We start from the raw sequence: 228713 nt of genomic DNA, 5'->3' as shown, positions 1-228713 counted from the left end.
TGTCCCGGATCACCACGCCGACCAGGTAGAGCGTGCCGAGCAGGTGCAGCACGATCGCGAAGTGGTACCAGGACTCGCCGATCCCGTGCTGCTTGGGCCCGGTGACGAAGCCCAGGTGGGACCAGATGCCCAGGGTGTAGAGCACCTCGCAGGCCTGCCAGATCAGGAAGTCCCGCCAGCGCGGCCGGGCCAGCACCGCGAGCGGCAGCAGCCAGAGCACGTACTGCGGCGAGTACACCTTGTTGAACACCACGAACGCGGCCACCACCAGGAAGGCCAGCTGGACGACCCGCGGGCGGCGGGGCGCCGAGAGGCCGAGCCACGCTATCCCCGCACAGCTCAGCACCATCAGGATCGCGATGAAGGTGTCGAGGTTCTCCAGCCCGACGCCGCGGGTCTGCATCAGGATCAGCCAGAGCGAGCCGTAGTCCTCGTTGCGGTGCTTGCTGAAGACGTAGAAGGTCGACCAGCCCTGCCAGTTGGCCATCATGATCGGCAGGTTGACCAGCACCCACGCGCCGACCGCGCCGCCCAGCAGCCCGCGCAGGTCGCGCCACCGGCCGGCCCGCCAGCAGAGCACCAGCAGCGGGCCCAGCAGCAGGAGCGGATAGAGCTTGGCGGCGGTGGCCAGGCCGATGAACACCCCGGCCAGGACCGGCCGCGAGCCGGCCCACCAGGCCAGGGCGACGGCGGCCAGCGCGACCGCCAGCAGGTCCCAGTTGACGGTGGCGTTGAGCAGCAGGACGGGCGCCAGCGCGAACATCAGGGCGTCCCAGGGGCGGCGCCGGTGGGTGCGGGAGAGCGCCACCACGGCGACCACCGCGCAGGCCATCAGCAGGCCCGCGTTGATCACCCAGAACCACCGCTCCTGGTCCTGGAGCGTGCCGCCACCGGGCGTCAGCCAGGCCGAGATCTGCATGAACAGACCGGTCAGCACCGGGTATTCGAGGAACTGCAGATCCCCGGTGGTGCCCGGGATCCGGTCCACGTAGGGGTGCAGTCCGGCCGCGAAGCCCCGCCCGGAGAACAGGTGCGGGACGTCGCTGTAGCAGGCGTGCACGTACTGCGGCGAACCCGGCTGGAACCAGGCCGCGTTGTAGCAGGGCAGCTTCTGCGCCATGCCGAGCACCGAGACCACGATGACCACCAGCGCGAGGAAGCGTGCCGGGACCCACCAGGAGACGCCGAGCAGCGCGCGCTTCCCGGGCGGGCCGCCGATCACCTCGCTGCCGGCCGCCGCCACCGGGTCCTCGTCCGCCGGCACGACCACGGTGTTGGTCACGACCTGGTCGACCCCGGTCACCGGTACCTCGGGGGCAGGCCCGGCGGCGTCGGGGAGCCCGGTCTGGCCGACGGATTCGTCATGAGCGCTGGACGTCATGGCGGACATCCTGCCGCACCTCTCCCGCCCGGACGAGGAGGCCCCCGCCACGGCCCCGCCACCGGGCCGCCGGGGCGTGACGAATCGCGCCGAATACGGCGAAACGGCGGTGGCGGCCCTCCGAGGAGGACCGCCACCGCCGCTTCACCGTTTCCGTGTCCGCACCCGATTGCCTGTCCGCGGTCCGGTTCCGTCCCGGCCGCGCTACGGCACGAGCGCGTTGCCGCTCGGCGGCGCCGACGGCGAGGTCGGCGGTTTGGTCGACGGCTTGGGAGTCGTCCCGCCGGTGGCGCCGCCGGCACCGCCGCCCGGGTCGGTGGTCGGGCTCGGCCCCGGCACCGTCGGCGTGGTGCAGCCGATGTTGCCGATGATGCAGGTCGGCGAGACGCCGCCGCCGCCGGTGTTGCCGCCGTTGCCGTTGCCGCCGGTGTTGCCACCGCCTCCGTTGCCGCCGCCGGTGTTGCCACCGCCGGTGGTCGCCGGGCTGCTCCTGGTCGGGACCGGGGGTACCGGCACCGTCCCCGGGCAGTCCACGCCGGGGACGCAGACCGGGCCCTGGGTGACCGGGGGCTGGGTCGGCTGCTGGGCGTTCGGGTCCGGCGGCACGGTCGGCATGGTCTCGGTCGTGGTGGGCGTCGGCGTGGCGCTCGCCGTGCTCGGCGCACCGGAGGAGTCGACCTGGGAGCCGACCGGCTGCGGTGTCGGGAAGTCCAGCTTCTTCTCGTTGGCCAGCGCCGCCTTCATGTACCGCGTGAAGACGTCGGTCGGGGTGTCACCACCGTGCACCGAGTCCTTGCCGCCGGTGCCGTTCAGCGAGAGCCGCTCGTGCTGGGTCGGGTCCTCGCGCCACATCGCGACGCTGGTGGACAGCTGCGGGGTGTAGCCGACCCACCAGGCCGACTTGTTCTGGTCGGTGGTACCGGTCTTGCCGGCCACCGGGCGGCCCAGCGCGTTGGAGTTCTTGCCGGTGCCGTTCTTCGCCACGTTCACCAGCACGTCGGTGACGTTGTCGGCGACGGCCGGCTCCAGCGCCTGCTTGGGCTCGTGCTTGCCGCCGAAGCCGGGGCGCTCCTTGCCGTCCACCAGGACCTTGGTCACCGAGTACGGGTCCGCCTGCTTCCCGCTGGCGGCCAGGGTCGCGTAGGCGTCGGCCATCCGGATCGGGCTGATGGTGGAGACGCCGAGCGGGAAGGTCGTGGTGTTGGCCTCGGCGGCGAGGTTCTCCTTGCGGACGCCCATCGCCTCGGCGACGGCGGCCACGTTCGGCCCGCCGACGTCCTGGTTCAGCTGGACGAAGGGCACGTTCCACGACCACTGCATCGCGAGCCGCAGGGAGACGTAGCCGCGCTTGCCCTTCTCCTCGTTCTTCTGCCGGTACGGCTTGCCCTTGTCGTCGAGCACCAGCGAGCCGTCCGCCTTGCGGATCTCCGAGAGGTCGTCGGACAGGTAGCGGCTGTCGGCGTTGATCCGCTTCGGCTTGCCCTTGTCGTCGGTCTGGGTCTGCACACCGCTCTGCATGGCGGCGGCCAGCACGAAGGGCTTGAAGGTCGAGCCGACCTGGACGCCCTGGGCGTCGGCGTTGTTGTCGTGGTGCCCGTTCTCCACGCCGTCGCCGCCGTAGATGGCGACGAGCGCGCCGTCACCGGGGCGGATGCTCGCCGCGCCGAACTGGACGAAGTTGTCGTTGTCGGGGCGCTTCTGCGGGTTCAGCGTCTCGGCCCTGACGTCGTCCACGGCCTTCTTGAGGGCTTCGACCTTGTCCTTCTCGAAGGTCGTGTAGATCTTGAAGCCGCCCTTCTCGATCGCCCGCTGGTCGATCGTCGGGTCCTTGACCATGACGAACTTGTTGGCGGTCTCGACCAGGTAGCTGATCTGGCCGTTCATGTTGGCCGGCGGCACCTGCTTGATCGGGTCCGGGAAGGCCGTGCACTTGGCCCGCTCCTCGGCGGTGGCGTTCTTGGTCTCCACCATCCGGTCCAGGATCCACTTCCAGCGCTCCTCGGCGCGGGGGCGGTTCGCCTTGATCGTCGGGTCGTAGTACGCGGCGCCCTTGAGCAGCCCGGCCAGCATCGCGCTCTGGCAGAGGTTCAGGTCCTTGGCGTTGACGCCGTAGTAGGCCTGGGCCCCCGCCTGCGCACCGGTCGCACCGCGGCCGAACCAGCTGGTGTTGAGGTAGCCCTTGAGGATCTCCTCCTTGGACTGGTCCTGATTGATCTTCAGCGTGATGAAGAACTCCCTGACCTTGCGGGAGAGCGTCTGCTCCTGCGTCAGGTAGGCGTTCTTGACGTACTGCTGGGTGATCGTGGACGCGCCCTGCGTCTCGCCGCCCTTGGCCATGTTGATGACGGCGCGCGTCATGCCCTTGGGGTCGATGCCGCTGTCGGTGCGGAAGGTCTCGTTCTCCGCCGCGATGACCGCGTTCTGCAGGGTGGGCGAGATGTCCGCGAGCTCGACGATCTGGCGGTTGGTCTCGCCCTTGCGGACCATCTCGGTGCCGTCGGCCCAGTAGTAGATGTTGTTCTGGTCGTTCACCAGGGCGTTGAGCGGCGGGATCTTCGTCGACTGGTAGACGAAGTAGATACCGCCGACGCCGGTGGCGAAGACGAGCAGGAACGCACTGAGCCAGAGCCGCCAGGACGGCAGCCAGCGGCGGAAGCCCTGCTTGCCGAAACGGGGGTAGTCGATGAACCGTTTCTTGCCGGGTGCACCGCCGGAGGCGCCGGGTCCACCGGCGGCACCCGGGCCGCCGGGACCGCCCGCGGCAGGGCCGGTACCGGCCGCACCGCCGCGCCGGCCACCCTTCTGGGACGCCTTGCGCATCTCGGCACGGGTCATCCGGGGCTGCTGGGCGGTCTCCCGCATTCCGGGCGGGCGCCGGCGTCCGAGGCCCTCCGAGGCGACCTCGTCGCTCCCCGCTCCGTCCGGGCGTCCGCTGTCGCCGCCCGGAGGCTGCCCGCCGCCACCAGGCGACCTCCGCCGTCGTTCACTCATGTTCCAGGTACTCCTCGCCAGGCCGGTCGAGCCTGAAGGCAGGGTTCACGTCCGATGCCCGCAACCGCCCTAACCCCGGAGGTGGTCCTCGTGCACACGCGACAGCGTACGCAGCACTGAATCCGAACTAATCGGGCATCAATCCCCAATACCCATAAAACGACTGCAGATCATTACACGGCCGTTGCCAAGGACACCCGCGCGCCGCCTTGTGATCACATTCACGCGCGTCCCCCTTGCCCGTTCGGGGACCCAGGTTTACTGTTCTCGATATATCGAGCCGATACATCGGAGCGGCATACCGCCGGACACGGCGGGTCGCGGACCGGGCGAGGAAGGGAGGACGACGGCAGTGGGCAGGCGCTCAGGAGTGCTGGAGTTCGCCGTTCTCGGCCTGCTCCACGACGCCCCGATGCACGGGTACGAGCTGCGCAAGCGGCTCAACGTCCTGCTCGGCTCGTTCCGCGCCTTCTCCTACGGGACCCTCTACCCCTGCCTGAAGAGCCTGGTGGCTCAGGGCTTCCTGGTCGAGGACAACCCGGAGGTCGAGTACGTCCCGGCCACCGCGCTCAACGGCAAGCGGTCCAAGATCGTCTACCGGCTCTCCCCCGAGGGCAAGGAGCGCTTCGAGGAGCTGCTCGCCGACTCCGGCCCGGACGCCTGGGAGGACGAGCACTTCGGTGTGCACTTCGCCTTCTTCGGCCAGACCGACCGGGCCGTGCGGATGCGCGTCCTGGAGGGCCGCCGCAGTCGGCTGGAGGAGCGCCTGGAGCGGATGCGCAACTCACTGGCCCGCGCCCGCGAGCGGTTCGACGACTACACCGTCGAGCTTCAGCGGCACGGACTGGAGTCGGTGGAGCGTGAGGTCCGCTGGCTCAACGAGCTGATCGAGACCGAGCGGGCCAACCGCACCGGCCGGACCGGACCGTCCACCGACGGGACCGGCCCCGCAGTAACCAAGACTTCGGACGGCCGTGGCCAGGAGGACGGGTCCTCGGACCCTCCCGGGCCACCGTACGACCGCCCGGGGCGCTCCGAGCAGGAGCGCTGACACCGCGTCAGCCCTGTGCCGCACGCGGCAGGAGTGGGCGCCTCGCGCCCATCAGCAGTCATCGAAGAAGCAGGACGAGTACCGCCGATCTTCGGCGGCGCTCATGAGATCACAGGGAGCAACCGGAAATGGGTTCGGTTCGCGTAGCCATCGTGGGCGTCGGCAACTGCGCCGCGTCGCTGGTGCAGGGTGTCGAGTACTACAAGGACGCCGACCCGGCCGGCAAGGTCCCCGGGCTGATGCACGTCCAGTTCGGCGAGTACCACGTCCGTGACGTGGAGTTCGTCGCCGCCTTCGACGTCGACGCCAAGAAGGTCGGATTCGACCTGGCCGACGCCATCGGCAGCAGTGAGAACAACACCATCAAGATCTGCGACGTGCCGCCGACCGGCGTCACCGTCCAGCGCGGCCACACCCTCGACGGCCTGGGTAAGTACTACCGGGAGACCATCGAGGAGTCCGACGAGGCCCCGGTCGACGTCGTCCAGATCCTCAAGGACCGCCAGGTCGACGTCCTCGTCTGCTACCTGCCCGTCGGTTCCGAGGCGGCGGCGAAGTTCTACGCCCAGTGCGCCATCGACGCCAAGGTCGCCTTCGTGAACGCCCTCCCGGTGTTCATCGCCGGCACCAAGGAGTGGGCGGACAAGTTCACCGAGGCCGGCGTGCCGATCGTCGGTGACGACATCAAGTCCCAGGTCGGCGCGACCATCACGCACCGCGTGATGGCCAAGCTGTTCGAGGACCGGGGCGTCGTCCTCGAGCGCACCATGCAGCTGAACGTCGGCGGCAACATGGACTTCAAGAACATGCTCGAGCGCGAGCGCCTGGAGTCCAAGAAGATCTCCAAGACGCAGGCCGTCACCTCGCAGATCCGCGACCGCGAGCTGGGCGCCCGCAACGTCCACATCGGTCCCTCGGACTACGTGGCCTGGCTGGACGACCGCAAGTGGGCGTACGTCCGCCTGGAGGGTCGCGCCTTCGGCGACGTCCCGCTGAACCTGGAGTACAAGCTGGAGGTCTGGGACTCCCCGAACTCCGCCGGTGTCATCATCGACGCCGTCCGCGCCGCGAAGATCGCCAAGGACCGCGGCATCGGCGGCCCGATCCTCTCGGCCTCCTCGTACTTCATGAAGTCCCCGCCGGTCCAGTACTTCGACGACGAGGCCAAGGACAACGTCGAGAAGTTCATCCGCGGCGAGGTCGAGCGCTGATCACCGCGGGATCCGCGGCCGTCGGGCACTGAACCGACGGCCCGCCCGCACGGAAACGGGCCCACGGTCAACCACCGTGGGCCCGTTCACCTTTTCCCGGCTCATGTTTCACGTGAAACACCGACCGGTTCCATGGCACCCTGGGCAGGTGGCGATCACGGAGAACGGCAGCACCCACCAGACCGCGCACCGCGCCACCCTCCTCGACCTGCTCCGCGGCCGCGACTTCCGCCGGCTGCTGACCGCCCGTGTCCTCTCCCAGCTCTCCGACGGCGTCTTCCAGGTCTCGCTCGCCGCCTACGTGGTCTTCTCGCCGGAGAAGCAGTCCTCCCCCGCCGACATCGCCTCGGTGCTGGCCGTGATGCTGCTGCCGTTCTCGGTGATCGGCCCGTTCGCCGGCGTGCTGCTGGACCGCTGGCGCCGCCGACAGGTGCTGTACGTCGGCAACCTGGCCCGGTTCGGGCTCGGCCTGGTCACCGGCGCCCTGCTGCTAGCCCAGGCGCCGACCTGGCTGTTCTTCGCCTCCGCCCTGCTGGTGACCGCACTCAACCGGTTCATCCTGGCCGGCCTCTCCGCCGCGCTGCCCCGGGTGGTGAGCCAGGAGCAGCTGGTCACCGCCAACGCCCTCTCCCCCACCCTGGGCACGGTCGCCGCGGCCTGCGGCGGCGGAGTGGGCTTCCTGCTCCACCAGGTGATGCCCCCCGGCCCGCGGGCCGACGCGGCCCTGGTCTGCGTCGCCGCGCTGCTCTACCTCTCGGCCGCGGTGGCGGCGCTCCGGATGGACAAGGACCTGCTCGGCCCCGAGAGCCACCCCGGCCGTCCGGCGCTGGGCCGGGCCCTGGCCCAGGCCGCCCGCGAGCTGCGCGCGGCCGTCACCCACCTGGTGCGGGACTGCCGCCCGGCGGCGCACGCGCTGGCGGCGGTCACCGCGGCCCGGTTCTGCTACGGCGTCCTGATCGTCGTCGTGGTGATGCTCGCCCGCTACACCTTCAACGATCCGGCGGACAGCACGGCGGGGCTGGTCACCCTGGGCCAGGCGGTCGGTCTCTCCGCGGCCGGGTTCTTCGTCGCGGCGGTGATCAGCCCGTGGTGCACCCGCCGGCTCGGGCTGGCGGGCTGGATGACGCTCTGTCTGGCGGCCCCGGTGGTCTTCGTGCCCGCTCTGGGTCTGCACTTCTCCCTGGTGCCCTGCCTGATCGCCGCGCTACTGCTCGGCGTGGTCACCCAGGGCACCAAGATCTGCGCCGACACCGTCGTCCAGGAGTCGGTCGAGGACGAGTACCGCGGCCGGGTCTTCGCCCTCTACGACGTGCTCTTCAACGTCGCCTTCGTGGCCGCCGCACTGGTCACCGCCCTGGTGCTGCCGCTCTCCGGCCGCTCGGTCACCGTCGTCCTGGGGGTGTCCGCGGTGTACGCGCTGGCCGCCGTCCTCTACCTGCGCACGGCCCGGCGCACCGGCCCCCTCCCCGGTGACCAGGCGTCCTGAGCACCGCCGCCCCCTGCGGCCGGGCGCCGTCGGCGCGAGTCGCTAAGGTACGTCAGATCTGTCGCAGCGACAGCACTCTGTCTCGGGGGACAATCCGATGAGCACACCGCCCGGCCCGTACGGGCCACCGCAGCAGTACGGCCATCCGCCGGCGCCGCAGCCCTACGGCGCCCCGGCTCCGCCGCCGTACGGGCAGCCCCAGCCGGTGGCCGCAGGCTACGGTGCCCCGCCGCCCGGCTACGGCTACCCGGCCGCCCCGCAGCCGGCTCCGCCCGCGCCCCCGTACCCGCAGGGCGGCTACCCGCAGGGTGGGTACCCGCCCGGGCCGCAGGACCGTGCGCCGTACCAGCAGCCCCCGCAGGGGCAGCCGTACCCCCAGGCCCAGCCGTACCCGCAGGCCCCCTACGGCCAGGCGCCGCAGCACGGCTACCCGCCGGCCGTTCCGCCCGGCGAGCCGGCCCGCAAGGGCCGCGGCAAGGCCCGGCTGAAGGCGGTCGGCGTGGTGCTGGGCGTGATCGCCCTGATCATCGGTTACTTCGTCACCGGCCCGAGCGTCAGCAGCGCCAAGGCCGGCGACTGCGTCAAGGCGAGCGGGTCCCGCGACGTGTCCGTGGTCAAGTGCACCGACGGCAAGGCGAACTACAAGGTGCTGGCCAAGTTCGAGTCCACCACCGACACCACCCGGTGCCGGGAGACCGTCGGCACCACCAGCACCGTCTCGGGCAAGAGCGGTCGCCGCTGGAACAAGAAGCGGTACGTGCTCTGCCTCGGCCCGCTCGCCGGCACCCCGCCGGTCAAGAAGTCCTGACCGCTCGCCACCTCAGACCATTCCGGGGGATCCCGATGTCCGTTCCGCCCCAGATGCCGTACGGCGCACCGCCGCCCGCCGACGGTTCCAACCCGTACGCCGACAACCCCTACGCCGGGCAGCAGGCCCCGCCGCCGGGCACCCCGCCCCCGCCCGGCTACGGCTACCCCGCGCCGCCGCCCCCGGCCGCACCCGGCTACGGCTACCCGGGCGCCCAGGGCCCGCAGCCCGGTCCCGCCTACGGGTACGCGCCGCAGGGCGGCCCGGTCTGCCGGTTCTGCGGCGGCTTCCCGGCCGTCGACACCACCGTCCGGGGCCACCAGGGCATCATCATCGTGATGCGGTTCCTGAAACAGCCGGGACCGTTCTGCCGCACCTGCGGCACCGCGGTGGTCCGCGACATGTCCGCCCGCACCCTGGTGCAGGGCTGGTGGAGCTATCTCTCCGGGATCTTCACGGTGGTCACGCTGCTGCGGAACCTGGCGGCCCACAACAAGATCAAGGACCTGCCGCCGCCGGTACCCGGCACCCACGGCCCGCAGCTCGACCCGGGCGTCCCGCTGACCAAGCGGCCGCACATGCTGATGCTGCTGCTGCCGGTGCTCTCGATCGGCTCCCTGATCGTCCTGACGGCCACCGGGGCGTTCCTCGGCAGCCGGCACGACCGCGACCGGTACGACTACCCCCCGCTGACGCTGCCCTCGCCGACGGCGGTGGTCATCCCGACCCCGACGTTCCCGCCGTCCTTCTCGCTGCCGCCCGCCCCGGCCCCGACCGTGACGCTGCCGACGCCCACCGCGCCGGCCACCTCCAAGGTCGCGAGCGACATCGACTACGCCAAGGCCGGCGACTGCCTGCGCAACGAGAACGGCACCTCGGCCACCCACGACTCCAACCCGCGGATCACCATGCTCCCGTGCACCGACACGCGGGCCCAGTACAAGGTGCTGAAGAAGGTCTACGCCACCAGCGACGGTGACAAGGCCTGCGAGAACGTCACCGGGTCCGACAGCACCTACACCCGCGAGTCCACCTCGTCGGCGCTCAGCTTCGTCCTCTGCCTGAAGAAGCTCTGACCCCCGGGTACCGAGGTGGGGGCGGCCCGGAACCTTCCGGGCCACCCCCACCGGGCCACGCCCCCCTGGCCACCGCCTTCCGGGCATCGCCTTCCGGACTACGCGCCGGCGTCCTGCTGCGCGTCCCACCAGGCGCGCAGCGCGGCGACCGCCTCGTCGTGCTCCATCGGCCCGTGCTCCAGCCGGAGCTCCAGCATGTGCTTGTACGCCTTGCCGACCGCGGGGCCGGGCTTCAGGCCGAGCAGCTCCATGATCTGGTTGCCGTCCAGCGCCGGACGGACGGCGTCCAGCTCCTCGCGGGCCTTCAGCTCGCCGATCCGCGTCTCCAGGCCGTCGTAGGTGCGGGAGAGCGCGGCCGCCTTCTTCCGGTTCCGGGTGGTGCAGTCGGAGCGGGTCAGCTTGTGCAGCCGCTCCAGCAGCGGACCGGCGTCGGCGACGTACCGGCGCACCGCCGAGTCGGTCCACTCGCCGCCGCCGTAGCCGTGGAACCGCAGGTGCAGCTCCACCAGGCGCGAGACCTCCTCGGTGAGCTCCTTCGAGTACTTCAGGTCGCGCATCCGCTTGCGGGTCATCTTGGCGCCGACCACCTCGTGGTGGTGGAAGGAGACCCGGCCGTCCGACTCGAACCGGCGGGTGCGCGGCTTGCCGATGTCGTGCAGCACCGCGGCCAGCCGCAGGGTGAGGTCCGGGCCGTCCTGCTCCAGGTCGATGGCCTGCTCCAGCACGGTCAGCGAGTGCTCGTAGACGTCCTTGTGCCGGTGGTGCTCGTCGCGCTCCAGCCGCAGGGCCGGCAGCTCGGGCAGCACGTGGTCGGCCAGCCCGGTGTCGACCAGCAGCCGCAGGCCCTTCACCGGCCGGTCGGAGAGCAGCAGCTTGTTCAGCTCGGCCTGGACCCGCTCCGCGGAGACGATGGTGATCCGCTCGGCCATCGCGGTCATCGCCGCGATCACCTCGGGGGCCGGGTCGAAGTCCAGCTGGGCCGCGAAGCGGGCCGCCCGCATCATCCGCAGCGGGTCGTCGGAGAAGGACTCCTCGGGAGTGGCCGGGGTTCGCAGCACCCGGGCCTCCAGGTCGTCCAGACCCCGGTGCGGGTCGACGAAGCCGCGGCCGGGCAGGTCGACGGCCATCGCGTTGACCGTGAAGTCGCGGCGGACCAGGTCCTCCTCGATGGTGTCGCCGAAGGTCACCTCGGGCTTGCGGGAGGTCCGGTCGTACGCCTCCGAGCGGTACGTGGTGATCTCGATCAGGAAGGACCCCTCCGGGGTGTCCTTGCGGGCGCCGACCGTACCGAAGGCGATGCCGACGTCCCAGACCGCGTCGGCCCAGCCCCGGACCAGCTTGAGGACCTCGTGCGGGCGGGCGTCGGTGGTGAAGTCGAGGTCGTTGCCGAGCCGGCCGAGCAGCGCGTCGCGTACCGAGCCGCCGACCAGCGCGAGCCGGTGACCGGCCGCCTGGAACCGGCGGGCGATCTCGTCGGCGACCGGGGAGACCCGCAGCAGTTCCTGCAGGCCGAGGGTCTGCGCCTCGCTCAGGCCGGGAACGGCCTGCACGGCGGTGCTGGAATGATGGACGCCGGACTGGTGGGCGGTGGGCTCATTGGCAGTGGACACGGCTCACAAGGGTACGTGGCCCGAGGGCCCCGCCGCCCGCGCGTTTCCGTGGCCTCACCCCGAGGCCCGCAACACCGCACCCCCCGCCACATCGTTACCATGCCGGTGGAACGAGTCTCGGGCACCGGTGACGGGCCGCGGTGCGGCATGCCGGAACGCCGACCGGACGACGGACGACCGCCATTTTCTTCACGGCTGATCCCCACGGCTGACCCCTACGGCCGGCGGGACAGCCGCAGCAGCAGGGCAGCACGGCATCAAGCAGCGAGCGATCGAGAACGGCGAGGGCGAAGCGCGTGAGCGAGCGGAGCGAGCGAGCCAAAGGTAGGGGCGCGTTTCGCGAAGCGACCGCCGAGCGCAGCGAGGTGGGCGCATGAGCGAGCGAAGCGAGCGAGCCAGGAGCACGGGTCCGGGTCTGGCGGTCCGGACGGCCAGACGGCTGGCCGCCGCACTCGGCGCCACGCTGGTGCTCGTCCCGGTGCTTCCGGGCACCCCGGCGACCGCGCGCCCGGCCGGCGGCTCGCACGCGGCCTCGGAGGCGACGGTCTCCGCCGAGTACCCGGTGGTGATGACCATCGAGTCGGTGAACAAGCCGGTGGCCGCCCTGAACGGCACCGTGACGATCGCCGGGCACGTCACCAACGGCGGTAGGTCGGTGCTCAAGTCGGCCCACGCGGCGGTCCGCAAGCCCTGGCCGAGCAAGCCGCTCACCACCCGCAGCGAGCTGGCCTCGGTGGCCGCCCGGACCACCCCGGAGCGGACGGACGGCATCTCCCTGGACAGCCCGCAGTACGCGCTGAACGAGCTCGGCCCGGGCCAGAGCCAGCCGTACACGCTGAGCGTCGCGGTGACCGACCTGCAGCTCTCCACGGAGGGCGTGTACGAGCTCGCGGTGGACGTCTGGGGCTCGACCGCCGACAACCAGCGCGACCGCCCGCTGGGCATCGCCCGCACCTTCCTGCCCTACGACCCGGTGTCGGCCGAGGCGCAGCCGTCGAAGGTCACCACCCTGTGGCCGCTGGTGCACGCGCCGGTGCTGGCCGCGCAGACCCTCTCCGACAACGACCAGACCATGTCGGTGCTGCGCGACGACAGCCTGGCCACCGAGTTCGCGCCCGGCGGCCGGCTGTACGCGCTGGTCGAGACGGGCTCCACGCTGCCGGGGCTGACCTGGGTGGTGGACCCGGACCTGCTGGACACCGCGTTCGCGATGACCCGGCCGTACCGGGTGCAGAAGCCCGGCACCGCGGGCAACGCGGCCAAGGAGGACAACACCGTCCCCGGCACGGGCACGGCCGCCGCCACGGCCTGGCTGGAGAAGCTGCGGGCCGCCGTCGCCAAGCCGGGCAGCCAGGTGGTGGCGCTGCCGTACGCCGACCCCGACCTCGCCTCGATCGCGCACAACGCCGCCGAGCTGGACGGCATCGACACCGCGCTCGGCAAGGCGGCCACGGCCGGCCGGCTGACCGTCGAGGGCCGGCTCTCGGTGGACACCCGCGCCGACGTGGCCTGGCCCTACCAGGGCTACCTGGACCAGCGGATCGCGGCCGTCGCCCAGCGGGCCGGCGCCGGCCTGGTGCTGGTGAACGGCGCGAGCATGCCCGAGTCCGACGCGCTGAAGTACACGCCGTCCGCCGCGCGTCCGATGGGCAACGGACAGACCGCGCTGGTCGCCGACGAGGAGATCTCGGCGCTCTTCGCGACCGACCTGGTCACTCCGCAGGAGCAGACCCGGGCGGTCCAGCGGTTCCTCTCCGAGACCTTCGTGATCGCCCGGCAGGAGCCGCAGAACCCGCGCGGCCTGCTGGTGATGCCCCCGCGCGACCTGACCGCCACGAACGCCAAGGTGCTGGCCGGCGCGCTCCAGGCCGCCGTCGAGGGCAAGTGGGTCGACCCGGTCAAGCTGGACGTGCTCGCCCAGCTCACGCCGGACCCGAAGGCCAACACGACCGTCCCGGCGCCCGCGGACTACCCGGCCCGGACCCGGGACTCGGAGCTGCCCGCCGTCGACCTGACCGACACCACGCGGATCCAGGCGAACCTGGACACGCTGATGCGGGTGCTGACCCTGCCGCAGCGGGTGCGCGGGCCGTTCAGTGCGGCCATGGTCCGCTCGCTGTCCACCCAGTGGCGATCGGAGGGCTCGGCCGGCGGCGTCTACCGGAAGGGCGTGGGCCTCTACCTCAAGGAACTGACCGACGCGGTGAAGGTGCCGCCGAAGCGGGTCATCACCTTCGCCGGGGACACCGGTGTGCTGCAGGTCAGCGTCCGCAACGACCTGACCCAGACGGTCACCAACCTCAAGCTGGTGCTGGTCCCGGCCCAGCCCAACCGGCTCAGGGTCGAGGTGCCGGCCGAGGAGCTGGTGCTGCCGGCCTCGCAGAGCGTCACCCTGCGGTTCCCGGCCGAGGCGCACAACAACGGGCCGGTCAGCATGACCGCCCAGCTGTTCACCACCGGGCCGAACCCGCAGCCGTACGGTGATCCGGTGCAGTTCACCGTGGAGGTCACCTCGGTGACCAACGGCGTGCTGTACGTCTTCGGCGGCGGACTCGTGCTGCTCCTGCTGGCCGCGCTGCGGTTCGTCCGCCAGCGCAAGCGGCGGACGGCCGACGGCGACGACGGCGACGAGCCCGTCGGCGACGCCCCGCTCGCCCCGGCTCCGGCGGACGACACGGCGGCCGGCGGCCCGGCGGGCGACGCAGGCCGGGGGACCGGGCGGCCGGAGGGCTCCGGGCCCGCGGTGCCCCCGGAACGCGCGACGCGGCCGGAACACCCGGAACACCCCGAACGTGGAGGAGCCGCGCAGACACCGCGCGGCAGCACCGCAGATGGCCGGGATCAGGCCACCAGTGATGAGAAGGTTGGTCCTTGACACCGCCCATACCGCCCGACTCCGGGGCGGCCTCCCCCACGACAGCGAAGAGGTGACATGACCGGGCGCAGCGATGAGCGGCCTCCGGGCCGCGGTGAGGGCCGTCCGGGCGCCGAGTCGCCCTCCGGCGACTGGTACGTGGCCGACACCTATGCCCAGGACCCGTACGCGGCCGACGCGTACCAGGACCGGCAGGGCGACCCGGACCCGTACGGCCTGCGGGCCGCCCGCCCCGCCGCGCCGCAGCAGCAGGCCGCGGCGTACGACGTGCCGCCGCAGCTCCCGCCGCAGGGCGGCGACTACCCGACGCCGGTGCCGCCGGCGCCGTTCACCGCCCCCGTCCCGCCGGTGCAGCCCGGCTGGGACACCCCGGCCCAGGACGGCCGGCAGGGCTGGGAGCAGCAGCAGCCCGGACCGGCCGCGCCCGCCGCACCGGCTCCGGGTGCGTGGGGCGGGCAGCCGCAGTGGCAGCCCGGACCGGCGCACTCGACCTGGGACTCCGAGTCCACCGAGTACGTCGGGGTGGACGCGCTGTTCGGCGGCAACCAGGCGACTGCGGAGGCCCCCCGCCCGCCGGCCCAGCCGTCCCCGGCCCACCCGTACCCCCCGGGCCGGCCGGCGGCCGCGCCGCCCGCCGCACCCGGCCCGTTCGCCCCGCCCGCGCCGTACCCCCCGGCCGGCGCGTACCCGGGGCAGGCACCGCAGGCACCCCACGCTCCGCAGGCACCCCACGCTCCGCAGGCGCCGCACGGCTACGGTCACGGCCACGGGAACGGACCCGACGGGCCGCGCCCGTTCGTGCCGCCGATCGAGTTCGACCCGCCGCTCTCCGAGGCGGAGGCCACCATGCAGGTGGCGGCGGTCCAGCTGCCGCCCGCGGTGGAACTGCTGGAGGACATCGTCGCCGAGGAGCGCGCCGGCACCGCGCCCCCCGCTCCCGCCCCGGCGGCCGGCGGCGGCAAGGTCGCCTCGCTGCTGAACTCCAGCGCGATCATGGCGGCCGGCACCCTCGTCTCCCGCGGCACCGGCTTCGTCCGCACCATGGTCATCACGGCGGCGATCGGCGTCGGCGTGATGGGTGACTCGTACAACGCCGCGTACACCCTGCCGACCCTGCTGTACATCCTGATCGGCGGCGGCGCGCTCAACGCCGTCTTCGTGCCCCAGCTGGTCCGCAGCATGAAGAACGACGCGGACGGCGGCACCGCCTACGCCAGCCGGCTGCTCACCCTGGTGATGGTCGGGCTCGGCGCGGTGGTCCTGCTGGCCGTGGCCGGCGCACCGCTGCTGGTCCAGCTCATCTCGCACCCGATGATGGAGAACCCGGCCCGCGCCGACACCACCGTGGCCATGGCCCGGTACTGCCTGCCGACCATCTTCTTCATGGGCATCCACGTGGTGATGGGACAGGTCCTCAACGCACGCGGCCGGTTCGGCGCGATGATGTGGACTCCGGTCCTCAACAACGTCGTGGTCATCTTCACCTTCGGCGCCTACCTCTGGGTCTACGGCGGATTCGGCACCACCCACGTCACCCCGGAGACGATCAGCCCCGAGGGCGTCCGGCTGCTCGGCATCGGCACCCTGGTCGGCCTGGTCGTCCAGGCGCTGGCGATGATCCCGTACCTGCGGGCGGCCGACTTCTCCTTCCGGCCGCGCTTCGACTGGCGCGGTCACGGCCTGGGCAAGGCCGCCCGGCTGGCCAAGTGGACGTTCTTCTTCGTCCTCGCCAACCAGGCCGGCTACCTGGTCATCACCCAGCTGGCCACCGCCGCCGGCAGCGCCGCCGAGAAGGGCGGCCACAACGGCGTCGGTCTCGCCGCGTTCTCCAACGCCCTGTTGATCTGGCAGCTCCCGCAGGCCGTGATCACCGTCTCGATCATGAGCGCGGTGCTCCCCCGGCTCTCCCGCGCGGCCGCCGACGAGGACGCCGGCGCCGTCCGCGACGACATCTCGTACGGGCTGCGCACCACGGCGGTGGCGGTCGTCCCCGGTGCCTTCCTCTTCCTGGCCCTGGGCCCGGCGATCGGCCGGGCGATCTACGCGGTGGGCGGCGGCGAGGCCGCGCTGGACAGCGCGACCAACGTGGGTCTGATGCTCTCCGCGTTCGCCCTCGGCCTGATCCCGTACTCGGCGCAGTACGTGATGCTGCGCGGCTTCTACGCCTACGAGGACACCCGCACCCCGTTCTCCAACACCGTCTGGGTGGCGGTCTGCCAGGCCGGCTTCTCGCTGGTCTGCTGGTTCGCCCTGCCCTCCGAATGGACGGTGGTCGGCATGGCGTTCGGCTACGGCCTCGCCTACGCCATCGGGGTGATGGTGGCGGTGCCCAAGCTGAAGAAGAAGATCGGCGGCCTGGACACCAAGCGGATCAGCCGGACCTACACCCGCCTGACGGCGGCCTGCGTTCCGGGTGCCCTGGTCGGCATCGGCGCGAGCCTGGCGGTCCAGCAGGTGCTCGACGGCTGGATCGGCAGTATTCTCACCGTCGTCGTGGCCGGCGGGCTCCAGCTGGCCGTCTTCGTGCTCATCGCGAAGCGGCTGCGGATCGAGGAGCTGAACGCCATGCTGGGCATGGTGCGCGGCCGACTCGGCCGCTGACCGACCGTACGTACCGACCGGCCGGACCGGCGGACGCCCTGACCGGGCGTCAACCGGACGGACCGGAATCTCCGCCCCGTCGGGGCGGGCGTCGGGCCGCTCTGCCGGCCCCGGGATGACCCGGGGCCGGCAGAGCGGCCCGACGCCGGATCTGCACCACATCTCTCCACCGTCGCGCAACCACGCGGACCTTTCAGCGGTCGTACCCGGTGGAGAAGAGTGGGCACAATTGTCCTGGAGCACCGGGGCCACTGGCCGCGAGCACCAAAGACTCACTCAGGCCCGGGGCGACAAAGGGGAGGCAGGACCACGGTGGCTGATGGCACCAAGGCGGTCGTCGACACGTCAACGACGGACGGAGCGGCGGACGAGGCCGCACTGGCCGCGGCGATCGACGAACTCGCCGAAGGCACGGCCCGGGCCACCACGGCCGACGACGACGGACAGGACTCCCCGGAGACCGACTCCCCCGGGGCCGACGCCCCGGACACCGAGGACCCCGGCACCGAGGACCCCGGCACCGAGCCTTCCGACGCCGAGCCCTCCGACGCCGGTTCGCCGGGCGTCACCCCCGCCGGAAGCGGCTCCCCCGCAGGGAGCGAGGAGACCTCGGAGACCACCGCCCCGCTGTCGGCCTCCGAGATCGCCGCAGAGCTTGCCTCCGGGGCCGCACGCGCCGCCGAGGCCCGCCGCCGGGCCGCCGCCGGGGCGACCACCCGTCGGCCCCCCGGGCGCCCGCCCCAGGACCCGCAGCCCACCCACGACCCCCGGGACACCGCCACCCTGCCGCAGACCCTGCCCGCCCCGCTGCGGCACAGCGGCGACATGATCGGCCACCGGTACCGGCTGGAGGAGTGCATCTCCTCGACCGAGACCTTCAGCAGCTGGCGCGCGGTCGACGAGAAGCTGCGCCGCGACGTCGGCGTCCACCTGATGGCCTCCGGCCACCAGCGGTCCCGCAAGGTGCTGGCCGCCGCCAAGTCGGCCGCCCTGCTCAACGACCCGCGCTTCGTCCAGGTCCTGGACGCCGTCCAGGAGGGCGAGCTGGTCTACGTCGTGCGCGAGTGGCTGCCGCACGCCTCCGACCTCGCCAAGCTGCTCGCCGACGGACCGATGGAGCCGCACGAGGCCTACCAGATGGTCCGCCAGGTCACCGATGCCGTCGCCGCCGCCCACCGGCGCGGCCAGGCGCACCTGCGGCTCACGCCGCGCTGCGTCCTGCGCACCGACAGCGGCCAGTACCGGATCAACGGCATCGCGGTGGACGCGGCCCTGCGCGGCCTGCCCGTCGACGGCACCGCCCAGGACGCCGAGCGGGCCGACACCCGGGCCATCGGCGCGCTGCTGTACGCCGCGCTCACCCACCGCTGGCCGTTCCCGGAGGACCGCTACGACCTCCAGGGGCTCCCGAGGAACCTCCGCGACGTGCCGCCGGCCCAGGTCCGGGCCGGGGTCCACAAGGGCCTCTCCGAACTGGCCGCCCGTGCCCTGTTCGACCACCCGCCGCACCACGCCGAGCCGATCGCCACCCCCGAGGAGCTCGCCAAGGCGATCGCGCTGATGCCGCGCATCCGCCAGCCCGAGCCCGAACTGCCGGTCTTCGCCGCCCCGCCGCGGCACAACACCCACGCGCTGCCCACCGCGCCCAACCCGACCCGGGTGGTGGCGGCCCCCGGCACGGGGCCGACCCCGATGGCGGCCGCCCCGGCGCGGCGCACCGGGCGGCGGCTGCGCCGGGTGGTCAAGGTGACGGCGTGGACGGTCGCGCTCGGCGCCATCGGCGTCGCCTCCTGGCAGCTGGTGGACAACCTGCGCGGCACCGGCCCCGCCGTCGCGGCCCCCCAGCCCAGCAACACCTCCGCCTCCCCCACCACCCACGCGGCCCCGCGCACGCCGGTGCCGATCCCGGTCAAGGAGGCGTTCGACTACAACCCGCTGGGCACGTCCCCGCAGGGCAAGGACTCCCTCCCCAACGCCATCGACGGCAAGCCCGACACCGAGTGGACCAGCGGCTGGTACAACGACCCGTTCGGTCCCAAGCCGCCGGCCAAGGAGGGCATCGGCCTGCTCCTCGACCTCGGTACGCAGCAGCCGGTCTCGTCGGTGAACGTGCAGTTCGGCACCGCCACCACGGCCGAGCTGCGGATCCCCGGACCGGGGGTCACCGGCGACCCGATGGCCGCCAAGCCCGGGGACTTCACGGTCGCGGGCAAGAAGGCCGGCACCGCGGTCGAGTACAACCTGGACAACCCGGTCACCACCCGCTACCTCTTGATCTGGCTGACCGGTCTGTCGAAGGATTCGGACGGGAAGTACCGCGGCCACGTCGCGGAGGTCCGGGTCTCCGGCTGAGCCGACCCGGGACGGCGGCAGCGGCGGGGCACGGACGGCGAGGGGTGGCAGTGGCGGACGACGGACCGGAGCGGACCGACGACGACGCGGCGCTCCTCGCCCGGCACGTCGGCGGCGACCGGGAGGCCTTCGGCCTGTTGGTGAACCGCCACCGAGACCGGCTCTGGGCGGTCGCCCTGCGCACCCTCGGCGACCGCGAGGAGGCCGCCGACGCCCTGCAGGACGCCCTGGTGTCCGCGTTCCGCGCCGCCCACACGTTCCAGGGCCGCTCGGCCGTCACCACCTGGCTGCACCGGATCGTGGTGAACGCCTGTCTGGACCGCGCCCGCCGGGCGGCCGGCCGCCGCACCAAGCCGCTCGACGACGACCCCCGGCGGCTGGACGCGCTGGTGGGCTCGTCCGAGCCGGCCGACTCCCCGGTGGTCCGCGCCGAGGTGCACCGCGAGGTGACCGCCGCGCTCGCCGAGCTGCCCGCCGAACAACGGGCGGCCCTGGTCCTGGTCGACATGCAGGGCTACCCGGTCGCCGAGGCCGCGGAACTGCTCGGGGTGCCGGTCGGGACGGTGAAGAGCCGCTGTGCCCGGGGCCGGGCCCGGCTGCTGCCGCTGGTCCGCCACCTCCGCGAGGAGGCCGCCGGTGTTTCACGTGAAACACCGCCCGCCCGGGGGCCGGCGTCCACACCCGCCCCGGCCGACGCGAGGCCGCCGGCACGGGCGCAGGAGCCGCCCGCCGCGAGCGGTCCGTCCGGGAACCCACCCGGCCCGCGGACCGTCACAGGGACAGCCCCGGACACCGCCCGGCCGATTCTGGAAGGAGATGCGAGCACGCGATGACCGCACCCCTCTCCTCCCCCGACCCCGCACCCGCCACCGGACCGCACCCCTCGGTCGACGAGCTGGCCGACCTCGCCGAGGGACTGGTCGAGCCCGCCGACGCGGCCGGGGCGCTCCGCCGGCACCTGGCCGACTGCGCCGAGTGCCGTGAGACCGCCGACGCACTGGCCGAGGTGCGGACGCTGCTCGGCGCGGCCGAAGCCCCGCCCGTGCCCGCCGACGTCGCCGCCCGGATCGACGCCGCCCTCGCCGCGGCCGCGGCCGAGCAGGACGAGTCCGCAGCCGCCCAGGACGAGTCGGCGGCTGCCCACCGCACCCCCGGGAACGCCCTCCGGGGCCCCGGGAAGGACACCGCGGCACCCCGGCCTCCCCACGCCACCCCGACCCCGGGAAGGTCGGCCGAGACCCCCTCCAGGGCGCCGGCCGGGCACCCCGGCGCGACCACCGGCCCCGGACGTCCCCGCGCCCGGCGCCGGCGCGCCGCCCTGCTGCTCGGCTCGGCAGCCGCACTGCTCGCGGTCGGCCTCGGCGGCACCTTCCTGGCCCTGACCGCCGGGGCCGACCGGAAGCTCCAGGACACCAGCACGGTCTCGGCCGGCAGCCCCGCCGCCGGCCACGTCCTCCCCGGCAGCCCCGCCGTCCCGGGCACCAAGGAGGACACCGGGGGCGCCGACGCGGACCACGGCGGCGGGACGGCCTACCGCGACGAACTGCTCGCCGCACAGGTCCAACTGCTGCTCGCCGGCCGAGGGAGCGGCCCCGCGACCGCCGCACCGCCCGCCGACACGCCCGGCACTCCCGTCAAGCCGTCACGGCCCCCCGAAGCCTCCGGCGCGACCGCCGTACCGCCCGCCGACACCCAGGGCCTGACCGGCGGCGGACGCTCCACCCCGACCTGCCCGGCTCCCGCCACCGGCCCGCTGCTGGCGACCGACCTGGGCAGCTACGGGGGCACGCCCGCCGAGGTCCTCGTCTACGCGCTGCCCGGCCGGACGGACCAGGTCGACGTGTACCTCCGCGCACCCGGATGCGGTCCGGTCCTGCTGCACCGCGTGGTTCCCTCCCGCTGACCGGTGGTTCCCGTGCGATCCACGCTCCGGCCCGTCCGACACTCCCACAGTGCGGGCGGCTGGTACTGATCCGCCTGGGAATGCGAGACACTGGTCAGTCGTTGTCCCGGGCGGCGGAGCAGGACCGCCCTCCCCGCAGCAAACGCGGGTCGCGATGCGAACCAGGAGATGCAGTGAGCGACGTCCGTAACGTGATCATCATCGGTTCCGGCCCGGCCGGCTACACGGCTGCGCTCTACACGGCCCGGGCTGCCCTCAAGCCCCTGGTCTTCGAGGGCGCCGTCACCGCCGGTGGTGCCCTGATGAACACCACCGAGGTCGAGAACTTCCCCGGCTTCCGGGACGGCATCATGGGCCCCGAGCTGATGGACAACATGCGGGCGCAGGCCGAGCGGTTCGGCGCCGAGCTGATCCCGGACGACATCGTCTCGGTCGACCTCACCGGCGACGTCAAGACCGTCACCGACTCCGAGGGCAACGTCCACAAGGCCCGCGCCGTGATCGTCACCACCGGTTCCCAGCACCGCAAGCTCGGTCTGCCGAACGAGGACAAGCTCTCCGGACGCGGCGTGTCCTGGTGTGCCACCTGTGACGGCTTCTTCTTCCGCGACCAGGACATCGCGGTGGTCGGCGGCGGCGACACCGCGCTGGAGGAGGCGACCTTCCTCTCCCGCTTCGCCCGCAGCGTGAAGGTCATCCATCGCCGCGACAGCCTGCGCGCCTCCAAGGCGATGCAGGAGCGCGCCTTCGCCGACGAGAAGATCAGCTTCGAGTGGGACAGCGCGGTCGAGTCCATCCACGGCGACCCGAAGCTGACCGGCGTCACCCTGCGCGACACCACCACCGGCGAGACCCGGGAGCTGCCGGTCACCGGCCTCTTCATCGCGATCGGCCACGACCCGCGCACCGACCTCTTCAAGGGCCAGCTGGAGCTCGACGCCGAGGGCTACCTCAAGGTCGACGCCCCCTCCACCCGGACCAACGTCCCGGGCGTCTTCGCGGCCGGCGACGTCGTCGACCACACCTACCGCCAGGCGATCACCGCCTCCGGCACCGGCTGCTCCGCCGCGCTGGACGCCGAGCGCTACCTGGCGTCGCTGGCCGACCTGGAGACCCAGGCCGCCGCCGTCGCGGTCTGAGACCCGCACACCGAACAGCCCTCACGGGGGTGTTTCACGTGAAACACCCCCGCTTCCAGAAGCCCGGCTCCGGCCAGGCAGGAAACAGAACGGGCCCGCCCGTTGTTCTCCTGGCAGCAGCCCCCTCCGTTCGATCCCGAGGAGTTCCCGTGGCCGGCGCCACCACCACCGTCACCGACGCGACGTTCAAGGCCGATGTCCTGGACAGCGACAAGCCCGTCCTGGTCGACTTCTGGGCCACCTGGTGCGGCCCGTGCCGCCAGGTCGCCCCGATCCTCGACGAGATCGCCGCAGAGAACGCCGACAAGCTGACCATCGCCAAGCTCGATGTCGACGCCAACCAGGAGACCGCCGCACAGTACGGCGTCATCTCGATCCCGACCCTGATCCTCTACAAGGGCGGCGAGCCGGTGAAGCAGATCACCGGTGCCCGTCCGAAGGCCGCGCTGCTGCGGGAGCTGGACGGCCTCATCTAGGTCCCGCTCCACCGGACGCCACGAGGGCGGGGTTCCCCCACGGAGGGGAGCCCCGCCCTCGTCGTGTCCCTGCGTCGTCCGCCCGCTCCCGCACGAGAGACGCCTCCGGGCCGCCGTACCGGCGCGTCGCCGTGCCGCTCAGAACGGCCGAAGCGCAGGCTCCTTCCGCCCGCCCAGCAGCCGCTCCAGCGCGCCCTCGACGTCCCCCCGCCAGGAGAGCGTGGCCCGCGCCTCCAGCCGCAGCCGCGGGTACCGGAAGTGCGGCCGGACGGTCTTGAAGCCCACCGCCAGCAAATGCTCGGCCGGCAGCACGCAGCTGACCGGCTGCCGCCCCACCGCGCCGAACGCCTCGATCGCCCGGAACCCCCGCCCCAGCAGGTCCTTGGCCACCGTCTGCACCAGCACCCGCCCGATTCCCTGCCGCTGGTAGCCCGGCAGCACACGGCTGACCATCAGCTGGACGGCGTCCGAGGAGACCGGGCTGGTCGGGAAGGACTGCGAGCGCGGGACGTAGGCGGGCGGGGCGTAGAGCACGAACCCGGCGGGCTGGTCGTCCACGTAGACGATCCGGCCGCAGGAGCCCCACTCCAGCAGGACGGCGGAGATCCACCCTTCCTTCTCCAGCTCCGGCTTGCCGGACTCGACCGCCGCCCGCCCACTGACCGGGTCCAGCTCCCAGAACACGCAGGACCGGCAGGTCGTCGGCAGGTCCGCGAGGTTGTCCAGTGTCAGCGGAACGATCCGGCGTCCCATGCCCCGCACCTCCTCGTCCACTCCACAGTCGAGCATTCCCCCGAACGCCGATGGGTGCATGTTTCACGTGAAACAGCGCTCACGTGAACCATGCACCCATCGTGTGCCGGTTCGGTGCGGCTCAGCCCTGCGAGAGTCGCAAGCCGTCCTCGCCCGGTGCCAGGCTGTCCAGGATTCGGTTCAGGTCCTCCACCGAGCCGAACTCCAGGACGACCTTGCCCTTGCCCAGCTTTCCGCCGCGCTGCGAGACCTCGACCTTGACCCGGGTGTCGAACCGGTCGGAGAGCCGGCTCGCCAGGTCGTTGAAGGCCGGTGAGAGCAACTTGCCCGCCTTGGGCCCGGCCGAGCGCTTGGGCCTCGGCTCCTGCCCGCTCATCAGCACGACGAGTTCCTCGGTGGTCCGCACCGAGAGCCCCTCCGCGATGATCCGCCTGGCCAGCTCCTCCTGCTGCTCGGGATCCGCCACGCCGAGCAGCGCGCGGGCGTGCCCGGCCGTCAGCGTCCCGGCCGCCACCCTCCGCTGGACTCCCGGCGAGAGCTTCAGCAGCCGCAGCGTGTTGGAGACGTGCGAGCGCGAGCGACCGATCCGGTCCGCCAGCTCGTCGTGGGTGCAGGAGAAGTCCCGCAGCAGCTGGTCGTAGGCCGCGGCCTCCTCCAGCGCGTTCAGCTCCGCCCGGTGGAGGTTCTCCAGCAGCGCGTCCAGCAGCAGCTTGTCGTCCTCGGTGGCCCGGACGATCGCCGGGATCAGCTCCAGCCCGGCCTCCCGGGAGGCCCGCCAGCGCCGCTCGCCCATGATGAGCTCGAAGCGCTCGGGCGACACCTGCCGCACCACGACCGGCTGGAGCAGGCCCACCTCCTTGATGGAGGTGATCAGCTCGGCCAGCTTGTCCTCGTCGAAGACCTCGCGCGGCTGGCGCGGGTTGCGGGTGATCGCGTCCAGCGGCAGCTCGGCGAAGTAGGCGCCGACCGGCTGGGCCGGCCCGGCAGCGGCGTCGGCGCGCTCCCCGTCGGCCAGCTCGCGCCGGCTCTCCACCGCCGCCTTGGCCGCCACCGTGCCACGGCTGGTCGGCAGGACCGGCACCGCGGCCGGCGTGGCGGCCCCGGAGGCCGCCACCGGGGCCGGTGCGGGCGGGATCGCCCCGGGCTGCGCCGCCCCACCGTCCGCCGGCGCGGCGGTGCGGATCAGCGCCTCAAGCCCTCGTCCCAGACCCCTGCGACCACTCACCGATTGCCCTCCGTCGTGCCGTGCTGTGCCATCGGGGCATCCTGCCCCGGTCGGGTGTGCTGCTCGCGGTCCCGCTGCTGCCCCACCAACGAGCCGTTGCCCGCTGCGGACACCGCCCGCAGCGCGAGCTCCCGGGCCGCCTCCAGGTAGGAGAGCGCGCCGGTGGAGCCCGGATCGTAGGTGAGCACCGTCTGACCGTAGCTGGGCGCCTCCGAGACACGAACCGAGCGCGGGATGGCGGTGTGCAGCACCTCCTGCGGGAAGTGCGTCCGGACCTCCTCGGCCACCTGGGCGGCCAGCCTGGTCCGGGCGTCGTACATGGTGAGCAGGATGGTGGAGACGTGCAGCACCGGGTTGAGGTGCGCCCGGACCAGCTCGACGTTGCGCAGCAGCTGGCCGAGGCCCTCCAGCGCGTAGTACTCGCACTGGATCGGGATCAGCACCTCCTGGCCGGCCACCATGGCGTTGACCGTCAGCAGGCCCAGCGAGGGCGGGCAGTCGATCAGGATGTAGTCCAGCGGCTGCTCGTACGCGGCGATGGCGCGCTGGAGCCGGCTCTCGCGGGCCACCAGCGAGACCAACTCGATCTCCGCACCGGCGAGGTCGATGGTGGCGGGGACGCAGAACAGCCCCTCCACGTCGACCACCGGCTGCACCACGTCGGCCAGCGGCTTGCCCTCCACCAGGACGTCGTAGATCGACGGCACCTCGGCGTGGTGGTCGATGCCGAGCGCCGTGGAGGCGTTGCCCTGCGGGTCGAGGTCGACGACCAGGACGCGCAGGCCGTGCATGGCCAGTGCGGCGGCGAGGTTGACCGTGGTCGTGGTCTTGCCGACCCCGCCCTTCTGGTTGGCCACCACCATCACCCGGGTGGCGGCGGGCCTGGGCAGACCCTCCCCCGCCCGGCCGATGGCCTGGACCGCAGCCTGGGCAGCACGCGCGATGGGCGTGTCATCGATCTGGTCGATGGTCTCCGAGTCCTGCATGGGGGTCAGTGTTTCACGTGAAACCGGAGCGGCAACAGTCGCCGCCCGGCTGCGAGAGAGGATTCCCGAGAGGAGAGAGCGACGTTTCACGTGAAACACCATGCCCGCAATGTCGGATTTCTGACGGTGCGACACTCCGGTGTTCCGGCAGTCTCCTGTCGGCCGCCCGGCCGTCACCGGGAAGCCGAACGGGCGGGCGGCCGATGGCCACCCGCCCGTGTCGAGCGTCACTCCGGGGTCAGCGGCTCCGGCGCCGACCGCCCCGGGGCCGCTCACCGGTACGCGCCGCACCGGCGCCGGCACGGCCGGCCCTGGCCGCCGCCTTGGCCCGACGGGTCGCCGCCCGCACGCCACCGGGGCTCTCCCCCGCCTTGACCTGGACCACCCGGGTCGAGGTCTCCAGGGTGCCCTCACCGACCGAGATCACCGACCACTCGACCGCGCCCAGCTTGGCCAGGCCGGCCCGCGAGTCCGCCAGCTCCTGCTCGGCGCTGTCGCCCTTGAGCGCAAGCATCTGGCCGTGCGGGCGGAGCAGCGGCAGGCCCCAGCCCGCCAGCCGCTCCAGCGGAGCGACCGCCCGGGCGGTCACCACGTCCACCGCGAGCTTGCCGACCATCTCCTCGGCCCTGCCGCGCAGCACCGTGACGTTCTCCAGGCCGAGCTCACGGACGACCTCCTCCAGGAAGGTGGTCCGGCGCAGCAGCGGCTCCAGCAGCGTCACCGAGACGTCCGGACGGGCGAGCGCCACCGGGATGCCCGGCAGGCCGGCGCCGGAGCCGACGTCGCAGAGCGTCGTCCCGCCCGGCAGCAGCTCGGCGAGGACGGCGCAGTTCAGTACGTGGCGGTCCCAGAGCCGGGGCACCTCCCGCGGGCCGATCAGCCCACGGGTGACGCCCGCACTGGCCAGCAGCTCGGTGTAGCGGACCGCGGCGTCGTACCGCTCGCCGAAGACCTCCCGGGCCACGGCCGGCGGCGCGGGCGGCGCCGCGGGGGCCGGACGATCCCCGGCGGCCGTGCCCTCGGCACCCGGCACTCCGGCACCCGTCTCCGGCCCGCCGGCAGCCGCGCTCTCCGTGTCCATCTCGACCTCTCCGCTCCCCGGATCCACCGACCCGCTCTCCGCACACCGTTTCACGTGAAACATCTTTCGCCGGACCAACGCCCCGCGAAGGGACGACGACCCCGTCCGCGCACGGCGGACGGGGTCGAGTCCTCTGAAGCGTGCCGGCCGCCGAGGCAGCCGGTCGTCGACCTGCCGGTCAGACCGGCAGCACGACCACGCACCGCTGGGGCTCCTCGCCCTCGGACTCGCTGCGCAGACCTGCCGCGGCGACCGCGTCGTGGACGACCTTGCGCTCGAACGGCGTCATGGGACGCAGCTTGACCTGCTCCCCCGAGCCCTTCACCTGCTCCGCGGCCTTGGCCCCGAGCTCGGCCAGCTCCTCGCGCTTGCGGGCCCGGAACCCGGCAATGTCCAGCATCAGGCGGCTGCGCTCGCCGGTCTCCCGGTGGACGGCCAACCGGGTCAGCTCCTGCAGTGCCTCCAGCACCTCGCCGTCCTGGCCGACCAGACGCTGCAGGGAACGGTCGTTGCCTTCGCCGACGATGGAGACCAGGGCGCGATCGCCCTCGACGTCCATGTCGATGTCACCGTCGAGGTCGGCGATGTCGAGCAGACCCTCCAGGTAGTCCGCCGCGATGTCGCCCTCCTGCTCCAGCCGGGCGACGACGTTCTCGTCGGTGCTGGCGACGGCCTCGGCCTCGACGGCGGAGGTGGTGCCTTCCGTCACTGATGGACTCCTTCGGAGATGGGCCCGGGTGGTGGGCCGGTAACGAGGTTCGGGGGGCCGCTGGAACAGGCCGGGGCCGGACGGGTCAGGACTTCTTCTTCGGCCGCTGCCCGCCGCCGCCGCGCTTCGGCTGCTGCCGGGCGGGGCCCGACCTGGCGCCGGCGGGCCGGGCCGCGGTCTGCTTGGCAGCGGCCGGCGGCGTGTCCGCCGGGGCGGCGTCCGAGGGCTCCTGCGCCGGCGTCTCCGCGGGGGCGTCCTTGGTGAGGCTGGTCGTCGGGGCACCGTGCTGGCGCTGCGACTTGGTCTGCTTCCGCGGCTGCTGGCGGCGTACCTGCACCGACTCCTCGACCACGGCGTCGGCGGTCGCGGCGGACTTCTTGGCCGGCAGGAGGCCCCACAGCGGACCGGTGATGACCGAGCCGTCCGGGTTCAGCCGGCCCGCCTTCTTGAGGCGGTCCTGGCGCTCGTCCCAGGCCTTGCTGCCCGGCGTCGGGTTGTTCCGGATGACGATCAGCTGCTGGCCCATCGACCAGACGTTGGTGGTCAGCCAGTAGACGAGCACACCGACGGGGAAGTTGATGCCCATCACGGCGAACATGATCGGGAAGACGTACATCAGCATCTTCTGCTGCTGCATGAACGGCGTCTTGACCGTGAGGTCCATGTTCTTCGTCATCAGCTGGCGCTGGGTGACGAACTGCGACAGCGACATCAGGATGATCATCACTGCGACGACGATCTTGACGCTGACCTCGGGGCTGCCCACGAAGGTCGCCGAGAGCGGGGCACCGAAGATGTGGGCCTGCTGGGCGCTGTCGAGCAGGGTGCCGTCGATGACCCCGATCGGCTTGCCGTCGGCGACCTTGGCGAGCACGCCGTAGAGCGCGGTGAAGAACGGCGCCTGCACGAGGATGGGAAGGCAGCTGGAGAACGGGTTGGTACCCGCCTCCTTGTACAGCTTCATCATCTCTTCGGACTGGCGCTGGCGGTCGTTCTTGTACCGCTCCTGGATGGCCTTCATCTTCGGCTGGATCGCCTGCATGGCCCGGGTCGCCTTGATCTGCTTCACGAAGAGCGGGATCAGGCAGATCCGGATGACGACCACCATCGAGGCGATGGCCAGACCCCAGGCCCAGCCACCGTTCGGATCGAAAACGTGGCTGTACAGCGAGTGGAACTGGACGATGATCCAGGACACCGCTGTGTACAGGGGGTTGAGGAAGGAGAAGGTCACCGGTCAGGCTCCTTGGACATTGGGATTGGCCCCACGGGGCCAATGGTCGCCGGGCCCTCTGGGTCCGGACCGGCGGGGGGCATGATCACCGGCTGGTCTGCGGCGGACCGGCTCTTCAGCAGGTCGCGCAACCGGCGGTGCCATACCGGGTGCCTGCGCGGCGGAACATGGTCGACCCCACCGGGCGTCCACGGATTGCAACGCAGGATGCGCCACGCGGTCAGGCCGCCGCCCTTCACCGCCCCGTGCACCTTCACGGCCTCGTAGCCGTAGTGCGAGCAGGAGGGGTAGTAGCGGCAGACCGGACCGAGCAGTGGGCTGATGGTCCACTGGTAGACCCTGATCAAACCCATCAGCAGGTACTTCATCGCCCTGCTCCCGTCGGCGCCGCAACGGCGTGCTCGGCCTTGAGCAGCCGTTTGAGCGCCGCGTCCAGGTCGCGTTCGAGCTCCTGGTACGAGGCGGACGCGGCTTGGGGCAGCGCACGCACCACTATCAGGCTACCGGCGGGCAGCCGGGACAGACGATCACGCACAAGGTGGCGCAGCCGGCGCTTGACCAGGTTGCGGATGACCGCCGGGCCAACGGCCTTGCTCACGACGAAACCCGCACGCGCCGAAGGGGTCCCCTCGGCGACGTGCGGGTGGGAGTCGCTGGCCCGGTCGGTCCGGCCCCCCTGGGCGTCCTCTCTGGCGAGATGGACGACCAGTAGGGGCCTACCGGCCCGGCGACCGCGTTTGACTGCGGTCGCGAAGTCCTGGCGCCGCCGCAGCCGATTCTCGGAGGGCAGCACAACAGACTCTGGTGCGGATCAGGCGGACAGGCTGGTGCGGCCCTTGCCACGGCGGGCAGCCAGGATGGCGCGGCCGGCGCGGGTACGCATACGCAGCCGGAAGCCGTGGGTCTTGGCGCGACGACGGTTGTTCGGCTGGAAGGTGCGCTTGCTCACTCGGGGGCTCCTGAGGTGAATCGTAGGATGACGGGTAGATCGCTTGGCCGTCACCGTGCGTCCGCGTGATCTCCCCTGATTCGGAAATCCGGCCCATCACCCCAGTTCGGCTGGGGTTCTGGGCAATCCACGGCGCCCGTGCTGCGCGCCTTATGGAGCGGGTGGACCCGCGGACATGCGGCAGCGGCCATCGACAACTCGACCTGGTTACGGTACGCGGGACGGGGCACGAGGGTCAAACCAGCCGCTTGTCCGCGCCCCTCCCGGGGCGTCCGCCCCGCCCTTTGCCCACAGCCTGTGGACAACGACTTGATCCGGCTCTGTTCGCTGACTACCGTTGCAGGACTTGTCTGGTTTGTTCTTCGGTAACGGACCACGATCCACAGATCCTTGATCCACCACCCCTGCTGGAGCCGCGGGGAACCGAGAAAGCGTGCACCAGTGGCTGATGTCAACAGCGACCTCGTCCCTGTCTGGGCAAGGGTCGTCGAGCGGCTGGTCGGCGACCCGGACGTCGGGGAGATGGACAAGCAGTGGGTGCAGCGCACCCAACCGATGTGGATGATGCACGACACCGCCCTGCTGGCGACCCCCAACGAGCGGGCCAAGCAGGTGCTGGAGGGTCGGCTGCTCCCGCAGCTGACCGAGGCTCTCAGCCGCGAGCTCAGCCGTCCGGTCCGGATCGCCGTGATGGTCGACGCCAACGCCGTGGCCCCCTTCCCCGTGCCGGCCGAGCCGCCAGCCTCCGAGCCGTACCCCCCGCAGACCGGCGGCGCCGACTACGGACGGCCCGTGTACGAGCGCCCCTACGAGTCGGACCACGGCCGCGACCAGTACGGCCACGACCAGTACGGCGGCGGCTACCCCGAGCACCCGGCGCCCTCGTACGGCGGCGGGGCCGGGGGCGGGTACGGCGTGCCGTCCCGGCAGCAGGACTGGGACGAGGACCAGGGGCGCTCCGGCTACCCCGAGCCGTCCCCGGAGTACCGCGAGGACTACCGGGACGACTACCGCCAGGCGGAGTCCCAGCGCCCCTCGCCCCGCCCCGCCGTGCCCGGGCCGCCCTCGACCACGCAGGGCGACCTGTTCGGCGGCGCGTACGGCCCCGGCCCCGGCGAGCACCCGCGGACCGGCTCCGGCCGCCGCGCCCCCACGGGCCGGCCGCCCGGCGGACGCTCGGCGGAGAAGGCCCCGACCGACCGCGGCGCCGAGCGCGCCACCGACCGCCAGGCGGTGCCCGGGGTGCCGGCCCCGCCCGGCGGTCCCCCGGCCGGTGGCTCCCGCAAGGACGAGCCGGCCGCCCGGCTGAACCCCAAGTACCTCTTCGACACCTTCGTCATCGGCGCGAGCAACCGGTTCGCGCACGCGGCCGCGGTGGCCGTCGCCGAGGCTCCGGCCAAGGCGTACAACCCGCTCTTCATCTACGGCGAGTCCGGACTGGGCAAGACCCACCTGCTGCACGCCATCGGGCACTACTCCCGCAGCCTCTTCCCGGGCACCCGGGTGCGCTACGTGTCCTCGGAGGAGTTCACCAACGAGTTCATCAACTCGATCCGGGACGGCAAGGCGGACACCTTCCGCAAGCGGTACCGGGACATGGACATCCTGCTCGTGGACGACGTGCAGTTCCTGGCGAGCAAGGAGTCCACGCAGGAGGAGTTCTTCCACACCTTCAACACCCTGCACAACGCCAACAAGCAGATCGTCCTCTCCTCCGACCGGCCGCCCAAGTTGCTGACCACGCTGGAGGACCGGCTCCGCAACCGCTTCGAGTGGGGGCTGATCACCGACGTCACCCCGCCGGAGCTGGAGACCCGCATCGCGATCCTGCGCAAGAAGGCGATCCAGGAGCAACTGAACGCCCCCGCGGACGTGTTGGAGTTCATCGCGTCCCGGATCACCCGGAACATCCGGGAGTTGGAGGGCGCGCTGATCCGGGTCACCGCCTTCGCCAACCTCAACCGGGCGCCGGTCGACCTGGAGCTGGCCGGCATCGTCCTCAAGGACCTGATCCCGGGCGGCGACGAGGACGCGGGGCCGGAGATCACCGCGCAGGTCATCATGCAGCAGACCGCCGCCTACTTCGGGCTGGGTGTGGACGACCTCTGCGGATCCTCCCGCAGCCGCGTACTGGTGACGGCCCGTCAGATCGCGATGTACCTGTGCCGGGAGCTCACCGACCTCTCGCTGCCGAAGATCGGCGCGCAGTTCGGCGGCCGCGACCACACCACGGTGATGCACGCCGACCGGAAGATCCGGTCGCTGATGGCCGAGCGGCGCTCGATCTACAACCAGGTCACCGAACTCACCAACCGCATCAAGAGCTAGCGGAGCCGCCGCACGGGCCCGTCCGCCGGGGCGGGCCGACAGGTGGCAGTGACGGCCGCAGGTGGCCGGAAAGGGCGTCAGGAGCGATCCTGACGCCCTTTCGGCATGTTCGAGGTGTGCGCGGGCCTCCGACGGGGCAGGCATGTCCTGCGACGGATGCACCGCCAGTCCACAGCCCGCGCCGAACATCTGACCAGGGATTCGAACACCCCGGGCGCGCAGGGCCGGAATCCACAGGCCGGACCGGGTTCCCGTCGTCCACAGGCCCGGAAGCCGTGAGTTATCCAGAATTCCTCCACAGGCCCGCCACCGCTACGCTTTTCCGCGCAGGTCAGGTGCCTGTGGACTTGTGCACAACCGTTATCCACAGCCTGTGGACAATTGTCGGCCCGTCAGTAGGCCATCCGGGTTGTCCACCGGTTGTCCCCAGGAGAGCCCCGGTTATCCCCAGGTTGTCCACAGGCGTGTCCACAGTTCGACAACCTTCCGCAGCAGTTCACTCCCAGGTGTGAAAGGCGTCACGAAATGTTGACCGGGGCCCGTGGATAACCAGGCCCGGATCTGGGGACGGAGCTGGGGATAACCTGTGGATACTCAGCGTGCCCTGTGGGTAACGCTCCGCCGTCCACAGCGGGGCCTGCTCGTCCACAGGCCCGGTCCACACCCCCTGTGGACAAAAAACCTGGTCTGACCTGCGCAAACAGGGTTATCCACGGTTTCCACAGGCCCTACTACTACCACTACACCTATAGACCGTTCGATGAGCTCAAAAGTGGGTGGGGCCGAAATCTGTGGACAACCGCTCACCGACATCCGTTCGACTTGCTTCCGCCCGTCTGCCCCGTCTGTCGGTGGAGTACGTCAGACTGTCCTCGGCGACTGGACACGGAGCGGCAGAGCTCGGCGGCCAGGCGGACCGAAGACCAAGATCAGAAGAACCAGACGTGCGAGCGGGAGCGCTCGATCCAGGAGGCGGTTACCGGTGAAGTTCCGGGTGGAGCGTGACGTCCTCGCGGAGGCGGTGGCCTGGGCGGCCCGCAGCCTCCCGGCACGGCCGCCGGTGCCGGTGCTGGCGGGCCTGCTGCTGACGGCACAGGACGGCAGCCTGGCCCTGTCCGGCTTCGACTACGAGGTCTCGGCCCGGGTCGGGCTGGAGGCCGACATCGAGGAGGCCGGCACCGTGCTGGTCTCCGGTCGGCTGCTGAACGACATCTCGCGGAACCTGCCCAACAGGCCCGTGGAGTTCTCCACCGACGGCCAGCGGGTCAGCGTGGTCTGCGGCAGCTCGCGGTTCACCCTGCCCACCCTCCCGGTGGACGAGTACCCCGCCCTGCCCCAGATGCCGACCGCGACCGGCACCGTCTCCGGCGACGTCTTCGCCTCCGCGGTCAGCCAGGCCGCCGTGGCCGCGGGCCGCGACGACACCCTGCCGGTGCTCACCGGTGTACGGGTCGAGATCGAGGGCGACCGGATCACCCTGGCCGCCACCGACCGCTACCGCTTCGCCGTCCGCGAGCTGCTGTGGAAGCCCGAGCAGTCCGACATCTCCGCGGTCGCCCTGGTGCCGGCGAAGACCCTGCAGGACATCGCCAAGTCCCTGGGCAGCGGCGACACCGTCTCGATCGCCCTCTCCTCCGGCGGCGCCGGCGAGGGTCTGATCGGCTTCGAAGGTGCCGGCCGGCGGACCACGACCCGCCTGCTGGAGGGCGAGTTCCCGAAGTACCGCAGCCTCTTCCCGACCGAGTTCAACGCGATCGCGGCGATCCAGACGCAGCCCTTCCTGGAGGCGCTCAAGCGCGTCTCGCTGGTCGCCGAGCGCAATACCCCGGTCCGGCTGAACTTCGAGGAGGGCGTGCTCACGCTGGAGGCCGGCTCGGGCGACGACGCGCAGGCCACCGAGCGGATCGACGCTTCCCTGGAGGGCGACGCCATCTCGATCGCCTTCAACCCGGGCTACCTGGAGGAGGGCCTCAAGGCCATCGACTCCGCCTACGCCCAGCTGAGCTTCACCACCCCGACCAAGCCCGCGCTGCTCAGCGGCAAGGCCTCGGTGGACGCCGAGGCGGACGAGGCCTACCAGTACCTGATCATGCCGGTCCGCCTCTCCGGCTGACGCCGGCGGGCGCGGGGCCGTCACCCACAGCCCTGTGAACAAACCTGTGGAAGTCTCCCCCGGTCGGCCCGACCGCGGGGAGGCCTCTGCGCTTCAGCACGTAGGCTCGGGGAGGCGCGGCAACGGCGCCGCCCGCAGGGACGTCACCACAGGTAAGGATTAGGTCATGGAGCTCGGCCTCATCGGTCTCGGCAAGATGGGCGGCAACATGCGCGAGCGGATCCGCCGCGCCGGCCACACCGTCATCGGCTACGACCGCAACCCCGACATCTCCGACGTCGAGAGCCTTCAGGAGCTGGTCTCCAAGCTCCAGGCCCCGCGCGTCGTCTGGGTCATGGTCCCGGCGGGTGCCGCGACCCAGGCCACCGTGGACGAGCTGGCCGAGCTGCTCTCCCCCGGCGACGTGGTGGTGGACGGCGGGAACTCCCGTTGGACCGACGACGTCAAGCACGCCGAGGCGCTCGCCGCCAAGGAGATCGGCTTCGTCGACTGCGGCGTCTCCGGCGGCGTCTGGGGCCTGGAGAACGGCTACGCGCTGATGTACGGCGGCCGGGCCGAGCACGTCGCGAAGGTTCAGCCCGTCTTCGACGCGCTCAAGCCCGAGGGCGACTTCGGCTCCGTGCACGCGGGTGCGGTCGGCGCCGGCCACTTCGCCAAGATGGTCCACAACGGCATCGAGTACGCGATGATGCAGGCCTTCGCCGAGGGCTGGGAGCTGCTGGAGGCGGCCCCCGAGGTCACCGACGTCCGCGAGGTCTTCCGCAGCTGGCAGGAGGGCACCGTGATCCGCTCCTGGCTGCTGGACCTGGCCGTCCGCGCCCTCGACGACGACGAGCACCTGGCCAAGCTCAAGGGCTGGGCCGCCGACTCCGGCGAGGGCCGCTGGACCGTCGAGGCGGCGATCGACCACGCCGTGCCGCTGCCGGCCATCACCGCGTCGCTGTTCGCCCGCTTCGCCTCCCGCCAGGACGACTCGCCGCAGATGAAGATGATCGCCGCGCTGCGCAACCAGTTCGGCGGCCACGCGGTGGAGTCCAAGTAGTCCCGCAGTCCCCACCCGGGTAGTCCCACCGGGTTCTCCACAGAAGGCGAGCGCAGTCCACAGTCATGCACGTCGCGCATCTGTCGCTCGCCGACTTCCGTTCCTACGCCCGGGCCGAGGTCTCCCTCGACCCGGGCGTGACGGCGTTCGTGGGTCCCAACGGCCAGGGCAAGACCAACCTGGTCGAGGCGGTCGGCTACCTCGCCACCCTCGGCAGCCACCGCGTCGCCACCGACGCCCCGCTGATCCGGCTGGGCGCCGAGCGGGCGGTGGTGCGCGCCTCCGTGGTCGCCGGCACCCGCACCACCCTGGTCGAGCTGGAGATCACCCCCGGCAAGGCCAACCGGGCCCGGATCAACCGCTCGGACAACGTCCGGCCGCGCGACGTGCTGGGCCTGCTGCGCACCGTGCTCTTCGCCCCCGAGGACCTCGCGCTGGTGAAGGGCGACCCCGGCGAGCGACGGCGGTTCCTGGACGAGCTGCTGACCGCCCGCGCTCCCCGGCTGGCCGGCGTCCGGCAGGACTACGAGCGGGTGCTCAAGCAACGCAACGCCCTGCTGAAGACCGCCGCGATGGCCCGCCGGGCCGGCGGCGGCAAGGGCGCCGACCTCTCCACCCTGGAGGTCTGGGACGGTCACCTGGCCCGGTCCGGCGCCGAGCTGACCGCCTTCCGGATCCAACTGGTGGCCGCCCTCCAGCCGCTGGTCACGGCCGCCTACGGGCAGCTGGCACCGGGTGGCGGCGAGACGGTCCTGGAGTACCGCAGCTCCTTCGAGGGCGAACTGCCCGGCAGTCGCGAGCAGGCCGAGGAACAGCTGCTCCAGGCCCTGCGGACGGTCCGCAAGCAGGAGGTCGAGCGGGGGATCACCCTGGTCGGCCCGCACCGCGACGAGCTGGTGCTCAGACTCGGTCCGCTGCCCGCCAAGGGCTACGCCAGCCACGGCGAGTCCTGGTCGTTCGCGCTGGCGCTCCGGCTGGCCTCGTACGAACTGCTGCGCGCCGACGGCGGTGAGCCGGTGCTCGTCCTGGACGACGTCTTCGCCGAGCTGGACGCCTCCCGCCGCGACCGGCTGGCCGAACTGGTGGCCGGCGGCGAGCAGGTGCTCGTCACCGCCGCCGTCGCCGAGGACGTGCCGAAGGCGCTGGCCGGGGTCCGGTTCTCGGTCGCCGACGGAGCGGTCCAGCGCGTCACCGGCTGAGCTCCGGCACCGTTTCCCCACCCGATCCCCCCACCCGCAGCGGTCGGGGGCGCCCCGAGGACCCCTCCCGCTCCCGTACGCTGGACGGCTGACCGTTGTCCACAGGCTGGGGATAGGAGATCGCCGTGAGCGAGCCGGCGCAGGACTCCCCGCAGCAGGGCGGCGCCGAGCTGACCGGCGCCGATCTGGCCCGGTCGGCGCTGCGGGCGGCCCGGGCGCAGGCCCGCCAGCGCGGCGAGCAGGTCCGCGAGAAGCGCGAGGCGAAGCGGCACGGTCTGCGCAGCGGGGCCCGCTCGGACGGCCGTGACCCGGTGCCGCTGGGGGCGGCGCTGAACCGGCTGCTGACCGAGCGCGGCTGGGAGTCCTCGGCGGCCGTCGGCGGCGTGATGGGCCGGTGGCCGCAGATCGTCGGCCCGGACATCGCCGCGCACTGCACCCCCACGTCCTACGACGACGAGGCCGCGGTTCTCACCGTGCAGTGCGACTCCACCGCATGGGCGACCCAACTCCGCTGGTTGGCAAGGCAGTTGGTGGCCCGTCTGAATCACGAGCTGGGTCACGGTACGGTCCGGACCATCAAGGTGCTGGGTCCGGCCGCCCCGGTCCGCGGTTACGGCCGGCTGCGCGCTCCGGGCAGCAAGGGACCGGGCGACACCTGGGGCTGACCCCGGCCGGCCCGGGGCCGAGCGGACTCGGATCTTCCGGAACCCCTGACGGCCCTTCCAGGCGCTCTCAGCCCCCGGGGCGAGTATCGGGACATGTGCAGAGGGGATTCAGGGCGGCGTATCTGCCCTCAGAGGCTGCCAAACGCCCATCTCTGTCAGTCGTACCGGTAGACTGAGAGCCAAACACTGTTGCTAGTGGCAACCGAGTCGAAACGCCGTGGTCGCACGCCCGCCCGCACGGGGTGGGGATGCGGCCCGAGCTGTGCCAGAGAGGGCGCTTCGTGGCCGATTCCGGCAACCCCAGCCAGACCCCAGACCAGACCGACCAGGCTTCCTACACCGGCAGCAACATCCAGGTGCTGGAGGGCCTCGACGCCGTCCGCAAGCGTCCCGGCATGTACATCGGCTCGACCGGTGAGCGCGGCCTGCACCACCTGGTGCAGGAGGTCGTGGACAACTCCGTCGACGAGGCGATGGCCGGGTACGCGGACACCATCGACGTCATGCTCCTCGCCGACGGCGCGGTCCGGGTGGTCGACAACGGCCGGGGTATCCCGGTGGACATCGTCCCCGGGCAGGAGAAGCCGGCCGTCGAGGTCGTGCTCACCGTCCTGCACGCGGGCGGCAAGTTCGGCGGCGGCGGCTACGCGGTCTCCGGCGGTCTGCACGGCGTCGGCGTCTCCGTGGTGAACGCGCTCTCCACCCGGCTCGCGGTGGAGATCGACCGGGACGGCCACCGCTGGACCCAGGACTACAAGATGGGCGCCCCGACCGCGGCGCTGGTCAAGGGCGAGGCCACCGACCGGACCGGCACGACGGTCACCTTCTGGGCCGACCCGGACATCTTCGAGACCACGGTCTACTCCTTCGAGACGCTCTCCCGGCGCTTCCAGGAGATGGCGTTCCTCAACAAGGGCCTGACCATCTCGCTCACCGACGAGCGCCCCGAGCACGTCGACGAGGAGGGCAAGCCGCTCTCCGTCACCTACAAGTACGACGGCGGCATCGCCGACTTCGTCGCCCACCTCAACTCCCGCAAGGGCGACGTGATCCACCCCTCGGTGATCGACTTCGAGGCGGAGGACAAGGACAAGACGATCTCGGTGGAGATCGCCATGCAGTGGAACTCCTCGTACACCGAGGGGGTCTACTCCTTCGCCAACACCATCCACACCCACGGCGGCGGCACCCACGAGGAGGGCTTCCGCGCGGCGCTGACCGGTCTGGTCAACCGCTACGCGCGGGACAAGAAGCTGCTCCGGGAGAAGGACGACAACCTCTCCGGCGAGGACATCCGCGAGGGCCTGACCGCGATCATCTCGGTCAAGCTCGGCGAGCCGCAGTTCGAGGGCCAGACCAAGGACAAGCTGGGCAACACCGAGGCGAAGACCTTCGTCCAGAAGGTGGTCCACGAGCACCTCAACGACTGGCTGGACCGCAACCCCAACGAGGCTTCGGACATCATCCGCAAGTCCATCCAGGCCGCCACCGCGCGCGTCGCCGCCCGCAAGGCGCGCGACCTCACGCGCCGCAAGGGCCTGCTGGAGTCCGCCTCGCTGCCCGGCAAGCTGAGCGACTGCCAGTCCAAGGACCCGTCCGAGTGCGAGATCTTCATCGTCGAGGGTGACTCCGCCGGCGGCTCGGCCAAGCAGGGCCGCGACCCGCGGATCCAGGCCATCCTGCCGATCCGCGGCAAGATCCTGAACGTCGAGAAGGCCCGGATCGACAAGGTGCTGCAGAACACCGAGGTCCAGGCGCTGATCTCGGCCTTCGGCTGCGGCATCCAGGAGGACTACGACGAGTCCAAGCTCCGGTACCACAAGATCGTTCTGATGGCGGACGCCGACGTCGACGGTCAGCACATCCGGACGCTGCTGCTCACCCTGCTGTTCCGCTTCATGCGGCCGCTGGTCGAGTCCGGCTACGTGTACCTGGCGATGCCCCCGCTGTACAAGATCAAGTGGGGCAAGGACGACTTCGAGTACGTCTACTCCGACCGCGAGCGCGACGCCGTGATCGCGGCGGGCGTGGCCGCCGGCCGCCGCCTGCCGAAGGACGACGCGATCCAGCGGTTCAAGGGTCTCGGCGAGATGAACGCCGAGGAGCTCCGGATCACCACCATGGACCAGGCCCACCGCCTGCTCCTCCAGGTCACCCTGGAGGACGCCGCCCGCGCCGACGAGTTGTTCTCCGTCCTGATGGGCGAGGACGTCGAGGCCCGCCGCTCCTTCATCCAGCGCAACGCCAAGGACGTCCGCTTCCTGGACGTGTGACGCCTGCACCCAGGCCCCGCACGTATCCAGTCCGCGTGAAAGGAAACTGACCACCAGTGGTCGACGACAACCGTCCCGAAGGCGAGCAGCCCGAGACCCCCGAGGTCGCCTCCGCGATCACCCTGCGGATCGAGCCGGTCGAGCTCGAGACCGAGATGCAGCGCTCGTACCTCGACTACGCGATGAGCGTCATCGTGAGCCGAGCGCTGCCCGAGGTGCGCGACGGCCTCAAGCCGGTGCACCGCCGCGTGCTCTACGCGATGTACGACGGCGGGTACCGCCCCGAGAAGGGCTACTACAAGTGCGCCCGCGTCGTCGGCGACGTCATGGGCAACTACCACCCGCACGGCGACACCTCGATCTACGACACCGTGGTCCGCCTCGCCCAGCCGTGGTCGCTGCGGATGCCGCTGGTGGACGGCAACGGCAACTTCGGCTCCCCGGGCAACGACCCGGCCGCGGCCATGCGCTACACCGAGTGCAAGATGATGCCGCTGGCCATGGAGATGATGCGCGACATCGACGAGGAGACCGTCGACTTCGCCTCCAACTACGACGGCCGCTCGCAGGAGCCGACCGTCCTGCCCGCGCGCATCCCCAACCTGCTGGTCAACGGTGCCACCGGCATCGCGGTCGGCATGGCCACCAACATCCCGCCGCACAACCTGCGCGAGGTGGCCTCCGGCGCACTCTGGGCGCTGGAGCACCCGGAGGCTTCCAACGAGGAGCTGCTGGAAGCGCTGATGGAGCGGATCAAGGGCCCGGACTTCCCGACCGGTGCCCTGATCGTCGGCCGCCGCGGGATCGAGGAGGCGCACCGCACCGGTCGCGGCTCGATCACCATGCGCGCCGTGGTCGAGGTCGAGGAGATCCAGGGCCGCCAGTGCCTGGTGATCACCGAGCTGCCCTACCAGGTCAACCCGGACAACCTCGCCCTGAAGATCGCCGACCTGGTCAAGGACGGCAGGGTCGCCGGCATCGCCGACGTCCGCGACGAGTCCTCCTCGCGCACCGGTCAGCGCCTGGTGGTCGTGCTCAAGCGCGACGCCGTCGCCAAGGTCGTGCTGAACAACCTCTACAAGCACACCGACCTGCAGACCAACTTCGGCGCCAACATGCTGGCCCTGGTCGACGGCGTGCCGCGCACGCTCTCGCTCGACGCCTTCATCCGGCACTGGGTCAACCACCAGGTCGAGGTCATCGTCCGGCGCACCACCTTCCGGCTGCGCAAGGCCGAGGAGCGCGCGCACATCCTGCGCGCCCTGCTCAAGGCCCTGGACATGATCGACGAGGTGATCGCGCTCATCCGCGCCTCGGAGAGCGCCGACGCCGCCCGCAGCGGTCTGATGGCCCTGCTCGACATCGACGAGCTCCAGGCCAACGCGATCCTGGAGATGCAGCTCCGCCGGCTGGCCGCCCTGGAGCGCCGCCGGATCATGGACGAGCACGACGAGCTGCAGCGCAAGATCGACGAGTACAACGCGATCCTGGCCTCGCCGACCCGTCAGCGCGAGATCATCTCGGAGGAGCTCACCGCGATCGTCGAGAAGTACGGCGACGAGCGGCGTTCGACCCTCATCCCGTCCGACGGCGACCTCTCCATCGAGGACCTCATCGCCGAGGAGGACATCGTCGTCACGATCACCCGTGGCGGCTACGTCAAGCGGACCCGCTCCGACCTCTACCGCTCGCAGAAGCGCGGCGGCAAGGGCGTCCGCGGTGCCCAGCTGAAGCAGGACGACCTCGTCGACCACTTCTTCGTGACGACGACCCACAACTGGATCCTGTTCTTCACCAACAAGGGCCGGGTCTACCGCGCCAAGGGCTACGAGCTGCCGGACGCCGGGCGCGACGCCCGCGGCCAGCACGTGGCCAACCTGCTGGCCTTCCAGCCGGACGAGCAGATCGCCCAGGTGATGGCCGTCCGGACCTACGAGGACAAGCCGTACCTGGTCCTCGCCACCCGGGCCGGCCTGGTGAAGAAGACGCTGCTGAAGGACTACGACTCCCCGCGCTCCGGCGGCCTGATCGCGATCAACCTGCGGCAGGACGAGGAGGGCCGGGACGACGAGCTGATCGGCGCCGAGCTGGTCTCCGCCGAGGACGACCTGCTGCTGGTCTCCAAGAAGGCCCAGTCGATCCGCTTCACCGCGACCGACGACGCGCTCCGGTCCACCGGGCGCGCCACGTCCGGCGTCAAGGGCATGGCCTTCCGCGAGGACGACGAACTGCTCTCGATGAACGTGGTCCGGCCGGGGACGTACGTCTTCACCGCCACCGACGGCGGGTACGCCAAGCGGACGGGCGTGGACGAGTACCGTGTCCAGGGACGTGGCGGCTACGGCACCAAGGCGGCGAAGATCGTCGAGGGCCGGGGCTCGCTGGTCGGCGCGCTGGTCGTCGACGAGAGCGACGAGATCATGGCGATCACACTGTCCGGTGGAGTGATCCGCACAAGGGTTTCCGAGGTTCGTGAAACCGGACGTGACACCATGGGCGTCCAACTGATCAACCTCGGAAAGCGCGACGCGGTGGTGGGCATGGCCCGCAACGCGGAAGCGGAGGCCGAGGACGATGAGTCGGCGGAGGACGAGGTGGCGGCCATCGAGTCCACCGAGGTGGCCGAAGGTACGGAGACGGCGCCGGGCGGGGAGACCGCCGAGGCCTGACCTCGTACCGTGTCGGCCGGTACCGACGCGCCCGTGAGACGGCGCGTGGGGACCGGCCGGCCGACCAGTACCGGGCAATCCCGCCGGGCGCTGGATGACGAGTGACGACGCAGGGCGGTGTCGCCGCCCTGGTGGGAAGTGCGGGAGGACCAGTGAGTGGAGCCACGGGTGCTGCGGGAGGAGCCACCGGCGGCCGTCCGGGCGCAGCACAGGGCGGCGGGGGCTACGGGGTGCCGCAGCCGCCGGCCGAACACCCCTCCGCGTCCACCTCGCTGATGCCCCCGGTCGGCGCGGCGGGACAGGGCGGGGCGACCTACGGCGGCCAGCAGGCCCCGCCGCCCCCGCCGGGCGCTCCGGCGGGAGGGTCGGGGTTCTCGCAGCCGACCACCTACGCCAAGGGGCAGCCGACCCCGCCCCGGGGCACCCGGGTCGGCGGCGGCAACACGCCGCCCGGCGGGACGCCCGCCGCGGGCCCCCGCCGACCCGCCGCTCCGGCGGCGGCGCCGGTCGGCGGCCTGGGCGGCCGGACCAGGAAGGCCCGGTTGCGCGTGACCAAGGCCGACCCGTGGTCGGTGATGAAGGTCAGCTTCCTGCTGTCGCTGGCGGTCGGGATCATCATCATCGTGGCCGCGGCCGTGCTGTGGATGACGCTGGACTCGCTCGGCGTCTTCGACTCGCTGGCCAAGACCCTGAAGGACATCACGGCCTCGGAGAACAACGGCGGCGGCCTGAACCTGATGGACTACGTCGGCTTCGGCAAGGTGATGACCTTCACCTCGCTGATCGCCGTGGTCGACGTGGTGCTGCTGACCGCACTGTCCACGCTCTCCGCGTTCATCTACAACGCGGCGGCCGGCTTCACCGGCGGCATCGAGCTGACCCTCGCCGAGGAGGACTGACCCTCCGGGAGTGATCCCGGGTCAGCTGCCTCCGCACGGACGGATCTTCGTCCGCGGACGGAAATGAACGGGCCCCGCAGGCTGTTGCAGCCTGCGGGGCCCGTCGGCATCCGGGTGACAGCCGGTCCCCGCGGCGTGCCGTCCGAATCGGCCTCCGTCGCGGTGGGCTTAGCTGGACGCGCTCGTTCCGAGTTCCGACCGCCACAGGACTCCCCGGTCCCACCGGCCGGGTCCGGTACGGCTGCGCAGGTACGGCAGGACGGAGGCGCACGATGGCGGAGCTCGCACGGCGACTGGTCGAGGCCCTGGACGGGCTGCTCGGGGTCTCGGTACCGCTGCGGATCCAGGCATGGGACGGCAGCGTCGCGGGGCCGCCGGGGGCGCCCACGCTGGTCCTTCGCAACCGCCGGGCGCTGCGCCACCTGCTCTGGCAGCCCGGCGAACTGGGCCTGGTCCGCGCCTACGTCTCGGGGGACCTGGAGGTCGCCCCCGGCACCGACCTCTACGAGGTGCTGCGCGACGTCGCCCACTTCGTCGAGCGCCCCGAGATCCGCCGGCTGCGGTTCGGCCCGGCCGAGGTCGTGGGCGTCAAGGGCCGCCGGGCGGCGGGCGCCCTGTTGCGGGCCGGCGCGTTGGGGCCCCGCCCCGTGCCGCCGCCGGAGGAGGCCCGCCCGGCGGGACGGCTGCACAGCCGGAGCCGGGACCGGGCGTCGATCAGCCACCACTACGACGTCGGCAACGACTTCTACGCGCTGGTCCTGGGCCCGTCGCTGGTGTACTCCTGCGCGTACTGGGAGCCCGCCGCCAGGAGCCTGGAGGCGGCCCAGGAGGCGAAGCTGGACCTCATCTGCCGCAAGCTCGGCCTGCGGCCGGGGATGCGGCTGCTGGACGTCGGCTCCGGCTGGGGCTCGCTGGTGCTGCACGCGGCCCGGCACTACGGCGTGACGGCGGTCGGCGTCTCCATCTCCGCCGAACAGGTCGCGCTGGCCCGGCAGCGGGTCGAGGAGGCCGGTCTGGCCGACCGGGTGGAGATCCGTCTCCAGGACTACCGGGAGATCCCGGACGGCCCGTTCGACGCGATCTCCAGCGTCGGGATGGCCGAGCACGTCGGCGCCGCGCAGTACCGCGCCTACGCCGAGGGCCTCTACCGGCTGCTGGTGCCCGGCGGCCGGCTCCTCAACCACCAGATCGCCCGCCGCCCCGACGTCCCCGGCGAGCCGTACCGTCCGAGCCCGTTCATCGACCGCTACGTCTTCCCCGACGGCGAGCTCTCCCCGGTCGGTCCCACGGTCTCCCTGCTGGAGGAGGCCGGCTTCGAGGTGCGCGACGTCGAGTCGCTGCGCGAGCACTACGGGCTGACCCTGCGTGAGTGGGTGGCCAACCTGGAGGCGCACTGGACGGAGGCGGTCCGGCTGGTCGGCCGGGGCCGGGCGCGGGTCTGGCGGTTGTACATGGCGGCCTCCGCGCTGGCCTTCGAGGAGAACCGGATCGGCGTCAACCAGATCCTCGCCGTCCGCACGACCGCCGGCGGTTCGGCCGGCCTGGCGGCCACCCGCGAGGAGTGGCTGCGCTCCTCCGGTACCGCCCCCCACCAGCCCGTCCCGGGAGCCCCTGCCGCTGCCCCGGGTGAATCGGATTTGGGGGATCGGCGATCGGTCCGCTAATCTTTCAGTGCGGCAAGGGGCTATAGCTCAGACGGTTAGAGCGCTTCCCTGATAAGGAAGAGGCCACAGGTTCAAGTCCTGTTAGCCCCACCACCGCGAAGGGCCCGGAGCATCGCTCCGGGCCCTTCGGCGTTCTCGTGCTCCGGAGGTGGAACCGCGGGCGCCGTCCGGGGGTTGTACGGGTGAGGACCGCCCGTCGGCGGGCGGCACCCGGTGGAGGGACGGTGGCGTGATGGCGGTGTTCTGGGCGATGAGCATCCCCGGCCTGGTCTGCGCCCTGGTGGCGCTGGCCTTCGTCGACCAGTTGGCGCTGAAGGCGCGGAAGTCGCGTCTGGTGCCCTGGCGGGGGACGGGTCGGGAGGGGCAGATCTCGGCGACCGGCTTCGAGCAGCTGCACGCGCAGTTCGCGGCCGGCAAGCAGCACCAGCTGGACGAACGGCAGAGCTCGCTGATGCTGCGCGACGAGGAGGGCGAGGGTGCGCCGCCCCGGACCAGGGTGGATCTGGCGGCCGGTGTGGCGGTCGTGGTGCCCCCCTCCCGTGGGCAGGAACCGTGACGGCTTCGAGGGGGCTCCAGGGGGGGCTCTGCGGGGGTTCGGGGCCGGGCCGACCGTACGACAGGAGGTGTGGCGTCAATCCTCCGACCGGACGGGTCGGTTGGAGCAGCGGTGGCTGGTCACGATTGGGACACCGGTGTGTATCATCGGCCGCAAGGGCAGTCTGCCAACCCGACCGCCCTTTCGTGCTCGTAAGGAATCATGGACTCGTCGGCCCGATCGAACCCGGTCGGTGCACGGCTACTGAGTCCGCCAACGCAAGAAGGACGAGGTCCCGCGGTGAAGAAGCTTCTCCTGGTCGCCCTGGTCGCCCTCGGCGGCTTCTTTGTCTACCGTCAGGTCCAGGCGGACCGCGCCGAGCAGGACCTGTGGACCGAGGCCACCGACCCGGTCCCGGCCGGTCGCTGAGGACGCCGACGATCTGACGATCGACGATCTTCGGGGGCGTCGCACGGCGCCTCCCGGTCCGGTCGGTCCGGCCCTGCGGCCGGACCGACCGGATCTTTCCCCGCCCGTACGGCAGGAGTGCCGGGACAGGGCGATGGGATTCGCGCCGGGACCGGGTACGCTGGTGCCCGGCGGTGCGCACGATGCCGCCCCGGGGCTTTAGCTCAGTTGGTAGAGCGCTGCCTTTGCAAGGCAGATGTCAGGAGTTCGAGTCTCCTAAGCTCCACAGTCGCCCGCCGTGTGCGGGCAGCAGATCGGCCGCCGACCTGAATCCGGGTCAGCGGCCGATCTGCGTTCTCAGTGCGGTTTCCGGGGGTCGTGCGGCTTGGGGCGGTCGTCGTCGTGGCCGTGGTCCGGTCCGGACCCGGTGTCGGAGCCGTTCGACGGCACGGAGCTGTCGGGTCGGCCGACCGGTGGGCCCGGTTCGGGGGAGACGCCGCCGGCCCCGGGCCCGCCGCCGGTTCCCGGCCCCGCGGCGTCGGCCCTGGAGCCGTTCACCGCGTCGGTGGGGCCGCTGCCCGAGGCGTGGGCGCCGCCGGACTGTGCGGGGGCCGGTGACGTCCCGCTCGCCGGTTCGACCAGCCACTCCGGGTTGCTGTGGTGCCGCCACCACTGCCAGGCCACGATGCCGCTGCCGATCGCCAGGGCGCCCGCGACCGCCAGACCGGTGGCCCAGCCGCTGCGGTGGGCCTTCCTGCGGTTCCGGGCCGCGAGGTCGCCGATCTCGGCCGAGGTGACGTTGCCGTGCAGGGCGGTCAGTGCGGCGGCGCTGCGGGTCTGTGCCTCCTGTGCGACCGGGGTGACGGTGGCGCGGGCCTCCTCGACCGCCTGGACGACCTTGGTGCCGACCGTGGTGCGTGCCTGGTCCGCGGCCTTGGTGGCGGCCAGGCGGGCGGCCAGGGCGGCCTCCTGGGCCCGGTGGAAGGCCTTGAGGGTGTTCTGCTGGGCCTCCGGCGGCAGGCTGGCGAAGGCGTGACCGATCTGCGGGGCGATGCGCCGGTCGTACTGGACGCGCGCGCTGTGGGCGGCCTGGGAGGCCTTCGGGCCCAGTGCGTCCAGGGTGGGGCCCAGGCGCTGCTTGGCGCTGTCCGCGAGGTTGCCGGCCGTCTCACGAGCTGAGTCCAAACGGGTCACGAGTCTCTCCTCCTGGTGGCGTCTTTTACGCACATATCCACCTGAATGCTGATCATGCATCCTGATCGGGCCGGTGGCACTCCGGAGTGGGCCGTACGCGCGGCGTGCCCGGCGGGCGCGCGGGCGCGGGCGCGGGGCCGGGGCCGGACGCAGGGCCGGCTCCGGGCCCGGGAAGGGTGGCGAGCCGCGGGCGCGGGGGAGGGTGGGGCCGTGGGGCGGGGGGTATGGCCGCAGTAGGCTGGCCGTTCCGGCGGCGTTCGCCGGGACCGCGTTCGCGTCGTCGCGGCAGGCGAGGTACGTCGCAGCAGGTCGTGGCAGGTCGTGGCGGAAGGGGAAAACCGATGCTCCCGGACGAGCCGAGGCAGCCGACCGACCGGGTCCCCGGGCCGGGCGGTGCGAGCGGGCTGTCCCGCTGCTACCGGCACCCCGAGCAGGAGACCGGCATCGGCTGCTCCCGCTGCGGTCGGCCGATCTGCCCGCAGTGCATGGTGAACGCGTCGGTGGGCTTCCACTGCCCGGAGTGCGTCAGCGAGGGCGGTCGTCAGGTCCGCCGGGCGACCACCCGGTTCGGCGGGCAGCCGGCCGGGGACGGCGCCCTGGTCACCAAGGTGCTGATCGGCGTCAACCTGGCGGTCTTCGTGCTGGCCGCCTACGTCCTCAAGCCCTGGCTGGCCGACGACCTCATGCTGGTCAGCTTCGACCCGCGCTACACCGGCTTCCCGTACGGCGTCGCCGAGGGACCGGAGCAGTGGTACCGGCTGCTGACTGCGGTCTTCCTGCACACCGCGCCCTGGCACATCGCCACCAACATGCTGATGCTCTGGGTGATGGGCCCCGCGCTGGAGTCGGCGCTGGGACGGCTCCGCTTCCTGACGCTCTACCTGCTTTCGGGACTGGCCGGCAGCGCGTTCGCGTTCCTGCTGGACGGCGACGGGATGAAGTCGCTGGGCGCCTCGGGCGCGATCTTCGGCCTGCTCGGCGCGACCCTGGTGATGTACCGCAAGGTCCGGGCGCCGCTCGGCCCGGTGGCCGCGCTGCTGGTGTTCAACCTGATCGTCACCTTCTCGGTGCCCGGGATCGACTGGCGGGCGCACCTCGGCGGCCTGGTCGCGGGGACGCTGACCGCGGCGGGCCTGATGTACGCCCCGCGCGCCAACCGGGCGGCGGTGCAGGGGCTCACGGTGGCGGGGGTGGCCGGGCTGGTCCTGCTGATGGTTCTGGTGGGTACGGCCAGCTACGGCGGGTGACGCCTCCGCACGGTTGTCCACAGCGGGTGGGTGGCTGTGCACAGGCGGTGCGGAGGCCCGGGTGCGGACGACTGTTCTACGCGTGTCCTGCTGTGCGTATTCGGCATTCGAGGGAGGGGCGCGCGAGGGTGTGGAAAGCGCCCCCGGCGCGAGTTATCCACAGGCCCGTGTGACTTTTCCCCAGTGTGGATAACCATGTGGATAAACGCGATAAGCGGGATAACCGATGGGACAAGTCGGGAGAAACCGCTACAGGTTTCGTACATATCCGGCAATCCGGGCACTGCGAAGCCGCCCCGGGGACCCGACGGTCCCGGGGCGGCGGAATGCGCTCAGGGGTGGAGCCCCGGCGTCACTTCCACTGGGTGGAGACGCCGAACCCCGCCGCGATGAAGCCGAAGCCCACCAGGATGTTCCAGTTCCGCCAGCTCTCCACCGGCCAGCTGCCGCTCGTCACGTAGTAGGTGACGATCCAGACCAGGCCGATCAGGAACAACGCCAGCATCAGGGGTGCAACCCAGCCGCGGCCCGAACTGATCTTCACCGTGACCGTGGTCGGCGGGGTGTAGTCGGACTTCTTGCGGAGTCGAGACTTCGGCACGAGGAGCTCTCCTGTCGATGCGCTGTGACCGCGCAGGGGTTCAGCGGGGGCGAGGCGGCCGGCGGTGGCGTTTGGGGAGAACGTTAAGGGGAGCGACCCCGCACATGCCACCGGCGTCCGTTAGCGTAGTGGCTCGGCGGGTCTGAAGGAGATAAGGGTACGGTGCCTAATTTGTCGATTCCCCCTCGGCCGCCCCGTACCGGGTCCGCCGGCACCCGAATTGTCGGACGTGCCCTGACCTGCGCCGTCTTCGCGCTCGCCGGGCTGCTCTTCTACATCAGCGCGCAGACCGCCCGCGGCACCGACCTGCGGACCGACAACTCGTTGCTCAGCCTCTCCGACGTGATACGGCAGCGCAGCGCCCAGAACCAGCAGTCCCAGGCCCAGCTCGCCGACCTCCAGGAGCGGGCCCGGCAGCTCACCGACCAGCAGGGCCGCAGCCCGGCCGACGCCGCCCGGCTGACCGCCCTGGAACAGGCCGCCGCGCTGGACCCGCTCCAGGGCCCGGGCCTCACCGTCACCCTCAACGACGCCCCGCCGAACGCGACCGCGCGCATCCCCGGGGTGCCCGAGCCGGGCGTCAACGACCTGGTGATCCACCAGCAGGACATCCAGGCCGTGGTCAACGCGCTCTGGCGGGGCGGCGCCGAGGGCGTCCAGGTGATGGACCAGCGGCTGATCTCCACCAGCGCCGTCCGCTGCGTCGGCAACACCCTGCTGCTCCAGGGCCGGGTCTACTCACCGCCCTACGTGGTGAGGGCGGTCGGGAGGACGGACGCGCTGCGCGGGGCGGTCGAGTCGGACCCGACGATCCGCAACTACCTGAAGTACGTCCAGGCCTACGGGCTGGGCTGGAAGGTCCAGGAGAGCGGGGACCTCGCCCTGCCGGGCTTCACGGGGACGGCGGACCTCCGCTCGGCGACCGGGCAGCAGTAGGGCGGGTCTACTCTTGTCCCCAGTCTGATACGTCGAGGGAGCACCATGTACGGCTGGATCTGGCGACACCTCCCGGGGCCCTCCCCGGTCAAGGCCGTCATCTCGCTCCTCCTCGTGCTGGGAGTGGTCTACCTCCTCTTCACGTACGTCTTCCCGTGGGCGGAACCGCTCCTCCCCTTCGGAGACGTCACAGTGGACGGGGGCGACGACGGCGCCGTCGGCTGACCCCGGCGGAACCGCCCCTCGTCCCCAGTCCCCGCACCCCACGGAGAACGCGCGCATGACCACCCAGCCGGCCCCGCCCCGCATCCTGGTCGTCGACAACTACGACAGCTTCGTCTTCAACCTGGTCCAGTACCTCTACCAGCTCGGCGCCACCTGCGAGGTGGTCCGCAACGACGAGGTGACGGTCGGGCACGCGGTCCGCCGCGAGGGCGACACCGGATTCGACGGGGTGCTGCTCTCCCCCGGCCCGGGCTCCCCGGAGGAGGCCGGCGTCTGCATCGAGATGGTGCACCACTGCGCGCGGATCGGGCTGCCGGTGTTCGGCGTCTGCCTGGGCCTGCAGTCGATCGCGGTGGCGTACGGCGCGGTGGTCGACCGGGCACCCGAGCTGCTGCACGGCAAGACCTCGCCGGTCGAGCACGAGGACGGCGGGGTGTTCGCGGGACTGCCCTCGCCGCTCATCGCGACCCGGTACCACTCGCTGGCGGTCGAGCCGGCCACCGTGCCGGACGAGCTGGTGGTCACCGCGCGCACCGAGAGCGGCGTGATCATGGGCCTGCGCCACCGCGAGCTGGCGGTCGAGGGCGTGCAGTTCCACCCCGAGTCGGTGCTCACCGAGGGCGGTCACCGGATGCTCGCCAACTGGCTTGCCGAGTGCGGCGACCCGCTGGCCGTGGACCGTTCGGCCGGGCTCGCCCCGGTGATCGGCCGGGGCTGAGCGGCGTGACCGCGGTGCGTCCGGAGGGGCGCTACCAGCCGGACGCGGACCCGCAGAGCGGCGCCGCGGACCCGGGCGCCGGCCCGTACCCGCACGACCCGTACCGGCAGCCGTACCCTCCGGCGCAGTACCCGCAGGAGCAGTTCACCCAGGGGCCCCAGGAGCAGTACGTCCAGGAGCAGTACGTCCAGGGACAGCAGGCCCAGGGGCAGTACGCCCGGACCCCGTACCCGCAGGGGCCGTACCAGCAGGCCGGGCAGACGCCGTACCCGCAGGCGCCGTACGAGCAGGGGCCGTACGGCGCTGAGCCGTACCCGCAGAACGGCCAGTACCCGCAGAACGGCCAGTACCCGCAGAACGGCCAGTACCAGCAGTACGACCCGTACCGGGCCCAGCAGCTCCAGCAGGGCGGGCACGTGCCCGCCCAGCAGGGGCAGGGGCGGAACCAGGGTCAGGACCCGGTCCAGGGCGGCCACCCGGCGCCGGGCGGAGCCGAGGACGGCTGGGGCGTCTACGAGCAGGCCGCGCCGGCCCAGGAGGCGCTCGGGCCGCGTCCGGACGCCCAGGAGGCCCCCGGGGGCCCCTTCGAGGCGCTCGCGGCGGCCGAGACGGTCACCATGGCCGCGGTGGCCGGCGCGGACGGTCCGCCGGCCGGCGGCGGCCGGGCCGAGCGCCGCCGCGCCGCGCAGGGCCGGACGTCCGTGCGCCCGGGCAACGGGCGCCGCCGGGCGGCCGGCCGGGGCGCCGCGGGCCGGACCAAGGAGTCGCCGGCGGTGGTCGCCGCCCGCTTCCTCGGCGAGTTCTGCATCACCCTCGGCCTGGTGATGCTGCTCTTCGTCTCCTACCAGCTCTGGTGGACCAACGTGCAGGCCGACGCGGCCGCCGACGGCGCCCGCAACCAGCTGGAGGAGCAGTTCGACGCCGGTCAGCCGGCCCCGGCCGCGCCGGGCCAGCCGGCCCCCGACCCGGCCAAGCCGGAGACCTTCGAGCCCGGCAAGGGCTTCGCGATCATCCACATGCCGAAGCTGGGCCAGAAGTTCCCGATCGCCGAGGGCACCGCCAAGGGCTCCGTCCTGGACAAGGGACTGGTGGGCCACTACACCGGCACCGGCATGCCGGCCGACAAGGCGGGCAACTTCGCGCTGGCCGCGCACCGCAACACCCACGGCGAGCCGTTCCGGCGGATCAACCAGCTCGGCAAGGGCGACAAGATCGTGGTGGAGACCGCGACCGCCTACTTCACGTACGAGGTCACCGGGGGCATCCCGGAGACCCCGCCGTCCAACGTGAGCGTGATCAAGCCGGTCCCGAACGGCGCCGGTTACGGCCAGGCCGGCCGCTACATCACGCTGACCACCTGCACGCCGGAGTTCAGCTCGAAGTACCGGCTGATCGTCTTTGGCAAGATGATCGACGAACGGCCGCGCAGCCAGGGCAAGCCGGCCGCCCTCACGGCGGGCTGACGACGGCCCCGGGGCGGCCCGAGGGCGGCCCGGGAAGGGGAGAGACGTGACCCAGGGGACCGAGGTGGTGGCCGAGGAGGCCTTCCCGCCGCCCGAACCCGCGCACGGGGACGGGCCCGGGCGCGGCCCGGCCGGCCGGCGGCGTCGTGGACGGGCGCTGGCCGTGCTCGGGGTCTTCGGCGAGCTGCTGATCACCCTGGGGCTGGTGCTCGGCCTCTTCGTCTCCTACTCGCTCTGGTGGACCGACGTGCTGGCGGACCGTTCCGCCGCCGTGGCCTCCGACCAGCTGCGCGAGTCCTGGGCGGCCGGCCCGGCCACTCCCCCGTCGAGCGCCCCGGGCACCCCCGGCGCCTCCGGCACCCCGGCACCGGCCGGCACACCGGGAGCCGGACCGTCCTACGCGGCGGGCGACGGGATCGGCTTCCTGCACGTCCCGGCGATGGGCCGGGACTACCAGGTGCTGATCCGGATGGGCACCGACCCCGACACCCTGTCCGAGGGCGTCGCCGGGGTGTACGAGCAGCCGTACCGCTCGGCGATGCCCTGGGACGCCACCGGCAACTTCACGCTGGCGGCGCACCGGGACGGCCACGGCGCGAAGTTCCACGACCTGGACGCCGTGGGCAAGGGCGCCGCGGTCGTCGTCGAGACACGGGACAAGTGGTACGTCTACCGGGTCGACAACACCCTGCCGGAGACGTCCAAGTTCGACACCGGCATCGTCGCGCCCGTACCGAAGGGCTCCGGCTACGCCGGGCCCGGCCGGTACATCACGCTGACCACCTGCACGCCGGTCTACACCTCGCGCTACCGGATGGCGGTCTGGGGGAGCCTGGTGCGGGTGGACGACATGGACGCCAAGCGCACCCCGCCGCCGGAGCTGCGGCACTCCTGAGGCCGCGCCGCAGCGGCGGGGCGCCCGGCGCGCGCGCCCGGCGCCCGGGAAGCCCGAGGGCCCGTCGACGGAGTGTCGACGGGCCCTCGGGCTTTCAAGCGCTCGGGCGTCAGGCGCTCGGGCGTTCAGGTGCTCCCGGAAACAACTCGGCCGGCCGGCCCGGTTCCGACGTGCTCAGAACCAGGGGAACCAGGGCTTAGTTGTTGGGTCCCCCTTTGGTGTTGGAGGGCGTGGGGATACCGGGGATCCCGGGGATGGTGGGGGTGTCGCCCCCTTTGGGCGGATCCGCCGCCTTGGTCATCAGCCCGATCGAGGTCTGCGGGTCCACCTGGGTCCCGGCCTGCGGGGTGGAACTGGTGACCAGCGAGGCCGGGTCCGCCGGACCGAACACGATGGTGTACTTCAGGCCCGCGGTCTCCAGCTGCTTGATGGCGTCCCTGAGGACGACGTTCGTCAGCGGCGGGACGGTGACCTTGTCCGGCGCCTTGAAGACGGTCAGCTGGATCTTCGAGGCCGCCGCGACCTTGCTGTTGGCCGTCGGCGTCTGCGAGGCCACGGTGTTGACCTTGCTCGGGTCGTTGGTCGTGGTGGTCTTCGAGGCGTCGACCTGGAAGCCGGCGCTCTCCAGGGTGGCCTGCGCGGCCTCCTTGGGCTGGCCGACCACGTTGGGCACGGCGACCTTCGCCTTGCCCTGCGAGACGGTGAGCTTGATCGGGGCGGTCGGGTCGGCACCCGCGTTGGGGGGCGGGTCCTGGCCGGTGACCTGCTCCAGCGGAGCGTTCTCGTCGTCCTTGTACTCGGAGGTGACGTTGGTGAACCCTGCGTCGGCCAGCGCCTTGACGGCCTGTTCCTTGGTCTTGCCGGTCACGGCCGGCACGGCGGCCTTGGCCGGGCCGGAGGAGAGCTGCACGGTGATCGTGCCGGCCTCCGCGAGCTGGCCGCCGACCGCCGGGTTCTGGGTGCAGACCTGGTCCTTCTTCACCGCGGCGTCCGGGCAGGCGACCTTCTCGCCCTCGGTGACCACCAGCTTGGGACCGGCCTGGGTGGCGAGCGTCTTGGCCTCCGCCAGGCTCTTGCCGACCAGGTTCGGCACCGCGACCTTCGGCGCCTCCTTCGGGGTGTCGCCCTTCGAGTTGCCGAACATCGCCTGCGCGACGAAGAAGGTGCCCACCAGGACCAGGACGGCGGCGACCGCCAGCACGATCCAGGAGGTGTTGCTCTTCTTCGGCGGCTCCCCGCCGCGCCGGCCGCTGCGGCCGTACCCGTCGTCGTAGCCGTCGTTGCCGCCGCCCTGGGCGCCGGCGTAGGTCTGGCCGTACCCGTCGTCGTAGCCGGGGCCCTGGGGCTGCGGGTAGCCGGCCGGGGAGGCCTGCGGCAGCACCGTGGTCGGTCCGCCGGCGGCGTGCTGCGGCAGCATGTTGGTCTGGCCGTACGGGTCGTGCTGCGGGTAGCCGTTCTGGTCGTAGCCGTACCCGGCGGCGCCCATGCCGTAGGCGGCGGCCTGCTGGGCGGCGGCCACCGGCAGGCCGTCGAGGAAGCGCTCGATGTCGTCGCGCATCTCGTCGGCGCTCTGGTAGCGGTAGTCGCGGTCCTTGGCGAGCGCCTTGAGCACGATCGCGTCGACCTCGGGGCGGACCTCGGGGTCGAAGACGGACGGCGGCTGCGCCTCCTCCCGGACGTGCTGGTAGGCGACCGCCACGGGGGAGTCGCCGACGAACGGCGGGCGGACGGTCAGCAGCTCGTAGAGCAGGCAGCCGGTGGAGTAGAGGTCGGACCTGGCGTCCACCTGCTCGCCCTTGGCCTGCTCCGGGGAGAGGTACTGGGCGGTGCCGATGACGGCCGAGGTCTGCGTCATCGTCATGCCGGCGTCGCCCATCGCGCGGGCGATGCCGAAGTCCATGACCTTGACGTTGCCCTGCCGGGTCAGCATGACGTTGGCGGGCTTGATGTCGCGGTGCACGATGCCGGCCCGGTGCGAGTACTCCAGGGCCTGCAGGATGCCGATGGTCATCTCCAGCGCGCGCTCCGGCAGCAGCCGGCGCCCGGAGTGCAGCAGCTCCCGCAGCGTGGACCCCTCGACGTACTCCATCACGATGTACGGGATGGAGATCCCGTCGATGTAGTCCTCGCCGGTGTCGTAGACGGCGACGATGGCGGGGTGGTTGAGTGACGCCGCGGACTGTGCCTCACGACGGAAGCGGGCCTGGAACGACGGATCCCGGGCCATGTCGGCCCGGAGCGTCTTCACTGCGACGGAGCGGCCGAGCCGGGTGTCATGGCCGAGGTACACCTCGGCCATGCCGCCGCGCCCCAGGACGCCGCCGAGCTCGTACCTGCCGCCTAGGCGACGAGGCTCTTCCATAGTTCCGACCCTCTCCCTCACCCGCCGGTGAGGTTCTGACGTAGGTGTCCCCGCACGCTCCCTGTGACGCCGCCCGGGCCCCGGGTGGTTCTGCGTTCAGGACCGTGCGGCGTCTCGCGGGCGGCAACGGGTACACCCGCTGCTGCGGATACGCTACCGGTCGCACCGCGCCGGACCCGAGTCGACCGCAGGCCGATATCAGACCGGTACCCGGACAGGGGTGCCGATCGTGACATTTCACTCACCCGCGGAAGCCGTCCGCGCCCGCCCCGGGGGCCTCCCGGAACGGGCGGAAGCGGTGGATCCGGCGGGCCCCGCGGACCCGGTCGGCCGGGCACGACCGGCCGGACGCGGCCGGCTACTTCCCGAGCGTCGCCTGCATCACCGACTTGGCGATCGGCGCGGCCAGCCGGCCGCCGCTGATGCCGTCACGGTTGTTGGAGCCGTCCTCGACCACCACCGCGACCGCGACCGAGCGGCCGTCGGCCGCCTTGGCGTAGGAGGTGAACCAGGCGAACGGCAGACCCGCGTTGTCCTCGCCGTGCTGGGCGGTGCCGGTCTTGCCGCCGACCGTCAGGTCGGGGATCCGGGCGTTCCTGCCGGTGCCGTTCTCGACCACCGAGACCATCATCTCCTGCAGCTTCTGCGCGGTGGCCGGGCTGATCGGCTGCGAGAACTGCTTCTCGGTGTGCTTGGAGATGGTGGTCAGCGAGGCCGAGCGCTCCTGGTCGACCAGGTAGGGCTGCATCAGCGAGCCGTTGTTGGCGATCGCCGCCGTCACCATGGCGATCTGCAGGGGCGTGGCCCGGGTGTCGTGCTGGCCGATGGAGTCGAGCGCGGTGCCGTCCGGGGTGGAGTCGGTCGGGAAGACGCTCTTCTCGGAACGGACGGGGGTGTCCACGGTGCTGTTGAAGCCGAACTTCTCGGCCTGCGCCCGCATCTTGTCCTTGCCCAGGTCCGCGCCGATCTTGCCGTAGACCGTGTTGCAGGACTGGTCCATGCCGGACTTGAGCGTGGCGTTCTCGCACTGCTCCTTGTCGGACTCGTTCTTCAGCTCGGTCTTGGTGCCGGGCAGGACGTACGGGTTCGGCGTCTTGGTGGCGTCGTCGATGTTCTGGTAGAGGCCGTTCTCGAACGCCGCCGCCGCGGTGACCAGCTTGAAGGTCGAGCCCGGCGGGTAGGTCTCGCGCAGCGCCCGGTTGAGCATCGGCTTGTTCGGGTCGGCGTTGAGGTCGGTCCAGGCCTTGGAGTCGGCGGACTCGTTGCCGGCGAAGACACCGGGGTCGTACGACGGCGTGGAGACCAGGGCCAGGATCGCGCCCGTGCGCGGGTCGAGCGCGACGACCGCGCCCTTCTTGTTGCCGAGCCCCTCGAAGGCGGCCTTCTGGGCCTTGGCGTTGATGGTGGTGACGACGTCACCGCCCTTCTTCGGCTCCCCGGTCAGCATGTCCAGGGTGTTGCGGAAGAAGAGCCGGTCGTCGTTGCCGGAGAGCACGCCGTCCTCCAGCTGCTCCAGCTGGCTGGCCCCGAAGGCCTGCGAGGAGTAGCCGGTGACCGGTGCGTACATCGGGCCGTCGACCCAGGACCGCTTGTACTTGTAGCGCAGGCCGTTGACGAAGGCGGACTGGGTGACCGGCTGGCCGTCGACGATGATGTTGCCGCGCGGGTGGGCGTACCGGTCGTAGATCTGGCGCTTGTTGTTCTTGTTGGTGGCCCAGGCGTCGGCCTGGACGCCCTGCACCCAGTTGGTGCGCACCATGAGGGCCAGGATCAGGACGAGACAGAAGATCGAGACCCGGCGGATCGGCTTGTTCACGAGGCTGCTCCCCCCTGGAGCTCGCTGGCGGGAGCGGGTTCCACGCCCGGGCGGCGGGCGCTGTCGCTGATCTTCAGCAGGATCGCGACCAGGGCCCAGTTGGCGACCACCGAGGACCCGCCCTGGGCGAGGAACGGCATGGTCATACCGGTCAGCGGGATCAGCCCGGTGACGCCGCCGGCCACCACGAAGACCTGGAGCGCCATGGCCGAGGAGAGGCCGACGGCGAAGAGCTTGCCGAACGGGTCGCGGGTGGCGACGGCCGTGCGCAGGCCGCGCTGGATCAGCAGGGCGTAGAGCATGAAGATCGCCATCATGCCGGTGAGGCCCAGCTCCTCGCCGAAGGAGCCGAGGATGAAGTCGCTCTTGGCGGCGAAGTCGATCAGCCAGGACCGCCCCTGCCCGAGGCCGGAGCCGGTCACCCCGCCGGAGCCGAGCGCCATCAGCGACTGGCCGATCTGCTCGGTGGCGCCGGGCGGGTGGTTCGGCGAGAAGGCGGCCATCGGGTCGAGCCAGGCGTCGATGCGGGTCTTCACGTGGCTGGTGGTCGAGGCCACCAGGACCGCGCCGCTGACCGACATCAGGAGCCCGAAGATGATCCAGCTGGTCCGCTCAGTGGCGACGTAGAGCATCACCACGAAGAGGCCGAAGTACAGGAAGGACGAGCCGAGGTCGTTCTCGAAGATCAGGATCAGCAGGCTGAGGAGCCAGATCACGATGATCGGACCGAGGTCGCGGCCGCGCGGCAGGTAGAGGCCCATGAAGCGGCGGCTGGCCAGGGCCAGGGCGTCCCGCTTGACCATCAGGTAGCCGGCGAAGAAGACGGTCAGGATGATCTTGGCGAACTCACCGGGCTGGATCGAGAAGGCGCCCATCCGGATCCAGATCTTGGCCCCGAAGTCCTCCTGGCGCGCCGGGAAGAAGGCCGGCGCGGCGAGCAGCACCAGGGCCACCACCATCGAGATGTAGGTGTAGCGCTGGAGGACCCGGTGGTCCTTCAGGAAGACCATCACCACGATGAAGAACGCGACCCCGAGCCCCGACCACATCAGCTGGTTGGGGGCCGCCGCGAAGTTCTTGTGCAGCAGCGGTCCGGCCTTGTCGAGCCGCCAGATCATCACCACGCCGAGCCCGTTGAGCAGGGTGGCGATGGGCAGCATCAGCGGGTCCGCGTAGGGGGCGAACTTCCGCATCAGCAGGTGCGCGATCAGCGCGAGGGCCCCCATGCCGAGGCCGTAGCCGAGCATGCCGGTGGGCAGCGCGTCGTCCATCGCCAGGCCCACGTTGGCGTAGGCCAGGACCGGCAGCAGCACCGCGAAGGCCAGCAGGGCCAGCTCGGTGTTGCGGCGGTTCGGCGTGCCCTGCGGCGAGATGGTGGTGTTGCCGCGGCGCCGCGAGGACGCGCGGTCGGCGGGGACACCGCCGGCCCGGCGTCCGTCGGACCGGTTGTTCGCGTCGTTGCTCAGGTCGAAGGTGCTCATGCTCCCGCCTCTCCCCCGGCCCCGGGCCCGGGGGACACCCGGGGACCGGCGGGGGCGTTCGCCCGGGAACGCCTCTCGGTGGTCTGCTCGCTCACGTGGTGGCCGCTCCCTGCCGGCCGGCGGGCCCGCGCGGGGCGGGCCTATGTCGGGTCGCGGCCGTCACGGCTTCGGGCAGGAGTCGGCCCGCTGCCGCTCCTCGTCGCTCAGGCCGGGCAGGTCGTTCTGCGGTGCGGCCGGTGCGGCGGCGCTCTGGCTGGGCGCGGCCGCGGACGGCGTGGCGGGGGCCGGAGAGCTCTGGGTCGGGGTGGGCGAGGGCACGCCTGCCGCCGGGGCCCGGGTGGTGGACGGGCTGGGCGGCGCGGTGGCGGTCACGAACCCGGCCTGCAGCGTCGTCCCTGCGGGTCCGCCGGCCGCCGAGGCGGGGACGGTCGGGGCGGTCCCGGGGAGCGCGGGTACCGTCCCGGGGACGGTGTTGGCCGCGGCGGTCCGGGCGTCGGCGACCTTGCGGCAGAGCGCGGCCTGCTCGCCCAGCTTCTTCACCTTGTCGCCGGCGTCGCCGAGGCTGCTCGCCGAGATGGTGTTGGCGACGTGGGTGCGCTGGTCCTGCGGCAGGAACTTGAGCTCGATGTCCTTGTACGGGGTGTGCACCGAGGAGAGGTTCAGTCCGGCCAGGCTCTGGTGGACGCCCTGGTAGACCGCGACGTGGTCGCCGTCGGCGCCGACGTAGTACTGGCTCTGGGTCCACTGGTAACCGAAGAAGCCGCCCGCGCCGAGCAGGCCCAGCGTGACCAGGCCGACCAGCGAGAACGCCAGCGCCCGGTTCTTCCGCTTCGGGCGGGGCTCCTCGTCGAAGTCCTCGGCGCCGTACGCCGCAGGTTCGCCGGCGTAGCCCTCCGGGTACCCCTCGGGGTAGCCCTCGGCCGGGCCGAAGCCGCCCTGGCCGTCGCCCGGGTAGCCGGGGTCGTAGCCCGCGGCCGGGCCGAACGCGCCCTGCGGGCCGCGGCCGAGCCCGGCGGCACGGCCTGCCGGGGTGTCGCGGATCGACCGGTCGGCGGCGGCCGAGGACGGCGGGGTCTCGGCGACCGCGCCGACCACCACGGGGACGTCGCTGAACTGGCCGCTCAGGGTGTCCGTGGCGCCGACGTCGAGGACGTCCGCGACGATGCAGGTGATGTTGTCCGGACCGCCGCCGCGCAGGGCGAGCTGGATCAGCTCCTGCACGGTCTGCTCGGGCGAGTAGTAGCTGCCGAGGGTGTCCTGGAGGGTCTGGTGGCTGACCGGGCCGGAGAGGCCGTCGGAGCAGATCAGGTAGCGGTCGCCGGCCCGGACCTCGCGGATCGAGAGGTCGGGCTCGACCTGGCCGCGGCCGTCCAGCGCCCGCATCAGCAGTGAGCGCTGCGGGTGGGTCTCGGCCTCCTCCGGGGTGATCCGGCCCTCGTCGACCAGCCGCTGCACCCAGGTGTGGTCCTGGGTGATCTGCACCAGTGCGCCGTCGCGCAGCAGGTAGGCGCGGGAGTCGCCGACGTGGACGAGGCCCATTCGCTGGCCGGTCCAGAGCATCGCGGTGAGGGTACAGCCCATGCCTTCGAGCTGCGGGTCCTCCTCGACCATCTGGCGAAGCCGGTCGTTGGCGCCCTGGACCGCATCGCCGAGGAGGGTCAGCAGATCGGCGCCCGGCACGTCCTCGTCCAGCCGGACGATCGAGCCGAGCACTTCGGAGGACGCGACCTCACCGGCCGCCGCACCGCCCATGCCGTCGGCCACGGCCAGCAGCCGCGGGCCGGCATAGCCGGAGTCCTCGTTCCCCTCCCGGATCAGTCCCTTGTGGGAGCCGGCGGCGAAGCGCAGCACCAGGGTCATGCGACCTGTGCCCCCCTCTGGGTCATGGACGGGATGCTGTCCCTCATGCGCTACTACTTCCGCAGTTCGATGACGGTCCTGCCGATACGGATCGGCATGCCCGGCTGGAGCGGGGTCGGCGCGGTCAGGCGCTGACGGTCCAGATAGGTGCCGTTGGTGGAGCCTAGATCCTCGACCGTCCACTGCCCAGTCTGGTCGGGATAGATCCTGGCATGCCGGGAGGACGCGTAGTCGTCGTCCAGCACGATGGTGGAGTCATGGGCCCGGCCCAGGGTGATGGTCTGGCCCTGGAGCGCGACGGTGGTTCCGGCCAGCGAGCCCTGGACCACGACGAGCTGGGTGGGTGCGCCGCGTCGCCGCCCGCCGCCCTGGGTCTGCGGACCGGCGGAGGGCTGGGCCTGCGCCCCGCGTCCCGGCGCCGGGGTCGCGGTGCCGGCGGCGGCCGCGGCGGCGCCCCGGCGGGACGCACGGGGGTTCACCCTCGTCCCGAACAGGTCGCTGCGGATCACCTGGACCGCCACGATGACGAACAGCCACAGGACGGCGAGGAAGCCGAGCCGCATGACCGTGAGGGTCAGTTCTGACATGGCCGGCCCGCCCGTGAGTGAGCGAAGCGCGCGAACAAATCGGACACTACCCTTCGACCTGTCGGTAGACGATGGTGGTGGAGCCCACGACGATTCGAGAGCCGTCGCGGAGCGTAGCGCGCTGGGTGTGCTGTCCGTCCACCACGATGCCGTTGGTGGAACCCAGGTCGAGCACCATCGAGGGGGTACCGGGCCGGATCTCGGCGTGCTTGCGGGAGACTCCGGGGTCGTCGATGCGCACGTCGGCCTCGGTCGAGCGGCCGAGCACGCACGCGTTCCCGGTGATCTGGTGCCGGGCGCCGTTCACCTCGATCCAGCGGCGCACCGACGTGCCGTGGCCGGCGCCCGGGAACGGGCGCACGTTGCCGCCGCCGGGGGCACCGGGGGGCGCGGCGGGGGGAGCGGCGGGCGGCGGGGGCGGGCTGTACGGGGCGGTGCCCTGCTGCTGCCACGGTGCGCCGGGAGCCGGGGCGGCCGGCGGCCGCCCGTAGCCGGGCTGGGTGGGCTGCGCGGGCGCCTGCTGCTGCTGTTGCGGCGGCGGGGACTCCTCGGCCGCCAGGGTGCGGCTGCGCACCCGGTACAGGCCGGTGTCGAGGTCGTCGGCCTTCTCCAGGTTCACCTGGAGCGGACCCATGAAGCTGTACCGCTGGGCCTCGGCGTACTCGCGGACCATGCCGGACAGCTCGGTGCCCAGCTGCCCGGAGTAGGGGCTCAGCCGCTCGAAGTCGTGCGGGCTCAGCTCGACGATGAAGTCGTTGGGCACGACGGTGCGCTCGCGGTTCCAGATGCTCGCGTTGTTGTCGCACTCGCGCTGCAGCGCTCCGGCGATCTCCACGGGCTGGACCTCGGACTTGAACACCTTGGCGAAGGTGCCGTTGACGAGACCCTCGAGTCGCTGCTCGAACTTCTTCAGCACTCCCATGGGGCACCCCCTTCCAGGGTTCGTTCGCCTGCCTGCCGACCGGATTCCGGGGAGCCGGTCGCGCCTACTTGCGGTACTTCCGTACTGATCGTATCCACGCCGGGGCCATCCGTACGGTTCCCGGACCACGTGGTGCCCGGGGGTGGGCTCGGACACACAGGGTGACGCATTCGGGCGGCAGCATGCCAGGGCTACCCGTTCGACGGGCCCGCCATCCCTCGTCCGCCTGTTCGCCGGGCATCTGTTCGGATGCGCCCGGCCTCTGCGGGGAACGGATTCGGAGGTGACCCGCTGGTCGTGCTACTGTTTTCCACGTCGGAAGGGGCACCCGCAAGGGGGCCGGATCGAAGAGACGCAAGGGCCACATGGTACCGAGCAGCTCGGCTGATCGGCTGGCAACCACGACAGACACCCATGCGCGGGTGGCGGAATAGGCAGACGCGCTGGATTCAGGTTCCAGTGCCCGAAAGGGCGTGGGGGTTCAACTCCCCCCTCGCGCACAGTGAAACCCCGCAGGTCTTCGGACCTGCGGGGTTTTCTCGTTCTCCCGAGCGCCCCCGCCTGCGGAGGGAGCCGGAGGCGGCCCGTTCCGAGGCGCGTCCCGAGGCGCGTCCCGGGGGTCAGTTCCGGCTGGCCGGGAGCTCGGCCCGGACCTCGAAACCGCCGTCCGTGGTGGGTCCGGCGGCGAGCGAGCCGCCGAGCAGCTGGGCGCGCTCGCGCAGGCCGACCAGGCCGTGGCCGCCGCCCGGCAGCGTCTGGACGGGCGGGACCGGCGGGGCCTCGTTGCGGACCTCCACCCGCAGCCTGCGACCCCGGGCCTTGACCCGTACGTGCACCGCGGCCTCCGGGGCGTACTTGGTGATGTTGGTGAGCGCCTCCTGGACGGTGCGGTAGGCGGCCCGCTCGACCGCCTCGGGCCAGGGGCGGTCGCCGGGGGTCAGCTCGGCGTCGGCGGACAGCCCGCTCTCCTCGATCAGCCGGGGGAGGTCGGCCAGGCGGGGCTGCGGAGCCAGCGGGGTGTCCATCCGCGGGCCGCCGGCCCGCAGCACCCCGACCATCTGGCGCAGTTCCTCCAGGGTCCGGACGGAGAGCTCCCGGATGGTGCGGGCCGTGGTCACCGCGGCCGGGTCGGGGGTCGAGACCTGGAGCGCGCCGGCCTGGATGCTGATCAGGCTGACCTGGTGCGAGACGACGTCGTGCATCTCCCGGGCCAGCCGGCCGCGCTCGTCGCTCAGCACCCGCTCGGCGAGCAGCCGGCTCTCCCGCGCCTGGCCCCGGGTCAGCTCGTCCAGCCGGGCCGCGAGCTCGCGCCTGGTCCGGGAGAGCAGGCCGGTGGCGGCCGGACCGGCCGCCAGCATCACGGACTGGATCGCGTACAGCGCGGTGTCCCGGCTGAGGGCGAAGGTCTGCTCGTAGACCGGCCAGTGGAAGAACTCGACCAGGGCGAACAGGGTGGCGCAGGGCACCACCACCCGGGGGCTGGGGCGCTCGGCCGCCACCGTGTAGACGGCCGTGATCGGGGCGAGCCAGATGTCGTCGAGGTAGCTGCCGGGCATGACCAGCAGCAGGACGGTGACCGGGAAGCGCCGCCGCCAGAGCAGCGCGACGGCGGCCAGCACGGAGAGCAGGGTCTGCCAGAGCGGGGCGCCCCGGGCCACCAGGGCGGCGTCGACCAGGGAGTAGAGCGCCGGCAGCAGGAGCATCAGCCAGGGGACGGTGAACCCCGCCGGGAGCCGTCTGCCGGGGGAGAGGTCGCTCATGCCCCGTCGCTCGGCCTGGGCCGCACCAGCCCGGCCCGGTGGGCGATGACGGCGGCCTGGACCCGGTTGGCGGCGCTGAGCTTGCCGAGGATCGCGCTGATGTGGTCCTTCACGGTGCCGGTACCGAGGAAGAGCCGGTCGGCGATCTCGGCGTTGGACAGGCCCTCGCCGAGGAGCGCCAGCACGTCCAGCTCGCGGCCGGTCAGGGTGCGGGCCAGGGTCGCCGCCTCGGCGTCCGGGCCGCCGCCGTCGACGTAGCCGCCGATCACCGTCCGGGTCACGGTCGGGGAGAGGATGTTGCCACCGGCCGCGAGCACCCGGACGGCGTGCACCAGCTGCTCCGGGGCGGTGTCCTTGAGCAGGAAGCCGGACGCGCCGGCCCGCAGCGCGGTGCCGATGTACTCGTCGGTGTCGAAGGTGGTGAGCATCGCCACGGCCGGCGGGTCGGGCAGCGCGCGCACCCGGCGGAGCACCGAGATGCCGTCCATGTCGGGCATCCGGATGTCGAGCAGCACCACGTGCGGGCGCAGCCGGCGGACGTACTCCTCGGCCTGTCCGCCGGAGCAGTCGCCGACCACCTCCAGGTCGGCGGCGGACCCGACGATCAGCCCGAGTCCGGACCTCACCAGGATCTCGTCGTCCACGATCAGCACGCGGGTGGTGGTGATGGGTCCCTCCTCGGTTCGGCGGACGGGGCCGGGCCGGTCCGCATGACTGGATTCGAGGGTAGGGCCTGAGCGGCCGGGACCGCGGTTCGGCCGGTCGTGAACCCCCGCCGTTCGGCGGGGGTGTGAATCGCCTACCTGGTTCACGCGATTCTCTCCCGGGGTGGGGAACCATGGAGTTGGCTGCCGCTCCATCGGTCTGCCGGCCGAGGCGAGCGGTCGGTCGGGTCGTCGGGCCTGTACGGAGTGCCCGACCTCGGGCCGTGTGCGGATGCGCCCCACCATCTGATCGTTTGGAATTGAGCTGTGTCGTCCACTCTGAAGCCGGAGCCGTCCACGTCCTCCGCCGGGTCCCGGCCCGGCCTCCTGGAGCGCTGGCGCCCTCGGGCCGCCGCGGCGACCGTCTGGTACCTGCGGCTGCTCGCCCTGCTGAACCTGGTCACCGTGCTGCTGGTGCCGTTCCGGGACCAGGTCGAGACGCACAACGAGGGTGAGTACTTCACCCCGTACCTGATGACGGCGGGCCTGAGCAGTGCGGTGCTGTCGGCCTTCCTCGCGATCGCGATGCGGCGGCGCAAGCGGGCCGCGTGGATCTTCAACATCGCGCTCGCCGGCGTGTTCGCACTGCTCTACCTGGCTGCCATGTCGCTGCCCGGCGAGGGCTTCAACGAGCACCCGCTGAACTACGTCTCCACCGTGCTGACCTGTCTGTTCGTGCTGGCCCTGGTGATCGGCCGGAAGGAGTTCACCTCCAAGGGGGACCGCTCCAACCCGAAGACGGCGGCGGCCACCTTCGTGGCCGGCCTGGGCTTCGGCGGGGTGGTCGGGGCCGCGCTGGTCGCCCTGACCAACGACCTCGACGGCGCCGGCTTCTGGGACATGTTCCGCTACTCGGTCGGCCGGATGGTCACCGTCACGCCGTCCGAGCACCTGCGTTCCGTGATCGACGCCCCGACCTGGGTGAACGCGGTCATCAACGCGATGGGCGCGCTGCTCTTCCTGCTGGTGCTCTACGTCGCCTTCCGCAGCCCCCGCAACAAGGAGCTGCTGACCGCCGAGGACGAGGAGCGCCTGCGCGGGCTGCTGGACCGGCAGGGCGACCGGGACTCGCTGGGCTACTTCGCGCTCCGCCGGGACAAGGCCGTGGTGTTCTCGCCGAGCGGCAAGGCGGCGGTCACCTACCGGGTGATCGGTGGTGTCTCGCTGGCCTCCGGCGACCCGATCGGCGACCCCGAGGCCTGGCCGGGGGCGATCGACGCCTGGCTGTCCGAGGCCCGTGAGCACGCCTGGGCGCCCGCCGTGATGGGCGCCTCCGAGGAGGCCGGCGTGATCTACGCCCGGCACGGCCTCGACGCGCTGGAGCTGGGCGACGAGGCGATCGTCGAGCTGGACGAGTTCTCGCTCGACGGCCGGGCGATGCGGGTGGTGCGGCAGGCCTACAACCGGGTCAAGCGGGCCGGGTACACGGTGCGGATCCGCCGGCACGAGGAGATCCCCGAGTCGGAGATGGCCGAGCTGGTCGCCAAGGCCGACCAGTGGCGGGACGGCGCGACCGAGCGCGGTTTCTCGATGGCGCTGGGCCGGCTGGGCGACCCGGGCGACGGCCGCTGCGTGATGCTGGAGTGCCACGACGGCGACGGTGAGCTGAAGGCGCTGCTGAGCTTCGTGCCGTGGGGTGCGGACGGGCTCTCGCTGGACCTGATGCGGCGGGCCCGGGACACCGAGAACGGCCTGATGGAGTTCATGGTGATCGAACTCCTGCAGCGCGCGGGCGAGGTGAATCTGGCCCGGGTCTCGCTGAACTTCGCGATGTTCCGTTCCGTTTTCGAGCGCGGTTCGAAGCTCGGCGCCGGTCCGGTGCTGCGGCTCTGGCGCTCCGTTCTGGGCTTCTTCTCGCGCTGGTGGCAGATCGAATCCCTGTACCGCGCGAACGCCAAGTACCGGCCGATCTGGGAGCCGCGTTATCTGCTGTTCGAGAAGAGCAGCGAGATTCCGCGGATCGGCATCGCCAGCGCCCGGGCCGAGGGCTTCATCACCGCGCCGAGTCTGCCCGCCCTGTTCCGTCGTCGACACACGGGAACTGCCGTCGCGGAGCCCCGGGTGCCGGTGGCGGCGAAGGCCGGGAAGGGGTAGTCCCTCCGCCGGGGGGCGGAGGGAGCCGGACGTCCGGATGGGGGGATTTCGGGGTGAGCCCTCCCCCCTGAGGATGACCTCGGTCCACATTGATGCCGATGTGGATTCCTTAACCGGCTTCTAATGTGGGGGTAGCCGGGGAAACGTTCCCGGCTTCGGGGATATGGAGACGGTAGTGAATCAGAGGGCCCACGCGGGGGGCGTGCGAAAGGGGCCGGTGGCAATTGCCAGAGAGGCCGCTGTCGCCGAGTGGGGAACGCTGTTCGGGATCGTCCGGGAACGGGTGGTGCGGAAGAAGTTCGCAGCCGTCCCGCTGGCCACCGCGGCGACCTGCCTGATCCTGCTGTTCAGCATCGTCCAGCACCTTCCGGGCGGGGAGCGGTTCGTCACCCAGATCGGGGTGGTGAAGGCCGCGCTGCCGCTGGAGGTCTCGCTGCTGCGCACTCCGCTGTCGCTGTACGTGCCGGCCCTGGACCTGCCGGTCTGGGGGGCGCTGGCCCAGGTCTTCCTCGTCTTCGGCATCGCCGAGATCGTGCTCGGCCGGCGGCTGACCCTGGTGGTGGCCTACACCTGCACCCTGGCCGGGACGCTGTTCGCCCGGGTCGGGGTGGCGATCGGACCGGAGCACGTCTTCGGCTTCCCGAAGTGGGTCGCGCACGTGCGGGACACCGGTCCGTCGGCGGCCGTGGTGGCGCTGGCGATCTGCATCGCCTTCCGCAGCCGGGCCTGGTTCACCGCCGGTCTGGTGGTGGCACTGATGGTCGGGGAGGCGGTCGTGCTGCCGAACCTGGCCGGTCTGGAGCACGTGGTCGCGGTGATAGCGGCGCTGCTGATCGCCGTCTCGGTGGAGGTGTTCGGGGACTTCTGGCCGCGGGTGCTGGCCGGGGTCGGGGCGGCGGCCGTGGTGGCCGCGGCGGCCTCGATCGAGGTCGCCAACGAGGCCAGGCGCCGGGCGCCGGTCCGGGCCGTGCCGTAGCCCGGACCCGGGCACCGGGTCCGGACGGGCACGAGCCGGCGGACGGACGGGCACGGTGCCCGCGACCGGGGGGCACTGCGCCGAGCGGTCCGGGCGACCCTAGTGCGGCGGCGGGGGCAGGGGCAGCTCGAACCAGACGACCTTGCCGACCGCCTTGCGGGCGGTGCCCCAGCGTTCGGCGAGCTTGGTGACCAGGGTCAGTCCGCGGCCGGTCTCGCCGAGCTGTTCGGCGGGCTCCAGCGAGGGCAGGTTGTGGTTGTCGTCGCTGACCTCGACCAGCAGCTTGTCCACCCGGATCAGCTGGAGCTGGACGCGGTCCCGGGCCACCCGGACGGCGTTGGTCACCAGCTCGCTAACCAGGAGTTCGGTGGTGTCGCTGAGCGCCCCCAGGTGCCAGCCGGCCAGCTGCTCGCGGACCAGGGCGCGGGCCCGGCGGACCTCGCGCTGGTCGACGGTGAGGTCCCAGGTGGCGACCTCGCTCGGGGCCACCCCGTCGAACCGGGCGACCAACAGGGCGACGTCGTCCTTCCGGTCGTCCGAGTGGAGCCGGTCCAGCACCACGTCGCACGCCTGCTCGGGGCTCTGCCGGGGGTCGATCAGGTTGCCGCAGAGCGCGGCCAGCCCGGCCCCTATGTCGCCGCCCCGGACCTCGACCAGGCCGTCGGTGCACAGCACCAGCATCGACCCGTCCGAGACGTCGATGGTCTTGGCGACGAACGGCACGCCGCCGACGCCGATCGGGGCGCCGGCCGGGATCTCCAGCAGCTCGCCGGTGCCGTCCGGGTGGACCAGGACCGGCGGGACGTGGCCGGCGCTGGCCAGCTCGCAGGTCCGGTTGATGGGGTCGTAGACCGCGTACAGGCAGGTGGCGAGATGGTCGTCGCCGAGCTTGTGGGCCAGGTTGTCCAGGTGGCGCAGGAGCTGCCCGGGCGGCAGGTCGAGGGCGGCCAGGGTCTGCATCGCGGTGCGGAAGCGGCCCATCGCGGCGGCCGAGTGCAGGCCGTGGCCCATCACGTCGCCGACCACCAGGGCGACCCGGCTGCCGGGCAGCTGGATCGCGTCGAACCAGTCGCCGCCGACCTCCGCGCGGGAGTCGCCGGGCAGGTAGCGGTGGGCGATCTGGACGCCGGGGATCTGCGGCGGGCGGGTCGGGATCATCGACCGCTGCAGGGTGGTGGCGACCCGCGACTCGGCCCGGTGCAGCCGGGCGTTGTCCAGCGAGAGCGCGGCCCGGGCGGCCAGCTCCTTGAGGGTGGCGGCGTCGCCCTCGTCGAAGGGGTCGCGGTCGGGCAGCCGGAGCAGTTTGAGGATGCCGAGCACGGTGCCCCGGGCGGAGAGCGGCACCACCAGCATGGAGCGGCCCGAGACCACGGAGGCGAGCCGGGGGCCGCCGAGCGCGGCGGCGTAGTCGACCGCGACGTCCCGGGTGACCACCGGGACCAGGACCGGCTGGTTGAGCTGGAGGGCCATGCCGGGCGGCGTGCGGCGGGGCATGGCCACCAGCGCGCCCTCGGCGAGCACGTGGTCCCACTCGCCGACGGACTCGTTGCAGGCCAGGGCGACCCGGCGGAGCATCGTGTCGTCGTCGGGGCGGGCGGCCGGCAGTTCGGAGTCGGAGATCAGGCCGTCGACCAGGTCGACGCAGGCGAAGTCGGCGACCCGGGGGACGAGGACCTGGCAGAGCTCGTGGGCGGTGAAGCCGAGGTCGAGGGTGGTACCGACCTTGCCGCCGACTTCGTTGAGCAGGGCCAGCTGCTCGCCCGCCTGGCCGTTGGTGAGGAACGCGCCGAACCGGCCGGTCGGGGCCACGGGGGTGGTCACGGGTACGGCTCCGGGGACCGGGACGGGTGCGGTGGGTGGTGCGGTGGGCTCGCCCGGGGGGAGCCGGCGCCCGGGGGCGGACGACTCGACGGCGGACGACCCGACAGCGGTCTGCTCGATGGCGGTGGTTCCTCTCGGCGGGGCCGGGACGGTGGCCGGTGCGGCGGGCGCGGCGGTGCCGGCCTGGGGCGCTCCGGTCTGGGAGGTGGCGGTGGCGCCGGCGGTGGTCGGGGCGGCCTCGCGCTGGCCGGGCAGCGGGCCGGCCGGGCGGCGGCCGGGTGCGGGCTGCTCGGGCTGCGGCGGCGGGCCGAGCCGGGTGGCCCGTTGTTGCGCGGTCGGATAGCGCCGACCGATCCCGGCGGCGGCGTGGGCGGTGCCGGCCGCCGGGTCGGCGGGCCGGACCGGCAGCACGCCGGTCGGGTCGGGCCGCAGGGCCGGCAGGCCGCCCCGGGACAGCGCGACCAGCAGCGGCCCGCGGCGCTCGGCCGAACCGGGCAGCAGCGCGGCGAAGGGTGCGGGGACCGGCCGGCCGGGGGCGGTCAGCGCGGCGGAGATCCGGTGGAAGCCGCCGCGGGCGGCGGGGGCGGCGGCGAACGGCAGCAGCCGCTCGCCGAGCGCCAGCCGGGGGCCGGCCGAGCGCAGCGGGCGGGCGTCGGCGGCCAGCGCCAGCAGTCCGCCGACGGGTCCGTCCACGGGGTAGGCCCACCAGAGCACGTCGCGCAGCCGCCCCTCGCGGTCGACCACGGGCAGCTGCCCGGCCCAGGCGGTCCCGGTGGCGGTCAGCTCGGCGAGGGTGTCGAAGGCGTCCCGGCGGCGGGCCGGCGGGATCCCGGCCCCGGCCGGAGCGGGGACGCTGCGCGGTTCGGCGGCGGGCAGCAGGCCGGTGGCGGGGCGGTCGTGGACGACCTCCGCGCGGTGTCCGAACAGTTCCTCGGCCGCCCGGCTCCACTGGGTGATCCGGCCGCTCCGGTCGACCAGCACGAGGGCGAGCCGCACCAGGGCGACCACCCCTGACGGCTGGTCACCCGGTGTGGTTCCGGGCCCCGTTTCGGTACCCGCCGGACGCGATGTGGAGTTGGGCTCGTCCACCATGGATTGGGTCTGCTCCCGCCTGGCCGCCACGCCTGGAGACGGCCGATTCTCCGGAGGAAGGCATGCTGTGCGGATACCAGCGAAGCACGGACGGGCCGGGACTCGATAGCGAAACGGGGAGATTCCTCGGTATCAGTTGCGTGTCACGTGGCGTGCGCCGGTCCGCACTCCCCGTCCACCCCGCCGGTGCACCGCACGCGGGGGGTAGGGTCGCAGGACGGGACGGAACCACCCAGGACGAGACAGAGGCGAGAAGTGACCGCGCAGAGCCCCGTCCGCTGGACGGATCCGGAGCAGCAGGAGCTGGAGGAGCGGGTCGCCGCCGCCGAACTCGCCTGGCTGACCATGGACGTCGACGTGCAGACCCTGCGGGTCGAGATCGACAACTTCGCGCTGATCCATCACCAGCTGCTCGGCCCGCTGTACGCCCGGCTGGACGAGCTGGACGCGCTGGTCGCCGAGGCCCTGGCCGCCCGCACCGGTCTTCCGGAGGACCTCAGGCAGGCCGCCGAGGCACGCCGGAGGGTGGACGAACTCCCCGACCTGGACGCGCTGTTCGACACCGTGCGGGAACAGGAGGACGCCCCGCCGCCGCCGGCCGCACCGGCCCGGGTCCGGCCCGGTCGGGACGCCCAGCGGGTCTACCGGGAGCTGGTCCGCCGGGCCCACCCGGACCTCACCACCGACCCGGCCGAGCAGGAGCTCCGGGCCGCCTTCCTGATCCGGGTCAACGAGGCGTACGCGTTCGGTGACACCGGTGCGCTGGAGGCGCTGGCCGCCGAGTGGTCCACCGCCCCCGAGGCGGCTCCGGCCGTCGACTCCCCCGACCGGCTCGGCTGGCTGCGCCTCCGCCTGGAGTGGCTCACCGGCCGGATCGGCGGGCTCGCCGCCGAGCAGGTGCGGCTGGAGCGGACCGCGATGGGAGAGCTGCTGGCGCTCGCCCCGCAGGATCCGGACCGGCTGCTGGAGGAGCTGGCCGAGCAGCTGCTGGCCAAGGCCGCCGCCCAGCAGGCCGAGCTGGAGCGGCTGCTCGGTGCCCCGGCGACGGTGGGGGACAATGGCGGAGCCGATCCCGACGCCCAGGAGAACCAGACGATGTTCGCGCAGATCCCCACCATCGACGCCGCCGCCGTCCCCGCCGACGCCGCCCTGCTGGATGTCCGTGAGCAGGACGAGTGGGACGCCGGGCACGTGGACGGTGCGCTGCACATCCCGATCGGCGAGGTCGTGGCGCGGATCGGTGAGCTTCCGGACGGGAAGCTGTACGTGCTCTGCAGGGTCGGCGGGCGCTCCGCGCAGGTCGTCCAGTACCTGGTGCAGAACGGCCGGGACGCGGTCAACGTCGACGGCGGCATGTACGCCTGGGACGGCGCGGGCCGTCCGATGGTGAGCAGCGGCGGGCAGCAGGCCTTCGTCCTGTAGCGGGCGACCCGGGGGTCCCCCGCGGATTCCGGTGGTCCGGACGGGCCCGCCGTTCGGGGGAGTAGGGCAGGATGGGCGCGCGACCGGGCCGGCGCGGTGCCGGCCCCACCCTTCCCCGGGGGAGTTCATGGCCGAGAGCGCCGAGAGCACGGACCCGCCGCCCGTCCACCGGGCCTGGTCGGCGCCCGCGCGGGCCGTGCTCGGGACGGCCGCCGTGGTGCTGACCGCCGCCACCGGGCTCTTCCTCGGCGCGGTCTTCCTGCACGTGGCACCGGCCAACTCGCTGTCCCAGCGGTACCGGGACCAGGTCGACGGCCTGGTCTACCCGGAGTTCGAACAGAACTGGAAGCTGTTCGCCCCCAACCCGTTGCAGCAGAACGTCACCGTGGACGCCCGGGCGCGGACGGCAGCGGAGGACGGCGGCGTCCGGACCCACGACTGGGTCGGGCTGACCGCCCGGGACCTCGCGGCGATCCGGGGCAACCCGGCGCCCAGCCACGCCGACCAGAACATGCTCCGTCGCGCCTGGGACTTCTACGACGGCTCGCACAACGCCCAGGACGAGTCGCTCGTCAATCCGCGCGGCCGGCTGGCCGAGGAGTACCTGAAGCGGATCGTGCTGCAGCGGATCGGCCGGAGCGTCGACGGGCGGCCGGTGCTGGAGGTCGAACTGCGGGTGACCACGACGACCGTCCCGCCGCCGGAGTGGAGCGACGAGGCGCCGCCGCCCGCGCCGAAGGTCCGGGAGCTGCCCTGGTGGCCGGTGGGCGACGAGGACGTCCGGGGGCTCGGGTGAACGAGGTCACTCCGGCCGAGGCCGGGGAGCGGCTGCTCGACGGGATCCCCCGCCAGCCCGGTTCGCCGCCGGAGGCCGAACCCGCGGCGCGCCGGCCGGGGCCGGTCCGGCTCGCGGCCCGGGCGTTCGCGGTGTTCACCGGACGGGTGTTCGGGCCGTACCAGGCGGCGACGGTGCGGATCGGCTTCGGGCTGGTCTGGATGGTGTACCTGCTCCGCGAGTGGCCCAACCGGCGGCTGCTGTACGGCGACACCTCGCCCTGGTCACCGGAGCTGGCGGAGCGGCTGCTGGCCGACAACGGGGCGCTGACGGTGCTGCCCTGGTTCGGCGGGCGGCTCTGGTTCGAGCTGGTCTACCACCTGGCGGTGCTGGCCGCGCTGGCGGTGCTGCTGGGCTGGCGGACCAGGGCGAGCACGGTGCTGTTCCTGGTCACCGTGCTCTCGCTGCAGAACCGCAACGTCTTCCTCGGCGACGGGGGCGACAACGTCGTCCACCTGATGGCGGTCTACCTGGTCTTCACCCGCTGCGCGGAGGTCTGGTCGCTGGACGCCCGGCGGGCGGGGTCCGGGCGGACCGGGGTGGCGCTCTGGGCGGTGCTCGGCGTCGTCCTGCTGGTCTGCGGGCTGGGCGGCTTCTCCGGGGAGAGCCTGGCCTGGACGACCGCGACGTTCCCGTACGTCGGATGGGGGCCGGTGTTCTGGGCGCTCTGGGCGGTGGCCGGGCTCTGGTGGCTGGCCGGGCGGCTGGCGCCGGACGGCGAGACGCGGGCGGTGCTGGACGCGCTGGCGACCATGGTGCACAACTGCGCGATGCTGGTGATCGCCGTCGAGGTGGTGCTGATCTACGCCACCGCGGGCTGGTACAAGGTGCAGGGCTCGCGCTGGCAGGACGGCACCGCGCTCTACTACCCGCTCCACCTGGACTACTTCACGCCGTGGCCGGGGCTGTCCGGGCTGGTCGGGTCGGCGCTGCTGCCGGTCTTCCTGATCACCTACGGGACGGTCCTGCTCCAGGTCGCGTTCCCGTTCACGCTGGTCAGCCGGCGGGTCAAGAACACGCTGCTGGTGGTGATGATGGCCGAGCACGTGGGGATCGCGGTGCTGCTCGGGCTCCCGGTGTTCTCGCTGGCGATGATCGCGGCGGACGCGGTCTTCCTGCCGACGGCGGCGTTGCGGTGGGCCGGTCGGCGGGTGGGCCGGACGGTCCGCCGCGTGGGCCGGGTCCCTGGCGGGGAGAAGGGCGCCACTCCCCTAAGCTGACCGTTATGTCCTGGTTCGCCGCCCTTCGAGACACCGCGCGGACCGGACTGACCGTCGACCGGGCGCTCACCGACCCCAAGCGGGCGCTGCGTGGTGCGGTCGCGGTGGCGGCGGTGCTCTTCCCCACCCTGGCCCTGGGCGGGCCGGAGCTGGCCACCTCGGCCGCGATGGGCGCGTTCATCGCCGGGACCGCCACCTTCCAGCGCAGCTTCCGGCCCCGGGCCACGCTCGCCGTCGCCGCCGGGATCGGACTCGGCGTCAGCACCTTCCTCGGCTACCTGGCGGCCGGGGTGCCCGGGGCGTTCCCGGTGCTGCTGGCGGTCTGGGCCTTCGGCGCCGGACTGGCCTGGGCGATCGGGCCGACCGCCGGGGTGGTCGCCGCCAACACCGTCTCGGTGATGCTGATCGTGGTCCAGCTGCCGGTCAGCCCGCTCACCGCGCTCGGACACGGGCTGGTCTGCGCGCTGGGCGGCGTCGCCCAGGCGCTGGTCATCACCGTCTGGCCGATCGGCAGCTGGACCGTCCAGCGGGAGGCGCTCGCCGACACCTACGCCGAACTCGCCGACTACGCGCGCCGGCTGCGCCAGGACCCGACCGCGCACGTCGACCCGGAACCGTTCATGACCGCCCGGCACGCCGCCGCGCTCACCCCCTGGCAGGACCGGAACCGGCCGCCCGAACTGCGCGGCCTGCGCGGGATCGCCGAACGGGTCCGGCCGACCCTGGCGGCGATCGCCGACCCCAAGGTCGGCGCCCCCGAGGAGGGGCCGGAGCGCGACCGGGCCCGCGAGGTGCTGGCCGCCGCCGCCGAGGCGATGGACGCGCTGGCCCGGGCGATCCGCACCGGGGACCCGCTCCAGCTCCCGCGTTCGGCGCCCGCGCTCACCCTCGCCGCCCGGACGGAGGGCCCGGAACTGCGCGGCGCCGCCCGTCGCTCCGCCCGCCGACTGGCCGGGCTGCTCCGCAAGGCCTCCGACACGCTGGACCGGGGCGCCGAGGACACCATCGACACCCCCGTGGTGCAGGCCGGCGGGGCGCTGCGCAAGCCGCCGCTGGTCCGGATGCTGCCCACGGCGCTGCGCGCGGTGCGGCGGCAGTTCCAGCCGCGCTCGGCGGTCTTCCAGCACGCCGTCCGGCTGGCCGGGGTGGTGACCGTCGCCTACCTGCTGGCCCGGCTGGTCGGCTTCGAACACGGCTACTGGGCGCCGATGACGGCCGCGATGGTGATGCGGCCGGACTTCGCGCAGACCTACAGCCGGGGGGTCGCCCGGCTGGCCGGGACCATGGTCGGGGTGGCCGTCTCCACGCTGGTGGTGCAGCTGGCACGCCCCGGCGAGTGGGTGCTGGCCGTCCTCGCGGTGCTCAGCATCGGCGGCGCCTACCTCACCCTGCGCACCGGCTACGCGGTCATCACGGCCTGCATCTCCTCGTACGTGGTGTTCCTGCTCGGGCTGCAGGCCGGGAATCCGCTGACGACCGCCGTCGAGCGGGTCGGGCTGACCCTGCTCGGCGGGTCGGTCGCCCTGCTGGTCTACGCGCTCTTCCCGACCTGGCAGACCGCCCGGCTCGGTGAGCGGCTGGCCGAGTGGCTGGCCGCCGCCGGACGGTACGCGGCCGAGGTGATCGCGGTCTACGAGCGTCCGGCGGCGCCGCGCGGACGGGCCGTCCGCGCGGCACTGCTGGACTCCCGGGAGGCGCGCTCCGAGTTGCTCCAGGCGATGCAGCGGGCCGACGCCGAGCCGGGGCGGCACGCCTCCGGACTGCCCGGGGTGAGCCGTCGCCAGCTGGACCGGGCCCGGGCGGCGGTCGGCCACCTCGGGCGGGTCGCGGTGCTGCTGGAGGCGCACCTGCCCGCGGCCGACGCCGATCCGGTGCCGGGGGCGGCGGAGTTCGCGGAGGAGCTGCAGCTGGCCACGGCGCTGGCGGCGGGCGCGCTGCTGACCGGGCAGCCGGTGGAGTTCGACGCCGTCCGGGAGGCACAGGAGCGGCTGGAGCAGCGGCTCGCCGGGTCGCCCGGCGAGGTGCAGCGGGACGTGCTGCGGACCGGGACCAGGTTGCTGCTCCAGGCGCTGAAGGACCTGGAGCGGGCGCTGCGCGGCGGCGGGACGGCGACCGCGACCGCGCAGCGCGAACCGGAGCCGTCGGGTCGTTAGGCGGGCCCGGCCCTGGTCCGAGGAGGTCCGGGGGGCGGACCCGCCGGTCAGGCCGCCGCGGCGGCCTCCAGCCAGTTGGCGAACTCGCAGGCGAAGTGCCACTGGTGGCCGGTCGACAGCCCGGTCGGGGCCGCGGCCGGGAACTCGACGGTGAGCCGGATCCGCAGGCCCTGCGGGGAGTCGGCGAACTCGTGCATCACCCGCAGCACCTCGGAGCCGTCCGCCAGGTGGCCGGTGCCGCCGATCCGGACCGGGTACGCCGGGGTCGCCGGGGTGGGGCGGAAGCGGAGGAGGAAGCGGAGCGGTCCGTCGCCGACCGTCTCGATGATCTCGACCGTCCCGTCGGCCGAGTCGGCGAGGTAGTGCTCGGGGTTGGCGGCCAGCAGGGCGGCCCGGTCGGGGGCGTGCAGCCGGCCCTGCCACCAGGCGAGGAAGGTCGCGGCGTCGATGCCGGTGGCGGTCAGTTCGGTGACGGCCGCGCGCCACCGCCCGCCGGAGGCGTGCAGCCAGCCGGCCATCGCGGCGTCGGCCGCGGCGGTGTCGGGGGCGAGCAGTTCGCGGGTGCGGTCGTCGCCGAGGCGCTGCTTGAGCAGCCGCAGAGCGGCCCGGGCGCGGTCCAGCTCCCAGGCGAGGACGGCCGCGCGGTCGTGCCCGGTGCCGTCGATGTCGGTGTGGATGGCCGGCGATGAGGTGGTCGTCATGGCGTCGCTCCTCGGAAGGGTGCCCCGCTTAAGCGGAGAGATTTTCTCCGTCTGTCAGGACGGTAGCATAGGGGGAGAGAATCTCTCCGGTTAAGGGGCTGGTGATGAGAGCGGACGCGGAACGCAGTCGGCGCAGGATCCTGGAGGCCGCCTGCGAGGTCTTCCTGGAACGGGGCCCGGACGCTCCGCTGGACGCGGTCGTCCGCCGGGCCGGCGTCGGCCCGGGGACGCTCTACCGGCGCTTCCCCGACCGGGAGGCGCTGGTCAGGGCCCTGGTCGCCGATCTGCTCACCCGGCTCGCCGAGGCGGCCGACCGGGCCCGCGAGGCCGAGGCCGACCCGTACCGCGCGCTGCGCCGCTTCGTGCACGCCGCCGCCGACCTGCGGATGGGGGCGGCGATCGTGGTGCTGCTGGAACGCCTGGTGGTGGACGAGGAGCTGGTCGCCGCCCGGACCGGCGCGGTCGCGGCGGTCGAGGAGCTGCTGCGCGCGGCCCAGGAGGCGGGGCAGCTGCGCACGGATGTCGGGATGGGTGACCTGGTGCTGCTCTGCGTCCGGGTCTCCCGGCCGCTGCCGGGCGGCCTGGCCGTGCTCGACGCCGGGGGCGCGCTGGTCCACCGGCACCTGGACCTGGCGCTGGCCGGGCTGCGGCCGGGCGCGGCCGTCGAGGAGTCTGCGGAGGAGTCCGGTGGGGAGGCCGGTGGGCCGCTCACCTTCGACCAGGTGATCGCCGCCGCGGGACGACCGGGCGAGCCCGGTCCGGCAGAGTGAGCGGCGTGAACGACGAAGAACTGCTGCGCGCCTGGCGGGCCGGCGCCGAGGAACCGGGAACGGTGCTGCTGGACGGGTTCCACCCGTTGAAGCACGCACTGCGGTTCGGCGGCGCCGTCCGGCAGGTGCTGACCGCCGACCGGGCCGCGCTGCTGGCCCTCGCCGCCGAGCTGGCCCCGGACGTCTCCCCCGCGCTGGACGGGCTGGCCGCCGAGCTGCCGGAGAAGACGCTGCGGGGGCTCGCGCCCCGGCTCCACCCGACCGGCGTGATCGCGCTGGCCGCCCGGCCGACCGTCGAGGCGAACCGCGCCGCGCTGGACCGCCGGCCGCGGACGGCACCGGTCGTGCTGCTGGAGGACCCGCGCAACCTGGGCAACGTCGGCGCGGTGATCCGGCTGGCGGCCGGCTTCGGCGCGGCCGGGGTGGTGACCACCGGGGACCTCGACCCCTGGCACCCGGGCGTGCTCCGGGGCAGCGCGGGCCTGCACTTCGCCACCGCCGTCGAGCGGCTGACGCTCCCGGACCTGCCCGCGGGCCCGCTGTACGTGCTGGACCCGGAAGGTGCGGACATCCGGGAGACGGCCTTCCCGGACGACGCGGTGCTCGCCTTCGGCACCGAGCGGCACGGTGTCTCGGCGGGGCTGAAGGCGCGGGCCGACCGGCTGGTCGCGGTGCCGATGCGGCCCGGGGTCTCCAGCTTCAACCTGGCGACCAGCGTGGCGATGGGGCTCTTCCACTGGATGTCGGGGCGCCCGCCCGGTGTTCCCCTGCCGGACGGACGCGCGGTGTGAGCCGGGCCCCCCGGGGGCCGGTCGGCCCCGGTCGGACGGCTCCCGGGGCGGTCCCCGGTCGGGCGGTCCCTAGGAGAAGAGCCGCTTCCAGGTGTCCGGGCCGGGGTAGCCGTCGGCCTCGGCGCCGCGCCAGCCCAGGGACTCCTGGAAGGCCTGGACGTTTCGCCGGTCGGACTCCGTCCAGCGCGGGCCCGGACCCTGCGTGTAGTGGCGGCCGAACCCCTTGCGGACCAGTTGCTCGCCGAGCCGCCGGACGTTGTCGTTGGCGGCGCCCGGCCCGAAAGCGGACCGACCGGGGAAGGGCGGCGCTCCGGCGCCGGTGCCGGGGCCGACCGGCGGCGGCGGGAGCGGGGCGCCGCTGTCGATGTTCCGGCCCTTGGCGTTGACCAGGTAGTCCCAGGTGTCCTTGCCGGGGATGCCGTCGGCCTCGGCGCCGCGCCAGCCCTGGGCGAGCTGGAAGGCCTCGGTGGCCCGCCGGTCCGACTCGCTCCAGCGCGGCCCGGGGCCCGTGCCGTAGAACCGGGCGCCGCCGCGCTGCACCAGCATCTGGCCGAGCCTGGTGACGTACGCGTTGTCCGCGCCGGGGCCGAACTTGTCGGCACCCGGGAAGGCGGTCGAGGAGGAGCCGTCGCTGCTGCCGCCGCCGTTCGTTCCGCCGCTCGTTCCGCCGCCGTCGCCGCCGGGGGAGAGCGCCTTGTAGCGGTACGGGACGTACGAGCCGGAGTTGTTCCAGTAGGCGTACGGCGTGGACCGCTTGGTGGTGCCCGGCGAGGTCTGCTCGTACGCCAGGTAGCGGGTGCGGGTGGAGTCGGTCCAGCCGCCGAAGACGGTCACGTGCGAGCCGGCCTGCGGATGGGCGGGGTTGTTGTAGATCAGGACGTCGCCCGGCTGGAGGTCCGCCTTGGCGATCCGCTCGGCGACGTTCGGCAGCGTCCAGGTGGTCTGGCTGCTGCCCAGGCCCCAGGCCATCGAGACGAAGCCGGAGCAGTCCTGGCGGTAGCCGTCCGACCAGTACCGGCTCATGCTGTACGGGACCTTCTGGTCGACCCAGCGCTGCGCCCGTTCGATGATCTGCGCCCGGGTGACCGGCTGGGCGGCGCGCGGGGCGGAGAGCCCGCGGGTGGACGGGGAGTCGCCGTAGAGGCCGCTGACCTCGCCCTGCGGGGTCTTCGGCTGGGCGGTGGCGGAGCCGCCGGGGGTGGGCGTCGGGGCGGGTGCCGCGGCGGCGCCGGCCGCGCCGCCGCCGAGGGCCGTCCCGACGGCGGCCATCAGCACGGCGGCCCGGCGGCGGACGCTGCGGGCTGCGGCGTGGCCGCCCTCGTGCACCGGTGCGGCGTGCAGTCGGGCGCGGCGGCGGGCGCTGCAGCCCCCGCATATGCAGTCCGCGTCGGGCTCGATCTCGTCGAACTCCAGCAACGGGATCGGTCGGTCGGTGAGGGTCATGCTCCGCCTCTTTCTCCTGGTCGGACTGGTCACCGCTGACGGCGTGACAGGACGGTCCTTCCCAGGGCGACAGCGCGTGTTATCGGGACCAAAGTCCCAAATCGGGCAGCTGGTCGGCGCGGTGGACTGCGCCGGTCGGGTGGCGACCGTTCGGCGGCCCGGGCGTGGCGCGGGTGCGCGGGAGGCGGTAGTGACGGTGCCGACCTGGCGGGCGGTCAGCCGTCGGCGGGTCAGCCCGCGCATCGCGGGTTCGCCGGTGAGTACTCGGGATCGGTCCAGGTCAGCGGGGTGGCGTCGGCCAGTTCGAGGACGTCGGTGACGGTCAGGTCGATCACCCGCTCGGCACCCGGCAGACCGGCCCCGGCGGGGTCGGACCAGTCGGTCCGCGCCTCGCCGGTGACCAGCAGTGCCCCGCCGGTCTCCCAGTCCGGGATCAGCAGTCCGGCGCGCGGGTCGAGCTCCAGGTTGCCCAGGGTCATGAACATGCTGTTGCCCGCGTAGTCGGGCCAGCGCAGCCGGTCCGGTCCGAGCACCCTGAGGAAGCCCGGGTTGCCGCCCCGGTGCGAGGCGTCGACCCGGCCGTCCGGTCCGGCGGTGGCGACGAAGAAGGTGTCCGCGGTGGCCGCCAGCAGCTGCTGGACGGTGCTGAGGGCGGGGCCGCCGGCCACCCTGCGAGGGGCGCCGGCCTCCGGGCGGTCCACCGGGCTGCGGCGCTGGATGTACTTCGGGCAGTTGGCGTAGACCTGGTCGGCGGTGATCACCAGGCCGCCCCGGCCGTCCGGCACGGAGCGGCCGTTCAGCCGCATCCGGCGCCGGGCGGCCGGGTCCAGTGCGACGGTGCCGACCTCGGCCGGGCCGGCCAGGGCACCCGCCAGCGGGTCGTCTCCGGACGGCCGGGCGGCCACCGTCAGGGTCCGCTCGTCGGCGGCCCGGAGGAATCCCGGGGCGCCACTGAGCTGGGTGGCCCAGAGGCGGCCGTCGGCGTCGGCGGCGCCGACCACCAGCATCCGCCGCTCGGTCAGGAACCGGGCGGCCACGGCCGGGACGGTGCTGCCGACGGCGCGTCCGGAGTGGTCGGCCCGGTCCAGCCGGCCGGCCCGTGCCTGGGCGGCCCGTTCGCCGGGGTGGTAGGGCGTGTCCGTGGTCATGCTGTGCCTCCCGGTGCCCGTTCGGTCGAGTCCTAGAAGAAGCCGCAGGTCGGGGCGGACCCGGCGGGAGCCTCGGCGCCGGTCCCGTCGACGCCCTGCGGGGTGTAGATCTCCAGCCGGATGCCGTCCGGGTCGGTGAAGAAGATCCCTCCGGAGGCCGCGCCCTCGCCGTGCGGGACGACGCCGTCGTAGGCGAAGGAGGCGCCCAGTTCGCGCAGCAGCGCCTCGGCGGCACGGACCTCGTCCAGTGAGTCGACCTGGAAGGAGAGGTGGTGCAGGCCGGGGGCGGCGGTGGCGAAGGTGCCCGCGCTCTGCTGCCAGAGGGTGAGCACCGGGCGGCCGTCGCGGCCGAGGAAGGCGAAGCGCTGCTCCGGGCCGGCGCCCTCCTTGAGCAGCTCCAGGCCGAGCACGCGCCGGTAGAAGGTGGTCGAGCGGTCGAGGTCGGTGACGTTCAGACCCACGTGGCCGGTCTGCAGGGTGCTGCTGATGGTGCCGGACATGCCTGGTCACTCCCGTGGTCAGAGCGCCCCGGAGGGCGTGACTTGCTAACCGTTACATACGACGGTAATGGTTAGGTAGGGGATCGTCAACCGTTACTGCCGCATGAAGGGGTTAGGTGGGAGGGGTATGGCTCGTTCATGACAGAGGTGGGAAGGGGTGGAGCGGAGAGCCGGCGCGGAGCGGCGGAGGGGCTACTCCCACTCCCAGCGGATGCCGATGTGGCCCGGCTGCTGGTCGGGGGCGAGCACGTGGGCGCTGGCCGACGCGCCGATCCAGAGCTGCTCGCGGCGGCGGTCGACGTCCGCCCCGGGGTCGCGGTCGTACCGCTCGCAGTGGGCCGGGACCCGCGTCGGGTCGAAGTGCACCTGGAGCACGTACTCGCGCACCGGGGTGGCGAAGCGGCGGCTGTACTCCAGCGTCTCGGCGCCGCCGGACGGGATCTCCACCTCGTACTCGAAGACGGTGCTGTCGCCGAGCCCCAGCGGCCGGTCCAGCATCAGCTCGCCGACGATCAGGCCGGCGTCGGGGCGTCGCCGGACCCGGCCGAGCCGGCCGTGCCGGACCCCGGTGATCTCCGGACAGCCGGTGGCCTCCTCGTCGGCCTTGTGCACGACCAGGCAGCGGGTCACGCCGGCCACCGTCGCCCGGACCACCTGCCGCATCCTCAGCAGGTTGCCGCGCCGGTCGGCGTCCACGTAGTACGAGTCGTGGATCGACAGCCGCTCCAGCTCGCCGGCCGGCGGCGCGTCCAGTTCGGCGAAGACGTCGGCGATCTCCTGCTCGCCCGGCCAGACGTCCTCCAGCCGCAGGTGGCTGGCGTTGGCGTTGGCGGCCCAGCGCCCGCGCGGGCGGGGCGGGCCGAGCAGCGAGGAGAGCGTGGAGTGCGGGAGACCGAGCAGCTCCTCCAGCAGGTGCACCGCGCGCAGCGAGCTGGCCCGCTCGGGCTGGCTGCGACCGCGCCGCCAGTAACTGAGCGTCGTGACGCTGACCCTGACGCCGCGTTGGGCGAGGGCCGCCCGGATCCGGTCCAGGCTGAGGCCGCTGGCCTCGATCGCGAGGTGCAGGGTGTCGGCGAAACCGCCGGTCGGGCTCGGGCGTCCGGCGGACGCGGTGGCGGGCGGTTGGAGGGCAGGCTGAGGGGGCACGGCGGCGGGCACGTCGGGGCGTGGCCCGACCTGTCTCAGCCGTGCGTCCTGGGGGTTCTGTGAGGCCATGCGGTTACTCTCCCCACCGAGCGGGTGCGGCAGAGCCGGATCGGCGCGGGAGTGCGCCGTCAACGGCCTCGCCGAGCTGTGGGGAACCCTATGCACGGTCGAGAGGCTACGTCATCAGTCCTGCGTATGACAGTGGTCACGAGCGGGCGAGCGGAGGGTTGACGATCGCGGAACGGAGCGGAAACAGACCTTCCGGTCCGGTCGGTCGGGGCCGGTCCGGGGCACGGGAACGGGTCCCGGCGGAGCGGCGAGGGCGGGCCCCGACGGACTGCCCCGACGGACCGCCCCGACGGACCGCCCCGACGTAGACTCGTGGACCGGGCGAGAGCGAGGGAGTGCCGATGACGGAGCGGACAGCAGACCCGCGGGACCCGCGACCGCTGCTCGGTGAGCCGCTGGCGCTCGACCTGCTGAACACCCGGTGGGCCGGGACCCCGGTCAACGACCTGCTCGGCGAACCGGACGGCTACGCGATCTGGCTCTCCTCGGCCGGGCTGGCCGGGCGTTGTGCGGCCGACGGGGCCGGACTGGCGGCCGTCCGGGAGGCGCGGGAGGCGCTGGCGGCGGCGGTCCGGGACCTGGACGGGGGCGGCGCCGTGGGGCCGGTGGCCCTGGCGGGACTGGACGCGGTGCTGCGGCACGGCCGGGTCCGGCGGGAGGCCTCGGCGACGGGGGCGCGGGACCGGGTCGAGGTGGACGCGCCGGAGTGGCTGGCGGCCTGGCTCGCGGTCGACGACTTCCTGGTGCTGCTCGGCCAGGGGCCGCAGCGGGTCAAGAAGTGCGCCCACGAGGCGTGCATCCTGCACTTCTTCGACACCTCGCAGAACGGCCGGCGGCGCTGGTGCCGGATGGCGGTGTGCGGGAACCGGGCGAAGGCGGCGCGGCACTACGAGAAGGTGCACCAGTAGGCGAAGGCGCCGCCCGTCCGCGGCCGTGCCCGTCCGCGGCAGTGCCCGTCCGCGGCCGTGCGGGACAGGGGCGGAACAAGGGCGGGGCGGGGCCGGACGGCGGAGGCGGGTGCCGGCCGACCCGGCGCCCGCCTCCGGGGCCGGGTCAGCCGGCCGGGGTGCCGAGCCAGTCGGTGAGGGCGGCGCGGAGCTCGCCGAGGCCCGGGTCGACGGAGGCCCAGGCGGCGTAGCCGTCCGGGCGGATCAGCAGGACGGTGTCGCGCAGCTTGCCGTGCGGGTCGGCCGGGGCGGCGGTGATGACCCGGTCCGCCCACGGCTCGGCGACGGACAGCTCGTCGTTGCTGACCAGCACGAACTTCCCCGCCCGGAGCGCCTCGTAGAGCCGGTCCGGGGCGGCCGGACCACCCTCGCGCGGCGGTTCGAGACCGGTCAGCCGCAGGTCCGGGACGCGCTTGCCGACCAGCGGGTGGGCGTCCTTGGGCGCCGGGTAGGCGATGCCGATGCCGGAGACGGTGCGGGCGCCGCGCTCCGCGACCACGTCGAGGTGGTCGGCGAGCGAGGCCAGCGCGCCGCGCAGGGCCCGGGTGGCCGCGGACTGGGCGAGGGCGAGCCTGATCAGCGCACCGGACGTGCGCAGCACCGCCTTGCCGACCGGGTGCCGCTCGGTCTGGTAGGTGTCGAGCAGCGCGTCGGTGGCCTGGCCCCGGACGGCGGCGGCGAGCTTCCAGGAGAGGTTGGCGGCGTCCTGGATCCCGGTGTTCATGCCCTGGCCGCCGGCCGGCGAGTGGCAGTGGGCCGCGTCACCGGCGAGGAAGACCCGCCCGGAGCGGTAGTTGGGGACCTGCCGTTCGTCGCTGTGGAAGGTGGAGCTCCAGCGGGCGTCGTGCAGGCCGTAGTCCTCGCCGAACGCGCCGAGGGCGACGGCGGCGATCCGGTCGAGTGACGGCGGAGTGCCGTCGGGGTGCTCCTCGGTGCGGTCCCAGGCGATGATCCGGTACCAGCCGTCGCCGAACGGCACCAGGAAGGCGAAGCCGTGCTCGTTCGCGCCGACGGTGACCGCCTCGTCGGGCTCGCGTTCCAGCCGGACGTCCGCCAGCAGGACGGAGTTGACCACGGACTCGCCGGGGAAGGGGATGCCGAGCAGGTCGCGGACGGTGGAGTGGACGCCGTCGGCGCCGACCGCGTAGCGGGCCCGGTGGGTGGTGACGGCGCCGTTCTCCAGCGTCTCGACGGTCACGCCCTCGGCGTCCTGGCGCAGGCCGACCACCTCGGCCCCGCGCAGGACGGTCGCGCCGGCCTTGACCGCCCGGTCGTGCAGCAGCTGTTCGGTCCGGTACTGCGGGGTGATCAGGACGAACGGGAAGCGGCTGGGGAGTTCGCCGAGGTCGACCCGGAACTTGTTGAAGATCTTCAGCGAGGTGAGCGGACGGCCCGTGGCGATGAGGTCGTCGGCGAGGCCGCGGGCGTCGAGGAGTTCGAGGGTCCGGGCGTGCACGGCGAACGCCCGGGTGAGGTTGGACTCGGTGCTGCGCCTCTCCAGCACGGTGACCTTGATCCCGGCGGTGGCGAGGTCCCCGGCCAACAGCAGGCCGGTCGGTCCGGCGCCGACGATCAGGACGTCGGTGACGGTCTGCTTCTCGGTCATGTGTCAGCTCCCGGTGATCGGACAGAGGTTGGACGCCGCGTTCGGCGCGCTTCCGACCTCCATCATCGCGGTCCCGGGGCGGAGCTGTGAATTCTCCGGGCCCCGGAGACGTCCGGGGCCCGGGGGCGGCGCCTACCGCGCCCGGGCCCGGCCCACGTCGGTACCGGCCCGCTCCGCCCCGAACGTCGGGACCGGAGCGGGCCGGTGGCGGGCGAGGTCGCGGTCAGCCGTGGCGGCGGATCTCCACGGTGCGGAACCGCTTGGCGACGAACGCGCCGTCGCAGTAGGCGGAGTTGGCGGCCGGGTTGGCGCCGGTGCCGTGCAGGTCGGAGAAGGCGGCGGTCTGGTTGGCGTACACACCGCCGGTGAGGTTGAGCGAGAGCGAGACGCCGGAGTCGAGTGCGGCCTCGACCAGGGCGGCCTCGACCTCGGGCGAGGTGGTGTAGCCGGCCGCGGTCATCGCGCCCTGGGTGCGGACCGTGTCGCGGAGCAACTCGACGGCGGCGGCGGTGTCCTCGACGGCGACGGCGAACGAGACCGGGCCGAAGCACTCGGTGCGGAAGACCGTCCGGTCGTCCGGCTTGTCGGCGTCGAGCTTGACCAGCGCCGGGGTGCGGACGGTGGCGCCGGGGAACTCCGGCGACTCGACCACGCGCGGGGCGAGTGCGAGCTCGCCGTACTCGCCGCCGGCCGCGGCCACCGTGCGCCGGAGCACGGCGGGGTTGACCACGGCGCCGAGGACGGCGGCGGCGCGGGCGTCGTCGGAGAGCAGGCCCTCGATGGCGGCGGCGAGGTCGGCGACCACCTCGTCGTAGGACTTGGCCCCCTGGTCGGTCCCGATGCCGGTCCGGGGGATCAGCAGGTTCTGCGGGGTGGTGCACATCTGGCCGCTGTAGAGCGAGAGGGAGAACGCCAGGTTGCCCAGCATCCCCTTGTAGTCGTCGGTGGAGTCGACGACCACGGTGTTCACGCCGGCCTTCTCCGTGTAGACCTCGGCCTGCCGGGCGTGCTCCTCCAGCCAGTCGCCGAAGGCCGTGGAGCCGGTGTAGTCGATCAGCTTGATCTCGGGGCGGACGGCGAGCGTCTGGGCGATCGTGCCGCCCTCGTGCTCGACGGCCAGACAGACCAGACCGGCGTCGAAGCCGGCCTCGGTGAGGACCTCGCGGGCGGTCCTGACGGTCAGGGCCAGCGGGAGGACGGCGCGCGGGTGCGGCTTGACCAGCACCGGGTTGCCGGTGGCGAGGGAGGCGAAAAGGCCGGGGTAGCCGTTCCAGGTGGGGAAGGTGTTGCAGCCGATCAGCAGCGCCAGGCCGCGCGGGACGACGGTGAACTCCTTGGTCATCACCAGCGGGTCGCGCTTGCCCTGCGGCTTGGTCCAGCCGGCGCTCTCCGGCAGCCGGGTCTGCTCGGCGTACGCGTAGGCGACCGCCTCCAGACCGCGGTCCTGGGCGTGCGGCCCGCCGGCCTGGAAGGCCATGGCGTACGCCTGGCCGGTGGTGTGCATCACGGCGTTGGCGAACTCGTGCGAGCGGGCGTTGATCCGGGCCAGGATCTCCAGGCAGACGGCGGCCCGGGCGCGCGGGCCGGCGGCGGCCCAGGCCGGGCGGGCCGCGCTCAGTGCGGCGATCAGCGCGTCGGGCTCGGCGTGCGGGTAGCCGATGCCCAGCTCGACGCCGTACGGGGAGGCCTCGCCGCCGACCAGGTCGCCGTCGGCGGGGTGGCCGGGCAGCTCGAACGGCCGGTTGAGCAGTGCCTCGAAGGCGGCCTTGCCGTCCGCGGCGGCGCTCTCGCCGTAGGCCTTCGGGAACTCGGGGTAGGGCGACCAGTAGTCGCGCTTCGCGGCGGCGGCGAGTGCGGCGTCCAGGGTGGCCTGGTGGCGTTCGACGAGCTCGGTGACGACGGGGTGGGTGACCGCTGCGGACATCGTGTGCGCTCCTCAGAGGGGAGGACGGGACACGTCACAGAGTAACCGAACGATCGGTCGGCTCAAGGGGGTGGGCGGAACCGGGTGCGGAAACGCGAGAGGGCGCGTCCGGAGCGGACGCGCCCTCTCGGCCGGAGGACGGACGGTCGGGGACCGCCCGGGTGCCGCGGGCCGGCCTACGGGATGCCCAGCTCGAAGATCACGTACCCGCCGTACCAGCCGGAGGCGATCGCGCCGGTACCGAGCAGCCCGGCCAGCACCGGCCAGCTCAGCTTCCGCATCGCCACGGCGAACGCGATGAGCAGCGGGAAGGCCGGCAGCAGGTAGCGCGAGGTGTTGCCGAAGATGCCCAGGCTGCCGAGCACCGAGACGATGGTGGCCAGGGTGTACGCGGTCAGCACCAGCGGCGGGCGGAGCCGCACCAGCAGCACGATCAGCGCGGGCAGCGAGAGCACGATCAGCGTCGCCAGCATGTCGGCCGTGTGGTAGGCGAACGGGTAGTCGTTGCGGCCCAGCAGCACCCCGCGGACGGCGTTCCAGGTGCCCTGGCCCCAGTCGAAGTAGTGCAGCCAGGCGTCCCGCTGGAGCGTGAAGTAGCCGCCCCAGTCGCCCATCCGCCAGCCGACCCAGCCGACGTAGCCGAGCAGCCCGATCGGGGCCAGCAGCATCGCGGCCAGCGGGCGCAGCACGCCGCTGTCCCGCCGGTACAGCTCGACCAGCGCGGCCAGGCCGACCGCGCCGATCAGTGCCGCCGAGGTCGGCCGGTTGAGGCCGGCGATCAGGGTGAGCACGCCGGCGGCGATCCACTGCTTGGTCATCACGCAGTAGCAGGACCAGGCGGCCAGCGCGATGAACAGGGAGTCCGAGTAGAGCGCCCACTCGGCGCCCGAGCCCGGGGCGATCGCCCAGAGCCCGGCCGCGATCACACCGGCCCGCGGCCCGGCGAGCTTGTCGACCACCGCGTAGATGCCGGCCGCCGCGAACAGTGACGCCACCACCGAGACCAGCATCCCGGCGCCGTACAGGCCGAGGCCGGTGCCGTCCGAGATCAGCCGCATCAGCCCCGGGTAGAGCGGGAAGAACGCGGCCGAGTTCTGCTCGATGGTGAACCCCGGCGTGCCGTTCGGGACGGCCACCAGCGCCGGGTGGTAGCCGAACTGGGCGACCTGCTGGTACCACCAGCCGTCCCAGCTGGCCAGCACGTCCCAGGGGTTGGCGCCCCCGCCGAACCGGGCGTGCTTCTCCAGGTAGTCCCCGGAGAAGGAGAGCAGCTTCATGAAGACGGTGAAGCCGACCAGCTTCAGGACGGCGTAGCACCAGACGGCCGGGCCGAAGCGGAGGACCAGCTCGCGGGCGCGCTCGCGCCAGTCGGTGCCGGGCTCGGTCACCGACTCGTCGCTGCGCTGCTCAGGCACATCGGAGGCGACCGCCGGTATTGCGCTCATCAGACTGGACCCCACCCTGCTCGGCCGTGGACGGATCGTCCGCCGAGTCTAGGGCGTGGTCCTGTCCTTTGGTGTGGACCAGGCCACCCGGGCGCACCCGGGACGGGCCGGGCGGGGATACTCGGGGGATGGCCGATCACACCACGCGCACCGCCTACACCGTGGAGTCCCTGCTCGCGGTGACCGTCGACGTCTTCAACGAGCGCGGCTACGACGGCACGTCGATGGAGGACCTGTCGCGTGCGGCCGGCATCTCCAAGTCGTCGATCTACCACCACGTGCGGGGCAAGGAGGAGCTGCTCCGGCTGGCGGTCGGGCGGGCGCTGGACGGGCTGTCGGCGATCCTGGCGGAGCCGGCCGCGGTGGAGGGGCCGGCGGTCGAGCGCCTGGAGCACGTGGTGCGGCGGACCGCCGAGGTGCTGCTGGAGGAGCTGCCGTACGTCACCCTGCTGCTGCGGGTGCGCGGCAACACGGCCACCGAGCAGTGGGCGCTGGAGCGGCGCCGGGAGTTCGACCACCAGGTGGCCGAGCTGCTGAGGGCCGCCGTCGCGGACGGCGCGCTGCGGGCGGACGTCGAGCCGCGGCTGGCCACCCGGCTGCTGTTCGGCATGATCAACTCGATCGTGGAGTGGTACCGGCCCGGCCTCAAGGGGGCCGACGGGGTCGCGGACGTGGTCGTCCACCTGGCCTTCGACGGCCTGCGCGCCCGCGGCTGAGCCGTACGGCACCTCCGGCCCGGGGCCGGGGGCACCTCCCCGCCCGTGGCCGGGGGCGCCGGTCAGAGCGGCGGTACCTGGTCGGTCTCCTCGAAGACCAGCATGGTGCGGGTGCCGAGCACCTGAGGGATGGACTGGATGCGGTTGAGCACCAGCTCCCGCAGGGCGTGGTTGTCGTCGGTGTGGACCAGCAGCAGCACGTCGAAGTCGCCGCCGACCAGGGCGATGTGCGCGACCCCCGGAAGCGCCAGCAACTGCTCGCGGACCGTGCGCCAGGAGTTCTGCACGATTTTCAGGGTGATGTAGGCGGACGCGCCCTGACCTGCGCGTTCGTGGTCGACGCGGGCCGTGAAGCCGCGAATGACGCCGTCCTCGACCATCCTGGAGATCCGGGCGTACGCATTGGCCCGGGACACGTGCACCCGCTCGGCCACCGAGCGGATCGAGGCGCGACCGTCCTGCTGCAGCAGCCGCAGGATCGCCCGGTCGACCCGGTCGAGTCTGGACGTCTGTTCAGCCGACATGACCCCCCACCCTCAATGATTGGACGCACTGCCACCAGTCGACCGCCACCCGGGCCGATTGTCCACCACCTTGTCACGCTTCTGGTCAAGATGAACAGACGACCGAACAATCGGTAGGGAGCCCCCGCCACCCCTGGAGGTGCCCCGAGATGACCGTTCTCGACCACAGACACCACACGGCGTTGCCCGGCTGGCTGCCCGGGGCCACCGCCCCCCGCACCGACCCGGCCCCGCTCCTCCCGGACCCCTCTCCCGTCCGCGTGCTCGGAACGCCCGCGCTGGAGAAGCACGACCCCGCGCTGCTCCGCGAGCTGTACCGCCGCCTGGTGGTCGGCCGCCGCTACAACCAGCAGGCCACCACCCTCACCAAACAGGGCCGGCTGGCCGTCTACCCGGCCTCCACCGGCCAGGAGGCCTGCCAGGTCGCCGCCGCGCTGGCGCTCGGCGAGCAGGACTGGCTGTTCCCCAGCTACCGGGACACCCTCGCGGTGGTCTCCCGCGGCATCGATCCGCTGGAGGCGCTCACCCTGCTGCGCGGCAACGCCCACACCGGCTACGACCCGCGGGCCGGCCGCACCGCGCCGCTCTGCACGCCGCTCGCCACCCAGGCCCCGCACGCCGTCGGGCTGGCGCACGCCGCACGGCTGAGCGGCGACCCGGTGGTCGCGCTGGCACTGCTCGGCGACGGCGGCACCAGCGAGGGCGACTTCCACGAGGCGCTCAACTTCGCCGCCGTGCTCCAGGCCCCGGTGGTCTTCCTGGTCCAGAACAACGGCTACGCGATCTCCGTGCCGCTCAGCGCCCAGTCCGCCGCCCCGAGCCTGGCCCACAAGGCCGTCGGCTACGGGATGCCCGGCCGGCTGGTCGACGGCAACGACGCACCGGCCGTGTACGGCGTGCTCTCCGAGGCGGTCGAGCGGGCCCGCACCGGCGGCGGACCGACCCTGGTCGAGGCGCTCACCTACCGGGTCGAGGCGCACACCAACGCCGACGACGCCACCCGGTACCGGAACGAGGCCGAGGTCGCCGCCTGGCGGGAGCACGACCCGATCCTGCTGATGGAGCGCTCCCTGCGGGAGCTCGGGGTGCTGGACGACGCCCTGGTGCAGCAGGCGGCCGAGGAGGCGGAGACGCTGGCGGCCCGGATGCGCGCCGAGTTCCACACCGACCCGGAGCTGGACCCGATGTCCCTGTTCACCCACGTCTACGCCGAGCCGACCCCGCAACTGCGCGAGCAGGCGGCGCAGCTGGCCGAGGAGCTGGCCGCCGAGGCCGAGGTGCAGCACTGATGACCTCCCACCTGTCGTCCACCCCCACCCTGGGCGGCGCTGCGGCGCGGCGACCCGCCGGTGTCCCTGACCGCACCACCGGCGTCCGCACCGCGAGCATGGCGCAGGCGCTCAACTCCGCGCTGCGCGACGCCATGCGCGAGGACCCGGCCGTCCACGTGCTCGGCGAGGACGTCGGCGCGCTCGGCGGCGTCTTCCGGATCACCGACGGGCTGGCCGCCGAGTTCGGCCGGGACCGCTGCCTGGACACCCCGCTGGCCGAGGCGGGCATCCTCGGCACCGCCGTCGGCATGGCCATGTACGGGCTGCGCCCGGTGGTCGAGATGCAGTTCGACGCCTTCGCCTACCCGGCGCTGGAGCAGCTGTTCTCGCACGTCGCCAAGATGCGCAACCGCACCGCCGGCCGGCTGCCGCTGCCGATCACCGTCCGGATCCCGTTCGGCGGCGGCATCGGAGGCGTCGAGCACCACAGCGACGCCTCCGAGGCGTACTACGCCGCGACCCCGGGGCTGCACGTGGTCACCCCGGCGACCGTGGCCGATGCGTACGGGCTGCTGCGGGCGTCGATCGCGTCGGACGACCCGGTGGTCTTCCTGGAACCCAAGCGGATGTACTGGGGGAAGGACGGGTTCGACCCGGCCGCTCCGGTCGAGCCGCTCGGGCGGGCCGTCCTGCGGCGCACCGGGACCTCCGCCGTGCTGATCACCTACGGGCCCTCGCTGCCGGTCTGCCTGGAGGCGGCCGAGGTGGCGAGGTCCGAGGGCCGGGACCTCGCGGTGCTCGACCTGCGCACCCTGGTGCCGTTCGACGACGAGACGGTCTGCCGGGTGGTGCGCTCGATCGGCCGGGCCGTGGTGGTGCACGAGGCCGGCGGCTTCGGCGGGACGGGCGCGGAGATCGCCGCCCGGGTCACCGAGCGCTGCTTCCACCACCTGGCCGCACCGGTGCTGCGGGTCACCGGCTTCGACGTCCCGTACCCGCCGCCGATGCTGGAGCACCACCACCTGCCCGGGGTGGACCGGATCCTGGACGCGGTCGCCCGGCTGCAGTGGGAGGACTGAGGATGATGCCCGTCGTACGGGAGTTCACCCTGCCCGACCTCGGTGAGGGACTCACCGGGGCGGAGGTGGTGCGCTGGCTGGTCGAGGTCGGAGAGGTGATCGCGGTCGACCAGCCGGTGGTGGAGGTGGAGACCGCGAAGGCGGTGGTCGAGGTGCCCTGCCCGTACGGCGGGGTGGTCACCTCGCTGTTCGGCGAGCCGGGCGAGGAGGTGGCGGTCGGCGCGCCGCTGGTGACGGTCGCGGTGTCGCCGGGCGAGGGCGTACGGCCGCTCGCGGCGGTACCGGCGGCGGCCGGGGCGGAGCTCGCCGCCGAGGTGGAGCGGCCGCTGGTCGGGTACGGGGTCGCGGAGCCGGCGCGGGCCGGCCGGCGGCGCCGGGTCGGCGGGGGCGGCCTGCCGGTCGGGCCCGTGGCCGGCCCGGTTGCTCAGGCCGGGCCGGTGCCCGTGGCGGCGTCGGCGGAGGTGCCGGTGCTCGCGCCGGTGGCGGTCGTGACGGCGGGTCCCGGAGTGCCGCCGGTCATCTCGCCGCTGGTGCGGCGGCTGGCCCGGGAACAGGGCGTCGACCTGTCGACGGTCGGCGGCAGTGGGCCGGACGGTCTGATCATGCGTGCGGACGTCGAACGGGCGGTCGCGGCGAAGGTGGCGGCTCCGGCGGTGCTCCCGGCGGCCGGCCGGGCGGCGGCTCCGGTGGTGTCGCCGGCGTCCGGTGAAGGAGTCGTCCCGCTGCGCGGTCTGCGGAAGGCGGTGGCCGAGAAGCTCAGCCGCAGCCACCGGGAGATTCCTGCGGCGACCTGCTGGGTGGATGCCGACGCGACCGAACTGATGGCACTGCGGCGGCAGTTGAACGCTACGCCGGGGCCGAAGGTGAGCGTGCTGGCGCTGCTCGCCCGGATCTGCACGGTCGCGCTGGAGCGCTTCCCCGAGCTCAACTCCAGCGTGACCGAGGACGGTTCGGGCATCATCCGGCACCAGGCCGTGCACCTGGGCTTCGCCGCGCAGGGCGACCGTGGGCTGGTCGTGCCCGTGGTGCGGGATGCCCAGCGGCTCACGACCGAGCAACTCGGCTCCGAGTTGGGCAGGTTGACGGATTCGGCGCGGGCCGGGACGGCGGCCCCGGCCGAACTGTCCGGCGGCACGTTCACGTTGAACAACTACGGGGTCTTCGGGGTGGACGGCTCCACCCCGATCCTCAACCACCCGGAGGCGGCGATGCTCGGCGTCGGCCGGATCGTCGCCAAACCCTGGGTCCACCAGGGGGAGTTGGCGGTGCGCGAGGTGACCCAGCTGTCGTTCACCTTCGACCACCGGGTCTGCGACGGCGGTACGGCGGGTGGATTCCTGCGGTTCGTCGCCGACTGCGTCGAGCAGCCGGGGGTGCTGCTGCGGCAGCTCTGAGCAGGGAAGGGTTGCCCTGGGTGGTGGTCGCGCCACCCAGGGTGCCCGTAGATCGAGCGAGAGTAGCGCGTCCGGGGGGCGGGTGTCCGGGATTCGCGCGACTTGTCGGATGAGCAGTTCGGGCGTGCCACGCTGCCTAGGCGTCAGCAGAGACAAGCCAGGTGGTGGCGCAGGCCGGCCGGAGGCGAAACGATTCTCTTGGGTACTCGAAACGTTGCGGTGAAGTCCCGCAGAACACTCCTGGTCCGCACCGGACACGGGTCGGCGGCTGTCGCGGCCGTCCCGGGTCTGCCGGACGCGGCGCCGGCGTTGCCCCCGGCGCCGCTGGACCCGCCGGACCTTCCGCCGGCCCTCCCGGCGGTCCCTCCGCCCGCCCTCCCGCCGGCTCCACCGCCGACAGGCCCGCCCCTCCCCGGTCCCGCCGCCGCGCCGGCCGCGGTGGCGGAGGCCGGCGAACCGGCGCAGGCCGTCCGCCCCGTGATCCCGGACCCGCCGTCCGCTCCGCCCACCGTCCCGCCGCCCCCTGCGGCGCCGCCGGTCGCCCCCGCGCCGGCCCGGCCCGATCCGACCGGTCCGGTGACGGGACCGGCGCTCGGGCCGGTCATCGAACCGCTGTTCACCCGCGCGCCCGGCCTCAACTGGGCCGGCCCGGGCGACCAGTGGTCCCGCGCCTGGGCGCTGCAGGCCCTGGGCGACGCCGGTACCGCCCCCGCGGCCGGGCCACCCGCGACCGTGTTCGGCCCCGTCGGCGCCCCGCCCCCGCCCGTGCCCGACCTGCGGACCGCGGCCGACCCGCGTACTGCGGCCGACCTGCGGACTGCGGCCGACCCGCGGACCGCGCCCGGACCGCATCATGCGTCCGGACCGCGCGAAGCGGCCGAACAACCGCCCACCGCACGGGACATCGAGCTGATCAGGGCCAGCCTGGCGGTGGTCGAGCCGGTCGCCGACCGGGCCACCGCGCACTTCTACGCGCTGATCTTCCTGCACCACCCCGAGGTCCGCGCGCTCTTCCCGGCCGCGATGGACGTCCAGCGGGACCGGCTCTTCCGTGCCCTGCTGATGGCGGCCCGCGGCGCCGACGACCCGGACGGCCTGCGGACGCACCTGGGCGCGCTCGGCCGGGGGCACCGCCGGTACGGCACCCTGACCGGTCACTACGGCCCGGTCGGCGAGTGTCTGGTCGCGGCGCTGGCCCGGTACACGGGCACCCGGTGGACGGCCGAGACCGAGCTGGCCTGGCGCCGGGTCTACCGGCTGGTCTCGTCGATCATGATCGAGGCCGCCGAGTCGGACGCCCGTACCTCGCCGGCCTGGTGGCAGGGCGAGGTGGTCGCGCACGAGCGCCGCACCCCGGACGTGGCGGTCCTCACCGTCCGCCCGGACCAGGCGTACCCGTACCGGGCCGGGCAGTACACCAGTCTGGAGACGCCCTGGTGGCCGCGGGTCTGGCGGCACTTCTCGTTCGCCTCCGCGCCCCGGCCGGACGGCCTGCTGACCTTCCACGTCAAGGCGGTGCAGGCCGGTTGGGTGAGCAACGCGCTGGTGCACCGGGCGGCGCCCGGGGACGTCCTGCGGCTCGGTCCCGCGGCCGGCGGGATGACCCTCGACCACGGCGCCGGCGCGGACCTGCTGCTGCTGGGGGGCGGCACCGGCATCGCCCCGGTCCGGGCGCTGGTCGAGGAGGTGGCCGAACACGGCGCGGCGGGGCGTTCGGTGGAGGTCTTCTACGGTGCGCGGCAGGCCGCCGAGCTGTACGAGCTGGCGGCGCTGCGCGAGCTGGCCGGGCGCCACGGCTGGCTCTCGGTCCGCCCCGTGCTGTCCGGCACCTGGCCGCGGACGCCCGGTGGTGGGTCCGGCGGGCACCTGTCTGATGCGGGGCTGCTCACGGGGGAACTCCCCGAGGTGGTGGGCCGGTTCGGTCCGTGGAGCGGACGCGAGGCGTACCTCAGCGGCCCGCCCGCGATGGTCCGGCGCGCGGTCGGCGTGCTGCTGCGCGCGGGCGTGCCGACCGAGCGGATCCGGCACGACCTGGTCGGTGACCGGGCCGCCGGTTAGGCCCGCCCGGTAGCGCGGGCAGCGCGGGCAGGGCCGGAGGGGTCAGGCCAGGTCGGGCGCGAGCAGGGCGCGGACGCCCTCGATGTTGGCGGCCAGGTACGCCCGAAGGCTCGGCGGCACCACGTTGACCGAGGTGACGCCCTCGCGGGTGAACGGCACCCGGACCACCTCGTACTTGCCGTTCGGCTCGTCCACCTCGGGCCCGTGGCGCCGGCTGAGGTCCATCGAGGCGAGCCGACAGACGAAGAAGTGCTGCACCTTGACCCCGTGCGGGTGCGGGAGGGTGCCGTCGTCGGCCGCGGTCCCCGGGTGCGGAAGGTGGGGGAGGGTGTGGCTGACGGTGTCGACGAAGGCGGGCACGACGTCGACCACCTTGCCGCCGAGTTCCTCGTCGACCTCGCGGTGCAGGGCCTCCACCACGGTGCGGTCGTCGCGCTCGACGCCGCCGCCGGGGGTGATCCAGTACGGGTGCGGCGAGTCCGGCCGGGTGCGCTTGATCAGCACGATCGAGGCCGGACCGTACGGGTCTGCGGGGTCCACCTCCAGCAGGATCGCCCGGGCGGTGCGTTTGACGACGGGGCGAGGCGGGGTGCGCATGGCGGCCTCCGGGGCTGGAGCGTTGTGCGGGAGTCTCCCGCGGCTCGGGCGGGCCGAAACGCGGCCCGCCCGGGGTGCGTCCGTTCGGGGAGGGTTCGGACCCTGGATGGATCTTGGATAGCGAAGATGAAGCTTAAACTGATCTTTGAATCAAAGATTCAATCCATATTTAGCCATTGATTCGAAGGATTTTTCCGAGCGAACGGTGCGAGAGTGATTGCAGGGATGTCGTGGCTGTGCTGCAATGAGCGACTATCGGGCAAATCGGAGCGATTCACTCCGCATGCCCTCCTGTGCAAGGACTCGGGCTGGGGGCTGGGCGTGGCCATGGATCGGATCACAGAGCGCACGTCACCGCCGGCGCGGCCTCCGGGGGCCACGAGTCCGGCGGGCCCCGCGGGTCCCACGGGTCCGTCGAGCCCTTCCGGCCCCACCAGCCCTTCGCGCAAGGAGCGGCAGCCCACCCTGATCTCCTCGGTCCAGCGGGCGCTGCGCCTGCTGGAGGCGGTCGGAGGATTCCTCCAGGGGGCCACCGCCAAACAGCTCGCCCGCGCCGCCGGACTCCCGCTCGGCACCACCTACCACCTGCTGCGCACCCTGACCCACGAGGGCTATCTGCGGCGGGCCGACGGCCGCTTCTACTACGGCGAGGCGGTCGACGGGATAGGCCGGGCCGACGACCGCCAGTCCGAACGGTTCGACCTGCGCGCCCGGATGGAACGGTTACGGGACGACCTGGGCGCCGCCGTCTACTTCGCGCTCTACCGCGACGGCGAGGTCTCCGTCGTCGACGTCGCGGCCGGCCCGCACCAGCCCGCCGTCGAACCGTGGGCCGACTTCCGGGCCACCGCCCACGCCCACGCCATCGGCCAGTGCCTGCTGGGCCAGCTGCCGGAGGAGGCCCGGCGCGACCACCTCGCCCGCCACCCCCCGGTCGGTCTCACGCCCTCCACCCTCGCCGAGGAGTCGACCGTCCTGCGCCGCCTCGCCGGGCTCCGGCCCACCATGCCGGTGATCGAACGCCAGGAGTACGCACTCGGGACCGTCTGTGCGGCCGTTCCCATCACGGTCGGCTCGGTGGTCGCCACGATGGCGCTCTCGCTGCCGGTCGCGCAGGCCGACCGGCTCACCGCCGCCGCCGGTCACCTGCGCCGCAGCGTCGGCGCGATGACGCCGTCGTTCGTCCTCTGACGGACCGTGACCCGACCGGACCGGCCCCGGGGGCGCCCCTCGTTCACCATTTGAAAAAGCACGTCTTGTCCACTACGTCCCCAAACGTGGACGATGAGGACGGACGTACCGCACGCACTCCCTCCCCCTGTCAGCGAACTGCCTTGTCCGGCCACCCGCGGGACCCACACCCGCACGGCCGGGCAGAACGAGAGGTACTGGCGCCATGCAGCACAGCACAGTCCAGGGCCACCTGATGATGAACCTGGTGGTCTCGCACGAGCTCTCCTTCCGCATCGTGGTCGACCTCGCCTACGACCCCGTCGACCCGTACGCGGTCCGTTTCACGTTCCACCTGCCCGGCGACGAGCCGGTGACCTGGGTGTTCGCGCGCGAGCTGCTGCTCGACGGGATCGGCCGCCCGGCGGGCGAGGGCGACGTGCACATCCATCCGGCCGGCGGGGAGCTCGCCGAGGTCTGCATCGTGCTGCACTCCCCCGAGGGGGGCGCCGTGCTGCGGTCGTCGGCACCGCCGCTGGTCGCCTTCCTGACCCGCACCGACCGGCTGGTGCCGATGGGCCAGGAGGTCACCGCCGGCGAACTCGACGCCCAGCTCGCACTCATCCTCCGAGGGCGTGAGAACGCCGGGTGACCGGGGAGGCGGGAACACGGAAGGGGCTCCTTCCCGGTGAACGACCGGGTCGGGGCCCCTTCGCACGGGCCGCCACGGTGACTCGCTCAGTCGTCGTCGAGGGCGAGGCTGAGGCCCCAGGAGACCAGGCTGATGATCAGCGCACCGAACAGTGCGGCCCAGAAGCCGTCGACGTGGAAGCTGAGGTCGAGCTTGTCCGACGCCCACGAGGTCAGCCAGAGCATCAACGCGTTCACGATGAAGGTGAACAGACCCAGGGTGAGGATGAACAGGGGGAAGGAAAAGAACTTCACCACCGGCTTGATCAGCCAGTTCACCACCCCGAAGAGCAGTGCCACGGTGACCACCGTGAGCGTCTTGTGCTGCCAGTCGTCCCCGGCCAGCGTGATGCCGGGGACGATCCAGGCGGCGACCCAGATGGCCGCCGCGTTGATCAGTGTCTTGATGAGGAAACCCTTCATGGGGCCAGCGTCCCAGGTCGGTCAAGGGACGGGCGAGAGCCCCGGGCGTCGTGGTGGTGTTGAATGCCTCCTGGACCGACGCCCGGACGAGGAGGGGTGCCCCGATGAAGGTGTTCCGGCTGGACCGACTGGACGCCGAGCGTGCCGCCAACGACGGTGCGTACCTGAGGTTCCTGCGCGAGCCGCGGATGTCCGCCGGCCTCTACGCGCTCTCCCCCGGCGACACCGACACGCAGACCGCGCACACCCAGGACGAGATCTACCAGGTGATCAGCGGCCGGGCCGAGCTGACCGTCGGGGACGAGACCACCGCGGTGGGGCGGGGCACCGTGGTGTACGTGCCGGCCGGGGTGCCGCACCGGTTCCACCACATCACCGAGGAGCTGCGGGTCCTGGTGGTGTTCTCCCCGCCGGAGGACTGAGGCCGGAAAAGTGGGGCCGGAGGGGTGGGGCCGGAGGTCCGGCCGCCGAGGACCGGGCCCCGACCGGCCCTCCGGAAGCCCGGACCCGCCGGTTAGGGTCGGAGCATGAGCCTGAGCCTGACGGAAGAACTCTGGGCGGCGATCGAGCCGGTCTACGCCGAGATACTCGACCACCCCTTCATCGCCGGCCTCACCGACGGCACCCTGCCGCGCGAGGCGTTCCGGCACTTCGTCGTGCAGGACTCGCACTACCTGCGCGACTACGCCCGCGCGCTCGCCGTCTGCGCCGCCAAGGCCCCCGGCGAGGAGGAGGTGCGGGCCTTCGCCGACGACGCGATCGGCGCGCTGGCGGCCGAGCAGGGGATGCACGCCGACTTCCTGGAGGCCTTCGGCGACAGCGCCGAGGAGGCCGCCGCCGAGCCGGTGCTCCCCACCACCCGCGCGTACACCAGCTACCTGCTCGCCACCGTCTACGGCGGCTCCTTCGCCGAGGCGGTCGGTGCGGTGCTGCCGTGCTACTGGATCTACGCCCGGGTCGGGGACCGGCTGCTGGCCCAGGGCTCCCCGGACCCGCTCTACGCGAAGTGGATCGCCACCTACGGCGACGAGGCGTTCCAGTCGGTGGTGCGGCGGGTGCTGGCGCTGACCGACCGGCTCGGTGAGGAGATGTCCGCGGCCGAACGGCGACGCGTGGTGGAGCACTTCGTCACCACCTCGCGGTACGAGTGGATGTTCTGGGACGCCGCGTGGCGGCGGGAGACCTGGCCGGTCTGACCCTCGTGCGGGCCGTCCCCGCAGGTCGCCGGTGTCGTCCGGGGCCCGTCCGGTGCTTGTCCGGGGAGCGGCCGGACGGCCGGCCCCGGGGCCGGCCCCGGGGGTTCACCCGGGGTTCAGGGTAGGGGTGATCTCCGGGTTCTCTCCGGGCCGTTGGCTCTCGTTCGGCCACTTGCGTCACCGTACGATCGAAGTACCGAGAACGAGCGGGATGCGGCACCGGACGGCAGCCGACCCCAAGGGGAGAGAAGGAACGGACATGGCTGAGCTCTGGAAGTCGCTGCCCTCGTGGGTGCGGAACATCGTCGTGCCGGTGCTGGTGCTGGTACTCGCCTGGAACATCCTCGGCCTGGTGTTCAGCGTCGTCGGTGCCCTGCTGAGCCTGGCGATCAAGCTGCTGGTGGTGGTGGGCATCGCCGCCGCGGTGGTGATCCTGGTGAAGAAGGCCGCCAGGAACTGACCCGGCCTCGACCGGCCTTGCGCGGACGCCCGCACCCCGGTGAGGGGTGCGGGCGTCCGTCGTCGGGGCCGGGTCGGCGGTTCAGGCCGGGCCGGCGGTTCCGGGGGGTGCGGCCGCGGGCGCCGCGCGGTCGAGCATCAGGACGGTGTCGAGATCCCAGAGCGGGCGCCAGCCCTGGGAGCGCGCGCGGGCCAGGTCCAGGGTGACGCTGCGGGACAGCTGGTCGACCGCGTACGGGGTCAGACCCGGGACCCGGCCGGTGCGGGCGGCCAGCCGGGCCAGCGGCGCCGGGACGTGGTGGAGCCCGGCGTGCACGCCGTGGGCGGCGAGCACCGCGCGGACCGCCTCGTCGCGCCGGTAGTGGCGGGCGTCGGCGATGTTGTAGGCGCCCGGTGCCCACGGGCGGTTGCCGGGGCGGCCGGTCCCGGCGGCGGCCAGACAGGCGTCGGCGAGGTTCTGCACGGCGGTGAGGCTGAGCCGGACGTCCCCTCCGGGCAGCAGCAGTCGCCCGTGCCGGACCCGTTCCAGCAGCCGGGGCACGAGGTGGGGATCGCCCGGCCCGTAGACGGCGCGCGGACGCAGGACGACCGCCCCCGCCGCGAGCGCGAGCCGTTCACCGGCTGCCTTGGTGCGACCGTACGCGTTGAGGTGACCGCCCTCGGTGGGGTGGTGCTCCCGGACGGACTCGCGGGCGATCCGGGGGTCGTAGACGCTGGCGCTGGAGACCCAGACGACCGGGCGCCCGGCGGCGGCGCGCAGCAGGCGCTCGGTGCCGGTGACGTTGACGGCGAACTGCCCGGCCTCGGCGGCGGAGCCCGGGGGCAGGTCGGCGACGGCGGCGGCGCAGTGCACCACGGCGTCGACGCCGGTGAGGTCCGGGTCGGCGACGGCGGCGTCCCAGTGGACGTGGCGGCCGGCCGGACCGGGGCGGCGGCCGTAGCCGACCACGTCCAGACCGTGGGCGACGGCGGCGCGGACGACGTGGAAGCCGCAGAAACCGCTCGCTCCGGTGACGGCTATCCGCATCGGGGGTCTCCTCGGTGGAGGGCGGCGGCTGCGGCGTGGGGACAGGTGGGTGCGGGCGCCGGGGGCGCGGGACCGGGCGGCACGGTGACGGCGGGCGTGGTCGTGGCGGGGGTGACGGTGGCGGTCGGCGCGGCCGCGTCGGCCCGGGCGGTGGGGGTGCGGGTGCGGCGCACGGTGAGTTCCGCCCAGCCGGGGAGCGCGGCGCGGCGGTCGGCCCGGGCACGGGTGACCACCGGGCGGTACGGGGCGAGGGCGAGCAGCAGGTCGGCGAGCAGCACCCGGGCCAGGCCCGCGCCGGGGCAGGCGTGCGGTCCGGCGCCGAAGACGGCCTGGGTGGCGCCCGGACCGGGGGCGGCCTCCGGCCGGTGGGCCCGGGCGGCGTGCCGGGCGACCAGGATCAGCCGGTCGCCGGCCCGGACCCGGCGGCCGGCCAGCACGGCGTCCTCGGCGGCCACCCGGGGGAGCAGGGGCGAGGGTGCGGTGAGGCGGAGCAGTTCGGCGGCGAGCGCGGGCGCGGCGGCGGCGTCGACCGACGGCCAGAGACCGGCGTCCGCACACCAGGCGGCAGCCCGGGGGAGGGCGGCGACGGTGGTGTTGACGGTGGCGACCGCGACCATCGTGTCCAGCGGGTCGGGCAGCAGCGCGGCCAGGTCGGCGGCGCGCGCGGCGGACGCCTGGGCGGTGCGGCGGCGGGGTCGCGGTCCGGGCAGGTGGTCGCGGGCGGTGGCTTCCGCGGCCCGGGCGGCGGCACCGGCCAGGGCGTGCGGGGCGGCCGGGGAGCCGGTCAGCGCGGCGGCCGTCACTCCGGCCAGCTCCTGGGCCAGGCGGACCAGGTCGATCGGCCCGTCGGCGATCGTCGGCACCCGTTCGGCGAGCACGGCCAGCCAGTGCGGGCGCAGCCGCTGCACCGCCGCCGAGTCGAGACCTCCTGCCAACGCCCTTCGGGCGGAACGGTGTTCGGCACCGTCCTGGTCGAACAGGAGCCCGCCGTCGGTGAGTCGGGCGGCGGCTCCGCCGGTGGTGCCGGGCGCGGTGCGGTCGAGCGGGATCCGGGTGAGCGCCTCGCGGTAGGCCCCGGTGTCGTGCACCAGGACGGTGCGGCCGAGCCGGACCACCGGGCGTCGGCGGGTGGCGGCGAGCAGGGCGAAGAGCACCGGGTGGCTGTGCAGGTAGACCCGGCGGTCCCGCCGGCGAGCGGCGCGGTCGAGGGCGGCCCGGTCGAGGGCGGTGCGGGCAAGGTCGGCGCGGTCGGGGTCGGCGCGGTCGGGGTCGGTGCGGGCGGGGTCGGTGCGGGCGGGCGTCGCTACGCCGGTCGGGGCGGTGCCGGTCGGGTCGGGGCCGGTCGGTACCGGCGAGGGTGCGGGGGCGGGTGCGGTCCGGCGGCCGGCGGGCGCGTCCGGGACGACGGCCTTCATGTGGACAACTCCCTTGCGCAGTAGGCGGACGCGGCTGCCCGGTCGGGCTTGCGGGAACGGCCGGTCAGAGGCACCTCGCCGAACAGGACGGCGTCCGGGCGGGCCGTGCCCATCCGGTCCAGCGGGGCGTTCAGCGCGGCCCGCAGCCGGTCGGGATCGGTGCCGGGAACGGGCTGGACCAGAGCGACCAACCGTTCGTCGCCGTCCCCGGACGGGACGCCGACCAGCACCGCGAGGGCGACACCCGGCAGGTGCAGCGCCGGTTCGTAGAGGCCGGGGTAGATGTTCTCGGCGCGGCGCAGCACCATGTCCTTGACCCGGCCGCCGAGCACGATCCGGCCGTTCCCGTCGAGCGCGCCACGGTCGCCGGTGCGCACCCACGGGTCGGGCTCCTCGCCCAGGTAGCGGTGACGGGCGCCGGGGCCGGTGAGCAGCAGTTCGCCGTCCGGACCGAGGTCGGTTCGGACACCCGGCAGCGGGGCGCCGACCAGGTCGCCCGGGCCGGTGAAGGCGCTCTTCTCGGCCTCCTCGACGGCCGCCGCCGGGAACAGCTCGGTGAGCGCGTACACGCCCCAGGCCCGGTCGGCGCCGGCCTGCTTGACCCGGCGGAGCAGGGCGGCGTCGGCGGGCGCCGAGCCGGTCCAGACCCGCCCGGTGAACCGGGCTCCGACGGCCAGGGCCGCACGCAGCTGCGGCGGGGTGAGATAGGTGTGGGCCGGTGCCAGCCGGGCGAGTTGGCGGGCGAGCGCGGTCGGTGTGCGGGCGGGCAGGGCTACGGCGGCACCGGCGGTGAGGGCGGGGACCAGGACGAAGAAGGTGCCGCCCACGACGGTCGTTCCGGGCCGTGGGTCGACCAGGTCGGTGACCGTGCGCAGCCCGGCGGCCAGGCCGTGCCGGGTGTGCACCACGGCGCGCGGGCGGGCGGTGGTGCCGGAGGTGAAGACGATGACGGCGTCGGCGTCCCGCTCGTACGTGTCGCGGCCGGGGACGCGGGGCACGGAGGCGCCGAACCGGCCGAGCCGCAACCCTGGTGCGCAGCCGGGCAGCCGTCGGCCGAGGGTGGCGACCGGGCCGATCACGTCCAGCGGGGGCAGGGCGAGGCCGGCGCGCCGGGCCAGCGGCTCGGCCCAGCCTGCCACCGCCTGGGCGGCGGCGTCGGCGAGCACCAGGTCGGGTTGGGCGAGGGCGAGCCGGGCGGCCAGCACGTCGGGGCCGGCGGCCGGGTCCAGGACGGCGATCCGCAGACCGAGCCGGTGCGCGGCGAGCATGACGGCGAGGGCCCGGGGGCCGGGGCGGACGGCGACGCCGAGGGTGGCGCCTTCGGTGAGGCCGCGGGCGTGCAGGGCGGTGGCGTAGGTGTCGGAGAGGTCGGCGAGTTCGCCGCGCCGGATCCGGACCCGGGTGGTGCCGAGCCGGGTGTGCTGGAGGACGGCCGGGCGGTCGGGGTGGACGGTGCGCAGCGCGTGGGCGAGCCGGTCGAGCATCGGGTGTCCTCGGCGAGGGAGTCTGGCGGGTGCAGGGTCAGGGTCAGGGTCAGGGCAGGGGCCGGGTCAGGGTCAGGGGCTCGGGACAGGGGTTTCGGTCAGGCCCGGGTCGGCGCGGAGGGTGGGGCAGCGAGGAGCGGGACGGTGCCGGGACCGGGAGGGTCGCCGGGGTCCGCCGTGCTCAGCGGACGTCGACGGAGCGTGGTCCGGCGCCGCGCTCCAGATACCAGCGCGCCGTGCCGACCACCCCGTAGGCGCGGATCCGCCGGGTGGAGTTCTGCACCACCATGTCCCGGCGGTGCACGATCGCCGTGCTGTGCCGGCGGACCCGGTTGATGAACGTACGGTCGGTGGGCGAAGGCCGGCGCGGCATGCCGCCGACGGCCTGGTACAGCTCGGCGGTGATCGCCATGTTGTTGCCGGCGTGCATCCGGTACGGGGTGAGGTAGCCGTGCCGGCGCCGGTGCGCGGGCCGGATCCGGCCGAAGAACGCGCCGAGCGCGACCAGGAGCAGGAAGACGGCCCGCCCGGTCGGCCCGTGCTCGTCGCGGCGGGCGGTGACCCGGCCGCAGACCAGTCCGCCCCCGGCGCACATCCCGGCCCGGGCGGCGGCGCTCCAGCCGGGCTCGGGCAGGCAGTCGGCGTCGGTGCGGGCGAGCAGCGTCGCGCCGTGCGCGATGGCGTGCCGGAAGGCGGTGTCGACCGCCGAGCCGACGCCCTTCTCCGGCTCGACCAGCACCTCGACGGGGAAGGGCGCCCGGGCGGCGAAGGCGCGGACGGCGGCCACCGTGCCGTCGGTCGAGCCGTTGTCGGCGACCAGCAGGGTGAACTCCCGGTCCCGTTGGGCGGCGAGGGCGTCCAGGGTGCCGGTGATCCGGGCCTCCTCCTGGTAGGCGGGGACGACGACCCAGAGCCGGTGGCCGTCCGTCCGGGGGGTCGCCGGGGTGCTCACGATGCCTCCCAGACCATCGTCATCAGGCTGACGCCGCCGCCCAGGCCGAGCAGGAGCACCTTGTCTCCGGGATTCAACTCGTGTCTTATTCGGTCGAGTTGGATGCCGAGCGTGGCGCTGGCGACATTGCCCAGCTCGGGCACGGTGACCACCAGCTTCTCCGCCGGCACCCCGGTGAGTTCGACGAACCGCTCCAGGTAGGGGACGGTCACCTGGTGCACCAGCACCCGGGCGTAGTCGTCCCAGCCGAGGCCGGTGCGGGCGGCCACCCGGGTCAGGATGTCCCCGCCGATCTTCTCGAAGACGCCGCGCAACTCCTTGCCGCCGCCCCGGAAGTAGCTGTACTCGTCGCCGCGCGGGTGCCGTGAGCCGCCGCCCGGGATCCCGCCGACCTCCCAGTGTTCGGAGGCGGTCTCGGTCTCGATGTCGAGGATGCCGCCGCGTTCCACCGCCTCGACCACGACGGCGGCGCCGGCGTCGCCGAAGGTGTAGCCGGCGAACCCGTCGCGGAAGTCGGCGAGGCCCTCCGGATCGCGCCGCATGGCCCGGCTCGGCGTCTCGCCGGTGACCACCAGGGCGCGCCGGGCCCGGCCGGCGAGGATCATCGCGCGGGCCAGGTCGATGCCGTTGAGGAAGCTGTTGCAGGCGTTGCTGACGTCCAGCGCGTGTGCGCGGGAGCCGAGTTCGGCCTGGACGAGGTGGGCCGTGGCAGGCTCGCAGACGTCCCGGGTGGCGGAGGCGTACAGCAGTAGGTCGAGGTCGAGCGGGTCCAGTCCGCGGGCGGCGAGGGCGCGCCGGGCGGCGCCCACGGCCAGAGTGGAGGCGTACTCGCCCTCGGCCGCGAAGTGCCGGGTGACGATGCCGGTGGCCTTCTCGAACGTCCGCTCCGGCAGGCGGAGTCGGCCGCCGGCGGTGACCTCGTCCTGGAGCTGCTGGGAGGTCAGACGGCGGGCGGGCAGGTGGGCTCCGACGGCGGTGATGCCGATCCGCGCGGTGGCTGCAGGGTGCATGTCCCCATCGTCCGGCGGACGCACCCGCGCCCACCTGAGTACCCGTACTCAGGTGGGCGCGGGCGGCTACCCAATCACGTCACTCCTCCGTGGTCCGGTCCGCGGGCACCCGGTCCGCCGGCGTGCGGTCGACCGGAATCCGCTGGACGGCCGCAGCCGGTGCCGCGGCCGGTGCGGCCTCCGGCCCGATGGTGGTCAGCAGCTGGCGGGCCAGGCCGAGCCCGGTGCCGCCCATGGTGAGGGCCTTGGCGAACAGCTCGCCCATCCCGTCGGCGCCGTTGAGCAGCACCATGTGCTCGACGTGGCCGAACGACTCGGCGGCGGCCAGCACGATGTCCGGCCACTTCTCCGCCAACTCCTGTGCGACCAGGGCCTCCTGGTTCTCGGCCAGCGCGTCGGCACGGGCCTTGAGGCCCTCGGCCTTGGCGAGACCGAGAGCCCGGACGGCCTGTGCGTCCGCCAGACCGCGTGCCTCGGCGGACGCCGCCTCCGCCTCGCCGGTGGCCCTGGTCGCCTCGGCGGCGGCCAGGCCGCGCAGCTTGGTGGCCTCCGCCTCGGCCTGGGCCGCGATGCGGACCCGGCCGGCCTCGGCCGCCGCCTTCAGCTCGGTCTCCTGGGCCTGGGCCTGGGCGGCGGAGATCCGGGCGTCACGGTCGGCGTCCGCCGTGGTCCGGGTGTCGTACGCCCTGGCGTCGGCCGGTTTGCGGACGTCGATCTGGAGCTGCTGCTCCTTCCGCTGGGCCTCCAGCTCGGCGACGCGGGTCTCCTGGACCACCACCTGCTGCCGGGCGCCGGCGTCGGCGAGCGGGCCGGCCTGCCGGGCCCTGGCGCTGGCGGTGTCCCGTTCGGCCTGGTACGAGGCCTGCTGGATCTCGCTGTTGCGGGTCGCCTCGGCCTTGCGGGCGGCCGCCTCCTGCTCGGCCTCGGTGGCCAGCCGGTCGGCGTGCGCCTGCGCGATCCGGGCGTCCCGCTGGACGGCGGCGGCGTGCGGGATGGCGAGGTTCTTGATGTAGCCGGTCGGGTCGATGATCTCCTGGATCTGCAGGGTGTCGATGATCAGCCCGAGCTTCTCCATCTCCAGCCCCGAGGCGGCCCTGGTCTCCCCGGTGAGCCGCTCGCGGTCGCGGATCATGTCCTCGACGGTGAGCCCGCCGACGATCGACCGCAGGTGTCCGGCGAAGACGTTGTGGACGCGCTGGCTGATCAGCTTCTGCTGGTCGAGGAAACGGCGGGCGGCGTTGGCGATCGAGACGTCGTCGTCGCCGACCTTGAAGATCACCACGCCCTTCACCCGGACCGGGATACCCTGCGTGGTGACGCACTCGACGTTCAGTTCGGCCTCGTTGAGGTCCAGCGAGAGCCGCCGGACGCCCTGCAGGCCGGGGGTGACGAGGGTCCCCCGGCCGGTGACGATCCGGAATCCCAGCCCGTCGCCGACCCCCTCGGTCCGGTGCCGGGAGCCGGAGATGATCAGAGCCTCGTTCGGCTCGGCCACCCGCCACATGAGTTTGAAGAGTGTGATCCCGATGAGCAGTGTCGCGGCCACCGCTCCGGGGATGAGGTACACCATGGTTCAACTCCCCCTTCCGGCGCAGGAGATGCGCCGACTCGGATTCTCCGCCGGAGCCAATCCGATGGAAAGGGAGATGACATGACGCCCTGTCACAAGGTCGTCACGGGCCGATGGGCGCTACGTACACGGTGCGCGGCGGCTGGTACTCGATCACCAACACGGGCGTGCCGACCGGCAGTCGGTCCCCCGGGACGGCGAGGTAGGCGAGGAACGCCTCGGCGCCCTGCCGCTCCGGGACGTGCACCATCACCTCGCCGACCAGCCCCGCGCCAACCGCCCCGGTGACCCGCCCCGTGCTTCCGACCACGCCGGCCTCCCTCTCGTCGTCCCCGCCGTCGACCCCGCGACTGCCAGTCTGCCCGGCCGGGGCCCGATTGCCGGTCCGCTCGGCCGGGACCGTCCGATTTGCCGGATTCGACACCCGCCGGTCGGCCGTTCCGACCCCCTCTGGACCTCCGGCGTTCCGCTCGCTACGGTGTTGGACGTCATGCGCAGGCAACACGGCCTGCGGACACGGGAGCTCGGAGCACCGGGCTGAGAGGGCGCTGACCGGGACGTCGTCGGACGTGCCGAACGCTGCGTCGACCGCAGGAACCTGACCGGGTAATGCCGGCGTAGGGAGTAGAAGGTCTGATGACCACGTTCGACGCACAGCCGCAGTCTGCCCGGAACTCCGCCGTCTCCAGCGCGGGCACCGGCTACCCGACCCCGGCCTGGCGCAAGGCCTACCGCGACGGGTCCCGCCCCGACCTGCGCGTTCCGTACCGCGAGGTCGTGCTCACCAACGGGAAGACCGTCCCGCTGTACGACACCTCCGGGCCGTACACCGATCCGTCCTACGAACCCGACGTGCGGCGCGGCCTGCCGGCCCTGCGCGACTCCTGGATCCGTCAGCGCGGCGACGTCGAGGAGTACGACGGGCGCGAGGCGCGTCCCGAGGACGACGGCATCAAGCACACGTCGCCGCGCGGCGGGGACCTGCGCAACCTCGACGCGGTCTTCCCCGGCCGGCCGCGCCGCCCGCTGCGCGGACGCGGCGGTGAGGCCGTCACCCAGCTGGCCTACGCCAAGCGCGGCATCGTGACGCCCGAGATGGAGTTCGTCGCCCTGCGCGAGGGCCTGGAGGCCGAGTTCGTGCGCGACGAGGTCGCCCGCGGGCGCGCCGTCATCCCGGTCAACGTGAACCACCCCGAGGTGGAGCCGGCCGTCATCGGCACCAACTTCCTGGTGAAGATCAACGCGAACATCGGCAACTCCGCCGTCACCTCCTCGATCGAGGAGGAGGTGGAGAAGATGACCTGGGCCACCCGCTGGGGCGCCGACACCGTCATGGACCTCTCCACCGGCCGCAACATCCACACCACCCGTGAGTGGATCCTGCGCAACTCCCCCGTGCCGATCGGGACCGTGCCGCTCTACCAGGCGCTGGCGAAGGTCGACGGCAGGGCGGAGGAGCTCAGCTGGGACGTCTACCGCGACACCGTCGTCGAGCAGTGCGAGCAGGGCGTCGACTACATGACCGTCCACGCGGGCGTGCTGCTGCGGTACGTTCCGCTGACGGCCCGCCGCAAGACCGGAATCGTCTCGCGCGGCGGATCGATCATGGCCGCCTGGTGTCTGGCGCACCATCAGGAGAACTTCCTCTACACCAACTTCGCGGAGCTCTGCGACATCCTCGCGCGCTACGACGTCACCTTCTCGCTCGGTGACGGCCTGCGCCCCGGTTCGACCGCCGACGCCAACGACGAGGCGCAGTTCGCCGAGCTGGAGACGCTGGGCGAGCTGGGCCGGATCGCCCGCGCGAGGGACGTCCAGGTGATGATCGAGGGTCCGGGCCACGTCGCGATGAACAAGATCAAGGAGAACATGGATCTCCAGAAGGAGATCTGCGACGAGGCCCCGTTCTACACCCTCGGCCCGCTCACCACGGACGTCGCGCCCGGGTACGACCACATCACCTCCGGCATCGGGGCGGCGATGATCGCCTGGTGGGGCACCGCGATGCTCTGCTACGTCACGCCCAAGGAGCACCTGGGCCTGCCGAACCGGGACGACGTGAAGACCGGCGTCATCACCTACAAGATCGCCGCCCACGCCGCCGACCTCGCCAAGGGCCACCCGGGTGCCCGGGACTGGGACGACGCCCTCTCCGACGCCCGCTTCGAGTTCCGCTGGGAGGACCAGTTCAACCTGGCCCTCGACCCGGAGACGGCCCGCGCGTTCCACGACGAGACCCTCCCCGCCGAGCCCGCCAAGACGGCCCACTTCTGCTCCATGTGCGGACCGAAGTTCTGCTCGATGAAGATCTCCCAGCAGATCCGCGACCAGCACGGCGACGGCTCCACGGCCGTCAACGCCGGCTACGGCGCCGACGCGGTCGCCGGCATGGCCGAGAAGTCCGCCGAGTTCGCGGCCCAGGGCAACCGCGTCTACCTCCCGCTGGCCGACTGACGGGCTCCGCCGTCGGCATCGGCCGGGAGTGAGGTCGAGCTCGCGCGCAGACCGGCAGCAGTGCTGGGAGGTGGAGGGGGCTTCCCAGCACTGTGGCCGAGCCGGCGGGCCGGTGCCCCGGCGGCGGGGGCCGGGCGGGGCACCGGGGCCGGGTCAGCCCTGGGACGCGGTGCGGCGGCGCTTCGCGTAGAGGACCGCGCCGGCGCCGAGCAGCACCAGGGCCGCGCCCGCGCCGAACAGGGCGACGGAGTTGCCGGCCCCGGTGGCGGCGAGGTTGGTGCCGGCCGGGGCGGTGGTGTTGGCGGCGGCCGGGGCCGAGGGGGTGTTCGCGGCCGCCGGGACGACCTGGGTGTCGGGCGTCCTCGTCGACGCGGTCGGGCTGGGCCCGGTGGTGGACGTGGTCGGCGCGGCGGTCGACGCGGTCGGGCTGGGCTTGGCCGTCGCGGTGGAGGGCGAGGCCGAGGGCGAGGTCGAGGGCGAGATGGACGGGGCACCGTTGCCGTCCAGCGTCACCGACGCCTTCAGGATGGTGTCGACCGGGCCCTGGTCGGTGTCCGGGTCGAGGCTGAGCGAGCCGGAGACACCGGACCACTGCCCGGTGTAGCCGGTGAGCGACAGCCGTACCTGGTAGCGGTGGCTCGCGCCCTTGCCGAGGCCGCCGGTCACCGGCGGCAGCTTCCAGACGTTGTCCGAGCCCGGGACGGTGACCCACGCACCGCCCTGGGACACCTCCAGCTTGAGGACGGCGGCGATCGGGCGGGAACCGTTACTGAAGCGGAGCGTCGGATTGATCGCGGCGCCGATGGCCGCGCCGTTGTTGGTCAGGTCGAGGTCGGTCTCGAAGGGCTTCTTGTACGAGACGGTGCCCAGGTTGTTCGTGAACTTCTGGACGAGGGCGCCGGTGGGGGAGGCGACCGGCAGGGTCACCGGCTCGACGGCGGTGCTGTTGCCGAGGTCGTTCACCAGAGCGACCTTCACGGCGGTGTCGTCCGCCGGGAGGGCGGCCCTCAGGGTGAAGGAGACCGCCCAGCTGTAGGTCGTGCGGGCCGGCACCGTGAAGGGCACGTGGGACATCCGGTTCTCGGGCACGACGTGGCCGGAGAAGTTGCTCCCGTTGAAGCTGGTCATGCCGTAGGTGGCCGGCGCGGAGATCGCCTTGGCGCTGAAGTCGATCCAGTTCCATCCGTTCGGGGCGGAGCCCACCGGCGTGACGGTCACCGCCGGGTGGAACGGGCGCTCCTGGTCGGAGTTGTTGGTGACGGTCATCGTCAGGGTCGCGCCGACACCGCCGCGGGTCAGCGGCGCCTGTCCCGCGGCCGGCTCCAGGGTGGCCGTCAGGGGCTGGGCGGTGCTCGGGGCGGGGGTGTCCGAGGCGGCGGCGGTAGCGGAGGCGGAGGGCGCCGGGGTGTCGGCGAATGCGGTCGCCGGTGCGAGCGCGGAGGTGCCGGCGGCGACCACCAGCGTGGCGGTGGCGAGCAGGCGGGAACGGCGGGTGAACGGGCGTGCGGACATGAGCGGATTCCCCCCGGGAAGAACCGAATGCGGGTGCGTGCTGAAGGTCGGTCCGCCGCTCTCCTGCGGGTCCGGCGGCTGCGACGGGAGGATCTTCTCAGGAGAATCGTTTGCTTACCAAGAGACGGCTTTCACTGCCGTGTAACGGGGCGTCGGCCCGGACGGCGGCCGTGTGGTTCGAGTGCCGCTGACCCGTTTCGCCGGGGTTCGACGGGTCGCGGCGGACGTTGACCGCAGGCGGGTTCGGGGTCGTGTCGGGGCGGGGACTCGTAGGCCGGCAGCCGGGAAGGTCCCCGGCTGCCCGCCCGTCCGAACGGCGTGTCAGATCACGGCGAGTCGGTCCATCAGCAGCTCCACCCTCTGCTCGGCTTCGGCCGGCGGCAGCCGTCCCGCCCGGGTCAGGGTGGCCAGCCCGTGCAGGGCCGCCCAGAACACCTCGGTGAACAGCCCCGGGTGGACGCCCTCCCCGGCGACCTCGCCGAGGCTCTCCAGCAGGGCGGCGAAGGCGTCCTTCAGCGGCGCCGGGGTGTCCTCGGCCGCGAAGGCCAGACCGCCGTCGAGCTGGAACATGGCGTCGTAGACCGCCGGGTGGCGTTCGGCGAAGTCGAGGTAGGTGCGGGCGAGAGCGGTGACCCGGGTGCGGGGGCCGTCGGCGGCCGAGGTCGCGGCCCGCAGCGCCGCGGCCATCTCGGCGGCACCCTCCAGGGCGACGGCCCCGATGATCTCGCGCTTGCCGCGGAAGTGGCTGTAGAGGACGGGCTGGCTGTACTCGATGCGCTCGGCGAGCCGGCGGGTGGTGACCGCGTCCCAGCCCTGTTGCTCGGCGATTTCGCGGGCCGTCGCCACGATGAGGTGCTCGCGGGCCGCCCGTTCGCGTTCCTTGCGTTCCTGTACCGACATGACCGAATCCTAGCATCGCTAGACAAGTGAGCGTCAGTAGTACTAGCGTTGTCTCATCACCTAGCGGCGCTAGATTTTCGGAGGGGTCAACATGTTCGACGCACTCAAGGTCGTCACCATCGTGGTGGTCGGAGTGATGGTGGGGGTGGAGGTCTCCGTCGCCTTCGTCGTCAACCGGATCCTCGGCGCACTGCCCGAGGACAGCTACCAGCTAGGCCGCGCCCACGGTGGCCGGATGCTCGGCGCCCTGATGCCGGTCTGGTACTTCACCTCCCTCGCCCTGAGCGCCGTGTGGGCCGTCGCCGGATGGCACCGCCCCGGCGCCGGCCTCGTCGTGACCGCCGCCGCACTGCTGATCGCCAGCGTGCTCATGTCGGTCCTGCTGCTCGTCCCGATCAACAACCGGAGCAAGACGTGGACCCCCGAGAACCGGCCTGCGGACTGGAGGGAGCAGAGCGACCGCTGGGACCGCCTCCACTACGCCCGCGTCGCGGTCATCGTCGCCGCCTTCACCCTGCTGGCCGCCGCCCTCGCCTGAGCCCGCGGTCCGAGCCCGCGGTCGAAGCCCGCGGAACGTGACACCGGTCTCGACGAAGGTTGATCTGCCCCTGTGACCGGGGACCCCGACCGCTCATGCCCGGGGGCGGCTGGTCCCGCGTTCGCCGAGGCGCATCCTCAGGGGCGCCGGGTGGATGACGGCGGAAGGCTTCGGGTCGGTGAGGTGCGCGCCTGCGCCCGGCACCGGTGTCAGTCGCCAGCGGCGTGCTATCACGGAGAGCGCGAGGGTGAGTTCGACGATGCCGTAGACCTCGCCGATGCACTTGCGGCTTCCGATGCCGTACGGGATGTACGTGTCCCGGGCCATCGCGTGCCGGCGCTCCGGTAGCCAGCGGTCCGGGTCGAAGAGGTCGGGGGCGGGGTGCAGGTCCGGGCGGTGGTGGAGGAGGTACGGGCTGAAGAGGATCACGGTGCCCTCGGGGATGCGCCGTCCGGCCAGGACGGTGTCGTGCATCGCGACCCGGGTCAGCAGCCAGCCGGGCGGGTAGTACCGCATGACCTCGGTGAGCGTGCGGGTGGTGAGGTCGAGCCGGCCCAGGTGCGCCCAGGTGGGCGGCCCGTCGTCCAGGACCAGGTCGACCTCGCTGTGCAGGCGGGCCTCCAACCCGGGGTCCTGGCCCAGGAAGTGCAGCGACCAGGCCAGCACCGCCGCAGAGGTGGGGATCCCGGCCACCAGGAAGGTGATCACATGCTCGTGGATCTCCTCGTCGGTCATCGCCGAGGCCCCGCCGTCCGCCCGGCCGTCTCCGGCGGCCATGAGCACGGACAGCAGGTTGTCGTGACCGGCGCCGTCCCGGCGGTGGTCGGCGATCAGTCGGTCCACCAACGAGTGCAGTCGGGCCTTCGCCGCTTCGTAGCGACGGTTGCCGGAGGTCGGCACCTTCTCCAGGAGGGCGAAGGGCGAGTTCATGCGCCGGCCGACGCCCTGGTGGAACACCGGCAGCGCCTCGGCGATCACGGTTGCGGCCTCGGCACGGGCTTCGGCGGCGAACATCGTGCGCGTGAGGACTCTCGTGATGATCTTGTAGGTGTGCTCGGCGACGTCGATGACCTGGCCGTCCGACCATCCGGCGGTGGCGGCGACGACCTCGTCGCGGATGGCCGGGACGTACTCCCGGATCCGTTCCGCGTGGAAGACCGGCTGGATCATGCGGCGCTGCCTGCGGTGTGGTTCGCGGGCGCTGGTGCCCAGGCCGTTCCCCAGCAGCTGCCGGAGCTTGTCGTAGATCGGCCCGCCCTTGTCGAAGGTCCTCGCGTCGGTGAGCACCTGCCGCACCAGGTCCGGGTGGCACACCGCATAGGCTCTGCGCGGCCCGAGTCCGATCTCGACGAGGTCGCCGTGTCGGGGGAGCGATCGCAGGAACGCGAGCGGGCGGCGCTGGAGTTGCCACGCGTGTCCGAGGAGCGGCAGGGCCCCCGGGGCGCGTCGGCTGCCGGACGTGAAGGTGGGGAGGGCGGGCGGTTCCGTCATCGTCGAACTCCTCGCGCAGCGGCTGGTGTCCTGGGTTGGTCGGGCCCTTGCGTCGCCGATTGACTGACGGGCAGTCAGTTGTCGACTTTTACGGTCAGCCATCGAGGAGGAGCTGTCAATGCGGAGATCGCACCGGGTCGGTGGGCTCCGTGACGACTGCCGGTGCGGACCCCGCCGCACCGGCTGACGGAGGCCGCGCAGAGGAGCGCGACCCCCGCCGCGGACAGGCGGCGCCGGTGTGCGGGCTCCCCCGGGGCTGGGTCGAGCGCGCCGGACCCCCGTGCCGCCGCGCCCTCGGCCCGTTCCGGGCGCCCCTGCCGGCGGGCGGGGCCAGGTCGGGGTCAGGCGGCGTCCTCGGGGTACCAGCGGAGTTCGACGGTGTTGCCGTCCGGGTCCTGCACGTACACGGACGTGGCGGTGCCGCGTGCGCCGTAGCGGGGGACGGGGCCTTCGAGGACGGTGAAGGTGCCGGCGTCGATGACCTCCTGCCAGTCCAGCGGTTCGACGGTCAGGCAGATGTGGTCGACGTTGGACTCGCCCCGGGGGCGGCTGATCAGGTCGATGATGGTCTCGGGGGTGATCCGGATCGAGGGGAAGGGGGCCTCGCCGGCCCGCCACTCGTCGACGCGGACGGGCGCGAGGCCGAGCAGCCCGCCGTAGAACTCCAGCGAGCGCTCGATGTCGCGGACGTTGAGCACGAGGTGGTCGAAGGCCTTGACGCGGAGGGCGGTCACGGTGGCTCCAGTCGGGGAGAGGCGGTGGCGGTTCGTGTCCTCTACGATCCGCCGGGCGGCCGTCGCCATCAAGGCGGGATCGGCCAAGGATCGTTGAGCCGGGCTAAACGCCGGGGAGGGGCGGGGCCGGTGCTGGAACGGTTGGAGGTCGAGATCTTCCTGGCGCTCGCCGAGGAACTGCACTTCGGGCGGACGGCGGAGCGGCTGCTGCTCACCACGGGGCGGGTCAGCCAGGTGGTGCGGCAGCTCGAACGGCGGGTCGGCGGGCCGCTGTTCGAGCGGACCAGCCGGACGGTGCGGATCACGCCGGTGGGGCGGCGGCTCGCGGACGACCTGGCGCCGCTGGTGGCGGGGATGGACGAGGCGGTCCGGCGGGCGGTGGACGCGAACCGGGGCGTCACCGGCGAGCTGCGGGTCGCCTTCCTCGGGGAGGGGACGGCGCCGGTGCTGCTGAAGGCGGTGGCGCTGTTCGCCGAGCGGCACCCGGACTGCCGGGTGGACGTCCGCGAGGCCCAGCTGGCGAACACCCGGTCCAGCCTGCTGGACGGCTCCGTGGACGTCCTGATCGCGTCCTACCCGTTCGACGGGATGGCCTGCGGGCCGGTGCTGATGACCGAGCGCCGGGTGCTGGCCGTGGCGGCCGGCCACCCGCTGGCGGAGCGGGAATCGGTGTCGCTGGAGGTCCTCGCGGACCACCCGGTGGTGCAGTACCCGGCGGTGACCTCGGTGGCGTTCAAGCGGGACCGCACGCCGGACCGTACGCCGTCGGGGCGGCCGGTGCCGAAGGGGCCGGCCGGCGGGACCTTCTCCGAGATGCTCACCCTGGTCGCCCTCGGCCGGGGCGTGCTGCCGGTCGGCGAGCACTCCCGGCGGTACTACCCGCGCCCGGATCTCGCCTACGTGCCGATCCACGACGCGCCGCCGATCGAACGCGGGCCGGTCTGGTCGGAGGGCAACACCACGGCGCGGGTGCGGGAGTTCGTCCGGGCGGCGGCGGACGCCGCGGCAGCGGGTGACTGACCGGGTGGCTCCGGCGGCCCGGGCGGTTCAGGCGGCGAGGACGGTGGACGGCCGCCGGGCGGGGCCGGCGGCGCGGCGCCGGTAGTAGTGCACGGTCAGTACGGCGAGCAGCGGTCCCCAGAGGCCGAGCGGGAGGTAGGAGGCCCAGAAGAGGACGGTCTGGTAGCCGTGGGTGACGAGGCCGGTGGGCTCGCCGGTGAGTCCCCGCCCGAAGGCGCCCATCACCAGGGAGTACGGGAGGGCCATCAGCGCGGCGGCGCCGAGAGCGGCCGGGATCACCGCGGCGAGGGTCGGGACGGGGCGCCCGCCGAGCAACGGCATCCGGCGCGGCCACCGCTCGCCCCACTCGCTGACCAGCCCGAGGGCGAGGAACGCCAGCGCCTCGCTGACCACGCTGAGCACGATCACGTACCACCACAGGGTCCCGGAGTCCGGGTCCGCCCCGGCGGACGGCTCCAGCAGCGGGGCGCCGAAGGTGAAGGCGGCGATCCGCCAGAGACCCGCGGGCAGCGCGGTCAGGCTGGTGACGTACGCGGTCCGCACGGCCCAGCGCGGTACTCCGGGCGCCGTCCGGCCGTGCAGCTTCTCCAGCATGGCGTGAGCGCTCATCGGTACCCCTCCGGTTCGGCGGGCGCTGGTCGGCCCGGCCGGTTCCGACGATTCCAGCGAGGGGTGGCCGGAGGCGTCGTCGCGGCGGGCGGACCGTCTCCCCCTGCCGGGGGAGGTCCGTCGCGGCCCCTCCTCCGGTCGGGCCGGCCGGAGGGAGGGCCGCACTGCACCGGGCCGTACCGCACTGCACCGGGCCGTACCGCACCGGACCCCGGACGGACGCCGCCCCGGGAGCCGGCGGACCCTAGACCTCGTCGGGGCCGGTGAGGGCGCGCGAGGTGAGCCCGTTGCCTCCGGGGGCGCCGTCCGGCCCGCCGGCCCGGGCGGCGGCGGCCAGGTACGAGGGCAGGGCCCGTTCGCGCAGCGCGCGCTGCCAGTCGCGCCGGGCGTCGGCGAGTTCGGCGGCGAGGTCAGGGTCGGCGCCGGCCGGGACGGGTGCGGCGGAGCCGTCCCGCAGGGCGGTGAGGATCAGTCCGACGATGCCCACGGCCATCGCGGCCACCCCGGTGGCGAGCGCCAGCCACCCCGCGGTGAGCAGGGAGCGGCCCAGGGCGAGGTCCGGGTCGGCGGCCCGGAGGCCGTAGCCGAGCAGGAGCAGCACCAGCGCGGCGGCCCAGGCGAGGATCGGGGTGAGCACGGTGAGCACCGGGAGGAGTCCGGCACCGCCGTCGGACGAGCTCAGCTGGGCGAGCAGGCCGGGCGCGGTGGCTTCACCGGACGGGCCGACCGGCCCGTCGGGGGGCGGTGTGCTGCGCAGGTTCTCGCGCAGCCGCAGGTAGTGCTCGTACTCGGTGGCCGCGGGTGCGGCGGCGGTGTCGGCGTCGTGCAGTGCGCGGTCGCGCAGTCGGTCGGTGGTGGGCGCGCCGGGCGCGCGGAGGACGGTGAGGACGGTGTCGTCGCGCAGTGCTTCGTCCAGGAGGCGCTCGAAGTCCGGGCGGTCCTCGGCGAGCAGGTGCGGGGCGTCGTTCATGGGGACCCCGTTCATGCAGAACCCCGTTCGCTCCGCCTCGTGGGCGTGGGGGCGGGGCACGGGAGACGGGCCGCCACACGGGCGGCCGGGCGTGGTGTGTCCCTGATGGTAGGGGCGGGTGGGGCCGGATCGACAGTGGCTTTCCGGAATTTCGCGCCCCGGCCGCGCGGGCGCGACCGCCCGGGCGCCGGGAACGCCCGTTCGGTTGACGCCGCGTCAAACGGCAGGGACCGGACCGTGAACGGTCCGGTCCCTGCTGCCGGGTGCCCGGCCGGACGTCAGATGGGCAGCCGTGCGACGAGCAGGCGGCCGTCCATGGTGACGCCGCCGTCCATGGCGACGGCGAGGTCGTCCGCGTAGACGTACGGGCCGGGGATGTGCGGCGGCATGCCGTCGTCCGAGTGGACCGCGCCGGTGAGGTACGGGATCGGGCTGTGCCCGTGCACGACGCGCGCGCCGCCGTAGGAGGCCAGCAGTTCGCGGACGGCCGTCGGGCCGGCGTCGCCGCGGAAGGCGAACCGCTTGGTGAACCGCCGGAAGCAGTCCCACCACTCGTCGACGCCCTCGTCGGCGAGCAGGTCGTGGACGGCGTCGTTGACCTCGGCGATGGACTCGCCGTACTCCAGGTACGCGGTGGTGTCGGAGTGCAGCAGCAGGTGGTCGTCCTCCAGCGCGATCGCGGGCAGCCGGGAGAGCCAGCTGATGTGGTGCGTCTCCAACCGTTCCAGGTCGTGCTGCTGGCCGCCGTTGAGCCGCCAGGCGGCGAGGAAGGAGGCGGTGCCGGCGGTGGACTGGACGGGCTCGTCGCCGTACCTGGCCGCCCCGAGGAAGAGCAGCTCGTGATTGCCCATCAGCGCGCGGCAGTAGCCGCCGGCGGCGGCGGCCTCGGCGGCGAGCTGCATGACGAGGTCGATGACGCCGATGCCGTCCGGGCCGCGGTCGGTGAAGTCGCCGAGGAACCAGATCCGGGAGCGTCCGGCGGACCAGTGGCCGTCGGCGTCGACCAGTCCCTGGTGGCGCAGGGCGGCGAGGAGTTCGTCGAGGTAGCCGTGGACGTCGCCGACGACGTAGAGCGGGCCGGGCGGCTCGCCGGGGCCGGGGGCCGGGTAGGGGTGGTAGGGCAGGCCGGGTTCGGCGAGCGGGGGGCCGAGTTCGATGGTCGGCGGGTCGTCGCTCTGCCGTTCCCGCTGCTCGGGGTGGCCCTGGTGGCCGCCGTTGCCGCCGTGGGCGGTCGCGGGGTGGTCGGACAGGGCCGGTGGCTCGTAACCCTGGTGCCCGCCGTGCCCGCCGTGGCCGTCCCCGGCCCCGGGGCCGTGTTCGGTCCCGGGGACCGGCCAGTGCTGTTCGAGGTAGCGGGCGCCGCCGTAGCCGCTGTACGTCTCGGCCTCGTACGGGGCCTCGGAGTAGCCGCTGGCGGGCTCTGGTTCGTAATAGGTGCCGTATGGCAGCACGTCGAGGTCCGGCTGGTGGCGGGGGCCTGAGTCCGGGTGTTCAGGCCCGGGGAAGCGGTCCTCGGGTGTCATTCGCCCATCATAGGAAGACCACTCTCCCGGCGTCGTCACCTGGTGGGTATCCAATCCTCCGGAGCGTCAGCCGGGCGGTCCGTCAGGTCCGTTTTGTCCCGACTGGGCATGGTCTAGACCGCGACCCCGAGGGGGCGCCGTCCCGGGGTCACACCTCGCCCGGCAAGCGGGGCGGGCTGACCGTGGTGCGCGGGCTCCGTCGTTGCGAGGAGGCGCGGACGATGAGCTCGGTGGGCATCAGGGTGCCGGGCGGCGGGCCGGTGCCGGCGGTGCGGAAACGGGGCGGGAAGAGCCGGGCGATGTCGACGCCGGTGCCGGAGTCCACTCCTTCGATGGCGTCGATGAGCAGGTTCACCACGGTGGTGCCGATCCGGCGCGGCTTGAGCGAGAGCGTGGTGATCGGCGGCTCGGTGGTGGCGTAGACGTCGCTCTCGCTGCAGCAGACCAGGAGCAGGTCGTCCGGCACTCGCAGGCCGTACCGGCGGGCCGCGGCGAGCAGGTCGGTGCCGTTGGGGTCGAAGAGGCCGTAGACGGCGTCGGGGCGGTCGGGGCGGGCGAGCAGCCGGTCGGCGGCGACGGCGCCGGCGGCCGGGTCGTGCGCGGGGTAGGTCTCGTAGACCGGCTCCTGGCCGACCTTGGCGCACCAGCCGAGGTAGGCCTCGGTGGAGAGCCGGGTGTAGGTGTCGGTGCTGGTCCCGGTGAGCAGGCCGATCCGGCGGGCGCCGGCCTCGGAGAGGTGGTCGAGGATGCCGAGCACGGCGGCCTCGTGGTCGTTGTCGACCCAGGCGGTGACCGGGCAGTTGCCGGGCTTGCCGTCGCTGACCACCGGGACGCCGGACCGGTACAGCTCGCTGACCAGCGGGTCCTGGTCCGGCGGGTCGATCACCACGGTGCCGTCGAGCGCGATGTTGCCCCAGACGTCGTGCCGGGAGGACGCGGGCAGCACCACCAGCGCGTAGCCACGGCCGAGGGCCGCGCTGGTGGCGGCCCGGGCCATCTCGGCGAAGTAGGCGAATTCGGTGAAGGTGAACGGCTCTTCGCCGTAGGTGGTGACGGTCAGCCCGATCAGGCCGGACCGTCCGGTGCGCAGGGTTCGGGCGGCCGCCGAGGGGCGGTAGCCGAGGCGCTCGGCGACTTCGCGCACCCGGCTTCTGGTCTCGTCGGGCAGGCGGCCCTTCCCGTTCAGCGCGTCGGAGACGGTGGTGATCGACACTCCGGCGGCTGCTGCCACATCCCGGATGCCGGCCCGCTCAAGACGCCGTGAGGTGGTGGGCCGCCGACCGCTCTGGTTGGCTGCTGCTGTCATGGCGGACCGATCGTATGGCTCCTGACAAGGGTCTGTGACCGGCGCATCGGGAGCCCTCGGAGATACGTTTCTCCACGAGTGAGCCGGTGCGCGCCCCTTCGATACCCGCACGAAACCAGCCGTCTTACCTCTGACATGTGCCATAGGAACCCGACAGAATGGCTGATCTGCGCCGGTAACCCGACCGGGCATCTCACTCCTACGGGTGAGCGCTGTCGGTATCGTTCAAGGCACCCGACCGGGGTGGACCGGGTGCGTTCCGACTTCCCGGGCACGGCGGCGATCCCGACCGTGGCGGGCGAACGCAGCGGATACAACGAAGGAGAACGACCGTGACCGCAGCACAGGGCCCCCGCCTCAGGCCGACCCTGGACGGCATCCCCACCTACAAGCCCGGCAAGCCCGCCGGCGCCGACGCCTACAAGCTGTCCTCCAACGAGAACCCGTACGAGCCGCTGCCCGGCGTGCTGGAGGCCGCGGTCACCGCCGCCGGCAAGCTCAACCGGTACCCGGACATGGCCGTCACCGAGCTGACCGCCGAGCTGGCGAAGCACTTCGGCGTCCCGGCCGAGCACATCGCCACCGGCACCGGCTCGGTCGGCGTCGCCCAGTCGCTGATCCTCTCGACCGCCGGCCCCGGCGACGAGGTGATGTTCGCCTGGCGCTCCTTCGAGGCCTACCCGATCATCACCCAGGTCGCCGGCGCGACCCCGGTCCCGGTGCCGCTGACCGAGGGCGGTGACCACGACCTCGACGCGATGCTCGCCGCCGTCACCGAGCGGACCCGGCTGATCTTCGTCTGCAACCCGAACAACCCGACCGGCAACGTGATCCACCGCGCCGAGCTGGAGCGCTTCCTGGACGCGGTCCCGGCCGAGATACTGATCGTCATCGACGAGGCGTACATCGAGTTCATCCGCGACCCCGAGGTGCCCAACGGCATCGACCTCTACCGGGACCGCCCCAACGTCTGCGTGCTGCGCACCTTCTCCAAGGCGTACGGCCTGGCCGGCCTGCGGGTCGGCTTCGCCATCGCGCACGAGCCGGTCGCCAACGCGCTGCGCAAGACCGCGGTGCCGTTCGGCGTCACCCAGCTCTCCCAGGACGCGGCCGTCGCCTCGCTGCGCGCCGAGGACGCCCTGATGGTCCGGGTGGACGCGCTGGTCGAGGAGCGGAACCGGGTGGTCGCCGGGCTGCGCGCCCAGGGCTGGGAGATCCCGGACTCGCAGGCCAACTTCGTCTGGCTGGCGCTCGGCGAGCGCTCGCAGGACTTCGCGGCCGCGTGCGCCGAGGCCGGCGTGATCGTCCGGCCGTTCCCGGAGGGCGTGCGGATCTCGATCGGCGAGGTCGAGGGCAACTCGATCTTCCTCGCGGTGGCGGAGGCGTTCCGCAAGGAGCTCTGACCGTTCGGTCCGCGACGGTGGCCCCGGGAGCCGGGTCCGGCAGCAGCTGCCGGACCCGGCTCCTCCCGTTCCGGCCCCGCTCCGCCCTCCCGGCGCGCCGCGTCGGCCGGGAGGACCCCGGGAGGACTCCGGGAGGATCGGGAGAGGCTGTGGATGGCTGGGAGGCTGCTGGGAGATCGGTCAACGACCGGTGCGACGGCGGCCAAGCCGGGGGCCCGGGCCGGGTGGGCCGTGCGGGATTGCCCCGGTTCGGTCGGTCAGCGTTCTCCCAGCCGGCGTACAGGACGACCCAAGAGCGCCCCGGGAAGCTGTCCGCCATGAAGGTGTTCCCGCGACGGCGAGGTGCCGTCCTCGTCAACTCCGCGCTCGGCGTGGCCCTGCTCGGTGCGGCCGCCCTGGCGTACACCACGCTGGACGACGGCGCCGCCCGGCAGACCGCCAAGGCCCCGGTCCGCACGGCGACCGTGACCAGGGGCACCGTCCTGGCCACGGTGTCCGGAACCGGCACCCTGGCGTCGCCGACCGACGCGGCCCAGGACTTCGCCACCGGTGGCCGGCTCACCGCCGTCAGCGTCGCGGTCGGCGACACGGTGACCAAGGGCCAGGTGTTGGCGACGGTCGACACCACCGCGGCCCAGCAGCAGGTGGACGCCGCGCAGTCGGCGCTGACCACGGCCGACGCCAACCTGACCAAGGCCCGGGCAGGCGTCACCACGACGACCGTCCAGCAGTTGCCGGCGAAGGCCGCGGCCGCGGGGTCCGGTTCGTCCGCAGGTTCGGCGGGCGGCGGTTCGGCGGGCGGCGGAGCGGGCGGCCGAGGGGCGGGCGGGAGCAGCGCGTCCGCCCCGCAGGCCGACCCGTCCGCGCAGGCCAGTCCGTCCGCGCAGGCCACCGTCCAGGCGCCGCAGGCCGCCGTGCCGGAGCCGCAGACCACGACGATCAGCACCACCAAGGTCGACGGGGCGGCCGTCGCCCAGGCCGAGCAGCAGCTCGCCACCGCCCGGACCAACCTGACCAACGCCCAGGCGGCCCTGGCCGGGACGACGCTCACCGCCTCGGTGGACGGCACGGTCGCCTCCGTCTCGGCGAAGGTCGGCGACACCGTCGGTGCGACCGGCAGCGGCTCCACCGCCGCCAAGTCCGCCTCCTCCGGCACCACCGCGCCCAGCGGCTTCATCGTGCTGACCAACCCGACCGGGATGCAGGTCACCGCCAACTTCTCCGAGCTGGACTCGCTGAAGCTGAAGAAGGGCGAGGCGGCCACCGTCACGCTGAACGCGCAGTCCGACACCAAGCTCAACGCCACCGTGCTGGCGGTCAGCCCGCTGCCGGTGAGCGGCAGCGGCGGGGGCTCGGCCGCCGTCCAGTACGCGGCGACGCTCGGGATCACCGGGGACACCGGCAAGCTGCGCACCGGTCTCAGCGCGACCGTCTCGGTGGTCACCGGCGAGGCGGCCGACGCGCTCTCGCTGCCCACGGCGGCCCTGTCCGGCACCGGCGCCGACCGGACGGCCACCCTGGTCCACCCCGACGGCGCCACCGAGCGGATCACCGTGGGCGTGGGCGTCGAGGGTGACACCACCGTGCAGGTGGTCTCCGGGCTGAGCGAGGGCGACCAGGTCGAGCTGGCCTCGACCAGCGGGTCGAACGGGTTCCCCAACGGCTCCTTCCCGGGCGCCGGCGGGGGTCAGGGCGGCCGGAACGGAGCCGGTGCGGGTGCGGGGGGCGCCGGTGCGGGTGTGGCCGGAGTCGGCGGTGCGGCGGGCGGCGCTGCGGGCGGCGCGGGCACCGGCCGGGGCGGTGGCCGCTGATGGCGCGCGGGACCCTCCCGGCCCGGACGGGCACGGCTCCGCCGGTCATCCGGATCCGCCGGCTCACCAAGTCCTACGGCCACGGCGACGCGACCGTGCACGCCCTGCGGGGCCCGGACGACCCGGCCACCGGCGCGCCGCAGGGCGTCGACCTCGACATCGAGCAGGGTGACTTCGTCGCGGTGATGGGCAGCTCGGGATCCGGCAAGTCCACGCTGATGAACATCCTCGGCTGCCTCGACGTGCCCACCTCCGGCCACTACCTGCTGGACGGCACCGACGTCGGTCACCTGGACGAGCGGCAGCTCTCGCTGGTCCGCAACCGCAAGATCGGCTTCGTCTTCCAGTCCTTCAACCTCGTCCCCCGCACCACCGCCCTGGCCCAGGTCGAGCTCCCGCTCGCCTACGCGGGCGTCCGGGCCGCCGAGCGGCGCCGCCGGGCTCTCGCGGCGCTCTCACTGGTCGGCCTGGCCGAGCGCGCCGGGCACCGGCCCAACGAGCTCTCCGGCGGTCAGCAGCAGCGCGTGGCCGTGGCCCGGGCGCTGGTCACCGCACCCGCGATGCTGCTCGCCGACGAGCCCACCGGCAACCTGGACAGCCGCTCGACCGGCGAGGTGCTCGCGATCATCGACGGCCTCAACGCCACCGGCCGCACGATCGTCCTGATCACCCACGAGGACGAGGTCGCCCGGCACGCCAAGCGGGTGATCCGGCTGGTGGACGGCGCGGTCGTCGCCGACGTCCGGCAGGCTCCGGCGGACGGGCCGCCGCCCGCCCTGCGCCGGGCGGAGGTGTCCGCGTGATCGTCTGGCAGATGCTCCGCTTCGCCGTCGGCGGTCTCGCCGCCAACAAGGTGCGCTCCGCCCTCACCGTGCTGGGCGTGCTGATCGGCGTCGCCGCGGTGATCCTGCTGCTCGCCGTGGGCAACGGGTCCTCGGTCGCGGTCAAGGAGTCGATCACCTCGCTCGGCACCAACGCGCTGACCGTCACGTCCGGGGCGTCCTTCGGCGGGCAGCGGGCCGCCGCCGGGGCCAAGAAGCTCACGGTCGCCGACGCCAGGGCACTGGCGACCGACGCGGACGCGCAGGCGGTCAAGTCCGTCGCCCCCGTGGTGACGGCCTCCGGCACCGCCCTGTACGGCGACATCTCGTACAGTCCCGGGTCGATCGTCGGCACCTACCCCGCGTACTTCGAGACCGCCAACCAGAGGATCGCGCACGGCGAGTACTTCACCCCGGACGACGTCCTCAACTCCCGCAAGGTCGCGGTGCTCGGGTCGACCACCGCCCGGCAGCTCTTCGCCGCCGTCGACCCGGTCGGGAAGACGGTCACCGTCGGGGGAACGCCGCTCACCGTGGTCGGCGTGCTCCGGGCCAAGGGCGGCACCGGCTTCACCGACCCGGACGACGTGCTGATCGCCCCGCTGCCGACGGTGCAGAACGCGTTCACCGGCTTCGGCGCCGTCAACCAGATCCTGGTGCAGGCGAGTTCGGCGGAGTCCACCACCGCGGCGCAGGCCGAGATCACCCGCGTCCTGCTCGGTACCCACGCGATCGCCGACCCGAGCAGGGCGGACTTCCGGATCAGCAGCCAGGCCTCGCTGCTCACCGCCCGCGAGTCCACCACCAGGACCTTCACGGTCCTGCTCGGCGCGGTCGCGGCGATCTCGCTGCTGGTCGGCGGCATCGGCATCACCAACATCATGCTGGTCACCGTCACCGAGCGGACCAGGGAGATCGGCATCCGCAAGGCGCTCGGCGCCCCGCGCGGGGTGATCCTCGGGCAGTTCCTCACCGAGGCGACCCTGCTGTCGGTGATCGGCGCCGGGCTCGGGGTGCTGGTCGGGATCGCCGGCTCGCACGTCAGGATCGTCGGCATCGAGCCGGTGGTGATCCCCGAGTCGGTGCTCGGAGCGTTCGGCATCGCCGTCGCCATCGGCCTGTTCTTCGGCAGCTACCCCGCCAACCGGGCCGCCTCGCTGCGCCCCATCGACGCCCTCCGCCACGAGTGACCAAGGACCGCAGACCATGAGCCACGAGATCGAGCCGCGCACCCCCGCCGAGCAGGTCACCCTGCTCGCCACCCCGCCGGACGCCCGGGACGTCTCCGCGGAGCTGGCCGCACCGCCACGCCGCCGGCTGCCCTGGGTGACGCTCGTCCTCGCCGGGGCGGTGATCGCCACGGCCGCGTTCGCCGGTGGCGCCTGGTACCAGCGGGACCACGGCTCCGAGGGCTCCGGGCGGACGGCCGCCTCCGGCGGGCAGCAGCCCCGGGCGGCGGCGAGCGGCTTCGGGGCCAACGGCAACCGCAGGAACGGCCAGGGCGGTCAGGGTGGTCAGGGCGGCCAGGGAACGGGGGCCGGTCAGGGCGGTCAGGGCGGCTTCACCCGGGGCACCGTCAAGGCCGTGGACGGCACCACCGTCTACCTGACCGACGCCAACGGCAACACCGTGAAGGTGACCACGGGCGATACCACCAAGGTCCAGCTCAACAAGGAGGGCAAGGTCGCCGACCTCCAGCCCGGGCAGAGCGTCACCGTGGTCGGCACCCCGGCCGCCGACGGCGGCTACGCCGCGACCCAGCTGGTCCAGGGCGCCACCGGTTTCGGGGCGGGCGGCTTCGCCGGTGCCGGTGCCGTACCCGGTGCCGGGGCCGGAGCCGGCACCAGGAACCCGTCCGGGGGCTGAACCCGGCCCGGCAACCCCGGACGACGACCCCGCGCGGCCCGGCCGAAACCTCCCCGGGGGGCCGGGCCGCGCGGCTCCCGGACCGCCCGCCCCGGGCCGTTCGCTCCCGGCCCGGGGGCCTCCCGGACCCGTGCGCACACCATCCAGGCCGACCCTGTGGGCCCGGCCGCCTAAAACCGCCCGATAAGGTGTTAATCCAACATTCATCGATGGCTCATACCCTCCCCGGGCTAGCCTCGATCCGAATGTCATCGTCCGACCGGGAGGCGGAACCCCCGTGCAAGGCACTGTGTCCACAGCAGGAACCCCGGCGGTGAACGGCGGCGGTCCTGGGGAGGCCTTCCTCCTGGTCGTCGACGACGAACCGAACATCCGCGAGCTGCTCTCCGCCTCGCTCCGCTTCTCGGGCTTCCGGGTCGCCTCCGCCGCCAGCGGCGCCGAGGCGCTCGAACTGATCGCGGCCGAGCGGCCCGACCTGGTCGTCCTCGACGTGATGCTCCCCGACCTCGACGGCTTCACCGTCGTCGAACGGCTCCGCGAGCAGACCAGCCGCGGCCTCATAGCCGGGCCCGTCCACGGCCATCCCGGCGACCACCTGCCGGTGCTGTTCCTCACGGCCAAGGACGGGGTCGGTGACAAGGTCCAGGGCCTGGCCGTCGGCGCCGACGACTACGTCACCAAGCCGTTCAGCCTGGAGGAGCTGATCGCCCGGATCCGCGCGATCCTGCGCCGCTCCGGCGGACCGGCCGAGGACGGCCGGCTGATCGTCGCCGACCTGACCCTCGACCCGGTCGCCCACGAGGTCACCCGCGGCGGCGCCCCCGTCGCGCTCTCCCCGACCGAGTTCAAGCTGCTGCACTACCTGATGGCCAACGTCGGCCGGGTGGTCTCCAAGGCTCAGATCCTCGACCACGTGTGGGCCTACGACTTCGGCGGCGACCTCTCCATCGTCGAGTCGTACATCTCCTACCTGCGCCGCAAGCTCGACTCGGGCCCGGCCCACGGCCCCAAGCTGATCCACACCGTGCGCGGCATCGGCTACGCGCTGCGCCGTCCGCCGCAGGCCTGACCGCCCCGCCCCGCCCCCGTATGCGCCGCCTGCTGCTCTCGCTGCCCGCCCTGCTCCGCCGTCCGTCCCGGACGCTCGGCCGGCTGTCGCTGCGCGCCCGCCTGCTGGTCCTCGTGCTCGTCCTGGTCACCACCGGCCTGGTGGTCAGCGACGCCGTGGTCCTCGGCACGGTGCGGGTCCAGCTGGTCCAGCGGCTCGACGAGCAGCTGCAGCGGTTCGGCGAACCGCTCGCGCACCGCGCCCCGTCCCGGGTGAACTGGCAGGAGAACAAGCAGCAGTCGCCCTCCCCCGGCGCCAAGCGCGCCGCCCCGCAGTACCTGGCCGCGCTGCCCAGCCAGTACCTGGTCCAGTACCTCTCGGCGGACGGCAAGGTGCAGCTGGTCGTCCGCCAGCCCGTCTCCGAGAACGACCCGGCACCGCAGCTGGCCGGCCTCGAACCGGCCGCCACCGACCCCGACACCCCCTTCGACCTGCCCGACCAGCGCGGCCGGCGCACCTGGCGGGCACTGGTCCTGCCGCTCCAGCGCCCGCCGGCCCAGCCCAGCATGTTCGCCGCCCCCGCCCCCACCCCCGCCTACCTGATGGTCGCCGTCTCCCGCGAGGACATCGACGGCACCGTCGCCCGGCTGCACACCGCCTTCGTCGGCATCGGCGGCGCGGTGCTCGTCCTGATCGCCGCGCTCGGCTTCTTCGCCGTCCGGGCCGGGCTGCGTCCGCTGAGCCGGATCGAGGAGGGCGCCGAGCGGATCGCCGCCGGGGAGCTCTCCCACCGGATGCCCGAGTTCGACCCGCGGACGGAGGTCGGCCGGTTGTCCGTCGCGCTCAACGGCATGCTCACCCAGATCGAGGCCGCGTTCGCCGCCCGGGCCGAGTCCGAGGCCCGGATGCGGCGGTTCGTCGCCGACGCCTCGCACGAGCTGCGCACTCCGCTGGCCGGGATCCGCGGCTTCGCCGAGCTCTACCGGATGGGCGCGCTCCCCACCGAGGCCGACGTCAAGCGCACCATGGGGCGGATCGAGAACGAGGCCGTCCGGATGGGCACGCTGGTCGAGGACCTGCTGGTGCTGGCCCGGCTCGACGAGGAGCGCCCGCTCGACCTCGCCCCCATGGACCTGCGCACCCTCGCCGCAGACGCCCTGCACGACCTCACCGCTCTCGACCCGTCCCGCCCGGTCGCGCTCACCGGCCCCGCCGGCACCGGCGCGCCCGGACCCGCGCCCGTGCTCGGCGACGAGGCCCGGCTCCGCCAGGTGGTCACCAACCTGGTCGGCAACGCCGTCAAGCACACCCCGCCCGGCACCCCGGTACGGATCGGCGTCGGCACCGACGGCGGTCTCTGCCTGCTGGAGGTCGCCGACTCCGGGCCCGGTCTCACCGCGGACCAGGCGGCCCTGGTGTTCCACCGCTTCTACCGGGTGGACGCCTCCCGCAGCCGCCCCGACAAGCGCGGCGGGGCCGGTCTCGGCCTCGCCATCGCGACGGCCCTCACCCATGCCCACGGCGGCACCCTCACCCTCCACACCGCCCCGGGCGCCGGCGCCACCTTCCGCCTGGAACTTCCCCACCAGCGCTGAAACCCCCCGATCGGGTGAACCCCGATCGTCCACTGTGGAGGGCATGGATGTTCCCGAGGGCTTCCACGCGGAGATCCCTGAGGGAGCCATCCGGACGTCACCCGCGGGCGGGGCCCGGCACATGACGATCAACCGGCGGATCGTCGACGACTTCGACGACGGCGGCGCCGTCACCGTCCTCACCGGCCCCGGTCCCGAGCGCGGCGCCTACGCGTGCTCGGTGCGGACCTCGTACGGGGAGGGCGCGGTGATCCCCGAGGGGCCGGCGAAGGGCTTCGTGATCGGGCCGGACGTCACCGGGGCGCGTCGGGGGTGAGCGGCTCGTCCCGGAGTCCCTGGGCGAGCAGGCCGGCCTGGAAGCGGGAGGTGGCGCCGAGGGACGTCATCAGGTCGGCGACCCGGCGGCGGTAGGTGCGCAGCGAGACGCCGAGCAGGCGGGCGCCGGTCTCGTCGGTGTGGCCGGCGGCGAGGGCGCGCAGGATGTGGCGGGCCTGTTCGGTCAGCGGGGGAGGGGCGGCGGTGCAGTCGGCGAGGTCGGTGGCCGTCTCCCAGGTGGCGCGGAAGAGGGAGCGCACGCCGTCGACGACCTCCGGGGTGTTCACCACGGTGTACGTGCGGACGCCGCGGACGGGGGCTCCGGCCAGGATCGCGGTGCGCCGGTCGATGATGATCGCCTCGCGGGTGAGCGGGCCGTCGGAGATCCGGACCTCGATGCCGGAGGCGGCGATCCGCAGCAGCCGCCGGTGCGACTCGGGATCGGCGAGGGCACGCCGGGTGTAGAGCTTGCGCATGGTGAGGCCGGGGACGACGTGCGGCCGCTTGCCCTCGCGGAAGGCCGCGTTGACGCCGGCCGACCAGGTCATCAGATCGGCGGCGGCGACCAGGAACTCCTCGTGCGAGGCGACGAAGAGGTGGCCGGCCCGTCGGACGAGTTCGCTCTCGCCGTGCAGGGTGATGATCCGATCGGTGCTCATGGCAGCAACCTGCCAGATCGGAGGGCGGCCCCGCGAGCCCGCCCGAGGCTTGGTGCCATGACGACCACACCCGATGTCTCCGCGGCCGGCACCTTCCACCTCGGCGGCGACCTGCCGGTGTCCCGGATGGGATTCGGCGCGATGAAGCTGCCCTCCCACGACTGGGACGGCCCCGCCTGCGACCCCGGGCAGAGCCGCGAGGTGCTGCGCCGGGCGGTCGAGCTCGGCATCGACCACATCGACACCGCCTGGTTCTACTTCCACCGGGACGTCTCCGCCAACGGTCTGATCCGGCAGGCCCTGCACCCGTACCGGGACGACCTGGTGATCGCCACCAAGGTCGGACCGGGCCGCGACCCGGAGGGGAACTGGCTCCTCCCGGCCGACCGGGAGGGCCTGCGCGCGGCCGTCCACCGCAACCTGCGGGAGCTCGGCGTGGACCGGCTGGACCTCGTCTACCTGCGCCGGATGCCCAGTCAGTCCTCGATCGCCGAGCCCTTCGCGGCCCTGGCCGAGCTGCGGGCGGAGGGCCTGATCCGGCACCTCGGCGTCAGCAACGTCGACGCCGCCCAGCTCGCCGAGGCGGAGGCGCTCGCGCCGGTGGTCGCCGTGCAGAACAAGTTCAGCGTGCTGGAGCACACCGAGGCCGGCGACCGGCTGCTGGCCGACTGCGAAGCGAAGGGCATCGCGTTCGTCCCCTTCTACCCGCTCGGCGGCACCGGGGTGCCCGACCACCCGGCCCTGCGCCGGGTCGCGGAGCGCCACGGCGCCACCCGGGCCCAGGTGATGGTGGCCTGGCTGCTCGCCCTCTCGCCGGTGACCCTCGCGATCCCGGGCACCTCCTCGCCGGCCCACCTGGTGGAGAACGTCGCCGCCGCGGGGCTGCACCTGGACGCCGCGGACCTCGCGGAGCTGGGGGCGCTCGCCGCGGAGCCCGTCGCGAGGACGTGAGCGGGGCCCGGGGCGAGGTCTCCCGGGGGCCGGCAGAGCGCCAGCCGGTAGGACGATCCGACTAATCCTGTGCGTGTTTCCCCGACGGACCGCCGGGAATGCCGCCCCCGGCACGGGAAGGCCCAGCAGCCCCTTGGAGAGTCCTGATGGCGTCGAAACCCCCCACCAGCCCGGCGGCCGGTCCAGCGGTCTCGTTCCGGCGAGACCTCGGCGAGTGGCGGATCGGGCTCGTCGCCTGGCGGCTGCTGGTGCTGCAGGCCTCCCACCCGGTCGTCGGGGCCGGGATGGCCGAGCACTCCACCTACCGGGGCCACCCGTGGCGCCGGATCGAACACACCCTCGGCAGCGGGCGCCGGCTGTTCCAGGCGGACGAGGAGCAGCTGTGGCGGGAGGTGCAGCGCCTCGACCGGGCGCACCGGCGGATCCGCGGGACGGGCGGGGACGGCCGCCCGTACGACGCGCACGACCCCGGCACCCGGGCCTGGGTGCTCCTCACCCTCTTCGAATCCGTCGTCACCATGCGGGAGCTGGGCGGAGACCCGTACAGCGGAGATGAACTCGAAGAGCTGTACCGGGAGTTCAGGGAGGTCGTGGGCGTTTTCGGGCTGCCCGACGGCGCGTTGCCGCCGACCGCCGCCGACCTTCCGGCCTACCTGCTCCGGACGGCGGCCCAGGAGCTGGAGTTCACGGACGCGGCGCGGCACCTGCTGTACGAGATGCTGCACGAGGCCCCCTGCCCGCGCCGGCTGCGGTTCCTCGGGCCGGTCGGCTGGCGGCTGCTGCGGGCGGTGGTCGGGCGGCTGGTCACCGAGCTGACCGTCGCCGACCTCCCGCCGGTCTACCGGGAGCGGTTCGGGCTGGTCCGCACGCGCCGCGCGGCCCTCCTCTCCCGGCTGCTGCACCGCGGCGGGCGCGTCCTGATGACCGGGCTGCCCGACCGCTACCGCTACCGCTCCGCCGCCGGACGGCCGCCCGCCGCGCCCCGGCGGCCGTCCGGACGGGACACCCGGCCGCCCCGGTTGGACCGCTTCTTCCGCGAGGTCCTCGACCAGACCGGCGACGGCCACCTCACCGTGCGCGACCTGCAGGCCATGGCGCACAACGTCTGCTGGCAGCTGGAACTCTCCGAGGACGGCGAGGCGCGCGTGTACACCGCCTTCGAGGTCTGGTGGGAGCAGCTGCGCGCGACCATGGACGCCGACGGCGACGGCCGGATCAGCCAGGCCGAGTTCGTCGCCGCGACCCTGGCCGGGTGCGACCGGGACCCGGCCTACCTGGAGGGCGGGCTGCTCCCCGCGCTGCGGGCCGTGCTGGCCGCCGCCGACACCGACCAGGACGGGCGGCTGGACTTCGCCGAGTACCGCGTGCTGTTCGGCAGCCGGCGCGTTCACCCGGCCGAACTGTCGCACGGGTTCCGCCAGTTGGACACCGACGGCGACGGTGTCATCACGGCGGACGAGTTCCTCCGTGCGTTCGTCGACTACTTCACCGCCCGGGCCCCCTCGGCCCCCGGCACCCAGCTGCTCGGCCGGGCCTAGCCGGTCCCGCCGCGCAGGCCCGGCGGCACGCTCCCGCGCGGAGCGGCGCCTCCCCGGGATTGCGTCGTTCCGTACGGTCCGGACGTTGTCAATGTGCCGGATCGTCCAAGAAGCCACCTCCACCCACCCGGCCGCTCGTTGTGGCCGGGCGGTCGGCTTCGCAGACTGTGCGCACGGCATCGCCGCCGGTCAGTGGCGGGCCTCACGCACCCCGCCCACCAATCACTCGTAAGGATGATGGATACTGATGCTTGTGAACGTGTTCACGTTCACAAGCGGACAAGCGTGCGCGGTTGGGCAGCGGTCTACAGCTATAGATGAAGTTTGTCCGAAATATGACCTCGACAGGTCGGTTGGAGAGAGGGCGACGTGGAACTGGCAATCGCTCACGAAACCATTGCGCGATGGCAATTCGGCATCACCACCGTCTACCACTTTCTCTTCGTCCCGCTCACCATCAGCCTCGCCGCCATCGTGGCCGGGCTGGAGACCGCCTGGGTGCGGACGGACAAGGAGAAGTACTTCCACGCCACCAAGTTCTGGGGCAAGCTCTTCCTGATCAACATCGCGATGGGCGTGGTCACCGGCATCGTCCAGGAGTTCCAGTTCGGCATGAACTGGTCCGACTACTCCCGCTTCGTGGGTGACGTGTTCGGCGCCCCGCTCGCGATGGAGGCGCTGATCGCCTTCTTCTTCGAGTCGACCTTCATCGGGCTCTGGATCTTCGGCTGGGACAAGCTGCCGAGGAAGCTGCACTGCGCCTGCATGTGGATGGTGTCGCTCGGCACCGTGCTCTCCGCCTACTTCATCCTGGCGGCCAACTCCTGGATGCAGCACCCGGTGGGCTACACGGTCGACCCGGTCACCGGGAAGGCCCAGCTCACCGACATCGTCCGGGTGCTCTTCCAGGACACCACCGTCACCGTCGTGCTGCACACCCTGACCGCGGCCTTCCTCACCGGCGCGGCGTTCATGGTCGGCATCGCCTCGTTCCACCTCTGGAAGGCCAAGCGCAAGCCGGAGACCGCGGACGTCAAGAAGGTCGCGGTGATGCGGACCTCGCTGCGGCTCGGCCTCGTCCTCGCGGTGGTCTTCGGTCTGGGCACCGCACTCAGCGGCGACTCGCTCGCCAAGGTGATGTTCCGCCAGCAGCCGATGAAGATGGCCGCCGCCGAGGCGCTCTGGGACGCCCAGGCCCCCGCGCCGTTCTCGATCTTCGCGGTCGGCGACGTCGGCAAGGGCCACAACTCGGTGGAACTGGAGATCCCCGGGATACTGTCCTTCCTCGCCAACAGCGACTTCAGCTCCTCCGTCCCCGGCATCAACGACACCGCCAACGTCGAGGCGGCCAAGTACGGCGGCGACCCGAAGGACTACATCCCGAGCATCTTCGTCACCTACTGGGGCTTCCGCCTCATGATCGGCTTCGGGATGACCTCCTTCGTGGCGGGGGTGATCGGGCTCTGGACCACCCGGCGGAAGTGGCTCCTGGCCCCGGAGTTCCGCACCGGGGACACCGAGGTGCCGCGGCTGATGCTCACCCCGAAGCGCGAGCTCGGCCCGTTCCTCACCAAGTGGAGCTGGCGGATCGGCATCCTCACCATGGGATTCCCGCTGATCGCCAACAGCTTCGGCTGGATCTTCACCGAGATGGGCCGTCAGCCCTGGGCGGTCTTCGGGCTGATGACGACCGCCAGCGCGGTCTCGCCGAACGTCGGCATCGGCACCCAGATCGGCGCGCTGGCCACCTTCACCACGCTCTACGCGATCCTCGCCGTCGTCGAGGTGCGGCTGCTCGTCAAGTACGCGAAGGCCGGCCCGGTGACCTCCGAGCAGCCGCCCACCGAGGACCCGTCGCTGCGGGGGCCGTCCTCGGACGACGACGCCGACAAGCCGCTCGCCTTCGCCTACTGACGCCCCGGCAGCTGCACCGGCCGGCCCCGGGCAGCACCGCGGACCACCGAGGACCACTGAGGACTACTGAGGATCGATAGGACCGATTGACCATGGAACTCCACGACGTCTGGTTCGTCCTGATCGCCGTCCTCTGGATCGGCTACTTCTTCCTGGAGGGCTTCGACTTCGGCATCGGCATCCTCACCAAGCCGCTCGCCCGCAACACCGCCGAGCGGCGGGTGCTGATCAACACCATCGGCCCGGTCTGGGACGGCAACGAGGTCTGGCTGCTGACCGCCGGCGGCGCGACCTTCGCGGCCTTCCCGGACTGGTACGCGACGCTGTTCAGCGGCTTCTACATCCCGCTGCTGCTGATCCTGGTCTGCCTGATCGTCCGCGGCGTGGCCTTCGAGTACCGGGCCAAGCGGCCGGAGCCGCGCTGGCAGCGGAACTGGGAGGAGGCGATCTTCTGGACCTCGCTGATCCCCGCCTTCCTCTGGGGCGTCGCCTTCGCCAACATCGTCCACGGCGTCGACATCGACGCGCAGAAGAACTACGTCGGCACCTTCTGGGACCTCCTCAACCCGTACGCGCTGCTCGGCGGGCTGGTCACGCTCAGCCTGTTCACCTTCCACGGCGCGGTGTTCGCCGCGCTGAAGACGGTCGGCGAGATCCGCGACCGGGCGCGGGCCATGGCGCTCGGGCTCGGCCTGACGGCGGCGGCGCTCGCCGCGGTCTTCCTGATCTGGACCCAGGCCGACAGCGGCAACGGCTGGAGCCTCGCCGCCCTGGTGATCGCCGTGCTCGCCCTGGTCGGCGCGCTGGTCGCCAACCAGCTGGGCCGCGAGGGCTGGGCCTTCGTCCTCTCCGGGGCGACCGTCGTGGCCGCGGTCGCGATGCTCTTCCTCTCGCTCTTCCCGGACGTCATGCCGTCCACCCTGAACGAGAGCTGGAGCCTGACCGTGACCAACGCCGCCTCCTCGGCCTACACGCTCAAGCTGATGACCGTGGTGGCCGCCGTCTTCACCCCGCTCGTGCTGCTCTACCAGGGCTGGACGTACTGGGTGTTCCGCAAGCGGATCGGCGTCCAGCACATCCCCGGGCACGACCCGGCCGCCGCGCTCGACCAGGCCTGACGCCGTGAAGCCCGTCGACCCCCGACTCCTCGGGTACGCCCGCACCACCCGGGCCTTCCTCGCCGGATCGGTCCTGCTCGGTGCGGCCGGCGCCGCCCTGGTGGTCGTCCAGGCGAGCCTGATCGCCGAGATCGTGGTCCGCGGCTTCCAGCAGCGGGCCGGGCTGGGCGAGCTCGGCACGCCGCTGGCGCTGCTGGTGCTCACCGCGGTGGGCCGCGGGCTGGTCGGCTGGCTCACCGAACTGACCGCCCACCGGTCCGTCGCCCGGGTGAAGTCCACCCTGCGGCGCCGGCTGCTCGACCACGCCACCGCGCTCGGCCCGGCCTACCTGGCGGGCCGGCGCACCGGCGAGCTCACCGCCCTCGCCACCCGGGGCGTGGACGCGCTCGACGACTACTTCGCCCGCTACCTGCCGCAACTGGCGCTCGCCGTCGTCGTCCCGGTGATCGTGCTGCTGCGGATCGTCGGCGCCGACTTCGCCTCCGCCGCGATCATCGCGGGCACGCTGCCGCTGATCCCGCTCTTCATGGTGCTGATCGGTCTGGCCACCCAGTCGCGGATGGACCGGCAGTGGTCCGCCCTGTCACGGCTCTCGCACCACTTCCTGGACGTGGTCGCGGGGCTGCCCACGCTCAAGGTGTTCAACCGGGCCCGCGCCCAGGCCGCCACCATCGCCCGGATCACCGCCGACTACCGCCGGGCCACCCTGCGCACCCTGCGGATCGCCTTCATCTCCTCCTTCGCGCTGGAGTTGCTCTCCACCCTGTCGGTCGCGCTGGTCGCCGTCTCGATCGGCTTCCGGCTGGTCGACGGCACGCTCGACCTGGAGACCGGGCTGCTGATCCTGATCCTCGCCCCCGAGGTCTACGCCCCGATCCGGCAGGTCGGCGCGCTCTACCACTCCAGCGTCGAGGGGCTGACCGCCGCCGACGAGATCTTCCGGGTGCTGGAGACCGACCGGCCGGCCGCCGGCGTCACCCCGGCGCCCGCCCTGGCCGGGGCGACCGTCCGGTTGAATGGGCTCACCGTCGCCTTCCCCGGCCGCACCGCGCCCGCCCTCGACGACGCCTCGCTCACCCTGCGCCCGGGCGAGACCGTCGCCCTCACCGGACCGAGCGGCGCCGGCAAGTCCACCCTGCTCGGCGTCCTGCTCGGCCTCACCGCCCCGGACGCCGGCACCGTCCGGATCACCGCCGCCGACGGGCGGACGTACGACCTCGCCGAGCTCGCCCCGGAGGGCTGGCGGCGGCAGATCGCCTGGGTGCCGCAGCACCCGCACCTCTTCGCCGGCACCGTCGCCGAGAACGTGGCGCTCTACCGGCCGGACGCCCCCGACGCGGAGCTGCGGGAGGCGCTGCGGGCCGCGCACGCCCTGGACTTCGTGGAGCGGCTGCCGCAGGGGCTCTCCACCGTGCTCGGCGAGGACGGCGCCGGACTCTCCGCCGGGCAGCGGCAGCGGCTCGCGCTCGCCCGGGTCCTGCTCGCCGGCGACCGGCCGCTCGTCCTGCTCGACGAGCCGACCGCCAACCTGGACGGCGCCTCCGAGGCGGCGGTCGTCGACGCCGTACGGGAGCTGTCCGCCGACCCGGCGCGCACCGTGCTGCTGGTCGCGCACCGGCCCGCGCTGCTCGCGGCGGCCGACCGGCGGGCCCACCTGGCCGGTCCGGCGGTCGCTCCCGGGGCCCCGGTCGCCGCTCCGGCGGGCGTGCTCGCGCACAGCGGGCGGCCGACCCCGGACGCCCCGGCGGCGGAGGACGACGCACCGGGGCCGGACGTGGTCCGGCCCCGGCTGGCGCTCTCCGTCCTGCTCGGCGCGCTCGCCCTCGGGTGCGCCGTCGCCCTGATGGCCACCTCCGGCTACCTCATCTCCTACGCCTCCGAGATGCCGCCCGTCCTCTACCTGATGATGGCCGTCACCTCCGTCCGCGCCTTCGGCATCGGCCGCAGCGTCTTCCGCTACGCCGAGCGGCTGGTCTCGCACGACGCCGTGCTGCGCACCCTCGGCACCCTGCGCGCCGCCGTCTACCGCAGGCTCACCGTGCTCGCCCCGGCCGGGCTGCCCGCCTTCCGGCGCGGCGACCTGCTCTCCCGCCTGGTCGCCGACGTCGACGCCGTCCAGGACCACTACCTGCGCTGGCGGCTCCCGGCCGCCGTGGCCGCCGTGGTGTCGCTGGCCGCGGCGGCGGCGATGGGCGCCTTCCTGCCCGCCGCCGGGCTGGTCCTCGGACTCGGCCTGCTGCTGGCCGGCGCCGTCGTCCCGGCACTGGCCGCCCGCTGGTCGGCCGGCGCCGAGCGCCGCCAGGCGCCCGCCCGGGGCCGGCTCGCCACCACCGTGGTCGACGCCCTCAGCGGGACGGCCGAGCTCACCGTGGCCGGCGCCCTGCCCGGCCGGCTCGCCGCCGTCCGGGCCGCCGACGCCACGCTGACCGGTCTCGCCGCCCGCTCGGCGACCACGGCCGCGCTCGGCACCGGCCTGATCTCCCTGCTCACCGGCGTCACGGTGGCCGCCGCGGCGGCCGTCGGCCTGCGCGGCGTCCAGACGGGCACACTGGCGCCGGTCTGCCTCGCGGTGGTCGTGCTCACCCCGCTGGCGGCCTTCGAGGCGGTCACCGGGATGCCGCTCGCCGTCCAGGCCCGCCGGCGCAGCCGGGCGGCCTCGGCGCGGCTGGCCGAGGTGCTGGACGCGCCGCCCGCCGTCGCCGAGCCGGCCGTCCCGGCGACGCTGCCGGAGCGGCCGCTCCCGATCGAGGTGCGCGGGTTGACCGCCCGGTACCCGGGGCAGCGGGTCGACGCGCTGGCCGGTCTCGACCTCGACCTCACCCCCGGTCGGCGGATCGCCGTGGTCGGGGCGTCCGGCTCCGGCAAGACGACGCTCGCCCAGGCGCTGCTCCGCTTCCTGGACCAGAGTGCCGGCAGCGTGGTCCTCGCCGCCGGCTGTCCACAGGCTGTGGACAGCCGGGAGCTCGCGGGAGACGACGTCCGCCGGGTGATCGGCCTCTGCGCCCAGGACGCGCACGTCTTCGACAGCTCGCTCCGGGAGAACCTGCGCCTCGCCCGGCCCTCGGCGGGCGAGGCGGAGCTGCGGGCCGCGCTCGCCGCGGCCCGGCTGCTGGACTGGACGCTGACCCTGCCGGACGGGCTGGACACCATGGTCGGCGAGCACGGTGCCCGTCTCTCCGGCGGTCAGCGGCAGCGGCTGGCGCTGGCCCGGGCGCTGCTCGCGGACTTCCCGGTGCTGGTCCTCGACGAGCCCGCCGAGCACCTGGACCTGCCCACCGCCGACGCGCTCACCGCCGATCTGCTGGCCGCCACCGCCGGGCGGACGACCGTCCTGATCACCCACCGGCTGGCCGGGCTGGACGACTCCACGGTGGACGAGGTGCTGGTGCTGGACGCCGGCCGGGTGGTCGAGCGGGGCCGGTGGTCGGAGCTGGTGGCCGAGCCGGGCGGGCGGCTGCGGGCGATGCGGGAGCGCGAGCGGGAGGCGGACGGCCTGCTGGTGCCGGTGGCGGCCTGACCGGCGACGGTCGCGTCGCTACTTCGGCGGAAAACCGTACAAACTACGCTCGTCACCATGGACCCCTCGCCATCCCTGCCGCCCGACCCCGCCGTTCCCGCCGACCCCGTCGTGACACCGGGCCGGACCGGCCGCGCCGTGCCCGCCGGGCCCGCTGCGCCCGCCGGGCCGGAGCCGGCGCCCGAACCCGGCACCGACCCGGCCCCGCACCGGGTGCCCGAGATCGCCTCGCTCGGCCTGGACACCCTGGTCACCGAGGTCGCCGAGCGGCTGCAGTCCGCCGCCGCAGTCACCGACCGGATGCAGCGGCTGCTGGAGGCGGTGGTCTCGGTCGGCGCCGGGCTCGACCTGCACGCCACCCTGCACCGGATCGCCACCGGCGCCGCCGAACTCGTCGACGCCCGGTACGCGGCCCTCGGCGTGATCGCCCCGGGCGGGCACGGACTGTCCGACTTCATCCACGTGGGGATCGATGACGGCAACGCCGCCGAGATCGGCGAGCTGCCGGTCGGACGGGGCATCCTCGGCGTCCTGATCGACCGCCCCGAGCCCCTGCGGCTGAGCGACCTCGGCGCCGACCCGCGCTCGTACGGCTTCCCGCCGCACCACCCGGCGATGCGGACCTTCCTCGGTGAGCCGATCCGGATCCGCGACGAGGTGTTCGGCAACCTCTACCTCACCGAGAAGAAGGGCGGCGGGGCCTTCACCCCCGAGGACGAGCAGGTGGTGCACGCGCTCGCCGCCGCCGCCGGTGTCGCGATCGAGAACTCCCGCCTCTACGAGGAGGGGCGGCGCCGCGAGCGCTGGATCGCCGGCGCCGCCGCCGTCACCACCGCGCTGCTCTCCACCGAGGAGGCGGAGGTCGCGCTGACCGTCGCCGCCGAGCAGGTCCGCGAGCTGGCCGACGCGGCGCTCGGCATGATCCTGCTGCCGACCGCGGACGTGGACGCCGACGCAGGCGCCGAGGCCGCACAGATGCGGATCGCCCACGCCTCCGGGGAGGCCGCCGAGTTCGTCCGCGGCGAGCTGCTCCCGCCGGACAGTTTCGCGGCCCGGCTGCTCAAGGGGGAGAGCGTCCACCTCGACGACATGTCCACCGACCCGAGCGTGGTGATCCGGGCGGCCCGCAGCTTCGGCCCGTCGCTGGCGGTGCCGATGGTCGCCGCCGGCCGGGTGCTCGGCGGGCTCTGCGTCTGGCGCCCGCGCGGCGCACTGCCGTTCACCGAGGCCGAGAAGCAGCTCGCCGAGACCTTCGCCTCGCAGGCCGCGCTCGCCCTGCGGCTCGCCGAGGGCCAGCGGGACCAGCAGCGCCTCGCCGTCTTCCAGGACCGCGACCGGATCGCCCGCGACCTGCACGACCTGGTGATCCAGCGGCTGTTCGCCACCGGGATGATGCTGGAGGGCGCCGCCCGGCGGGCCGTGGTGCCGGAGGTGAGAGTCCGGATCGGCCAGGCGGTGGACGAGCTGGACGCCACCATCCAGGAGGTCCGCACCACGATCTACGCCCTCCAGCACGACAACCACGGCGACGCGCCCGACACCCTGCGCACCCGGGTGCTGCGCGAGTGCAGCCAGGCCGCGGCGGCGCTCGGCTTCAAGCCCTCGGTCTCCTTCATGGGGCCGGTGGAGAGCCTGGTCGGCGAGAAGCCGGGTCGTCAACTCCTGGCGGCGCTGAGGGAGATGCTCTCCAATACGGCCCGTCACGCGCGGGCGTCCCGGGTCGGGGTGGAGGTCGAGGCGACCGTGCACCTGGACGACGCCGGGCACCCGGTGGGCGGGGACCCGGAGTCCCTCGACCGCGGCGGCCGGCCCGGCGTGCTGCTGACCGTCACCGACGACGGCGTCGGCATCCCCGAGGGCGGCCGGCGCAGCGGCCTGCGCAACCTGACCCGGCGCGCCGAGGCACTCGGCGGCGACGCCTGGCACGAGCCAGGGCCCTACGGGCGGGGCACCAGGGTGCGCTGGACGGCCCGGCTCTGAACACCCGTGCAGGTGGTGGGCCCGGTTCGAACTGTTTGTGGACGGTGCGGAGCGGCTCCGGGAGTGGTTGGCGCGCGGTTGGTGTGCACCCGGTGAAAGTTTAACGAGAGAGAACTTCCCGGCCAACGGAGCAAGTTGTGCATTTCCTGGGCTTCCGGCGGTCTCGTGTGCACACATAGCTTTACTCCCGTCTCGGAGAGGTACCGGACTGTGGGGGAGCAGTGGACGCGTCTGGCCGCGGTCACACCGCAGCGGGGGCAAGTCGAGGGGGGTTTCGAGCAGAACGTGCACCGGACGGGCGGTACCGCTGGCAGTTGAAGGCGCCCAACGGCCGGGTGGTGGCCGTGACCGCGGCGGCGTACGACACGGCCGGGGAGGCGGAGCGCGGCTTCGACGGCTTACGGGCCGGGGCCGAGAGCCTCACCGCCCGGATCACGCACGTCCGGGACGGCATCGGATGGGTCTGGGTCATCCCCGGCTCGCGCGCCCTCCCGGAGGTCCGGTCCAGCCGCGCGTACGAGCGGTACGCGACCTGTCAGAACGCCTTCCGTCGCTTCGTGGTGCTGCTGGCGAAGCAACCCGCTCTCGAACTCCCGGACCGTGGAGTGTCGTTGAGGTTCCCCGATGTCCGCTGAACGACGCGGACCGAAGCTGCTGACCGTCCCGGCCGGGGACCGCTGCCTCGGCTGGGCGCTGCGCGCCGCCAACGGGCGGCAACTCGGCGTCGGCGTGCGGACCTACCGGAGCGAGGCGGAACTCGCCGACGCCCTCCGGGAACTGATCATCGAACGGACCGCGCTGCGATGTACCGTCGGCCAGTCCGACGCGCGGCTCTGGGTCTGGACGGCCTACCTGCCGGTCCGCACCACCCGTCCGGGCGCCGCCGACGCGGCCGGCCCGGTGGCGCGCAGCGCGCGCGGCTACCTGAGACGGGACCAGTGCCAGGCCGGCGTGGAGGGCTTCCGCGCCGGGCTCCAGCACCTGGGCCAGGAGTTGCGCCGGCTCGGGCGCGACGGCACCTGGCCCTGGTAGTCCGGGCCTCCGGTCGCCCCTCCTCTCCCCGCCGCGCCCGCCCCGCCCACTCCGGTGCCGCTGCGGAGCTGCGCCCGTGCTCATCCCGGCGGCCCGTTCGCCGGTGCGGCCCGTTCTTCCTGCTCGTCGCGGTCCCGTGCCCGTTCCCGCTCGCCCCACCTCTCCCCTTCCCCCCTTTTCCGGTGAAGCGCAGGTTTCCGGCAAACCCCCGAGTCGCCACCTGGAGAAGAACGTAACCGGCCTCCCACCTGCGGATTTACCACCCTGCTCGACCATCCTGACCAGTCGCTAAACCTCTCCGAACCGAGATATCGACAATCCCCCCGGGTCACTGACCACCCTTCCGACGGAACCGCGCCGACCGACAGGATCGGCACTGCCGGAGAGGCCGCCGCGGACGCGGTCACCCGGCCCCGGGACTGACAACCAGTACCCGGGCAAGCGATGTACGTCTCTCCCACCGGAGGAACCGGAACATGCGCAAGACCGCTGCCAAGCTGCTCGCCGCCGCCGCCATCGCGACCTCGGTCGTCACCGTCGCGAGCGGCACCGCCGTCGCCGACCCGTCGACGCTGCCGACCCTGCCGCTCGCCCAGGACATCGTGGGCGTCGGCTCGGACACCACCCAGGCCGTCCTGAACGGCCTCTCGGTCGGCTACAACGCCTCCCTGCCGGCCGGCAGCACCCTGCCGCGCCTCTACAGCTGGGACGCGACCGGCTCCTCGCCGATCACCACCAAGACCGGTGCGACCTCGATCGCCCGCCCGAACGGCTCCGGCGCCGGCATCAACGCGCTGAACACCAACACCAGCACCACGGTCGACTTCGCCCGCTCCTCGCGTGGCCCGCAGCTCGGCGACCCGGCCACCGACATCTTCGTCACCCTGGGCAAGGACGCGGTCTCCTGGGCGGCCAAGTCGGGCGGCAACGCGCCGTCCAACCTGACCACCGCCCAGCTCAAGGGCATCTACGAGTGCACCATCACCAACTGGACGCAGATCAGCGCGACCCTGCCGAACGCCACCATCAAGCCCTTCCTGCCGCAGACCAACTCCGGCACCCGGTCCTTCTTCCTGAAGGCCATCGGCGGCGCCACCGCCGTCGTCCCGGGCGCCTGCGTCACGGCCAACCCGCTCGTCCAGGAGAACCAGGGCACCGACCCGGTCCTGAACGACGCCAACGCGGTCGTTCCCTACTCCGTCGCCCACTACATCGGCCAGGTCTTCAACGGCCACGCCTCGGGCAGCGACGCCCAGGGCCCGCTGACCATCCGTGACATCAACAGCATCGTGCCGGTCAGCACCGCCACCCCGAAGGTCATCAACTCCTCCTTCGCCGCCACCGCCTACGGCCGCGTGATCTACAACGTGGTCCGCGAGGCCGAGTGGACCGCGACCGACGCCCACGGTGTCGCGCTGCGCGCCATCTTCGGTGTCGGCGGCTGGATCTGCACCAACGGTGGTGCCGGTTCCGCGATCATCAAGGACTACGGCTTCCTGGCCCTCCCGAACGGCGCCTGCGGCTCCACCACCCACATCTGATCCACCGCGCCACCCGCACGATCCGCACCGAGTGCACCACCCGGCGGTCACGGGCCTCGCGCCCGTGGCCGCCGGCCCCACCGGACGACCGCCGCACAGGGAGCAGGGGAACGATGCGCACAGTCTTGGGCAAGCTGCTCGCCGTCACGGCGGTCACCGCCTCACTGGCTGGCCTGGGGAGCGGCTCCGCCGCCGCGGACCCGCCCGGGGGAGTCGTCCCCGCACCGAACTCCATCGTCGGCGTCGGCTCGCAGACCACCGCCCCGCTGCTCAACCAGCTGACCGCCGACTACAACGCCTACCTGACGTCCCTGGGCAACGTGACCGCGCCGCGGGCGTACAGCTTCGACGCCGTCGGAACGCCGATCATCACGCTGAAGACGGGCCTCCCCGCCGCCTCCCGGCCCCTCGGACTCCAGAACGGTCTGGTCGCGCTCCAGGCGAACCCCAACGGGGTCGACTTCGTCAGGTCGGACCGGGGCCGGCTGCCCTCCGACCCCACGACCAACAGCTTCGTGGCCCTGGCCAAGGACGCGGTCTCCTGGGCGGCCACGTCGGGCGGCAACGCGCCGGTGGGTCTGACCTCGACCGAGCTGAAGGGCATCTACGAGTGCACCTTCACCAACTGGCAGCAGATCAACCCGTTGCTGCCGAACGCCGTCATCAAGCCCTTCCTGCCGCCGGCCGACTCCGGCACCCGGCTGCGCTTCCTGAGGGCCGTCGGCGGAGGCACCTCGGTGATCCCGGGCGGGTGTGTCACGACCACCCCGGTCGAGAACCAGGGCCTCCACCCGCTGCTCAACGACCCGGACGCGGTGTTCCCCTACTCGGTCGGCCACTACATCGGCCAGGTGTACTTCGGCCGCAGCCTCCCGGGCGACGCGCCGGGCTCGCTGACCGTCCGCGCGGTGAACGGGATCCCGCCGGTCGACACCACGACCACCGCGATCAACGCGCCGTTCGCCGGGTCGCTCTACGGGGGGCTGGTGCACGACGTGGTCCGGCAGGCCGCCTACGTCGCGACCACCCCCCAGGGCACCGCCCTACGGAACTTCCTCGGGACCACCGGCTGGATCTGCGGGAACGCGACCGCGGTGACCGACATCAAGACCCACGGCTTCCTCCCGCTGCCCGCCGGCCTCTGCGGCACCCTCTCCTGACCGGCTTCCGGCCGCGCCGGGCGCACCGGCCGCCGGGCCCGCAGCCGGGCCGCGGCGCCGTTCCCGGGCCAGATCTTCGGCCGCCGACCCCGCCGGGCAGTGCGGGGCCGGTGCCGACGAGGCGACCTCCTGGTCGTCTGCTCCACCCAGCACAACCTTTCACCTCTCCTTAGGAGTCCAGCATGTCCCGTACCCGCGCCCGTCTCGCCGCCACTGGTACCGCCGTCGTCCTCGCCGTCACCGGCATGAGTGGTGCGGCCGTCGCCGACACGGCCCCGGCGAGCACGCCGTCCACCGGCAGCGCGGTGGTCAACTCCAGCACCACCTTCCTGAAGGACCAGGCGCTCAACGGCATCGTCGTCATCCCGCTGCCGACCGCCGCCCCGTCGTACGACAGCACCACGGGCATCTCCACCACCTTCCCGGTGACCGGCGGTTCGGCGAACCTCTCCGGCTACTACGGCGACATCGACCTCGGTGGCGGCCTGCTCTTCATCAACGTCTTCACCGGCAAGAGCGCCACCTTCAAGCAGCTCCACTTCAGTGTCGACTCCTGGCAGATCTCCGGCGTGCCGGTCGGCGGCACCGCGCCCGTCGTCCTGCTGGACCCGGCCGGCGACAGCCAGATCGGTCGCAACGGCGCCGTCCAGACGCTCAACACCTCCGACCTCCAGCTGGACGCCGCCGGCGCGGAGTACCTGGACTCCAAGCTCAAGACCAGCTTCTTCAAGGCCGGCCAGTCGGTCGGGACCTTCGCCCTGACGTTCACTCAGGGCAGCTGAACCGCGGCCCGTCAGTGATCGCCGCACCATGACGGGCCCGCGCTCCGGCGCGGGCCCGCTCGTATGCGGAGTTCCCAACTCCGGTACGGAGTCGTCGCGTTGTGTTCTCGTACATCCGGTCGACCTGATCCGGCCATGTCCGGATGGCCGAATAGTAGGCAACCGGAGCCGTCACCCCTCAACGCGACCATTCCCTCGTGCCGCCCTCGTGTGCGGCTCGCGATTCCCGGAGGTACCCGCCATGAGAATCCGCGTACCCGACCCGAGAGAAAGAGGGCGGTGGCGCCGGCGACTACCCTCGCTCACACTCGTCCTCGCCGTGGTGGGTGCCCTGGTGACGGTGCCGATCGGGCTCGGCACCGCCCCGCAGGCCCTGGCGGCCTCGGCGAAGACGGTGACCGGGCCGAAGGTCTGGATACCGGGCGCGGAGCCGGGTACGGGAACGTACGGTTCCAACGGGAGCGTCACCGTCTCGCAGACGGAGAGCCTCACCGACCAGGTGATCCAGGTCTCCTGGAGCGGTTTCACGCCGAGCGTGCTGAGGACCGGGGAACAGGCCACGGCCGTGCAGCAGAACTCCGACCAGGTGATGTACCCGGTCCGGATCTACCAGTGCCGCGGGACCGACCCGAAGGTCATGGACTGCTACGGCAGCACCATGTTCGGTGCCGACCCGGCGGCCGGCTTCGAGCAGAAGTACCCCCCCCAGGGCACCACCGCCCCCGACCTGCCGAGCAACATGGCGATCGCGGTCACCGGGGCGGACGGCTCCGGTACGGCGCCGATCGAGGTGCGGTCCTCGCGGTTGAGCCCCTCGCTCGGCTGCGACGCCGCCCACCCCTGCTCGATCGTGGTCGAGGCCAACTACGGCGGCGATCCGCTGGACCTCTACGGGATGCGGAACGGCCAGCCGGACTGCGCCGACCACACGATCGACAACGACGGGGCGATCTTCTACACGGCCACCGACGTGATCATGACCGGGTACGAGAACCCGTTCACGGGGATGAACGGCAACGAGCAGTGCGCGTGGGCCAACCGGGTCGTCATCCCGCTCACCTTCAACGCCACTCCCGAGGACTGCGGCGTCCGGGCCAACGACTTCGTGGTGTCCGGCCTTGAGATGCTCAACCGCGCCATGCAGCAGTGGATCACGGGGCTGTGCCTCGGCAAGACCCCGCTGACCGTCCAGTACTCCTCCGGTGGCGGCGAGCCGCAGGCCCGGCAGTCGTTCCTGCGGGGGACCCGCGACGTCGGCCTCACCGCGATCCCTGACCGGGATCCGCCGACGCGGCCGTACGTCTACGCGCCGCTGGCGACGACCGGGATCTCGGTGGCCTTCCTGGTCGACTCGCCGACCGGTCGGCAGATCCGGGACATGAAGCTCAACGCCCGGCTGGTCGCGAAGCTGCTGACCCAGAGCTACCGGGCCCCCGGGATCGAGATGCCCACGGTCGGCAACAACCCGAACTGCATCTTCGCCGACGAGGAGTTCCGCTCGCTGAACCCGCTGCCCCCGACGAGCGGCCTCGCCTGGCCCGAGTGCGGCGGCGGCCCGGAGAAGTCCCTGCCGATCGTGCTGGGCACCTCGACCGACCTGACCTACCAGCTGACCTCTTGGATCGCGAGCGACCCGGAGGCGGCGCGGTTCCTGGAGGGCGAGCAGGACCCCTGGGGCACCCGGGTCAACACGCGCTACATGCGGCCCGAGTTCGGCGGCTACCCGACCGACCAGCTGGTCCGGGAGGACGACAGCGGCGGGGTGGAGACGCCCGGAGGCACGCCGCTGCCGGATCACGTGAAGCACTGGAAGCAGTTCGAGTGGAACCCGCTGCAGACCAGCCTCAACCAGGTGCTGCGGTTCATCCAGCAGGGCCAGGTGACGGCCAAGCAGGCCAACCCGGACGCCCAGGGCAACCACCCGTCGTTCTACCCGCAGGTGATCGGCGAGCGGATGCTGTTCGCGATCCTGGACAGCGCCCAGGCGAAGGCCTACGCGATCCCCGAGGCCTCGCTCAAGAACGCGGCCGGTGCCTTCGTCTCGCCGTCCCGGGACACCCTGCAGTCCGCCGTCGCGGACATGCCGGTGGACCCCGCGACCGGGACGCAGCTGCTGCCCTACGGCGCCGCGGACAGCGCCTACGCCCGTGACCAGCGGGCGTACCCGCTGACCACGGTGCAGTACGCGATGGTGCCGACCGGCGGTGTGCCGGCGGAGAAGGCGGCGGCGATCGGGACGTTCCTCAAGACCGTCACCGACACCGGCCAGCTGTACGGCGTCGAGCCGGGCCGGCTGCCCGAGGGCTTCCTCGCGCTGACCAAGGAGCAGCGGGCGCAGGCCCAGGACGCGGTCCAGCACGTGACCGCGCAGGACGGCAAGTGGCCGGGCAACCAGAAGCCGCCGACCACACCGGGCGGCGGGGAGAACCCCTCCGGGACCGGTGGCACGGACGGCGGGGCCGGGACGACCGGCGGCACGTCGACCGGTGGTACTTCGACCGGCGGCAGCTCGGGCACGGGCGGCACCGGCACGACCGGGGGCACCGGCACGACGGGCAGTACCGGGACGACGGGTACGCCGGTGACGGACGGCAGCGCCTCGTCCTCCGGTTCGTCGGGCACGTCCGGCACCTCGGGCACGTCCGGCGGCTCCGGCACGTCGGGGAGCTCCGGCACGTCGGGAGGCGTCGGCGGCTCGGCCACCGGCGGTTCCGGCGCAACGGCGGGCGGCGCGCCCGCTCCGGCGGCGACCGCACCGGCCGCCGCCAAGCCGGCGCCGAGCGCCGCACCGAGCCAGAACAGCGGGCCGCTCGCGGCGGCGCCGGTGGCGGCCGGTTCGCCGTCGGCGGACCGCTCGGGCAGTGCCCGGCTGCTGCTGCCGATCGCCCTGATCGCCGGCCTGGTGCTGCTGGTCGGCGGCCCGGCGGCGCTCGTTCTGGGCGGTACCCCGGCCGGCGCGCGGCTGACCGCCGCCACCCGCGGGGTCTGGGCGCGGATCCGCCGCAGCCCCTGACGCCGCCCGGTCGGTGAGGACTCGGCGGGGCCGCCGTCCCGGCCCCGCCGAGTCCGCTTCCCGTCGCCGGGCGCCCTTCCCCGGGGAATCGCGCCCGGCGTTCTCCCCCGACCACCGTGATCCCTGGACCGAGCAGTTCCCACCGAGTGCGCCGGAGAGCAGACCATGACAGCCGCCGCCGAGCCCGCGGCACCGTTCGCCGAGGCTCCACGCCAGCCCGACCCCGACGTACCCCGCACCATCACCGCCCCCGCCACGCCCGGCGACCGGGTGTTCCGCGGCATGCTGCGGACCGCGGGCCTCTCGGTCTTCGTGATCATGGGGCTGATCGCGTTCTTCCTGATCCTGCGCGGCGCCGATGCCCTGCGCGTGGTCGGTTTCGACTTCTTCACGGAACAGAAGTGGCAGACCCAGGCCGGTAACTTCGGCATCGCGGCCGTTCTGCCGAACGGCATCCTGATCGCCGTGATCGCGCTGGCGATCGCCGTTCCGGTCGCCATCACCACGGCGGTCTTCATCTCCGAGTACGCACCGGTGCGGCTGCGCGCGACGCTGATCTCACTGGTCGACCTGATGGCGGCGATCCCCAGCATCGTCTACGGGCTCTGGGGGCTGTTCTTCCTCCAGCCGCAGATCATCGGGCTCGCGCGCTGGGCCTCCAACCACCTCGGTGACGTGATCCCCTTCCTCAAGGTGCGCACCGGAGACATCGCCACCTCCTACACCTCGTCGACCTTCGTCGCGGGCGTGGTGGTCTCCCTGATGATCATTCCGATCATCATCTCGCTCAGCCGTGAGGTGTTCTCGCAGGCCCCGCAGGGCGAACGCGAGGGCGCGTACGCGCTCGGATCCACCCGCTGGGGGATGGTGCGCACGGTGGTCCTGCCGTTCGGGCGCGGGGGTGTGATCGGGGCCGTGATGCTCGGCTTCGGCCGCGCGATGGGCGAGACCATCGCCGTCGCGCTGATCATCTCGCCGAGCTTCAAGACCATGACCCACGTGCTGGAGAACGGCGGCAACTCGATCTCCGCGCTGATCGCGCTGCGGTTCGGCGAGTCGGACAGGCTGGCTCTCTCCGCGCTGATGCTGGCCGGCCTGGTCCTGTTCGGGATCACCCTGCTGGTCAACGTGGCGGCGAGCTTCGTGATCTCGCGCTCCCGTTCCGGCTCGGCGACGGTGGACTGAGCCGTGGCCGACCAGAGAAGCACGACCGACCGGGGGCGGCCGCCCCGAAAGGGCGCCGCGGCCGACCAGGACCCCGGGGCGGGCCGGAGCACCCGCCGCCGGGCCCGCCGACCGCTTCCGCTCCGCCGTGAAGGGACGCACCGATGACCACCCTCGACAGGCCGCCCGCCGTGGCACCCGCGACGCCCCTGCCGGACGAGCCGCACGCCGAACCGGACCGGAAGGACCTGCGTCCGGAGCGGAAACTGAAGCTCGGCGGGACCACCCGCGACGACTTCTTCACGATCGCCGGCGCGCTGGTCGGCGCGCTGGGACTGGACTGGGTGCTGTACGAGCGGGTGCTCCCGTTCAGCGGCGCCCTGGGCTTCCTGTTCTGCTGGTACGTGCTCTTCCTCGTCGGCTACTTCCTCCTCGGCCGGATGCAGTGGGGCCCGCTCCTGGTCCGTGAGCGACTGGTGGCCGTGGTCGCCTGGAGCTCCGGCCTGTTCGTCGTCGGGCTGATCGCCGACCAGATCGGCTACGTCGCCTCGAAGGGGTTCGAGGCGGCCCAGCACACCAACTTCTTCACCGAGACGATGGTGAGCACGGCCTCGCTCTCCCCGATCACCTCCGGCGGCGCACTCCACGCGGTCGTCGGTTCGCTCGAACAGCTCGGCCTGGCCACGCTGTTCGCCGTTCCGCTGGGCATCGCCGCAGCCGTCTTCATGTCGGAGATCGGCGGCCGGCTGGCCCGTCCGGTCCGGACGCTGGTGGAGGCGATGACGGCGCTGCCGTCGATCGTCGCGGGCCTCTTCATCCTGGGCGTCGTCATCCTCACCTTCGGGTTCGAGAAGAGCGGTTTCGCGGCCTCCCTGGCGCTGATGGTGATGATGATGCCGATCGTCACCCGGGCCGCCGAGGTCGTCATCCGCCTGGTGCCGGGCACCCTGCGGGAGGCCTCGTACGCGCTCGGCGGCAGCCAGTGGCGGACCGTCTGGAACGTCGTGCTGCCGACCGCGCGGCGCGGTCTGGTGACCGCCGTCGTGCTGGGCATGGCGCGCGCGGTGGGCGAGACCTCGCCGGTCCTGCTGACGGCCGGTTTCACCTCGCGCCTCAACGCCAACCCCCTGGAGGGGCAGCAGATCTCGCTGCCGCTCTACATCTGGAGCTACGTCAAGCTGCCGGTCCCCGAGATGACCGCGCGCGCCTTCGCCGCCGGTCTGACCCTGATGGCGGTGGTGATGATCCTCTTCGTCACCGCGCGTCTGCTCGGCGGTCGCGGCCCCGGAGAGATGAGCCGGCGCCAGAAGCGCAAGCTCGCCCGCGCCGCCCAACCCGCTCGGGCCCCCCGGCCGGAGCAGCCCACCCCCGCCCACCTCGGCGGTCCCGTCGTCGCCACCGTGGAGCACTGATGTTCCGATTGACCACCCTCAGTACCGGAGGAGTTCCCATGTCGCGGGAGGCCGAACGCCGCCCCCTGGCACGCCCGTTGGCCGTGCTGATGTCCACCCTGCTCGCGGCCGGCTCGCTGCTGCTGGGGCAGGCCACCCCGGCGCACGCGGCCGTCGCGCTGACCGCCAGCGGCTCCAGCTGGGCGTACCCGGCGATCGACCAGTGGCGCCAGGACGTCGGGCCCCAGGGCATCCAGATCGACTTCAGCGCCGTCGGCTCGGCCCGCGGCCGCCAGGAGTGGTCCATCGGCCAGAACGACTTCACCGCCTCCGACGTGCCGTTCCGCACCAAGATCGACACCGGTGCGAGCGAGGAGGTCCTGCGCAGCGGCGGCGGCGGCGTGGAGAACCCGGTGTACGGCTACTCCTACGTCCCGATCACCGCCGGTGGTACGGCGCTGATGTACAACCTGAAGATCGGTGGCAAGCAGGTCCGCGACCTGCGGCTCTCGCCCCAGACCATCATGGACATCTTCACCAGCAAGATCACCAACTGGAACGACCCGAAGGTCACCGCCGACTACGGCAGGACGCTGCCCAACCTGCCGATCACCCCGGTGATCCGTTCGGACGGCTCCGGCGCGACGGCCCAGTTCACCCGGTGGATGAGCCACACCTTCCCCGCCCAGTGGGAGGAGTACTGCAAGTCCGTCAACAAGGTCTCCTGCGGTGAGTTCACCGAGTTCTTCCCGCCGTCCGGCCGGATGACGGCCCAGAACGGCTCGGACACGGTGGCCGGCTACATCAAGGCCAGCTCGGGCGACGGCACCATCGGCTACGACGAGTACGCGTTCGCCAAGCGCAGCGACTGGCCGGTGGTGAAGGTCCTCAACCCGGCCGGCTACTACGTCCTGCCGACCGCCCCCAACGTCGCCATCGCGCTCACCGCCGCGAAGATCCGCGGTGTCGACGACAACACCTCGCCGGACGACCCGAACTACCTCCAGCAGAACCTGGACGAGGTCTACACCAACTCGGACGCCCGCTCCTACCCGCTCTCCAGCTACAGCTACCTGGTGGTGCCGCGGGCCAACTCCCTCAAGGCGCTCCCGCGTTTCAGCAACGACAAGGGCGGCGCACTGAGCAAGTTCCTCTCCTACGTGCTCTGCCAGGGCCAGGGCGAGGCCGACGACCTCGGCTACTCGCCCATCCCGCGCGGCCTGGTCCGCGGCGGACTGCTCCAGGCCCAGCACATCCCCGGCAACGCCAGCCCGGTCGACCCCAACACCCTCTCCAACTGCAACAACCCGACCTTCAACGCCGCCGGCCGGCTGACCATCCTGGACAGCGCGCCGCAGCCCAGCGCCTGTGACGCCAAGGGCCAGCCGCTGGACTGCAAGATCGTGGACGGCAAGCCGTCGACGGGCGGCGCCGGCAGCTCGGGCGGCAGCTCCGGCGGGGCCGCGGCCACCGGCGGCGGCGCGGCAGCGGGTGGCACCGCCGCCTCGGGCGGCGCGGCGGCGACCGGCGGCGGCGCGGCAGCCACCGGCTCCACCGGGACCACCGGCAACAAGGCAGGCACCGGCAAGACCGGCAACACCCAGACACCCGGCTCCACCGGCGCGGGCGGTGCGGCAGCGGGCGGTGCGGCAGCCGGCGGCGCCGCGGCCACCGGCGGTGCGGCGGCCACCGGCGGCACGGGCGAGGTCGCGCCCGGGGATCCCGCCGCGGCCGCCGACCCGAACGGCGCTCCGGCCGAGGGCGAGGCCGCGGCCGAGGACGTCGTCGACCCGCAGACCGGTCAGGTGGTCGCGCGCGGCCGCGGCGGTGCCGCCACCGAGGTCGCGGCCAACGTCGTGGAGGTCGGCGGCCGCCCCGAGGACTGGACGCTGAGCACCCTCACCGCGCTCGAACTGCTCGCCGTGGTGATCGTCCCGCCGCTGCTCGGACGGCGCCTGCTGCGCCGTCGCGCGAACAACGGCGGCCGGTCATGACGGCCCCGGCGCTGGAGAAGCCGACGGCCCCGGCGCAGCCCGCGCCGGCCCCGGCCGTCGAGCCGGACATCCCCGGGACCGCGCCCAAGCCGGACGGGCCGGACGGGCCGTCCGGCCCCGGGCGGACCGCAGGGCGGATCCGGTTCCTCCAGGGGGCCTGGGCGGTGAGCCTGCTGGCGGCGCTCACCCTGGGCTTCGTCGGCTACCTCTTCACCCTCTCGCACGTCCAGGAGAAGCACTTCCAGTCGACCGCCTACAAGTCCTTCCGGGACCAGCTGGCCAAGGCCACCGCCCCGACCGGCGCGGCCGGGAACGGCGATCCGGTCGCGCTGCTGGACATCCCGGCGATCGGGCTGCACCACGTGGTCGTGGTGGAGGGCACCACCGGCCGGGACCTCATGCGCGGTCCCGGCCACCGGCGGGACACCGCGCTGCCCGGGCAGACCGGCGTCGCGGTGCTCTTCGGCCGCGGCGCGACCTTCGGGGCGCCGTTCGCCGAACTGACCAAGCTCCGGGTCGGGGACAAGATCGAAGCCACCACCGGGCAGGGCAAGTTCACCTACACCGTCAACGTGTACGGCGACGAGGACCACCCGATCGCGGACCCGGCCCGCAACCGGATGGTGCTGGTCACCGGGGACTCCGACTGGATCCCGCGATCGACGGTGATGATCGGCGCCCGGCTGGACGGCGAGCCGCAGGCCAACCCGGGCGGCCGGCCCCGCACCGTGCCCTACGACAAGGCGCTGGCCGCCGACAAGGGCGCGCTGGCCACGCTGCAGCTGTGGACGCTCGGCCTGCTCGGCGCGGTGGTCGCCGCGATCGTGCTGGCCCGGTACTGGCACCGCTCGGCGGCCTACCTCAGCCTCGCGCCGGTGGTCGGCGCGCTGCTCTGGGCGGTCTACGAGAACGCCGCCGCCCTGCTGCCCAACCTCTACTGACGCGCGCCCGGAGGACCGTACCGATGACGGATGCACCGATGACCGACGTACCGCCCGGCCAGGCCACGGGGGCCGGACCGTCCGAGACCACGATCACCCTTCCCGCCGTCCCGCCCGGCCCCGGCGCGTACGCCGGGTACGAGGGGCAGCAGCTGCTGTACCCGCAGGACGCGCACTACGAGACCCACGGCGAGGAGCCCGTGCTGGCCGGGCTGGAGACCCGTGACGTCTCCGCCTGGTTCGGCTCCCACAAGGTGCTGGAGCGGGTCTCGCTCGCCATGCCGGCCGGTGAGGTGACCGCGCTGATCGGCCCGTCCGGCTGCGGCAAGTCCACCTACCTGCGCATCCTCAACCGGATGCACGAGATGATCCGCGGCGCCGCGCTCTCCGGCGAGGTGCTGCTGGACGGCGACGACGTCTACCGGCCCGGCCGGCGCCCGACCGAGGTCCGCCGCCGGATCGGCATGGTGTTCCAGCGGCCGAACCCGTTCCCGGCGATGTCCATCCAGGACAACGTCTCCAGCGGGCTGAAGCTGGCCGGCATCAAGGTCGCCAGGGACGAGCGCGAGCACCTGGTGGAGACGAGCCTGCGCCGGGCCGGCCTCTGGGACGAGGTCGCCAGCCGGCTGCACACCCCCGGCGGTTCGCTCTCCGGCGGACAGCAGCAGCGCCTCTGCATCGCACGGTCGCTGGCCGTCTCGCCGGACATCCTGCTGATGGACGAGCCGTGCTCGGCGCTCGACCCGACCTCCACCCGGCGCGTCGAGGAGACCATCGCGGAGCTGCGCGGGCGGCTCACCATCGTGATCGTCACCCACAACATGCAGCAGGCGCAGCGGGTTTCGCAGTCCTGCGCGTTCTTCCTGGCCACCCACGACACGCCCGGCCGGATCGTGGAGGCCGGTCCGACCGAGCAGGTGTTCCAGAACCCGCGCGACCAGCGGACCTCGGACTACGTCAACGGGCGCTTCGGGTAGTCCCCCGGAGCCCTGCGGAAGTCCCCTGCGGGGGGCTTCCCGCGGGAGTCGCTCGTGCACCGGCCGGCGGGTCCCTTCCGCCGGCCGGTGCGGTCGTTCGGGGGCCCGGACGACCGCTCGGCGGGCCGGGGACGGTGGACCGGTGACGGTGACGGTGGCCGGGGCCGGCGGTGGGGACGGTCGGGCCGGGGTCAGCGTCGGGGGTGGTCGAGCAGCTGCTCCAGCACCGCCGCCACACCGTCCTGCTCGTTGCTCACGGTGTGCAGCGGCACCGCCGCCAGCACCTGCGGATGGGCGTTGGCCACGGCGTACGCGGTGCCGGCCCAGGCGAGCATCTCCAGGTCGTTCGGCATGTCGCCGAAAGCCACCACCTCGCTCCGGTCGATCCCGCGCGCCGCGCACCAACGAGCCAGCGTGCTGGCCTTGGTGACGCCGGGCGCACTGATCTCCAGCAGCGGGATCGGCGCCGAGCGGGTGATCTCGGCCAGGTGGCCGGCCGCCTCCCGGGCCTCGCCGAGCAGCTTGTCCGGGTCCAGGTCCGGGTGCTTGGCGAGCAGCTTGAACAGCCCCTGCACCGCCCCGCCCGTGCCCAGCAGCTCCTCCGCCGGACCGATCGGGTGGTTCTCGTCCTGGCCCCACATCCGGACCTCGTACCCGGGCTCGCGGGCGAACCCGGCCGGGTACTCGAAGGCGAACGCGGTGCCCGGGAGCTTCTTCCGCAGCCGCTCGACCACGGCGAGCGCGGCCTCGGCCGCCAGCGGGAACGACTCCAGCAGCTCGCCGCGCCGCACGTCCACCACCGCGCCGCCGTTCGAGCAGATCGCCACCCCGTGGCCGCCGATGTGCGTGCTCACCTGCTTCATCCAGCGCGGCGGGCGGCCGGTCACGAACACCACCTGGACCCCGGCCGCCTCCGCGGCTGCCAGGGCGGCGGCGGTGCGCTCGGTGACGGTTCCGCCCGAGCAGAGCAGGGTGCCGTCCAGGTCGGTGGCTATCAGCCGGGGAGCGGTGCGCGGTGTGGTCACCGGTCCATCTTCGCCCACCGGTGCCGGGAGGTCACCGGCGCGGGGGCCGATGTGGCCCTCGTCGCGGTGACCTCCCGGCGTCCGGGTGTCCGGCCGTGCGGTGGGTGGCGCCGTGCTGTCGTGGTGCCGTGGTGCCGTGGCGCCGTGGTGCCGTGCGGTGCCGCGGCGGTGCTACGCCACGGTGAGGGTCAGGCCGGCGGTGTGCAGCTGCCCGCCGGTCCGGAACTGCAGGAAGAGCCGCCAGTCCCCGGCGGCCGGCATCTCGGCGTGGAACGTCAGCGTCGGGCCGCCGGTGCCGTTCGCCTCCGTCCTCGTCTCCGGGTGGAGGTGGGCGAAGGCCTGGTCACCGGCGCGGAACGCGGTCAGGTGGGCGAAGGTCTCCAGGTACGGCTGGAGGTCGGTGACCGGGGCGCCGTCCCTGGCGAAGGTCACCTCCAGCTCGCCCGCCCTGCCCGCGACCGGGGAGCCCTCGACCGTGACGGTGTACCCGTCCACCGTCGTGGTGCCGGTCGCGGCGGGCAGCCCGGCGGCGGCGTCGGCGCCCTCGCCGGGGACGGTCACCGTCCGGCTGAGCACCAGGCCGCTGCCGCTGCCGGGGCCGCTGTCCGGGACGAACGAGGCGTACGTCCGCCAGGTGCCGGGGGTGAGCGCGGCCAGCGGGGTGGTCCAGGTGCCGTCGGCGGCCATCTCGGGGTGGAGGTGCTGGAAGCCGGTCAGGTCCGACCGGACGGCGTAGAAGTGCATCCGCTCGGTCTGCTCGGTCCGGTAGGCGGTGAGCCGGGTGCCGTCCGGCGCGGTGACGGCGAACCGGTACGCGGCGGGGGTCCCCGCAGCGAGCGTCCCGGTGTCGGAGGTGAGGCGGTAGCCGTTCCGCTCGGCGGACGGGGCGGCCGTCGTGGGGGTGGAGGAGGCGGCCGGCTCCGGCACGGCGGGCACGCCGTGGCTCTGGTGGGCGCCGGTGGCGGCGGCCGTGGTGGTGGTACCGGCGGTGGGGGCGGCGGCGGCCGTGGTGGTGCCGTGCGCCGCCCCGCCGTGGTCGGTCCCGCTCGTCGCGGCGGAGCCGCAGGCGGTCAGCGTGACCGCCAGGGCGGCGGCGCCTGCGGCGAGCGCCAGGGCGCGTGCGCGGGGGCGGGCGTGCGGACGGGAGTGGTGAGTCATCGTTCGAGGTGTCTTCCGGTGTGTGCGGGCAGGACGCGGCGCGCCCGGGCCCCGTCGACGGGGAGCCCGGCGCGGGCCCGGTCAGGTCCGGGAGACGCACACCTGGGAGAGCAGCCGCCGTCCGGCGGGCGGAGCACGCGGACCGTCGGCCCGCCGCCCGCGCGGCCCGTCCGGCGGGCGCAGCGCGATCAGCACGACGGCCGCCCCGGCCGACAGCGGGGAGGCGGGCAGCCCGGCGCCGTCCCGGTCGCGGGCGGTGACGCAGGACGCCGCCTGCGGCGCGTCCCCGTGAGCCGTTCGCGGCCCGGCCGCCCGGGGGTCGCTCCCGGGCGGCCCGTCGGGCGCGTCCGGCGCGTGGTGGTGCCCGGCGACCGTCGGCACCGAGGGCGCGGCCGGCGGGTGGCAGCCCCCGGCCGCCGTCGGCGAGCCGTGCATCAGGAACAGCCCGGCGAGCAGCGCGCAGAGCAGCAGCGACCGGGCCACGGCCCCGTGCCGCACCCCCGCCCGCACCCGCGCCCGCCCACCGTCTGCCGTCACGCGCCCGAGAATACCCCCGGCCGGTATTCGGCCGCCGTAAGCACGCGCGGCGCGGCCACGTTTCGGTCCCCGCTGCGCCAGTTCCGGCCGATTCGCCTGTTCCCGGGGTGTCCCGCCCCCGCTGACCGGGCAGGACTCTCCACGGCCACCCCGTCGGCAGGAAGAGCCATGCCAACTCGCCAGCTTCGAGACGAGCGCCCACCGACCACTCCCGAGGAGGACCCGTCGCCGTCCCGCGAACCGGTCCTGATCGGCGACATCCTCTTCGAGACCCTCACCGACCTCGCCCGCCGCGGCACCCCGACCACCCCCGTCCGCCTCCCCGCCCAGCGCCCCCACCCCTGACCCCGCAGGCCCGACTCGGCGGTGGCGACCACCTCACGTCGCACTGGCATCGGGCGCGCCGGCATTTCACCCCGACGAGGGCGTCGAGGGGCGCCGCGCCCTGGTGAACCTCTGCCGTCCGGTGCCGGCGGCGAGCTCGCCGAGGCGCTCGCCGATCACTGAGACGCCAGGACGGGGCTCCCGTTCGTAGTACCAGGGCTTGCGTCGGCGCAACAGGTCTTCACCGTGCTCGCTCCAGGTGAACCCGGGCTTTCGCAGCAGCTTCCGGAACACCGCGTCGACCGTCTCCGGGTGGGCAGCGGCCAAGCGGCGGATCGGCAGCGGCGCGATCGACTCCTCGCGCAGGTAGGCGCGCAGCACGTCCTGGTACTGACGGCGACCCGCGCGGGCCGGGTCGCCGAAGAGGCTCCGCAGCATCCCGTAGTCGGCGTAGAAATTGAGTCCGTCGACCTCGTCGTAGATGACGCCGACCGTGTCCGAGTCCGCGAGGGCTCGCGGCAGTGAGAAGGCCGGCAGATCGATTCCCGGCAACCGCCTGCCCCGGGCCCGCTCGGGCCGCTCGGCGACGGCGGCCTCCTGGCGGTGCCGGTAGTAGGCGTTGAGACGCTCTTCGACCTCGGCCGGCGGAAGGACCAGCTCGTCGCTGCCGCAGAACGAGATGAACGCGGCCCGGTCCTCCCGCATCGACGCCCATCCCTGCTCGATCTTCTCGGGGTTGCGGAAGACCAGTTCGGGGTGGCCGGTCGCCAACTGCAGGGCGGCCCGGGCGATGTCGGCGGCGCTGGACCTGGGGTAGTACGACATCGCCCCGGAGATCAGCCACGTCCCGTCTGCCGAGTGGACGGGCACCACGCACGCGAGGAGGAATCCGCCCTTCGACACTCCCCGGAACGCCGCCCGCCCGACGTTCGAGTACGTGCGGTACTCCAGGTCGTCGACCAGGTTCAGCAGGACGACGGCGTCCCCGTCCTTGCACCGGACCTCGAAGACGCCCTCGACCGGGTCACGCCAGCCGAGCAGCATTGCCCGGTCGGCCTCGGTCAAGTCCCGCCGTCCGGCGACGAACCGGTCCACCACGGTCGAATCGTCCGGCAAGCGGTACCGGAGGATGAAGTGGTCGATGATCCTGATCGCCGCGCCCTCGTCCAACTGCCCTTCGGGGCCCGCTGCCTCCAGTAGGAGGGGGTTCAACCACCGGTCGAAGCGCGCGCTCCGGGCGAAGACGACGAGGTCGCCCTTGAGTTCGGAACTTCGCTCGATCAGACCTCGCAACAACGCCTCGTCCTCACTCCGTACAACAGCAGTCATGTCATGGTCTGACCTGCGGGAAGCCAGCGGAACAGCCAGGCTCCGCTACGCCTGGCATGCGTCTGAGCACCGTGATCCTGCCCATCCGCCGGTGGGCCGAAGGACAGAAGATCTGGCGGCGGGCCGAGGACCTCGGGTTCCATGCCGCGTACACCTATGACCACCTGTCGTGGCGGTCGTTCCGGGACGAGCCGTGGTTCGGGGCGGTGCCGACGCTGACGGCGGCGGCCACGGCGACCGAGCGGATCCGCCTCGGCACGCTGGTCACCTCGGTCAAGCCTCGTTCACGTATCACGGGCTGAGCTGCGAGAATGCGACCGCAGGGCCGCTTCAGGCATGCCAAGCCGGTCCGATCGGTCAGATCTGCTGGACCGCGATACGGCGGTGGCACAGGCGGCGCAGGTCATCGACATCGTTGGTCACCACCGTCACGTCGCCGTGCTCCACGTGAGCGGAGGCCGCGAGCATCGCGTCGATGGCGTACTTGTGGCCGTGAAGCCCCTCGGCTGCCAGGAGCTTGCTCGCCGCCCGTGAAATCTCCTCCGTGACGGGCCGCACCTTGGCGAGGGAGACCGCGTGGTCGAACGCCGCCTGCGGCACCTTGGGGTCGCGCGCCTCCACCAACGTCGCCGCGCTCGTCACCACCAGAAGATCCAGCGTGCGGGCGACGTCCAGCCACACAGTCATGTCTCTATGCCGCCGGGAAAGCTTGGAGAGAGCCTCGCTGTCAAGAACGAGCGTGCCGCTCACGCGGCGTTCGCCGGGGAGGATTCGCCGCGGTGGGCGGCGTGGTAGGCGCGGATGCGCTCGGCCTTGGCCGCCACGTCGGCTGGATCGACCGGTCCGTGCTCGGCTTCGGCGGCCTCGATGTACTCGTCGACGGCTTCTCGCTGGAGCTGTCGCTGTACGGCCTCCTCGATGTACGAGGAGATGCCCTGCTTGCCGGCGCGGGCGCGGATCGCCTCCAGGGTCTCGGCCCGCAGGGAGACGCTGGTGACTCGGGTCCTGCCAGGACGCGGTGTATCCATGAGGCAACTGTAGTACATCGTGTGTGAGGATGCCGGTGATCAGCCCGGCACCGCTCGTTGACGCCCAGGCGGAACCGATGCGCATAGGGTCCCGGGTATGCGACTGAGCACGGTGATCCTCCCCATCCACCGGTGGAGCGAGGGGCAGAAGATCTGGCGGCGGGCCGAGGACCTCGGGTTCCACGCGGCCTACACGTACGACCATTTGAGCTGGCGGAGCTTTCGGGACGAACCGTGGTTCGGCGCGGTGCCGACGTTGACGGCGGCTGCGGCGGCGACGGAGCGGATTCGGCTGGGGACCCTGGTGGCCTCGGTCAAGCCTCGTTCATGCATCACGGCCTGACCTGGCATGACTGCACTGACGACTGCTCCTCACGCACTCCCGGACGCGGGCCAGTGCTTCGGAGGAACCGTGGAGGGGTCCACGATCCGCAATCGGCTCTGGTGCGACGGGTCGATCGAGGTGAGGGATATCAGAAGCTGGCCTGGTGAGCGTTCGAGTTCGGTCAACGCATGCGGCAGGCCGGCGCACACGGTGGCGACAGCCGCGCCCAGGCCCACGAGGCCACCGTGCTTGTGATTGTGCCGGTACTCGATCCGGTGCAGCCCCGATTCGGCGATCGCCGCGACTTCCAGGGGGCGAGCCATCTGCTTGGTGTCGTTGGTGATCACGACCTGGAAGCCGGCTGAGGCGGCCCGCGCGAAGAGCTCGATGTCCTTGGTGCCTGCCCAGCCGACGATCTCTGCCACGTGCTGAAGCTCGTGTTGCTTGAGTAGCAAGCGAGCCATATGAGCCAATGGCACGGGAACGTTCTCGTCGAGCAGGATCTTCAAGTGGTGACCTGCCGGGGGCCGTCGTCCGAGTAACTGTCGACATAGTCGGTGAAGTCGGCCGCGTCACGAGCAGCTTCGGGGGTGACGCCGGGGTAGAAGTCCCTGATCGACTCCGGTCCGATGCCATCCCTCAGAAGAGCCGCGACCTCCGAAGCGGGGATCCGCGTTCCTTCGATGACCGGCTCACCACCCCGAACGGAGGGATCGACGGACAGATGATTCCTGGGACGCAGCAGGTCCGGGATCTTCCGGCCGTCTCGATAGAACGGCCGAAGGACGTCGACCATCTCGTGGATGACCACGTTGCCCCGCTTGCCCACGAGGTCGACGGCGTGGTCCGGATCCGCCAAGTAGATCGTGCTGTCGCCGGCCACGAGCCGGTAGCTGGACAGATGCTCACGTTCATCGAGATCGTCGCGCAAGGTGCCCAGAGCACGGCGGATCTTCTGGAGCGACGCTTCCTCCCGAAGCCTCACGCAGATGCGAAGCGCGACAACGTCCCGGAAGGAGTAGAGGATCGGCCGGGAGTCGGAGATTTCCGGCACGAGGACGGCGCCACGCGGACCTGTGGCCCTGCGCCAGTGGGACAGCTGCCGCATGGTGGCGCCGGACAGCGCGGCAGCGAGCTTCGGCTCGTAGGACACGTCGGCACCTCCCATGGCTCACACGACGGCGTACGGAACCGTACTTCATGGTCTCCTACCGCTGACGCGTCCGCCAGAATGTCACCCGAACGGGGACTCGCGGGAGACCGAAGCCCGGTCCGCAACCCCGAGGAGATCAGGCGAGACCTGCGGGCTTCCGCAGCCGCCTTCGGAGCACCTTGGCGACAACCGGCCTACCCCTGCCCTCTTGACTGGGGGCACACCGCCGGAACGCTGTCGGCCGCATAGGGTCCCGGGTATGCGACTGAGCACGGTGATCCTCCCCATCCACCGGTGGAGTGAGGGGCAGAAGATCTGGCGGCGGGCCGAGGACCTCGGGTTCCATGCCGCGTACACCTATGACCACCTGTCGTGGCGGTCGTTCCGGGACGAACCGTGGTTCGGCGCGGTGCCGACGCTGACGGCGGCGGCCACGGCGACCGAGCGGATCCGGCTGGGGACCCTCGTCACCTCGCCGAACTTCCGGCATCCGGTGACGCTGGCGAAGGAGCTGATCACGGTCGACGACGTCTCGGGCGGGCGGCTGACCGTGGGGATCGGGGCCGGCGGGACCGGCTTCGACGCGACGGCGACCGGCCAGGAGGCGTGGTCGCCGCGGGAGCGGGCGGACCGGTTCGGGGAGTTCCTGCCGCTGCTGGACGAGCTGCTGCGCACCGATGCCACGACCCGCGAGGGTACGTACTACTCGGCGGTCGAGGCGCGGAACATCCCCGGCTGCGTGCAGACGCCGCGGGTGCCGTTCTACGTGGCGGCGACCGGACCGCGCGGGCTGAGGCTGGCGGCGGAGTACGGGCAGGGCTGGGTGACGTACGGGGACCCGCGCGGGCCGGCGGACGTGCCGGTGGAGCAGGCGCCGGGCGTGATCGCCGCGCAGGTCGAGAAGCTCCGGGCGGCCTGCGAGGCGGCCGGGCGGGACGCCGCTGAGCTGGAGAAGGTGCTGCTCCAGGGGTCCACGGCGGAGAAGCCGCTGGCCTCGGTGGACGCCTTCGTCGACTGGGCGGGCAGGTACCGGGAGCTGGGGATCACCGAGCTGGTGATCCACTGGCCGGTGCCGGACTCGATCTTCGAGAACGACCCGGCGGTGTTCGAGCGGATCGCCACCGAGGGCCTCGCCCAGCTCGGCTGACCGCGCGTCCGAAGGACCCGACGGCCACTGGCCGATCCCGCGTGCCGGGGGAGCCGGCCGGTGGCTCCGCGGGCGGGGTCCGCGCGGATCCCCTAGGGGACGACGGCCCGGGTGTCATACCGCAGCAGCAGACAGGCTCGTCATCGGAGCTCATGGCCCCGGTGGCGGGTGCGCACTACGTTGGGCCACGTGTCCACTGTCATCAAGACGGACGGCCTCACCAAGAGGTTCCCCCGGGTCACCGCCCTCGATCAGCTCACCGTAGAGGTTGAGCCCGGGGTGGTCGGTCTGGTGGGGGCGAACGGGGCGGGCAAGTCCACACTCATCAAGATCCTGCTCGGGCTGGCCCCGGCGACCTCGGGGACCGGGCAGGTGCTCGGTCTCGACATCGCCACCCAGGGCTCGGAGATCCGCGAGCAGGTCGGCTACATGCCGGAGCACGACTGCCTGCCGCCGGACGTGTCGGCCACCGAGTTCGTGGTGCACATGGCGCGGATGGCGGGGCTGCCCGCCGCCGCGGCGCGCGAGCGGACGGCGGACACGCTGCGGCACGTCGGGCTGTACGAGGAGCGCTACCGGCCGATGGGCGGCTACTCGACGGGCATGAAGCAGCGGGTCAAGCTGGCGCAGGCGCTGGTGCACGACCCGAAGCTGGTGCTGCTGGACGAGCCCACCAACGGGCTGGACCCGGTCGGCCGGGACGACATGCTGGCGCTGATCCGCCGCGTGCACACCGACTTCGGCATCTCGGTGCTGGTCACCACCCACCTGCTGGGTGAGCTGGAGCGGACCTGCGACCACCTGGTGATCATCGACGGCGGCAAGCTGCTGCGGTCCTCGTCGACGGCCTCCTTCACCGGTGCGACGGCCACCCTGGCGGTCGAGGTGACCGACCACCCGCAGGACGCGGGGCTGGACGCGAGCGCCGCCGTGCGCGCGCGGCTGGCCGCGGCCGGGCTCGCGGTGGAGACGGAGGGGGCGCGGATCCTGTTGGTCCGGCTGGCCGGTGACGACACGTACGACACCATCCGGGACGCGGTCGCGGGCCTCGGCCTGGGGCTGGTCCGGCTGGAGCAGCGCCGCCACCGGGTGGCCGAGCTGTTCACGGACGGCGGCGCGGGCAATGGCGCCGACGGCGATGCGGACGGCGTCGCGAACAGGGCACCGGCCGGCGGCGACCGCCGGCAGAACGAGGGGGGTACCGCAGATGTCGCTGTCTCCTGACACCAGGCCGACCGACACCGGAGTCATCCACGACATCGGCTACCGGGGCTACGCAGGCCCCCGGCTGGGCCGGGCGTACGCCACGCGCTCGCTCTTCACCCAGAGCCTGCGCGCCGCGTACGGCCTCGGGCGGTCGGGCAAGTCCAAGGTGCTGCCGATGCTCGTGCTGGGCGCGGCCGCCGTGCCCGCCGTGATGATCGTCGTGATCACCGTCGTGGCCAGGCAGGACAAGCTGTCGATGGACTACGCGGAGTACCTGAGCGGGGTCGGGCTGGTGGTCTCGATCTTCCTCGCCTCGCAGGCGCCGGTGCTGTTCTCGCGGGACCTCCGGCACCACACCGTGCCGCTGTACTTCTCCCGCCCGATCACCCGCGCCGACTACGTCCGGGCCAAGTACGCCGCGATGGTCTGCGCCCAACTGCTCCTGATGCTGGTGCCGTTGCTGGTGCTGTACGTCGGTGCGCTGCTGAGCGGGCTGAGCTTCGGCCACGAGACCGAGCACTTCCTGTACGGCTTGACCGCGGCGGTCCTGTACGCGCTGGTGCCGACCTCGATCGCGGTGGTCATCGCCGCCGCCACGCCGCGGCGCGGCTTCGGGGTGGCCGCGATCATGGGCTACCTGGCGGTGAGCACGGTGGTCGTCGCGATCGTGATCGGGATCAGCGGCACCACCGCCGACGGAGGAGCCTCGGACTCCGCGCAGTGGGCCGCGCTGCTCTCGCCGGGAGCGCTCGTGGAGAGCCTGACCAACCAGGTGTTCGACCTCGGCAGCGGTCCCGAGCGGCTGCACGCGCCGGGCGGGCTGGGTGTGGTCGTCTTCGCCGCCGTCGCCGCCGTGATGGTCGCGGGTTCGTACCGGCTGCTGCTGCGCCGCTACCGCGGCATCTGATCAACCGAGTATCTGAGAGGGCGCCATGGCCACCATCACCATCGACAAGGTTTCCCGCTGGTTCGGGAACGTGGTCGCCGTCAACGACGTCAGCATGGCGATCGGTCCCGGTGTCACGGGTCTGCTCGGTCCCAACGGTGCCGGGAAGTCGACCCTCATCCACATGATGAGCGGATTCCTCGCTCCCTCCACCGGGGCGGTCACCCTGGACGGCGCGCCGATCTGGCGCAACCAGGAGGTGTACCGCCAGATCGGGCTCGTCCCCGAGCGGGAGTCGATGTACGACTACCTCACCGGTTGGGAGTTCGTGCTCGCCAACGCCGAACTGCACGGACTCCCCCACCCGGGTGCCGCCGCCCGCAAGGCGCTGGCCCTGGTCGAGATGGAGTACGCGCAGGAGCGGAAGACCGGCACCTACTCCAAGGGCATGAAGCAGCGCGTCAAGATGGCGTCGGCCCTGGTCCACGACCCCGCCGTGCTGCTGCTCGACGAGCCGTTCAACGGGATGGACCCGCGGCAGCGGCTCCAGCTGATGGAGCTGCTGCGCCGGTTCGGGGCGGACGGCCGCACGGTGCTGTTCTCCTCGCACATCCTGGAGGAGGTCGAGCAGCTGGCCCGGCACATCGAGGTCGTCGTGGCCGGGCGGCACGCCGCCTCCGGCGACTTCCGGAAGATCCGCCGGCTGATGACCGACCGCCCGCACCGCTACCTGGTCCGCTCCAGCGACGACCGCCGGCTGGCGTCGGCGCTCATCGCCGACCCGTCGACGGCCGGCATCGAGCTCGACCTCCAGGAGAAGGCGCTGCGCATCCAGGCGGTGAACTTCCAGGGGTTCACCACCCTGTTGCCGAAGGTCGCCCAGCAGGCGGGCATCCGGCTGTACACCGTGGCGCCCGCGGACGAGTCGCTGGAGAGCGTCTTCTCGTACCTCGTCTCCGCCTAGCCCCCGGCGTACCGGCCCGGAGCCGCACGCACAGCCGCACCCGGCTCCGCAGCCGGATCCGGACGCGTGAACCGGAACCGCACGTTGAACCGGAACCGCACGCCGAACCGCACGCCGTACCGGACCCACACGGACCCCAGGAAGGCCGACCCACCATGAACCCGACCGTCGCCAGGCTGACGCTGCGCGGCCTGCTGGGCCGCCGCCGCGGCTTGCTGCTGCTGGTGGTCCCCGCCCTGCTGCTGCTCGTCTCGGCGATCGCCGCCGGCGCCAGCGGGGACAAGCACGACCTGACCGTCAAGATCCTCGGCCAGCTCGGCCTCGGCACCCTGCTGCCGATCCTCGGCCTGGTCGTCGGCACCGGCGCCATCGCCACCGAGATCGACGACGGTTCGATCGTCTACCTGCTGGCGAAGCCGCTGCCCCGCTGGAAGATCATCACCACCAAGCTGGTGGTGGCGATCGGTACCACCTGGGTTTTCGCGGCCGTCCCGACGCTGCTCGCCGGGCTGCTGCTGTACGGCACCCGGGACGGCCTGGCGGTCGGCTACACCGTGGCCACGCTGGTGGCCGGGGCCGCGTACAGCGCGCTGTTCCTGCTGCTCGGCGTGGTCACCCGGCACGCGGTGGTGGCCGGCCTGGCGTACGCGCTGGTCTGGGAGTCGCTGATCGGCAACTTCGTCGAGGGCGCCCGGACGCTCAGCGTCCAGCAGTGGGGGCTGTCGGTGGCCAAGGCGGTGGCCGAGGAGGGCGCGATCACTGCGGACGTGGCGCTCGGCGTGGCCGTGCCGCTGCTGCTGGTGGCCACCGTGGCGGCGGCGGTGTTCGCCTCGGTGCGGCTGGCCGGGCTGACCCTGGCGAGCGAGGAGTAGCCCGGGAGGGCGACGCACGCCGGGCCCCGGGCCGGGCGGAGCGACGGAAGCGGAGCGAGGACGGGGTCGGCCCCGGCAGCTGCTGCCGGGGCCGACCCTCGTGCGGCCGCCGTCGCGGACCGTGCGGTCGCCTCAGAGCGTGCGGTTGCGTCCGGCGCCCCAGCCGGCGGCGGCGACCACGGTGACCAGCACCAGCATCAGCGCCAGCGGCACGGTCCAGCCGCCGGTCAGCTGGCGCAGGGCGCCGGCACCGACCGGACCGGCCGCGGCGACCAGGTAGCCGATCGCCTGCGACATCCCGCCCAGCTGGGCGGCTCCGGCGACACTGTCGGTCCGCAGCACGATGAAGGCGAGCCCGAGGCCGAGCGAACCGCCCTGGGCGACGCCCAGGATGGTGGCCGCCACCCACGCGCCCGGCACCGGCGCGATCAGCAGGACGGCGATGCCGACCCCGTTCAGCACGGCCATCACGAGGGCGAGCGCCCGCTGGCTGGTCATCCGGCCGGCCATCAGCGGGACGAGGAAGGCACCGACCACCTGCACCAGGTTGGAGTAGGCGAAGACCAGGCCGGCCTCGCCGCGGTCCATCCCCTGGTCGGCCAGGACGGTCGGCATCCAGGCGACCAGGGTGTAGACCAGCAGCGACGAGATGCCCATGAAGAGGCTGATCTGCCAGGCCAGCGGCGAGCGCCAGATTCCCTCGATCGGCCGGTTCGCCGAACCCGGGCCGGTCGCAGCCGTCGCGGTCGCCGTTGCCCTCGCGGTCGCCGTCACCGCCGAGGGACCCGTCGGGGCGGCGGCCGTCCGGCCGGCCCGCGCCCGCAGCACCTGCGGCAGCCAGGCCACCGCGGCGACCAGGGCGAGCAGCGACCAGGCGCCGAGCGAGGCCTGCCACCCGCCTCCGAGCACGTGCTCCAACGGCACCGACGTACCGGCCGCGAGCGTCGCGCCGACCAGCATGGTGGTCGAGTAGACGCCGGTCATCGCGGCGGCCCTGCCCGGGAACTCACGCTTGACCAGGCCGGGCATGGAGACGTTCAGCACGGCGATGGCCACGCCGATCACCACGCACCCGGCGTACAGCGCGGACACCGAGGGCAGCACCCGCAGCAGCACGCCCGCGCCGAGCACGAGCACCGCGCCCAGCACCACCCGCTCGGTGCCGAACCGCCGGGTCAGCCGGGGGGTGAGCGGCGCGCCGACGCCCTGGAAGAGCACCGGCACGGTGGTGATCAGACCGCTCGCGGTGGCGGACAGCCCGAAGGTGCGCTGGATCTCCCCGACCATCGGGGACACCGCCGCCAGGCAGGCGCGCATGTTCAGGGCGACCAGCAGGATGCCGGTCAGCAGCAGCGCGGGGTGGGCCAGCCGGCTGCGGACGGGGAGCGCGGAGGAGGTGGTGACCACCGGCTGCTGGGCACGGGTGACGGCCATGGGGCGTGCTGCTCTTTCGGGAAACGGTTCCGGGAATGCCGAAGGGCGGGATGCCGAGGGGCGGGAACGCGGAGGGCGGAAGGGGCGTGCGCGGAGGGGCTCGGGGCCGCTTACTTCCGGGCCGCGATGGCGGCGAGGAGCTGCTCGACGGCCGCGGTCGGCTCGGCGAGCAGCGCGCGACAGGCCGCTTCGGCGCGGTCCGGGTCACCGCTCTCGATCGCGTCCACCAGCGCCTCGTGGGTGGCGACGACCACCTCCGGCATCTCGTGGTCGCCGAACGCCGTCCGCATCGACTCGCGCACCGAGGCGCCGAAGTAGCGGTACACCTCGGCCAGCGCCGGGTTGTGCGCGGCCTCGACGACGGCGGTGTGGAACTCCAGGTCGTGCTCGACGGTCGCCTCGCGGCCGGCCCGCTCGGGGTGCGCCGCGATCACCTCGACCTCACGGGCCAGCGCGGCCCGCATCCGGACGATGTCCTCGGGGGTGTGCCGCAGCGCGGCCAGCCGGGCGCCCTCGGCCTCCAGCGCGGCCCGGACCTCCAGGACGTCGCGGACGCCGGAGCGCTGGACACCGCGCAGGACGGACGCCGGGTCACTGGTGGAGCGCACGAAGGTGCCCTCGCCCTGACGGGAGACCAGCATGCCCGCGTGCGCCAGCACCCGGATCGCCTCCCGGACGGTGTTCCGTCCGACGCCCAGCCGCTCGGCGAGTTCGTGTTCGGTCGGGATCTGCGACCCGACCGGCCAGACACCGGAGCTCAGCTGCTCGCGCAGCTGCTCGATCGCGGTGTCCACGAGGGAGCGCCGCCCGGCGGTCTGCAGCGTGTCGTTGCTGCTGTTCGCACTGGTCACGGCGGTTCCTCCCCGGTCTGCGGCTGCCCTGGGGGAGCCGGTCATCGGTCATCCTACAACTGCTTGCCCGGTCATCCTACAACTGGGGATGAACGCCGGGGGAACCGTTGCGTCCGAACCGGCACACCCGGTCGGCGAGGTCGGCGAGGTCGGCGAGGTCGCGCGGCCGACGCGGTCGGCGACCTCGGGCCCGGGCCCGGCCCGGCGACGGGGCCGGGAGCCGCCGGGCCCGGTCCCCGGTGCCGCCCCGGCCCGTCCGATCAGGCCCCGTCGCGCGGGGTCCGGTTCGAGTTCCCGTTCCGGTAGGGGATCTCGAACCGCCCCCACACGTCGGAGGGCGAACCGTCGGCGTCCTCGAACCGGTTCTCGGCCCCCGTCCCGGTCGGAACGGCGAACCAGGTCGCGTCGTCGGGGCCGACCTCCAGGCCCAGTGCCGCGGAGATCTCCGCCAGGGCCGAGGCGAGGCGGGGGCCGTTCGCGGCGAACACCGCGTCCTGGCCGCGCCCGCGGAGGTCGAACGGCAGCCAGGCGTCGGAGTGCGTCGTGAGTCCCACGTTGAAGAACCCCTCGGACGCCTCCGCCCCCAGGGTGAACAACCCCTCCGCCGCCCGGGCGCCGCGGCCGGTCTCCACGATGCCGTCGCACGACGCGAACAGTTCGACGGTGCCGATCTCGCCGGGGGCGAGAGCCGCCTTGATCTGCGCCGTCAGCGACTCGGGAGCCCCCGAGTCCACCACGGCGAGTGCGCCGACCCGGAAGTCCGACCGGACCAGGAAGTTCCGGCGACCCGGCTGCGGAACGGACACGGCCACCCGCCCCAGGCACGGGGTCCCCAGCCGGTGCCGGTCGAGGGCCCGCAGGGCCAGGACGAACCGGCGTACGGCCTCGCCCACCAGGTCGGTCCGGTGTCCGGGTTCACCCCAGTACCATCGCGCTACGGGCGTGCTGGCGATCAAGGACGGCCTCCAGGCATGAAGTTGGCGCCGGGTGGATACGTGGTCGTGCCGTCCTCGACGCGGGGTCCGCCAGGCTCCCCCTGGTGTCGACGACGAACGGGCGTGACGAAGATATGACGTACCCGGGCGCTCGGGTGGTTGCCCCCGTGGCGGTGGAACCGTGCGTCCGGCGTTCGGCCCCGGCCAGGCGGCCGGGGCCGACAACGAGCGGCCCCTGAGGCCGGCCCTACCGGTGGTCTGGTATGACGGAGCCGGTCCACACCCCTGATTCGAGGAGAGCGTCCGCATGGTGTTCAAGAAGCTGCTCGGTGCCCTGGGCGTCGGCGGTCCCGGCGTCGACACCGTTCTGACCACGCCGGTCGTGCAGCCCGGTGGGACCCTGCAAGGGACGGTCGAGCTGACCGGGGGGACGGTGGAGGCCGACATCCGGGGGATCACGCTGACGCTGGTCGCCCGGGTGGAGGTCGAGCACGAGGAGGGCGAGAGCACCGGGCTGTACCCGTTCGCCCGCTTCTCGGTGACCCAGCCGCTGAAGCTGGCCCCGGGCGAGAACCGGTCCGTCCCGTTCGCCGCCCAGGTGCCGTGGGAGACGCCGGTCACCACTATCGCGGGGCAGCGCCTCCACGGCATGCAGCTGGGCGTGCGGACCGAGGTCGACATCGCGGGCGCGCTGGACAAGGGCGACTCCGACCCGCTGGAGGTCGAGCCGCTGCCGGCCCAGCGCCGCATCCTGGATTCGCTGCTCCAGCTCGGCTTCCGGTTCCGCTCGGCCGACCTGGAGGCCGGTCACATCCGCGGCACCGCTCAGACGCTGCCCTTCTACCAGGAGATCGAGTACTCCTCGGCGCCGCAGTACGCGCACGCCTGCAACTCGCTGGAGGTCAGCTTCGTCACCACCGCCCACCGGGTGGAGGTGGTCCTGGAGGCGGACAAGCGCGGCGGGCTGTTCGGGGGCGGCGGGGACGTGATCCGCACCCACGCGATCGACCACGGCCAGGCCGACCAGGACCTCACCGCGCTGGTCGACGGCTGGATCCGCTCGGCGCTCTGATCCCGTCGGTACGGTGGCCAGGCCAGGCCAGGCCAGGCCAGGTCTGAGCCGCTGACCCGACCCGACCTGACCTGACCCCCGGCCCCGGACGGGCCGGGGGTCAGCCGTAGGAGACGTTGCCGCAGATGTCGTCGTCGCCGGACCGGGCCTCGTTGACCACCTCGGCGGGCAGCGGGACCGGGGCACCGGGCGAACCGCCGGCGGATGCGGACGCGGACGCCGAGGCGGCGGCACCGGCGGCGTAGTCCCGGCCGAGCAGCACGCTGATCCCGGCCGCCTGACCGGGCGTCACCGCCGCGCCCGGGAACAGGGCGGCGACCTTCTCCGCACCGGCCCGCTGTCCGGTCCCGTACTCGACCGTGGTGGTCGCCCGGGCGGTGTTGCTCGCGCTGCGCACCCCGGTGACGGTGACCCGGGCCGCCCGGAGCGTCTCGGCGGCCCGGGCGGCCAGGCCGGGGGCGGTGGTGCCGTTGAGGACCGCGACCCGGATCGGCGGGCCCTCGGTGGTGAGCGGCGAGGGCGAGGGCGACGCCGCGGGGGAGGATGCCTCGGGGGACGGCGAGCCGGGTGCGTCGTCCTGCCGGCCGGTGGCGTCCTGGCCGTCGATGGTCCGGTCGGCCTGGAGGGTGTTCCACAGGCTGTCGACCGCCGGGTGGACCAGGTCGATCCGTGCGCCGTTGTAACGCCACGGCGTGGTCAGGAACTTGACGTCGTGCAGGTCGATGTCCTGCAGCGAGAGGGCGAAGTCCACCAGCTTGGCCGCCGAGTCGAGCCCCGGATCCACGGTCATCGACCGGGTCGCCGCGTCGGCCAGCGGCAGCAGCGTTCCGGGGCTCAGGCCCTGGCTCTTGATCTTGGCCAGCAGTGAGGACAGGAAAGCCTGCTGACGCTTCATCCGGCCGATGTCGGAGTCGTCCCCGATGCCGTGCCGCAGCCGGACGTAGTCCAGGGCCTGCTGGCCGGAGACCCGCTGGCGGCCCTTGGCGAGCACCACTTTGCCCTTCCGGCCCAGGCCGGGGTTGATGTTCCCCTCGTGGATGTCGTTGGGCAGGCAGACGTCGACCCCGCCGACCGCCCCGGTCATCGCGGCGAATCCCTGGAAGTTGACCTCGATCGTGTGGTCGACGCGGATGCCGGTGAGCTTCTCCACGGTGTTCTGCGTGCAGGCCGGGTTGCCGGACTCCGTGTTGCCCACCGAGAAGGCCGAGTTGAACATCTGTCCGGGCTGTTCCTTGGTCCACTTCCCGTTCGGGAGCCGGCACCGGGGGACGGTCACGAGGGCGTCGCGCGGGATGGAGATGCCCACCGCGTGCCGGTGGTCGGCGTAGACGTGCAGCAGGATCGTGGTGTCGGAGCGGGCACCGCCCTCGTTGCCGCCGCCGAGGTCGCTGTTCCGTCCGGCGCGCGAGTCGGAGCCGATCAGCAGCACGTTGACGGGCCGGTTGCCGTGGGCGTCGGGGGCCGGCGCGGGCGGACGGTCGGTGGCGATGGCGTCCGGGTCGAACGAGCGGATGTTGCCGTTCAGTTTGTAGTACACCGCGCTGCCTGCACCGGCCAGGACGACGAGCACCCCGGCCACCGACCAGGCGATGATCCGCCGGGCGCCGCGCCGCGCGTTTCGGGCGGGGTGCCGGCGGGTGTTCCGCGGTCCCTCCGGCCGGGCGTCCCGGCCCGGCCGGCCTCCGGTCCACCCGTCGGGGCCGACCCGCCCGGGCCGGCCCTGGACGCCGCCGCCCTGGACACCGATGCCCTGAACGGTGCCGCCCTGGACGCCGCTGCCCTGCGTGGTGCTGCGCTGGGCGGTCTTGCCGGGAGTGCCCCTGCTCTGGGCGGCCCGACGGGCCTCGGCCCGGCCGCCGGGGCGCGGTGCCGGCACGCGGCCGGGCCCCTCCTCGGACCGGTCGGTCCGGACGCCTCCGTCGGCGCGCCGTCGCCCGCCCGGTTCCGGCAGGCTCTCGCTCCACTGGCCTGACATGGCGCGGACCTCTCAGCGGCGGAAGCGGCAACCCTGGGAGCATACAAACTTCTCCGGTGCCGCTCGGCCGCCGAACCCGGCCGCGCCGGTCCGACCCGCCGGTTCGCCGTCACGGCTCACTCCAACGGCTGAACCGGGAGGCCCGGCAGCGGAGTTCACCCCAACGGGTAGAGACGCTCCAGCACGGCCGCGACGCCGTCCTCGTCATTGCTCACGGTGACCTCGTCGGCGACCGCCAGCAGCTCCTGGTGCGCGTTGGCCATGGCGACGCCGTGCGCGGCCCAGCCGAACATCGGCACGTCGTTGGGCATGTCGCCGAAGGCGATGGTGTCGGCGGCGGTCACGCCGAGCCGCCGGGCGGCGACGGCCAGCCCGGTGGCCTTGGAGAGACCGACCGGCAGCAGTTCGACGATGCCCGCACCGGCCATCACCACGCCGACCAGATCGCCCGCGGCGCGGCGGGCGGCCTCGGCGAGGGCGTCGTCGGTCAGGCTGCGGTGCTGGATGTACAGCTTGGAGATCGGGGCGGTGAGCAGCTCGTCCTTGGCGGCCCGGACGACCGGCAGGTCGGAGCCGATCTGCAGCTGGTACCCGGGGCCGGCCAGGACGGCGCCCTCCAGACCGTCCTGGTTGGCGGCGACGGCCAGCGGGCCGGTCTCCGCCTCGATCTTGGCGATGGCCAGCGCGGCCACCTGCCGGTCCAGGGTGAGCGAGGTGAGCAGCTTGTGCGCGCCCGCGTCGTAGACCTGGGCGCCCTGGCCGCAGACCGCTATGCCCCGGTAGCCGATCTCGTCGAAGACCGGGCGGGCCCAGGGGGCCGAGCGGCCGGTGACGATGATGTGGAGCGCCCCGGCACCGGTGGCGGTGGCCAGCGCGGCGCGGGTGCGCGCGGAGACCGTCTCCGCACTGCTCAGCAGGGTGCCGTCGAGGTCGGTCGCGACCAGCCGGAAGGGCAGGCCGCCGCCGTCGGCGGGGGAGACGGGGCTGGGGCTGGTGGTGCTCATGGGCCGTACGTCTCCCGGGAGTTGCTTCGGGTGTCACCGCGGTGTTCCGCCGACCCGCGGTGCTGTGCTGCTGGTCCTGCCGTCCTGCGGGGCCGCTGCGCCTGAGGTGCCGCGCTCCTGCGGGACGACGGTCGTCCTGCGGTCCGCGGTGCCGGGGCGATGTGCGCCCCGGCACCGTGCCGCGGGGTGCTACTTGACGGGCTCCAGGACGGTGCGCCCGCCGAGGTACGGCCGGAGCGCCTCCGGGACCACGACCGAGCCGTCGGCCTGTTGGTGGTTCTCCAGGATCGCCACGATGGTGCGCGGGACGGCGACCAGGGTGCCGTTCAGCGTGGCCAGCGGGCGGACCTTGCCCTCCTCGCGCATGCGGATGCTGAGACGGCGGGACTGGTACTCGGTGGTGTTCGAGGTCGAGGTGACCTCGCGGTACTTGCCCTGGGTGGGGATCCACGCCTCGATGTCGAACTTGCGCGCGGCCGAGGAGCCGAGGTCGCCGGAGGCGACGTCGATGACCCGGTACGGCAGCTCCAGGGCGTTGAGGAAGTCCTTCTCCCACTGGAGGAGCCGGCGGTGCTCGCTCTCCGCGTCCTCGGGAGTGGTGTAGACGAACATCTCCACCTTCTCGAACTGGTGGACGCGGATGATGCCGCGGGTGTCCTTGCCGTAGGTGCCGGCCTCGCGGCGGAAGCAGGACGAGTACCCGGCGTAGCGCAGCGGCAGCTTGTCCGCGTCGATGATCTCGTCCATGTGGTACGCGGCGAGCGGGACCTCGCTGGTGCCGACGAGGTACCGGTCGTCGCCCTCCAGGAAGTACACGTTCTCGGCGGCCTGGCCGAGGAAGCCGGTGCCGTCCATGGCGGCCGGGCGGACCAGGGCCGGGGTGATCATCGGGGTGAAGCCGGCCGCGGTGGCCTGGGCGATCGCCATGTTGACCAGGGCGAGTTCCAGCAGCGCGCCGGGGCCGGTCAGGTAGTACGACCGGGCGCCGGCGACCTTGGCACCGCGCTCGGTGTCGATCGCGCCGAGGATCTGCCCCAGCTCGACGTGGTCGCGCGGTTCGAACCCCTCGGCGGCGAAGTCGCGCGGGGTGCCGATCTCCTCCAGGGTGACGAAGTCCTCCTCGCCGCCGACCGGGGCGGCCGGGTCGATGAGGTTCGCCAGCGAGCGGAGCAGGCGCTCGGCCTCGTCCTTGGCCCCGGCCTGTTCGGCGTCGGCGGCCTTGACCTCGGCGGCCAGCTCCTTGGTGCGCCGGAGCAGGGCGGCCTTCTCGTCGCCCTGGGCCTTGGGGACCAGCTTGCCGAGCGACTTCTGCTCACTGCGCAGTTCGTCGAAGCGCGTGCCCGAGGACCGGCGGCGCTCGTCGGCGGAGAGGAGGGCGTCGACCAGGTCGACGTCCTCGCCTCGGACGCGCTGCGAGGCGCGCACTCGGTCAGGGTCCTCACGGAGCAGGCGAAGGTCAATCACGGGCCCAAGCCTACCGGGCGGGGGCCCGTCCACCGGTACCGGTTTTCCCCTGGGGATAACTCGCGCCGACCTGTGGATAACTGCTGTGCGGAACCGTTCGGCGGAAAGTTATCCACAGGCTCGCCGGCCTGCCTGTGGATGGCGGAGTGGCCTCGGTGGGCGGTGAGTCGAACCTGGGAATTGAGGTTTCAAACCTCACTTGACCTTCCCGGGGGAGGGAATTGAACCGCTCGGACGGGTGATTTGCTGGCACCCGGGTGACTCTGGTCGGATTAGTCATCTCTGCGACGCAAACCGATGATCCGACCGATACCTGCAGTGGCTATACCGGTTTGTCGACTCATCCCCAGACCTGTGGATAACTTTCGGCTGTGGACAGCGCACACCCCTGTGGACAAGCGCGTTACCGCGACGGCCGGCCTGTGGACAAGCGGCGGGCGGTCGACGGACGGCCGGTGCGGTCACCCGCACCGGCCTCCGGACCCTGTCGAAAACGGTCGGAAAAGGACAGGGAGATAAAAGCCGACGTTCAGATGTCGCCGCGGCCGTCGAGGCAGCGGGAGAGCCAGTCGGACGCCGCGCTGAAATCCGCGTCCGTGGTGCCCGGCCGCTGGTGCCGGGAGACCTGCTGATCGGCGCGCGGATAGGAGCCGAGGAAGCGCACCTGCGGGCAGATCCGCTTGAGGCCCATCATCGCCTCGGCCACCCGGCGGTCGCTGAGGTGTCCCTCGCAGTCGATCAGGAAGCAGTAGTTGCCGAGCCCCTCACCGGTCGGCCGGGACTCGATCCGCATCAGGTTGACCCCGCGCACCGCGAACTCCTGGAGCAGCTCCAGCAGCGCGCCCGGGTGGTCGTCCGGCAGCCAGACCACCATCGAGGTCTTGTCCGCGCCGGTCGGCGAGGAGACCCGGCCGGGCCGGCCGACCAGGACGAAGCGGGTGGTCGCGCTCTGCGCGTCCACGATGTCCTTGACCAGCGGGTCCAGGCTGTAGATCGGCGCGGCGAACTCGCCCGCGAAGGCGCCGTCGTAGCGGCCCTCGGCGACCAGCCGGGCGCCGTCGGCGTTGGAGGCCGCCGCCTCCCAGTGCGCGTCCGGCAGGTTGGCGGCCAGCCAGCGGCGGACCTGGGCCTGGGCCACCGGGTGGCTGGTGACGGTCTTGATGTCGGACAGCCCGGTGCCGGGCCGGACCAGCAGCGCGAAGGTGATCGGCAGCAGCACCTCGCGGTAGATCATCAGCGGCGCGCCGGCGGCCAGCTCGTCGTTGGTCGCCGTCACGGCACCCTCGACCGAGTTCTCGATCGGCACGAACGCGCCCGACGCCTCGCCGCCGCGAACGGCGTCCAGGACCAGCTGCACCGAGTTCATCGGCACCAGTTCCCGGGTCGCCGCCTCGGGCAGGGTGCGCAGGGCCGCCTCGGTAAAGGTGCCCGCCGGCCCGAGGTACGTGTAGCGGGTTGCCGACATGACGCCTCCAAGGGGACAAGGGGACCGTGCGGGGAGAAGGGGCGGCCGTGCGTCGGGCGACCGGCGCGGTGGACTGCCGTGAACCGGCGGACCGCCGTCGAACGGCGGGCCTCCGGGGGCCGGCGGCCCGCCCTGCGGGGCGGACTGCCGAAAGGAGTCACCTTAGTCACTCCGCCCGCCGCCCACGATCGCGTTTCGCTCCGTGGGCGGCGCAGTGGTAGGCCGGGGCCGGTCAGTCCACCAGGGACTGCCCGACGTAGCCGCCCTCCGGCGCCCCCGGCGGGACGGCGTACAGCCCGCTCGCCTCGTGCCGCAGGAAGCGGGAGAGACCGTCACCCCGGGCCAGCTTGCGCTGGACCGGGGTGAACCCCTTGCGGGGGTCGGCCTGGAAGGCGAGGAAGAGCAGCCCCGCGTCCGGCGCCCCGTCGGACGACAGGCCGTCGTGGTACGAGAAGCCGCGCCGCAGCATGGCGGCCCCGCCGTTGGCGGCCGGCGCCGCCACCCGGATGTGCGCGTCGGCCGGGACGGCCAGCGAACCGTCCGGTCCCTGCGCGCCGAGGTCCACGGGGGTGGACTCCACGGCGCCGGCGGGTGCGCCGAGCGGGGCGCCGTCCGTCTTGCGCCGTCCGATCACCCGCTCCTGCCGGTCGACCGGCAGCGCCTCCCAGTTGTCCAGCAGCATCCGGATCCGCCGGAAGACCAGGAACGATCCGCCGGCGAGCCAGGCCGGCTGGTCGCCGCCGGCGGCGCAGAACACCTTGGCGGCGAAGCCCTCCTCGCCGGGCTTGGGGTTGTTGGTGCCGTCGATCTGGCCCATCAGGTTGCGGCCGGTCATCGGGCGCGGGGTGGCCCCGGGCGTCCGGGCGAAGCCGGACGCCTGCCAGCGCAGCGCCGCGGTGCCGGCCGCCTGGCGCTGGAGCACCCGCAGGGCGTGGACGGCGACCAGCGCGTCGTCGGCGCCGATCTGGACGAACAGGTCGCCGTCGCCGCGGGCCGGGTCGAGGGCGTCGGCAGGGAAGGCGGGCAGCGGCTCCAGCCCGGCCGGGCGGCGGTCGGCCAGCCCGGCCTTGTCGAACAGGCCGGCGCCGAAGCCGAAGGTGACGGTGAGCGAGCAGGGCCCGGCGTCGAGGGCGACCTGGTTCTCGAACTCGTCGGCCGGTTCGCCGGCGGCGAGCCGGGCGGCCGTCCGGGACCAGCGCCGGAGCAGGGAGCGCAGCCCGTCCCGGCCGGCGCCGTCGGCCAGGTCGAAGGCGGCCAGCTGGACCCGTGCCTGCTGCGGTTCGAGGATGCCCGCCTGGCGCTCGCCGTGGAACGGCACCCGGGCCGGGCCGAGGGCGGGGGCCGCGCCCTCCGGTCCGGACGGCGCGGCGTCCCCCGGGCCGGAGCGGTCCAGGGCGACCGCCCCGGCGGCGCCCGCGCCTACCCCGACCACCAGGCCGGCCCCGGCCGTCCCCAGCAGCGTCCGCCGGGTGAGGCCGGCGCCGGCCGCGGGCGCGGCCCCGACGGTGTCGCTCCCGGCGGCACCCGCGTTCCCGCCGTTCCCGGCGGCCCCGTTGTCCCTGGCGCTCTCGGCGCTCCTGGTGCTGTTGGTGCTGTTGGTGCTCTCCATGGCGATGGTCCGATCTAACCGATCTTCAGCTGCTTGATCTCGGTGGTCTGGTCGATGTCGGAGGATCTGACCAGCACCGACACCACCCAGTTCCCGGTCAGCGGCAGCTGCGCGGTGCCGGCCCAGCGCCCGGTGCCCTCGGCGGTCAGCGGGACGGTGAGCGGGCCGAGGTCGCGGTCCGGCAGGGTGAAGGCGAGCTCCACCTCCGGCACCTCGACCGGCTGCCCGTCGGCGCCGTCCAGCTTCAGGTGCACCTCGTTGGACCCGGTCCGCGCCGGGTTGAGGGTGACGGTCGCGGTGCCCTTGGCGTTCGGCGTCCGGCCCTTGGTGTCGTACGGGAGCTTGAGCTCCGTGGTCCGGCCGGGCACCGTCTGCGGTGCCGGCGCGCCGGTCGCGGGTGCCGCGCCGCCGGGCACCGGTGCGGTGCCGCCGCCCGCGATCTCGCCCGCCACCCGCCCGGGCGGCGAGTTGGTGAGCATCGTGGTGACCACCAGCACGGCCACCGCGACGCCGGCCTCGACCAGCACCGACCGGCGCAGCCCGGCCCGGTTCGGGGTGAGTCCGCGGTCCCGGCCGGCGTTCTCCCGGGCGGCCCGCTGCCGCGCCAGCTGGGCCTGCCGGACCGGGTCGTCGGCGGCCGACGCCCCGGCGGCGCCCTCCACGGTGCCGTCCGCAGCGCCCTCCGCCAGGCCGGCGGCCGGGACGGGGGCCGGGAGCAGGACGGCCGACGCCTCGGCGGGGGTGGCCCGCAGCCGGGCCAGCCAGGAGCGGGAGAACCAGGCGACGCCGAGCATGGCGACCACGAAGCCGCTCTTCACCAGCAGCAGCCGCCCGTACTCGGTGCCGGTCAGCGCGCCCCAGGTGCCGAGGCCCCGCCAGGACTGGTAGACCCCGGTGCCGGCGAGCACGACGACCGAGCCGAGCGCGATCTTCGAGAACCGGTCGGCGACGTCCGCGCCGATTCCCTCGCGCAGGCCGACCAGCATCGCGGCCAGGCCGCCGAGCCACAGCGCCATGGCGATCAGGTGCAGCATGCCGAGCGGCAGCGCCAGCCAGACCTGGATGCCCACCGAGGCGTGGTCGGCGCCGACCCAGGTCGCCGAGAGGGCGACCGCGAGCACCAGTCCGGCCACGCCGAGGCCCAACCGGGCCTCGCGCTGCGGTCGTTCGGCGATCCGCTGCTCCAGCTCCCGCAGCTCGGCCTCCTCCAGGTCCTCGTCCGACCCGGCGGGCCCGCCGTCCGTCGGCTCCGCCGGTTGCGCCGTCCCGGCGCCCGCCGGGCGCGCGGCCGGCTGGCCTAGGTGGCCGACCAGCAGCGACAGGAAGACCCCGCTCGCCGCGAGCAGCAGCAGCCGGGCCGCCAGCGCGGTGCCGATCCGCTCGTCCAGCGTGGCGCGGATCAGGGACAGGTCGAAGGCCTTCGCGAGCCCCGAGCCCCGCTCGTACGGGCCGCGCAGCATCAGCACCGCGACGGTGGAGACCAGCAGGGCCACCCAGCCGGTCATCAGCAGCCGCTGGACCGGGCGTCGGGCCACACCGGCGGGCCAGCAGGCCAGCACGAACCCGGCGGCGCCGACGAGCAGCGCGAACGCCCCGTACGCGACGGTCCGGCCGGTGCCGTAGAGCGCGGCGACCACGTCGTCCGCCTCGGCGCTCTGCAGCGCGGCGGTGGAGACGGTGGTGGCGGAGGGGGCGCCGATGGAGAAGGTGAACGCTCCGCCGATCGGGTGCGAGTCCTCCGAGACGGCCCGCCAGGCGACCGTGTAGGTGCCGTTCGCCAGCCCGCCGTTCAGCCCGACCCGGGCGGTGTTGTCCTTGCCGTCCGCGTGGACGGGGCCGCCCGCGTCGACCGCCTTGCCGGCGGGGTCGAGCACCCGTACCGAGTCCCCGGAGAGCGAGACGGCTTCGCTGAAGGTCAGCGTGACGGCCTGCGGCGCGGTGGGGAGCACCGCGTTCTGCACCGGGTCGGTGGTCTGGAGGGTGGCGTGCGCGGCGGCCGGTCCGGCGCCGGCGAGCATCAGCGCGAGCACCGCGCCGAGTACGCCGAGCAGTCCGGCGATCCGGCGTCCGAGGAGCGGTGGCAGCACGGCCTTCAGCATCTCGTGGATCCCTTACTGCTGGCCGGGGCGGTAGGTGAGTTCCTTGACCGGCACCTTGACCGAGATGGTGCCCGTCCGGGAGAAGGTCAGGTCGATTTCGAGCTCGTCGCCCAGGGCGGGTGACTTCTGCCAGTCCGTGATCATCAGGTGGGTGCCGCCCCGGGCGAGCTGCAGCGCGCCGTGCGCCGGGACGGGCAGCTTCTCGACCTGTTCCATGGTGGTGGCGGTGGAGCGGTGCATGGTGACCGAGCCGGCGCCGGGGCTGGAGACCTTGACCAGCTCGTCCTGCTCGCCGCCGTCGTTGCGCACCGTCAGGTAGCCCGCCGCCATCCCGCCGGCCGGCGGCAGCGGGATGTAGGAGTCGGCGACGCTCAGCCGGGCCGGTCCGCCGGACACCGCGCCGCCGTCGCCGCCCCGGTCGCCCGTCCCGCAGGCGACCAGGAAGGCGCCGCCGCCCAGTGCCGTCGCCAGCACCGCCCCGGCGAGCGCCGTCCGGCGGAAGCCGACGGCGGTGCGGGTCCCGGTGGCGCGGCGGACGGCGGGCCGGTCGGAGCCCTTCATGCGGCGACCCCCCTGGCGAGCAGCGGCAGGTCGTGCTCGAAGATCTTCTCCTCCGTGCCGCTGAGGTAGAGGACGTGCGCCTTGTCGTCGGAGGGCAGGAAGGCCAGCACCTGGGCGCCGTGGGTGGAGGTGACGGTGCCGTCGCCGTTGACCACCGGGTCCTCGATCATGATGCCGAGCGCCCTGGCGGCCGTCTTCACCTTGGCGAGGTCGCCGGTGAGGCCTATGAAGTCGCTGCCCATCGAGTCGAGCCAGGTGCGCAGCACCTGCGGGGTGTCGCGCTGCGGGTCGGTGGAGACGAAGACGACGTTGACCTTCTGCCGCTCCTCGGTGCCGAGCGCCTTCATCGCCACACCGATGTCGCCCATGGTGGTCGGGCAGACGTCCGGGCAGCTGGTGTAGCCGAAGAACAGCAGGGTGGCCTTGCCGCTGGTCTGCTTGCGCAGGTCGTACGGCTGGCCGGCGGTGTCGGTCAGCTGGAGGTCCGGCTTCTCGAAGTTCTTGCCGAGCACGGTGCCTTGGTAGGGCGAGTCGGCCTTCAGCTTGTTGACCTTGGCGGGGCCGGGGGAACCGCCGTCGGATCCGCAGGCGGTCAGCGTGAGTGCGGCGGCCAGCGCGACGGCGACGGCGCCGGCCATCCGGGCGGTGCGGGCGGGACGGGCGGTGCGGTGGGTACGAGGCATGGGAGGGTCCGATCGTGCGCGGTGGATCACCGGCGGGGCCGTACCCGGGACGCGGGTCACGGGTACGGCCTGCGGCGGGTACGGCCCCGCCGGTGCTGGGGTCAGGAGGCCGGGCCGCTGCTCTTGCGGCGCAGGCCGAGGATGCCGAACGCGGTGCCGATCACGCCGACCACGATGCCGACGACGCCCAGCACCCGGGCGGTGGAGTCGCTCGACCCGGAGTCGGCGGCGGCCTCGTCCTTGGCGCCGGATTCGCCGTGCCCGTGGCCGTCGGCGGCGGCCGTCGGGGAGGCGGTGGCGGTCACGCCGTGGCTGTCGGCGGAGGCGGCCTTGGTGAGCTTCAGCACCGGCGCGGGCTTGGCCGGCTCCGGCTGGCCGTCCTTGGCCTCGTCGATCCAGCGGACGATGTCGCCGTTCTCGTAGCTCTGCAGCGCCTTGAAGACCAGCTTGTCGGCGTCGGTCGGCAGCGGGCCGAGCGAGACGCGGAACTCCTGGAACTGGCCGGGGGCGATCTTCACACCGGCGTCGGCGGTCCAGGTGATCTTGGAGACGGCCTCGTTGACGTCGTTGCCGTGCACCTTGATCGGCTTGTCGAGCTTGGCCTTCTCGACGGCGGTGGTCCAGCCGGGCAGCGGCTGGGTCCGGACGGAGGCCAGCGGGTGGTCCAGCGGGAGGTTGATCTCCAGCTTCACCGTGCCGGCCGCGTCGTTCTCGTTCGGCACCCGGAAGTCGACGGCGGTGTAACCGCCCTGCTCGGCGCTGCCGGGGTTCACGGTCACATGGGCGAAGGCGGGGCCGGCCAGGACCACCACGGAGGTGGCGGCGGTGAGGGCGACGGCGGCGATACGGCGGGAGGGAAGGGAACGCATGGTGTTCGTGGTCTCCGATCGGAGGCTCGGCGGGCAGGCCCGCTCCCGGGCACGGGGCTTCCGTGCCACGGCGGGGCCGCGCGGCGTGGGGAGGAGTGGGGGGAGGGGCCGCAGGACCGCACGAGCGGGCGGGTACGGCTCGACTGCCGCGTACACCCGGATCCGGTACCGCTGGGGGAGGCACCGGGGACGGCGGGTCAGTACGCGAGCGCCCCGAGCGGCGGACCGCGCCGCACCACGCTGTGCCGCAGCGCGGCACCGGCCGGCACGCGGTCGTCCCCGTCACGGCCGCCGGACCGGCGGACCGGGCCGCCGGGCGTGCCGAGCAGGCCGCGCAGCAGGACCGAGGCCAGGACGAAGGCCGTCCGCAGCGGTGTCGCCCAGTGCTCCCGGGCCGCGGCGGCCGTGATCCGCACCAGCCGCCAGAGGGCCGCCTCGCCGCGCCGGAGCCACCAGCCGGCCACCAGGGCGGCGGCCAGGTGGCCCGCGAACATCGACGGCGTCATCCCGAGCACGCCGCTCTGCCACCACGGTGCGGTCGCGTACTCCTGCGGGTCCAGACCGGCACCGGCGACCAGCTGCTCGGCGGTCGGACTGCCGGGCAGCCCGATCAGCGTGCCGGGCCGGGCCTCGTTGCAGATCAACCGGCCGGCCACCTGCGGCAGGGTCAGCGGGCCGGAGCCCACCGCGCCACCGTGGTGCGAGCCGGACCCGGCACCGGCGCCCGCGTGGCCGCCGAGGGTGTGGAAGAGGACGTGCAGTCCGAACTGCGCCGCGCCGAGCGCACCGGCGATCGCGGTGAGCGAGCGCTCCCGCCCGCCGAACGCGACGGCCGCCACCAGGACGGCCGTGAAGCCGGTCGCGAGGGCGGCCGGAGCCACGTTCCCGCCGCCCGCCAGGGCGTGCCCGGCGGCCGCGATCAGCGTGCACACCAGGGCGAACGGGACCGCCCGGGCAAGCCGCAGGTCCCAGGCGGCGACCCCCACCGGAGCGTCCGGTACGGGGGCGCCCGGGTGGGGGGCGGCGGCTGGGGCAGTCATGGCCGGGCCATCATCTCATCGCCTACCGCTGCCGGATCGGCAGGGTGGGAAATCCCTACGAATGCCCCGTTCGGCCCCGGCGCACGGGCCCGGACGTGCGCCGCTCGGCACAGAGCCGGGCCCCAGTCCATCCGCCGAACGGGCGGTAGCGGACCTCCGGCACGGTTCACCCCGGCATCCCCCGGAGATACCTCGGTTATATGTGGAGCCGCAGCCAGGAGGGACCTCCCGTGGACATCTGGTGGACTCTGCACCTCAAGCGCGACCCGGCCAGCGTGCCGCTGGCCCGCCGCATACTGCTCGGTGCGATGGCGACCGCGGGCGTCGACCCGCAGATCGCCCACGACCTCGGTGTCGCCCTCAGCGAGGCCTGCGCCAACGCCGTCGAGCACGGGACCGGCGACGGGCCCGACGAGGGCTACCAGGTCACCGCCTCGATCAGCGGCGACCTGCTGCGGATCGAGGTGACGGACTCGGGGCCCGGCCTGCCCGCCCCCGCCCCCGGCGGCCACGCGTCGCGCCGCCCCTCCCCGGTCCAGGCCCCGCCGGCCCGGCCGGCACCGCGCCGCCGCAGCCGGCGCGGGCGCGCCACCGTCCCCGGTCCGCTGCTCACGGCGCACCGCCCGCGCCGCGACGGCCGCCCGTACGACACCCACGTCCTGCCGGGCGGGTGCCCGGACGCCGACCCGATGCCGACGCTCCGGCCGGTCGACCTCGACATGCTGCCCGAGCTCACCGCGGAGTCGGGCCGCGGCCTCTTCCTGATCCACGCGCTCACCGATCACGTCCGGCTCCGCAACCATCCGCTCCGGGGGGCCATCGTGAGCTTCGACAAGATCCTCAAGTGGCAGGACGACGCCCTGCTGCGCGCCGCGTCCTGAGCAGGCTCGGCCGGCACCGCGGGTGCGCTCGGGACGTGCCGCTCGGGACGGTGCCGCCGTGAGGGGCCGACGGTGGGACGCGGGAAGGGTGCGCACGGCCCGTGCGCACCCTTCACCGAGTTCCCTGGAGTACCCGTCCCGGTCGCTCCGGTCGTCAGGCGTGCGCGCCGGCCTTGCGGCGGCGCAGCACGAACAGCGTCCCGGCCCCGGCCGCGAGCACCGCGGCACCGCCGGCGGCGATCGGCAGCGTGTTGGAGCTGGAGCCGGTCTCGGCCAGGTGCGGACCGGCCGGGGTGGAGGTCTTGGGGGAGGCGGCGGCCCCGGTCGCGGTGGCCGACGGGGCGCCCGAGGCGTCGGCCACCGTGAAGTGGTCGGCGAGCTTGTGGACGCCGGAGAAGGTGACGCACCCGTTGCCGACCGGGCTGCCGGGCACGTCCTTGGCGGGGAGGTACTCGGACCAGCCGCCGAGTTCGGCGTGGTACTTGGCGACGGGGGCCTGGGCGGTGGCGGCGATGCGGACCTGGAGGGTCAGCTTCTGGCCCTTGGCGAGCTTGTGGGTGCCGAGGTCGAGCGGGGTGGACCCGGCCAGCTCCAGCGGCTTCCAGTCACCGCCGGGGAGCTTCACCTGGCCGGTGAACGCCTCCTTGCCCCAGATCAGGGGGTTGAGCACCGGCTCCTGCCCGATGTCGGTGACGAACAGGTAGGTGGAGAACTTCTGCAGGTCGACCGACCCGGTGTTCTCGACGGTCGCCGTCATCTCCTGGGCCGCGCCCCCCTTGGTGAGCGTGGTGCCGGCCAGGCCGGTGCCGGTGACCTTGAGGTCGACCAGCTGGTAGCCGCCGGGGCACGGGATGCCCGGCGTCGGGAGCGGCGCGGTCGGGCGGCCGGTGGGCGTCGCCGACGGGGTGGCGGAGGAGCCGGGGCTCCGGGTGGTGCTCGGGGACGTGGTGGCCGACGGAGTGCCGGTGCCGGTCGGCGACGCGGAGGTGCTCGGCGTGCCGGACCCGGTCGGGGAGGCCGTGGGGGCCGTGGGGGAGGTCGTCGGCGAGGCCGTCGGGGAGGCGCTCGTGCCGGTCGTCGGGGACGGCGAGACGGCGGCGGCACCGGCGGTGGCCGCGCCGACCGTCGTGCCGAGGGACAGTGCGAGCAGCGTGGACGCGGCCAGAAGGCGGGATGAGCGCACGGTCTTTGCTCCTGGTTCGGGCGAATTCTGTACGAGTGCGGGCGATTTGACGCCTGATTCCGATGATCGGAACGTCGCAGGAGCGGCACCCTATCGACGGGTGGGCGAAGGGTTTCGGTCGGGGTGACCGCATGCGGTCGTCAAGCGCCCTACCCTGGCGCGATGGGTGTGGGCGAGTGGGATCTCCGGCGGCTGAGGGTGCTGCGGGCGGTCGACGAGTGCGGGACGGTGACGGCGGCGGCCGAGCGCCTGCGCCTGTCGCCGTCGGCGGTGTCGCAGCAGGTGTCGGCGCTGGCCCGGCAGGTGGGCGCCCCGATGCTGGAGCCGTACGGGCGGCGGGTCCGGCTCACCCCGGCGGCGCGGCTGGTGCTGCGCCACGCCGACCTGGTCTTCGGCCAGTTGGAGCGGGCCGAGGCCGAACTGGCGGGCTATCTGCACGGCGAGGCGGGCGAGGTGCGGGTGGGCGCGTTCGCGACCGCGATCGGCGGGCTGCTCGTCCCGGCGGTCGTCCGACTGCGGGACGCCGCACCGGGGCTGACGGTGCGGGTGGTGGAGGCGGAGGCCGCCGAGGCGGTCCGGTTGCTGGCGGCGGGGGACGTCGACCTGGCGCTCTCGCTGGCCGTCGGGCCGGGCGGCGTCGACCCGCGGTTCGTCGGGACGGTGCTGCTGGAGGATCCGCTGGACGTGGCGCTGCCGCCCGGGCACCCGCTGGCCGGGGTCCCCGGGCTGAGGCTGGCCGACCTGGCGGAGGAGCCGTGGATCTACGGCGCCGCCGGGCCGTGGCGGGAGATCACCCGTGCGGCCTGCGCGGAGGCGGGGTTCGCGCCGGAGCGGGCGCACACCGCCGCGGACTGGACGGCGATCCTGGCCATGGTGGCGGCCGGGCTCGGGGTGGCGCTGGTACCCCGGCTGGCGTCGGCGGGGCGCGGTGGCGGGGCGGCGGTCCGGGCGCTTCCGGCGGACCTGCCGGCCCGCCGGGTGGTCGCCGTCGTCCGGGCCGGGACGGAGCGGACGCCACCGCTCCGGCGGGTGCTGGCGGAGCTGGCGGCGGTGGCGGCGACTGTTCAGGTGGAGTGAACGGTTTGCTCAGTTCTTTGTGATGGACCTGACCGGTCGGGCGGGGCGAAGGTGGGTCCATGACCGCCGACGCGCACGATCCCGCCGCTGCCCCTGGCGCCTCCGCCCCGGCCTTCTCCGACGCGGCCGCCCCGCCGTACGCGGGCGGCAATCCCTACGCCGACTACCGCTCCGCCGAGTTCGGGTTCACCGGGCTGACCGACCTCGCCGACCGCCGGCTCGGCGGCGCGGTGATCGCCGCCAACGACGAGCTGTTCGCCGAACGGGAGAACCTGCTGCTGCCCGGGCCGGCCGAGTTCCGCCCGCACACCTTCGGCAACAAGGGCCAGATCATGGACGGTTGGGAGACCCGCCGGCGGCGCGGCACCGGCGCCGCCCGTCCGCACCCGACCGACGAGGACCGCGACTGGGCGCTGATCCGGCTGGGCGTCCCGGGCGTCGTGCACGGCGTCGTCGTGGACACCGCGCACTTCCGCGGCAACCACCCGCGGCAGATCGGCGTCGAGGGCGCCGAACTCCCCGGCACCCCGGGTCCGGAGGAGCTGCTGGATCCGGCCACCGCCTGGCACCCGCTGGTCCCGCGCTCGCCGGTGCGCGGCCACGCCGCCAACGGTTTCCCGGTCGCGGACCGCCGCCGCTTCACCCACCTGCGGCTGAGCCAGTACCCGGACGGCGGCATCGCCCGGTTCCGGGTGCACGGCGAGGCCCGCCCCGACCGGACCTGGCTGTCCGCGCTCGGCACCTTCGACCTGGCCGCGATCGAGAACGGCGGCGCCGTCGAGGACGCCTCGGACCGCTTCTTCTCCGCCCCGGTGAGCCTGGCCCTGCCCGGCAAGTCCCGCGCGATGGGTGACGGTTGGGAGAACCGGCGACGCCGCGACGACGGCCACGACTGGGTGCGGCTGCGGCTCGCGGGCCGGGGGGCCGTCCGGGCGGTGGAGATCGACACCGGCTACTACGTCGGCAACGCGGCCGGCTGGGCCGCGCTGTACGGGCGGGACGACCACGCCGACCCGGAGGAGTGGTTCGAGCTGGTGCCGCGCACCCGGCTGCAGCCCGACGCCGTCCACCGGCTGGTGCTCGACGCGCCGCGCCCGGCCACCCATGTCCGGCTGGACGTCTTCCCGGACGGCGGGATCGCCCGGTTGCGGCTGTACGGCGGCCTGGTCTGACCCCCTCGCCCCCCGGTTGCCGGGGCCGCGGAGCCGCCGGACGATGGGGGCATGATGCACCAGATGCGTGCCGAGTACGGCGACGGCGGCGAGTCCGGCGGGGTGCGGCTCTGGCACATGGTCCGCGGGACCGACAGCGTGGCGATGTGCGGCCGCGAGCTGGACGCGGGAGCAGCCGCCCGGGAGGCGGTGGACTGGGGGCACACCCCCGAGCTCTGCTGCCACACCTGTGGCGCCTACTTCCTGCGCGAGGCGCCCTACCTGGGGTCCGAACACCCGTAGCGACCACCCCGTGCACGGCGGCGAACGCCCTGGTCGGCGGGCGGGTGACGGTCCTGCCCCGGCGCGGGTGGTCCGGCCGGCGCGGGCCGGGGCTACCGTGGTCGGCATGGAGGAGTCCCTGGTCCGGCCGCGGTCGCTGACCCGCGAGGCCGCCGCACTGCGGGCCGGAGTGCCCACCCTGGCCGTCCACGTCGACCGGCTGGTCGCCCGGATCGAGCAGGTCGACCCGCTGATCCACGCCTTCGTGTCCGAGCCCGGCCGCCCGGACCGGCTGCACGCCGAGGCCCGCGCGCTCGCCGCCCGGTACCCGGACCGGGCGGCCGCGCCGCCGCTGTACGGGGTGGCCGTCGGGGTCAAGGACATCGTGCACGTGGACGGCCTGCCCACCCACGCGGGGTCCGCGCTGCCGCCGGGCGTGCTGGCCGGTCCGCAGGCCACCGTGGTGGACCGGCTGCGGGCGGCGGGCGCGCTGGTGGCGGGCAAGACGGTCACCGCCGAGTTCGCGGCCAGTGCGCCCGGACCGACCCGCAACCCGCACCATCCCGGGCACACCCCGGGAGGGTCCAGCAGCGGGTCGGCGGCGGCGGTCGCGGCGGGGCTGGTGCCGCTGGCGATCGGCACCCAGACGGTCGGTTCGGTGATCAGGCCGGCCGCCTACTGCGGGGTGGTGGGCTTCCGGCCGACGTACGGGCGGATCCCGATCGACGGGGTGATCCCGAACGCGCCGAGCTTCGACACCCTGGGCCTGTTCACCGCCGATCTGGCGGGTGTCGCGCTGGCCGCGCCACTGCTCTGCGACGACTGGGCCGGCCGGCGCGACCTGCGCGACCCGGGCGACCCGGGCGACCCGGCCGGTCCGGGAGGCTTCGAGGGCCGGGACGGCCCGGGCCGGACGGCCGACGACGGGCCCGTCGTCGGCGTCCCGGTCGGGCGCTACCTGGAACGGGCCCGCCCGGAGGCGCTGAAGGCGTTCCGGGAGCAACTGGACCGTTTGAGCGCCCGGGGACTGACGGTCCGCCGGCTCGACCTGCTGCCCGACTTCGACGAGCTCGTCCGGCAGTTGCAGGTCGTCAACCGGTTCGAACTGGCCGCGAGCCACGCCGACTGGTTCACCCGGTTCGGGGGCCTCTACCGCCCCGAGACCGCGGCGGGCATCCGGCACGGCCGGACGGTCGATCCCGGCGACCGGGAGGCAGCGCTGCAGGCCCGGGAGCGCTTCCGCGACCGGCTCACCGAGCAGCGGCGCCGGGCCGGGGTGGACCTGCTGATCGCTCCCTCGGCGACCGGTCCGGCCCCGTCGGGCCTGGACAGCACGGGCGACGCGGTGATGTCGCTGCCGTGGAGCTACGCCGGCCTGCCCGCGCTCAGCCTGCCCGCCGGGGTGACGGCGGAGGGTCTGCCGCTGGGGCTCCAGGTGATCGGCGAGGCGTGGGCCGACGAGCGACTGCTCGCCCAGGCGGCCGTGCTGGAGCGGGTGTTGGACGGCGCCTGACGGATCGTCGGGCTGCCGGTCGGTGGGTCGGTCGGTCGGGCGGGCCGCGGCCCGGCGGGTGCGGGGCACCGGCGCCGGCGCCGGGCCGGGGGCGTCAGGCCAGGGCGGGTGCGTCCGGGTCGGCGGCGTCGGCCCGCAGCCGGTGCAGGACGGCGCGTCCGGCCCGGTCGTACGGGGTGCCGTCGTCGAAGAGCAGCGCCTGCGAGTTGGCGCTCTCCATCAGGGCGATCAGGGTGAAGGTGATGTCCTCCGGGTCGGCCCCGGCGCGGAGTTCGCCGGTGGTCCGGGCCTCCGCCACCAGGCCGAGGACGGTCGCGCGCCACTCGTGCCAGCTGGCGGCGATGGCGTCGCGCAGCGGTCCGGGGCGGGCGTCGAACTCGGCGGTGACCTCGTAGAAGAAGCAGCCGCCGGGGAAGACCCGGGTCCGTGAATAGGCCAGCCAGGAGTCGCAGAGCCGCCGGACCTTGCCGAGGCCGGGGGCGTCCCGGACGACCGGTTCGAGCACCGCGTCCGCGAAGATCCGCCGGGCGGCGCGGATCGTGGCCAGCTGGAGCTCTTCCTTGGAGCCGAAGCCGGCGAACACCCCGCTCTTGCTGAGGCCGAGATCGGTGGCGAGCCGACCGATCGACAGCGAGTCCAGTCCCTCGACGGAGGCGATCTCGACGGCGCGCCGCAGCACCGTCCGCCGGGTCTCCTCCCCGCGCAGGACCCGTCCGTCCGTGGTCGATCCGGCCACCGTTCACCTCAGTTCTCGTCCGGTTCCCGTGCCGCCAGGGTAGCGGGGTCGAGCCGCCGAGGTCCCAAGAAAAAGCACGAACGGTCGTGCTAATGTCTTGGCAAGTTCGGCTCCTGCCCCTCGGCATCGACAGGGAGACCCTCGTGGACCCGGCCGTCGCACTGATCCGTACCACCCTGAACGCCGCCTCGAAGGCCGCGCCGCGGCTCGCCGGCCGGGCCGCGTTCGAGCTGTACCGCCACCCCGTCCGGCGCGGCCGGGTCCGCACCCGCGAACGCGAGGTGCACGACCGGGCCGTCACCGAGACGCTCACCGTCGGCGGCGAGCGCGTCGTCGTCCACCGCTGGGGCGACGGTGCCCGGCCGGTCCTGCTGCTGCACGGCTGGCAGTCCCGTGCCTCCCGGTTCGCCGACTTCGTCCCCCGGCTGAACGCGCTCGGCCTCACCCCGGTCGCCTTCGACGCCCCCGGGCACGGCGACTCCGGCGGTCGTACGACCACCGTGCCGGGCTACCGCGACATCGCGCTCCGGCTCCAGGAGCGGTACGGCGACTTCGAGGCGGTGGTCGCGCACTCGCTGGGCGTCAACGCGGCCTTCCTGGCGCTGCGCAGCGGCCTGCGGGCCGGCCGGCTGGTCGCCGTCGCGGGGGTCGCCGAGGTCTCCTACCTGCCTGCCGCGTTCTGCGCCCGGCTCGGCCTGAACGCCACCGTGGAAGCGGAGGTGGGGCGCCGGGTGGAGAGCGGTGCGATGTTCCCCGGGGTGACGGACGTCGCGGCCCACTTCGACGCCGCCCGGAACCCCGAGGAGATCGGCCTGCCGATCCTGGTGGCGCACGACGAGGACGACGACGTGGTGCCGTTCGGGCACGCCCGCCGGCTGGCGGCCGCCTACGGGGACCGGCTGGAACTGCTGGCCACCCGGGGGCTCGGCCACCGCCGGATCCTCACCGAGCCCGCCGTGATCGACAACGTGGTGGGCTTCCTGGCGGCCGGGCACGGGTCGCAGGACGGCGGCGCCCCCGGCGTCGTCGGCGCCTCCGACGCAGGTCGCGCCTCCGGGGCCGGACACCAGGTGGGAGCGGCGTGAGTCGACTCGAACTGCACACCCGATCACTGGAGTTGGCGGCCGGACTGGTCGACACCGTCCAGCCGGAGCAACTGGTGCTCCCGACGCCCTGCACCGGCTGGTCGCTCCGCCGGCTGCTGGAGCACGTGGTCGGCCAGCACCGGGGCTTCGCCGCCGCCGCCCGCGGCGCCGGGCCCGACCTGGCGCTCTGGCGGGACGCCCCGGTCGACGGCGACCCGGCAGGTGCCTTCCGGCGGTCGGCGGCGCAGCTGACGGCGGCGTTCACCGGGGCGTCCGCCGCTCCGGGCGGGTCCGTGCTCTGGCTGCCGGAGATCCGCGACGGCGGCCCGCTCCCGCTGGACCTGGCCGTCGGCTTCCACCTGCTGGACACGCTGGTGCACGCCTGGGACGTGGCGGCGGCCCTGGGGCCCTCCACCGCGTCCGGGATCGTGACCGCCGTGGAGGCCGAACCGCCACTCGTGGGGGCGCTGCTGGAGGTGGCCGAGGCCGTCCCGGCGGCTCCGGCGAACCGGGGGCCCGGCCGGGCCTTCGACGTGGTCGGGTCGCCGGACGCCGCCGCCGGGCCGTTCGCCCGGGCGCTCGTCCTGCTCGGCCGCGACCCGGCCTGGTCGACGCCCGAGCGGTGACGCCCCGGACGCCGGGGCCAGGGGCCCCGGCGTCCGGGGCGGGGCCTGCCGGCCGCCCCGTGCGGCCTACCGGGCGTCGCGCTCCTCGTCCGGGAACCGCGGCCCGCCGATCAGAAAGAGCAGTGCGGCGGTCGGAAAGCCGATCGAGGCGGCCACCAGCACGATGAACTCCCAGAACATCCGTCGCTCCCAACCTTCGCCCCGCGCCCTCGGCCGTGCCGTCGTCGGCGCCGGAGGTGGCATCCCTCGAAGGAGATTCCCAACCGGACCGGCCCTGATCGGCCGAATTGTCCACTCGTTATCCGACGGTATGGCCGAATTACCCCCACGGCCACCGGGCGGCGCGCCGTGGCAAGCGCAGGGGTCTGGGCGCACGCCCCGGTCGGACGCCACACTGTCGGGATGCAGGTACAGCTGGCAGGGGAAGCACGGCGGCCGGACCGCGAGAGCGAGGACTTCGCGGCCGCCACGTCGGAGGCGCTGGTGCTGCTCGACGGTTCGAGCTCGCCGACCGGTCTGGAGTCCGGGTGCCGCCACGGCACCGCCTGGTACGTCCGCAGACTGGGGGTGCACCTGCTGGCCAGGCTCACCGACCGGGCGGACCGCTCGATCGCCGAGTGCCTGTCCGACGCCATCGCGGAGACGGCCGCACTGCACGGCGGCCGGTGCGACCTCGCCCACCCCAACACGCCCGCCGCGATGGTGGTCGCGGCCCGGAGACACGGCAGCGCGCTGGAGTACCTGGTGCTCGGGGACTCGCTGCTGGTGCTGGAGCCGAAGGACGGCCCGCCGCGGGTGATCGGGGACAACCAGCGCTTCCCCGGCGGCGAGGAGCTGCGCCGGCAGGTCTGGTCGACGGTGCCCGGGTCGGCCGAGCGCGCCGCGCTCCACCTGGAGTACGTGCGGGCGGTGCGGGCCGTCCGGAACTCGGGCCGCGGCCCGTGGATCGCGGCCGCGAGTCCGAAGGCTGCCGCGCACGCCGAGACCGGTCTCGTCCCGCTGGCCGCGCTGCGCGCGGTGGCCGCCCTGAGCGACGGTGCCTCGCGGTTCACCGAGCGTTTCGGCCTGGGGAGCTGGGGCGACGCGCTGCGGCTGCTGGCCGAGTCGGGCCCGGCCGAGCTGATCGCCCAGGTCCGCGCGGTGGAGCGGACGGACGAGTCCTGCGAGCGCTGGCCGCGCGGCAAGACGCACGACGACGCCGCGGCCCTCTACGCGCTGCTCTAGCCGGAGCCGGCAGCGGGTACGGGACCGCGACGTCGTCGTGCGTCGCGGGCAGCCCAGCCCCGGCCGGCCCCGACGTGCGGGGCCGGCCGGGTCGCGCGGGTCGCGCCGCACGGCCCTGCGGCCGCGCCGGGTCAGTCGGTCGGGTGACCGAACGAACCGGACTGGAAGTCCCGCATCGCCTGCTCCAGCTCGCGGTGGCTGTTCATCACGAACGGCCCGTACCAGGCGACCGGCTCGCGGATCGGCTGCCCGCCCAGGATGATCACGTCCAGGTTGGGGTGCCGGGAGTCCTGCACGGCGTCGGCGGAGATGGTGAGGGTCTCACCGTCGCCGAACACCGCCGCCTGGCCGGTGCGGATCGGCCGGCCCTCGGCGCCGATCTTGCCGTCGCCGTTGAGCACGTAGGCGAGCGCATTGAAGTCCTGCCGCCACGGGATGGTGACCTGCGCGCCCGGGGTGACAGTGGCGTGCAGCAGGGTGATCGGGGTGTGGGTGGAGCCCGGGCCCCGGTGGCCGTCCAGCTCGCCGGCTATCAGGCGGAGGATCGCGCCGCCGTCCGGGGTGGAGAGCAGCTTGACGTGGCCGCCGTGGATGTCCTGGTACCGGGGTGCGGTCATCTTGTCGGACGCCGGGAGGTTCACCCAGAGCTGGATGCCGTGGAACAGGCCGCCGGACAGCACCAGCGACTCGGGCGGGGTCTCGATGTGCAGGATGCCGGAGCCGGCCGTCATCCACTGGGTGTCACCGCCGCCGAGGTGGCCGCCTCCGCCGTGGGAGTCCTTGTGGATGAACTCGCCGTCGATCAGGTAGGTGACCGTCTCGAAGCCGCGGTGCGGGTGCCACGGGGTGCCCTTCGGCTCCCCGGCGGCGTACTCCACCTCGCCCATCTGGTCCATCATGATGAAGGGGTCGAGGTACTTGGTGTTGACCTTCGCGAACGCGCGGCGGACCGGGAAGCCCTCGCCCTCGTAGCCTTCGGGGGCGGTGACCACCGAGAGGACGGGACGGGCGACGGCGGGGTCGGGGGTAGCGACGCGCGGGAGGATCAACGGGTTGTCGACGGTCACGGCGGGCATGTCGGCCTCCTTCGGGGTTTCCTCTGGCCTACGCCCACGAGATTAGTTCAATTCTCAACAAGAGGCAAGTTGAATTTTGAACCATATGATCGGGACGGAGCCGCGGCCTCCCGCGCGCCCCTCCTAGCCGTACATCCGGCGCATGGTGAAGTCGACCATCTGTTCGACCGCCTTGGCGTCGAACACCATCCGGTGCTCGCCCTCCATGTCCAGTGCGAAGCCGTACCCCGTCGGCAGCAGGTCCAGGACCTCGGCGCCGGTGACGGTGAAGTGCTTGGAGTCCTTGCCGGCGTACCGGCGCAGCTCCTTCAGCGAGCTGAACATCGGGATCACCGGCGTCGGCGTGTTGTGCAGCGCCAGGAAGCCGGGCCGCTCGCCGCGCGGACAGTGCACCTTGGAGGTGATGAAGATGGCCTGGAAGTCCTCCACCGCCATCGAGCCGGTGGTGAAGGCCCGGACGGCGTCCGCGAGTGAGGGCGGCGACGGTTCCGGGTAGAGGGACTGCTGTGCGCCCGGCGGCTGCTCGCCGTACGGGCCGGGGCCGGGCATGCCGTTCATGCCCGGCTGCGGCCCCGCCTGCTGGTAGGGATCGCCCGGGTATGCGTTCTGGTCATAGCCGTACACACGGACAGGCTATCGGGAGCGCGGCCACCCGTGCGGGCGCCGATCCTGACAAGGAGTGGTCGGTCCGGGTTGTGGGACGTGACCACGTTCATAGCGAATTCCTCCGAGGATTCCCCGGTGAGGGCTTGAAACAAGTTACCGCCGGGTAGCATCATGATGCGTACTGGTGGGTACGGGGCGCCCGAACGCGGCGGTCTCCCGGAAGCGACGAACCGGAGAAAACGGCGATGGGTCACTACAAGTCCAACCTGCGGGACGTGGAGTTCAACCTCTTCGAGGTGTTCGGCCGCGAGCAGGTGTACGGCACCGGACCGTTCGCGGACATGGACGTCGAGACCGCGAAGAACATCCTGAGCGAGATCGCGCGCCTCGCCGAGAACGACCTCGCCGCGTCCTTCACCGACACCGACCGCAACCCGCCGGTCTTCGACCCGGAGACCAGCACCGCGCCGATCCCGGCCGCGTTCAAGAAGAGCTACCAGGCCTTCATGGACGCCGAGTGGTGGCGCCTGGGCATCCCGGAGTCGATCGGCGGCCAGGTCACGCCGAACTCGCTGATCTGGGCGTTCGCCGAGCAGATCCTCGGCTCGAACCCGGCCATCTGGATGTACTCCTCCGGCCCGGCCTTCGCCGGCGTCATCGCCGAGGAGGGCACCCCGGAGCAGCTGGAGGTCGCCAAGCGGATGACCGACCGCCTCTGGGGCTCCACCATGGTCCTCACCGAGCCCGACGCGGGTTCGGACGTGGGCGCCGGCCGCACCAAGGCGATCAAGCAGGAGGACGGCTCCTGGCACATCGAGGGTGTGAAGCGCTTCATCACCTCGGGCGAGCACGACATGTCCGAGAACATCATCCACCTGGTGCTGGCCCGCCCCGAGGGCGGCAAGCCGGGCACCAAGGGCCTGGGCCTCTTCATCGTCCCGAAGTTCGACTTCGACTGGGAGACCGGCGAGCTCGGCGAGCGCAACGGCGTCTACGCCACCAACGTCGAGCACAAGATGGGCCTCAAGGCCTCCAACACCTGCGAGATGACCTTCGGCGCCAAGCACCCCGCCAAGGGCTGGCTGCTCGGCGAGACCGTCGACGGCATCCGCCAGATGTTCAAGATCATCGAGTTCGCGCGCATGATGGTCGGCACGAAGGCCATCGCCACCCTCTCCACCGGCTACCTGAACGCCCTGGAGTACGCCAAGGAGCGCGTGCAGGGCGCGGACATCTCGCAGTTCCTGGACAAGACCGCCCCGCGCGTCACCATCACCCACCACCCGGACGTGCGCCGCTCGCTGCTCACCCAGAAGGCGTACGCCGAGGGCATGCGCGCCCTGGTGCTCTTCACCGCGTCCACCCAGGACGACATGGCCGCCGCCCGCCTGCGCGGCGAGCACGACGAGGCCGCCGAGCGCCTCAACGACCTGCTCCTCCCGATCGTCAAGGGTTACGGCTCGGAGAAGTCCTACGAGCAGCTCGCCCAGTCCCTGCAGACCTTCGGCGGCTCCGGCTACCTGCAGGAGTACCCGATCGAGCAGTACATCCGGGACGCCAAGATCGACACCCTCTACGAGGGCACCACGGCCATCCAGGGCCAGGACTTCTTCTTCCGCAAGATCGTCAAGGACGGCGGCCAGGCGCTCACCGCCCTGTCCGAGCAGATCCAGAAGTTCCTCGCCTCGGCCGAGGGCGGCGACGCCCTGGCGACCGAGCGCGAGCTGCTCGCCAAGGCCGCCGGCGACCTGGAGGCCATCATCGGCAAGCTCCTCGCCGACCTCTCCTCGGTCGAGCAGGACGTCAAGAACATGTACAAGGTGGGCCTCAACACGACCCGCCTGCTGATGGTCTCCGGCGACGTCGTGGTCGGCTGGCTGCTGCTCCGCCAGGCCGCGGTGGCCCTGGCCAAGCTGGAGGCCGGTGCCTCGGAGAAGGACGTCGCCTTCTACCGGGGCAAGGTCGCGGGGGCCCGCTTCTTCGCGAAGAACATCCTGCCGACCGTCACCCCGCAGCGCCTGATCGCCGAGGGCATCGACAACGAGATCATGGACCTCCCGGAGGAGGCGTTCTGACGCCGCCCGCACTGACTGCCTGACCCCACCCTCACGCCGAAGGGCCCGGTGCACCCCGGGCCCTTCGGCGTACCCGGTTCCGGCGGGGCGGCCCCGGAGGGGCGTGCGCGGAGGCGGACGGTAGCCTGACGCGGAGCCATCGGGGCGGGCGTCAACTCCCCTGCGGCGGCGGGACCCGCCGGGTCCGGACGTCCGTCCGGCCGTCAGTTCACGGTTGCGTCAGCGTTCTGCATCCGTTGGGCTGCTCCGAGTGTCATGTCCGTGTACGGGCATATGCTCAAGGTGCGAAGCCGTTCCCCCATTTCGGCTCCGGCCCTCCCTCGACCCAGGAGCAGCATGTCGACCGCCGCCCGCCAGGCCTTCTTCGACCGGACGCACACCGATGACCTGATCGCCTTTCTCGGAACCTCGCCGTCGCCCTACCACGCGGTCGCGAGCGCTGCCGAGCGACTGGAGAAAGCGGGTTTCCGGCAGGTCCTGGAAACGGACGCCTGGGACGCGACGACCGGGGGCCGGTACGTGGTCCGGGGCGGCGCGCTGATCGCCTGGTACGTCCCGCACGGCGCGGGCCCGGAGACACCGTTCCGGATCGTGGGCACCCACACCGACTCGCCGAACCTGAGGGTCAAGCCGATCCCCGACACGGGTTCGGCGGGCTGGCGCCAGGTCGCGGTGGAGATCTACGGCGGAGTGCCGCTCAACACCTGGCTCGACCGGGACCTCGGCCTCTCCGGCCGGCTCACCCTGCGTGACGGCAGCAAGCGGCTGGTCCAGCTGGACGAGCCGCTGCTGCGCGTGCCGCAGCTGGCGATCCACCTGGACCGGCAGGTCAACGAGGGCATGAAGCTGGACAAGCAGCGTCACCTCACCCCGATCTGGGGCCTCGGGCCGGTCGACGAGGGCTCGCTGATCGAGTACGTCGCCCGGCGGGCCGGGGTCGAGGCGGCCGACGTGGTCGGCTGGGACCTCATGACGCACGACGTCCAGCCCGCCTCCTACCTGGGCCGGGACCGCGAGCTGCTGGCCGGTCCGCGGCTGGACAACCTGCTCTCGGTGCACGCCGCCGCCGTGGCACTGGCCGCCGTCGCCACCGCGGCCGAGACGGACGGCGTCGAGCTGCCCTACATCCCGGTGCTGGCCGCGTTCGACCACGAGGAGACCGGCAGCGAGTCGGACACCGGCGCGCAGAGCCCGCTGCTCGGCAACGTGCTGGAGCGCACCGTGTACGCGCGCGGCGGCGGCGTGGAGGACCGTGCCCGGGCGCTGGCCGGCACCGTCTGCCTCTCCTCCGACATGGGGCACGCCGTCCACCCGAACTACAGCGAGCGGCACGAGCCGGGTCACCACCCGATGCCGAACGCCGGGCCGATCCTCAAGGTCAACGTCAACAACCGGTACGCGACGGACGGCGTCGGCCGGGCCGTCTTCGCGGCGGCCTGCGAGAAGGCCGGCGTGCCGTGGCAGACGTTCGTCTCCAACAACGCCATGCCCTGCGGTACGACGATCGGCCCGATCACAGCAGCCCGGCTCGGCATCCAGACCGTGGACTGCGGCATCGCCGCGCTCTCCATGCACTCGGCACGCGAACTGTGCGGGGCGGACGATCCGTACCTGCTGGCCGGCGCGATCAAGGCCTTCCTGGAGGGCTGACTCGCCACAGCGCGACGGCGCCGCACGACGGCGCCGCACACGGAAGGGGCCCGGCGGATTCGCCGGGCCCCTTCCGCAGGTCGGGTCCCTCGGGCCCCGGTCGGGCCGGTGCCTACTCCAGGCCCGCCAGCACCAGCGGCAGCCGGCGCGCGCCGTCGGCGCCGAGCGTCACCGGCACCCCCCAGTCCTGCTGGTGGACGTGGCAGGCCGGGTACTCGACCGCGGGGTCGTCGTCGCAGGACGCCGCCATCGCCGAGACGTGCAGCACGCCCTCGGTCACCCGGTCGGAGAGGACCAGCTCGCGGGAGAGCGCGGTGTCCGCGCCCGCGCCCGAGACCAGCAGCTCGGGCGGGGTCGCGCTGACCAGCAGCCGGGTGGAGGGGCCGTACCGCTCGTCCAGCTTCTGGCCGGTGGGCGCCGAGAAGACCACGTCCAGCCGGAACGCGCCCGGTGCGACCTCGGTGGCGGCCCGCCGGGTGCGGTGCGCGACCGCGTCCACCTGGACGGCCTCCTCGGGCAGCCGCAGCCTGGTCAGCCGGTGCCGGGCCGACTCGATCACCACGATGTCGCCGTCGACCAGGACGGCGCCGGACGGCTCGCGCAGGTCGGTGGCGAGCGTGGTGACCTCGCCGCTCGCCGGGTCGAAGCGGCGCAGCGCGTGGTTGTAGGTGTCGCTGACGGCCACCGAGCCGTCCGGCAGCACGGTGACGCCCAGCGGGTGCTGGAGCAGTGCCTGCCCGGCCGCGCCGTCCCGGTGCCCGAAGTCGAACAGGCCGGTGCCGACGGCGGATTGCACGGACTTGGTTTCACGTGAAACCCAGCGCAGCGCCGAGGTCTCCGAATCGGCGACCCAGAGCCGCTCGCCGTCCGCCGAGACGGCCAGCCCGGACGGCTGGGCGAACCAGGCCTCGGCGGCCGGTCCGTCGACCAGGCCCTCGTTGGTGGTGCCCGCCGCGACGCCCACCGTGGCGGTGGCCGGGTCGTACGACCAGAGCTGGTGGACGCCGGCCATGGCGATCCACACCCGGCCGTCGAACCAGGCGACGTCCCACGGCGAGGAGAGGTCCACCTCACGGGCCGGACCGTCGGTCGCGGACCCCTGCCACCACTGCTTCCCGGTGCCCGCCAGGGTGGTCACCCCGCCGTCCGAGAGCCGGACGCCGCGCAGCGCGTGGTTGACGGTGTCGGCCACGATCACGTCGTACGCGGAGCCGGCCGGCAGCAGCGCCAGTCCCTGCGGCTCGCTGAACCGGGGTGCGGTGCCGTCCACCAGCCCGCGCACGCCGTCGCCGATCCGGCGGACCACGGTCTCGCCGTCCGCCTCCAGCTCGACCAGCGAGTGGTGGCCGGAGTCCGCCACCAGGAGGTGGCCGTTCGGGAGCAGGACCGCCTTGCCGGGGAACCGGAGGTCCCCGGCGGTCGGTTCGGGCGCCACGTACGGGCCGTCGCCGCGCCGCAGCGTCCCCTTCGCCGCGTGCTCCGCCTCCAGCTCCTCGACCAGCCGCGCGATGGCGTGCGCGTGCCCCTCGCCGGCGTGCTGGGCGACGACGTACCCCTCGGGGTCGATGACCACCAGCGTGGGCCAGGCACGCACCGCGTACTGCTTCCAGGTGACGAGCGCCGGGTCGTCCAGCACCGGGTGGTGCACCTCGTACCGGGCGACGGCGTCGACCACGGCCCGGTGGTCGGCCTCGTGCACGAACTTGGGGGAGTGCACGCCGACGATCACCACGGTGTCGCGGTGCTTCTCCTCCAGCTCGCGCAGCTCGTCCAGGACGTGTAGACAGTTGACGCAGCAGAAAGTCCAGAAGTCTAGTACGACACACTTACCTCGCAAGTCGGCAAGCTTGAGTTCCTTGCCGCCTGTGTTGAGCCATCCACCAGCGCCGACCAGCTCGGGGGCGCGGACACGTGCACGAGAAGCCATGCTCCAATCAAACCCCACGGGCGACCTCCGCATTCCGAAGGTAGCTGGGCTCGTCCTGCCCTGCACCCCTCGTTCTAGCGGCAAGACCTGTCGATGTGCCCTTGCCCATGACCTCGGACCTTCCTACTCGACCAGGCTGTCTGTTGTGTGGCCTCCTTGGGTAGCGGTCTGCAACTTTCTCGAACATGAGGTTCACCTGATCGCGGGCGTGTGGCGGGGCTGCCGGCAGTGGGTGTTCCGATGTCAGGAGGCGGCATTCCAAAGGTATGAATTCTCGTGACGCCGGTCGCTGTGTCTGCCAGAATCGGCTGGTTGGTGCCGCAGGAGCCCCAGGAGCGAGACATGACCGACGTCGTAGGTGGTGCTGGTGGGGGCGAACCTGCTGGCAGGGCTTCGTACCTACTCGCCGGAAGGCGCGTAGGAATCGCTGACCTCGTCAGAGCGGGGCTGCTTAGTGCAGGTGATCAGCTCACCTTTGAGCGACCTCGTATCGGAGAGACGCACTCTGCCCAGATCACCGATGACGCTCAGCTCAAGCTGATCGACGGGCAGTTGTTCAAGTCTCCCTCCACTGCTGCCATCGCGGCTGTAGGCGGGGGGTCTTTCGATGGCTGGCACGCCTGGGCGCTGCCGGACGGCAGGCTGCTGGATGCTCTCCGTCAAGAGCTGCTGGACAACGTTGCACAGGCGCCGGAAGGCGACGAAGAGACTCAGGTCCCGTCCACAGCACGTCACGAGATGTTGAAGCAGGCTAGGGAGTCGGCCGAGCAGGGCCATCCGAAGAGCCTGCCGGTCCGTGATCTCCTCCAGTGGTGGGGTGCGGAGCGACGCGGCTACTTGATCAGCCGGCAGATTGCTGCAGAGCTTGCTAACCACAGCTTGTCGACCTCGCCGGATTTTGAGGCAGTAGGTCTCGATGCTGTTGTGGACCTCGTTGTCGCATCAACCTCGCCAGAAATTCAGCCAGAGCCGGAAACGCCGGCCCAGACGGTAGTGAGTTCTCCTGCTCACCACAACGAGGAGGACACTCCCGTGTTGGGCCTTACGGTCGGTAACCTTCGCTCGGCGCTCACTGGCGTCGTGTCCGTCTCGCCATCTTCCACGTTTGAAGAAGCGATCACTGAGATGGTGATCAACGGCTTTTCGCAACTTCCCGTTATCACTGGGAGTCGCAACCTCCGTGGCGCGGTGACGTGGGAGTCAATCGCCCGTGCTCGTCACGTCGACCCGGAGGCGCCATTTTCGAAGGCGATCATTCCGGCTCACGACGTCCCTTACGATCGGCATCTGATCGATGTTCTGCCGCTCCTCGCTGACTACAACTTCGTCCTGGTCCGGGATCAGACCAACGCCATTGCCGGTATCGTGACCGCGAACGATGTTGCGATGGAATATGGCTCCATGGCGACACCGTTCTTCCTCATTGGAGAGTTCGATCAGCGTCTCCGCAGAATCCTGGCGGAGACCTTTGCGATCTCTCACGTCGCCACGCTGTGTGCGCCCGACGGTAACCGCACGATCGGCTCGTTTGACGACCTCTCTGTTGGTGACTATCAGCGAATCCTCGAAAACGAGGATTCTTGGAAAATTCTGGGCTGGCCTCTGGATCGGAAGGTCTTCGTCAAGCGTATCGATGAGCTGCGGGTCATCCGGAATGACCTGATGCACTTCAATCCGGATCCCATTCCCGATGATGCGGTCCAGAAGATCCGTCACATGATCGCCCTGCTTCGGGAGTACTCCGCCTGACACCCGCCTTTCCGTCCTCGGTGGAGCTTCATGGGCCTTTCGTGGCATGCCACGGGTGCCGCCATCTGTCATTCGCTCCCGCGCTGGATGCTGAAGAACGTGCCATCGGTTCAAGTGCGCCATTGCTGTGATGTGTGATGTTCCCAAGCGGTCCGGGAAGCCATATCCAGATCAAACCTCACAGGCGGGGTCCGAATTTCCGGGCATCCCGATTTCAGTGGACCGACATGCGAGCGGCGCTTGTTTCCACGATCTCGCGGGCGACCAGTAGGGGAGTGTCCTCCCAACCGAGCAGAGCCTTCGTGACGGCAACCGCCGGAACGATGCTCGCCCCACGTTCTACCAGTAGGGCCTGCACCGCCTCCATGTCCTCACTTGAGAGCACAGGACGACACTCCTCGACCAGAGCGGTCAACTGTGCGGCTATCTCGGGCTGCATCCCGGCGACCTTCCCAAACATGCGGGCCCTCCCCTCGCGTACGAGCACCCGGTGGCAACTGCGCCCAGCAGCGCCTGTGCTCTCATGCGCTTTCGTCCGTCAAGCTACCGGTACGGACGCGCCGCGCTCCCAGAGTTCTTCAGCATGTGCCGCGAACCGGTCGAACATCCCGCCGTCCTGCTGTCGGCGGAGGTGCATCATCGGTGAATCGTGTCCGACGAGCCGGGCCAGGTGAGGCGTCACAAGGGCCTGTGAGTCGAACCGGAAAACTGACAGGCCGACATGGTTGGTCGCGTCGTCAGCGGCGCTGTAGCGGGCCTCCACGCCCTCTACGTCACGCAGCTTGGCCAGGTTCTCCAGGGTGATCCGGATACGGGTCGAGACGGTCAGGGCGACGTCCTCGACCCGTTCCCTCTGCCTCGTGGTCTCGCCGTTCGGATCGCCCAGCAGGAACCGCACCCGACAGCCGGCCTCGGCCTTGACACGCAGCGTGCTCAGAAAGTTGGGCTGCTCCAGCCAGAGGAAGTAGTTCGTGAAGCCGGCGAAGAACAGATCTTCCCTGGAGTCACTGATCAACTGCCCCCATGCTGCCGATGTGCAGGCGGAGCGGTAGGGGTAGACAGCGACGATCTCTCGGTCAGGGCCAGTCTTCAGGGTCGTCCGTACGATGTTCGGCCACAGCATCGCTTCACTCACCCCTAGCGCTTCGCTCGCGTCGACCCTGTTCCGAGCGTGAGGGACCAAGGCATCATCCGTCAGCCATCGTTCCACCGTCTTAGGTGTCACCCCCACGTGGGTGGCCAACTGTCGGACGCTCACCCGGGCGTCCCCCATAGCGCGGTGAAGGGCAGTGTTCAAGAGACTCCCCCGAGACATTTGGGCGTTCTCAGACGCTACCGCCGAGCCGGGCGGGATGTCCCCGCTTTGGCCACTGTTCTCGCCCGAACGGGCCGCTACACCAGTGGGGGACAGACCCGGACAGTGAGTGGAGCCGACATGTCAGCAGAGATGCGGGCCGAGACCTGCCACAGAGTTGTACCCATGCCCCCGCAGCGTGGAGTCCTCGTCGATGTCTGGGGCGTCGCTGAGGGCGATGATCCTGGCCGAACCGTGACCGGGCCTGAGGGTGAGCCGGTGATCTTCTACAGCTTCACCGACGCGTCACGATGGGTGGCTGACCGTGGCTGAGCAGTGGGAACCGCAGGTGGGGCAGACGGCCTACGACCGGCGTTCGGGTCAGGCGGTCAGGGTCATGTCGGTGCATACCTTCGGCGTGTTCGTCCGGCCTCTCAGGGGGGCGGGCGGGAGACGATCACAAAGCTGCGCGACCTGCTCCCGCCGGATGACCAGCCGGGCGGATTCAACGCCTGGCAGGCAAGCTGGGGTTGAGCCCGGCGCGTCAACGAGAGAGGGCGCCCGTTCTGGGCGCCCTCTCGCTTGCTGCTCCCTACTCGGTGCCGAGCGCCCGATACATGGTCGCTCGGCTGACTCCCAGCGCCCTGGCGATCACGGTCACGCTCTCCCCCTTCGCCCGGCGGGCATGGGCCGCAGCAAGCTTGTCGGCGTCCAGTACATTCGGCCGTCCGCCTGTCCGCCCCTGCGCTCTGGCGGCCTCCAAGCCGGCGCGGGTGCGATCCTTGATCAAGCTGCGCTCGAACTCCGCCATCGCGCCCACCACTTGTAGCATGAGGCGGCCGTCCGGTGTGTTCGGGTCGATACTGGCGAGCGCCCCTGTCAGAACCTTGAAGCCGATCCCCCGCGCCGACAGTGCGTCCACCATGGTCACCAGGTCGATCAGCGACCGGGCGAAGCGGTCCAGCTTCCACACGCAGAGCGTGTCTCCGGGGCGCAGGTAGTCCAGCACGGAGGCAAGCTCCGGGCGATCCGTGTTCTTTCCGCTCGCCGTGTCCGTGAAGATCCGGGCGCAGCCTGCTGCAGAGAGCGCGTCGTGCTGAAGCTGCGCCTCCTGGTCGTCGGTGGAGACTCGGGCGTAGCCGATCAGGTGTCCGGTGTTCGTCGCCATGCCCCAAACGTCTCACAACTCGTCTCACAACTCTAGGGGTTTCGGGTGGGTTTTGAGACGGGTTTTGAACGCAGTATCGGTCGCCATGGCGCCTCCTGGGCGGCTGTCTCACAAACCATCGTTTCTGAGACGCCACGCATGGGTGACCCAATGTCACGATCGGGCGCCGCATCGAAGAGGCGGGGTCGAGTGCGCGCCTCCAGACCCGTACGGACCGAGAGGCCCAGCACCTAGCCGGTCGGCGAGGCGCCTGCTCTGGGGTCGCCCCCCTCCTCTTCGCCGCCCAGAGTGGCCAAAGTGCCCTACTGACCCCTTTTTTCTAAACCCCATAACGCGAGTAAAGCTAAAAGGGAAAAGGGCGGTTGTTTGGGCACTTTCGCCCCCATGGGCGCCGACCGGTGACGTAGGGGTGATGAGTGGACGACGCACGGCGACGAAGGAGCTTCCGCGCAAACGGCCCAATCAGCCATGCGACGAATTCCCCTCCCTGCCGCGCTGGGGCAGGGAGGGGAAGGGGGTACCCGCCTGGTCGGCGGCCGGAGGCGGGGCGGTACGGGTGACGTGGTGACGGAATGACGGCCAGTTCTGGTTTCTCTATGACACACGCGGTCTAGAGAGAACCTGGATCACCCGTCATTCCGTCACCACGTCACCTTCGCCGGCCGACCGCGAACGCCCACATGGCCGCCAGCGGGCACGAAGAAGCCCCACCCGACCATCGGGCCGGACGGGCTGGGAGGGTCACACAGAGCGGCTACTCCGTGATCGCTGCCCACTTGATGCGGACGCGCTGCTCCGGGACGAAGCGCTTGCCGCGTTCGCCCTTGCTGACGAACACGCCGTCTATGGCCAGGGACAGGCGGTCCCGCTTCTGGTCCTGCGTCGAAGCCTCCCATGCTGGGTGCAGCATCTCGCTGTCCAGCAGCGGGGTGATGTCGACGGCGGGGAGTGGGATGGTGGCGAGATTGGCGTGCAGGCCGTCGATGCGGCTCTGGAGTCGGGCGGCGAGGCGGTCGTAGCGGTCGAGTGCCCCGGGGCGGTCGAACTCGCCACGGACGTAACGGGCTTCTTCCAGGTCGGCCAATCGGGCTTCCTGGTCGGTGATTTCGGAGGCGATCGCGTCTCGCTTGGCGAAGGTTTCGGGATCGGTCCGCTTCATCCACCGGTCAGCGATCGTCACCAGCAAAGGGTCGTCCAGGTCCAGTGCGGGGAGCAGCGAGAGGAACCGCGCGGACACGTAGGCGTCCACCCGGTCGGCCATCGCGCTGGCGCCGGGGCACTGGTTGCCCGCTCGGCGGGCCATGCACTGGTAGCTGTTGCCGACCTTGTGCATCCTGCGACCACACCCGGGAACGTCGCAGAACACCAGGCTGGTGAGCAGCGCCGTGCCGTTCGGCTTCGGCATCCGCTTGCCGGCGTGGACGCGGGTCCTGGATTCGAGTTGCCGGATGATCCGCTCGCGCTCGCCGACCGTGATGATCCCCTCACCGATGCTGACCGTGTCCAGCGTCTCGGGGGCTCGGTAGGGGAATACGCGGCTCGTGAACTTCCTGCTGCCGTCCTCCGCTTCGATGGTTTCGGTCTCGGGCATGAGACCGGCGAACGCTGGGGACTTGACCAGGCTCATGATGCTCGCGGCGTTCCACTGGCCGCCTCGTGCCGAGGGGATGTCGTACTCGTTGAGCAGCCGGGCGATCTGTACGAGGGACTTGCCTGCCAGCGCGTCATCGGCGATCAGTCGGGCGTAGGCAGCCGTCTCGGGGTCGTGCACCAGCTTCTTCGTGGTCGGGTCCACCAGCAGCCCGTACGGAGGCTGTCCGCCGATCCACTGGCCCTGGCGGCGCAGGTGCCGCTTCGCGTGGGCCACGCGGGTGCCGAGGTTCTTCGACTCGGAGCGGGCGAGTTCGGCGAGCATGGCGACGACCATGCGGGCCGAGTCGTTCGACGTGTCGAGGCCATCGATGACCGAGACTAGACGGCCGCCTGCCTTCTCGATGTCGTCCAAGACCTTGCCGACCTGCCCGATGCCCTTCCGGGAGAGCCGGTCCAGCTTCCACACGATCAGCGTCCCGACGACGCCCGCCGTGACGGAGGCAAGGGCGGAGTCGAAGCCCTTGCGCTCGACGTCCTTGAAGCCGGAGCGCCCCCGGTCGATGTGGACCTTGCGGACCGTGAGCCCGTTCCGCTCGGCCCATGCGCGGCAGTCGGCTTCCTGCCGCTCGATCGCCGTCTTGCCGTCCCGGTCCAACGACAGCCGAAGGTACAGGTCACACAGGGTGTGGTGGTGCACGTACGCCCCCTCTGGAGATCCCTACATTGTGTAGGACATCCAGAAATCCAGGATGGTGATCTTGCCCCGGAAGTCGGCGAGGGTGAGTTCCTTGCCGCCTGTGTTGAGCCATCCACCGGCGCCGACCAGTTCGGGGGCGCGGACACGTGCACGAGAAGCCATGCCCCAATCAAACATCACGGGCGGTGTCCGCATTCCGGAGCAGGGTTCATGCCGTGGAGCGGGGCCTGCGCTGATGCTTGGCGGCCTTGTAGGCATCGACGGACGTGCGTGACGAACGCCAGACTCCGTCGGTGCCCTGTGCGGCGTTCAGGCGGCCGCGCTGAGCCGCCTGCCGGAGCGCGGCGAGGGACAGCTCTTCGTCGACGAGCGCGGCGAGCGGGACCATCCTGGCCGGGCCGGCCGCGTTGGGGACGATGAAGCGGTTGAGATTGTCTTCCATCGCTCCGGCGATCAGCTCGCCGAGGGTGCCACAGTCTCCTGCGCCCGCCCTGCGCAGCGCGGTCAGGTACGCGTCCCGCTGCCGCTTGAAGATGATGATCGGCGGGTACCCGAGGCGGACGAGGACGAGGTTCATGACCAGTCGCCCGGTGCGGCCGTTGCCGTCGAGGAACGGATGGATCCGTTCGAACCGGTTGTGGATGCGGGCCAAGTCCTCGGGGAGCGGGCGGTCGGTGTCCGAACCCTTCTCGACCATCTGGCCGAGAGCGCAGACCTCGGCGACCCACTGCTCGACCTGCGCGGGCACCAGCGGCTAGCGAGGCGGCGTCATTCCCTCGGCGAAGGGGGCGATGTCGTGTTCGCGGAAGTCGCCGGGTCCCGCCGAAGGCGTGACCCGTTCATGGAGGCCCTGTGGCGGAGAGATCCCGGCGGAGGCGGAAATCCAGGGCTGTGGTCCTGCTCCGGAAGGCGGCGAGGGCGTCCGCGCCGACTCTGCCGTGCCGTCCGCTCCACGGCCGGGGTGGGCGGGGGTGGAGCGGACGGGGGTGGGGCGGGGGTTACCGGGGGCCGCCGGCGAGGGCCGGGTCGGTCCGGGGCTCGGCCTTCGGCGCGGTGCCGGTACCGGTGCCCGCCTCCACGGCCGGGTCGGCCGGGCCCTTGCGGGCGGCGCGCGCGTCGAACCACTTGATCAGGCGGCGGCCGACCTCGATCATCGGCGTCTCCACGCGGCGGTGCAGCGCGTCGGCGGCGAACAGGGCGACCAGGCAGGCGGCCGTCGCGAACAGCGGGGACTGCCCGGAGATCCACGGCGCCAGGGTGACGGCGACGGGCACGGCCGTGGCCTGGAGCAGGTACAGCCCGTAGGAGCGTTCGCCGACGAAGACGAGCGGGCGCAGCGAGAGCACCCAGCGGCCCGGGCCGGGAGCCATCAGGGTGGGCAGCAGGAGCGCGACGCCGACGCCGTACAGGAACACGGTGGGCCGTTCGTCACCGAAGTGGGCCGTGATGTCGGGGATGTGCTGGTGCAGGACGACGAATCCCGCCCCGGCGACCACGCCCACCACCGGGTGGGTGAGCGGACTCAGCAGGGCGAAGCCCAGGCGGTGGTGCAGCACGACGGCGAGCAGGGCGCCGGTGAGCAGCACCGAGTAGTGGATGCCCATCCCCTCCCAGGTCGTGTTGTACGGGATCAGGACGAGCACGATGGCGGCCACGGCGAGGGGCGTGCGGAGCTTCTCGGAGATCAGGCCGACCAGGATCAGCGCGAGCGGCCAGACCAGGTAGAACTTCTGCTCGATGCCGATGGTCCAGGTGTGCAGGTACGGGGTGTCGCCGGCCAGCTGGTACTCGTTCATGAAGCCGAGGAAGTGCGGCAGGTGGTTCATCAGGACGTTCCAGCTGTACCCGGACCGGTAGACCGCGAGCATGGTGATCAGCAGCCCGACGTAGTACAGCGGCACGATCCGGAATATTCGCCGGATGTAGAAGTTCCGCAGCGAGATCCGCCCGGTCCGGTCCTTCTCACGCAGCATCAGGGTTGTGATGAGGAAGCCGGAGAGGACGAAGAAGGTGTGGACGCCGATCCAGCCGGAGAGGAACTTCGACTGCGGGCCGCCGTAGTGGAAGAAGACCACGATCACGGCGGCGATCGCGCGCAGGCCGTCCAGTGCGTCGAACCTCCTCATGGCGAGGAACTCGGCGTGGGTCAGTCTGCGCATGGCGGGTCTCCGGGACGGTACGGGCAGGGTCGGTGCGGGGAAGGGCGGTGCGGGGAGGGCGGTACGAGGGGCGTACGGGGTGGTGCGGGGCGCGTCGGGCAGGTGCCGTCGGCGCGGCACCCGGGAGGGCCCGCTCGATCGGGGCACCCGACATCATGACCGACCGTGCCCGTTCTTGACCATCCTGTGCCGGGCGTGAAGGTTCCGTGTACCGAGGGCCGCCGACGGGCCCGTCCTAGACGATGACGTGCGGGAGGAAGCGGGCGCCCTGGTGGGTGATCGGGCTGTCGTCGGTCTCGCGGATCCCGAGGCCCGCCGACTCGCCGTCCACCACCCAGGTGCCGAGCACCGGGCGGTTGCCGTCGAAGTCGGGCAGCGGGTGCAGCTGCTGGTAGCAGTGGCCCTCGGCGCCGTAGCGGTCCGGGTCGCCGGCCCACTCGGCGAGGCGGGTCTCGCGGCCGCCCGGTTCGACGATCCGCACGCCGGCGCCCTCGCGGCCGAGCAGCGGCTTGGCCGCGTAACCGGGCCCGTCCGGGTCGGCGAGTTCGCGCGGGCCGTCCAGGTAGGCGGGCAGCAGGTTGGGGTGGCCCGGGAACAGCTCCCAGAGCACGGCCAGCAGCGCCTTGTTGGAGAGCAGCATCTTCCAGGCCGGCTCGATCCACAGCGTGGAGCCGGTGGAGCCGCCGTGGTCGATGACGTCCAGCAGCTGGGGGCCGAACTCGTCGGAGGCCAGCCACTCCCACGGGTAGAGCTTGAACGCGGCGCGGACGAAGCGGTGTTCGAGATCGACGAAGCGGCCCGAGAGAGGATCCCAGCCGATGTCCTCCATGGCGATGCCGACGGTCTCGATGCCGGCCTGCTCGGCGCACTCCTGGAGGTAGAGGGTCGTCATCCAGTCCTCGCCCTCGGTGTCGCCGCGCGAGTGCGCGAAGTGCACCGGGCCGGGTGGCAGCAGGTGCTTCTGCCGGGTCCAGGAGGCCACCAGCCGCTCGTGCAGCGAGTTCCACTGGTCGGCGCCCGGGAACCGCTCCTCCATCCAGAACCACTGCGGGCCGGCCGCCTCGATCAGCGAGGTCGGGGTGTCGGCGTTGTACTCGAAGAGCTTCGCCGGCCCGGTGCCGTCGTACGCGAGGTCGAACCGCCCGTAGAGGGCGGGCTGTTCGTCGCGCCGGCGCCAGGACTCGGCGACCGCGGCGGCCAGCCGGGGGTCGGTGATGCCGTAGTCGGCGAACCGGCCGGTGCGGACCACGTGGTCGGCGGCGGCCAGGCACAGTTCGTGCAGCTCCTCGACGACCTCCTCCAGCGCCTCCACCTCGGGCAGCGAGAACTCGTAGTACGCGGACTCGTCCCAGTAGGCGTGCGGGCCGCCCTGGTTGCAGGGGTCGGAGCACATGGCGTAGATCAGGCCCTGGCTCTCCACGGTGGCCAGCCAGTCCGGGCGCGGGGTGACGGTGCGGCGGCGCACGGCGGATCAGCCCCCGCCCGAACCGCTGGAGCCCGACGGGCAGCCGAAGCCGCCGCGCTTGGTGGCGGCCTTGTCGAACGTGCCGCCGAGGGCGGTCGCGGAGCCGGAGCCGCAGTAGTACCAGCGGCCCGCGGTGGCGGTGCCGGTGCCGGTGCCGGTGCAGGCGTGCCGGTCCAGCACCTTGAGGGTGCCGGGGTCGACGCAGCGGCTCGGCGGGTTGCTGCCGGAGGAGGACGAGCAGCCGGACAGGGCCAGAGCGAGCGTGCCGACCATGCCGAGGGTGACGAAGCCCGAGCGGCGGCGACCGGCCGGCGCCACGGCGGAGGGCGTGGTGGCCGGCTCCGCGACGGCGGGGGGCGGGGCGGCGTCCGGGGTCCCGGCGTCCGGAATCCGGGCGGGTGCGTCCGGTCTCGGAGCGGGGGCGGCGGGCAGGGACTGCGTCATGGCGCCCGATGGTACGCGCGGTGCCGGATGGTACGGGAGGGGGGCCCGTTCCCCGGCCGCGGCCGGGTCCGATGGGATATCTTTTGCCGATCCTTGACCGTGGGACCGCGCCGGACGGCGGTCGGCCCAGCGACACACGTGCAACCGGGGGACGGACACCCATGAACGACATCCTGAACGGTCTCGGCGCGGCTGCCGCATTCGGCGGGGTCGGCGTGGTGCTGCTGCTCCTCGGCATCCTCCTGGTGGACCTCCTGACGCCGGGCAAGCTCGGCCGGCAGATCTGGGTGGAGCGCAACCGCAACGCCGCCGTGCTGCTCAGTTCGGCGCTGCTCGGCATCGGCGGCATCGTCTTCACCGCGATCCTCTACACGTACGAGGACTTCGGGAAGGGCCTGGCCTCGACGATCAGCTTCGGCGTGCTGGGCCTGGTGCTGATGGCCGTCGCGTTCTGGGTGGTGGACGTGCTGACGCCGGGCAAGCTTGGCGCGATCCTGGTCGACCCGGAGCCGCACCCGGCGGTCTGGGTGACCGCCAGTTGCAACCTCGCGGTGGCGGCGATCGTGTCGGCCTCGATCGCCTGACGTCCGCCTGCCTGCTTGCCTGTCCGTGCGCCGGTCCTGACGGCCGCCCCTCCGATGTGACCGCCCGTTCGTCCCGAGTGGGCGGGCGGCGCGGGCGGCGCGAGCACGCCCGGGCACGCGGGCGCGTGCCCTCAGGCCGGCAGCGGGCCCGGCGCGGCGTGCGGGTCGGCGCCCAGGACGTGCTCGCGCCCCCAGGCGCCGAGCGGGGCCAACGCCTCGTTGAGCCGTTCCCCGACCGCCGTCAGCGAGTACTCGACCCGCGGCGGCACCTCGTCGTACGACTCGCGGTGCACGACACCGTCCGTCTCCAGCTCGCGCAGGTGGGCGGCGAGCACCTTCTCGGTGATCCCCGGTACCCGGCGGCGCAGCTCGCCGAACCGGCAGTCCGGCCGCTCGGCCAGCGCCCAGAGGATCAGGACCTTCCACTTGCCGCCGATCACGTCCATCGCGGCGTCGATCCCGCACACGTACGCGCCGGGCCTCGGTACGGTCGCCATGCCCCCACCTCTCCGACCTGTTCGCTCACCCCAGGGTAACCACCCACTTCGAAGTGCGTACTTGAGCGTTCCGGCGCCCGGGGGCGAGCCTGACCGGCATGACAGAGAACGCAGCCGACACCGTTTCGAAGACCCCCGTCACCCTGCTCGGCCTCGGCGCGATGGGCACCGCGCTGGCCGACGCCTGGCTCGCCGCCGGGTACCCGCTGACCGTCTGGAACCGCACCGCCGCCCGCGCCGAACCGCTCGCCGCCCGGGGCGCAGCGGTGGCCTCCACCGCTGCCGCGGCGGTCGCCGCCAACCGGCTGGTGGTGGTCTGCCTGCTCGACGACGCCTCGGTCGAGGAGGCGCTCGCCGACGCCGACCTGACGGGCAAGGACGTCGTCAACCTGGTCACCGGCACGCCCGGTGAGGCCCGGGCCCGGGCCGCCTGGGCCGCCGGCCGCGGCGCCCGGTACCTGGACGGCGGGATCATGGCCGTCCCGCCGATGATCGGCGTCCCCGCGGCCGGGCCGTACGTCTTCTACAGCGGCTCGCGCGCGCTGTTCGAGGACCACCGGGAGGTCCTCGCCGCCCCGGCGGGCACCGACTATGTCGGCGAGGACGCCGGGCTCGCCGCGCTGCACGACGTGGCGCTGCTGAGCGCGATGTACGGCATGTTCGCCGGCGTCGCGCACGCCTTCGCGCTGGTCCGGGCCGAGTCCGTCGCCCCGGGCGGGTTCGCGCCGCTGCTCACGTCGTGGCTCACCGCCATGACGGGTTCGGTGGCGGCGACCGCCGCGCAGCTGGAGGCCGGCGACTACACCCGGGGCGTGGTCTCGAACCTCGCCATGCAGGTGGCCGGGGTGCCGACTTTCCTGCGCACCGCCGAGGAGCAGGGCGTCAGCCCGGAGCTGCTGACGCCCTACTTCGCCCTGATGCAGCGGCGACTGGTTGAGGACGGCCGGAACGGCGGCGAGGACCTCACCGGCGTGATCGACCTGCTGCGGCGGTAGTGGCGGGCCCGGCCGGGGCGGCCGACGCGCTGGGCGTGGCGGTGGTGGCGGGCGTGGCACTGGGTCAGCCCGCCGCCGGGCGGTCGGTGGCCGGACGGCGGCGGAGGGCCGGGTCGGTGAGGGCGGGCGGTCGCCAGACGCCGTCCGGGTGGTAGAGGTCGGTGCCGGGCGGGACGACGGCGTCGATCCGGTCGAGGGTGGCGTCGTCCAGCACGAGGTCGGCGCCCTTGAGGGCCGACTCCAGTTGGCCGAGGGTACGCGGGCCGATGATCACCGAGGTGACCGCCGGGTGTGCGAGCGGGAAGGCGATGGCCAGCTCCGGCAGGGTGCGGCCGAGGCCCTCCGCGACGGCGGTCAGCTCCTCGACGGCGTCCAGCTTGGCCGCGTTGACCGGGAGCGACGGGTCGAACCGGGCCGGGGTGAGGGCGGCGCGGCCGGTGCTCAGGTCGATCGGCCGGCCCTTGCGGTAGCGGCCGGTGAGGAAGCCCGACGCGAGCGGGGACCAGGTCAGCGCGCCCATGCCGAGCCGTCGCACGGTCGGCAGGACGTGCCGCTCGACGCCCCGGGCGAGCAGCGAGTACGGCGGCTGCTCGGTCCGGAAGCGGGGCAGGCCGCGCCGCTCGGACACGTGGTGGGCCTCGACGATCTCCTCGGCGGGGAAGGTCGAGCAGCCGAAGGCGCGGATCTTGCCGGCCCGGACCAGGTCGCCGAGGGCGGAGAGGGTCTCCTCGACGTCGGTGCGGTGGTCGGGCCGGTGCACCTGGTAGAGGTCGATCCGGTCGGTGCGCAGCCGGCGCAGGCTCTCCTCGACCTCCCGGACGATCCACCGCCGGGAGTTGCCGCCCCGGTTGCGGCCCTCGCCCATCGGGAAGTGCACCTTGGTGGCGAGGACGACGTCGTCGCGGTCGCCCCGGGCCTGCAGGGCCTTGCCCACGATCTCCTCGGACTCGCCGCCGGAGTACATGTCGGCGGTGTCGACGAAGTTGATGCCCGCGTCGAGCGCGGTGTGGATGATCCGGGCGCAGTCGTCGTGGTCGGGGTTGCCGACCGCGCCGAACATCATGGTGCCGAGGCAGTAGGTGCTCACCTCGATGCCGGTGCCGCCGAGGATGCGGTAGCGCATGGTTCTCGTCCCCCTGGTGACGGGTGGTGGTGCGTGCTTCGGGAACGGCGGTGCTTCGGGAACGGCGGTGTGTCGGGAACGGCGGTGTGTCGGGAACGGCGGTGCCGCCCGTTCCGCCCGGCACCCTCGGTGTCGACGCTACGGGCTGGAGCGCGCTCCAGGGCAAGGGGCGGGCGCGCGTCGAGGGCGGCGCGTCGGGAGCGGAGCGTGGCGGCGCCGCCGGTGGCGGGTGACGCCCTGCTGGTCTGCTGGATCGGCCTCGGCGCCTTCGCGGTCTACGGGGCGGCGCTGGCGCCGGCCGACCGCGACTACTGGCGGCGCACGCGCTGAGCGCCCTGGCGCCTGTTGCGGAAACGGCAACGAAAGTTGCCCGGTGGGCACCGTTCACCGCAGCCTGGCGGTGGAGGTGATCGCCGTGAGCGACCAGCAGATCAGTCCGGGGGCGGAGAGCCGCCGGGACCGGACCGACCGTGCCGACGGGACCGACCGTACGGACGGCTTCGAGGGATTCGAGGGCTTCGCGGGAGCCGACGCCGTCGGTGCCGGGGGCCGTGACCCGGGGGACTACGACGTGGTGGTGGTCGGCGCGGGCGCGGCCGGCCTGAACGCCGCGCTGGTGCTGACGCGGGCGCGCCGCCGGGTCGCCGTGGTGGACACCGGCCGACCGCGCAACGCGCCCGCCGCCCACATGCGGGGCTTCCTCTCCCGGGACGGGATGTCCCCGGCCGCGCTGCTGGCGGCCGGCCGCGAGGAGGTCGAGGGGTACGGGGGCGACCTCCTCGATGCCCGGGTGGACCGCGTCGAGCCGGTCCCGGACGCCCACCACGGCGCCGGCGCCCCGGTCGCGGGCTTCCTCGTCCACCTGGCCGGCGGCCGGGTGCTGCGGGCCCGCCGGGTGGTCGTCGCCACCGGCCTGCGCGACGGACTGCCGGATCTGCCCGGCCTGGCCGAGCGGTGGGGCCGCGACGTGCTGCACTGCCCGTACTGCCACGGCTACGAGGTCCGTGACCGGCCGCTCGGCGTCCTGGGCACCCACCCGGGCTCGGTGCACCAGGCGCTGCTCGTCCGGCAGTGGTCGGCCGACGTGGTGTTCTTCCCGCAGGCCGTGGAGCTCTCCGAGGCCGACCGGGCCCGGCTCGACGCCCGGGGCGTGCGCGTCGTCGCGGGTCCGGTCGCGCGGGTGGTCGTCGAGGACGACCGGCTGCGCGGGGTCGAACTCGCCGACGGCCGGGCGGTGCCCCGCGAGGCGGTCTTCCTCTTCCCGCAGATGGTGCCCCGGGACGCGCTGCTGTCGGACCTCGGCTGCGAGCGGGACGCCCAGGGCCGGGTGACCACCGACGGCGCGGGCCGCACCGGTGTGCCGGGCGTCTGGGCGGTGGGCAACGTCGCCGACCCGCGGGCCCAGGTGGTCACCGCCGCCGGGGCGGGGGCGGCGGCCGCGTTCGCGATCAACCACGACCTGGTGGACGAGGATGTCGAGCGGGCACTCGCCGCCGTCCCGGCCCCGACCACCGCCATCGCCGCTGTACCGCAGTGAAGCCGACCACCGACGGAACGGAGTACGCCATGCCGCACGACCACTCCCACCAGGACTCCGGGCACCGGGAAGGGGACGGCCGGGTCCACGGTCCCGCCGACACCCCCACTCCCACCCACGGCCACGGCCACACCCACGGCCACGGCCACGGCCACCACCAGGGCCCCGGAACGGACTTCGACTGGGACGCCCTCGCCGCCCACCTGGAGCGCGAGGCCGAACTCCGGGCCCCCGCCGTCACCGAGGCCGCGCGCTGGCTCCGCGGGCTGCTGGACGGTGTCGCGGTCGACCGGGTGCTCGACGTCGGCAGCGGCCCCGGGGTGATCGCCGGCCTGCTCGCGGACGCCTTCCCGTCCGCCGAGGTGGTCGCCGTCGACCAGTCCGCCGCCCTGCTGGACCGCGCCCGGGCCCGCTCGGCCGGTCGGATCACCACCCAACAGGCCGACCTGCCCGACGACTTCACCGCCCTGGGCGCCGCCGACCTGATCTGGTCCGCCAACGCGATCCACCACCTGGGCGACCAGCAGGCCGCGTTGACCGCCCTGGCCGGGGCGCTGCGCCCGGGCGGTCTGCTGGCCGTGGTCGAACGCGGTCTGCCCGCGCGCTTCCTCCCCCGCGACCTCGGGCTCGGCCGCCCGGGCCTCCAGGCCCGGCTGGACGCCGCCCACGAGGACACCTTCAGCGGCATGCGGGCCGAGCTGCCCGGCTCGGTCGCCACGGTGGAGGACTGGCCGGCCATGCTGGCCGCGGCGGGCCTCGTCCCGAGCGGGACGCGGACGTTCCTGGCCGACCGTCCGGCCCCGCTGGACGGGCCGGCCCGCGAGTACCTGCACGTCAGTCTCGCCCGGCGCCGGGACCAGCTGGCCGAGCAGCTGGACGCCGACGACCGCGCGGTCCTCGACGCCCTGCTCGACCCCGAGGCCCCCACCGGCATCCTGACCCGCCCGGACGCCTTCTACCTCACCGCCGTCACCGTCCACACCGCCCGCGCGACCGGCCCCCGGTAGTCGTGGCATCGGCCCCGCTCCTTCGAACGAGGGAGCGGGGCCGGTCGGCGTTTCGGCCCGTCGGCCGGTGGCCGGCCGGTCAGTGGCCCGGCGGGGTCCAGTCGGCGGGCAGGCCGGACTGGGTCAGGACGTCGGCGAGGCTGTAGTGGTCCTGGTCGGAGGTGATCCGCCCGCGGCGGTCGACGTCGAGCAGGGTGGTCATCGGCACGGCGAAGGCCTTGGGCGCGCCCTTGAGACGGCCGGCGTAGACGGTCTCGACGGTGATGCGCCCGCCGTTGCGGTGGGCGGCGCGCACGGTGACGTGGACGTTGTCGATGAGGCTGTCCGCGCGGGCCTTCCACCCGGCGATCTCCCGGCGGCCGTGGAAGGTGACGCCCACGCCGAGGTCGGTGTAGACGCCGTCGGCGGTGAACAGGGCGCCGAGCGCCCGGGGGTCGGTGCCGTTCCAGGCACAGGCCCAGTCGGCGACGATCCTCGGCGGTCGCCGTCCGGCGTCGTGGGCGTCGTGGGCGTCCTGGGCGGCGAAGGCGGTGGTGGCGGGCGCGGCGGACAGGGCCGCGGCGGCGATCAGGGTGGTCATGGCGCGGGGCAGACGGGACATCGTGGTGGGTCCTTCTTCGGAGGGGGCCGGGTGAGGTCTGGGTGAGGGGCCGGGCGAGGCCGGTTCACGGCGGTGCCCGGGGCGCGTGGGTCAGTCCCGGTCGGCGTCCGGGCCGCTGTCGGGGATCCAGGAACCGTGGAGTCCGGCGCTCACCCGGTGGGGCAGGTGGACGGTGGCGATGCATTCGAGGCCGGCGGCGTCGAGGACCAGCAGCTGCGAGGCGTCCTGCTTGAGATCGGAGACCACGGTGAGCAGGTAGCCGTCGTCCTCACCGGTCGCCCCGGAGGCGGGGACGAAGACGGCTTCGCCGGGCATCCGGGCGTCGCCGACCTGCCGGATGCGGCGGGCACCGGTGACGCGGTCGTACTTGACCACCCCGTAGCCGCCGAAGCCCTTCTCGTCGGGGAAGGCGACGGCGTACTGGTAGCGGTTCTCGGCGCCCAGGTACGCCTCGTTGAGGGTCGGGAACTCCACCGGCAGGTCGTCGACGATGCGCTCGTCGACGCTGCCGGCCGCCAGGTCGATCACCCAACGGCGGGTGTAGGAACGGGAGACGGGCTCGCTGCCGCGTCCGGGAGCGCCGATCCACCAGTTCCAGGAGAGCCGGAATCCGTCCCGGTCCACGGTGGGGCCCTCCAGGACGATGCGGCCCCGGCCGTCCTCGTAGGCGTTGGCGACGTGCAGCATGTTGCCCGGTTCGATCGAGAACCAGCGGACCTGCCGGGCGCCGTCGTTTCCGCGCGGCATGACGCCGATCCGGGCGGGCTGCTGGTCGTCCCAGCCGTAGGGGATGCCGGAGTGGTCGGTGGGGTCGAAGGTGACGTTGCCCTCGACGAAGACCACGTGCCGGCGGGTGATGGCGAAGTCGTGCTTCAGCGCGCCGGTCGCGCCGGGGACCTCGGCGCTGTGGACGATCGCGCCCTTGGCGTCGGCGACGTAGTACGTCAGGAACGGCGGGAGGGGCGAGGACCCGAAGAAGTGGAGCTCGCCCGTCGCCGGGTCCTCCTTGGGGTGCGCGGTCATCGCGGTGCGCAGCTTGCCGCGGAAGTCGTAGGCGCCGACGGTGTCGAGCTCCCGGGTGAGTTCGAAGGGCAGGTTCGCCTCGCAGAGGGCGAGCAGCCGTCCGGCGTGCTCGATCACGTGGGTGCCGGCGGCGCTGGCGGTGAGGTCGGGCCCGCGTTCGGTCATGTAGGGCGCGCCGTCCAGGGCGGGGGTCCGGACCCAGCGGTTGCGGTACCACTCGGCGCGGCCCTCGCGCAGCCTGATGCCGTGGACCATGCCGCTGCCCTTGAACCAGTGGGTGGGGGTGACGCCGGGCTTGGGGTTGTGGCCGTTGCGCAGGAGCCGGCCGGTGAGCTCGGTGGGCAGGGTGCCCTCGACGGTGAGGCCGGTGACGGCGACCTCGTCGGTGACGGGGGTGAAGTGGCCGGTCAGGTACGGCTTCGCTGTGGTCATGGCAGGAGTCCTTCCGGTGAAGTGCGTTGCGTGCGAGGGGAGTTGTGAGGGGAGTTGTGTGGGAGAGGGGTTGAGCTCGGCGGGCGCGGGTCCCGGGGGAATCAGGCGGTTCGCGGGTCGGGCGCCGGGAGGGGAGAGGCGGCCACGGCCCTTCGGCCGGCGGCCCGGGTGAGGAGCAGCGTGAGGAGTGCGGTGGCCGCCGCGACGGAGGCGGAGACGGCGAAGGCGGTCCGGTACCCGGCGGTGAGGGCCTCCAGGTGGGGCCGGTGGGTGGCCGCGTGGGCGGTCACGGATCCGGCCAGCGTGGTCAGGACGGCGAGGCCGATCGCGCCGCCGACCTGGCGGGTGGTGTTGACCAGTCCGCCGGCCAGTCCGGCGTCCCGGGGCGGGACGCCGTCCACGGCGAGGGCGGTGAGCTGGACGAAGGCGGTGCTCAGGCCCAGGCCGATCAGGATGCTCGGCCCGAGGACGTCGGTGAGGTAGCTGCCGTCGGCGTCGATCCGCGACAGCCACAGCAGGCCGGCGGCTTCGGTGAGCAGGGCGGCGATCACGGTGGTGGCCGCGCCGAGGCGCCGGGAGACGCGCGGCGCCAGGGCGGCGCCGAGCATGTTGGCTGCCGCGAGCGGGAGTTGGCCGGCTCCGGTGGCCAGCGGACCCGATCCGAGGACCTGTTGCTGGTAGAGCGGAAGGAAGAAGAACAGGGCGATCCACACGGAGCCCAGCAGCGCCATCAGCAGGTTGCCGGTGGCCACCCGGCCGGTGCCGAGCAGCCGGGGCGGTAGCAGTGGGTTCGGCCGGCGGAGCTCGATCACGGCGAAGACCGGGAGCAGGACGGCGGCGGCGCCCAGGGCGCCGACGACCCGGCCGTCGCTCCAGCCGGCGCCGCGTGCGGTGGTCAGGCCCCAGACCAGGCAGGTCAGGGCGAGGGTGACGGTGGCGGTGCCCAGCAGGTCGAACCGCGCCTCCTTCCGCCCGTCCTTCCGCCCCGACCCGCTCACCTGTCCGCTCACCTGCCGGGGCGCCGGTGGTACAAGGGCCGCCACGGCGGCCAGGACCAGCGCCGACCCGAGCGCGACCGCGTGGAAGATCCAGGGCCAGCCCCGTGCCTGGGTGAGCACACCCCCGAGCAGGACGCCGCCCGCTCCGCCCGCGCCGGAGACCGCGCCCCACACCCCCAGGACCCGGCCGCGCCCGGGGCCGGAGGGGAACTGCTCCATCGCCAGGGCGAGCGCGGCCGGGGCGATCGCCGCCGCAGCGAGGCCCTGGGCGGCGCGGGCGCCGATCAGCACGTCCGAGGTGGCGGCCAGTCCCGCCGCCAGCGAGGCCGCGGCGAACAGCGCGAGCCCGGCGAGCAGGACCCGGCGGCGGCCGAGCAGGTCGGCCGCCCGGCCGCCCGCCAGCAGCAGTGCCCCGAACGCCAGACCGTAGGCGTTGACCACCCAGGTGACCGCGCCGTCCGAGAGGCCGACCCCGGCGCGGATCTGCGGCAGCGCCACGTTCACGATCGAGGTGGCGAGCATGACGGTGAGCTGGGCCGCGGCGAGCGCCGCGAGCGCCGCTCCCGGCCGGGGGGACCGGCCTGCCGCCGGCTCCGTCTGCGTGCGTGCAACGTTCATGACGCACAGACTCGGGCCGGTCGCCGTCCACCTTCCAGGCCCGACGGGCGTGGGGACTGTCCACTCCTGTCCGCACCTGTCCACCGGATCCGGGCGGGGTGCGGGCGTCCTCAGCGGGGGCCGTGCAGCTCCTGCTGCCACAGGGCGTCGCAGAGCAGGTCCAGGCCCTGGCGCAGGTGGCGCCGGTAGGTGCCGTACGGGAGGCTCAGGCGCCGGGCGGCGGCCTCCTGAGTGGGTGCGCCGGAGAAGTACCCCGCCGTCAGGGCCTCGCGGGCGCGCACGCCGCGCGGGTCACGGGCGAGGTCGTCCACCGTCCGGCGCAGCAGGGCGCGCAGCTCCCCGACGGGGTCGGCGGAGTCGGCCGCCAGGCGGGCGCGCAGCAGGGCGCAGGCGGCGAAGGCGTCGGTGTCGCGCCAGTGCGCCAGGGCCTCGCGCACGTCCTGGTCGAACACGCTGCGCGAGACGCCCGACGGCCCGGCCCGGGTGGGCACGGCCGTGGCCGATATGAGGTGGCGGAGCCAGATCTCGACGGGCACCTGGCGCCAGTCGACGCCGAACAGGCCGTAGGTGTGCTCGCCGACCCGCGGCCGGGCGCCGGTGTCGGCGAGGCTGCCCTTGACGCGCGCGGCCCAGGTCTCGGCGTCCCGCCAGACGGCGAAGCCGTAGGCGCGGCCGCGGGCACGGGCCGACTCCGCCTGGGCGCGGGAGCTGCTCAGGTCGATGACGCGCGAGGGGACCTGGTACCGCTCCGGGTAGACCGAGAAGCGGCTGATGCCGATGTGCTCGCCGGGCCGCACCGGCGCGGTGGCGTCGGTGTACTCCCAGGCCGCCGCCACGACGGGGTCGGTGGCCAGGTCCTCGGGGTCGGCGGGGGCGGGCAGGGCGAGGCGGGCGGTGAACGCCACGACGCGGCCCGTGCTCACCAGGCGGTAGACGCTGAAGGACTGCGGCTGGCGTTCCGCCCAGTAGCGGACCAGCTCGGCGGAGGCCGGGCCCTCGGTCTGCTCGGCCATCCGCAGGACGACGTCGAGGTCGTCCGGGTGCAGGGGCCGGTCGTGCACCTCGTCCTCGCGGGACCAGGTGCGCAGCCGCGCCACGATCTCCCCCTCCCGGAAGAGGTGGAAGAGTTCGTCGGTGACGGTCCAGACCCGTTCCTCGGGCGCCTCGCGCAGCAGGCGCAGGTACTCCTCGGCCAGTCGCCGGCGCATCGCCACGAAGGCGTTGGGGGCGCGCCAGCGCAGGTCGGCGGCGAGGGTCTCGCGCGCGGCGTCGTGCGGGTGGAGCCCCCGGTGGGTGGACTCCATGAAGGGCAGGTCCCTGAGCCAGGTGAAGAGCGGGTGGGCGTCCTCGTCGGGCAGTACGGCGGCGAGCAGTTCCTCGGAGGTCGAGTAGGCCTGGGCCGCCACCTCCAGCGCGCGGCGGTGGGCCGCGGTCGGCACCTCGCCGATCAGGCCCGACAGCAGGGTGCGCAGGACGTCGGCCGACGGCGCCCAGACGTCCTCCCGGCTCCAGTCGGCGGCCCTCGCGGCAGCCGCGAGGGACAGGGCCAGTGGGTTGCCTCCGGCGAAGCGGAGGACCCGCTCCCGCAGTTGGGGCAGGACCTGCGCCGCGGTCAGCAGGCCGAGGGCCTGCTCCTCGGTGAACGGCTCCAGTTCGCAGACGTGCAGGAGTCCGGCCCAGGCGGGATCGGCGGTCCACTGGGGCTGCGGTGCGAGGCGGCCCGCCAGGACCACCAGGGTGTCGTCGGCGGCCCCGGGCAGGAACCGCTGCCAGAGCCAGCTCTCCAGCCACTGGCAGTGCTCGAAGGAGTCGACGACGAGGACCGTGCCGGGGACCTCCAGGAGGGGAGCGGCGGCGCGCCGGAAGTGGTCCGGGTCCCGGCTCACGAAACGGCCGTCGAGTTCCAGCACCGGCCGCGCCGCCGCACGGGCGCGGTCGGCCATGCACCGCAGCAGTGTCGACTTGCCGATGCCGCCCGGCCCGGACACGTAGAACGCGAACGGCGCCGGCGGATCGCCGGCCAGGGCCTGGGCGAAGCGGCCGAGTTCCTCGTCCCGGCCGATGAAGGTCCGGACGCGTGCGTTGCTCAGTCGCTCTCCGACGGACGCCATGACGGCTCCTCTCCGCGGGTGGTGGTCGTGGTTCGGGACGGCCTCGTGGTCGTGGTCCGGGAAGGCCCCGGCCGGTGGGGAGCCGGGAGCGGGAGGGGCGTTCGGCCGGGGACGGCGGCGTCCTCGTGCACGGGGGTGAAGTCCAGGGACAGGGCGGCGGGGCCGCGGGTGTACAGGCCGGTCTCCCGGTAGCGGGAACCGGGGCTGTGGCGGACCCGGTCGAGCAGGGGGAGCAGCAGCGCGGCCACGGTCTCGATCTCGGCGCGGGCGAAGGCCGCGCCGACGCACTGGTGGAGCCCGGTGCCGAAGGCCAGGTGCTGGGCGGCGGCGGTGAAGGAGCGGGCGGTGCCCAGGTCCGGGCGGTGGAGGTCGAAGGTGTCCGGGGCGTCGAACGCCTCGGGGTCGCGGTTGGCCGCGCCGATCAGGCAGAAGACGGTGGCGCCCGCCGGGACGACGGTGCCGGCGAACACGGCGTCCCGCTCCGCCTGGCGGGGGACGAGCTGGACGGGCGGGGTGTAGCGCAGGGTCTCGGCGATCGCGGCGGGCAGCAGGGCCGGGTCCCGGCGGACCTGCGCCATCTGCTCGGGATGGTCGATCAGGTGCTTGAAGAGGTAGCCGAGGGTCTTGTCGGCGGGCTCGACGGCGGCCACCAGAACGTTGATGATCAACGCGGTGACGTCGCGGGTGCTCATGGTGATGCCGTCGAACTCGGCCGTGCAGAGCGTCGATATCAGGTCCTCGCCGGGGTGACGGCGGCGCTGCTCGATGACCGGGACGAGGTAGGCCTCCAGCTCCAGGGCGCGGTCCAGGCAGTGCCGGCGGCGTTCGTCGGTGAGGGTGATGGCGGTGACGAACTCCCCTATCCCGCCGAGCCAGGCGGCGACCTTTCGCCAGTCCTTCCGGTCCAGGCCGAGGATCTCCAGCGTCACCTGGACGGCGAAGGGCTTGCCGAAGTCGTTGACGAGGTCCATCCGCCCCCGGGGGAGGAAGGGCGCGACGAGCTCGGCGGCGTTGGCGCGGATGGTGCGTACCTGGTCCTGCAGGGCCTGTCCGGTGAAGCCCCGGACGACGATCTTTCGTTTGGCGGTGTGTTCCGCCCCGGTCATCTGGGCGAGCACCGGACCGCGCATCACCGGCTCGGCGCGGACCTGCAGCGTCTCGGTGGTGAACGCCTCATGGTCGGTCAGTACCCGCTTCACGTCCCGGTGGCGGGAGAGGAAGTAGCTGTCGACCGCCGGCTCGTAGTGCACCGGTGACCGGTCCCTCAGCCGTGCGAAGTGCCGGTGGGGCGCGGCGGCGAACTCCTCGGACAGGATGCTGAAGCGGGGATCGACCATGGCGGGGGCGGTCCTCTCGGGAAGCGGGTGCACGGGGAGCGCCGGGGCGGCAGGGCTCGGGTGACGGGGGCCGGGTGACGTCGGCTCGGGTGACGGTGACGTGGGTGACGGGGGCTCGAACGGCGGCGGCTCGGCGGTGGCTCGACAGCGGCTCGGCGGCGGTGAGCATTCCGGCCGGGGCGGTCGGCGGCGTTCGGCCGGTGAGGGTCCCGCCGGGGCTTTCAGGCGGGCGGGAGACCGCGCGTGGTTCTCCGGCGACCGGGGCCGGGGTCCGGGGGAGGAAGGGGAGCCCGGTCGACAGGGGAGAGGCGGCGCGCCCGGCCCGCCGGTGCGTGCCGGGGGCGGTGTCCCGCGGCTCCGCGCACCGTGCCCGGACGACAGGGATCCAGTCCCTCGGTCGTGGCCGGGCAGACAACTCGCGCTCTGGGCACCGTGGTCGGTTCCTACGTCGGGATCGGGGCGGCCGATGGGATCCACCGTCAGGATGGCTCGACGCCGACCCACCCTGAGATTGACGTGGGCACTATAGCCCGAAGGCCGATCGGCCGGACGGCGCCCGATCCGGGGAGCGGACGGTTCGTCCTGGAAGGATGACGGGATCGTCGGTGTACCGTCGCGGGGCTCGTGGCGCCCGGCGTCCGTATCGCGGCGATGTGCCCGGTCCCCGGTCGTGCGCCGGGCAGGTGCGGCCCGGCGCGCCCCGGCGGGGCCAGGGAGCGCGGCGGGCCGGGCGCTACCGGTCCGGCTTCCGGTGGCGCCCGGTTCCCTTGCGCAGCAGCGGTACGGGGGTGTCCGCCTGAGGGAAGACGGTGGCCGGCCCGGCCGCCTCGTCGGGCCGGACGATCAGCGGGTACGCCTCGGCGTAGCTCTCCGCCACCGCGACCGGCTGCCAGGCGAAGCCGTCCCACTCGACGACCAGTCTCGGTACGTCCCGGAACAGGTGCGCCCCGCGCCGCGGCCCGGGTGCCAGCGTGATCGCGTCGCGCGTCCCGGGGGCCCGTCGGCGGCGTGCCCGCCGCGCGTACCACTCGGCCAGCGGCTCGTCCTCGGCGTCCATCGCCGCCTCCCTCGGGGATCGGTCGGGGACGGCCAGTCTTCCCGATCCGGATCGGGCGGACGATTCCACGATCGGGTGAAATCGCCTGGGGGATCAGACTCCTGACGCCAGCTTCAGCGTGACCACCCCCGCGATGATCGAGGCGAAGGAGAGCAGTTTGGGCAGTGTGATCCGCTCCTTGTAGATCAGCGCGCCGAGGACGACGGTGCCGATCGAACCCAGCCCCGTCCAGATCGTGTACCCGACGCCGACGTCGAGGGTGCGGAGGGCGAGGCTCAGCGTGTAGATCCCTCCCGCGGCGGCGGTCAGGGTGAGGACGGAGGGCCAGAACACGGTGAAGCCCTTGGTGGCGTTGGTGCCGAGGGCGAAGACGATCTCGAAGACGACGGCGATCGCGAGGAAGGCCCAGGCCATGACGGTGCAACTCTCTCTCGTGGGGCGGTGCGGGGTGTGGGGCGCGGAGCGCGGGGGCGGTGCGGGTGCCGACAGGGCGGTCAGCCGGTGGCGACGGTGGCCGCCGGGGCCGGTGCGGCGGGCTGCTGCCCCGCCTGCCCGGCCTGCTGCTCCGCCGCTCCGGCGGCAGTGGCCGTCCGGCCGAGCCGGTCGGCCAGCTTGAGGCCCAGGACGCCGCCGATGATGAGCACGAAGGCGACGGCCTTTCCGGCGTTCATCTCCTCGTCGAAGATCAGGGTGCCGAGGAGGACGGTGCCGACCGAGCCGATTCCGGTCCACACGGTGTAGCCGACGCCGACGTCGAGGGTCTTGAGGGCCAGGCTGAGGAAGAAGATTCCGCCGGCCGCGGCGCCCGCGGTGAGCAGGGACGGGCCCAGCACGGTGAAGCCGTGGGTGGCGTTGGTGGCGAGGGCGAAGACCACCTCGAAGACCGAGGCGATGAGCAGGTAGATCCAGGCCATGGGAAGGACCTCTCGGGGCTTGGTTGTTGCATGTATGTGCAAGTACATCGACCTGGGCAAGAGCATGCATGTACAAGTAACATCGTGTCAACCCGTTTCGCCCCGCCCGCCAGACCCGCCCGCCAGACCCGCAAGGCCAGGGAGCGCCCGATGTCCACCCGACCCAGCCCAGCCGCCCCCGGTGCGGCCCCCGACGCCGCCGGGCCGACCGCCGACACCCGGATGTGGGGCCGCCTGACGGCCCTGCACGCTCAGGTCGAGGGCCGGCTCGCCACCGTCCTCCAGCGCCGACACGGACTCGGCCTCTCGGAGTACCGTGCCCTCGGCCTGCTCGCCGAGGCGCCGAAGAGCGAACTGCGGATGCAGGACCTCGCGACCGGGCTCGGCCTCAACCAGAGCTCCGTCACCCGCCTGGTCGCCCGCCTCAACGCTGCCGACTTCACGTACCGGGACCTCTGCCCCGACGACAGGCGCGGCGTCTACACCGTCCTCACCGAGGCCGGCCGCGCCCGCCACGGGGAGGCGCGCACCACCTACGAGGAGAGCCTCACCGCCGCCCTCGACGAGGCCGCCACCGCCACCCCCGACCTCGTCCCGCTGCTCGCCGCCGCCCGCGCCTCCCTCGGCTGAGCGGGGCCGGGGCCGGGGCCGCACCGGGAGACGGCGCGGCCGCCCGCCCCCGTCCGGGACGGAGTCGTGCGGCCGCGTCGTCCGGGTGCCGGCCACCCGGTGGCGCTCGGTCCGCGCCCCACCTGCTTCCCGCCCGCTCCCCGCCTACTCGCCGCCGCCGAAGCGCTCGGCCCAGGCGGCCAGGTCCTCGTCCGTGATCTTCGCGAACAGCACCGGCGGCACCGTGAACGGCGTCCCGGCCGGCACCGCGTCCAGCGCCCGCGCCTCCTCCGCGCTCACCCAGCCGCAGGTCCGCGCGGGGGCGTCGGCCGGCAGCGCGAACGCCGCGCGCATGGCCTCCGCCGCCGTCGGGACGAACGGCTCCGAGACCACCGCGTACAGGTGGATCAGGTTCATCGCCGTCCGGAGCGTGAGGGCCGCCGCCTCCGGGTCGGTCTTCACCTGGAGCCAGGGGGCCTTCTCGTCGAGGTACGCGTTGCCGGCACTCCACAGCGCCCGCAGACTCTGCGTCGCCTTGCGGAAGTTGAGGGCCTCCAGCTGCGCCTCGTAGTCGGCCAGCAGCTCGGCGATCTGCGCCCCCAGCCGCTCCTCCGGCTCCGCCGCCGCGTGCCCGGCCGGCACGTCGTCGCCGAACCGCTTGCGGCTGAACGAGAGCACCCGGTTGACGAAGTTGCCGAGAGTGTCGGCGAGGTCCTTGTTGACGGTCGAGGCGAAGAGGTCCCAGGTGAAGCTGGAGTCGTCCGACTCGGGCGCGTGCGCCATCAGGAAGTAGCGCCAGTAGTCGGCCGGCAGCAGCTCCAGGGCGACATCCGTGAAGATGCCGCGCTTCTGGCTGGTGGAGAACTTCCCGCCGTAGTACGTCAGCCAGTTGAAGGCCTTGACGTAGTCGACCTTCTTCCACGGCCGGCGCGAGCCGATGATCGTCGCCGGGAACATCACGGTGTGGAACGGCACGTTGTCCTTGGCCATGAACTCGGTGTACCGGACGGTGCCGTCCGCCTCGTACCACCAGGACCTCCAGTCCCGGGTCTCGCCGTCGGAGGCCGCGTCCGACCACTCCTTGGTGGCGCCGATGTACTCGATCGGCGCGTCGAACCAGACGTAGAAGACCTTGCCGGCGGCTGCCAGCTCCGGCCACACGTCGGCCGGCACCGGGACGCCCCACTCCAGGTCGCGGGTGATCGCCCGGTCCTGGAGGCCCTCGGTCAGCCACTTGCGGGCGATCGACGAGGCGAGCACCGGCCACTGGTCACCGTGCTCGTCGACCCACTGCTCCACCTGCTCGGTCAGCTTCGACTGGAGCAGGAACAGGTGCTTGGTCTCCCGCACCTCCAGGTCCGAGCTGCCGCTGATCGCCGACCGGGGCTCCAGCAGGTCCGTCGGG

At 73.0% G+C, this 228713-nt stretch carries 196 protein-coding genes, 3 tRNA genes and 2 pseudogenes (2 of these 201 only partly in view); 105 read left to right on the top strand and 96 right to left on the bottom strand.

Annotation, left to right across the window (positions count from 1 at the left end; genetic code table 11):
- Together PUR61_RS39880 and PUR61_RS39875 are read right to left on the bottom strand one after the other, a co-directional pair.
- Positions 1-1381: the 5' portion of a glycosyltransferase family 87 protein gene (locus PUR61_RS39880; protein WP_329948377.1), read on the bottom strand. It extends 209 nt beyond the left edge of the window; the window shows 1381 of its 1590 coding nt (coding positions 1-1381); its start codon is at positions 1379-1381; its stop codon lies beyond the left edge, outside the window.
- A 204-nt stretch (positions 1382-1585) separates the two neighbouring features.
- The gene (locus PUR61_RS39875) at positions 1586-4372 is read right to left on the bottom strand and encodes a transglycosylase domain-containing protein (protein ID WP_329884824.1); all 2787 of its coding nucleotides are present in this window, start codon (positions 4370-4372) and stop codon (positions 1586-1588) included.
- A gap of 352 nt (positions 4373-4724) precedes the next feature.
- Between PUR61_RS39875 and PUR61_RS39870 the strand changes: the two genes are divergently transcribed.
- From PUR61_RS39870 to PUR61_RS39850, 5 genes are all read left to right on the top strand, one after another.
- On the top strand, positions 4725-5423 hold the full coding sequence (locus tag PUR61_RS39870) for a PadR family transcriptional regulator (protein WP_329884823.1): 699 nt from the start codon (positions 4725-4727) through the stop codon (positions 5421-5423).
- Positions 5424-5551: 128 nt separating this feature from the next.
- Positions 5552-6634: an inositol-3-phosphate synthase gene (locus PUR61_RS39865; RefSeq protein ID WP_329884822.1), complete on the top strand. Its 1083-nt coding sequence runs from the start codon at positions 5552-5554 to the stop codon at positions 6632-6634.
- A gap of 148 nt (positions 6635-6782) precedes the next feature.
- Positions 6783-8120 (top strand): MFS transporter, encoded by a 1338-nt coding sequence (locus PUR61_RS39860; protein ID WP_329884821.1) that lies wholly within the window; start codon positions 6783-6785, stop codon positions 8118-8120.
- Positions 8121-8217: 97 nt separating this feature from the next.
- Positions 8218-8928 (top strand): LppU/SCO3897 family protein, encoded by a 711-nt coding sequence (locus PUR61_RS39855; protein WP_329884820.1) that lies wholly within the window; start codon positions 8218-8220, stop codon positions 8926-8928.
- Between the two features lie 35 nt (positions 8929-8963).
- Positions 8964-10004 (top strand): LppU/SCO3897 family protein, encoded by a 1041-nt coding sequence (locus PUR61_RS39850; protein WP_329884819.1) that lies wholly within the window; start codon positions 8964-8966, stop codon positions 10002-10004.
- Positions 10005-10102: 98 nt separating this feature from the next.
- Here the strand turns inward: PUR61_RS39850 and PUR61_RS39845 are convergent, their stop codons facing one another.
- Positions 10103-11554 carry a CCA tRNA nucleotidyltransferase gene (locus PUR61_RS39845; protein ID WP_443035326.1) on the bottom strand — a complete coding sequence of 484 codons (1452 nt, stop codon included), beginning with the start codon at positions 11552-11554 and terminating at the stop codon, positions 10103-10105.
- A 433-nt stretch (positions 11555-11987) separates the two neighbouring features.
- Between PUR61_RS39845 and PUR61_RS39840 the strand changes: the two genes are divergently transcribed.
- The 7 genes from PUR61_RS39840 (at position 11988) to trxA (ending at position 22960) form a co-directional block, all read left to right on the top strand.
- Positions 11988-14489, top strand: coding sequence for a DUF6049 family protein (locus tag PUR61_RS39840; RefSeq protein WP_329884818.1), 2502 nt, complete (start codon positions 11988-11990; stop codon positions 14487-14489).
- Between the two features lie 57 nt (positions 14490-14546).
- Positions 14547-17090 (top strand): murein biosynthesis integral membrane protein MurJ, encoded by a 2544-nt coding sequence (gene murJ, locus PUR61_RS39835; RefSeq protein WP_329884817.1) that lies wholly within the window; start codon positions 14547-14549, stop codon positions 17088-17090.
- A 312-nt stretch (positions 17091-17402) separates the two neighbouring features.
- On the top strand, positions 17403-19442 hold the full coding sequence (locus tag PUR61_RS39830; RefSeq protein ID WP_329884816.1) for a serine/threonine protein kinase: 2040 nt from the start codon (positions 17403-17405) through the stop codon (positions 19440-19442).
- Positions 19443-19486: 44 nt separating this feature from the next.
- Positions 19487-20275, top strand: a complete 789-nt coding sequence (gene sigM / locus PUR61_RS39825; protein WP_443035316.1) for an RNA polymerase sigma factor SigM — start codon at positions 19487-19489, stop codon at positions 20273-20275.
- Positions 20272-21345, top strand: coding sequence for an anti-sigma factor family protein (locus PUR61_RS39820; RefSeq protein ID WP_329884814.1), 1074 nt, complete (start codon positions 20272-20274; stop codon positions 21343-21345). The genes sigM and PUR61_RS39820 overlap by 4 nt, the downstream gene beginning before the upstream one ends.
- Before the next feature lie 173 nt (positions 21346-21518).
- Complete coding sequence (trxB, locus tag PUR61_RS39815; protein WP_329884813.1) at positions 21519-22484, top strand: thioredoxin-disulfide reductase; 966 nt, start codon at positions 21519-21521, stop codon at positions 22482-22484.
- A gap of 149 nt (positions 22485-22633) precedes the next feature.
- Positions 22634-22960, top strand: coding sequence for a thioredoxin (gene trxA, locus PUR61_RS39810; RefSeq protein WP_329884812.1), 327 nt, complete (start codon positions 22634-22636; stop codon positions 22958-22960).
- 138 nt (positions 22961-23098) lie between these two features.
- Here the strand turns inward: trxA and PUR61_RS39805 are convergent, their stop codons facing one another.
- From PUR61_RS39805 to rpmH, 9 genes are all read right to left on the bottom strand, one after another.
- A complete protein-coding gene (locus tag PUR61_RS39805) occupies positions 23099-23713 on the bottom strand; it encodes a GNAT family N-acetyltransferase (RefSeq protein ID WP_329884811.1) in 615 nt (204 codons plus the stop codon).
- A gap of 121 nt (positions 23714-23834) precedes the next feature.
- Entirely contained in the window at positions 23835-24938 is a 1104-nt protein-coding gene (locus tag PUR61_RS39800) for a ParB/RepB/Spo0J family partition protein (RefSeq protein ID WP_329884810.1), read from the bottom strand.
- The gene (locus PUR61_RS39795; protein WP_329884809.1) at positions 24935-25924 is read right to left on the bottom strand and encodes a ParA family protein; all 990 of its coding nucleotides are present in this window, start codon (positions 25922-25924) and stop codon (positions 24935-24937) included. The genes PUR61_RS39800 and PUR61_RS39795 overlap by 4 nt, the downstream gene beginning before the upstream one ends.
- A 238-nt stretch (positions 25925-26162) precedes the next feature.
- Positions 26163-27005 carry a 16S rRNA (guanine(527)-N(7))-methyltransferase RsmG gene (gene rsmG / locus PUR61_RS39790; protein ID WP_329884808.1) on the bottom strand — a complete coding sequence of 281 codons (843 nt, stop codon included), beginning with the start codon at positions 27003-27005 and terminating at the stop codon, positions 26163-26165.
- A gap of 178 nt (positions 27006-27183) precedes the next feature.
- A complete protein-coding gene (locus PUR61_RS39785; protein WP_329884807.1) occupies positions 27184-27714 on the bottom strand; it encodes a Jag family protein in 531 nt (176 codons plus the stop codon).
- Between the two features lie 85 nt (positions 27715-27799).
- Entirely contained in the window at positions 27800-28948 is a 1149-nt protein-coding gene (gene yidC, locus PUR61_RS39780) for a membrane protein insertase YidC (protein ID WP_329884806.1), read from the bottom strand.
- Positions 28945-29316 (bottom strand): membrane protein insertion efficiency factor YidD, encoded by a 372-nt coding sequence (gene yidD / locus PUR61_RS39775; RefSeq protein WP_329884805.1) that lies wholly within the window; start codon positions 29314-29316, stop codon positions 28945-28947. Before yidD ends, yidC begins: the two co-directional genes overlap by 4 nt.
- On the bottom strand, positions 29313-29741 hold the full coding sequence (rnpA, locus tag PUR61_RS39770; protein WP_329884804.1) for a ribonuclease P protein component: 429 nt from the start codon (positions 29739-29741) through the stop codon (positions 29313-29315). The genes yidD and rnpA overlap by 4 nt, the downstream gene beginning before the upstream one ends.
- Positions 29742-29759: 18 nt before the next feature.
- The gene (gene rpmH / locus PUR61_RS39765) at positions 29760-29897 is read right to left on the bottom strand and encodes a 50S ribosomal protein L34 (RefSeq protein ID WP_030392420.1); all 138 of its coding nucleotides are present in this window, start codon (positions 29895-29897) and stop codon (positions 29760-29762) included.
- Between the two features lie 441 nt (positions 29898-30338).
- On the opposite strand from rpmH, the gene dnaA reads away from it, so the two are divergent.
- The 13 genes from dnaA (at position 30339) to PUR61_RS39700 (ending at position 45978) form a co-directional block, all read left to right on the top strand.
- Positions 30339-32225 carry a chromosomal replication initiator protein DnaA gene (gene dnaA / locus PUR61_RS39760; protein ID WP_329884803.1) on the top strand — a complete coding sequence of 629 codons (1887 nt, stop codon included), beginning with the start codon at positions 30339-30341 and terminating at the stop codon, positions 32223-32225.
- Between the two features lie 982 nt (positions 32226-33207).
- The gene (dnaN, locus tag PUR61_RS39755; protein ID WP_329884802.1) at positions 33208-34338 is read left to right on the top strand and encodes a DNA polymerase III subunit beta; all 1131 of its coding nucleotides are present in this window, start codon (positions 33208-33210) and stop codon (positions 34336-34338) included.
- A gap of 166 nt (positions 34339-34504) precedes the next feature.
- Entirely contained in the window at positions 34505-35380 is an 876-nt protein-coding gene (gene gnd, locus PUR61_RS39750; RefSeq protein WP_329884801.1) for a phosphogluconate dehydrogenase (NAD(+)-dependent, decarboxylating), read from the top strand.
- Positions 35381-35445: 65 nt separating this feature from the next.
- The gene (gene recF, locus PUR61_RS39745) at positions 35446-36579 is read left to right on the top strand and encodes a DNA replication/repair protein RecF (protein ID WP_329884800.1); all 1134 of its coding nucleotides are present in this window, start codon (positions 35446-35448) and stop codon (positions 36577-36579) included.
- Between the two features lie 125 nt (positions 36580-36704).
- The gene (locus PUR61_RS39740; RefSeq protein WP_329884799.1) at positions 36705-37244 is read left to right on the top strand and encodes a DUF721 domain-containing protein; all 540 of its coding nucleotides are present in this window, start codon (positions 36705-36707) and stop codon (positions 37242-37244) included.
- Between the two features lie 248 nt (positions 37245-37492).
- Entirely contained in the window at positions 37493-39517 is a 2025-nt protein-coding gene (gene gyrB / locus PUR61_RS39735) for a DNA topoisomerase (ATP-hydrolyzing) subunit B (RefSeq protein WP_329884798.1), read from the top strand.
- A gap of 56 nt (positions 39518-39573) precedes the next feature.
- Positions 39574-42186 (top strand): DNA gyrase subunit A, encoded by a 2613-nt coding sequence (gene gyrA / locus PUR61_RS39730; RefSeq protein WP_329884797.1) that lies wholly within the window; start codon positions 39574-39576, stop codon positions 42184-42186.
- A 152-nt stretch (positions 42187-42338) separates the two neighbouring features.
- On the top strand, positions 42339-43085 hold the full coding sequence (locus PUR61_RS39725) for a DUF3566 domain-containing protein (protein WP_329884796.1): 747 nt from the start codon (positions 42339-42341) through the stop codon (positions 43083-43085).
- A gap of 272 nt (positions 43086-43357) precedes the next feature.
- Entirely contained in the window at positions 43358-44749 is a 1392-nt protein-coding gene (locus tag PUR61_RS39720; protein ID WP_329884795.1) for a cyclopropane-fatty-acyl-phospholipid synthase family protein, read from the top strand.
- Between the two features lie 16 nt (positions 44750-44765).
- Positions 44766-44842: transfer RNA gene (locus PUR61_RS39715), tRNA-Ile, on the top strand.
- Positions 44843-44981: 139 nt separating this feature from the next.
- Positions 44982-45305, top strand: coding sequence for a DUF6191 domain-containing protein (locus PUR61_RS39710; protein ID WP_329884794.1), 324 nt, complete (start codon positions 44982-44984; stop codon positions 45303-45305).
- A gap of 279 nt (positions 45306-45584) precedes the next feature.
- Positions 45585-45713: a DLW-39 family protein gene (locus PUR61_RS39705; RefSeq protein ID WP_014137031.1), complete on the top strand. Its 129-nt coding sequence runs from the start codon at positions 45585-45587 to the stop codon at positions 45711-45713.
- A 192-nt stretch (positions 45714-45905) separates the two neighbouring features.
- A tRNA-Ala gene (locus tag PUR61_RS39700) sits at positions 45906-45978 on the top strand.
- 71 nt (positions 45979-46049) lie between these two features.
- On the opposite strand, the gene PUR61_RS39695 is transcribed toward PUR61_RS39700, so the two are convergent.
- The gene (locus PUR61_RS39695) at positions 46050-46886 is read right to left on the bottom strand and encodes a DUF5324 family protein (RefSeq protein ID WP_443035315.1); all 837 of its coding nucleotides are present in this window, start codon (positions 46884-46886) and stop codon (positions 46050-46052) included.
- Between the two features lie 341 nt (positions 46887-47227).
- Here PUR61_RS39695 and PUR61_RS39690 point away from each other — a divergent pair, with 341 nt between their 5' ends.
- Positions 47228-48133 (top strand): rhomboid family intramembrane serine protease, encoded by a 906-nt coding sequence (locus tag PUR61_RS39690; RefSeq protein WP_329884792.1) that lies wholly within the window; start codon positions 47228-47230, stop codon positions 48131-48133.
- 352 nt (positions 48134-48485) lie between these two features.
- On the opposite strand, the gene crgA is transcribed toward PUR61_RS39690, so the two are convergent.
- Positions 48486-48734 carry a cell division protein CrgA gene (gene crgA / locus PUR61_RS39685; RefSeq protein ID WP_329884791.1) on the bottom strand — a complete coding sequence of 83 codons (249 nt, stop codon included), beginning with the start codon at positions 48732-48734 and terminating at the stop codon, positions 48486-48488.
- Positions 48735-48911: 177 nt separating this feature from the next.
- On the opposite strand from crgA, the gene PUR61_RS39680 reads away from it, so the two are divergent.
- The 5 genes from PUR61_RS39680 to PUR61_RS39660 are packed head-to-tail and all read left to right on the top strand — an operon-like array spanning position 48912 to position 52971.
- Positions 48912-49670 carry a DUF881 domain-containing protein gene (locus tag PUR61_RS39680; protein WP_329885000.1) on the top strand — a complete coding sequence of 253 codons (759 nt, stop codon included), beginning with the start codon at positions 48912-48914 and terminating at the stop codon, positions 49668-49670.
- Positions 49671-49715: 45 nt separating this feature from the next.
- Positions 49716-49895 carry a hypothetical protein gene (locus tag PUR61_RS39675; protein ID WP_329884790.1) on the top strand — a complete coding sequence of 60 codons (180 nt, stop codon included), beginning with the start codon at positions 49716-49718 and terminating at the stop codon, positions 49893-49895.
- Between the two features lie 55 nt (positions 49896-49950).
- Positions 49951-50613 (top strand): aminodeoxychorismate/anthranilate synthase component II, encoded by a 663-nt coding sequence (locus PUR61_RS39670; protein WP_329884789.1) that lies wholly within the window; start codon positions 49951-49953, stop codon positions 50611-50613.
- 5 nt (positions 50614-50618) lie between these two features.
- On the top strand, positions 50619-52076 hold the full coding sequence (locus tag PUR61_RS39665) for a class E sortase (RefSeq protein ID WP_329884788.1): 1458 nt from the start codon (positions 50619-50621) through the stop codon (positions 52074-52076).
- Between the two features lie 46 nt (positions 52077-52122).
- On the top strand, positions 52123-52971 hold the full coding sequence (locus PUR61_RS39660; RefSeq protein WP_380518492.1) for a class E sortase: 849 nt from the start codon (positions 52123-52125) through the stop codon (positions 52969-52971).
- A 196-nt stretch (positions 52972-53167) separates the two neighbouring features.
- Here the strand turns inward: PUR61_RS39660 and pknB are convergent, their stop codons facing one another.
- From pknB to PUR61_RS39630, 6 genes are all read right to left on the bottom strand, one after another.
- Positions 53168-55333, bottom strand: a complete 2166-nt coding sequence (pknB, locus tag PUR61_RS39655; protein ID WP_329884787.1) for a Stk1 family PASTA domain-containing Ser/Thr kinase — start codon at positions 55331-55333, stop codon at positions 53168-53170.
- A 358-nt stretch (positions 55334-55691) separates the two neighbouring features.
- Positions 55692-57149, bottom strand: coding sequence for a peptidoglycan D,D-transpeptidase FtsI family protein (locus tag PUR61_RS39650; protein WP_329884786.1), 1458 nt, complete (start codon positions 57147-57149; stop codon positions 55692-55694).
- Positions 57146-58630, bottom strand: a complete 1485-nt coding sequence (locus PUR61_RS39645) for an FtsW/RodA/SpoVE family cell cycle protein (protein ID WP_329884785.1) — start codon at positions 58628-58630, stop codon at positions 57146-57148. The genes PUR61_RS39650 and PUR61_RS39645 overlap by 4 nt, the downstream gene beginning before the upstream one ends.
- A 159-nt stretch (positions 58631-58789) precedes the next feature.
- A complete protein-coding gene (locus PUR61_RS39640; protein ID WP_329884784.1) occupies positions 58790-60490 on the bottom strand; it encodes a PP2C family protein-serine/threonine phosphatase in 1701 nt (566 codons plus the stop codon).
- 53 nt (positions 60491-60543) lie between these two features.
- A complete protein-coding gene (locus tag PUR61_RS39635; RefSeq protein WP_329884783.1) occupies positions 60544-61077 on the bottom strand; it encodes an FHA domain-containing protein FhaB/FipA in 534 nt (177 codons plus the stop codon).
- A 46-nt stretch (positions 61078-61123) separates the two neighbouring features.
- Positions 61124-61999, bottom strand: a complete 876-nt coding sequence (locus PUR61_RS39630; RefSeq protein ID WP_329884782.1) for a DUF3662 and FHA domain-containing protein — start codon at positions 61997-61999, stop codon at positions 61124-61126.
- A 416-nt stretch (positions 62000-62415) separates the two neighbouring features.
- Here PUR61_RS39630 and PUR61_RS39625 point away from each other — a divergent pair.
- Positions 62416-62499 (top strand) — tRNA-Leu (locus PUR61_RS39625).
- A 120-nt stretch (positions 62500-62619) separates the two neighbouring features.
- Here PUR61_RS39625 and PUR61_RS39620 read toward each other — a convergent pair.
- A complete protein-coding gene (locus PUR61_RS39620; protein ID WP_329884781.1) occupies positions 62620-63759 on the bottom strand; it encodes a sensor histidine kinase in 1140 nt (379 codons plus the stop codon).
- Positions 63756-64409: a response regulator transcription factor gene (locus PUR61_RS39615; protein WP_329884998.1), complete on the bottom strand. Its 654-nt coding sequence runs from the start codon at positions 64407-64409 to the stop codon at positions 63756-63758. The genes PUR61_RS39620 and PUR61_RS39615 overlap by 4 nt, the downstream gene beginning before the upstream one ends.
- Before the next feature lie 381 nt (positions 64410-64790).
- Here PUR61_RS39615 and PUR61_RS39610 point away from each other — a divergent pair, with 381 nt between their 5' ends.
- Both PUR61_RS39610 and PUR61_RS39605 read left to right on the top strand, forming a co-directional pair.
- Positions 64791-66557: a phosphatidylglycerol lysyltransferase domain-containing protein gene (locus PUR61_RS39610; protein ID WP_329884997.1), complete on the top strand. Its 1767-nt coding sequence runs from the start codon at positions 64791-64793 to the stop codon at positions 66555-66557.
- 217 nt (positions 66558-66774) lie between these two features.
- Positions 66775-67533 (top strand): hypothetical protein, encoded by a 759-nt coding sequence (locus PUR61_RS39605; protein WP_329884780.1) that lies wholly within the window; start codon positions 66775-66777, stop codon positions 67531-67533.
- Between the two features lie 99 nt (positions 67534-67632).
- Here PUR61_RS39605 and PUR61_RS39600 read toward each other — a convergent pair whose 3' ends face one another.
- Positions 67633-70362, bottom strand: coding sequence for an ATP-binding SpoIIE family protein phosphatase (locus PUR61_RS39600; RefSeq protein ID WP_329884779.1), 2730 nt, complete (start codon positions 70360-70362; stop codon positions 67633-67635).
- Between the two features lie 339 nt (positions 70363-70701).
- Here PUR61_RS39600 and PUR61_RS39595 point away from each other — a divergent pair, with 339 nt between their 5' ends.
- From PUR61_RS39595 to PUR61_RS39580, 4 genes are all read left to right on the top strand, one after another.
- Positions 70702-71868 (top strand): rhodanese-like domain-containing protein, encoded by a 1167-nt coding sequence (locus tag PUR61_RS39595; protein ID WP_329884778.1) that lies wholly within the window; start codon positions 70702-70704, stop codon positions 71866-71868.
- A gap of 127 nt (positions 71869-71995) precedes the next feature.
- The gene (locus PUR61_RS39590) at positions 71996-72664 is read left to right on the top strand and encodes a DUF5819 family protein (protein ID WP_329884777.1); all 669 of its coding nucleotides are present in this window, start codon (positions 71996-71998) and stop codon (positions 72662-72664) included.
- Positions 72661-73923, top strand: coding sequence for an HTTM domain-containing protein (locus PUR61_RS39585; RefSeq protein ID WP_329884776.1), 1263 nt, complete (start codon positions 72661-72663; stop codon positions 73921-73923). The genes PUR61_RS39590 and PUR61_RS39585 overlap by 4 nt, the downstream gene beginning before the upstream one ends.
- Positions 73924-73928: 5 nt before the next feature.
- Positions 73929-76076, top strand: coding sequence for an FUSC family protein (locus PUR61_RS39580; RefSeq protein ID WP_329884775.1), 2148 nt, complete (start codon positions 73929-73931; stop codon positions 76074-76076).
- 47 nt (positions 76077-76123) lie between these two features.
- Here the strand turns inward: PUR61_RS39580 and PUR61_RS39575 are convergent, their stop codons facing one another.
- Positions 76124-76777 carry a hypothetical protein gene (locus tag PUR61_RS39575; protein ID WP_329884774.1) on the bottom strand — a complete coding sequence of 218 codons (654 nt, stop codon included), beginning with the start codon at positions 76775-76777 and terminating at the stop codon, positions 76124-76126.
- A gap of 104 nt (positions 76778-76881) precedes the next feature.
- On the opposite strand from PUR61_RS39575, the gene PUR61_RS39570 reads away from it, so the two are divergent.
- The gene (locus tag PUR61_RS39570; protein ID WP_329884773.1) at positions 76882-77547 is read left to right on the top strand and encodes a helix-turn-helix domain-containing protein; all 666 of its coding nucleotides are present in this window, start codon (positions 76882-76884) and stop codon (positions 77545-77547) included.
- Positions 77548-77552: 5 nt separating this feature from the next.
- On the top strand, positions 77553-78338 hold the full coding sequence (locus PUR61_RS39565; RefSeq protein WP_329884772.1) for a TrmH family RNA methyltransferase: 786 nt from the start codon (positions 77553-77555) through the stop codon (positions 78336-78338).
- 69 nt (positions 78339-78407) lie between these two features.
- On the opposite strand, the gene PUR61_RS39560 is transcribed toward PUR61_RS39565, so the two are convergent.
- The 4 genes from PUR61_RS39560 to PUR61_RS39545 form a co-directional block, all read right to left on the bottom strand.
- Positions 78408-79781: a peptidoglycan-binding protein gene (locus PUR61_RS39560; protein WP_329884771.1), complete on the bottom strand. Its 1374-nt coding sequence runs from the start codon at positions 79779-79781 to the stop codon at positions 78408-78410.
- Between the two features lie 230 nt (positions 79782-80011).
- Entirely contained in the window at positions 80012-80929 is a 918-nt protein-coding gene (locus PUR61_RS39555) for a pyridoxamine 5'-phosphate oxidase family protein (protein WP_329884770.1), read from the bottom strand.
- A 32-nt stretch (positions 80930-80961) separates the two neighbouring features.
- Positions 80962-81429: a VOC family protein gene (locus tag PUR61_RS39550; RefSeq protein WP_329884769.1), complete on the bottom strand. Its 468-nt coding sequence runs from the start codon at positions 81427-81429 to the stop codon at positions 80962-80964.
- 192 nt (positions 81430-81621) lie between these two features.
- Positions 81622-82644: a hypothetical protein gene (locus tag PUR61_RS39545; RefSeq protein WP_329884768.1), complete on the bottom strand. Its 1023-nt coding sequence runs from the start codon at positions 82642-82644 to the stop codon at positions 81622-81624.
- Between the two features lie 341 nt (positions 82645-82985).
- Between PUR61_RS39545 and PUR61_RS39540 the strand changes: the two genes are divergently transcribed.
- The gene (locus PUR61_RS39540) at positions 82986-83552 is read left to right on the top strand and encodes a CGNR zinc finger domain-containing protein (protein WP_329884767.1); all 567 of its coding nucleotides are present in this window, start codon (positions 82986-82988) and stop codon (positions 83550-83552) included.
- Between the two features lie 145 nt (positions 83553-83697).
- On the opposite strand, the gene PUR61_RS39535 is transcribed toward PUR61_RS39540, so the two are convergent.
- The 3 genes from PUR61_RS39535 to PUR61_RS39525 form a co-directional block, all read right to left on the bottom strand.
- On the bottom strand, positions 83698-85197 hold the full coding sequence (locus tag PUR61_RS39535) for an FAD-dependent monooxygenase (protein ID WP_329884766.1): 1500 nt from the start codon (positions 85195-85197) through the stop codon (positions 83698-83700).
- A gap of 223 nt (positions 85198-85420) precedes the next feature.
- Positions 85421-87121 (bottom strand): phenylacetic acid degradation protein PaaN, encoded by a 1701-nt coding sequence (gene paaN, locus PUR61_RS39530; RefSeq protein ID WP_329884765.1) that lies wholly within the window; start codon positions 87119-87121, stop codon positions 85421-85423.
- Positions 87122-87297: 176 nt separating this feature from the next.
- A complete protein-coding gene (locus tag PUR61_RS39525; protein WP_329884764.1) occupies positions 87298-88566 on the bottom strand; it encodes a hypothetical protein in 1269 nt (422 codons plus the stop codon).
- Positions 88567-88694: 128 nt separating this feature from the next.
- On the opposite strand from PUR61_RS39525, the gene PUR61_RS39520 reads away from it, so the two are divergent.
- Positions 88695-89282 (top strand): TetR/AcrR family transcriptional regulator, encoded by a 588-nt coding sequence (locus PUR61_RS39520; protein WP_329884763.1) that lies wholly within the window; start codon positions 88695-88697, stop codon positions 89280-89282.
- A 62-nt stretch (positions 89283-89344) separates the two neighbouring features.
- On the opposite strand, the gene PUR61_RS39515 is transcribed toward PUR61_RS39520, so the two are convergent.
- Positions 89345-89806 carry an Lrp/AsnC family transcriptional regulator gene (locus tag PUR61_RS39515; RefSeq protein ID WP_329884762.1) on the bottom strand — a complete coding sequence of 154 codons (462 nt, stop codon included), beginning with the start codon at positions 89804-89806 and terminating at the stop codon, positions 89345-89347.
- Positions 89807-89955: 149 nt separating this feature from the next.
- Between PUR61_RS39515 and pdhA the strand changes: the two genes are divergently transcribed.
- The 4 genes from pdhA (at position 89956) to PUR61_RS39495 (ending at position 95608) form a co-directional block, all read left to right on the top strand.
- Positions 89956-91095 carry a pyruvate dehydrogenase (acetyl-transferring) E1 component subunit alpha gene (gene pdhA / locus PUR61_RS39510; RefSeq protein ID WP_329884761.1) on the top strand — a complete coding sequence of 380 codons (1140 nt, stop codon included), beginning with the start codon at positions 89956-89958 and terminating at the stop codon, positions 91093-91095.
- A 98-nt stretch (positions 91096-91193) separates the two neighbouring features.
- Complete coding sequence (locus PUR61_RS39505) at positions 91194-92156, top strand: alpha-ketoacid dehydrogenase subunit beta (RefSeq protein WP_329884996.1); 963 nt, start codon at positions 91194-91196, stop codon at positions 92154-92156.
- A 5-nt stretch (positions 92157-92161) separates the two neighbouring features.
- Positions 92162-93550 (top strand): dihydrolipoamide acetyltransferase family protein, encoded by a 1389-nt coding sequence (locus tag PUR61_RS39500; RefSeq protein ID WP_329884995.1) that lies wholly within the window; start codon positions 92162-92164, stop codon positions 93548-93550.
- A gap of 576 nt (positions 93551-94126) precedes the next feature.
- Complete coding sequence (locus PUR61_RS39495; RefSeq protein WP_329884760.1) at positions 94127-95608, top strand: globin domain-containing protein; 1482 nt, start codon at positions 94127-94129, stop codon at positions 95606-95608.
- A 42-nt stretch (positions 95609-95650) separates the two neighbouring features.
- Here the strand turns inward: PUR61_RS39495 and PUR61_RS39490 are convergent, their stop codons facing one another.
- Positions 95651-96205: an NUDIX domain-containing protein gene (locus PUR61_RS39490; protein WP_329884759.1), complete on the bottom strand. Its 555-nt coding sequence runs from the start codon at positions 96203-96205 to the stop codon at positions 95651-95653.
- Between the two features lie 327 nt (positions 96206-96532).
- On the opposite strand from PUR61_RS39490, the gene PUR61_RS39485 reads away from it, so the two are divergent.
- A complete protein-coding gene (locus PUR61_RS39485; RefSeq protein WP_329884758.1) occupies positions 96533-97396 on the top strand; it encodes an IclR family transcriptional regulator in 864 nt (287 codons plus the stop codon).
- A 205-nt stretch (positions 97397-97601) separates the two neighbouring features.
- Positions 97602-98027, top strand: coding sequence for an SsgA family sporulation/cell division regulator (locus PUR61_RS39480; RefSeq protein ID WP_329884757.1), 426 nt, complete (start codon positions 97602-97604; stop codon positions 98025-98027).
- 86 nt (positions 98028-98113) lie between these two features.
- On the opposite strand, the gene PUR61_RS39475 is transcribed toward PUR61_RS39480, so the two are convergent.
- Entirely contained in the window at positions 98114-98488 is a 375-nt protein-coding gene (locus tag PUR61_RS39475) for a phage holin family protein (protein ID WP_329884756.1), read from the bottom strand.
- Between the two features lie 104 nt (positions 98489-98592).
- On the opposite strand from PUR61_RS39475, the gene PUR61_RS39470 reads away from it, so the two are divergent.
- From PUR61_RS39470 to PUR61_RS39460, 3 genes are all read left to right on the top strand, one after another.
- On the top strand, positions 98593-98910 hold the full coding sequence (locus PUR61_RS39470; protein WP_329884755.1) for a cupin domain-containing protein: 318 nt from the start codon (positions 98593-98595) through the stop codon (positions 98908-98910).
- A 105-nt stretch (positions 98911-99015) separates the two neighbouring features.
- On the top strand, positions 99016-99684 hold the full coding sequence (gene tenA / locus PUR61_RS39465; RefSeq protein ID WP_329884754.1) for a thiaminase II: 669 nt from the start codon (positions 99016-99018) through the stop codon (positions 99682-99684).
- A 259-nt stretch (positions 99685-99943) separates the two neighbouring features.
- Entirely contained in the window at positions 99944-100144 is a 201-nt protein-coding gene (locus tag PUR61_RS39460; RefSeq protein WP_329884753.1) for a DUF5326 family protein, read from the top strand.
- An 81-nt stretch (positions 100145-100225) separates the two neighbouring features.
- On the opposite strand, the gene PUR61_RS39455 is transcribed toward PUR61_RS39460, so the two are convergent.
- The 7 genes from PUR61_RS39455 to PUR61_RS39425 form a co-directional block, all read right to left on the bottom strand.
- Positions 100226-101170 (bottom strand): NAD-dependent epimerase/dehydratase family protein, encoded by a 945-nt coding sequence (locus PUR61_RS39455; protein WP_329884752.1) that lies wholly within the window; start codon positions 101168-101170, stop codon positions 100226-100228.
- The gene (locus tag PUR61_RS39450) at positions 101161-102585 is read right to left on the bottom strand and encodes a cytochrome P450 (RefSeq protein ID WP_329884751.1); all 1425 of its coding nucleotides are present in this window, start codon (positions 102583-102585) and stop codon (positions 101161-101163) included. The genes PUR61_RS39455 and PUR61_RS39450 overlap by 10 nt, the downstream gene beginning before the upstream one ends.
- Entirely contained in the window at positions 102582-104069 is a 1488-nt protein-coding gene (locus tag PUR61_RS39445) for a class I adenylate-forming enzyme family protein (RefSeq protein ID WP_329884750.1), read from the bottom strand. Before PUR61_RS39445 ends, PUR61_RS39450 begins: the two co-directional genes overlap by 4 nt.
- Before the next feature lie 181 nt (positions 104070-104250).
- Positions 104251-105021, bottom strand: coding sequence for a glycosyltransferase family 2 protein (locus tag PUR61_RS39440; protein WP_329884749.1), 771 nt, complete (start codon positions 105019-105021; stop codon positions 104251-104253).
- A complete protein-coding gene (locus PUR61_RS39435; protein ID WP_329884748.1) occupies positions 105018-106031 on the bottom strand; it encodes a 3-oxoacyl-ACP synthase III family protein in 1014 nt (337 codons plus the stop codon). Before PUR61_RS39435 ends, PUR61_RS39440 begins: the two co-directional genes overlap by 4 nt.
- Positions 106032-106110: 79 nt before the next feature.
- Positions 106111-107601 carry an SPFH domain-containing protein gene (locus PUR61_RS39430; RefSeq protein WP_329884747.1) on the bottom strand — a complete coding sequence of 497 codons (1491 nt, stop codon included), beginning with the start codon at positions 107599-107601 and terminating at the stop codon, positions 106111-106113.
- A gap of 103 nt (positions 107602-107704) precedes the next feature.
- Positions 107705-107911 (bottom strand): hypothetical protein, encoded by a 207-nt coding sequence (locus PUR61_RS39425; RefSeq protein WP_329884746.1) that lies wholly within the window; start codon positions 107909-107911, stop codon positions 107705-107707.
- 326 nt (positions 107912-108237) lie between these two features.
- Between PUR61_RS39425 and thiC the strand changes: the two genes are divergently transcribed.
- The gene (thiC, locus tag PUR61_RS39420; protein ID WP_329884745.1) at positions 108238-110055 is read left to right on the top strand and encodes a phosphomethylpyrimidine synthase ThiC; all 1818 of its coding nucleotides are present in this window, start codon (positions 108238-108240) and stop codon (positions 110053-110055) included.
- Positions 110056-110208: 153 nt separating this feature from the next.
- On the opposite strand, the gene PUR61_RS39415 is transcribed toward thiC, so the two are convergent.
- Both PUR61_RS39415 and PUR61_RS39410 read right to left on the bottom strand, forming a co-directional pair.
- Positions 110209-111567 carry an LPXTG cell wall anchor domain-containing protein gene (locus PUR61_RS39415; protein WP_329884744.1) on the bottom strand — a complete coding sequence of 453 codons (1359 nt, stop codon included), beginning with the start codon at positions 111565-111567 and terminating at the stop codon, positions 110209-110211.
- Positions 111568-111888: 321 nt separating this feature from the next.
- Positions 111889-112467 carry a TetR/AcrR family transcriptional regulator gene (locus PUR61_RS39410; protein ID WP_329884742.1) on the bottom strand — a complete coding sequence of 193 codons (579 nt, stop codon included), beginning with the start codon at positions 112465-112467 and terminating at the stop codon, positions 111889-111891.
- 91 nt (positions 112468-112558) lie between these two features.
- On the opposite strand from PUR61_RS39410, the gene PUR61_RS39405 reads away from it, so the two are divergent.
- Positions 112559-113005, top strand: a complete 447-nt coding sequence (locus PUR61_RS39405) for a DUF1772 domain-containing protein (protein ID WP_329884741.1) — start codon at positions 112559-112561, stop codon at positions 113003-113005.
- A 93-nt stretch (positions 113006-113098) separates the two neighbouring features.
- Here PUR61_RS39405 and PUR61_RS39400 read toward each other — a convergent pair whose 3' ends face one another.
- Together PUR61_RS39400 and PUR61_RS39395 are read right to left on the bottom strand one after the other, a co-directional pair.
- A complete protein-coding gene (locus tag PUR61_RS39400) occupies positions 113099-114496 on the bottom strand; it encodes a cytochrome P450 (RefSeq protein WP_329884740.1) in 1398 nt (465 codons plus the stop codon).
- 341 nt (positions 114497-114837) lie between these two features.
- Positions 114838-115230, bottom strand: coding sequence for a VOC family protein (locus PUR61_RS39395; RefSeq protein ID WP_329884739.1), 393 nt, complete (start codon positions 115228-115230; stop codon positions 114838-114840).
- Between the two features lie 129 nt (positions 115231-115359).
- On the opposite strand from PUR61_RS39395, the gene PUR61_RS39390 reads away from it, so the two are divergent.
- Positions 115360-116250 (top strand): LysR family transcriptional regulator, encoded by an 891-nt coding sequence (locus PUR61_RS39390; protein WP_329884738.1) that lies wholly within the window; start codon positions 115360-115362, stop codon positions 116248-116250.
- Positions 116251-116277: 27 nt separating this feature from the next.
- Here the strand turns inward: PUR61_RS39390 and PUR61_RS39385 are convergent, their stop codons facing one another.
- The 4 genes from PUR61_RS39385 to PUR61_RS39370 form a co-directional block, all read right to left on the bottom strand.
- Positions 116278-116859 carry a hypothetical protein gene (locus PUR61_RS39385; protein ID WP_329884737.1) on the bottom strand — a complete coding sequence of 194 codons (582 nt, stop codon included), beginning with the start codon at positions 116857-116859 and terminating at the stop codon, positions 116278-116280.
- A gap of 244 nt (positions 116860-117103) precedes the next feature.
- The gene (locus PUR61_RS39380) at positions 117104-117844 is read right to left on the bottom strand and encodes a hypothetical protein (RefSeq protein ID WP_329884736.1); all 741 of its coding nucleotides are present in this window, start codon (positions 117842-117844) and stop codon (positions 117104-117106) included.
- A gap of 263 nt (positions 117845-118107) precedes the next feature.
- Positions 118108-119352, bottom strand: a complete 1245-nt coding sequence (locus tag PUR61_RS39375) for a metallophosphoesterase (RefSeq protein ID WP_329884735.1) — start codon at positions 119350-119352, stop codon at positions 118108-118110.
- A 148-nt stretch (positions 119353-119500) separates the two neighbouring features.
- On the bottom strand, positions 119501-120658 hold the full coding sequence (locus PUR61_RS39370) for a LacI family DNA-binding transcriptional regulator (protein WP_329884734.1): 1158 nt from the start codon (positions 120656-120658) through the stop codon (positions 119501-119503).
- Positions 120659-120990: 332 nt separating this feature from the next.
- Between PUR61_RS39370 and hisC the strand changes: the two genes are divergently transcribed.
- From hisC to PUR61_RS39330, 8 genes are all read left to right on the top strand, one after another.
- Positions 120991-122061 (top strand): histidinol-phosphate transaminase, encoded by a 1071-nt coding sequence (gene hisC / locus PUR61_RS39365; protein WP_329884733.1) that lies wholly within the window; start codon positions 120991-120993, stop codon positions 122059-122061.
- Between the two features lie 317 nt (positions 122062-122378).
- Positions 122379-123872, top strand: coding sequence for an efflux RND transporter periplasmic adaptor subunit (locus PUR61_RS39360; RefSeq protein WP_329884732.1), 1494 nt, complete (start codon positions 122379-122381; stop codon positions 123870-123872).
- Entirely contained in the window at positions 123872-124675 is an 804-nt protein-coding gene (locus PUR61_RS39355) for an ABC transporter ATP-binding protein (protein ID WP_329884731.1), read from the top strand. The genes PUR61_RS39360 and PUR61_RS39355 overlap by 1 nt, the downstream gene beginning before the upstream one ends.
- Complete coding sequence (locus PUR61_RS39350; RefSeq protein WP_329884730.1) at positions 124672-125883, top strand: ABC transporter permease; 1212 nt, start codon at positions 124672-124674, stop codon at positions 125881-125883. Before PUR61_RS39355 ends, PUR61_RS39350 begins: the two co-directional genes overlap by 4 nt.
- Positions 125884-125899: 16 nt before the next feature.
- Complete coding sequence (locus PUR61_RS39345) at positions 125900-126559, top strand: hypothetical protein (protein ID WP_329884729.1); 660 nt, start codon at positions 125900-125902, stop codon at positions 126557-126559.
- 289 nt (positions 126560-126848) lie between these two features.
- Positions 126849-127628, top strand: coding sequence for a response regulator transcription factor (locus tag PUR61_RS39340; protein WP_329884728.1), 780 nt, complete (start codon positions 126849-126851; stop codon positions 127626-127628).
- 20 nt (positions 127629-127648) lie between these two features.
- Complete coding sequence (locus PUR61_RS39335) at positions 127649-129202, top strand: sensor histidine kinase (RefSeq protein WP_329884727.1); 1554 nt, start codon at positions 127649-127651, stop codon at positions 129200-129202.
- 43 nt (positions 129203-129245) lie between these two features.
- On the top strand, positions 129246-129518 hold the full coding sequence (locus PUR61_RS39330; RefSeq protein ID WP_329884726.1) for a hypothetical protein: 273 nt from the start codon (positions 129246-129248) through the stop codon (positions 129516-129518).
- On the opposite strand, the gene PUR61_RS39325 is transcribed toward PUR61_RS39330, so the two are convergent.
- On the bottom strand, positions 129496-130176 hold the full coding sequence (locus tag PUR61_RS39325) for a helix-turn-helix transcriptional regulator (RefSeq protein ID WP_329884725.1): 681 nt from the start codon (positions 130174-130176) through the stop codon (positions 129496-129498). The two genes, PUR61_RS39330 and PUR61_RS39325, sit on opposite strands and share 23 nt — an antisense overlap.
- A 57-nt stretch (positions 130177-130233) precedes the next feature.
- Between PUR61_RS39325 and PUR61_RS39320 the strand changes: the two genes are divergently transcribed.
- From PUR61_RS39320 to PUR61_RS39240, 17 genes are all read left to right on the top strand, one after another.
- Complete coding sequence (locus PUR61_RS39320; protein ID WP_329884724.1) at positions 130234-131127, top strand: oxidoreductase; 894 nt, start codon at positions 130234-130236, stop codon at positions 131125-131127.
- Positions 131128-131273: 146 nt separating this feature from the next.
- Positions 131274-132665 (top strand): oxygenase MpaB family protein, encoded by a 1392-nt coding sequence (locus PUR61_RS39315; RefSeq protein ID WP_329884723.1) that lies wholly within the window; start codon positions 131274-131276, stop codon positions 132663-132665.
- 369 nt (positions 132666-133034) lie between these two features.
- Positions 133035-134579: a cytochrome ubiquinol oxidase subunit I gene (locus PUR61_RS39310; RefSeq protein WP_329884722.1), complete on the top strand. Its 1545-nt coding sequence runs from the start codon at positions 133035-133037 to the stop codon at positions 134577-134579.
- A 92-nt stretch (positions 134580-134671) separates the two neighbouring features.
- Positions 134672-135697: a cytochrome d ubiquinol oxidase subunit II gene (cydB, locus tag PUR61_RS39305; RefSeq protein ID WP_329884721.1), complete on the top strand. Its 1026-nt coding sequence runs from the start codon at positions 134672-134674 to the stop codon at positions 135695-135697.
- 4 nt (positions 135698-135701) lie between these two features.
- Positions 135702-139214 (top strand): thiol reductant ABC exporter subunit CydD, encoded by a 3513-nt coding sequence (gene cydD / locus PUR61_RS39300; protein WP_329884720.1) that lies wholly within the window; start codon positions 135702-135704, stop codon positions 139212-139214.
- A gap of 300 nt (positions 139215-139514) precedes the next feature.
- A complete protein-coding gene (locus PUR61_RS39295) occupies positions 139515-141194 on the top strand; it encodes a sensor histidine kinase (RefSeq protein WP_329884994.1) in 1680 nt (559 codons plus the stop codon).
- A 221-nt stretch (positions 141195-141415) separates the two neighbouring features.
- A complete protein-coding gene (locus PUR61_RS39290; protein ID WP_329884719.1) occupies positions 141416-141829 on the top strand; it encodes a DUF1508 domain-containing protein in 414 nt (137 codons plus the stop codon).
- On the top strand, positions 141819-142226 hold the full coding sequence (locus PUR61_RS39285; protein WP_329884718.1) for a hypothetical protein: 408 nt from the start codon (positions 141819-141821) through the stop codon (positions 142224-142226). Before PUR61_RS39290 ends, PUR61_RS39285 begins: the two co-directional genes overlap by 11 nt.
- A gap of 476 nt (positions 142227-142702) precedes the next feature.
- Positions 142703-143767, top strand: coding sequence for a PstS family phosphate ABC transporter substrate-binding protein (locus PUR61_RS39280; protein WP_329884717.1), 1065 nt, complete (start codon positions 142703-142705; stop codon positions 143765-143767).
- 113 nt (positions 143768-143880) lie between these two features.
- Positions 143881-144927 (top strand): substrate-binding domain-containing protein, encoded by a 1047-nt coding sequence (locus tag PUR61_RS39275; protein ID WP_329884716.1) that lies wholly within the window; start codon positions 143881-143883, stop codon positions 144925-144927.
- Between the two features lie 182 nt (positions 144928-145109).
- Positions 145110-145709, top strand: a complete 600-nt coding sequence (locus PUR61_RS39270) for a hypothetical protein (RefSeq protein ID WP_329884715.1) — start codon at positions 145110-145112, stop codon at positions 145707-145709.
- A 334-nt stretch (positions 145710-146043) separates the two neighbouring features.
- Positions 146044-148722: a hypothetical protein gene (locus PUR61_RS39265; protein WP_329884714.1), complete on the top strand. Its 2679-nt coding sequence runs from the start codon at positions 146044-146046 to the stop codon at positions 148720-148722.
- Between the two features lie 165 nt (positions 148723-148887).
- Complete coding sequence (gene pstC, locus PUR61_RS39260; protein WP_329884713.1) at positions 148888-149907, top strand: phosphate ABC transporter permease subunit PstC; 1020 nt, start codon at positions 148888-148890, stop codon at positions 149905-149907.
- 143 nt (positions 149908-150050) lie between these two features.
- Entirely contained in the window at positions 150051-151298 is a 1248-nt protein-coding gene (gene pstA, locus PUR61_RS39255) for a phosphate ABC transporter permease PstA (RefSeq protein ID WP_329884712.1), read from the top strand.
- Between the two features lie 38 nt (positions 151299-151336).
- Entirely contained in the window at positions 151337-153271 is a 1935-nt protein-coding gene (locus PUR61_RS39250) for a phosphate ABC transporter substrate-binding protein PstS (RefSeq protein WP_329884711.1), read from the top strand.
- Positions 153268-154212: a class E sortase gene (locus tag PUR61_RS39245; RefSeq protein ID WP_329884710.1), complete on the top strand. Its 945-nt coding sequence runs from the start codon at positions 153268-153270 to the stop codon at positions 154210-154212. Before PUR61_RS39250 ends, PUR61_RS39245 begins: the two co-directional genes overlap by 4 nt.
- A 200-nt stretch (positions 154213-154412) precedes the next feature.
- Positions 154413-155189: a phosphate ABC transporter ATP-binding protein gene (locus PUR61_RS39240; RefSeq protein WP_329884993.1), complete on the top strand. Its 777-nt coding sequence runs from the start codon at positions 154413-154415 to the stop codon at positions 155187-155189.
- A gap of 191 nt (positions 155190-155380) precedes the next feature.
- Here PUR61_RS39240 and PUR61_RS39235 read toward each other — a convergent pair whose 3' ends face one another.
- From PUR61_RS39235 to PUR61_RS39225, 3 genes are all read right to left on the bottom strand, one after another.
- Positions 155381-156214, bottom strand: a complete 834-nt coding sequence (locus tag PUR61_RS39235) for an HAD family hydrolase (RefSeq protein ID WP_329884709.1) — start codon at positions 156212-156214, stop codon at positions 155381-155383.
- 171 nt (positions 156215-156385) lie between these two features.
- Positions 156386-157372: a hypothetical protein gene (locus PUR61_RS39230; RefSeq protein ID WP_329884708.1), complete on the bottom strand. Its 987-nt coding sequence runs from the start codon at positions 157370-157372 to the stop codon at positions 156386-156388.
- 81 nt (positions 157373-157453) lie between these two features.
- Positions 157454-157909: a hypothetical protein gene (locus PUR61_RS39225; RefSeq protein WP_329884707.1), complete on the bottom strand. Its 456-nt coding sequence runs from the start codon at positions 157907-157909 to the stop codon at positions 157454-157456.
- Between the two features lie 168 nt (positions 157910-158077).
- Here PUR61_RS39225 and PUR61_RS39220 point away from each other — a divergent pair, with 168 nt between their 5' ends.
- Complete coding sequence (locus PUR61_RS39220; RefSeq protein ID WP_329884706.1) at positions 158078-158254, top strand: hypothetical protein; 177 nt, start codon at positions 158078-158080, stop codon at positions 158252-158254.
- Between the two features lie 66 nt (positions 158255-158320).
- On the opposite strand, the gene PUR61_RS39215 is transcribed toward PUR61_RS39220, so the two are convergent.
- Positions 158321-159562: a hypothetical protein gene (locus PUR61_RS39215; RefSeq protein ID WP_329884705.1), complete on the bottom strand. Its 1242-nt coding sequence runs from the start codon at positions 159560-159562 to the stop codon at positions 158321-158323.
- Positions 159563-159618: 56 nt separating this feature from the next.
- On the opposite strand from PUR61_RS39215, the pseudogene PUR61_RS39210 reads away from it, so the two are divergent.
- A pseudogene (locus PUR61_RS39210) lies at positions 159619-159858 on the top strand (LLM class flavin-dependent oxidoreductase); the annotation flags it as partial.
- A gap of 61 nt (positions 159859-159919) precedes the next feature.
- Here the strand turns inward: PUR61_RS39210 and PUR61_RS39205 are convergent.
- Positions 159920-160312, bottom strand: a complete 393-nt coding sequence (locus tag PUR61_RS39205; RefSeq protein WP_329884704.1) for a type II toxin-antitoxin system VapC family toxin — start codon at positions 160310-160312, stop codon at positions 159920-159922.
- The gene (locus PUR61_RS39200; RefSeq protein ID WP_329884703.1) at positions 160309-160590 is read right to left on the bottom strand and encodes a hypothetical protein; all 282 of its coding nucleotides are present in this window, start codon (positions 160588-160590) and stop codon (positions 160309-160311) included. The genes PUR61_RS39205 and PUR61_RS39200 overlap by 4 nt, the downstream gene beginning before the upstream one ends.
- Positions 160591-160687: 97 nt before the next feature.
- Here PUR61_RS39200 and PUR61_RS39195 point away from each other — a divergent pair.
- Positions 160688-160927, top strand: a pseudogene (locus tag PUR61_RS39195) (LLM class flavin-dependent oxidoreductase); the annotation flags it as partial.
- 35 nt (positions 160928-160962) lie between these two features.
- Here PUR61_RS39195 and PUR61_RS39190 read toward each other — a convergent pair.
- Together PUR61_RS39190 and PUR61_RS39185 are read right to left on the bottom strand one after the other, a co-directional pair.
- The gene (locus tag PUR61_RS39190) at positions 160963-161424 is read right to left on the bottom strand and encodes a DUF5615 family PIN-like protein (RefSeq protein ID WP_329884702.1); all 462 of its coding nucleotides are present in this window, start codon (positions 161422-161424) and stop codon (positions 160963-160965) included.
- Positions 161421-162068 carry a DUF433 domain-containing protein gene (locus PUR61_RS39185; protein ID WP_329884701.1) on the bottom strand — a complete coding sequence of 216 codons (648 nt, stop codon included), beginning with the start codon at positions 162066-162068 and terminating at the stop codon, positions 161421-161423. The genes PUR61_RS39190 and PUR61_RS39185 overlap by 4 nt, the downstream gene beginning before the upstream one ends.
- A 259-nt stretch (positions 162069-162327) precedes the next feature.
- Between PUR61_RS39185 and PUR61_RS39180 the strand changes: the two genes are divergently transcribed.
- The 5 genes from PUR61_RS39180 to PUR61_RS39160 all read left to right on the top strand — a co-directional run bounded on the left by PUR61_RS39180 (position 162328) and on the right by PUR61_RS39160 (position 167143).
- The gene (locus tag PUR61_RS39180) at positions 162328-163215 is read left to right on the top strand and encodes an LLM class flavin-dependent oxidoreductase (protein ID WP_329884700.1); all 888 of its coding nucleotides are present in this window, start codon (positions 162328-162330) and stop codon (positions 163213-163215) included.
- Between the two features lie 189 nt (positions 163216-163404).
- Positions 163405-164439, top strand: coding sequence for an ABC transporter ATP-binding protein (locus tag PUR61_RS39175; protein WP_329884699.1), 1035 nt, complete (start codon positions 163405-163407; stop codon positions 164437-164439).
- Positions 164423-165328, top strand: coding sequence for an ABC-2 transporter permease (locus PUR61_RS39170; protein WP_329884698.1), 906 nt, complete (start codon positions 164423-164425; stop codon positions 165326-165328). Before PUR61_RS39175 ends, PUR61_RS39170 begins: the two co-directional genes overlap by 17 nt.
- Before the next feature lie 25 nt (positions 165329-165353).
- On the top strand, positions 165354-166271 hold the full coding sequence (locus tag PUR61_RS39165; protein WP_329884697.1) for an ABC transporter ATP-binding protein: 918 nt from the start codon (positions 165354-165356) through the stop codon (positions 166269-166271).
- Positions 166272-166426: 155 nt separating this feature from the next.
- Complete coding sequence (locus PUR61_RS39160; protein ID WP_329884696.1) at positions 166427-167143, top strand: ABC transporter permease; 717 nt, start codon at positions 166427-166429, stop codon at positions 167141-167143.
- Positions 167144-167275: 132 nt separating this feature from the next.
- Here the strand turns inward: PUR61_RS39160 and PUR61_RS39155 are convergent, their stop codons facing one another.
- From PUR61_RS39155 to PUR61_RS39145, 3 genes are all read right to left on the bottom strand, one after another.
- Positions 167276-168577 carry a CynX/NimT family MFS transporter gene (locus tag PUR61_RS39155; RefSeq protein WP_329884695.1) on the bottom strand — a complete coding sequence of 434 codons (1302 nt, stop codon included), beginning with the start codon at positions 168575-168577 and terminating at the stop codon, positions 167276-167278.
- A 110-nt stretch (positions 168578-168687) separates the two neighbouring features.
- Positions 168688-169428 carry a FadR/GntR family transcriptional regulator gene (locus PUR61_RS39150; RefSeq protein ID WP_329884694.1) on the bottom strand — a complete coding sequence of 247 codons (741 nt, stop codon included), beginning with the start codon at positions 169426-169428 and terminating at the stop codon, positions 168688-168690.
- Between the two features lie 260 nt (positions 169429-169688).
- Positions 169689-170384 carry a hypothetical protein gene (locus tag PUR61_RS39145; protein ID WP_329884693.1) on the bottom strand — a complete coding sequence of 232 codons (696 nt, stop codon included), beginning with the start codon at positions 170382-170384 and terminating at the stop codon, positions 169689-169691.
- A gap of 286 nt (positions 170385-170670) precedes the next feature.
- Here PUR61_RS39145 and PUR61_RS39140 point away from each other — a divergent pair, with 286 nt between their 5' ends.
- Positions 170671-171435, top strand: coding sequence for a sporulation protein (locus PUR61_RS39140; RefSeq protein WP_329884692.1), 765 nt, complete (start codon positions 170671-170673; stop codon positions 171433-171435).
- A 100-nt stretch (positions 171436-171535) separates the two neighbouring features.
- Here PUR61_RS39140 and PUR61_RS39135 read toward each other — a convergent pair whose 3' ends face one another.
- The 10 genes from PUR61_RS39135 to PUR61_RS39090 form a co-directional block, all read right to left on the bottom strand.
- Positions 171536-173410 (bottom strand): LCP family protein, encoded by a 1875-nt coding sequence (locus PUR61_RS39135; protein WP_329884691.1) that lies wholly within the window; start codon positions 173408-173410, stop codon positions 171536-171538.
- Positions 173411-173565: 155 nt separating this feature from the next.
- Positions 173566-174414, bottom strand: a complete 849-nt coding sequence (locus PUR61_RS39130) for an HAD family hydrolase (protein ID WP_329884690.1) — start codon at positions 174412-174414, stop codon at positions 173566-173568.
- A 189-nt stretch (positions 174415-174603) separates the two neighbouring features.
- The gene (gene serS / locus PUR61_RS39125; RefSeq protein ID WP_329884689.1) at positions 174604-175878 is read right to left on the bottom strand and encodes a serine--tRNA ligase; all 1275 of its coding nucleotides are present in this window, start codon (positions 175876-175878) and stop codon (positions 174604-174606) included.
- Between the two features lie 529 nt (positions 175879-176407).
- Positions 176408-177343 carry a prephenate dehydratase gene (pheA, locus tag PUR61_RS39120; RefSeq protein ID WP_329884688.1) on the bottom strand — a complete coding sequence of 312 codons (936 nt, stop codon included), beginning with the start codon at positions 177341-177343 and terminating at the stop codon, positions 176408-176410.
- Between the two features lie 232 nt (positions 177344-177575).
- Positions 177576-178952 carry an iron uptake transporter deferrochelatase/peroxidase subunit gene (gene efeB / locus PUR61_RS39115; protein ID WP_329884687.1) on the bottom strand — a complete coding sequence of 459 codons (1377 nt, stop codon included), beginning with the start codon at positions 178950-178952 and terminating at the stop codon, positions 177576-177578.
- Between the two features lie 14 nt (positions 178953-178966).
- A complete protein-coding gene (locus PUR61_RS39110; protein WP_329884686.1) occupies positions 178967-181051 on the bottom strand; it encodes a copper resistance CopC/CopD family protein in 2085 nt (694 codons plus the stop codon).
- A gap of 12 nt (positions 181052-181063) precedes the next feature.
- Entirely contained in the window at positions 181064-181612 is a 549-nt protein-coding gene (locus tag PUR61_RS39105) for a copper chaperone PCu(A)C (RefSeq protein WP_329884685.1), read from the bottom strand.
- Entirely contained in the window at positions 181609-182295 is a 687-nt protein-coding gene (locus PUR61_RS39100) for an SCO family protein (RefSeq protein WP_329884684.1), read from the bottom strand. Before PUR61_RS39100 ends, PUR61_RS39105 begins: the two co-directional genes overlap by 4 nt.
- Before the next feature lie 101 nt (positions 182296-182396).
- The gene (locus tag PUR61_RS39095; RefSeq protein ID WP_329884683.1) at positions 182397-183164 is read right to left on the bottom strand and encodes a YcnI family copper-binding membrane protein; all 768 of its coding nucleotides are present in this window, start codon (positions 183162-183164) and stop codon (positions 182397-182399) included.
- A 197-nt stretch (positions 183165-183361) separates the two neighbouring features.
- Positions 183362-184204, bottom strand: coding sequence for a hypothetical protein (locus PUR61_RS39090; protein ID WP_329884682.1), 843 nt, complete (start codon positions 184202-184204; stop codon positions 183362-183364).
- A 230-nt stretch (positions 184205-184434) separates the two neighbouring features.
- Between PUR61_RS39090 and PUR61_RS39085 the strand changes: the two genes are divergently transcribed.
- Positions 184435-185085, top strand: coding sequence for an ATP-binding protein (locus PUR61_RS39085; protein ID WP_329884681.1), 651 nt, complete (start codon positions 184435-184437; stop codon positions 185083-185085).
- A 154-nt stretch (positions 185086-185239) separates the two neighbouring features.
- On the opposite strand, the gene PUR61_RS39080 is transcribed toward PUR61_RS39085, so the two are convergent.
- Positions 185240-186268 carry an LAETG motif-containing sortase-dependent surface protein gene (locus PUR61_RS39080; RefSeq protein WP_329884680.1) on the bottom strand — a complete coding sequence of 343 codons (1029 nt, stop codon included), beginning with the start codon at positions 186266-186268 and terminating at the stop codon, positions 185240-185242.
- Between the two features lie 162 nt (positions 186269-186430).
- Here PUR61_RS39080 and PUR61_RS39075 point away from each other — a divergent pair, with 162 nt between their 5' ends.
- From PUR61_RS39075 to PUR61_RS39060, 4 genes are all read left to right on the top strand, one after another.
- A complete protein-coding gene (locus tag PUR61_RS39075) occupies positions 186431-187345 on the top strand; it encodes a LysR family transcriptional regulator (protein WP_443035314.1) in 915 nt (304 codons plus the stop codon).
- Between the two features lie 59 nt (positions 187346-187404).
- Positions 187405-188517, top strand: a complete 1113-nt coding sequence (gene alc / locus PUR61_RS39070) for an allantoicase (RefSeq protein ID WP_329884679.1) — start codon at positions 187405-187407, stop codon at positions 188515-188517.
- 51 nt (positions 188518-188568) lie between these two features.
- Complete coding sequence (locus PUR61_RS39065) at positions 188569-188799, top strand: hypothetical protein (protein ID WP_329884678.1); 231 nt, start codon at positions 188569-188571, stop codon at positions 188797-188799.
- A gap of 106 nt (positions 188800-188905) precedes the next feature.
- Entirely contained in the window at positions 188906-190291 is a 1386-nt protein-coding gene (locus tag PUR61_RS39060; RefSeq protein WP_329884677.1) for an amidase, read from the top strand.
- Between the two features lie 94 nt (positions 190292-190385).
- Here the strand turns inward: PUR61_RS39060 and PUR61_RS39055 are convergent, their stop codons facing one another.
- Positions 190386-191027 carry a TetR/AcrR family transcriptional regulator gene (locus PUR61_RS39055; RefSeq protein ID WP_329884676.1) on the bottom strand — a complete coding sequence of 214 codons (642 nt, stop codon included), beginning with the start codon at positions 191025-191027 and terminating at the stop codon, positions 190386-190388.
- Positions 191028-191119: 92 nt separating this feature from the next.
- Between PUR61_RS39055 and PUR61_RS39050 the strand changes: the two genes are divergently transcribed.
- The 3 genes from PUR61_RS39050 to PUR61_RS39040 all read left to right on the top strand — a co-directional run bounded on the left by PUR61_RS39050 (position 191120) and on the right by PUR61_RS39040 (position 193962).
- Positions 191120-192112: an alpha/beta hydrolase gene (locus tag PUR61_RS39050; protein ID WP_329884674.1), complete on the top strand. Its 993-nt coding sequence runs from the start codon at positions 191120-191122 to the stop codon at positions 192110-192112.
- Positions 192109-192738, top strand: coding sequence for a TIGR03086 family metal-binding protein (locus tag PUR61_RS39045; RefSeq protein ID WP_329884672.1), 630 nt, complete (start codon positions 192109-192111; stop codon positions 192736-192738). The genes PUR61_RS39050 and PUR61_RS39045 overlap by 4 nt, the downstream gene beginning before the upstream one ends.
- 402 nt (positions 192739-193140) lie before the next feature.
- Positions 193141-193962 (top strand): integrase, encoded by an 822-nt coding sequence (locus PUR61_RS39040; protein WP_329884670.1) that lies wholly within the window; start codon positions 193141-193143, stop codon positions 193960-193962.
- Between the two features lie 131 nt (positions 193963-194093).
- On the opposite strand, the gene PUR61_RS39035 is transcribed toward PUR61_RS39040, so the two are convergent.
- Positions 194094-195038, bottom strand: a complete 945-nt coding sequence (locus tag PUR61_RS39035; RefSeq protein ID WP_329884668.1) for a pirin family protein — start codon at positions 195036-195038, stop codon at positions 194094-194096.
- Between the two features lie 123 nt (positions 195039-195161).
- Positions 195162-195662, bottom strand: a complete 501-nt coding sequence (locus tag PUR61_RS39030; protein ID WP_380354552.1) for an SseB family protein — start codon at positions 195660-195662, stop codon at positions 195162-195164.
- 227 nt (positions 195663-195889) lie between these two features.
- On the opposite strand from PUR61_RS39030, the gene PUR61_RS39025 reads away from it, so the two are divergent.
- Together PUR61_RS39025 and PUR61_RS39020 are read left to right on the top strand one after the other, a co-directional pair.
- Positions 195890-197719, top strand: coding sequence for an acyl-CoA dehydrogenase (locus PUR61_RS39025; protein ID WP_329884666.1), 1830 nt, complete (start codon positions 195890-195892; stop codon positions 197717-197719).
- Between the two features lie 336 nt (positions 197720-198055).
- Positions 198056-199369 carry a M18 family aminopeptidase gene (locus PUR61_RS39020; protein ID WP_329884665.1) on the top strand — a complete coding sequence of 438 codons (1314 nt, stop codon included), beginning with the start codon at positions 198056-198058 and terminating at the stop codon, positions 199367-199369.
- Positions 199370-199481: 112 nt separating this feature from the next.
- Here PUR61_RS39020 and PUR61_RS39015 read toward each other — a convergent pair whose 3' ends face one another.
- The gene (locus PUR61_RS39015) at positions 199482-201296 is read right to left on the bottom strand and encodes an NHL domain-containing thioredoxin family protein (RefSeq protein ID WP_329884663.1); all 1815 of its coding nucleotides are present in this window, start codon (positions 201294-201296) and stop codon (positions 199482-199484) included.
- Between the two features lie 342 nt (positions 201297-201638).
- Here PUR61_RS39015 and PUR61_RS39010 point away from each other — a divergent pair, with 342 nt between their 5' ends.
- Positions 201639-203045 carry a CBS domain-containing protein gene (locus PUR61_RS39010; RefSeq protein WP_329884661.1) on the top strand — a complete coding sequence of 469 codons (1407 nt, stop codon included), beginning with the start codon at positions 201639-201641 and terminating at the stop codon, positions 203043-203045.
- Between the two features lie 214 nt (positions 203046-203259).
- Here the strand turns inward: PUR61_RS39010 and PUR61_RS39005 are convergent, their stop codons facing one another.
- The 9 genes from PUR61_RS39005 to PUR61_RS38965 all read right to left on the bottom strand — a co-directional run bounded on the left by PUR61_RS39005 (position 203260) and on the right by PUR61_RS38965 (position 211865).
- Entirely contained in the window at positions 203260-203505 is a 246-nt protein-coding gene (locus PUR61_RS39005; RefSeq protein ID WP_329884659.1) for a hypothetical protein, read from the bottom strand.
- A 78-nt stretch (positions 203506-203583) separates the two neighbouring features.
- Positions 203584-204060, bottom strand: coding sequence for a DUF5919 domain-containing protein (locus PUR61_RS39000; protein ID WP_329884657.1), 477 nt, complete (start codon positions 204058-204060; stop codon positions 203584-203586).
- 871 nt (positions 204061-204931) lie between these two features.
- Positions 204932-205507: a recombinase family protein gene (locus PUR61_RS38995; protein ID WP_329884655.1), complete on the bottom strand. Its 576-nt coding sequence runs from the start codon at positions 205505-205507 to the stop codon at positions 204932-204934.
- A 754-nt stretch (positions 205508-206261) separates the two neighbouring features.
- Positions 206262-207797 carry a recombinase family protein gene (locus PUR61_RS38990; protein ID WP_329884653.1) on the bottom strand — a complete coding sequence of 512 codons (1536 nt, stop codon included), beginning with the start codon at positions 207795-207797 and terminating at the stop codon, positions 206262-206264.
- Between the two features lie 21 nt (positions 207798-207818).
- Positions 207819-207959: a hypothetical protein gene (locus PUR61_RS38985; RefSeq protein WP_329885017.1), complete on the bottom strand. Its 141-nt coding sequence runs from the start codon at positions 207957-207959 to the stop codon at positions 207819-207821.
- 46 nt (positions 207960-208005) lie between these two features.
- On the bottom strand, positions 208006-208545 hold the full coding sequence (locus tag PUR61_RS38980) for a Fic family protein (protein ID WP_329884651.1): 540 nt from the start codon (positions 208543-208545) through the stop codon (positions 208006-208008).
- A 250-nt stretch (positions 208546-208795) separates the two neighbouring features.
- Positions 208796-209956 carry an acyltransferase family protein gene (locus tag PUR61_RS38975; protein WP_329884649.1) on the bottom strand — a complete coding sequence of 387 codons (1161 nt, stop codon included), beginning with the start codon at positions 209954-209956 and terminating at the stop codon, positions 208796-208798.
- Between the two features lie 235 nt (positions 209957-210191).
- Entirely contained in the window at positions 210192-211421 is a 1230-nt protein-coding gene (locus PUR61_RS38970; protein ID WP_329884647.1) for a glutathionylspermidine synthase family protein, read from the bottom strand.
- 6 nt (positions 211422-211427) lie between these two features.
- Positions 211428-211865, bottom strand: coding sequence for a hypothetical protein (locus PUR61_RS38965; RefSeq protein ID WP_329884645.1), 438 nt, complete (start codon positions 211863-211865; stop codon positions 211428-211430).
- A gap of 161 nt (positions 211866-212026) precedes the next feature.
- On the opposite strand from PUR61_RS38965, the gene PUR61_RS38960 reads away from it, so the two are divergent.
- On the top strand, positions 212027-212449 hold the full coding sequence (locus tag PUR61_RS38960) for a DUF350 domain-containing protein (protein WP_329884643.1): 423 nt from the start codon (positions 212027-212029) through the stop codon (positions 212447-212449).
- Between the two features lie 131 nt (positions 212450-212580).
- Here the strand turns inward: PUR61_RS38960 and PUR61_RS38955 are convergent, their stop codons facing one another.
- The gene (locus tag PUR61_RS38955) at positions 212581-212946 is read right to left on the bottom strand and encodes a winged helix-turn-helix transcriptional regulator (RefSeq protein WP_329884641.1); all 366 of its coding nucleotides are present in this window, start codon (positions 212944-212946) and stop codon (positions 212581-212583) included.
- Between the two features lie 98 nt (positions 212947-213044).
- On the opposite strand from PUR61_RS38955, the gene PUR61_RS38950 reads away from it, so the two are divergent.
- Entirely contained in the window at positions 213045-213941 is an 897-nt protein-coding gene (locus PUR61_RS38950) for an NAD(P)-dependent oxidoreductase (RefSeq protein ID WP_329884639.1), read from the top strand.
- 64 nt (positions 213942-214005) lie between these two features.
- Here the strand turns inward: PUR61_RS38950 and PUR61_RS38945 are convergent, their stop codons facing one another.
- Positions 214006-215064 carry an aldo/keto reductase gene (locus PUR61_RS38945; protein WP_329884637.1) on the bottom strand — a complete coding sequence of 353 codons (1059 nt, stop codon included), beginning with the start codon at positions 215062-215064 and terminating at the stop codon, positions 214006-214008.
- A 207-nt stretch (positions 215065-215271) separates the two neighbouring features.
- Here PUR61_RS38945 and PUR61_RS38940 point away from each other — a divergent pair, with 207 nt between their 5' ends.
- The 3 genes from PUR61_RS38940 (at position 215272) to PUR61_RS38930 (ending at position 217608) form a co-directional block, all read left to right on the top strand.
- Positions 215272-215394 carry a hypothetical protein gene (locus PUR61_RS38940; RefSeq protein ID WP_329884635.1) on the top strand — a complete coding sequence of 41 codons (123 nt, stop codon included), beginning with the start codon at positions 215272-215274 and terminating at the stop codon, positions 215392-215394.
- Between the two features lie 241 nt (positions 215395-215635).
- Positions 215636-216601, top strand: a complete 966-nt coding sequence (locus PUR61_RS38935; RefSeq protein WP_329884990.1) for an NAD(P)/FAD-dependent oxidoreductase — start codon at positions 215636-215638, stop codon at positions 216599-216601.
- 29 nt (positions 216602-216630) lie between these two features.
- On the top strand, positions 216631-217608 hold the full coding sequence (locus tag PUR61_RS38930; RefSeq protein ID WP_443035325.1) for a class I SAM-dependent methyltransferase: 978 nt from the start codon (positions 216631-216633) through the stop codon (positions 217606-217608).
- Positions 217609-217687: 79 nt separating this feature from the next.
- On the opposite strand, the gene PUR61_RS38925 is transcribed toward PUR61_RS38930, so the two are convergent.
- The 8 genes from PUR61_RS38925 to PUR61_RS38890 form a co-directional block, all read right to left on the bottom strand.
- Positions 217688-218209, bottom strand: coding sequence for a nuclear transport factor 2 family protein (locus PUR61_RS38925; RefSeq protein WP_329884632.1), 522 nt, complete (start codon positions 218207-218209; stop codon positions 217688-217690).
- A gap of 90 nt (positions 218210-218299) precedes the next feature.
- A complete protein-coding gene (locus tag PUR61_RS38920) occupies positions 218300-219664 on the bottom strand; it encodes a carotenoid oxygenase family protein (protein WP_329884630.1) in 1365 nt (454 codons plus the stop codon).
- A gap of 101 nt (positions 219665-219765) precedes the next feature.
- Positions 219766-221280, bottom strand: coding sequence for an MFS transporter (locus tag PUR61_RS38915; protein WP_329884628.1), 1515 nt, complete (start codon positions 221278-221280; stop codon positions 219766-219768).
- A 110-nt stretch (positions 221281-221390) separates the two neighbouring features.
- Positions 221391-223391 (bottom strand): AAA family ATPase, encoded by a 2001-nt coding sequence (locus PUR61_RS38910; RefSeq protein ID WP_329884626.1) that lies wholly within the window; start codon positions 223389-223391, stop codon positions 221391-221393.
- A complete protein-coding gene (locus PUR61_RS38905; protein WP_329884624.1) occupies positions 223367-224728 on the bottom strand; it encodes a cytochrome P450 in 1362 nt (453 codons plus the stop codon). Before PUR61_RS38905 ends, PUR61_RS38910 begins: the two co-directional genes overlap by 25 nt.
- A 733-nt stretch (positions 224729-225461) precedes the next feature.
- Positions 225462-225785: a DUF6087 family protein gene (locus PUR61_RS38900; protein ID WP_329884622.1), complete on the bottom strand. Its 324-nt coding sequence runs from the start codon at positions 225783-225785 to the stop codon at positions 225462-225464.
- A gap of 93 nt (positions 225786-225878) precedes the next feature.
- Entirely contained in the window at positions 225879-226199 is a 321-nt protein-coding gene (locus PUR61_RS38895) for a DMT family transporter (protein WP_329884620.1), read from the bottom strand.
- A gap of 80 nt (positions 226200-226279) precedes the next feature.
- Positions 226280-226699, bottom strand: a complete 420-nt coding sequence (locus PUR61_RS38890; protein WP_329884618.1) for a DMT family transporter — start codon at positions 226697-226699, stop codon at positions 226280-226282.
- Between the two features lie 150 nt (positions 226700-226849).
- Between PUR61_RS38890 and PUR61_RS38885 the strand changes: the two genes are divergently transcribed.
- Positions 226850-227329: a MarR family winged helix-turn-helix transcriptional regulator gene (locus PUR61_RS38885; RefSeq protein ID WP_329884616.1), complete on the top strand. Its 480-nt coding sequence runs from the start codon at positions 226850-226852 to the stop codon at positions 227327-227329.
- 144 nt (positions 227330-227473) lie between these two features.
- Here the strand turns inward: PUR61_RS38885 and metG are convergent, their stop codons facing one another.
- Positions 227474-228713: the 3' portion of a methionine--tRNA ligase gene (gene metG / locus PUR61_RS38880; protein WP_329884614.1), read on the bottom strand. The gene runs 491 nt beyond the window's last position; 1240 of the gene's 1731 nt are visible here — the last part of the coding sequence; its start codon lies off the right edge, out of view; the stop codon is at positions 227474-227476.

This window comes from Streptomyces sp. BE20 (assembly GCF_036322525.1).
In the GTDB taxonomy this organism is placed as follows: domain Bacteria; phylum Actinomycetota; class Actinomycetes; order Streptomycetales; family Streptomycetaceae; genus Kitasatospora.
This window is presented reverse-complemented; position numbering and strand designations above follow the sequence as displayed.

What these genes read in the sequence shown, in the direction of transcription:
- PUR61_RS39875 (WP_329884824.1), bottom strand. Translation starts at nt 4,372, where the DNA reads ATGAGTGAACGACGGCGGAGGTCGCCTGGTGGCGGCGGGCAGCCTCCG.
- PUR61_RS39865 (WP_329884822.1), top strand. Translation starts at nt 5,552, where the DNA reads ATGGGTTCGGTTCGCGTAGCCATCGTGGGCGTCGGCAACTGCGCCGCG.
- PUR61_RS39855 (WP_329884820.1), top strand. Translation starts at nt 8,218, where the DNA reads ATGAGCACACCGCCCGGCCCGTACGGGCCACCGCAGCAGTACGGCCAT.
- PUR61_RS39850 (WP_329884819.1), top strand. Translation starts at nt 8,964, where the DNA reads ATGTCCGTTCCGCCCCAGATGCCGTACGGCGCACCGCCGCCCGCCGAC.
- PUR61_RS39840 (WP_329884818.1), top strand. Translation starts at nt 11,988, where the DNA reads ATGAGCGAGCGAAGCGAGCGAGCCAGGAGCACGGGTCCGGGTCTGGCG.
- murJ (WP_329884817.1), top strand. Translation starts at nt 14,547, where the DNA reads ATGACCGGGCGCAGCGATGAGCGGCCTCCGGGCCGCGGTGAGGGCCGT.
- PUR61_RS39820 (WP_329884814.1), top strand. Translation starts at nt 20,272, where the DNA reads ATGACCGCACCCCTCTCCTCCCCCGACCCCGCACCCGCCACCGGACCG.
- PUR61_RS39805 (WP_329884811.1), bottom strand. Translation starts at nt 23,713, where the DNA reads ATGGGACGCCGGATCGTTCCGCTGACACTGGACAACCTCGCGGACCTG.
- PUR61_RS39795 (WP_329884809.1), bottom strand. Translation starts at nt 25,924, where the DNA reads ATGCAGGACTCGGAGACCATCGACCAGATCGATGACACGCCCATCGCG.
- rsmG (WP_329884808.1), bottom strand. Translation starts at nt 27,005, where the DNA reads ATGGACACGGAGAGCGCGGCTGCCGGCGGGCCGGAGACGGGTGCCGGA.
- yidD (WP_329884805.1), bottom strand. Translation starts at nt 29,316, where the DNA reads ATGAAGTACCTGCTGATGGGTTTGATCAGGGTCTACCAGTGGACCATC.
- gnd (WP_329884801.1), top strand. Translation starts at nt 34,505, where the DNA reads ATGGAGCTCGGCCTCATCGGTCTCGGCAAGATGGGCGGCAACATGCGC.
- recF (WP_329884800.1), top strand. Translation starts at nt 35,446, where the DNA reads ATGCACGTCGCGCATCTGTCGCTCGCCGACTTCCGTTCCTACGCCCGG.
- gyrB (WP_329884798.1), top strand. Translation starts at nt 37,493, where the DNA reads ATGCGGCCCGAGCTGTGCCAGAGAGGGCGCTTCGTGGCCGATTCCGGC.
- PUR61_RS39720 (WP_329884795.1), top strand. Translation starts at nt 43,358, where the DNA reads ATGGCGGAGCTCGCACGGCGACTGGTCGAGGCCCTGGACGGGCTGCTC.
- PUR61_RS39710 (WP_329884794.1), top strand. Translation starts at nt 44,982, where the DNA reads ATGGCGGTGTTCTGGGCGATGAGCATCCCCGGCCTGGTCTGCGCCCTG.
- PUR61_RS39690 (WP_329884792.1), top strand. Translation starts at nt 47,228, where the DNA reads ATGCTCCCGGACGAGCCGAGGCAGCCGACCGACCGGGTCCCCGGGCCG.
- PUR61_RS39675 (WP_329884790.1), top strand. Translation starts at nt 49,716, where the DNA reads ATGTACGGCTGGATCTGGCGACACCTCCCGGGGCCCTCCCCGGTCAAG.
- PUR61_RS39670 (WP_329884789.1), top strand. Translation starts at nt 49,951, where the DNA reads ATGACCACCCAGCCGGCCCCGCCCCGCATCCTGGTCGTCGACAACTAC.
- pknB (WP_329884787.1), bottom strand. Translation starts at nt 55,333, where the DNA reads ATGGAAGAGCCTCGTCGCCTAGGCGGCAGGTACGAGCTCGGCGGCGTC.
- PUR61_RS39645 (WP_329884785.1), bottom strand. Translation starts at nt 58,630, where the DNA reads ATGAGCACCTTCGACCTGAGCAACGACGCGAACAACCGGTCCGACGGA.
- PUR61_RS39640 (WP_329884784.1), bottom strand. Translation starts at nt 60,490, where the DNA reads ATGACCCTGGTGCTGCGCTTCGCCGCCGGCTCCCACAAGGGACTGATC.
- PUR61_RS39635 (WP_329884783.1), bottom strand. Translation starts at nt 61,077, where the DNA reads ATGTCAGAACTGACCCTCACGGTCATGCGGCTCGGCTTCCTCGCCGTC.
- PUR61_RS39630 (WP_329884782.1), bottom strand. Translation starts at nt 61,999, where the DNA reads ATGGGAGTGCTGAAGAAGTTCGAGCAGCGACTCGAGGGTCTCGTCAAC.
- PUR61_RS39620 (WP_329884781.1), bottom strand. Translation starts at nt 63,759, where the DNA reads ATGAGCGACCTCTCCCCCGGCAGACGGCTCCCGGCGGGGTTCACCGTC.
- PUR61_RS39590 (WP_329884777.1), top strand. Translation starts at nt 71,996, where the DNA reads ATGGCCGAGAGCGCCGAGAGCACGGACCCGCCGCCCGTCCACCGGGCC.
- PUR61_RS39580 (WP_329884775.1), top strand. Translation starts at nt 73,929, where the DNA reads ATGTCCTGGTTCGCCGCCCTTCGAGACACCGCGCGGACCGGACTGACC.
- PUR61_RS39575 (WP_329884774.1), bottom strand. Translation starts at nt 76,777, where the DNA reads ATGACGACCACCTCATCGCCGGCCATCCACACCGACATCGACGGCACC.
- PUR61_RS39570 (WP_329884773.1), top strand. Translation starts at nt 76,882, where the DNA reads ATGAGAGCGGACGCGGAACGCAGTCGGCGCAGGATCCTGGAGGCCGCC.
- PUR61_RS39560 (WP_329884771.1), bottom strand. Translation starts at nt 79,781, where the DNA reads ATGACCCTCACCGACCGACCGATCCCGTTGCTGGAGTTCGACGAGATC.
- PUR61_RS39555 (WP_329884770.1), bottom strand. Translation starts at nt 80,929, where the DNA reads ATGACCACGGACACGCCCTACCACCCCGGCGAACGGGCCGCCCAGGCA.
- PUR61_RS39550 (WP_329884769.1), bottom strand. Translation starts at nt 81,429, where the DNA reads ATGTCCGGCACCATCAGCAGCACCCTGCAGACCGGCCACGTGGGTCTG.
- PUR61_RS39545 (WP_329884768.1), bottom strand. Translation starts at nt 82,644, where the DNA reads ATGGCCTCACAGAACCCCCAGGACGCACGGCTGAGACAGGTCGGGCCA.
- PUR61_RS39540 (WP_329884767.1), top strand. Translation starts at nt 82,986, where the DNA reads ATGACGGAGCGGACAGCAGACCCGCGGGACCCGCGACCGCTGCTCGGT.
- PUR61_RS39535 (WP_329884766.1), bottom strand. Translation starts at nt 85,197, where the DNA reads ATGACCGAGAAGCAGACCGTCACCGACGTCCTGATCGTCGGCGCCGGA.
- paaN (WP_329884765.1), bottom strand. Translation starts at nt 87,121, where the DNA reads ATGTCCGCAGCGGTCACCCACCCCGTCGTCACCGAGCTCGTCGAACGC.
- PUR61_RS39525 (WP_329884764.1), bottom strand. Translation starts at nt 88,566, where the DNA reads ATGAGCGCAATACCGGCGGTCGCCTCCGATGTGCCTGAGCAGCGCAGC.
- PUR61_RS39520 (WP_329884763.1), top strand. Translation starts at nt 88,695, where the DNA reads ATGGCCGATCACACCACGCGCACCGCCTACACCGTGGAGTCCCTGCTC.
- PUR61_RS39515 (WP_329884762.1), bottom strand. Translation starts at nt 89,806, where the DNA reads ATGTCGGCTGAACAGACGTCCAGACTCGACCGGGTCGACCGGGCGATC.
- pdhA (WP_329884761.1), top strand. Translation starts at nt 89,956, where the DNA reads ATGACCGTTCTCGACCACAGACACCACACGGCGTTGCCCGGCTGGCTG.
- PUR61_RS39505 (WP_329884996.1), top strand. Translation starts at nt 91,194, where the DNA reads ATGGCGCAGGCGCTCAACTCCGCGCTGCGCGACGCCATGCGCGAGGAC.
- PUR61_RS39500 (WP_329884995.1), top strand. Translation starts at nt 92,162, where the DNA reads ATGCCCGTCGTACGGGAGTTCACCCTGCCCGACCTCGGTGAGGGACTC.
- PUR61_RS39490 (WP_329884759.1), bottom strand. Translation starts at nt 96,205, where the DNA reads ATGCGCACCCCGCCTCGCCCCGTCGTCAAACGCACCGCCCGGGCGATC.
- PUR61_RS39485 (WP_329884758.1), top strand. Translation starts at nt 96,533, where the DNA reads ATGGATCGGATCACAGAGCGCACGTCACCGCCGGCGCGGCCTCCGGGG.
- PUR61_RS39480 (WP_329884757.1), top strand. Translation starts at nt 97,602, where the DNA reads ATGCAGCACAGCACAGTCCAGGGCCACCTGATGATGAACCTGGTGGTC.
- PUR61_RS39475 (WP_329884756.1), bottom strand. Translation starts at nt 98,488, where the DNA reads ATGAAGGGTTTCCTCATCAAGACACTGATCAACGCGGCGGCCATCTGG.
- PUR61_RS39470 (WP_329884755.1), top strand. Translation starts at nt 98,593, where the DNA reads ATGAAGGTGTTCCGGCTGGACCGACTGGACGCCGAGCGTGCCGCCAAC.
- tenA (WP_329884754.1), top strand. Translation starts at nt 99,016, where the DNA reads ATGAGCCTGAGCCTGACGGAAGAACTCTGGGCGGCGATCGAGCCGGTC.
- PUR61_RS39460 (WP_329884753.1), top strand. Translation starts at nt 99,944, where the DNA reads ATGGCTGAGCTCTGGAAGTCGCTGCCCTCGTGGGTGCGGAACATCGTC.
- PUR61_RS39455 (WP_329884752.1), bottom strand. Translation starts at nt 101,170, where the DNA reads ATGCGGATAGCCGTCACCGGAGCGAGCGGTTTCTGCGGCTTCCACGTC.
- PUR61_RS39450 (WP_329884751.1), bottom strand. Translation starts at nt 102,585, where the DNA reads ATGAAGGCCGTCGTCCCGGACGCGCCCGCCGGCCGCCGGACCGCACCC.
- PUR61_RS39445 (WP_329884750.1), bottom strand. Translation starts at nt 104,069, where the DNA reads ATGCTCGACCGGCTCGCCCACGCGCTGCGCACCGTCCACCCCGACCGC.
- PUR61_RS39435 (WP_329884748.1), bottom strand. Translation starts at nt 106,031, where the DNA reads ATGCACCCTGCAGCCACCGCGCGGATCGGCATCACCGCCGTCGGAGCC.
- PUR61_RS39430 (WP_329884747.1), bottom strand. Translation starts at nt 107,601, where the DNA reads ATGGTGTACCTCATCCCCGGAGCGGTGGCCGCGACACTGCTCATCGGG.
- thiC (WP_329884745.1), top strand. Translation starts at nt 108,238, where the DNA reads ATGACCACGTTCGACGCACAGCCGCAGTCTGCCCGGAACTCCGCCGTC.
- PUR61_RS39415 (WP_329884744.1), bottom strand. Translation starts at nt 111,567, where the DNA reads ATGTCCGCACGCCCGTTCACCCGCCGTTCCCGCCTGCTCGCCACCGCC.
- PUR61_RS39410 (WP_329884742.1), bottom strand. Translation starts at nt 112,467, where the DNA reads ATGTCGGTACAGGAACGCAAGGAACGCGAACGGGCGGCCCGCGAGCAC.
- PUR61_RS39405 (WP_329884741.1), top strand. Translation starts at nt 112,559, where the DNA reads ATGTTCGACGCACTCAAGGTCGTCACCATCGTGGTGGTCGGAGTGATG.
- PUR61_RS39400 (WP_329884740.1), bottom strand. Translation starts at nt 114,496, where the DNA reads ATGACGGAACCGCCCGCCCTCCCCACCTTCACGTCCGGCAGCCGACGC.
- PUR61_RS39385 (WP_329884737.1), bottom strand. Translation starts at nt 116,859, where the DNA reads ATGAGCGCTCACGCCATGCTGGAGAAGCTGCACGGCCGGACGGCGCCC.
- PUR61_RS39380 (WP_329884736.1), bottom strand. Translation starts at nt 117,844, where the DNA reads ATGAACGGGGTCCCCATGAACGACGCCCCGCACCTGCTCGCCGAGGAC.
- PUR61_RS39375 (WP_329884735.1), bottom strand. Translation starts at nt 119,352, where the DNA reads ATGACACCCGAGGACCGCTTCCCCGGGCCTGAACACCCGGACTCAGGC.
- PUR61_RS39370 (WP_329884734.1), bottom strand. Translation starts at nt 120,658, where the DNA reads ATGACAGCAGCAGCCAACCAGAGCGGTCGGCGGCCCACCACCTCACGG.
- PUR61_RS39360 (WP_329884732.1), top strand. Translation starts at nt 122,379, where the DNA reads ATGAAGGTGTTCCCGCGACGGCGAGGTGCCGTCCTCGTCAACTCCGCG.
- PUR61_RS39355 (WP_329884731.1), top strand. Translation starts at nt 123,872, where the DNA reads ATGGCGCGCGGGACCCTCCCGGCCCGGACGGGCACGGCTCCGCCGGTC.
- PUR61_RS39345 (WP_329884729.1), top strand. Translation starts at nt 125,900, where the DNA reads ATGAGCCACGAGATCGAGCCGCGCACCCCCGCCGAGCAGGTCACCCTG.
- PUR61_RS39335 (WP_329884727.1), top strand. Translation starts at nt 127,649, where the DNA reads ATGCGCCGCCTGCTGCTCTCGCTGCCCGCCCTGCTCCGCCGTCCGTCC.
- PUR61_RS39330 (WP_329884726.1), top strand. Translation starts at nt 129,246, where the DNA reads ATGGATGTTCCCGAGGGCTTCCACGCGGAGATCCCTGAGGGAGCCATC.
- PUR61_RS39325 (WP_329884725.1), bottom strand. Translation starts at nt 130,176, where the DNA reads ATGAGCACCGATCGGATCATCACCCTGCACGGCGAGAGCGAACTCGTC.
- PUR61_RS39320 (WP_329884724.1), top strand. Translation starts at nt 130,234, where the DNA reads ATGACGACCACACCCGATGTCTCCGCGGCCGGCACCTTCCACCTCGGC.
- PUR61_RS39315 (WP_329884723.1), top strand. Translation starts at nt 131,274, where the DNA reads ATGGCGTCGAAACCCCCCACCAGCCCGGCGGCCGGTCCAGCGGTCTCG.
- cydB (WP_329884721.1), top strand. Translation starts at nt 134,672, where the DNA reads ATGGAACTCCACGACGTCTGGTTCGTCCTGATCGCCGTCCTCTGGATC.
- PUR61_RS39295 (WP_329884994.1), top strand. Translation starts at nt 139,515, where the DNA reads ATGCAGCGGCTGCTGGAGGCGGTGGTCTCGGTCGGCGCCGGGCTCGAC.
- PUR61_RS39285 (WP_329884718.1), top strand. Translation starts at nt 141,819, where the DNA reads ATGTCCGCTGAACGACGCGGACCGAAGCTGCTGACCGTCCCGGCCGGG.
- PUR61_RS39280 (WP_329884717.1), top strand. Translation starts at nt 142,703, where the DNA reads ATGCGCAAGACCGCTGCCAAGCTGCTCGCCGCCGCCGCCATCGCGACC.
- PUR61_RS39275 (WP_329884716.1), top strand. Translation starts at nt 143,881, where the DNA reads ATGCGCACAGTCTTGGGCAAGCTGCTCGCCGTCACGGCGGTCACCGCC.
- PUR61_RS39270 (WP_329884715.1), top strand. Translation starts at nt 145,110, where the DNA reads ATGTCCCGTACCCGCGCCCGTCTCGCCGCCACTGGTACCGCCGTCGTC.
- pstC (WP_329884713.1), top strand. Translation starts at nt 148,888, where the DNA reads ATGACAGCCGCCGCCGAGCCCGCGGCACCGTTCGCCGAGGCTCCACGC.
- pstA (WP_329884712.1), top strand. Translation starts at nt 150,051, where the DNA reads ATGACCACCCTCGACAGGCCGCCCGCCGTGGCACCCGCGACGCCCCTG.
- PUR61_RS39250 (WP_329884711.1), top strand. Translation starts at nt 151,337, where the DNA reads ATGTCGCGGGAGGCCGAACGCCGCCCCCTGGCACGCCCGTTGGCCGTG.
- PUR61_RS39245 (WP_329884710.1), top strand. Translation starts at nt 153,268, where the DNA reads ATGACGGCCCCGGCGCTGGAGAAGCCGACGGCCCCGGCGCAGCCCGCG.
- PUR61_RS39230 (WP_329884708.1), bottom strand. Translation starts at nt 157,372, where the DNA reads ATGACTCACCACTCCCGTCCGCACGCCCGCCCCCGCGCACGCGCCCTG.
- PUR61_RS39220 (WP_329884706.1), top strand. Translation starts at nt 158,078, where the DNA reads ATGCCAACTCGCCAGCTTCGAGACGAGCGCCCACCGACCACTCCCGAG.
- PUR61_RS39215 (WP_329884705.1), bottom strand. Translation starts at nt 159,562, where the DNA reads ATGACTGCTGTTGTACGGAGTGAGGACGAGGCGTTGTTGCGAGGTCTG.
- PUR61_RS39200 (WP_329884703.1), bottom strand. Translation starts at nt 160,590, where the DNA reads ATGGATACACCGCGTCCTGGCAGGACCCGAGTCACCAGCGTCTCCCTG.
- PUR61_RS39180 (WP_329884700.1), top strand. Translation starts at nt 162,328, where the DNA reads ATGCGACTGAGCACGGTGATCCTCCCCATCCACCGGTGGAGTGAGGGG.
- PUR61_RS39170 (WP_329884698.1), top strand. Translation starts at nt 164,423, where the DNA reads ATGTCGCTGTCTCCTGACACCAGGCCGACCGACACCGGAGTCATCCAC.
- PUR61_RS39165 (WP_329884697.1), top strand. Translation starts at nt 165,354, where the DNA reads ATGGCCACCATCACCATCGACAAGGTTTCCCGCTGGTTCGGGAACGTG.
- PUR61_RS39160 (WP_329884696.1), top strand. Translation starts at nt 166,427, where the DNA reads ATGAACCCGACCGTCGCCAGGCTGACGCTGCGCGGCCTGCTGGGCCGC.
- PUR61_RS39155 (WP_329884695.1), bottom strand. Translation starts at nt 168,577, where the DNA reads ATGGCCGTCACCCGTGCCCAGCAGCCGGTGGTCACCACCTCCTCCGCG.
- PUR61_RS39140 (WP_329884692.1), top strand. Translation starts at nt 170,671, where the DNA reads ATGGTGTTCAAGAAGCTGCTCGGTGCCCTGGGCGTCGGCGGTCCCGGC.
- PUR61_RS39135 (WP_329884691.1), bottom strand. Translation starts at nt 173,410, where the DNA reads ATGTCAGGCCAGTGGAGCGAGAGCCTGCCGGAACCGGGCGGGCGACGG.
- PUR61_RS39130 (WP_329884690.1), bottom strand. Translation starts at nt 174,414, where the DNA reads ATGAGCACCACCAGCCCCAGCCCCGTCTCCCCCGCCGACGGCGGCGGC.
- pheA (WP_329884688.1), bottom strand. Translation starts at nt 177,343, where the DNA reads ATGTCGGCAACCCGCTACACGTACCTCGGGCCGGCGGGCACCTTTACC.
- efeB (WP_329884687.1), bottom strand. Translation starts at nt 178,952, where the DNA reads ATGGAGAGCACCAACAGCACCAACAGCACCAGGAGCGCCGAGAGCGCC.
- PUR61_RS39110 (WP_329884686.1), bottom strand. Translation starts at nt 181,051, where the DNA reads ATGCTGAAGGCCGTGCTGCCACCGCTCCTCGGACGCCGGATCGCCGGA.
- PUR61_RS39105 (WP_329884685.1), bottom strand. Translation starts at nt 181,612, where the DNA reads ATGAAGGGCTCCGACCGGCCCGCCGTCCGCCGCGCCACCGGGACCCGC.
- PUR61_RS39100 (WP_329884684.1), bottom strand. Translation starts at nt 182,295, where the DNA reads ATGCCTCGTACCCACCGCACCGCCCGTCCCGCCCGCACCGCCCGGATG.
- PUR61_RS39095 (WP_329884683.1), bottom strand. Translation starts at nt 183,164, where the DNA reads ATGCGTTCCCTTCCCTCCCGCCGTATCGCCGCCGTCGCCCTCACCGCC.
- PUR61_RS39090 (WP_329884682.1), bottom strand. Translation starts at nt 184,204, where the DNA reads ATGACTGCCCCAGCCGCCGCCCCCCACCCGGGCGCCCCCGTACCGGAC.
- PUR61_RS39075 (WP_443035314.1), top strand. Translation starts at nt 186,431, where the DNA reads ATGGGTGTGGGCGAGTGGGATCTCCGGCGGCTGAGGGTGCTGCGGGCG.
- alc (WP_329884679.1), top strand. Translation starts at nt 187,405, where the DNA reads ATGACCGCCGACGCGCACGATCCCGCCGCTGCCCCTGGCGCCTCCGCC.
- PUR61_RS39065 (WP_329884678.1), top strand. Translation starts at nt 188,569, where the DNA reads ATGATGCACCAGATGCGTGCCGAGTACGGCGACGGCGGCGAGTCCGGC.
- PUR61_RS39060 (WP_329884677.1), top strand. Translation starts at nt 188,906, where the DNA reads ATGGAGGAGTCCCTGGTCCGGCCGCGGTCGCTGACCCGCGAGGCCGCC.
- PUR61_RS39050 (WP_329884674.1), top strand. Translation starts at nt 191,120, where the DNA reads ATGTCTTGGCAAGTTCGGCTCCTGCCCCTCGGCATCGACAGGGAGACC.
- PUR61_RS39040 (WP_329884670.1), top strand. Translation starts at nt 193,141, where the DNA reads ATGCAGGTACAGCTGGCAGGGGAAGCACGGCGGCCGGACCGCGAGAGC.
- PUR61_RS39035 (WP_329884668.1), bottom strand. Translation starts at nt 195,038, where the DNA reads ATGCCCGCCGTGACCGTCGACAACCCGTTGATCCTCCCGCGCGTCGCT.
- PUR61_RS39025 (WP_329884666.1), top strand. Translation starts at nt 195,890, where the DNA reads ATGGGTCACTACAAGTCCAACCTGCGGGACGTGGAGTTCAACCTCTTC.
- PUR61_RS39020 (WP_329884665.1), top strand. Translation starts at nt 198,056, where the DNA reads ATGTCGACCGCCGCCCGCCAGGCCTTCTTCGACCGGACGCACACCGAT.
- PUR61_RS39015 (WP_329884663.1), bottom strand. Translation starts at nt 201,296, where the DNA reads ATGGCTTCTCGTGCACGTGTCCGCGCCCCCGAGCTGGTCGGCGCTGGT.
- PUR61_RS39010 (WP_329884661.1), top strand. Translation starts at nt 201,639, where the DNA reads ATGACCGACGTCGTAGGTGGTGCTGGTGGGGGCGAACCTGCTGGCAGG.
- PUR61_RS39005 (WP_329884659.1), bottom strand. Translation starts at nt 203,505, where the DNA reads ATGTTTGGGAAGGTCGCCGGGATGCAGCCCGAGATAGCCGCACAGTTG.
- PUR61_RS38995 (WP_329884655.1), bottom strand. Translation starts at nt 205,507, where the DNA reads ATGGCGACGAACACCGGACACCTGATCGGCTACGCCCGAGTCTCCACC.
- PUR61_RS38985 (WP_329885017.1), bottom strand. Translation starts at nt 207,959, where the DNA reads ATGGCTTCTCGTGCACGTGTCCGCGCCCCCGAACTGGTCGGCGCCGGT.
- PUR61_RS38975 (WP_329884649.1), bottom strand. Translation starts at nt 209,956, where the DNA reads ATGCGCAGACTGACCCACGCCGAGTTCCTCGCCATGAGGAGGTTCGAC.
- PUR61_RS38965 (WP_329884645.1), bottom strand. Translation starts at nt 211,865, where the DNA reads ATGACGCAGTCCCTGCCCGCCGCCCCCGCTCCGAGACCGGACGCACCC.
- PUR61_RS38960 (WP_329884643.1), top strand. Translation starts at nt 212,027, where the DNA reads ATGAACGACATCCTGAACGGTCTCGGCGCGGCTGCCGCATTCGGCGGG.
- PUR61_RS38955 (WP_329884641.1), bottom strand. Translation starts at nt 212,946, where the DNA reads ATGGCGACCGTACCGAGGCCCGGCGCGTACGTGTGCGGGATCGACGCC.
- PUR61_RS38950 (WP_329884639.1), top strand. Translation starts at nt 213,045, where the DNA reads ATGACAGAGAACGCAGCCGACACCGTTTCGAAGACCCCCGTCACCCTG.
- PUR61_RS38945 (WP_329884637.1), bottom strand. Translation starts at nt 215,064, where the DNA reads ATGCGCTACCGCATCCTCGGCGGCACCGGCATCGAGGTGAGCACCTAC.
- PUR61_RS38930 (WP_443035325.1), top strand. Translation starts at nt 216,631, where the DNA reads ATGCCGCACGACCACTCCCACCAGGACTCCGGGCACCGGGAAGGGGAC.
- PUR61_RS38925 (WP_329884632.1), bottom strand. Translation starts at nt 218,209, where the DNA reads ATGTCCCGTCTGCCCCGCGCCATGACCACCCTGATCGCCGCCGCGGCC.
- PUR61_RS38920 (WP_329884630.1), bottom strand. Translation starts at nt 219,664, where the DNA reads ATGACCACAGCGAAGCCGTACCTGACCGGCCACTTCACCCCCGTCACC.
- PUR61_RS38915 (WP_329884628.1), bottom strand. Translation starts at nt 221,280, where the DNA reads ATGAACGTTGCACGCACGCAGACGGAGCCGGCGGCAGGCCGGTCCCCC.
- PUR61_RS38910 (WP_329884626.1), bottom strand. Translation starts at nt 223,391, where the DNA reads ATGGCGTCCGTCGGAGAGCGACTGAGCAACGCACGCGTCCGGACCTTC.
- PUR61_RS38905 (WP_329884624.1), bottom strand. Translation starts at nt 224,728, where the DNA reads ATGGTCGATCCCCGCTTCAGCATCCTGTCCGAGGAGTTCGCCGCCGCG.
- PUR61_RS38900 (WP_329884622.1), bottom strand. Translation starts at nt 225,785, where the DNA reads ATGGACGCCGAGGACGAGCCGCTGGCCGAGTGGTACGCGCGGCGGGCA.
- PUR61_RS38895 (WP_329884620.1), bottom strand. Translation starts at nt 226,199, where the DNA reads ATGGCCTGGGCCTTCCTCGCGATCGCCGTCGTCTTCGAGATCGTCTTC.
- PUR61_RS38890 (WP_329884618.1), bottom strand. Translation starts at nt 226,699, where the DNA reads ATGGCCTGGATCTACCTGCTCATCGCCTCGGTCTTCGAGGTGGTCTTC.
- PUR61_RS38885 (WP_329884616.1), top strand. Translation starts at nt 226,850, where the DNA reads ATGTCCACCCGACCCAGCCCAGCCGCCCCCGGTGCGGCCCCCGACGCC.